We start from the raw sequence: 169,755 nt of genomic DNA, 5'->3' as shown, positions 1-169,755 counted from the left end.
CAGCAGTGAAACCGCTCAGCGCCGATGGTAGTGTGGGGTCTCCCCATGTGAGAGTAGGTCATCGTCAGGCACTTATTCAGAAACCCCAGCCCATGGCTGGGGTTTCGTCGTTCTAGGGGTCTCCCCATGGCCCGTTTGTCGGGAACAAACGGGAACCGCTTCAGCGGGCCCGAAGGGCGAGTCTCAGGATGAGACGAGTAAAGTCGCGGAGCGCCGGCCGCCGGGAGGCCGGCCCCCGGAGCGCCGGCCAGGTCATCGTCAGGCACTTATTGAGAAAAGCCCCGAGCTCCTTTGTGAGTTCGGGGCTTTTTGCGTCTGGGGACTGTCGGCGGGTGGTTAGACTTTGGTTGTTATACCAAGGTATGATACGACCATCTTCCACAGCATTGAGAGGGCTCTGCCATGACTCCGTCGGTCGAAACCTATCCCACCATCTGGGACAGCACCGGTACCTCGCGCGTCATCGTTCGCCCGCTGCTGCGTCGGGTGTGGCGCGGCATGCTCCGCCTGGCTGAGGCGCAGTGCGCGGCCCAGGCGCGCCGTGGCTACCTGCCGCATATCTGATCAACCGACGGCCGCGCGGCTGTCGAGGATCCATGAAGAAGCCCGGGCCAAGTGGCCCGGGCTTCTTTGTTGCGTGATGTGCGGCGCCTGGGGTCAGACCACGCCCTGGTCGATCATGGCGTCGGCTACCTTGCGGAAGCCGGCGATGTTGGCACCCAGTACCAGATTGGTAGGCTCGCCGAACTCCTCGGCGGTATCGGCGCACTGGCGGTGGATATTGGCCATGATCTCCTTGAGCTTCTCGTCGACCTTCTCCAGCGGCCACTTCTCCATGCTGCTGTTCTGAGCCATCTCCAGCTGGCTGGTGGCCACGCCGCCGGCATTGGCGGCCTTGCCGGGTCCATAGGCGATCTTCGCCTCGAGGAAGCGATCCACGGCATCCGCGGTGGAAGGCATGTTGGCGCCTTCGCTGATGCAGTAGACGCCGTTGCTCAGCAGGGCCTCGGCATCGGTGGCGGTGAGCTCGTTCTGGGTAGCGCAGGGGAAGGCGGCGTCGGCCTTGATACGCCAGACCGCGTGACCACCCTCGGGGTACTCGCCAACCGGGATGTAGGTGGCCTCGGGATGCTGCTCCAGGTAGGCCTCCAGGGAGGCGCGCTTGACCTCCTTGAGCTCCTTGAGCAGGTCGAGGTCGATGCCGCGGGCGTCATGCAGGGTGCCGCGGGAGTCGGAGCAGGTCACCGGCTTGGCGCCCATCTCGTAGAGCTTCTCGATGGTGTAGATCGCCACGTTGCCGGCGCCGGAGACCAGGCAGGTCTTGCCTTCGAGGGTCTTGCCGAGGGCTTCCAGCATGTTCTGGGCGAAGTAGACCGCACCGTAGCCGGTGGCTTCCTTGCGGCCGATGGAGCCGCCCCAGTCCAGGCCCTTGCCGGTGAGCACGCCTTCATAGCGGCCGGTGAGGCGCTTGTACTGGCCGTAGAGGTAGCCGATCTCACGACCACCGACACCGATGTCGCCGGCGGGCACGTCGGTGTGCGGGCCGATGTGCCGATACAGCTCGGACATGAAGGCCTGGCAGAAGCGCATGATCTCGCCATCGGACTTGCCCTTGGGGTCGAAGTCCGAGCCGCCCTTGCCGCCACCGATGGGCAGGCCGGTGAGAGCATTCTTGAAGATCTGCTCGAAGCCCAGGAACTTGATGGTGCCGGAGGTGACACTGGGGTGGAAGCGCAGCCCGCCCTTGTAGGGCCCCAGCGCGGAGTTGAACTGGATGCGGTAGCCCTTGTTGACCTGGACGCGGCCGTCATCGTCGGTCCAGCAGATACGGAACATGATCTGGCGTTCCGGCTCGACGATACGCTCGATGATGCTGTGGTCCAGATAGTGGGGGCTATGCTGGAACAGCGGGCGCAGGCACTCCAGTACCTCTTCCGCCGCCTGGTAGAACTCGGTCTGGGCGGGGCTGCTCTTGCGAAGGTTTTCCAGAGTATCGTGAACGTAGGGCATCATCGTGTCCTGTGTGTGAGTGTGCCGGCCGCAGCGGGCCAATCTGAAAGTGGTTTCCACGGACAACGACTATATAGCAATGCACCATTATGCAGCAAATGTATGGGCCATGCGCGCGTGAGACATTGTTATGAGCCAAACTCGCTTGTAAATCCAGGAAAAGCTTGCACCTCGATTGCGCAAAAGAAAAGTTTCATAAATGTTTATTAAACGCTAGGCTCCCGGTGCCTGTGTCACTATGGCGGCTTTCCTCGTGGCAGGCGTGGTGCTAAGGTGCTTCGCCGCCGGTTGTTCCGGCAGGGGCGGGGCCACAGGCACACTGAGGAACAAGGTGCGGCATGGAGAAGACGATGACTTACCCGGGGGAGCTGCTCTGCTACTGTCGTCCCGGTTTCGAGCCCGACTTGGCAGCCGAGCTTGCCGACAAGGTCGCGGCGCTGGGCTGGGAGGGGGAGGCGCATCATGCTCAGAACGATGGCTTCGTGCGCTTCCTGCTGCACGAGGGCGAGGCGGCCAACGGCCTGCATCGTGACCTGCCGCTGACGGATCTGGTCTTCGCCCGCCAGAGTCTGGTGGCACTGCCGCCACTGGTGCTGTCGCGTGATGACCGACTGACGCCGATCGTCGACCAGGTGGTCGCCAGCGGCTGGAGCTTCGAGAGCCTGTGGCAGGAGACCCCGGACACCAACGACGGCAAGGCGCTGGCCGGGCTGGCCAAGGCGCTGGAGAGGCCACTGACCTCGCTGCTGACCAAGCGCAAGGCGCTGCGTCGCAAGGCGGGTGGACGGCGCCTGCATCTGCTGTGGAGCGCCGGCGATCGTGTGCAGCTGGGCATGAGCTTTCCCGGCAATCGCAGCGAGCTGCCGGGCGGCATTCGGCGCCTGCGCTTCCCGAGAGCGGCGCCCAGCCGTTCCACGCTCAAGCTGGAGGAGGCCTGGCATGAGTTCGTGCCGCGGGAGGAGTGGGATGAGCGCCTGGGCCAGGGCATGCAGGCCGCGGATCTGGGGGCGGCGCCCGGCGGGTGGACCTGGCAATTGGTGCAGCGCGGCATGCATGTCTACGCCATCGACAATGGCCCCATGGACAGGGCGTTGATGGCCACCGGACAGGTCGAGCACCTGCACGAGGATGGTTTTACCTGGGAGCCTCCGTATCGCCTCGACTGGCTGGTCTGCGATATCGTCGACAAGCCGTCACGGGTGGAGGCGATGGTGGAGCGCTGGCTGGTTCGGCGCTGGTGCCGGGAGGCGGTCTTCAACCTCAAGCTGCCGATGAAACGCCGCTGGCCCGAGGTGGACTCCTGCCTGCGACGGCTCGCCGACGCGCTGGCGGCGGCCAGGGTCGACGCCGAGATCGCCTGCCGCCACCTCTACCATGATCGTGAAGAGGTGACGGTGCATGTCCGCCTGAGGGCGTGAGGCTCAGTGGGCGGCGGGCTCGTAGATGCGAATGCGCTCTTCTTCGGTGAGCAGTGGCAGCAGGCGCTGCATCACCCGGGTGCGGGTCTCGCTGGAGTACCATTCCTTCCAGGCGCGCATGTCGCGCCACTTGGTGATCATCAGACGCCGGTCGCTGTGTCCCAGTTCCACGAGGCTCTCGCCACCCACGAAGCCCCTGGCGCCCAGGGACTCGCGCATGGCCTCGCGGGCGGCCTCCTCGTACTCATCCTCGAGACCGGGCATGATGCGGCGTTCGATAATGATCTTGATCATCTTGCAGGCTCCGACTGATTTCTTAAGCAACCCACGAGGTCCTCGATGGCAGAGAAACCCGACTTTCACGCCGAGCTCGATACCACCGGGCTCTACTGTCCCGAGCCGATCATGCTGATGCATAACAAGGTCCGCGACATGCAGGCGGGCGAGGTGCTGAAGGTGATCGCCAGCGACCCGGCTACCACCCGTGACGTGCCCAAGTTCTGCCAGTTCCTGGGCCATGAGCTGGTCCATCAGCAGCAGCTCGGGGACAGCTACCTCTACTTTATCCGTTTAGGCTAATCTTGTCCTGGCGCGGACGGTGATGTGCCGGGGTCGCCATCCGGCATCACCATCAGGGCCAGCGCCTCCAGAGTCGCGGGGTCCTCCTGACGGATGCGGTTGGCGATCTGGCGTTGGAAGAAGTAAACCAGGCGATGGCGGCTGTGCCCGGGATAGAGGCAGGCATCGCCGAGCAGGATCGGGGTCTCCTCGACGCGGCGCTCGTCCGCGAGCAGCGCTTCGATCGTGCCGTCGCTGTAGAGGCGCCAGCCGAACACCTGTTTGAGCTGCCAGGGCGCATCGCCGTCGTCCATGCACAGGGCGTGGGTGCCCTGGATCTCGGGCAGCTGCTGGATCAGGGTGACCTGTTCGGTCTCCTCGTAGTCGAAGTAGCTGGCGGCGTGTTCCAGCTCCATCAGCTTGTGTTCCGGCGCTACCTCGAACAGCTCCTCGGTCTCGGGGTCCCGGTAGCCGACGAAGCGGCCATGCTCGTCGTCGTCGAGGCGCTGGCAGGGTGTCAATGACTCCATCCACGCCACCAGGCCGACCACCTCACCATCCTCGCGCAGGCCCCAGGCCAGCAGCGGCATGCCATACAGGGTGTCCGGGCTGGAGTCCAGGCGATACACCATCTCGAGCCCATCGAGTTCCGGTGCCAGTCGTATCAGGCGGCGTCTGGCCAGCTGACGCTGGCGCCTTGCTTCCAGGTCGATGACCCGGGCGGAGCGGGGTGACAGCTGGGTTCCCATGGCGTCTCTCCAGATGCTGCTTGATCACGGGACCGGGCCGGGCGGCAGGCTCCCCGGGCCGGCGCGGAAGCGCGCTGCGTCACTCAGGCACCACCAATAGCATAGACCCACTCGCAGGTTAAGCCCTGTGGCCTGAGGCCTTCGTCGAAGCGACGCTCAACAGCGCGATGCGAGGCGCCGGCGCCGCTCCAGATGGCCCTGCATGGCGTCGCGAAAGCGGGGTAGCGGCGCCTCGGAGTGCTGTCGCGAGAGCCAGGCCCGGCGGTACGCCTCCACGGCGTCCGGCGGTGCTTCCAGGCTCGCGAAGAGCGGTGCCAGGCCCGAGAGCCACGCCGCGGCCGCGCCATCCAGTGCGTCCAGCCAGTCGGCGAGTCGCCGGGCCTCAGGGATCTGCTGGAGGTCGGCGGTGAAGCCTCCGGTGGGGCAGTGTCCGGGGGTGGCGAGTGCCCGGTCGAGTAGAGCGTTGGCTTCGGCGAGGCGCTGCTCCGCGAGCAGCAGGGTGCGCAGCAACTGTGCCGTGTAGGGGCGGTCGTTGAGTGCCCGCAGGTGGCCCTCCAGCGCCTCGGGGCTCGGCAGTGGCCGGTTCGCCTCGAAGGGGGCACGGCTCAGCTCGTTGAGATAGTCCAGGGCGGCCAGCTGTTCGCTGGGAGGCGCCAATGCATCCGGTGCCAGGACGGAGCTGACCCGCGAGAAGCTCTGCGCCCACTCCTCGGATCCGAACAGCCCGTTCCAGGTCGCGCGCGGCAGTTGCTCGCGCTTGGTCGCGGTGAGCCGCTCGAGGCGGGCGAGGTCCTCCGCGGCGAGGCGCCCCGGCACCTCGCCCGACAGGCATGACGCCAGGCGCCGCCACAACTCGAGCTCGTATTGCCAACGCTGACTGGCCGGTGCCACGCGGCCCAGGGTGCTGTTACGCTCGGCGACCAGGGTGGTGATATGGCATTCGCGCAGGGCGTAGATGTCGAGCATGCCCTCGCGGGTCTCGGGGATGCTCACGCGGCGCTCGCGCAGTTCGGGGAAGGCACCGATATTGCGGGGCGTTGCATGGGCGGGAGGCGTCAGGTCGAGCCGCTCGGCGAGGGCTCGCTGGTAGTCGCGCAGCAGGGTATCGCTGGCGTCGCCCCCGCCGCAGCCGACCAGGATCACCGCCAGGGCGGTGGCCACGCCGCAGCGGCGCAGGGCGTCAGGGATGGAGCGGGTCGCGTTCGCCATGGGCCACCGCCTTGCCGATTCGTCTCAATCGCTCGCCGAGCATCGCCGCCGCGACGGTAAGCCCACCGATCAGGCCGATCCAGTAGCCATGCACGCCGAGGGGCTCGATCAGGCCGGGAACGCCGCGGGTGCCCAGCCAGTGGCCGCCGGCCATGCCCACCAGCCAGTAGGAGGCCAGGGTGATGGCCATGATGATACGCGTGTCCTTGTAGCCGCGCAGCGCCCCGGCCAGATTGACCTGCAGCGAGTCGGAGACCTGGTAGACCATGGCCAGCAGCACCAGCGAGAGGGCCAGCCTGGCCACTTCCGCGTCGCGGGTATACAGGCCGATCACCGGTTCCGCGGTGAAGCGCAGCAGCAGGCCGTTGATCAGCGCCACTACCAGGCAGACGGCGATGCCGTGCCAGGCCACCCGGCGCGCGTAGCGGTGGCGCTGCTGCCCCAGCACGTTGCCGACCCGAACCGTCAGGGCCATGCTCAGCGACAGCGGCAGCATGAACAGGATGGAAGTATAGTTGAGCGCCACCTGGTGGGCGGCCACGGTGATCTCGCCGAGGCTGGCGATGAACAGGGCGATCAGCGTGAACAGGGTGACCTCGACGAAGATCGCCACGCCGATGGGCAGCCCCACGTAGAGCAGCTCGCCGATCATCCGCCGGTGAGGGCGGCTGGGGGCATGCCACAGCGAGACCCCGCCATAGGCCCGCGAGTGGCGCGTGTATAGCGCCATGGCCAGGCACATGGTCCATAGCGACAGCGCCGTGGCGATGCCACAGCCCAGAGCGCCCAGGGCTGGCAGCGCCAGGATCCAGTCCGGCAGCCAGCTGCCCAGCAGGTCGCCTAGCCCCTCGCCGCCGTAGATCAGCACGAAGTTGCTGGGCACATTGACGGCCAGCCCTACCAGGCTGATCCATAGCGAGGGACGGGTGTGGTTCATGCCGTCGGAGAAGGCGCGCAGGGCCTGGAAGAGGGCGGCGCCCGGCATGCCGAAGGCCACCGCGAAGAGGTAGCTACGGGAGCCCTCCGCCACCGCCTCGGGCACGTTCATCAGGGTGAAGATCGGACCTACTGCAAACCACAGCAGGGCGGCAGCCAGCGCCCCCAGCGTCAGCGCCACCCACAGCCCCTGATGCACGTTGGGGGCGATCTCGGCGCTGCGTCGGCCACCCAACAACTGGGCGACGATGGGCGTCAGCCCCATCAGGGTGCCGGTCATGAACAGCATCAGCGGCAGCCACAGGCTGGAACCCACCGACACCGCCGCCAGGTCGGTGGGGCTCAGGCGTCCGGTCATCATCACGTCGGCCACGCTCATGCCGGCCTGGGCCAGCTGGGCGCCGCAGATCGGCAGGGCCAGCGCCAGCAGCGGGCGCGTCTCGCGGCGTGCGGTATCGAGGAGAGTGGCCAGCGGGCGGCTCAAGACGTGCGCTCCATGCGGTCGGGCAGGGCGGCCATGCTAACAAGGCCGAGCGTTCTTTACCCGTGCGGCGGCGGGTATACTGATGCCTCATCCATGACCATGGAGGCCGCGTGACACACCGCCTCGAGGACATCATCGCCCTGTTCGACGGCCTGTTCCAGGAGAGTCACCGGACTCGCCTGGTGCGCGGAGGCGATGAGCCCCTCTACCTGCCCGCCGACGCCGAGAGCCCCTGGCACCGGGTGATCTTCGCCCGCGGCTTCTTCACCAGCGCGCTGCACGAGATCAGCCACTGGTGCATCGCCGGTGCGCGGAGACGTCAGCTGGAGGACTATGGCTACTGGTACCTGCCCGACGGGCGCGACGCCGAGCAACAGCGCGACTTCGAGGCCGTGGAGGTGGCGCCCCAGGCGCTGGAGCTGCTCTTCTCCCGGGCTTGTGGGCTGGGCTTCCATGTCAGCGTCGACAACCTCGACGGCGCTGCCGAGGTGGATCGCGATGCCTTCCACGCCAAGGTCGAGGCGCGTGCCCGGCGCTACCTGCGGGAGGGCCTGCCGCTCAGGGCCGAGGCGCTGCGCACCGCCCTGGCTGCCTTCTACCGCGACGGGGCACCGCTTGCCGAGGCGCTGGCGGCCGGCCGCACCCGGCTGCTGGTCGAGCCGGCCTGAAGCGTTGGCAAGCGTGAGCGGCGGGCGCTGTTCGCCGAGAGCGTGGACGGGCTAGGGTATAGGCTGAATCGCCGGCCGCTGGAGGCACCGTGTACCCCGACCCGCACCCCCAGGAGCAGGGCTTCCTCGAGGCCCTGGCCCGGGACGACTGGCCCACCCCCGGGCAGGCCCTGACCCTGGACCAGGCAGGGCTCTCTCCCGAGGCCCTGGTCGAGCTGTTCGAATCACAGCTGATGAGCCGCCACCTGGACCTTCAGGCGCGCCGCCTGCAGGCGCGCGGCGAGGCCTTCTACACCATCGGCAGCGCCGGCCACGAGGGCAATGCCGCCGTGGCCATGGCGCTACGCCCCACCGATCCCGCCTTTCTTCACTACCGTGACGCGGCCTTCTTCATCCAGCGAGCGCGCATGGTGCCGGGACAGGATCCGCTGCGCGACCTGCTGCTGAGCTTCGCGGCGTGTGCCGAGGACCCGATCTCCGGTGGTCGCCACAAGGTGCTCGGGTCGAAGGCCCTCAATGTGCCACCCCAGACCAGCACCATCGCCTCCCACCTGCCCAAGGCCATGGGCGCCGCCCACTCCCTGGCCCTGGCGAAGCGCCTGGGGAGCGAGGGGGAGTGGCCCCATGACGGGGTGGTGCTGTGCAGCTTCGGGGATGCCTCCTTCAACCACTCCACCGCCCAGGGGGCGCTCAATGCCGCGGCCTGGAGCGCCTTCCAGGGCCTGCCGATGCCGTTGGTGTGGCTCTGCGAGGACAATGGCATCGGCATCTCGACCCCCACCCCCGAGGGGTGGATCGCGGCGAGCATGGCGTCACGCCCCGGCGTTGACTACCTGGCCTGCGACGGCCTCGACCTGCTCGACACCTGGCGTGCGGCACGCCAGGCGGTGCATGTCGCGCGCACCCGTCGGCGGCCGGTGTTCCTGCATATGCGCTGTGTCCGTCTCTATGGTCATGCCGGCTCCGATGCCCAGCAGGCGTATCTCTCCCCCGCACGCATCCAGGCCGACGAGGCCCGCGACCCGTTGCTGATCAGCGCCGGCCTGCTGCGCCGCCACGGGATCCTGAGCCGCGACACCATCGCCGAGCGCTACCACGAGTTGCGCGAGCGGGTGGCGCGACGCGCCGAGGAGGCGATCCGCCGACCGCGCCTGGAGAGCGCGGAGCAGGTGATGGCGAGTATCGTGCCGCCGCCTCGCCCGCCGCGCATCGGGCCCTGGCCGGGCACGGCCGATCTCACCACGGATACCCTGGCGCGGCGGCTCAATCGCGCCCTGGCGCGGCTGATGAGTCGCTACCCGCACCTGGTGATGGCGGGGGAGGACATCGGCCGCAAGGGCGGCGTCTACGGCGTCACCCAGAAGCTGCAGGCGCGCTTCGGGGCGCACCGGGTGATCGATACCCTGCTCGATGAGCAGAGCATCCTGGGGCTCGGCATCGGCATGGCCCAGAACGGCCTGGTGCCGATCCTCGAGATCCAGTTCCTGGCCTATCTGCACAACGCCGAGGACCAGCTGCGTGGCGAGGCGGCCACGCTGAGCTTCTTCTCCAGTGGCCAGTACACCAATCCCATGGTGGTGCGTATCGCCGGGCTTGGGTACCAGAAGGGCTTCGGCGGCCACTTCCACAACGACAACGCCATCGCCGTGCTGCGCGACATTCCCGGCCTGCTGGTGGCCTGCCCATCCAACGGGGCCGATGCGGTAGGGTTGCTGCAGGAGGCGGTTCGCCTGGCCGATGAGGAGCAGCGGGTGGTGGTGGTGATCGAGCCCATCGCCCTCTACCACACCCGCGACCTGCGGGAGGAGGGCGACGGCGCCTGGTGCTTCGCCGATCCGGGGGCCGAGCATCGCCTGGCGGTGGGGGAGCTGGGCCAGTGGGGAGACGGGCGGGAGCTGGCCATCGTCACCTACGGCAACGGCGTCTATCTCTCCCGCCAGGCCGCGATTCGGCTGGAGGCCGAGGGAATCGCGCTGCGCATCCTCGACCTGCGCTGGCTCACCGCCATCGACCACGACGCGGTGCATGCCGCCGTGGCCGAGTGCGATCGCGTGCTGATCGTCGACGAGTGCCGTCGCTCCGGCTCGCCGAGCGAAGAGCTGGTGACCGGGCTGGTGGAGCGTGGCCTGGATGGCAGGCGGCTGGCGCGGCTCACCGCCGAGGACAGCTTCATCCCCCTGGGGCGCGCCGCCACGCTTACCCTGCCCTCGGTGGAGGGCATCGTCGAGGCGGCGAGCGCCCTGCTGGCACGGCCGGGTGGCGGCGCTTCCTGAGTGCCCCGCTTAGTCGTCGACGTCGTCGCCATCCATCAGCCGGCCATCGAAGGGAATGGCTTCGCGGGCCTCGGCGTCGGGGGCGAGACGCTGGTGCAGGTGCAGCATGACCTCCACCTCGTGCTCCGGGCGCAGCGGCTCGAGCCCCAGTTCGCCGAACAGCTCGCCGCGGGCGCGCGGCCAGTCGCCGGGCGCGAGGTCGCCATACAGGCTCTCGGCCGGGGCCAGTTCCACGAAGGGGTCGAGGCCGTAGGTGTCGAAGAGGCGCGAGATGGCCGCTTCGTCGTCGCCGACGCCCGCGGTGTAGAGGGTCTGGTTGAAGTGATCGTTCTCCAGTTCGCGGATCACGTCCAGCGGGCTCACGCCCATGCTGCCGAGCTCCTCGAGGCTGTAGCCGCCCAGCGAGACCATTTCGGCCTCCAGCCACTCATCATCGGGCTGGATCAGGGTGTGCTTGACGCGGCCGTCGGGCAGCGTCCAGGCGATCGCCAGCGGCAGGCCGCCCTCATCGCCGGTCTCCACGGCGATAAAGCCGGGGATCGAAGTGTCATCGCCTTTGGGTGACATGTCGGGTGTCCTCATGGTGTCGTGTCGCCGCGGCGCGTTTCGCGGGGGCGTCGGCCGGCAGCCGGAAGAAGCGTCGGGCCGTGGCGGTGGTGGCCGCCGCCAGCTCGGCCTCGGTGTCTCCGCGCCAGTGGGCGATCTCGCGCACAATCCACGGCAGCAGGGCCGGCTCGTGGCGCCTGCCCTTGAGTTTGGCAGGTAAGTTGCGCGGCAGCAGGTAGGGGCAATCGGTCTCCACCATCAGTCGCGTCGCGGGAATCTGGGCGACCAGCTCGCGCAGGTGGTGGCCGCGGCGCTCATCGCACAGCCAGCCGGTCAGGCCGATATGCAGGTCCAGGTCGAGATAGCCGAACAGGGTGTCGCGGTCGGCGGTGAAGCAGTGCACCACGGCATCGCCGATCTCGTCGCGGAAGGCACTCAGCATCTCGCGCATGCGTCGTCCGGCATCGCGCTCGTGGAGGAACAGCGGCTTGCCGCTCTCCACGGCCAGGTCCAGCTGGGCCTCGAAGGCGCGCTCCTGCTCGGCGGGGGTGGAGAAGTTGCGGTTGAAGTCGAGGCCGCACTCGCCCACCGCCACCACCTCGGGCTGGCGCTGCAGCTCGCGCATGGCGTTGGCAAGCCCGGCGTCCCAGCGGCTGGCGTCGTGGGGGTGGACCCCGGCGGTGGCGTGCAGCGCCAGGCCCTCGCCGGCGTGCCGACGGGCCATGGTCACCGCCTGCTCGGCGTGCTCGCGGTCGGTACCGGTGAGGATCAGCGTGGTCACGTTGGCCGCCCGGGCGCGCCTCAGCACCGCCGGGAGGTCTCGGGCGAAGCTGTCGTGGGTCAGGTTGGCGCCGATATCGACCAGCGGGCTGGGCGAGGTGAGGCGCAGCGCCTCGGGTAGGAAGTCGTCGAAGGTGTCGGCCACGCCTTGGCTCCTGTGCGGTGAGGTCGGCAAGGGGCGCTATTCTACCCGTCGCGCGGATGCTACGGCCACGTCCGCGCGCGCTTGCGTTACACTGGCGGCCTTCACGATCAAGAGAGGTTCGCGCGTGACCCTGCTACGTCTGGAACAGCTGCAACTGGCCTATGGTACCCATGTGCTTCTCGACGGCGCCGATCTGGTGCTGCAGAAGGGCGAGCGCCTGGCCCTGGTGGGGCGCAACGGCACCGGCAAGTCGACGCTGCTGCGCCTGGTGGCCGGCGAGATCCTGCCCGACGGCGGCAATATCTGGCGTGCCCCCGGGCTCAAGATCGGCGTGCTGGCCCAGGAGCTTCCCGAGGCTTCCGGCCAGACCATCTTCGACATGGTGGCGGGTGGACTGCCCGAGGCCGGCGAGCTGCTCTCCGAGTACCACCACCTGATCCATGAGGACGAGCCCGACATGCGGCGCATGGCCGAGCTGCAGACGCGACTCGAGGCCATCGACGGCTGGTCCTTCCACCAGCGCATCGATGTGGTGCTGACACGCCTCGGCCTGCCCGCCGAGGCGGAGATGGCGGCGCTCTCCGGCGGCTGGCGCCGGCGCGTGGCGCTGGCCCGGGCGCTGGTCGCCGAGCCGGACCTGCTGCTGCTCGACGAGCCCACCAACCACCTGGATCTGGACACCATCGCCTGGCTGGAGGAACAGCTGCTGGACTTTCAGGGGGCCGTGCTCTTCATCACCCACGACCGGGCCTTCCTGTCGAAGCTCGCCACGGCGATCCTCGAGCTCGACCGCGGGCGCCTGGGGCGCTACCCGGGGGATTACGCCGCCTACCAGGAGCAGAAGAGCCACGAGCTGGAGGTCGAGGCCCGCGAGCATGCCGAGTTCGACAAGAAGCTCGCCCAGGAAGAGGCCTGGATTCGCCAGGGGATCAAGGCCCGGCGCACCCGCAACGAAGGCCGGGTCAGGGCGCTGGAGCAGTTGCGTCGAGAGCGCAGCGAGCGCCGTGAACGTCAGGGCAAGGCCTCGATCGTCGTCGACAGCGGTGGGCGCAGCGGCAAGCGGGTGGTCAGCCTCGAGCACGTCACCCAGCGCTTCGGCGGCGAGGCGGTGATTCGCGACCTCTCCCTGGAGGTGCAGCGTGGCGACCGCATCGGCTTCATCGGCCGCAACGGCGCCGGCAAGACCACGCTGCTCAAGATCCTGCTCGGGGAGCTCGCGCCGAGCGAGGGCAAGGTGCAGTTCGGGACCAAGCTGCAGGTGGCCTATTTCGACCAGCTGCGCGCCGGGCTGGAACCCGAGAAGACGGTCTACGACAACGTCGCCCAGGGCAGCGATCGCATCAGCGTGGGCGGCCGCGACCGCCACGTGATGAGCTACCTGCAGGACTTCCTGTTTACCCCGGAGCGGGTGCGGCAGCCGGTCAAGGCGCTCTCCGGCGGCGAGTCCAACCGCCTGCTGCTGGCCAAGCTGTTCACCCAGCCGGCCAACGTGCTGGTGCTCGACGAGCCCACCAACGACCTCGATGTGGAGACCCTGGAGCTGCTCGAGGAGCTGCTGCTCGACTTCGACGGCACCCTGCTGCTGGTCTCCCATGACCGGGCCTTCATGGACAACGTGGTCACCAGCGTGCTGGCTTTCGAGGGCGAGGGGCGGGTGCGCGAATATGTGGGCGGCTACAGCGACTGGGTGCGTCAGGGCGGCAGCCTGCCGCCGGCCCCCTGGGACGGGGCGGCTCGCCAGCACGCCGAACCGGTGGCCGAGGAGCCGGCGGATTCGCGGCACACGCCGGCTGCAGCCGGTGATGGAACGAGAGAGGCGGCGAAGGCGGGCGCGGCATCGGCGGGCACGCGGAGTGTCGCGAAGAAGCCCGTCAAGCTTTCCTACAAGCTGCAGCGCGAACTCGACGGCCTGCCGGCGGAGATCGAGCGGCTGGAAGGGGAGATCGCCGGGTTCGAGGCCCGTGTCGGTGACCCGGGCTTCTATCAGCAGGAGGCCGACGAGGTGACCGCCACCCTGGAGGCGCTCGCCGCCCGGCAGGCCGAGCTCGATGCCGCCATGGAGCGCTGGATGGAGCTGGAGGCCCAGGCCTCCGGCGACGCATGAGAAAGGCGCCCCGGAGGGCGCCTTGTGGAGTGAGTGACGGCGGCAGCGGGCGGTTACTCCTCGCTCTTCTCGCCCTTCTGGCCCACGCGCACCGCCAGCACGTCGCACTGGGCGCCGTGCAGCACGCCGGTGGAGGTGGAGCCCAGCAGCAGGGCGAAGCCGTGACGGCCGTGGGAGCCGACCACGATCAGGTCGACGTCGTGCTCCTCGGCGAAGCGGTGGATCTCGGTGTCGGGCATGCCCACCACTACGTGCTGATCCTCCTTGGCCACGCGGGGGTCGGCGATCTCGGCGAGACGGTGCTTGGCATGCTCGTCGAGCTGGTCCTGGATGCTGGTCAGGTCCATGGGGATATCGCCGCCATAGGCGAAGCCCAGCGGCTCCAGGGTGTGCATGATGGAGAGCTTGGCTTGGTTGCGATCGGCGATCTGGTGGGCGCGTTCCAGCACCCGGTGGGAATCCTTGGTCAGGTCGACGGCGACCAGGACGTGACGATACTCGTTGCTCATGGGAAGGCTCCTCGACGTTTGTGGCTCGGTTAACGACATGCCTTCACTCTAGGCCTGCTGGCCCGGCAAGACAACGATCTATATCAACCATTTCGCATCAACAGGAAGGGAGAGACGCCGATGATCTGGCTGTTCATCGTGCTGGCCATGCTGCTGGTGATCTCGCCGGTGATGTGGCTCAAGCCCAGCCCGCGCCAGAAGCGCGTGGCGGCGCTGCGCAACGCCGCCATGCAGGCCGGGCTCAAGGTAACGCTGCAGGTGCCGCCGCTGCATGGCGACAAGGTGCCGATGCCGGCATATCGCTGGCCCTATCCGCCGCAGCGGCCGGGGCCGGACTTCATGCTGGTCCGCGGCTCGCATGCGGCCGAGGCGCTCAGGCCCTTCGCCCACGACTGGCGTTGGCGCCAGGAGCCGCTGCGCCCCCTGCCCGACGCGTTGGAGGCAAGGCTCAAGCGGCTGCTGGAGCGCCTTCCCCAGGATGCCCTGGTGGTGGAATCCGATACCCGGGCAGTGACCCTGTGGTGGCATGAATCCCAGGGCTTTGAACGCTTCTCGACCTACCTGGAGGATTTCCAGGCGCTGCGTGATGGCCTGGCGGGGCGACCCGATGATCCCCAGGCATCCGGGCCACCGGTGCCGCCCGCTATCTAGCGTTCCGCTGCATCGTCACGCGCCTGCAATGCCAGGCCATTGTCCTCGATGCGGGACAGCAGTTCGGTGAGGGTGGCCACCTCGGTCTCCTCGAGGCCGGCAAGCATCTCGTTGCGCGCCTGTCGCACCACGTCGTCGATGCGCTCGAGCAGCGGGGTGGCCGCGGCGGTGAGATAGACACGCTTGGTGCGGCGGTCCTGGTCACAGGGGCGGCGTTCCACCAGGCCCTGTTCCGAGAGCTGGTCGAGGGTACGCACCAGCGAAGGGGCCTCGACCCCGATCGCCCGGGCCAGGTCGCACTGGGGCTGGCCGTCCCCCAGTCGCCACAGGTGGTAGAGCGTGACCCAGCGGGTCTGGGTCAGCCCCAGGGGGGCGAGGCGTTCGTCGATGACCGCGCGCCACAAGCGGGGCAGTCGGCTGAGCTGGAACCCGATGTTTTCTTGCATGGGGCAATGGCCCTTCGGTTCAGGAAATATACCTGAATTGTCGGAATCCCCTGCGTGTATTGCAAGCTGGCTTATCATTCGCTTTCCCGTGCAGTTCCCGACGCCGCTGCATCGGTGTCTTCATCGGTGCCGCTTTCATCGCCGCTTTCATTCCCACCCTCGACGGTGGCCGGGGGCTGCTCGGTGGTGGCCGCCTGCGAGACGTCCTGCTCGCCCTCGCTCTCGCCGGGAACCGGGGGTTGCCATGCCAGCCCCGGCAGGCCCGCCGGCCGGCGTGGACGACCATCGGCCAGGGTGGCCGACTCATCCTCGGCCACACGGAAGCGGATCACGCCGATGCGCTGGCCGCCTTCGGTCATCACGTCGATGCGCCAGCGCCCCGCGGGCGACTCGGGAAAATTTTGCTTGTGGCTCCAGGCGCGGTAGCCCGCCTCGCGGCCCCCCTCGATCACCAGCGGGATGCGGTCGACCTCCTGGCCATCCTGGCGCCACACGTGATGGATCTCCTCACGCAGGCCACGCGGGGCGTGGATGGCCGTGTAGGCGAACAGCCCCTGACGGCTCAGCGCCTCGGGGGTGAGGCGCAGCTCGCCGCTGGGCGCCCGTGCGGCCTCGTCGAAGCTCGGCGAGAGCGCCGTGGCGGCGATCCACAGGCTGGCCGGCGGCACCCAGATGCGTCCCAGCCAGGCGGCACCGGCCAGCGGCAGCAGCAGGGTGAGCACCATCAGCCAGCGCCGTCCGCGCTGATTGGCGGTCAGGTGGAGCAGGCTCGGCAGGCTGAACAGCAGCATGGCGGCGATGGCCAGCAGCAGGCTCTGGTAGGTGGTCAGGTGGAGCAGCGTGGGCAGGGTGACCAGCACCACCAGGAAGACGCACTGGGCGTGGAAGGCGAAGTAGAGCCAGCGCAGCCGATCGGCGACCCGATAGTAGAGCGGGTCGACGATGGAGAAGAGTGCCATGCCGATGATCAACAGGGTGAACAGCGCCTGGCCGCTGCTCCACACCGTGGTGGCCAGCAGGAAGGGCAGGCAGAAGAACAGCGTCTCCTGGTGGATCATCTGGGCGATGAACTGGGTCGCGCCATGGGGCAGGGTGGGATAGCCACGGCGCGCCAGCAGTCGACCGATCAGGCTTTCGGAGAGCAGCAGCAGCCAGGCAGCGAGCATCCCCAGCGCCAGCATGGCACCCAGCCAGCGCTGGCGCTCCACCAGGAAGAAGCTGCCCAGGCCGGCGGCGAAGGCGATGGGCGGCCAGAGCCAGCTCCAGGGGCGCAGGCGTCGAATCAGTGCCTCGGCGTGGGCCTGCAGGCGGGTGGCACGGCTGGCGGGCGGCGTCTCGTTCGGGAGGGGCATTCGCGTCTCGGCTGGGCTGACGTCTCGGTCAGCTGGCATCCTAGCAGCCTAGCACTCGGGACATGGAGTCGCCGCCCGCCGGGAGTATCGAGTCGCTGGCGAAGAGACTTGACGCGGGCGCCAGGCTGAACCAAGCTGTGGGCATTCAAACGGCCGTATGAAATCGGGAGATTCGCGGAATGATCTATCAGGGCAATGCCATCACGGTGGTGCGCGGCGATGACGATATCGCCACGCTCACCTTCGATCTGCAGGACGAGTCGGTCAACAAGCTCTCCAGCGCGGTGGTTACCGAACTGGATGAAGCGGTCAAGGCGCTCCACGGCGAGCGCGGCCTGGCGGGCCTGCTGCTGACCAGCGCCAAGGAGGCCTTCATCGTCGGCGCCGACATCACCGAGTTCCAGGCCATGTTCGGCAAGGGAGGCGACTTCCTGGAAGCGATGCTGATGCGCGTCCACGGGATCTTCAACGCCATCGAGGACCTGCCGTTCCCCACCGTCACCGCCATCAACGGCCTGGCCCTGGGCGGCGGCTGCGAGGTGCTGCTGACCACCGACTTCCGGGTGATGAGCGATGCCGCCCAGATCGGTCTGCCCGAGACCCAGCTGGGCATCCTGCCCGGTTGGGGCGGCTGCGTTCGCCTGCCGCGCCTGATCGGCGCCGACAACGCCATCGAGTGGATTGCCGGCGGCACCCAGAACCGGGCGGATGTCGCTCTCAAGATGGGCGCCGTGGATGCCGTGGTGCCGGCCGAGGCGCTTGAGGCGGCGGCCCGCGACATCCTGGCCCGCGCCATCGCCGGCGAACTGGATTACCGCGCCCGCCGCGAGGAGAAGCGCCAGCCGCTCAAGCTCGGTCCCATCGAGCAGATGATGGCCTTCGAGACGGCCAAGGGCTACGTCAAGGGCAAGGCGGGCCCGCACTACCCGGCGCCGGTGGAGGCGATCAAGGTGATCCAGAAGGGCGCCGGCGAGGAGCGCGCCCGGGCCCAGGCCATCGAGGCCAAGGCCTTCGCCAAGCTGGCAATGACCGACGTGGCCTTCAACCTGGTCGGCCTGTTCATGAACGACCAGGTGGTCAAGAAGAAGGGTGGGCGCTACGAGAAGCAGGCGCGCCCGGTGAAGCAGGCCGCGGTGCTTGGGGCCGGCATCATGGGCGGTGGCATCGCCTACCAGAGCGCCTCCAAGGGCACGCCGATCCTGATGAAGGACATCAAGGACGATGCCATCGAGCTGGGCCTCAAGGAGGCGCGCAAGCTGTTCGCCAAGCAGGTGGAGCGTGGCAAGCTTTCCACCGAGAAGATGGCCGAGCGGCTCACCAACATTCGTCCGACCCTCTCCTACGGCGACTTCGGTAACGTCGACCTGGTGGTCGAGGCGGTGGTCGAGAACCCGAAGGTCAAGGCGGCGGTGCTGGCCGAGGTGGAGGCCGAGGTGGGCGAGGAGACCATCCTGGCCTCCAACACCTCGACCATCTCCATCACCCGCCTGGCCGAGAACCTCAAGCGCCCCGAGAACTTCTGCGGCATGCACTTCTTCAACCCGGTGCACCGCATGCCGCTGGTGGAGGTGATCCGCGGCGAGCAGACCGGCGACGCCGCCGTGGCGGCCACCGTGGCCTACGCCCGGGCCATGGGCAAGACGCCCATCGTGGTCAACGACTGCCCGGGATTCCTGGTCAACCGCGTGCTCTTCCCCTACTTCGGCGGCTTCAGCCAGTTGGTGGAGCAGGGCGCCGACTTCCAGCAGATCGACAAGGTGATGGAAAAATTCGGCTGGCCCATGGGTCCCGCCTACCTGCTCGACGTGGTGGGGCTGGATACCGCGGTGCACGCCGGCGAGGTGATGGCCGAGGGCTTCCCGGAGCGCATGGCCGGCATGGCCGGTGAGCGGGGCGATGGCCAGGGCAAGAGCGCCATCCAGGTGATGTTCGAGAACGACCGCCTGGGCCAGAAGAATGCCAAGGGCTTCTACGCCTACGAGGAGGATCGCCGCGGCAAGCCGAAGAAGGTGCGCGACGAGGCCGCCATCGCGCTGGTACAGGGGGTGGCCAGGGAGAGCCGCGAGTTCAGCGACGACGACATCATCGCCCGCATGATGGTGCCGCTGTGCCTGGAGGCCGTGCGCTGCCTGGAGGATGGCATCGTCGCAAGCCCCGCCGAGGCCGATATGGCGCTGATCTATGGCATCGGCTTCCCGCCGTTCCGCGGTGGCGCGCTGCGCTACATCGATGCCATGGGCGTGGCGGCCTTCGTCGCGCTGGCCGACGGCCTGGCCGAAGAGCTGGGTGCCCTCTATGCGCCCACCGACAAGCTGCGCGAGATGGCCGCCTCCGGCGAGCGCTTCTACGACACCCAGAACCAGGCCCCGGCCCAGGCCTGATCCCCGCCACGACAACAGGAGTCGCAAGAAATGAGTCTGAATCCGAGAGATATCGTGGTGGTCGACTGCGTGCGTACCGCCATGGCCAAGGCCAAGAATGGGGCCTTCCGACACGTGCGCGCCGAGAATCTCTCCGCCGCCGTCATGCAGTCGCTGTTCGAGCGCAACTCCGGTCTCGATCCGGCAGAAGTGGACGACGTGATCTGGGGCTGCGTCAACCAGACCCTGGAGCAGTCCATGAACATCGCCCGCAACGCGGCGATCCTGACCGGCATTCCGCGCAGCGTGCCGGCCCAGACGGTGAACCGCCTGTGTGGTTCCTCGATGAGCGCGCTGCACATCGCCGCAGCCAACATCGGCGCCGGCATGGGGGACTTCTACGTGATCGGTGGCGTGGAGCATATGGAACACGTGCCCATGGCCCACGGTGTCGACGTCAATCCGGCGGCCAGCAAGCATGTCGCCAAGGCCGCGATGATGATGGGCCTGACCGCCGAACTGCTGGGCAAGATGCATGGCGTCTCCCGGGAGGAGCAGGACGCCTTCGGCGTGCGTTCCCACCAGCGCGCCCAGGCGGCCATGGAGAAGGGCGGCTTCGACAACGAGATCATCGGCGTGGAGGGGCACGATGCCAATGGCTTCCGTGCCATGATCAAGCGCGATGAAGTGATCCGTGCCGATGCCAGCCTGGAGAAGATGGCCGAGCTCAAGCCGGCCTTCGACCCGCGAGGTGGCACCGTGACCGCGGGCACCTCCTCGGCGCTCTCGGTGGGGGCCTCGGCCATGGCGGTGATGAGCTACGAGCGCGCCCAGGCGCTGGGCCTTGCGCCCATCGCCCGGGTGCTCTCCACCGGCGTGGCCGGCTGCGACGCCTCGATCATGGGCTATGGCCCGGTGCCGGCCTCGAAGAAGGCGCTCAAGGCCGCCGGCCTCACTGCCGACGACCTCGACACCGTGGAGCTCAACGAGGCCTTCGCCGCCCAGGCGCTACCCGTGCTCAAGGACCTCGGCCTGCGCGATGTGATGGACGAGAAGGTCAACCTGCATGGCGGCGCCATTGCCTTGGGGCATCCCCTGGGCTGTTCCGGCTCGCGTATCTGCACCACCCTGCTCAACGTGATGCGCGAGCGCGACACCACCCTGGGCCTGGCCACCATGTGCATCGGCATGGGGCAGGGCGTGGCCACGGTGTTCGAACGCCTGAGGTAAGGGGCGGCCGGACGCACAACCAATGGCGGCGCCTTCAGGGGCGCCGCCATTACCATTTGCGTTGTGCTTGTCACTCCAGCATGCCGGCGAGTGCCGCGTTGCGCCGCATTTCGTGGCGTGCGGATACCTGCAGGCTCTCCTGGATCCAACCCCTCTCGCGATAGTAACGCAGCGCGCCCTCATGCAATGGCGCGCTGAGGCCTTCCTCTATCATCATCTGGGGAGTCAGCGTCGCCAGGGCCGGATGGCTGGCCTTGAAGCGGGTAAACCTTTCGAATACATCTGACACGACCCGATAGACCAGCTCGGGGTCGGTGTCGGCGCGGGTGACCAGCGTCGCCTTGACGCCGAAAGTATGAATTTCCGGCTGGTCGGGTCCATAGAGCCCGGCGGGAATCGTGGCAAAGGTGAAATAGGGGTAGGCATTCACCAGCAGGTCGACGGTGTCGCCGCTGACATCGATGAGTTCGGCATTGCAGAGTCGAATGGCCTGGGCGACGGAATCATTGGGGTGTCCCACCGTATACACCATGGCGTCGATATTGCCATGGCACAGTTCCATGGACTGCTGGTCGGCCGGCAGGTCGTGAACCTGACGGAAGTCGCTGCGGCTCCAGCCGCGTGCATCCATCAGCCGGATCATGGTGCCCCGCTGGCCGGAGCCCGGGTTGCCGATATTGACCGAGCGCTGCTCGAGGTCCTCGAAGCTCTCGATGCCGGCGTCTCGGCGAACCACGAGGGTGAAGGGCTCGCTGTGCAGCGAGAATACCGAACGCAGTGACGCATCCGGCCCGGCCTGGCGAAACCCCTCGATTCCCTGGGTTGCATACTGATGAAGGTCCGACTGGGCGAGGGCAAAGAGCAGCTCCCCGCGTCGCAGGGCGCGCAGGTTGGCGCTGGAGCCATCGCTGGGCTGGGCCCGGCACGGCGTGTCGATGGCTCGGCACAGGGCGCGGCCCACCACGTGATAGACCCCGGCGGGGCTGGCGGTGGCGATGGTCAGTGGTGACTCGGCATGGGTCGTGAGGGGAAGGCTGAAGATCAGGCTGGCCATGCCGATGGCCAGCCCTCGAGCAGTGGTTATCATGACTCACCTCGCATTAGTGAGTCGGCCAGAGGCATCCCCGAACCAGCAGGACCAAGCAGAAGCCGAAGGGGGCGACTCCGCATCGCATCTGGTCGACAGACTGGGTTGTGATGTGGCTGTTGTTGTCGGCCAAGGTGGTGTCGAGACAGCCCCGGTCTCCCTGCGTTTCGAAGGGCTCCTTGAGGTATAGCAGGTGCCCTGCACGCCAGATCTGCTTTAAACGAAATTTAATCGCATAAGCTTATAGTATCCCGGCCTCGAGCCCCGCGGCCATGGCCATGCCCAGTTCCTCCACCTGGTCGGTGAATGCCTCCTGCCACTCGCCGCGCAGGGTCAGCGGTTCCTGCACCCACTTCCAGCGCAGGCCGGTGACGATCCCCTCCACTGCCCGGCGGGTGCCGGTGCCGTCGTGGCCGGCGCGGATATAGAGCGCGCAGGGCAGCCCCTGCTTCTCCTCCAGCACCGGGTAGTAGCTGCGGTCGAAGAAGTCCTTCAGGGCGCCGCTCATGTAGCCCAGGTTCTCGGTGGTGCCGAGCAGGATGGCATCGCAGGCCAGCACATCCTCGGGGCCGGCCTCCAGCGGCGCCTTGACGCTGACCTCGACGCCCTCGATATCGGGATGGCGCGCCCCGCCCTCGGCTGCTCCGCGCAGCCTTTCGGTATTGGGGGAGGGGGCATGGGCGACGATCAGCAGACGCTTGGCCATATTGACAGCTCCTCGGTTGTTTCCCAGGCTACATCGACACTTTCAGGCTTTCATCAGGAGGATCATCCATGGCATTCGCCCTGTCGTCGACCCTGCGACTCTCCAGCCCCGCCTTCGAGGACGGGGGTGCCATTCCTGCCAAGCATACGGGTGAGGGCGATGATCTCTCGCCGGCACTGGTCTGGCAGGATGCCCCGAAGGGCACCAAGGGCTTCGCGCTGATCTGCCACGACCCGGACGCCCCGCTGGTGCAGAACGGCACCTACGGCTTCGTGCACTGGGTGCTCTACAACATTCCGGCGTCCACCGGCAGCCTGGAGGAAGCGACCCGAGTCGGAATTCGCGGCAAGAACGACTTCGGCAAGCTGGGCTATGGCGGCCCCATGCCCCCGGAGGGGCACGGCACCCACCGCTACTACTTCTGGGTGCTGGCGATGGACAAGCCTACCGACGACCTCCCCGAAGGGCTCTCGCTGCGTGACCTGCTGGTCAAGATCGAGCCGCACCTGCTGGGCATGAACCGCCTGGTGGGCACCTACCGCCGCGGCTGAGCCAGCCGCCCCAGACGACGACGCCCCGGCATCGAAGGAAGCCGGGGCGTCGTCGTGTCGGGCCTTGGGTGGGGCACTGAAGGGCGCTCAGGCGATCACTCGGCCAGCGCCTCCAGCAGCACCCTGGCGACCGGCTCCGAGGAGGGCGGGTTCTGGCCGGTGATCAGGCGCCCGTCGCGGCAGGTGTAGGGGGCGAAGTCGTCGGCCTTGGAGTAGTCCCCGCCGGCGGCCTTGAGGGCGTCCTCCACCAGCTGGGGCACCACCTCGGTCAGGCCCACGGCATCCTCCTCGCCGTTGGTGAAGCCGGTGACCCGGCGGCCGCGAACCAGCGGCTGGCCGTCGGCATCGCGCGCCTTGAGCAGCACGATCGGGGCGTGACACACCGCCGCCACGGGCTTCTGCTGGGCCCAGAAGGTCTCGATCAGGCGGATGGAATCGGGATTGTCCACCAGGTCCCACAGCGGCCCGTGGCCGCCGGGATAGAAGATGGCATCGAAGTCGTCGGCGCTCACCTCGTCGAGGCGACGGGTGGTGGCCAGCTGCTGCTGGGCCTGCGGGTCCTGCTTGAAGCGGCGGGTGGCCTCGGTCTGGCTCTCCTCGGCGTCGCTCTTGGGGTCCAGCGGCGGCTGGCCACCGGCGGGCGAGGCCAGCACCACCTCGGCACCGGCGTCGCGGCAGGCATAGTAGGGCGCCGCCAGCTCCTCCAGCCAGAAGCCGGTAGGCTCGCCGGTATCGCCCAGGCGGTCGTGGGAGGTAAGGACCATCAGGATGCGCTGACTCATATCTCTCTCCTTTGCGTGGCGTTCTCTTGGAAGTCGTAGAGCGACAGTGTGGCGCAATCGACCGCCGATAGGGAATCGGGCATAGGCTATCGCCGGTATGCAGTGTCTCCATCGGGCAGCGATGCTACCTACCCCGCCCTCGGCCCCGCGCCCTTGTGAGGCCGCGGTGCCGACAATGGCATCAACGGCGAACGTGGCCACCCCTTGTCGTCAATGACGACGGAGGACAGTGGAAATAGCCTACAGAATGTAAGTTATCGCTTACATTTGCGAAGAAAATACACAGTTATCCGAGAAATATTAGGAAATTACATCTACGATGGAACCCATGTCCGGCCATGCAAAAGGGCAGATGGAATGCCGCAGCCAACCACCGTGATCGGCAAATACAGCCAGCCCTTCTCGCTGCAGCGGCTTTCGTGGGAGCGCTACTTGCAGCGCAATTGGATAGCCGTTTTCGACCCTAAGCGGACATGGGGAAAATGCGGAATGCTCTTTCATCGGTTTTTAATAGTTATGTTTTTTTGAAAAAGTGAAACGATATGAGTGCCAATAATCCAGCGAGTCGCCTGCTCAAACTCATACAGGACGGCCAGAAGCAGAAAAAGGACCAGCAAGCTTTTGACGCCTGGGCTGCTATCTTGGATGTACCGAAGGATGACAAAAGCCTCCTTCTTTCACGCGTTGGCCATGTCATGGCCCTGCCCGGTGCTATCAAGGCTGAAATCGAGCAGGTCGACAACATCAACCATCAGCTTCACTTGAAGTGGCTTCCGAGTGTCGAGACATCATTTGGGATCTTGAACCTCCAAGTTCAGTGGAAACAGTTCATTGAAAGGTTCAATGCAGAAACGATATTCGGGCTTGAAGTGTGCGGTGATGTTTTGGGGCGAAATCGTCCAGAAAGGGTCGTTGATCCAGCTTCATTGAAAAACATGCTGAATGATATCAACGATCTAATCGGAGACCTTAAAGAAGATGAACTACCCCCAGATTTACGAGACTTCATTTTCGAGCACCTAGTTTTGGTGAAGAATGCAGTAGAGGAGTACAAGATTCGAGGGGGCAGACCGCTAGAGGCAGAAGTAGAAAGGCTTACTGGTGCGGTTGCAAGAAACCCGCAGGTTTGGATTCGAACACGCGAAACAGACCTCGGAAAGCGATTCTGGCAAGTCATGGGCAACTTGGCCATTGTAACGACAGTTTTTGTAGGGCAGCTACAGATAGGGCACGAAATCTTTGACGCTTTGTCGCCAGATGATGGCAAGCTCCAAACTGTTCAGCCTGATGTTGAAGTGAATGTCAACATGCTTACGAGTGACTGCGATGCTGATGAAATTACTTCGGAGGTTCCTGCAAAACCAGCATTGCCTTATGGTCATGGAAAAACATAATACCTGTTCGGCCGCAGAAGGGGGAGGGTAGTGGGCATGCCGCTGTCGATGTTCGCCCTGGACAACTTCGTAGCCCAAGACCTGCCCCAGTTGACCGAGTGCCGAGCGGTACCGGTGGCTCCAGAACTCTCGGACTGCGCGTCGTGGCTGAATTCTTTCGTCCTCAACTGGAACTTCCGCATCCCTTTATCGAAGGAAAAGGCCGCGTTGGCATTCGCCTTGATCAGGCGGGCGGAAGGGGCCGTAGTGGATTACGAGGAGGCGTGTGAACTTCTCACGGATATCGTAGGTGGCACCCGCAGCATCTCCCTCTACTTCCGCTGTCTTCGGCGTTTCGAGTCCTCCGTCGGGATGTTGTACCAGTCGCTCGACTTGGTCCGGAAGGCCCTTGGAATCCAATTATTCACCCAAGGCGATGGGAGTCCGTATGAGCGGCTCAACCAGATCTACAACAAGTGCAGGCATTCAAATCCTGAGGCGCTACCAGCGGAGCAACTCCACGCGGTCTGGATCAAGAACGACGGGTTATATACCGATGGGACAAATCTGACCTTCGACGAACTTCGCGATCTGATCCTAGACATCGGACGGATCGCGGACAAGCTTGCAAAGGGCGAGGTTCCGGCCGAACCAAACGCTACAGCAGACGGCGGCCGTGATACTGGTTCCTCGTGAAATCATAGCTCCGTGCGCGACCGCCGCTGCTGAGCTTCATCGTTACATCAGAATATACGAAAAGTCCGCTTCTGGCCGGAAGCAGCCAATGCTGCCTGCTGCGTCGGGGGGATTTTCCCATAGGTTGACCTGTCTACAGCCTACCCAGAGAGGAAGGTTTCATACCGCTGTCGGAGTGCGAAGCGCCAGGCGGAGGAGCTCCAGGTGCTGTTTGCCAGGATCTTTTCCGATGCCGAGGGGCCGGCAGAAATCGAGCTGGTGTTCGATCTGATGGCCGATACCGGCCCGACATGCGCCGACGTTCCCGCCGGTGACCCACGCTGCGTTACGATGTTCGACGATCCCGCCTACGGGTGGCATATCACACCGAGGCTTGCCCGCGTTCGGTTAACCCCATGGCCGAACGGGGGGGGGCCCTTGATACAGGTGAGCCAGGAGAATGCCGATGTCCGAACTGCCACCGCTCAAGGTCTACTACGACGGCATCTGCCCCGGCTGCCGCAAGGATCGCGTCCGCTACGAGCGCTGGGCGGGTGAGGCCGGCGACCGGGTGGCGTGGTGCGATGTGACCGAGCATCAGGCGATGCTGCGCGAGAAGGGCGTGGACCCTCAGGCGGCGCTGCTCTCGCTGCATGTGGAAGAGGAGGGCGGGTGCATCGTGGAGGGCATCGACGCCTATATCCTGCTGATGCGCCGGGTGCCGCGCCTCAAGCCGCTGGCTTCGCTGATCGGCCTGCCGGGGCTGAAGCCGCTGCTGCGCCGGCTCTACGATGCCTGGGTCAGGCGGCGCCTGGCGCGGCAGGGACGCCTGCCCTGAGTCGGTTGCCTTACCCTTCGCCGTTGTAGGGTGGCGACCAGCCGCCGTGGCCCGCCATGATCACGGTGCTCGCCGAGCCAGAGGCCCTGCCAGGTGCCCATCGCCAGGCGGCCGTCGCGTACCGCCAGGGTCAGCTGGGTGCCCAGCAGGCTGGCGATGACATGGGCCGGCATGTCGTCGGGTCCCTCCAAGGTGTGGCGGAAGTAGGGGAGGTCGCCGGGTACCAGCCGGCGCAGGAAGGCATCCAGGTCGTGGCGCACGTCGGGGTCGGCGTTCTCGTTGAGGGTCAGCGAGGCCGAGGTGTGCATGAGCTGCAGGTGCAGGAGGCCTACCCGGCAGCGGGCCAGTGCCGGCACACCCTCGACGACGCGCTCGGTGATCAGGTGGAAGCCCCGCGACAGGGCGGGGAGGCGGATCTCCTGCTGGTGCCACATGGTGTCGTGCTCCTCGTCGTCAGCGATCGCCCGCCATCCGCTCGCGGATCAGCGGGGTGTCGGCGTCGCGTTGCCCGGGCCGCTCGAGGCGGACCCGAGGCGAGGGGACGGGCCCGCCGCGCGTCACCCTTCCCCCCGCGCCTTGCGCTCCTGGGGCAGCAGGGCGGCGTGGATCATGGCGTTGATCGGGGTAGCGACGCCGGCCTCGCGGCCCAGGCGCACCACGGCGCCGTTCTGGGATTCGAGCTCCGAGGGGTGGCCGCCCATGATGTCGCGCTGCATGGAGGCGGTGCTGGCCTCGGGCAGGGCGTCGATGAAGCGCAGCGCGCGGGCCTCGGCGTCCGCGGCAAGCGCGACGCCTCGCGCCCGGGCCACCGCCGCGATCTCGGCCAGGACCCCCTCGATCATCTCGCGGGTCTCGGGCAGGCGGCGGGTGACGCCGATGGGGGCGCGGGTGATGGCGCCGATGCCGCTCATGGCGCAGATGAACAGGAACTTGCCCCACACCGCGGCCTGGATATCATCTGGGATCTCGGCAGTGACGCCATGGGCGGCGTCGAAGGCGGCCTTGAGGCGCGCACCGCGCTCGCTCGGATGGTTGTCCCGCTCACCGAAGCGCACGAAGGGGGCGACCCCGGCATGCTTGATGTGTCCCGGCGCGGCCTTCCAGGCCAGGATCCCGCACAGCCCCTCCAGCACGTGCGCCTCGCCGAGTGCCTCGGCGAGGATGTCGGCGGCCTCGACGCCGTTCTCCAGCGGCACCACCAGGGTCTCCGGCCCCACCAGGGGACGGATCGCCTCGGCGGCCTCCAGGACCTGCCACGCCTTGACCGCCACCAGGATGGCGTCCACCGCGCCCACCTGAGCCGGGTCGTCGGTGGCGTTCACCCTGGCCAGGTGCAGGTCCCCCTCGATGCTCGATACCTCGAGCCCGTCGCGGCGCATGACCGCCAGGTGCTCGCCGCGGGCGATGAAGGTGACCTCGTGGCCGGCCTCGGCCAGGCGCGCGCCGAAGTAGCCGCCCACACCGCCGCTGCCCATGATCGCGAAACGCATCCCTCTCTCCTTGTCCGGACATGATCAGGCAGAGCCTACACCGCCGCGGCGGCGACGGCACGGGCCCGGCTCAGCGTTCGCGGCGGGCCGACCAGTGGCGCTGCATCTCGAGGAAAGTGAGCGAGGCCGACCAGGTGATCAGCATGAACCCCAGCAGCGCCTCGCTGCCGGTGATGAAGCGGATCGGCCCGCTGGGGAAGAGGTCGCCGTAGCCAAGGGTGGTGTAGGTGATGGCCGAGAAGTAGATGTAGTCGAGCAGGTTGACGGTCTCGAGGCCCACCAGCTGACCCGCCAGGGGATGCTCGCCGAGCAGGGCCATGCCCATGCCGAAGATCCAGATCTCCGCGACATGGGTGACGAACAGCACGAAGCTGAGCATCAGGAAGCGGCGGCGCAGGGTGCCGTGGGCCCGTTCGAGCCCTCGCCACAGCCGCATCGAGACCTCGTAATGCAGCAGGACGCAGAGAATCACGGCGATCAGGGTGGTGGCCACGGCCCAGAAGTGGCCAGGATCCAGGTGGGCATCGAGCACTCGGCTAGCTCCAGGGTCGGGAGACCTTAGCCTAGCGTGATCCGCTGGTCCGCGTTAACCCCGACGCGATGCCATGACGCTCCGTCGGCTCGACTGATAGGATGAAGGCATCCAACCCACCCGTGCTGGTCGCCCCCGGCCGCCCTGCCTCCCTGGACGTCGCCATGAAGAAGAGCTCCCCCGCGGTGGCACCGCTGGACGATACCCTCTCGCCGCTGGTACTCAAGCGCGTCGGCATCGATACCTATCGCGAGAACGTGGCCTACCTGCATCGCGAGTGCCACCTCTACCGTGCCGAGGGGTTCCAGGCGCTCTCCAAGGTGGAGGTGCGCGCCAATGGCCAGCGCATCCTGGCCAGCCTCAACGTGGTCGACGACCCCGGCATCGTCGACTGCCAACAGCTCGGGCTCTCCGAGGATGCCTTCGCCTCGCTGGGGCTTGCCGAGGGCCGGCCGGTGAGCGTCTCCCAGGCGGAGCCGCCGGCCTCGATTCCCGCCCTGCATCGCAAGATCCGCGGCGAGCGCCTTACTCGAGACGACTACCGGGCGATCATCCAGGACATCGCCGAGCTGCGCTACTCGAAGATCGAGCTGACCGCCTTCGTGGTGGCCTGCGACCTGGGCGAGCTGGATCGCGAGGAGATCTTCTACCTCAGCGACGCCATGTGCCGGGTGGGGCGGCGTCTCGACTGGCACGAGCATCCGGTGGTCGACAAGCACTGCATCGGCGGCATCCCCGGCAACCGCACCTCGATGCTGGTGGTACCCATCGTCGCCGCCCACGGGCTGCTGTGTCCCAAGACCTCGTCGCGGGCCATCACCTCGCCCTCGGGGACCGCCGATACCATGGAAGTGCTGGCCAATGTCGACCTGCCATTCGAAGCCCTGGGCGACATCGTACGTACCCATCGCGGCTGCCTCGCCTGGGGCGGCACCAGCAAGCTTTCGCCGGCCGACGACGTGCTGATCTCGGTGGAACGCCCGCTCTCCATCGACTCGCCGGGGCAGATGGTGGCCTCGATCCTCTCCAAGAAGGTCGCCGCCGGCTCCACCCACCTGCTGCTGGATATCCCCGTGGGCCCCCATGCCAAGGTGCGCTCCATGCCCGAGGCCCGCCAGCTGCGCAAGCTGTTCGAATTCGTGGCCGGGCGCATGGGGCTGACCCTGGACGTGGTGATCACCGACGGCAGCCAGCCCATCGGTCGCGGCATCGGCCCCATGCTCGAGGCCCGCGACGTGATGCAGGTGCTGACCAACCATCCTGACGCCCCCATGGACCTGCGCCAGAAGGCGTTGCGGCTGGCCGGGCGGATACTCGAGTTCGACCCCGACGTGCGCGGCGGTGACGGCTTCGGTATCGCCCGGGATATCCTCGATTCCGGGCGCGCCCTGGACAAGATGCGCTCGATCATCGAGGCCCAGGGGGCGAAGCCCTTCGACCCGGAGGACCCACCCCTGGCGCCGCACCGCTTCGCGGTGGTGGCCCCCCGGGATGGCGTGGTGGTGGGCATCGACAACCTCAAGCTGGCGCGCATCGCCAGGCTGGCCGGGGCGCCCAAGGCGGTCGGGGCGGGGGTCGACATGGCGGTGCGGCTGGGTGACACGGTGGGAGCCGGCCAGACGCTCTATACCGTCTATGCCGCCTTCCGCAACGAGCTGTCGCTGGCCCACCAGGCCAGCGAGCGCGACAGCGCCGTGACCCTGGGCGAGCGCGACGAGCTGACGCACCTGAACGTGGAGATGTGATCCCGTGAGTCGAGACAAGGCACGTGCACTGCTGCATTTCGCCGACGAGGCCGCCGCCGCCGGACGCCTGGCGGTCGCCGCCGGGCTACCGGCGCTGGCCGTCGAACGCCATCGCTTCCCCGATGCCGAGCTCAAGCTGACCCTGCCCCCGGGAGAGGGTGGCCTGCCCGAGACCCTGGTGGTCTATCGCAGCCTGGATCGGCCCAACGACAAGCTGGTGGAGCTGCTGCTGCTGGCGCGCCACGCCCGCCGCCAGGGCGTGGCGCGCCTGATACTGGTGGCGCCCTATCTCGCCTACATGCGCCAGGACATCGCCTTCCATCCCGGCGAGATCGTCAGTCAGGGCATCGTCGGCGGCTTCCTGGCCGAGCTGTTCGACGCCGTGATCACCGTGGACCCTCACCTGCACCGCATCGAGCGCCTCGATCAGGCGATCCCCCTCACCCACGCCATCGCGCTCTCCGGCGCGCCGCGCCTGGCCGAGCTGATCGCCGAGAAGCGCCCCGGGGCCCTGTTGCTGGGCCCGGATGAGGAGGCGAGACAGTGGGTGGCCCAGGCCGCGGCGGTCACCGGCGGCGACTTCGGTGTGTGTCGCAAGGAGCGTCGCGGTGACCGCGACGTGACGATCCACCTGCCGGAGCTCCCCGTGGCGGGTCGCGAGGTGGTGCTGATGGATGACGTGGCCAGCTCCGGGCATACCGTGGGCCGGGCCGCCGACGCGTTGCTGGCGGCGGGCGCGGCCTCGGTGGATGTGGCCCTGACCCATGCGCTGTTCGCCGGGGACGCCCTGGCGGTGATTCGCGCGGCCGGGGTGGGGGAGGTGTGGAGTACCGACTGCATCGCCCACGAGAGCAACGCCATCGCCATGGCGCCGGCGTTGGCCGAGGCCCTGGCCGGGCTGTGGTAACTCCGATAGAACGACCGCGCCGCCCTGGGGGCGGCGCGGTCGTGCGGGACAGGATGTCGGGTCAGGTGAAGGCGGGGCGCTGCATGAAGGCCTTGAGGCTCTCCAGGCTCATCACCTTGTGGCCGGTCTCGGGCTGGTCGGTCTGGAAGCCGATATCGAAGCCCTGATCCGCCAGCCGCTCCTGCCAGTATTCGCGGGTGGCCAGTTCCTCGGCCTCGCCGGCATTGGTGGCATGGAAGATGCCGCCGCCGAGGTGCTGCTCATGGCCGCGGGGATGGATCGCGTAGACGTCGACGAGGAAGGGTTGCATGACGCTCTCACTGGCTGGTGACTGTGGGACCCATCATAGCCCTGCGCGGGGGATCTCCTGAGCGATTGTGGATGCCGTTGTCACACCTCCCATAACGCCGGTGCATCATTCCTCGCCGGCATGATGGATGCCGCAAACGACAGGGCCCGCACGCCAGGCGTGCGGGCCCTGTGGCGGGCATACCGGCCGCTGTCGCGGTGCGTCGATCAGCCCGGCTGGTCCGCCGGTTTCTCGCCGCCACGGTGGGCAAGGTCGGACGCCTCGTCGAGGCGCGGATGGTGGTCGAGGAACTCGCGGTGCGGGTCGGGCAGGGCGTCCAGGGCCTGGAGGCTGCGGGTGATGGCGTGGATCGCCGCCACCACATCGCGGGTGTTGCCGGTCTCCGAGATGGTGTGCATGTTGCGGATCGGGAAGCCGATGGAGGTGGCCACGCAATCCACCGCGGCGAGCACGCCGGCCATGCCGTCGGTGCCGGTGTCGACGCCGGCGACGTCGCGCTGCATGGGAATGGCATGCTCGCGGGCGGTGCTCTCGATGATGCGGTTGAGCTGCTCGCTGGCGATGGAACCCACCGACATGGTGAAGCCCTTGCCCATCTCGAGTGGCTGCATGCGCCGGTCGCCGATGCCGGGGGCGGCCACGTAGTCGTGGTTGACGTCCACGGCGATGATGGCGTCGGGCTCGAGCTCCCCGGCCAGCACCCGGCTGCCGAAGCGGCCGATCTCCTCGTAGCTGGCGATGGCGAACATCACCCTGACCTTATCGGTGCCGCCCGCCTCGGCGATCAGCCGTGCCACCTCGGCGGTGACGAAGCAGCCCAGGCCGTTGTCGAGGTAGGCGCCGTAGAAGGTGTCCGGGCTGAAGCCGTGGCGGATGGGGCGCTCCAGCAGGATGGCGTCGCCGGGCCGCACGCCCAGGTTCTCCACCTGCTGCTTCTTGTTGTCGCCGTGGATCTGCAGGTCGAGGTAGAGCTGCTCCTTCTTGATGCCCTTGCTGCCATCGCGCTGGGCGGGATCGGAGAAGTGGATGGCGCCCAGCGCCTCCACGGTACCGCCCTGGAGGCGCCGGTAGCTTCCCGGTGCCTCCGGGTCCTCGCTGAACAGGGTCACCTCGTGGCCGATCAGGACGTTGGGCAGGAAGGAGTCGCTATTGATCCAGATCTTGCCGTCCTCGCCGATGGAGCGCACCTGCATGCGGATCTTGTCGGCGTGGCCGATGATCATCACCTTGAACAGGTCGTCGCGGCCGGGGTGGGTGTCCAGCACCACGCCGGCGTGGCCCTTGAACTGGTGCAGTTGCCAGCCCTCGGGGGCGAAGCGCTCGAAATGGGGCTTGAGCACGCCGTAGGTCATGGCGCCTTCGAGTCCCACGGGGCTCGGGGCGGCGAGGATCTCGCGCATCAGCGCGAACTGTTCCTCGGGCATGGCGGACGTCCAGGGGGTATCGCTCATTCGTTGGTTCTCCTTGCATGCCGGGCGAAATGAAAGGCGCCCGGGTCGTGATGGCTATCGAGACGTGGATCAGGCGTGCCGGAGCAGGCGGGCGCCCAGCATCCGGCGCAGCGGCTTGACGGCGAGCACCAGCAGCACCATCAGGGCCGTCGCTTCCAGCCATTCGGGCAGCAGTTCCTGCACCCCCTCGACCTGATCCGGGATGTTCAGTTGCCAGACATTGGCCAGGGCGTCGATGCCCAGCCCCAGCAGTATCACGCTGGTCAGGATGCCTGCCAGGTAGGCGATCAGCGCGCGGCCGCCCAGTTCCCGGCGCAGCACGCCCAGGGTGGCCAGGCTGGTGACGGGGGCGGCCACCAGGAAGACCAGCACGGTACCGGGCGAAACGCCGGCCAGCAGCAGGCCGGCGGCGATGGGGGTGGCCGCGGTGGCGCACAGGTACATGGGAATGCCGATCACCGCCATCAACAGCATGGCGGGGAGCCCGCTGCCGAAGGTGGCAAGCTGCTCGGCGGGCACCAGGGCGATCAGTGCACCGGCCACCACCAGGCCGACGAGCAGCCAGCGGCTGATATCATCGAGGATGTCGCCGAAGGCGTAGCGCAGCCCGTCCGCCAGGCGCCGGGCCAGGGGCTCAGGACCCTCGGGCTGGCTGCTCGAGCCGGCACAGCCGCCGCTCGCACAGCAGCCGGCGCTTGCCGACGGTGCCGCGGCGCTGGACGGGGCGACGCTTGCGGTCGTGCCGACCAGCAGCCCCGTGGCAATGGCGGTGATCACGGCCGTGAGGGCTCTGGCCGCGGCCATGAAGGGGCCCAGCAGGGCATAGCTGATGGCCAGCGAGTCGACGCCGATGCCCGGGGTGCCGATCAGGAAGGCGGTGGTCGGGCCGCGGGCGGCGCCGCCCCGGTGCAGTGCCAGGGCGGTGGGAATGGCGCCACAGGAGCACAGCGGCAGCGGGGCGCCGATGATGGCGGCGCGGGCCACGCTGGCCACGCCGCGGCCGCCGACCCAGCGCTGCAGCAGCGACTCGGGGAGCAGCGCCTTGATCAGGCCGGCGATGGTCAGGCCCAGCAGCAGCCAGGGGGCGGCCGAGAGGGCGACCTGCAGGATGGCATGAAGCAGCGACATGGTGATGGGCTCCCGTGAGGGTGTTCGCCCAGCTTACCATGCACGGGACCCCACTCAGCAGTGGCTGCCCGGCGCAAGCGGATATGCCAAGCTTGAGATAACGATGCAGAGGAGCTCTCGCATGGAACGGCACAAGCATGGCGACCTGGAGGCGGAGCACCACCCGGAGGCGATTCGCCGGCGGCTGCAGGGCGGCAACGCCGGGCAGAGCCTGCCCGACGCCATCCTCGGCGGCATCGACGGTTGTGTGACCACCTTCGCGGTGGTCTCCGGTGCCTTCGGTGCCGGCTTCTCGGCCAGCGTGGCGCTGGTGCTGGGGTTCGCCAACCTGCTGGCCGATGGCTTCAGCATGGCGATCAGCAACTATGAGGCGATCAAGGCCCAGCGCGAGCATATCGACGGGGTGCGCCGCGACGAGCACTACCATATCGAGATGATCCCCGACGGCGAGCGCGAGGAGATCCGCCAGATATTTATCGCCAAGGGCTTCGCGGGGGAGACCCTCGAACGAGTGGTGGAGACCATCTGCAGCGACCGCGAGCTGTGGGTAGAGACCATGCTGCGCGAGGAGCACGGCCTGCAGACCGAGGGGCTGAGCCCCCTGCGTTCGGGACTGGTGACCTTCATCGCCTTCCTGTTGGTGGGCGCGGTACCGCTGCTGCCCTACGCCGTGCCCGGCCTGGCCGCCAATGCCCAGTTCCTGGCGAGCCTCGCACTCGCCGGAGTGATGTTCTTCCTGATCGGCATGGGCAAGAGCCTGGTCTACCACCAGCCGGTGCTGGCCTCCGGGGTGCGTACCCTGCTGATGGGGGGCGCCGCGGCGGGGCTGGCCTTCCTGACCGGGCATCTGGCCCAGGCGCTGTTCGGCGTCAGCGTGTGAGGGCCAACCGGCGCAAGGTCGAGGTCAAGTAAGTTAGCGGGTGAAGGCGCCGCGGTGGAAGGCCGCGGCGGCCTCCACTTCCGCCACCCCGCGCCGGCCGGGTTCCGGCGGCGCCTCGCCGGCCAGTACCTTCAGCACCGAGCGGACCCCGCGTGACAGGGAGATGAGGTTGTAGCCCCCCTCCAGCACGAAGACCAGCCGCCCCCCGCATTGCTGGCGGGCCAGTGTCTGGAGGATGCCGGTCAGGGCGGCGAAGCCGTCGTAGGAGACATTCAATGCCAGGTCGTGGGCGTGGGGATCGAAGCCGGCCGAGACCAGGATCAGGTCCGGCCGGAACCACTCTGCCGCGGGTATCAGTATCTCGCGGAACGCCTTGAGGTAGGCGGCGTCACCGGCATCGGCAGGCATCGGGACGTTGACGTTGGTGCCATCGCCGAGGCCTACCCCGACCTCCTCGAGGCTGCCCGTGCCGGGGTAGAAGGGCGCGGCGCGGTGGATGTCGAGGAACAGCACGTCGGGGTCGGTCCAGAAGATGTCTTGGGTGCCGTTGCCGTGGTGGGCGTCCCAGTCGATGATCATCACCCGCTCGCAGCCCAGTTCCGCGCGGGCATGGGCGGCGGCCACCGCCACGTTGTTGAACAGGCAGAAGCCCCGGGCGCGCACCGGCTCGGCGTGATGGCCCGGCGGCCTCACCAGGGCGAAACTGCTCTCCGTGCGTTCCGTCATCACCGCTTCCACGGCGGCGATCGCCGTACCGGCGGCTACCTCGGCGGCCTCGACGCTGCCCGGGGACACCGCCGTGGTGTCCACGTCCAGCCAGGCGCTCTTGCCGCGCAGTCGGTAGATGCTGTCCAGGTAGGAGAGGGTGTGGACGCGTGCCAGCTGCTCCCGGGTCGCCGCCACGCCCGCCTCGAAGCGCACGCCGGGGACCGGTTCGAGCTCCAGCAGGTGCCGGATGGCAGTCAATCTGGCGGAGTGTTCGGGATACTTCCAGGGCACCCCCAACTGCGAGAGCAGTGAGCGGATGCGCGTGTCCATACGCCCCGGCAGGAAGGGCGCCTCGATATTCGGTTCGTGGGCCAGCATGCGCTCGTCATAGAAGGCGATCACCCGGTTTTGGTCGCTCACGGCTAAGGCTCCCTGATGGCCGAGGCCTCACTTGGGGTGGGCCCACCCACCTAGCATAGTCGCGAAGGTGGCATTGCGTCCGGGCCGCGGGTCGCCTGACGCGGCCGGGCGTCAACGCTCGGAGAGGCAGCGCGCCAGGCTGTCGTGGAGGGTGCGCGGCACGATGCCGAGGTCGGCGAAGCTCCCCGCGTCAGGGTCGGCCAGGTTGTCGCGCTGCATCAGCCACACCTGGTCCCGGGTCAGGGGCGGCGAGGGCAGCGGGGCGAGCAGGAGCGCGGCGAGGTGCCAGGCGAGGAAGGGCAGAGGCAGCAGTCGCGGCTGGCGGTCGAGCTGGGCCGCCACCCGTTCGACCAGTTCACGGTAGTTGAGCACCTCGGGGCCGCCCAGCTCGAACAGCCGCCGGGCGACGGGCCGCGAGGCCGTCAGGCGCACCGCCGCGCGGGCCACATCGTCCACATGGACCGGCTGCAGGCGGGTCGTGCCGCGGCCGAACAGCGGCACCAGCGGCAGGTGTACCAGGCGGGCGAGGTTGGCCAGCAGGGCGTCGTCGGGGCCGAACAGCACCCCGGGGCGCAGCAGGATCGCCTTGGGCAGCGCCTCGATCACGGCCTCCTCGCCGGCGGCGCGGGCGCGCACATAGGCGGAAGGGGAGTCGGTGCTGGCGCCGATGCCCGAGACGTGAATCAGCCGTGCGATGCCGGCGTCACGGGCGAGCCTCGCCACCCGCCCGGCCCCCGTCACGTGGATCGCCGCGAAGGTCAGGCCAGAACGCCGGCGCTCCACATAGAGGCCCACCGCATTGATCGCCGCCTCACTGCCCACCAGAGCGGCGGCCACCTGGCGCTCGTCGCGGATGTCACACGCCACCGCCTCGACGCGATCGCCGGGCTCCAGCCAGTCGGGCAGCCGTGGGTGGCGCGCGGCGATGCGTACCGCCCGGCCCGACTCCACCAGTTCGCGCACGACGGCGCGGCCCAGGAAGCCGGTGCCGCCGAATACCGTGGTCGGGCGCTCCTGCATGCTGCTTCCTCGTCGCCGATGGGGAGCGTCAATCCTGCCAGGCCCGGGCGCGGCCGTCATGTGCCGGCTGGAGACCCGCGGCGCCGCGGTGTAGGCTTGGCGGCTTTCCTGTCAGCTGCCTGGAGCCCGCCATGAGCGATCTGCCCGCCTGTCCCGAATGTTCCTCTCCCTATACCTACGAGGACGGCATCCAGTATGTCTGCCCCGAATGCGGCCACGAGTGGTCCGGGGAGGCGAGCGTCGACAACGACGACGCCCTCGAGGTCCGCGATGCCAACGGCAACCCGCTGGCCGATGGCGACAGCGTCACCGTGATCAAGGACCTCAAGGTCAAGGGCTCCTCCCTGGTGGTGAAGGTGGGCACCAAGGTCAAGAATATCCGCCTGGTGGAGGGCGACCACGATATCGACTGCAAGGTCGACGGGGTCGGCCCCATGAAGCTGAAGTCCGAGTTCGTGAAGAAGGCATGAGGTGGCTCGGGGCAAGGGTCGCGATAGCGGGCGCCAATGAGAACGATAGTCGTTTTTGATGCGAATGGTGCCTATCGTGCTGTAAAGCTGCCCCCTCGGCAGGGAAACCGTCTCGCGGGCTTCACATCGAATTCATACAGGACTAAAATGGTCCGCAATCGAGGCACGGTATTTCGCCGGGCCGCTCGCTGACAGGAGGCTCGTCATGCTCAAGCTCTCGCGGCTGACCGACTATGCCGCCGTGGTGATGGCTCAGATTGCCCGTCATCCCGAGCAGCCCCAGGCGGCGGCCGAACTCGCCGAAGCGGTCCAGCTTCCGCATCCCACCGTCAGCAAGACGCTGAAGATGCTGGTCAAGGCGGGGTTGCTGGAGTCGCGGCGCGGTGCCCAGGGGGGATACTCCCTGGCGCGGCCCGCCTCCGAGATCACCGCCATCGACATCATCACCGCCATCGAGGGGCCGGTGGCGATGACCGAATGCAGTCACGCCGAGGGCGACTGCGACCTGGCCGCTACCTGCGGCGTGGCCGACAACTGGCAGCGTGTTTCGCTGGGTGTGCGCACCCTGCTCGGCAGTGTGACCCTGGCCCACCTGGCCAGTGCCTCGCCGATCAAGCTGCCGGTACAGCTGCCCATCCAGAGCGTGAGCCTGGCCGCCGACACGGCCTGAGCCACTCGAGTTTCATCGGATTCAATCGGCGAGCGCGCCTCGCCGGCCCAACCGCCCGGGAGGGGAGAGATCATGGCAAGTCAGGAAATGGAACAGCTGGTCCGTCGCGACTACAAGGAAGGCTTCGTGACCGACATCGAGAGCGACACGCTACCGCCCGGTCTCGACGAGGACACCATCGCCTTCATCTCGAACAAGAAGGGCGAGCCCGAGTGGATGCTCGAGTGGCGCCTCAAGGCCTATCGCGCCTGGCTGAAGATGACGCCGCCCTCCTGGGCGCACCTCGATTATCCGCCCATCGACTACCAGGCCATCTCCTACTTCAGCGCCCCCAAGCGTGACGAGGACCGTCCCCAGAGCCTCGACGAGGTGGACCCCAAGCTGCTCGAGACCTACGAGAAACTGGGCATACCGCTGCACGAGCGTGCCGCCCTGGCCGGCGTGGCGGTGGACGCGGTGTTCGACTCGGTCTCGGTGACCACCACCTTCAAGGAGAAGCTCGGCGAAGCCGGCGTGATCTTCTGCTCCATCTCCGAGGCGGTGAAGGAGTACCCGGAGCTGGTCAAGCAGTACCTGGGCAGCGTGGTGCCCCAGACCGACAACTACTTCGCGGCCCTCAACTCCGCGGTGTTCACCGACGGCTCCTTCGTGTTCGTGCCCAAGGGCGTGACCTGCCCCATGGAGCTGTCCACCTATTTCCGCATCAACGCCGAGAACACCGGCCAGTTCGAGCGCACCCTGATCATCTGCGAGGAGGGCGCCCAGGTCTCCTACCTGGAGGGCTGCACCGCGCCGATGCGTGACGAGAACCAGCTGCATGCCGCGGTGGTCGAGCTGGTGGCGCTGGATGACGCCTACATCAAGTACTCCACCGTGCAGAACTGGTATCCCGGCGACGAGGATGGCAAGGGCGGCATCTACAACTTCGTCACCAAGCGCGGCGACTGTCGTGGCGACCGCTCGCGGATCAGCTGGACCCAGGTCGAGACCGGCTCCGCCATTACCTGGAAGTATCCCTCCTGCGTGCTGCGCGGCAAGGACAGCAAGGGCGAGTTCTATTCGGTGGCGGTGACCAACGGCCGTCAGCAGGCCGATACCGGCACCAAGATGATCCATATCGGCGAGGGCTCGCGCTCCAGCATCATCTCCAAGGGGATCTCCGCCGGCCGCAGCAACCAGTCCTACCGTGGCCTGGTGAAAATCGGCCCGCGGGCCAAGGGGGCACGCAACTTCACCCAGTGCGACTCGCTGCTGATCGGTGACAAGTGCGGCGCCCACACCTTCCCCTACCAGGAGATCGGCAACAGCACCGCCACCGTGGAGCACGAGGCCACCACCTCCAAGATCGGCGAGGACCAGCTGTTCTACTGCCAGAGCCGCGGCATCTCCGAGGAGGACGCGGTGAGCATGATCGTCAATGGCTTCTGCAAGGACGTCTTCCAGGAGCTGCCCATGGAGTTTGCCGTCGAGGCCGAGGCGCTGCTCAGCGTGACCCTCGAGGGTTCCGTGGGCTGAGTCGCCCTCCAGGCAATGAATTCACCGTGGCGGGCCGCGGCGGCGGCCCGCCCGAATCGAAAAGGTAATCACGATGCTCGAAGTCAAGGATCTGCACGTCACGGTCGAGGGCAAGGAAATCCTCAAGGGCCTTTCCCTGGCCATCAATGCCGGTGAGGTGCACGCCATCATGGGCCCCAACGGGGCCGGCAAGTCGACCCTCTCCTCGGTGATCGCCGGCAAGGAAGGCTACGAAGTCACCTCGGGCTCCATCACCTTCGAGGGCCAGGACGTGCTGGAGATGGAGGTCGAGGAGCGCGCCCAGGCCGGCCTGCTGCTGGGCTTCCAGCACCCTGTCGAGATCCCCGGGGTGAAGAACATCTACCTGCTCAAGTCGGCGCTCAACGCCCAGCGGGCGGCCCGCGGCGAGGGCGAGATGCCTGCCCCGGAGTTTCTCAAGCTGATCAAGGAGAAGATCGCCGAGATGCAGATGGACGCCAGCTTCCTGCAGCGTTCCGTCAATGAGGGCTTCTCCGGCGGCGAGAAGAAGCGCAACGAGATCCTGCAGATGCTGGTGCTGCAGCCGAAGCTCGCCATGCTCGACGAGATCGACTCCGGCCTCGACATCGACGCCCTGCGCGTGGTGGCCGACGGGGTCAACAGCCTGCGCGCCGAGGACCGTGGCATCCTGCTGGTGACCCACTATCAGCGCCTGCTCGACTACATCGTGCCCGATCGCGTGCACGTGCTGATCGACGGCCGCATCGCCAAGAGCGGCGACGCGGAACTGGCGCGCGAACTCGAATCCCGTGGCTACGACTGGGTGCTGGAGGAGTCTGCCGCATGAGTGAAGAGACACAGCGTTTTCTCGACCGCTTGGCCGAGTTCCGCGCCGGCCGCCTCGAGACTCGGGGCCAGGAGCCGACCTGGATCGCCGCCCGGCGCCAGGCGGGTGCGGCCCGCTTCGAGGCGATGGGCTTCCCCACGCGCCGCGACGAGGCGTGGAAGTACACCGATGTTCGTGCCATCGCCCGGGGCGACTTCGCCCTGGCCGGCGATGCCGAGTTCTCCCAGGCGGGCGCGGCGGCCCTGACCCTGCCCATCGATGCGCACCGGCTGACCTTCGTCGACGGCGTCTTCGCCCCGGCCCTGTCGCGGCTCGACGACCTGCCGGCGGGTGTCAGCCTGGTGCCGCTCTCGGCGGCCCTGGAGGAGAACCACGAGGCGGTGGGTGGTCCGCTGGGACGCCTCACCGGGGTCGAGTTCTCGCCCTTCTCGGCGCTCAATACCGCCTTCATGGAGGAGGGCGCGGTGCTGCGCCTGGCGCCGGGCACCGTGGTCGAGAAGCCGATCATCCTGCAGTTCCTCTCCAGGAACGGAGCGCAGCCGGTGATGAGCCATCCGCGCATCCTGGTCCAGGCCGGCGGGCGCAGCCAGGCGACCCTGGTCGAGCACCACGTGGGCGAGGAAGAGGCCGCCAACTTCACCAATCTGGTGGAGGAGATCATCCTCGAGCGCAATGCCATCCTGACCCACTACAAGCTGCAGGAGTCGCCGCTTGCCGACCTGCACGTGGCCTCCATCCACGTCGAGCAGGCCCGCGACAGCCGCTATACCTCGTTCAACCTGAACCTGGGCGGCGCCCTGGTGCGTACCGACCTGATCAGCGACCTGAACGGCGAGAACGCCACCTGCGACTTCTATGGCCTGTTCTACGGCCAGGGCCGCCAGCACGTGGACAGCCACACCCTGGCCAACCACAACGCGCCCCTTACGTTCTCCAACGAGAACTACAAGGGCATCCTCGACGATCGCGCCCATGGCGTGTTCAACGGCAAGGTGGTGGTCAAGCGCGACAGCCAGAAGATCGAGGGCTTCCAGAGCAACGCCAACCTGCTGCTCTCCGACCGCGCCGAGATCGACGCCAAGCCGGAGCTCGAGATCTACGCCGATGACGTCAAGTGCTCCCACGGCACCACCACCGGCCAGCTCGACGAGGAGGCGGTCTACGCCTTGCGTAGCCGCGGCATCGATCGCCAGACCGCCCGCGGGCTGCTGACCCTGGCTTTCGCCGGCGAGGTGCTGGAGGAGGTGAACCTGGATGCCATCGCCGAGCGCGTTGAGCTCGCCGTGGCCGGCAAGCTGCCCGAGCGCTTCAACCTGGCCGGGCTGGTGGAAGCCGCCGTGGCCTTGGGTGATGAATAGGGTGATGAGTAAGGACGATGAGTGAGAGCGACCGCGCCATCCTGAGGAGGAGCCTGCCATGACCGACCTGGCCACTCGCGCCCCCGCGACCCCGACCCTGGACGTCGCGGCGATCCGCGCCGACTTCCCGATCCTGTCCCGCCAGGTGCATGGCAGGCCGCTGGTCTATCTCGACAATGCGGCGACCAGCCAGACCCCGCGCCAGGTGATCGCGGCGTTCGATGCCTACTATGGGGGCTACAACGCCAATATCCACCGCGGCCTGCACACCCTGGCCGACGAGGCCACCGCGGCCTTCGAGGGCACCCGGGAGACGGTTCGCGGCTTCCTGAACGCGGCCGAGACCCGCGAGCTCATCTTTACCCGCGGCACCACCGAGGCGATCAACCTGGTGGCCAACAGCTGGGGGCGCGCCAACCTCAAGGCCGGCGACGAGGTGCTGATCTCGCGCCTGGAGCACCACTCCAATATCGTGCCCTGGCAGCTGCTGGCCGCCGAGCTCGGCTTCACCATCAAGGTGATCCCGGTGGACGAACGCGGCGTGCTCGACCTCGACGCCTACCGTGCGCTCTTCACCGAGCGCACGAGACTGGTGGCGGTCAACCACGTCTCCAACGCCTTCGGTACGATCAACCCGGTCAAGGCGATGGCGACCATCGCCCACGCCCACGGCGCGCTTATCCTGGTTGACGGCGCCCAGGCCACGCCCCACCAGGCGGTGGACGTGCGCGACATCGACGCCGACTTCTACGCCTTCTCCGGCCACAAGGTCTATGGCCCCACCGGCGTTGGGGTGCTCTACGGCAAGGCCGATCTGCTCGAGGCGATGCCGCCCTGGCAGGGCGGTGGCGAGATGATCGCCACCGTCTCCTTCGAGGCCGGCACCACCTTCGCCGAGCTTCCCCACAAGTTCGAGGCGGGCACCCCGGCCATCGCCGAGGTGATCGCCCTGGGCGAGGCCCTGAAGTGGGTGGCCGGCGTCGGCCTCGACGCCATCGGCGCCTGGGAGGGGCGGCTGCTGGCCCACGCCACCGAGCGGGTCTCCACCATCGACGGCCTGCGCATCCTGGGCACCGCCCCGGACAAGGCGGGGGTGCTCTCCTTCGTGGTCGACGGCGCCCATGCCCAGGATATCGGCCTGCTGATCGACCAGCTCGGGGTTGCGATCCGTACCGGCCACCACTGCGCCCAGCCGCTGCTCGCCCACTTCGGCGTGGACGCCACCTGCCGGGCATCGTTCGCCGCCTACAACACCCTGGAAGAGATCGACGTCTTCGCCGAGGCCCTGGAGCGAGTCATCGGCATGGTCAGGTAACCACTGCCGGCCAGGGAACCGCCAGAAAAGGAACGCCATGAGCGATATCGAGCAGATAGCGAGCCTCCACAAGGGGCAGGAGCTGCCCCTGCACCGCGACGTGGAGGTGATCTCCATTCCCTTCGGCAAGACCGTGACCCTCGCCGAGGACAGCGTGGTCAACGTGATGCAGGCCAAGGGCAGCACGGTCAGCGTCGGCTTCGAGGGGCGCCTCTACCTGATCGAGGGCGCCAACCTCGATGCCCTGGGCCTCGAGGCGCTGCCGCGTCCGACCCTGCCCGAGGACGCCTCCGACGAGGAGATCGAGCGGTTCGTGTGGGACCAGCTGCGCACCTGTTTCGACCCCGAGATCCCGGTCAATATCGTCGACCTGGGGCTGGTCTACGGCTGTCGCCTCGAGCGACTGATCAGCGGCGAGCGCATCGTCACCATCCGCATGACGCTGACCGCGCCGGGCTGCGGCATGGGCGACGTGATCGCCGCCGATGCGCGCAACAAGATCCTCGGCGCCCCCCAGATCAGCAAGGTACACACCGAGATCGTCTTCGATCCGCCCTGGAGTCGTGAGATGATGAGCGACGAGGCCAAGCTCGAGCTCGGCATGTTCTAGCGGCCCGCGCCCGAGGCGTCCTGCGGTGATCGACCGGGGTGTGCCGGGCGCACAGGGAACAGGAGATGCCGATGAAGTGGTCAGCGTGGCGGGTCCTCCGGGCCATCCTGATGGCGCTGGGCACGGCGGTGCTGCTGGCGGCACTGTTGCTGCTGGTCGCCAACCTCTGGGTGCTGGGCCAGACCCGTGAGCGCATCGAGCATGAGCTGCCGCTGTGCCGTGCCGAGCGGGTGGGCATCGTGTTCGGCACCTCCCACTGGACCCGCAGCGGTGTCCGCAATCCCTACTTCGAGGCGCGCATGAGCGCCTCGGCGCGGCTGTTGCGCCTGGATCGGGTCGACCACCTGCTGCTCTCCGGCGACAACCGCACCCTCTCCTACAACGAGCCCATCACCATGTGGCGCGACCTTCGCGGTCGCGGGGTGCCCGAAACCGCCATGACGCTGGACTACGCCGGCTTCAGCACCTTCGATACCCTGGCCCGGGCGCGGGCGGTGTTCGGCGTGGAGCGTGGGCTGCTGATCACCCAGGCCTGGCACCTGCCGCGGGCGCTGTTCATCGCCGAGGCGCTGGGCATCGAGGCCCAGGGCTGCGCGGTGTCGTCACACCGGGTCAAGGGGCAGTGGCGCCTGGCGGCGCGGGAGTGGGTGGCGCGGCTGGCTACCCTGGGAGATCTCTACCTGTGGGGGCGTGAGCCCCACTTCCTGGGGCCCCGGGAGCCGCTGGAGATCGTGCCCCAGGCCGCGCAGCGGGGCTGGGCCATCGATACGCCGGGACCGGCAGCGGAGCGGCGCTGAGCAGGAGCCTTCAGCGCCGTTTGGCCAGGAGCCCTCAGCGCCCCTTGGTCAGGAGCCCTCAGCGCCGCTTGGCGTGGGTCTTCTGCAGGGCGTAGAGCTCGCGGATCAGCGCCCGGCAGCCCTTCCAGCACTCCTCCACCGTCGGCTCCAGGGCATCGGGCAGGGGGTGAGTCATCAGGTTGGAGAGGGCCTGCATCAGCACGCGCTCCTGCTCCAGCAGTTCGCCGATCACCACCTGGCTCTCGTTGCCGACGAAGCTCTTCAGCCGGCTCCACAGCCACATGTAGTCGTCGCGTTCGACATCGGCGTCCCGGGGCAGCATGTTGAGGTGCTCCCGAGCGAGCTCCTGCAGCTCGCGCATCGACCGGCTGCGCGCCTCATAGTGCGGCTTGAGAGCGTCGCGCAGCGATGGGCGCAGGCGCTCCAGATTGTCCTGAAAGTAGTCGATGCTGTCGGCCAGCGCTTCCAGCACGCTGTCCATCGCCACCTGGCGATTGTCGAGAAACATGAGCGGTCACCCCCTTTGGTGACGCAGATTGTGGCCGGGGAAACACTGTTTTGCTACCCCCGGACTGGAATAAGTGTGGAATCCGCGATGCCCATTGGGCCTGGCCTGTGCACAACTGGCAATTACCCCTTGGGCTTAGGTGGTGCCTTGCGGGCCGGGGCGGCATTCTTCTCCAGGTGTTCGATGATCAGGCCGGCGATATCCTTGCCGGTGGCGCTCTCGATGCCCTGCAGGCCCGGGGAGGAGTTGACCTCCATGATCACCGGGCCGTGATTGGCACGCAACAGGTCGACGCCGGCCACCCTCAGGCCCATGGCCTTGGCGGCGCGGATCGCCGTGGAGCGCTCCTCCGGGGTGATGCGTATCACGCTGGCGGTGCCGCCGCGGTGCAGGTTGGAGCGGAATTCGCCATCGGCAGCCTGGCGCTTCATGGCCGCCACCACCTTGTCGCCGATCACGAAGCAGCGGATATCGGCGCCGCGGGCCTCCTTGATGTACTCCTGGACCATGATATTGGCCTTCATGCCCATGAAGGCCTGGATCACGCTTTCTGCCGCCTGATTGGTCTCGGCCAGCACCACGCCGATGCCCTGGGTGCCCTCGAGCAGCTTGATGACCAGCGGGGCGCCCTTGACCATGGTGATCAGGTCGGGGATGTCGTCGGGGGAGTGGGCGAAGCCGGTGATCGGCAGTCCCAGTCCCTTGCGCGACAGTAGCTGCAGCGAGCGCAGCTTGTCCCGGGAGCGGGTGATCGAGACGTTGTCGTTGAGCACATAGGTGCCCATCATCTCGAACTGGCGCAGCACCGCACAGCCGTAGAAGGTGACCGAGGCGCCGATGCGCGGGACCACCGCATCGAAGGGCTCCAGCTCCTCCCCCTTGTAGTGGATCGAGGGGTGGTGGGCGGCGATGCTCATGTAGCAGCGCAGGGTGTCGACCACCCGGGCGGTATGGCCGCGCGCCTCGGCGGCCTCCACCAGGCGCCGCGTGGAGTAGAGGTTACGGTTGCGTGACAGCAGCGCGATATGCATCGAGTAGCTCCGGGGCGGTGGCCGGTCGGTTCAGGGTTCGCCGTGCAGGAAGGCGGCGCCGGGCGCCACCAGCAGGCGGCGCAGGGCACGGCGGCCCAGCAACATGGGGTGGCGCATGTCGCGCCGATCGGTCAGGGACAGCTCCACCTGGTAGGTAAGCGAGCCGAGGCGCATGGGCGTGCGGATCACGTAGCGCCACTCCGCCTGTCCGTTGGAGCTGCGCACCTTGCGGCGATCGTGGAGGTGCATGCGAAACACATGGGGCGGCGTCTCCGGGCCACCGCTGCGGGTGGTGAAGCTGACCCACAGGTGGCCGTCCTCCTCGAAGGATTCGATGTCCTCGGCGTGCAGCGCCGAGGTGCGTGCCCCGGTATCCGCCTTGGCGCACAGCACGAGGTGCATCTCCGGCAGCTCGACCATCTCGCGGCGGCCGATCACCGCCTTGGGGGTATAGGGCAGTTCCTTCATCATCGTCATGGGTCGTTCTCGCCTTCAACGCGTCAGGGCCGCGAGCCGTCGGCCGATGGGCGAGTCGGCGGGCGCCTCGCGCAGGGTCATCAGTACCGGCAGTCGCAGCCTGGGAATCAGGGCCAGGTCGCGGGCCACTCTCATGAAGTCTGCCTGCTCGCAGCTGGCCAGGCGCTCCAGGTAGCGCGGCAGCCGCTGGCCATCCTCGAGGAGGGACCAGCCGCGCGCGGCGATGGCCGCCAGCAGGTCGGGGCCGCAGGCGTGAGCATCGGCCAGCAGGCTGTCGAACCAGGCGCCGGCAGCCGCGCTGCCCGAGGCGGCGCGCACGCAGGCGCACAGCCCCTCCACATCGCCCGCGGCCGCCGCCGCCTCGCCCCGGGTGCGCAGCGCCGCGGCCAGCTCGGCGTCGATGGCCACATGCTCCAGGCAGTAGCACAGCGAGGTGAGCACCTCGTGGGGCAGCGCGGGAAGCCGCAGAGCCAGCTGCCGGCGCTCCTCGTCGCCCATCCGCACCGCGAAGTCGGCCAGGCCCTGGAGCCCCAGCGCCTGCCAGTCGAGGGCCTGCTGGCCGCTCAGATAGGCCTCCACCGGCTCCAGGTGCTGGCTGGCCGGGCGCCCCAGGTCCTGGCTGGCGCGGGCGTGGAGCATGGCCTGGAAGGGCAGCGAGGGGGTGAAGGCCAGGGGATTGTCCTTCATCAGGTTATCCACCGCCGCACCGTCCTCGCGGCCGACGTTGGCCACGCTATGGCCCAGGGTCTCGAGCAGCCGCTGCACGAAGGCATCGCGGGATGCCGGGTCGAGGCGGCCCTGTTCGTCCAGGGGCAGGGCCAGGAACCAGATCAGCGGGTCCTGCATGTCGCCCAGGCGAAAGACCAGGCCCAGCCGCGCCTGGCCCTGCCAGGGGGCGGGCCAGGGCGCCTGGTCGGCCTCCAGGGCCGCCAGGGTCGACATCTCGCAGGGTTCGACGCGCCGGCCCAGGTGGTAGAGCCGCACCTCGGCACCGCTGCGCACGAAGAAGTCGTGAAGGGTGTGGATGGGTTGCATGGCATCTCCGCTTGTCAGAGCGTGCACTCTACCGCGGCACCGGTGGGCTGTCAGCAGGTACGCCGCGGTTCCCGTGGCGATGGTCAAATCTTGATCGCCGGGCGGCACTGCCCATGACATCGGGGCTGGCGAACTCTTTCCAGTGGTTATCCACAGCCCCGTTCACGGAAACTGTGAATGGGGGCGTGGAGAGCGGGTCGGTGGGTGGCCACTCGCCGCCGGGGACGGGATAATGGGAGCACACGCGAATGGAGTTTCCCGATGACGGTTCACGACGAACTCGACCAGGCCCTGCGCCGGCTCGAGGCGACCATGAAGGCGGCCGGCCTGTGGCGCATGGCCACCCCCGACCCCGCGGCGTTCCACAGCCAGCAGCCCTTCTGCGTCGACACCATGGCGCTGCCCCAGTGGATGCGCTTCGTGTTCATCCCCCGGCTGGATGCCCTGGTGGAGCGCCGGGCGCCGCTGCCGGCGCGCTGCGAGGTGGCCCCGATGTTGGACACCTACCTGGCCGAGGCGGGGATGCGCGCCAGCGACCGCCTGCTGCTTCGCCAGGCGGTGGAGGAGATCGACCGGCTGGTCACCGAGAACTGAGGCCGCGCCATGCCCTACTACTTTGCCTATGGCAGTAACATGAATCCCGCCCGTGTCGCCGCCCGTATCGGCCCCACCCGCCAAGTGTTGGCCGGTGTGCTGCATGACCACGCGCTGCGTTTCGACAAGGCGTCCCGGGTGGCGGGCATCGCCCACGCCAACGTGGTGCCCCGGCCGGGCGAACGGGTCGAGGGAGCGCTGTTCGAGCTCGAGCATCCCGGCCAGATCCTGGACATGGATCCCTACGAGGGCTACCCCCGGGAGTACGATCGCCACCGCCTGCCGGTGGTGACCCAGGAGGGGACCCTGGAGGCCTGGGTCTACATCGCCGCGCCGGGTACCACCGCCGAGGCGCTGCGGCCGGCGCGGGAGTACCTCGAGCACCTGCTGGCCGGCGAACCCTTCCTGAGTCCCGGCTACCACGCGCGGCTCGCGGCGGTGGAGGCGGTTACCGGGCTCGACGCCGCGACCCTCGCCGCCCTCGGCCTCTCGCGGCTTACGCCACGCTGAAGGCGGTCCTGATTCGACCCGCCGCTCCCGCACGCGACGAGGCCCGCCATATGGCGGGCCTCGTCGTGTCGAGCGGGGCGATCAGAAGCGGTAGCTGATGCCGCCCATCACCACCACCGGGTCGATCTCCACCTTGCCGATGTCGTTGCCATTGAGGCTGGCGTCGGTGTCGATATCCAGGTACCAAGCGGCGGCGTTGAGGGCCCAGTGGTCGTCGATCAGCAGGTCGACGCCCAGCTGGCCGGCGGCGCCCCAGGAGTCGTCAAACTCGACCGACAGCGGTGCATCCAACTCTTCATCGGAGAACGTGGTGTAGTTGACGCCGATGCCGGCATAGGGCTGCACACGGGCGTCGGTGCCGCCCAGCGGGTAGTACTGCAGGGTCAGGGTCGGCGGGAGGTGATCGACGGAGCCGCCAGTCACGCCCTCGACCTGGAAGTCGTGGTCGAAGGGCTCGGCGGCCAGCAGCTCCACGCCCAGCTTGTCGGTGAAGCGGTAGCCCAGGGTAAAGGCGAAGGCGCTATCGTCCTGAACGTCGACATCGGCTCCGCCGAGGATGTCGCCGTTATCGCTCTTGGGCTCGACCTTGGCCACGCCGACGCGGGTGAAGAAGTCGCCGGCGCCGTAGGCGAAGGCCTGGGTGCTGGCGGTGACGGCGGCGGCGGCCACGCCGGCGGCGATCAGGGTGGAGAGGGCGCTCTTGTGCATGGTGTCGGCTCCTGCTGGCTCGGGTGCGGCACGACGCCGCATGGGAAGATAAGTTCAGTGTAGCCGCCGCTCCCGATACTTGAATTGATCCAGGGCAAGAGAATGACGCAGTGCGGTGAAGTGCCACCCCCTGGGTGCCGCCCGTGTCGAGCGGCTCGCCGTTCATCGGTGTCGCTGCATCGCGACAGGTCGCCGAACTCGCCGCTATCGGCTTCACTTACGGGGGGACGAACCATGGAGGAGCCGGGATGGGAGACGCGAGCCCGCGGGACGAGAGCCGACTGACCCTGGCGGGGCTGTTGCTGGCCGCCGGCCTGGGGGTGTGGCTGCTGCTCGAGCCGCAGTTGATCGCCGCCCTGCCCATGGCGCTGCGGCTGCCACTGGTCCTGTTGGGGGCCGCCATCCTGGGGGCGGCCTTCGCCGCGCCGCTGGTGATGGAGAGGGGCGGGCGAGTGCCGTCGCCGGCCTGGCGGCTGGGTGCGCTGGTCGCCTTCACCCTGCTGCTGGCATGGCGGACGCTCGCCGGTTGATGCCTTCCTGCAGAAACGTCGCAGGCCGCCCGAGGGCGGCCTGCTGGTGGGTAAGGGCGGGTAAGGGCCTGCCTGCTGAGGGTGGGGTGACGCGAGGGGGGCCTCGCGCCGACTTGCTCGGCCTACTCGGCCGTGGCCAACAGGCTGGCGTTGCCCCCGGCGGCGGTGGTGTCGATGCACAGGTGGCGCTCCACCACGTAGCGCTCCGGGGCGATGACCTGGGTCTCCAGGGGCACGATGGCGCCCTCGCGCCTGGCCAGGGCGATGCGCAGCGCCCGTGTCCAGTCGCCTGAACCGGCCGCGGCGACGCTGACGATGCCGCCGAGCTCGGTCAGCGTCTCGGCTTCGACGCTGCCGTCGAGGCCTGCGACCGGCGCCCCCGCCTCGATCAGCGGTCGGACCGCCTGGCTCGCCCCCGGGGCCACCACCAGCGCCGGGGAACCGCAGCCCAGCGCCTGCACCGCCTGGGCGATGGCGATCTCCAGGGTCGGGCCGAGACACAGCACCATGCCCTTCGGGTACATCGACAGGCGGTTGCTCTCACCGGTCGGGCCGGGCAGCGTCTGGGGTGTCATGTCCAGCGCCGCGGTCTCGGCCAGTGCCTTGCGGATCACCCCGCCCTTGCCGGAGAGCGCACGACGCAGCACCTCCACGCGATCCGGCCGCGCCGCCCAGTTGCGGGCGTCGAGGCCGTTCAGGGCCGACTGCAGCGTCTCCCGGCTCAGTGCATCGCCCGCGGGCGCCTCCAGACGTTCCTCCTGGGCGGTGCGCCGGAAGCGGTTGACGTAGAGCGGGCCGCCCGCCTTGGGCCCGGTGCCGGAGAGCCCTTCGCCGCCGAAGGGCTGGGAGCCGACGATGGCGCCGATCTGGTTGCGGTTGACGTAGATGTTGCCGACGTGGATGCGCTCGACGATCTGCTGCACGCGGTCGTCGATGCGGGTGTGCAGGCCGAAGGTGAGGCCGTAGCCGCGATCGTTGATCGCATCGACCACCCTGTCGATGTCGCGCGCCTTGAAGGTGGCCACGTGCAGCACCGGGCCGAAGATCTCGCGCTCGAGCTCCTCGATCCCGCCGACCTCGATCACGGCCGGGGTAACGAAGGTGCCGACGTCCGGCGCGGGCAGCGTCTTCAATACCTTGCCCGCCTTCTTCTTCTCCGCCACATAGGCGCCGATGTCGGCCTGGGCCTCGGCGTCGATCACCGGCGAGACGTCGGTGTCGGTGTTCCAGGGGTCGCCGATGGTCAGCGCATCCATGGCGCCGTCGAGCATGTGCAGTAGCCGCTCGCGCGCCTCCTCCTGGACATACAGCATGCGCAGCGCCGAGCAACGCTGGCCGGCCGACTGGAAGGAGGAGATCAGGATGTCGCGAACCGCCTGCTCGGTGAGCGCCGTGGAGTCCACGATCATGGCGTTGAGGCCGCCGGTCTCGGCGATCAGGATGGCATCCGGGCCGGCGTTCTGTGCCAGGGTCTTGTGGATGATCTGCGCCACCTCGGTGGAGCCGGTGAAGCAGACCCCGGCGATGCGCGGATCCCCGGTCAGCGGCGCGCCCACGGTGGGGCCGTCGCCGGGCAGCAACTGCAGCGCCGCCTCGGGCAGGCCGGCCTCGCGCATCAGCTCGACGGCCCGTGCGGCGATCATGGGTGTCTGCTCGGCGGGCTTGGCGAGCACCGCATTGCCGGCCGCCAGGGCCGCGGCGATCTGGCCGGTGAAGATGGCCAGCGGGAAGTTCCAGGGGCTGATGCAGACGAAGATGCCGCGGGCGCTGCCGGGCTCCTCCGCCTCCAGCCGCTCGCCCTCGTTGGCGTAGTAGCGCAGGAAGTCGACCGCCTCGCGTACCTCGGCGATGCCATCGAACATCATCTTGCCGGCCTCGCGGGTGCAGATCACCGTCAGCTCGGCGATGTGCTCCTCGTAGAGGTCGGCGGTGCGGCGCAGCACCGCGGCGCGTTCGGCGACGGGCTTGGCCGACCATTCCTTGAAGCCCGCCTCGGCGGCGTCGAGGGCGGCCGCGACCTCCTCAGGCGTGGCCTCGTGGACCTTGCCGACCACGCGTGAGGTGTCGGCGGGGGAGAGGGCGTCGCGCGCCTCGCCCCGGGGCGCGGGGCTGCCGGCCAGCATGGGGCCGGCGGTCCAGGTGGCGTCGGCGAATGTCTCGCGGGCCGCCAGCAGCGGCAGGATGGAGGCGGGCTCATTGATCCGGTAGCCGCGGGAGTTCCTGCGCTCGGGGGCGAACAGCTCGCCGGGCTGGCGGATCATGGGGCTTGAGATGGCATCGCCCAGCTCGAGCAGGCCGGCCACCGGGTCCCGGGCTACCTCGCTCGGGGGAATCGAGTCGTCCACTACCTGGTTGACGAAGGAGGAGTTGGCGCCGTTCTCCAGCAGGCGGCGCACCAGGTAGGCGAGCAGGTCGCGGTGGGCGCCCACCGGGGCGTAGAGGCGGCAGTGGGTGCCTTCGGTCTGCTTGACGATATGGTGCAGCGACTCGCCCATGCCGTGGAGGCGCTGGAACTCGTAGCTGTCCTTGTCGTCGCCGGCCATGGCGACGATGGCGGCGCAGGTGTGGGCGTTGTGGGTGGCGAACTGCGGGTAGATGCGGTCGCGGCGATCCAGCAGCAGCCGCGCGCAGGCCATGTAGCTGACGTCGGTGTTGACCTTGCGGGTGAAGACCGGGAAGGTCTCCACACCCATCTCCTGGGCCAGCTTGATCTCGGTGTCCCAGTAGGCGCCCTTGACCAGGCGCACCATGATGCGCCGATCGAGGCGCTCGGCGAGATCGTAGAGCGCCTCGATCACCGGCCCGGCGCGGCGGCCGTAGGCCTGCACCACGACCCCGAAGCCGTCCCATCCGTCGAGGCTGGGGTCGGCCATCAGCGCCTCGATCACGTCCAGCGACAGGTCCAGGCGGTCCTGCTCCTCGGCGTCGATGTTGAAGCCTATGTTGGCCCTGGCCGCCTGCTGCACCAGCTCCTTGGCGCGTGGCACCAGCACCTCCATCACGGTCTCGCGATGGGTGGTCTCATAGCGCGGATGCAGCGCCGAGAGCTTCACCGAGATGCCGGGGCTGCCGCGCACGTCGCCCTGGGCCTGCTTGGCGATCGCTTCGATCGCCGCGGCGTAGGCCTGGTGATAGCGCTGCGCATCGTCGTCGGTGCGCGCCGCCTCGCCGAGCATGTCGTAGGAGTAGGTGTAGCCCTGCTTCTCGAGCTCGCGGGCGTTCTTCATGCCCTCCTCGATGGTCTGGCCGAGCACGAACTGGCGGCCGAGGATGCGCATCGACTGGCCCACCGCGGTGCGTACCACGGGCTCGCCCATGCGGCGCACCAGGCCGCGCAGCGCGCGCACCGGGCCCTTGGGATCGTCGTCGAGCACCTTGCCGGTGAGCATCAGCGCCCAGGTCGAGGCGTTGACCATCGACGACGAGGACTTGCCCAGGTGGGCGCCCCAGTCCGACGGTTCGATCTTGTCGTGGATCAGATCGTCGATGGTCTCGGCATCGGGGACCCGCAGCAGGGCCTCGGCGAGGCACATCAGGCCGACGCCCTCGGCGGTGGAGAGCCCGTACTCGGCCAGGAACGCCTCCATCATCGAGGGGGAGGTGTCCTTGCGCACGCGTGCCACGTAGCCGGCGCCGGCCTCGGCGATCCGGCGGCGCTCCTCCTCGGAGAGCCGGAGCTGCTCCAGCAGCCCCTTCAGTACGCTGGCCTCATCGATCGAATAGTGGTCGCGGATGCGCGCTCGTAGGGCGTTCTCGACCTGCTGGGGACCCGGGTTGGCGTGGTTCATGGTTGATCTCTCCTGCAAGTGGCCCCGCGAGCGGGGCCACATGACGTTGCTTGGTTCAGCGTGGGATCTCGGTACTGACCTAGCGCGCGATATGCTGATATTCACCGGCATCGGCGGTGGCGAGGCTCACCACCATGATGGCCACCCAGGCGGCGATGAAGCCGGGGATGATCTCGTAGACGCCGGGCCCGCCCATGAAGGAGCCGTTCCAGCCCAGCGAGATCCAGATCATCACGGTGAGGGCACCGACCACCATGCCGGCGATGGCGCCGGCGCCGTTGGTGCGCGGCCACATCAGCGAGAGGATGATCAGGGGACCGAAGGCCGAGCCGAAGCCTGCCCAGGCGTTGCTGACCAGGGCCAGGACCTGGGAATCGGGATTGGAGGCGATGATCACGGCGACGATGCCCACCAGCACCACGCAGATGCGGCCGACCGCGACCGTCTCCTTGTCCGACGCCTGCTTGCGCAGGAAGAGCCGGTAGAAGTCCTCGGTCAGCGACGAGGAAGAGACCAGAAGCTGGCTGGAAATGGTGCTCATGATCGCCGCCAGCAGCGCGGCGTAGAGGAAGCCGGTGATCAGCGGGTGGAACAGCAGGTCGGCGAGGATGATGAAGATGGTCTCCGGGTCCTCGACGTTCATGCCGTTGCGCACGGCGTAGGCCCGGCCGAAGATGCCCAGCGACACGGCGCCGATCAGCGAGATGGCCATCCAGGACATGCCGATGTTGCGTGCGATCGGAACCTCCTTGAGGCTGCGGATGGCCATGAAGCGCACGATAATGTGCGGCTGGCCGAAGTAGCCCAGCCCCCAGGTCACCGCCGACAGCCAGCCGACGATGGTCAGCCCCTCGGTCCAGGTGAGCAGGGTGGGGTCCACCTCGTTGAGCGTCTGTGAGGCCTGGGAGTAGCCGCCGCCGCCCTCGCCGAAGAGCACTACCGCCGGCATGATCACCAGCGCCAGCATCATGATGCAGCCCTGCACGAAGTCGGTCAGGCTGACGGCCAGGAAGCCGCCGATGACGGTGTAGACCAGCACGATGCCCAGGGTGATGACGACGCCCGATGCGTAGTCGCTCATGCCGCCGATGTTGAATATTCCGGCGAAGGCGCTCTCGAACAGCTTGCCGCCCGCCACCAGGCCCGAAGCGGTGTAGACCGCGAAGAACACCACGATGACGATGGCCGACACCGTCCTCAGCGACAGCGCGCGGGTCGGAAACCGGTTGGCCAGGAACTCGGGAATGGTGATCGCATTGCCGTAGTGGACGGTCTGCTCACGCAGACGCGGGGCGACCAGGGTCCAGTTGAAGAAGGCCCCCACCAGCAGGCCGATGCCGATCCAGGCCGAGCCGAGTCCCGACACGAACAGCGCCCCGGGCAGCCCCAGCAGCAGCCAGCCGCTCATGTCCGAGGCCCCGGCGGATAGCGCGGCCACCTTGGGGCTCAGGCCGCGTCCCCCCAGCATGTAGTCCTCGGAGGACGAGGTGGCCTTCTGCATCGCATAAACGCCGATGGCGATCATGAGTACGAAGTAGCCCATCAGGCTGATCCATACACCAGTTTCCATGAAAACTCTCCAGTTCATCAGGGGGGAGCTTGGCTCCGAGTGGTTGGTGCCAGTGCCGAGGGGCCGGCAGTCGGGCACCGCTTTGTTGTTGACCTTGTTGTGTCGATCACGCCACGCCGGGATGTCCCGAGGCTGGGTGGCGGTGTTTCCCGGGTGGTGGCCTCCTGTGGTGTCGGTGGGTTCGTGTGGCGTTCGGGACCGGAACCCCTGTCCGGCCTTGTCGGCGCCATGAGGGCGAAGCGGTTGCAGCCTGGCCTTCTCCTGACTGTAGGTGCCCGGCGTCGATGATGCTTATGTATTCCGCGGGAGTTGTTGCGAAAACCGCGGCAATTGCCCGACGATGGCGTCAAATAGTTAGACTTTTGTCTTAATCTGTGTTCGGCGAGACGGCTCGGTGCGGTGCGCCGGCGGCGGGCCGGGGCGTGGCGGCCAGGCGCCGACGCAGGCGGCTCGGCGGCTGGCCATAGGCCTCGCGGCAGGCGTGGGATAGCGCACTCTGGGTGCTGAAGCCGGTGAGGGCGGCGATCTCCGCCAGCGGCAGTCGGCTCTCGTCGAGCAGGCGCCGGGCGGCCTCCAGGCGCCGTCGGCGCACGAACTGCCAGGGCGTCAGGCCGGTCTGTTGACGGAAGCAGTCGCGGAAGTGCGACTCGCTCAGGCACGCCTCCCGGGCCAGGTCGGCGACGCTCAGGCGGCGGGCAAGATGCGCCTCGATGAATCGCTCGAGCCGCTCCAGGTCGAGCCGCGGGGCAGGCGTCGGTTCATCGCGGGCCAGGCGGCCGTGCAGGCAGCCCAGCAGGGTGGCGGCGAGGCGGTCGCCCTGTTCGGCGTCGTGTGCCGCGTGTTCGAGTTCCAGCAGCAGGAACTCCAGGTAGCGCTTGAGCGGGTCGTCCAGGGTGAAGAAGCGGGGGGCGTCGAACAGGCGGGAGAGCCGCTGCTGGGGGCCGGTCAGGGCGGCGGACCGGGTCGGAAGATCGAGGATCAGCTGGCGGTTGTCACCGGTACCGGCGTAGTAGTGCACATGGTTGGCCGGCACGATGCAGCCGGAGAGCGCCGATATGGCGCCGCCCAGCCCTTCGATCTCGAACTCCGCTCGGCCGCGCAGGCCGATCACCACCTGATGAAAGTCGTGGGCATGGTGACGGGTGGCGGTATCGAGGGGAATCTGGCGGATCACGCTGGGCATGGTGGCCTCCCTCGGCAGGCGGGTGAAACCTCATCTTATCCCGTGCGGCAGGGTGATTCATTCCACGCTGCGTGAACGCTCCCGGAGGGCCTGGCGACTCGCCAGGTGGGCGCGCAGCGCCTCGAGCTCGCCATGTCCCGTCGCGTCCAGTAGCGGCCTGCCGCGAGCGGCCCGGCCGTGGTTGCCGTGCTCGTCCATCAGGCGCTGGGCGCGACGGCGCACGCCATCCAGATAGTCGTCGTGACGGATCGGGTAGCCCATGATGGCGTTCCATTCGCTCTCGTTCACGCGGCCCTCCAGGGCCTGGTCGAAGAGCCTGAGCAGTTGGTCGGGGTCGGTGCGAAAGCGCGGCGTGCCGGAGAGCAGCAGGACGCCGACCATGCCGCCGAAGATCAGCAGACAGACGGCGAAGACCAGCAGGAACAGGGCCATGGGACGCACCAGGGTGGCCCGAGGAGAACGGCGGAGTAGGGCCACGGAAGGAATCGATGGAGCGGGCGATGGGAATCGAACCCACGTCTTAAGCTTGGGAAGCTTCTGCTCTACCATTGAGCTACGCCCGCGAAGTGGTTTCGATAGTAAAACCAACTGCTTAGCCTTGCAAGCCCGCTCCGGTGGTTTTTCCCGTCCCGGCGGTGTGGCGGTGCCAAGCGGCTGTTTTATTTGGGTCTCTGTCCGGCGCGACAAGAAAAATTCGGTCCCGTCGCGAACTTTTTCGGCAGCCGCTGTCTGAGTTTGTACCGCCAGTCGCGATAGCAGTCGCTAACACTGTTGCCCCGCTGGCAGTTTCGATCGCATCTTGGCCGCCTCCTTCGAGGCGGCCTTCTTTTTATCCAGCGCTTGTACCTTCAGGGTGCGGTGGCGGACGCGCCGACGCCCCGCGGTGGCGGGGCGTCGCGAGGGGACGGCAGCCGGCTCAACGATGGCGCATGCGCAGGATGGCGTTGAGGACATCGCGGCGGGTCACGATGCCCACCAGGCGGCTCTGCTCCACGACCGGGTAGACCTTGGGCTTGTTGCCGAGCATCTCCTGGGCCAGGTCGGTGATGCTCTTGGTGGGCGACACCGAGAGCACCTCGTGGCGCATCAGGTCGCTGACCAGCGGGGGTTCGTCGTTGAGATAGGCGCTCTCCAGCACCTTGCCCATCACGTCCTGCTCGGAGATGAAGCCGATGAGGTGGTCGCGATCGTCGACCACCGGCACGCCGGGCAGCCGGTGCAGCGAGAGGCCTTCGGCCAGCGTCGAGACCGAGGTCCTGGCGGTGACCCGATAGCAGTCGCGGGACATGATCTCACGCACGATGGTGGGGGCCTTGTTGGGCATGGCGGGTCTCCTGATGCCGGTTTGCCCTTAGCATAGCCGACCATGGCGGCTTGTCCGCCTCGCCCCGGCGGGCGGCTTCAACGCTTGGCGGCGTCTGTGGAACCCGGCGCGCCGTCACCCCCTCAAAGTTCTCACCATTCCTTTATCCACCGGAGTCCGCCCATGGATGCACGCGAATACCTCGCCAGGCAGGGGATCGACGGCGAACGCGATCGTGAACGCCCCAACACCCTGGAAGAGAAGGCCTGGGCGCGTGCCCGGGAGGCCGGCGATCATCGACCCCGGGCCGGTACGCCCCACGACTGGGAGGAGTGGGAGCGCTACCATGACGACCTGGCCGAGGGCGCCGAATCGATCGCCCAGAAGATCGACCGTGAGGCCCATCGCCGCGCCCTGGCGCATGACGAGGCCGCCCGCGACGAAGCGGTCGGCACCTATGCGCCGCCCTCGGACAGTATGGTGGGTGACACGGGCGGCTCCCCGGCGTTGCCCGGGGAGGCTTCCGGGGAGCCGCCCCGGGTGCGACTGGCGTTCCGGATGCTGGCCATTCTGCTGCCCCCCTTGGCCCTGGGCCTGGCCGGGCAGTCGGCACGTCGGGTGCTGATCGCCGTGGCGTTGACCCTGCTGGGCTGGATACCCGGGGTGGTATACGCCTGGCGACGCCTCTCGCGCCCCTGAGGCGCGAGCCTCTTGGCAGCGGGGCGGCGCCCCCTGTAAGCTTGGTAAACTTGTTTATATATTGAGGTTTACCAATGGGCTTGCTGGTTGGCGTCACCGTCCTCTGGGCGTTCTCCTTCTCGCTGATCGGCGTCTATCTGGCCGGCCAGGTGGACAGCTACTTTGCGGTGCTGATGCGGGTCGGGCTGGCGGCGCTGGTGTTCCTGCCCTTCCTGCGTCCGCGGCTGCTGAAGGGGCGGCAGCGCTGGCTGTTGATGGGGCTGGGCGCGGTGCAGTTGGGGGTAATGTACCTGTTCTTCTACCAGTCCTTCCTGCTGCTGTCGGTGCCGGAGGTACTGCTGTTCACCATCTTCACGCCGCTCTATATCACCCTGCTCGACGATGCGCTGTTCGGGCGCTTCACGCCCTTCTACCTGGTCACGGCGGCGCTGGCGGTGCTGGGTGCCGCGGTGATCCGCTACGCCGAGGTGGGCAGCGGCTTCTGGCTGGGCTTCCTGGTGGTGCAGGGCGCCAACCTCTGCTTCGCCACCGGCCAGGTGGGCTATCGACGGCTGTCGGCCGAGCTCCCCGATTCGCTGCCGCGTCACAGTGTGTTCGCCTGGTTCTATCTCGGGGCCCTGGCGGTGGCGGTGCCTGCCTTCGCGCTGCTGGGCAACGCCGCCGCGCTTCCCACCACCGGCGTGCAGTGGGGGGTATTGCTGTGGCTGGGCCTGATGGCCTCCGGCCTGGGCTATTTCCTGTGGAACCTCGGCGCCGTCCGAGTGGATGCCGGGGCACTGGCGATCATGAACAATGCGCTGATCCCGGCTGGGCTGGTGGTCAACCTGGTGATCTGGAACCGCGATGCCGACCTCGCCCGCCTGGGGCTGGGCGGGGCCATCATCCTGGCGGCCCTGCTGCTCAACGAGTGGTGGGTGCGCCGGCGCTCGGCTGAAGCGGCCTGAGGTCGGGTTTGCCCGGGGCCGGGTCGCTCGCCATAATGAGCCGCTGCGATGCGAGAGGCTCCCGAATGCCATCCCAACAGAGAACCCCGGTGGGGCGCGAGACGCCACCCTTCCGCAACATCGGCCTGATCGGCCGCCTGGGCAGCGCCAAGGTCGTCGAGACCCTCAAGCGGCTGATGCGCTTCCTCGACGAGCGCGGGCTGCATGTGATCGTCGAGGATCGCACCGCCACGGTGCTGCTCGACCACGGCCATCCCGAGGCCAGTCGACGCATGCTCGGCGAGCTGTGTGACCTGGTGATCGTGGTCGGTGGCGACGGCAGCCTGCTGGGCGCGGCGCGCACCCTCTGTCACAGCGGCACCCTGGTGCTGGGGGTCAACCGTGGCCGGCTGGGTTTCTTGACCGATATCTCCCCCGACGAACTGGAGGCGCGGGTCGGTGAGGTGCTCGAGGGGCACTACGAGGTGGAGGAGCGCTTCCTGATCGATGCCGAGCTCTACCGCGGCGATACCCTGATGGGCAGCGGCGATGCCCTCAACGAGGTGGTGCTGCATCCCGGCAAGGCGGTGCGCATGATCGAGTTCGAGCTGTTCCTGGACGGCCAGTTCGTCTACAGCCAGCGCAGCGACGGCCTGATCATCGCCACCCCCACCGGCTCCACGGCCTACTCGCTCTCCGGCGGCGGCCCGATCATGCACCCGCGGCTGGACGTGCTGACCCTGGTGCCGATGTTTCCGCATACCCTGTCGAGCCGCCCCATCGTGGTGGATGCCGGAAGCGAGATCCGCATCCATATCGGCGAGACCAACCAGACCTACCCGCATATCAGCTGCGACGGCCAGACTCGGGCGGTGGCCAAGCCCGATGACGTCCTGGTGATTCGCCGCAAGCCCCAGACGGTGCACCTGGTGCATCCGGTGGGGCACAACTTCTACGAGGTCCTGCGCAGCAAGCTGGGCTGGAGCCACCGCCTGGGAGACTGACGTGGACAAGCGGGCGAGGCTCGAAGGCTATGACCTGATCGGCGACGTACACGGCTGCGGCGCCACCCTGGCCGCGCTGCTGGAGAAGCTGGGCTACCACCAGCGCGGCGGTGTCTACCGCCACCCGCGGCGCCGGGTGATCTTCCTCGGCGACCTGGTCGACAGGGGGCCGCGCATCCGGCTGGCGGTGCAGATCGCCCGCCGCATGGTGGAGGAGGGCGAGGCGCATATCGTGATGGGCAATCACGAGTACAACGCCCTGACCTACTGCCAGCGTGCCCCCGCCGGCCTGGGGCGGGGCTGGCTGCGCGAGCATACCCCGCGCAACAACCGCATCATTCGCGAGACCCTCGAGCAGTATCGCGATCATCCCCAGGAGTGGGAGGATGCCCTGGCCTGGTTCCTGGAGATCCCGCTGTGCCTGGAACTCGACGGCCTGCGCGTGGTGCATGCCTGCTGGGACCAGGCGCTGGTCGACGAACTCCACCGGCGCCGGCCCGATGGCCGCATGGACGAGGCCTTCCTGATCGAGTCCACGGCACCCGGCACCCGGGCCTTCCATATCCTCGATCGCCTCACGCGGGGTATCCAGATTCCCCTGCCGTTGGGGGTGGATATCCATTCCGGGGACGGCTTCACCCGGCGCAGCTTCCGCGCCCACTTCTGGGCTCGGGCGCCCGAGACCTGGGGCGATGTGGTGTTCCAGCCCGACAACCTGCCGGGGGATCTCGAGCAGCGGCCCCTGACGGCAGAGGAGCGCGCCCGCCTCAGCCACTACGCCCTCGACGAGCCGCCGCTGTTCATCGGCCACTACTGGTGCGAGGGCGTCCCGGCGCTGCCGGCCCCCAACATCGCCTGCCTGGATTACAGCGCGGTGAAATTCGGGCGTCTGGTGGCCTATCGCTGGAGCGGCGAGTCGCGCCTGGATGCCGACCACTTCGTGTGGCTGGGAGTGCCCCGGGAAGAGCGGGTGCGTCCCCAGCCGTGGGAGATCGATCTCGATTGATACAAACCGTTACAAAATTCCGGGGCCGGGCGCTGAACTCCCGACCCCATCCGCCATCTGAGTAGGTGTTCCCTTGAATGATCCCTTGCTCTTGTCCGGCGGCCCCCTCCGCCGGATTTTTTATGCGCGTCCGTCTGTCGCCCTCGGCCGACGCCGCTCGCCGTTCGAGGTGATGTCATGTATCGCGTGATGCTGCTGCCCGCCGATGCCGATACCCGTGAACTGCGCCGCGCCCTGTGGGCGGCGCGTATCGGCCATCGCATCACCGAGGAGGTAGAGGGCCAGCTGCTATGGCTGGCCGATCCGGCCCAGCACGAGGCGCTGCTGGAGGTGGTGGGACGCTGGCAGCGCGGCGAGCCGCTGCCGGTCGAGACGCCGCCGTTGCGTCCCGGCAATGCCGACACGCTGCCGTCGGTGCTGCGCCAGGTGCCGCTCACCGCGGCGACGCTGGGCCTGTGTCTGCTGGTGTTTGCCGCCATGGCGGTGTTCGGCGACCTGGTGATCGCGGGGCTGGCCATCGTGCCCCTGGGGATCAGCCCGGCCGGCACCCTGTCGGTGGGTAGCCTGACGGAGGCACTGGCGTCGGGTCAGGTGTGGCGGCTGCTGTCGCCGGCCTTCCTGCATTTCGGCTGGATGCACCTGATCTTCAACATGCTCTGGCTGTGGTACTTCGGTCGCCAGGTCGAGGCGCTGCAGGGCAGCCGGCGCATGCTGACGATCCTGCTCGCCGCCGGCATCGGTGCCAACCTGGCCCAGTACGCCGCCGGTACGGCGTTGTTCGGTGGCATGTCCGGCGTCGACTTCGCGCTGCTCGGCTATGTCTGGCTGATGTCGCGGCGTGCCCCGGGCAGCGGCTTCTTCGTGCCCCAGATGCTGGTGGTGTTCATGCTCGGCTGGATGCTCTTCACCATGACCGAGATGGCCGGCGCGGTGGGCTTCGGCAACGTGGCCAACGAGGCGCACCTGGGCGGCCTGGTCGTGGGCCTGGTGCTGGGCTGGTATTATTCCGGGCGGGCGCGCCGACAGCGCTGATCTCGCCGTCACCGCATTGCGTATGTACACAGAGAGATGAACCATGAGCGATATGACCTTCGAGCGCATGATCCAGCAGATGACCCCGGCCATCTACGCGAGCCTCAAGCAGGCGGTGTCCCTGCGCAAGTGGCCCGACGGCCGGATGCTGACTCGCGAGCAGACCGAATTGTGCCTCGAGGCAGTGATGCGCTTCGAGGTGGAGAACAACGTTCCCGAGAGCGAGCGAGTAGGCTACCTCGAGCGGCGCACCTGCGGTGGCGCCAGCAGCGGGGCGAATGTCGACCCTGCGCTTGCCGGCCTGGCCAAGGACGCCGGCCGTGACTGAGACCATCGCCGCGGCCGTCGAGGTGACGGGCCACCTGACCAAGATGGCGATCGCCCCGGGGCAGGGCGGCGGGCCGGCTCGCTATACCCTGCGGGCCGGGGAGCAGCGCCTCGAGCTCAATGCGCGTCTGGGGAGGCCGTTGTCGCTCGTCTGGAGCGGTGCCATCGCCTGCACCCACTGCGGCCGGGCGACCAAGAAGAGCTTCGCCCAAGGCTACTGCTACCCCTGCTTCAAGCGCCTCGCCCAGTGCGATACCTGCATCGTCAAGCCGGAGACCTGCCACTTCTTCGCGGGCACCTGCCGGGAGCCCGAGTGGGCCGAGCGGCACTGTTTCCAGCCACATGTCGTCTACCTGGCCAACGCCTCGGGCCTCAAGGTGGGCATCACCCGCGGCACCCAGGTGCCGACCCGCTGGCTCGACCAGGGCGCCGTCCAGGCGCTGCCGGTGCTGGCGGTGGAGACCCGCCAGCAGTCCGGCTTCGTGGAGATGTTGTTCAAGGAGGAGGTCTCCGATCGCACCAACTGGCGGGCCATGCTCAAGGGCGACACCGCGGCGCTCGACCTGCCCGCCGAGCGCGACCGCCTGCTGGCGCGCCTCGAGGGCGGGCTCGCCAACCTGCGTGAACGCTTCGGTGCGGATGCCATCCGCGTGCTGGACGAGGCACCGGTGGCCCTCGATTATCCGGTGCTCGAGTATCCCACCAAGGTGGTCTCCCATAACCTCGACAAGACCCCCGAGGTATCCGGCACCCTGCTGGGCCTCAAGGGCCAGTACCTGATACTGGACAGCGGCGTGATCAACCTGCGCAAGTACACCGGGTACGAGGTCAAGGTCGTCGCCTGACACCTCGACTATCCTGACGGCTGAGCCCGACATGTCAGCCGACAGGAGACGCCCCATGAGCGACACCATGCACGCCATGCGCCTGCATGCCCCCGGCCGGCCGCTGGTGCTGGAAAGCCTGCCGCGGCCCCGCCCGGGGGGCGGAGAGGTCCAGCTGCGAGTGCTGGCCTGCGGCGTCTGCCGCACCGACCTGCACGTGGTGGATGGCGAGCTGACCAAACCACGCCTGCCGCTGGTGCCCGGCCACGAGATTATCGGCGAGGTCACCGCACTGGGGGAGGGGGTGAGCGGACTCGCGCCCGGCCAGCGGGTGGGCGTGCCCTGGTTGGGTTGGACCTGCGGCGAGTGTGCCCCCTGCCGGCGTGGCGAGGAGAACCTCTGTGAGCGCGCCGAGTTCACCGGCTACACCCGCGACGGTGGCTACGCCGAGTATTGCGTGGCCGATGCCCGCTACTGCTTTGCCGTGCATGACGACGATGCCCAGGCGTGTGCACCGCTGCTCTGCGCGGGGCTGATCGGCTACCGCACCTGGCGCCTGGCCGGCGGCGAGGCGAACCGGCGCCTGGGCATCTACGGCTTCGGCGCCGCGGCGCACATCCTGGCACAGCTGGCCGTCGCCCGCGGCCAGCGCGTCTTCGCCTTTACCCGACCCGGTGATGCCGAGGCCCAGGCCTTCGCCCGCCGCCTCGGCGCCGAGTGGGCCGGCGGCAGCGACGAGGCACCGCCGGAACCCCTCGACGCCGCCCTGCTGTTCGCCCCGGTGGGCGGTCTGATCCCCGCCGCTCTCGCCCGAGTGCGCCCCGGCGGCGTGGTGGTCTCCGGCGGCATCCACATGTCCGACATCCCGAGCTTCCCCTACCGCCTGCTGTGGGAGGAGCGCTCGGTCAAGTCGGTGGCCAACCTCACCCGCCGCGACGGCGAGGAGTTCCTGGCCCTGGCCCCCGGGGTGCCGATCCGCACCGAGACCCGTGGCTATCCGCTGGAGGAGGCCAACCAGGCATTGGACGACCTGCGCGAGGGGCGCCTCTCCGGGGCGGCGGTGCTGATTCCCTGAGCTTTTCCCCGCTCCCTGACCCTGAACGAGAACAGGCCCCTCGCGAGGGGCCTGTCGTCGTTGGCGTGCCGGGGATCAGCCGGAGTCGGCGACCGTGGGGTAGGGGTTATCCGGCATCAGGGTGCGCGGCAGCGCCGGACGGCGGGTGTCCTCCTTGGGACCGTAGTACTCGGCCAGGTAGTCGAGGATGGTATCTTCGGTCTCGGGCTGGAACTCCCATAGCCCCTGGGTCTCCTGCATCCAGCGGATCAGGTACTCCCAGTGGTTGCGGGTGCCGCTGTTCTGGGTCACCAGGTTGGCCGAGTGGCAGGCGGTGCAGTTGCTGCGTACCGTCTCCCACCCCTCGGCCATCACCAGGCCGGATTCCGGGTCCGTCTCCTGGGCCCCCGCCAACAGGGGGAGCCACAGCAGGGCCGCCCCCAGCGTCGGCATGGCGAGTGCATGTAAAGGTTTCATGGTTGCCTCCTAGGCCACCTGGACCGCGATACGGTGACAGGCGTTGTTGAGGTAACCCTTGGGGTTCCAGCCCGGCACGACCATGGGTTGTGCGTGGCCCTCATCGTCGGTGGCCCTGGCCCACACCTCGTAGTAGCCGGGCTCGGGGAACTCCACCGGGGTGGTGAAGCGCTGCCAGGCCAGGCGGTTGGGTGCCGCCTTGAGCTCGGCCTTCTGCCAGGTGGCGCCGAAGTCGATGGAGACGTGCACCTCCTTCACGGCCAGGTCGCCGGCCCAGGCGTGACCGCGAACCTCCATGGCCTCGCCGAGGGCATGGTCGATGCCGGACTTCGGGAAGGTTACCAGCGACTTCACCGGCATCGACTCGATGGTCACGAAGTCCTCGTTGGGCACCACGCTGCCGGGTGCCACGGGATGCTTGGGCACGCTGTAGGAGGGGGCGCCCATCTTGGTACCGTCGTGTTTCTCGTTGCGGATGACGATGCGCTTGAGCCACTTGCCGGAGACCGACCCCGGCCAGCCGCCACAGACGACGCGCAGGGGGTAGCCATTGAGGTAGGGGATGTCCTCGTCGTTCATGGCCCAGGCGATCAGGGATTCGTCCTCCAGGGCCTTGGACATGGGCACGCCACGCGAGATGGCTTCCTTGTTGGGATCGCCGCTGGCGTGACGGTCGGCGCCGTAGTAGCCGATGTAGAAGGCATCGTCCTTGATCCCGCAGGCCTCGAGCACGTCGCGCAGGCGCACGCCGGTGAAGGTGGGGCAGGCCACCGCGCCGGTGGTCCATTGATTGCCGCTGGCCGAAGGCACGTACTCGCTGCGGCCGTTGCCGCCGCACTCCACCTGCAGTTGCAGGGTGTGGTGCTCGAACCTCTCCTTGAGGTCGGCGATGGTGAAGGTCTGCGGGTTCTCGCAGGATTCCCCGGCAATTTCCAGCTCCCAGGTGTCGGCGTCGATGCTCTCCACCTCGGGGGGGATGCCGTTGTTGCGCACGAACATGTGCTTCGCCGGGGTGATGTCGTCGTCCAGCAGGTGGGCCGGGGTCTCGGCGTTGATCGGGCGGTCGTTGAGGACCGTGAGGCCCTCCTTGCCCTCCAGGGTGAAGGGCTCCTCGCTCTGGGCGAGGGCCGCCGGGATCAGGCCGCCGGGCATCTTGTCGGCGAAGGGGATCGAGCCACCCACCGCGGCTGCCATGGCCAGCAGGCTCGAGCGCTTGAGGAAGCCGCGCCGAGTCACGGGGTCGACCTCGCGGTCCCAGAGCTTACGATCCGCCGCGGCGGGGTCCTCGGCATAGAGCTCATGGAGGCCGCGGGTTCGGGTGTCGGGGGGGCGTTTCGTCATGGCACTGCTCCTGATGGTCAGGCGCCGGTGTCCCGTCGGCGCCGCGCCTTTGTTGTGCTTGTGGTGTTGGTGCCGGAGTCGTCCCTTGCTCGGGTCTTACGTTATTCCAGCGTAGCAGGATTGCGGCGAATTGCCGCTCGGTGTGCAGGGGGCACCCCGGGCATGCAGCGTGATCGCGCCGTCGCAGCCCGCACGTATCGGTAGGCCATGGGCGTGTCGGTGACAGTCAGGCGGGTGCGGGCTCAGCCCAGTCTGGGCAGGATGCGCCGATAGCGGTCGAGGCGTTCGTCGAGCCAGGCCCCGGTGAGGCGGGGAGGCAGTGTGGTGCCGGGCACCCGCAGCGTGAGAAGGAACCAGCCGCTGGCGCCGGATGACTCGGGAAGGGCGGCGGCGAGGCCGGCCGGAAGGCGCTGCGGACGCCGCCAGGCGAGCTCGAGGGCGTCACGTTCCAGCAGGTACTGGAAGCGGGCGGCGTCGCGCAGCACGGCGATGGCGCCCTCCGCGACGCCGCGGGAGAGGCCCTCCAGGGTGCGGTAAGCCGGCGCGCCGGCGGCGCGGCAGGCGTGGGTGCCGGCCACATGGCAGCGCTCGCGGGCCTCGGGGGTCTCGGGCCAGCTGCCCCCGGCCAGGCGTTTCGCGGTGGCCGGGTAGGCGAGGGCGACGGCCAGCGCCGGGGTGCCGTCGGCGAGGCGCGCCGCCTCGTCGACCACCGCGCCGTGGCGCAGCTGGTCGCGCAGCCAGCGGTAGTCGCTGGCTTGTTGCACGCGGCCACGGGCCTCGTCGGCGGTGTCGCGGGCGCCCTGGAGGGAGCGCAGCAGGGAGAGGGTTCTGAGTATCACGCTATGGCCTCGCGGTGGACGCCGCTATCTTCCTGGCTGGCTGTTATCCATGCAAGTAGGGAGAGCCCTACTCCAGGGCAATTGCAGTTGGAAGCACCGCTCAAGGCTTTTCCGGTGACAGGCCTGCGAGGGGGCGCTGTGAACCCGTCCTTGGGCGCTACCGATGCCATCCCTGGCATAGGACCCCCTCTTCAGCCTGTCCCCGGCGCCTTTCGCTATCGCCGCATAGCTAGCTGCGATAGCCCTTAGCCCTACTCGAGGCTTCCCGGCGCCTCTCATGCCAGAGCATGACTCTGAGCTTTCAATACGAGCACCGCCCGGCACGTGGCCGGGCGGTGAGGTCGGGCGGGGTCGCCGGGATCAGGCGGTGGCGGGCTGGCCCACCAGCTCCTTGAGGGACTCCTCGACGATGGCCAGGCCCTCTTCCAGCACCTCGTCCTCGATGGTGACGGGCATCAAAAAGCGGATGGTGTTGCCGTAGAGGCCGCAGGAGAGCAGGATCAGCCCCTTCTCGCGGGCGCGCTTGCACAGCGCCGCCGCCAGGTCGGCATTCGGGGTGTGCTTGGCCTTGTCGGAGACCAGGTCGATGGCCGCCATGGCGCCCATGTTGCGGCCGTTGTCGACACAGTCGAACGCCTGCTGCCACTTTTCGAAGCGCTTGGCCAGCTTGTCACCCAGGGCCTGGCTCTTCTCCAGGATGTTCTCCTCCTTGAAGACCTCCAGCACGGCCAGGGTGGCGGCGCAGGAGACCGGGCTGCCGGTATAGGTACCGCCCAGGGAGTTGGCGCCGGAGGCGTCCATGTGGACATCGGTGCCCACCACCGCGGAGATCGGCATGCCGTCGGCCATGCTCTTGGCCATGGTGATGATGTCGGGCTCCACGCCGCTGTGTTCGATGGCGAACATCTTGCCGGTGCGCCCGAAGCCGGATTGCACCTCGTCGACGATCATCAGCATGCCGTGCTCGTCACAGATCTCGCGGATCGCCTTGAGGAAGCTCGCCGGAGCCGGATAGAAGCCGCCCTCGCCGAGCACCGGCTCGAGCACGATGGCCGCGGTATCGCGGGGGTTGGCGTCGGTCTTGAGCGCCATCTTCAGGCCGCGCAGGGCCTCATCTTCGCTGACGCCGTGGTAGGGCACCGGGTAGGGGGCGCGGAAGACGTTGCCCGGCATGGAGCCGAAGTCGCCGGCGTAGGGCGCGACCTTGCCGTTCATGGCCATGGTCATGAAGGTCCGGCCGTGATAGCCGCCGTCGAAGCAGATCACGTTGTTCTTGCCGGTGGCGGCGCGGGCGATCTTGACGGCGTTCTCCAGCGCCTCGGCGCCGGAGTTGGCCAGCATCACCTTGGCATGGCCGCGCACCGGGGTGACCTGGCTGAGCTTCTCGGCCACCTTCACGTAGCCCTCGTAGGGCATCACGGTCTGGCAGGTGTGCATGACCTTGTCGAGCTGGTCCTTGACCGCCTGCACCACCTTGGGGTGGCGGTGGCCGATGTTGAGCACGCCGATGCCGCCGGCGAAATCGATGATGCGATTGCCATCGGCGTCCCATACCAGGGCGTTCTCGGCCCGGTCGGCGAACTGGGTGGCCGGGCTGGCGGCGCCGTTGGCGACGTAGCGCTTCTTCAGGTCGTTGAGTTCAGCGTTGGTCATGTTGCCTCCTGGTGGTTGGGTGGCGGACGTTCACAGGCCGCCGACACACACATATTTTAGTTCAGTATATTCATCCAGGCCGTGATGGGAGCCTTCGCGTCCCAGTCCGGATTCCTTGACGCCGCCGAAGGGTGCCAGCTCGGTGGAGAGGATCCCCTCGTTCACCGCTACCATGCCATACTCCAGGCCTTCCATGACATGCCAGATGCGGCGGTAGTCGCGGGCGTAGAAATAGGCGGCCAGGCCGAACTCGGTGGCGTTGGCCATGGCGATGGCCTGCTCGTCGGTCTCGAAGCGGAACACCGGCGCCAGGGGCCCGAAGGTCTCCTCGCGGGCGACGCGCATCTCCTCGCTGACATCGGCGATGACGGTCGGTTCGAAGAAGGTGCCGCCCAGGGTATGGGGCTTGCCGCCGGTCACCAGGCGCCCGCCCTTGGCCAGGGCGTCGGCGATGTGCGCCGCGACCTTCTCCACCGCGGCGGCGTTGATCAGCGGGCCCTGGGTCACCCCCTCCTCGAGGCCGCTGCCCACCTTGAGCTCGGCGACCCGGGCGGCGAGCTTCTCGACGAAGGCATCGTAGACGCCGGCCTGCACCAGCAGGCGGTTGGTGCACACGCAGGTCTGGCCGGAGTTGCGGTACTTGGAGGCAATCGCGCCCTCCACGGCGGCGTCCAGGTCGGCGTCGTCGAAGACGATGAAGGGGGCGTTGCCGCCCAGCTCCATGGAGGCCTTCTTGACGGTGCCGGCGCACTGGGCCAGCAGTCGCTTGCCCACCGGAGTGGAGCCGGTGAAGGAGATCTTGCGCACCCGCGGGTCGGTGGTCAGCACCTCGCCGATCTCGGCCGGACGGCTGGCGGTGACCACGTTGATCACCCCGGCGGGGAAGCCGACCAGCTCGGCCAGGCGCGCCAGGGCCAGGGCGGTGAGCGGGGTGGCCTCGGCGGGCTTGATCACCACCGGGCAGCCGGCGGCCAGCGCCGGGGCGCACTTGCGGGTGATCATCGCCAGCGGGAAGTTCCAGGGGGTGATCGCGGCCACCACGCCGATGGGCTCGCGGAACACCAGGATGCGCTTGTCGACGCCATGGCTGGGCAGGGTCTCGCCGGCCACGCGCTTGGCCTCCTCGGCGTAGAACTCCACGAAGGAGGCGCCGTAGGCTACCTCCCCACGGGCCTCGGCCAGCGGCTTGCCCTGCTCCAGGGTCATCAGCCGGGCGAGCTCCTCCTGATGGGCCATGATGGCGTCGTACCAGCCGCGCAGCAGATTGGCGCGCTCCTTGGCGGTGCGCTTCCGCCACGCCGGCCAGGCGGCCTCGGCGGCGGCCACGGCATCGCGGGTGGCCTCGGCACCCAGGTCGGGCACCTCGGCCAGCACCTCGCCGTTGGCGGGGTCGGTGACGGCGAAGCGCGTCTCGGCATCGCGCCATTCACCGGCGATGAAGGCCTTGGGAATCAGGAATTCGGGCAGCTCTGGCATGGGTCCTCCGGGGGTGTTATTGGCATATTTTACGCAGTGTGCATTATTTAAAACGCTTCGCCAAGCGGTCGGCATCCCGCCGGCGGTGGCGGATGAAAGGTCGCGCCAGCCATCGGCGCCGGCGGCGCTTTCCGCTACACTATGCCGCCTAAAATCATGGCGCCTGAAATCATGGCGCCCAGCATCACCGACGCCGAACGACTCCCACGTCGACAACCCTCTGCCGCCGCGTGCGGCCCTTGCGACCCGACATCGAGGTGAGCCTTGATCGATCTCCTGAACGCCTGGTGGGCCCAGCAGCTGGTGCTCTGCGACTGGGCCTTCGACCCCGACCCGCTCAGCGTGGAGCCGGAAGATGCCCGTGCGCGCCTGTCGATCCTGGCGGTGCCCGATCGCGGTGAGCTTGGCTGGCGGCTGCTGGAGTCCCTGGGTACCGGCGGTGCCGATGCCGATCCGGCAAGGCTGCTGGCGGCCCTCGAGCTGGCCGCCCTGGGCGCGGCCGCGGGCTGGCTGGATGATGATCCGGCGCGCGCCTGGGCCCACTGGCTGGCGGGCGAGATCGTGGCCCACCATCGCGACCTGGACGCCTGGCTGGAAGCGCTGCGCCGCGCGCGCAGCGCCGAAGGCTGGGTGCGTGGCGATGATGGCTTCGCCGATGCCTGCGAGGCGCTGGCGGTGCTCGAGCATGAGGGGGAGGGCATCACCTGGGAGCGTCTCGGCGAGTGGCTGGCGGTGCATGATCGTCCCGAGGCGCCCTGGCCCGGCAGCGGAGGCGAAGCGGCCTGGCGGCTGCGCGCCGGCTTTGCCCCGGTGCTGGCCCTGCCCGCCGGCGAGCACGACTGGGCGGGCCTGGCCGAGTGGCTCGCCGAGGACTGGCGGGTGCGTGGCCGGGAGGACCTGATCCGGGTCCTGCTCTGGCTGGGCGCCCAGGGCGACCGCCAGGGCTGGGATCTGGACGCCACTCGACTGTTGGCCCTCGATCGCGATGCCCGGCGTGCCTGGCGCGATGGGCTGGAGGCGGACGAGCGCCGCTACGGGCGTACCCTGCTGGCCTTCCTGGAGCAGGGCGAACCACTGGAGTGGGCCGCCTGGGACTGGCTGCGCCTGGTGGACCTGGCCTGGGCGGGCGCCTGCCTGGGCTGGCTCGAGGCCGGGGAGGCCGAGGCCTTCGCCCTGCACGCCGCCGACCTGATCCAGCTCCGCTACAGCGACTGGTCGGCCCTGGCGAGGGCCTATCAGCGGGGACGCAGCCTGTTCGATGGACGCGACCTGCTGGGGGCGTTCGAGAGCGACTGGCGCCTGCTGCTGCAGTCGCCGCTGAGCCCCTGGCGGGTGCCGCTGCAGGGGCTGGTCGACGAGGCGCGGCTGGCGCCGGCCCGCGAGGCGATGCGTGACTGGCGCGCCGATCCTCGCCACTGGGTGCTGGCGCTGGCCTCGGTGCGCGAGCCGGAACTTGCGGTGCGACAGGGACCGCCGGTGGCGGTGGCCGCGGCGCGGCGCGACGAGGCGCTGGGCTATCTGGCCGAGAACCTCGACCTGTATCCCGACGAGGGCGTCGCGGCGCTGGTGCGTTACTGGCTGCCGGCCCAGGCCCATCATCTGAACCAGCTGGCCGCCGATGCGGCCCACGGGGCACTGCCGCCCGCCGAGACGCCCTTCGGGGTGGCGGAACCCGCCGCGCTGGCCCAGCGCGATGGCCTGCGCCGGGCCAGCCGTCATGCGGCGACCATCCATATGGCTGAGAAGTACGCCTTCTACCTGCAGATGGCTCTGGACAGCGAGGCCTTCGACGCCGAGGGGCTGGCGGCCCTGGCGGAGGCGCTGCGCGGCTCGCTGTGCCGCTTCTACCCCGATTCCCGTCGCCTGCTGGAGGCCTGGGCCAGCTGGGACTCGCTGCTGCCGGAGGAGGACCAGCCATCCCTCGCCCTGGAGGTCCGCTGGCACCTGGAGGACCCCGGCAGCCTGTTCCATTGGCTCGACTGGCGGGTCGATGAATGGCACGAGCCCGGCCCCCGCCCGAGGCTCTCGCAGTTTACCGCGCTGTCGCTGGTGGGGCCGCTCAACAGCCCGCCCTGGAGCGTGCCGCATCGTGAGAGCGAGCGGGAGGCGGTGGCCATCCGAGAGTGGGTCGATGGCCATTACGGCCTGCACTCCGCCGAGGAGCTCAGCGAGTTTCTGGACTTCCTGCTGGAGAACGGCGACCGCCAGGAGTACCAGATCAACTACGCCCCCTACACGCTCAACCCTGCCCGCCTGGCCTCGGAGATCGCCACCCTGGAGAGCGGCGAGTGCAGCGACGAGGAGCGCACCCACCTGTTGCGCCTGCAGCGCGTTCGCGACAACGAGGATGGCTGCAATGATACCGACCTCACCGCCTGGGACCTGGCCCAGGCGGTGGACCTGGCGGTCGCCGCGCGGCAGCTGGGCTGGCTTCCGGCCGACGCCTTCGACAGGGTGCTGGAGCGGGCCCACGGCCTGGCCGCGGCTCACTACTCGGGCTGGGATGCCTACGCCCGGGGCTTCTATGCCGGCTTCTCGTTCTTCATGGGCGAGACCCCGGAGCGCGAGAGCTTCCTGGCGGGCCTGCGTCAGGCCCTGGTGGCCTGGCTCAGCGCCGCGCCGCCCCTGGCGGGACCCTGGGCCAGCCTGGAATTTCCCGGTGCGCGGCCGCGCCACTGGGCGCCGATGCATATCGATACCCTGCCGGGCGACGCCCGCCTGCTGCACTGAGGCGCTTCGCGGGGCTCGCCAGTCCCGCGATGCTGGTTTATAGTCGTTCCCGAATATGTCATGGCTCCACCTGTCGGGAGCCCCTTAACACTGCGAGCCGCCGACAGGCCGCTTCGGCAGTGCTACCGGCCTAGGCCGGCGCCACTGCCACAGCGTTGCTCCCCGCCCCGGATCCTCGATGCCGGCGGGAGTGGCTCAGGGAAGAGGTCGCTGCAGGATGGTCGTCAACCCCTTGTGCCGTACCCTGCTGGCTGTCGTGTCGCTGGCCGTGCTGGCCGGTTGCGCCTCGACATCGCGGGAGAGTGCTTCTCGCGACGTCGAGGCGCCCTATTTTGCCCGCGACCTGCCGGGCCTTCCCGGCGGCTGGGACCCCATGATGTCGCCGGTGGATAATCCGATCCTCGAGGCGCGTCGCCTCGGCAACCCGCCCCCGGCGTTGGTGCGGCAGGCCCTGCTGGCCCAGCACGAGCGCTGGGTGGGCACCCCCTACCGCCTGGGCGGTACCTCCCGGGGAGGGGTCGACTGTTCGGCGCTGGTGCAGAACGTCTTCGAGGAGACCTTCCGGCTCTCGCTGCCGCGCACCACCGGTGAGCAGGTGAGCCAGGGGCATCCCATCGCACGCGACGAGCTGGCCCCGGGCGACCTGGTGTTCTTCCGGCCGCCAGGCACCTACCGCCACGTCGGCATCTATGTCGGCGAGGGCCGCTTCCTGCACGCCTCCTCCTCGCGCGGGGTGATGATCTCGAAGCTCGACAACAGCTACTGGCGTCGCCACTTCTGGCAGGCGCGGCGTGCCCTGGAGCCGACCAACCTGGCCCAGCGCCTGCAGGCCGACGTCGACGCCTGAGGGGGGCAGGGCGCCCGGCATTCAGGGTTCGTCATGATTCGCATACGTAGCGCCGCCTGGTGGCGAGCCACCCTGGCATTGAGCCTGGGGTCGCTGCTGGTCTTCATCAACCTCTACGCGCCTCAGCCGCTGCTGCCCGACCTGCGCGAGGCCTATGGCGTCTCGACGCTGGTGGTGGGGCTGGTCATGTCGCTGGCCACGCTGTCGCTGGCGGCCTCGCTTCTGGTATTCGGTCCGCTGTCGGATGCCATCGGCCGCGCCGGCATCATGCGCCTCAGCCTGCTGGCGGCGGGGCTGCTCTCCCTGGCCCTGGCCCTGGCGCCCAACTTCGAGACGCTGCTGGCCCTGCGCACGCTGCAGGGGTTCGTGCTGGGTGGCCTGCCCGCGGTGGCCATCGCCTGGATGGGGGACGAGTTCGAGCCGGATGCCATGCTGGCCGCCGTGGGGCTCTATATCGGCGCCAATACACTGGGGGGGATCAGCGGGCGCGTGGTGGGCGGTGGCATGGGCGAGCTGGGTGGCAGTGCGGCCGGCTTCCTGACGGTGGGGCTGATCACCCTGGCGGGGGTGGCGGTGTTCTGGAAGCTGCTGCCGCCGTCGCGGGGCTTCACCCCGCGTCGCTTCGAGCTGGCCGGTGCCGTCGCGGATCTCGGCGCCCATCTGCGCAACCCGACCCTGCTCTCGGCGTACCTGCTCGGCGGGCTCAACTTCCTGATCTTCATCAACCAGTACAGCTACATCACCTTCCGCCTGGCCGAGCCGCCCTTCGGTCTCGGCGCCACCCTGCTGGGGCTGATCTTCCTCACCTATCTGGGCGGTACCCTGGGCTCGTCGCTCTCCGGGCGACTGGTGCGCCATCTCTCCCAGCCGGCCTGCATGATGATGGGCATCGCCATCTTCATGGCGGGCACCCTGGTCACGCTGTCCGATAGCCTGCCGCTGATCCTGGTGGGGCTGACCATCAACGCCTTCGGCTTCTTCGTGGCCCACGCCATGGCATCGAGCTGGGTGGGGCGCCATGCCCGCCAGGCCCGGGGCAGCGCCTCGGCGCTCTATCTGGTGTTCTACTATACCGGCGCCAGCCTCGGGGTGTTCTGGCTGGAGCCATTCTGGAACCTCGGCGGCTGGCCGGGGGTAGCGCTGGGTTCCTGGCTGGTGCTGGGGGTGACGCTATCCATCGCCGTCTGGCTGTGGCGACGGCCTCCGGAGGGCGCCGTCGGCAGCTGACACGCCATCCGCCATGCAAAAGGGGCAGCCTCTCGGCTGCCCCTTCACGATGCGGTGACGCTCACTGAGTGGCTCAGTGCTCGTGGCCGCCCTCGCCGTGCACGTGACCGTGCTCGACTTCTTCCTCGCTGGCTTCGCGAACCGAGGCGATCTCGACATCGAAGTTCAGGGTCTGGCCGGCCAGCGGGTGGTTGCCATCGACGGTGACGGTGTCGCCGCCGACCTGGGTCACGGTGACCATCAGCGGACCGCCCTGGGTCTGGGCCTGGAACTGCATGCCGGGCTCGATGCTCTCGACGCCCTGGAAGGCGTCACGCGGCACTTCCTGCACCAGCTGCTCCTGCTTCTCGCCGTAGCCCTCGGCGGGCGTCACGGTGGCATTGAGCTTGTCGCCGGCGGCGCGGCCCTCAAGCTCCTTCTCGAGACCCGGAATGATGTTGCCGGCGCCGTGGAGGTAGGTCAGCGGCTCGCGGCCTTCCGAGCTGTCCAGCACTTCACCTGCGTCGTTGGTCAGGGTGTAGTGGAACGCGACAACGGAATTCTGCGCAATCTGCATTATTGAAGAACCTTTCGGTGAGTGCATGTCGGGGGCATGGTAACGCGACATGCGCATCCTGTCAGGGGCGATGGGGCATTTTCAGGATCGGCGCCACCATCCTGAGTCGCGTTCACCCGCACCGGCGGCGACCTTCGGATGGTTGCGTCGCCCCGGTGCCGGGGCTAACCTAGCGGCCACCCGAATCTTCCAACGACGCTCACTCGAACCCCGGAGACCTCCATGGCCCAAGTCGTGATCTGGCTGATCGCCTTCGCCGCGATCCTCGTTCTCTCCCTCAAGCGCTGGTCCTCGCTGAGTGCTTCACTGGACTGCCTCCTGCCTCGGGCGATGCAGACCGGCGGCGATAACGCCGTGGTCTGGAGCCTGGCGCTGGCCGTGCTCGGTGCCACTACCCTGGTGCGCCCGGTGGACGTCCTGATGACCGCCATCGTGGTGGGTGTGCTGGTGCTGGTCGCCGTCAAGCTGGGTGGCTGGGCGATGAGCAAGGTGGATTTCCACTGAGCCGTTGGCCTGGCCAGTTGGCCAGGCCGCTCGACCCCCCGGAAAGAGCAATAGACACGAAAAGGCCCGCGGATCACTCCGCGGGCCTTTCTCGTTATTGCCGGCCATCGCCCGGTCAGGGCTCAGGCGTCAACGGCCACCGCGCCCTCAGTAGGGGGCGACGGTGATGTTGCTGCCGCTGCCGATCAGGCGCACGCGCTGGCCGACCTGGAAGGCCTGGTCGGCCTTCTGCACCACCACGACATTCATGCCGTCGTCGCGGCGGATCTCCATCTCCCAGGCGCTGACCCGGTTGGCGGACTCCTCGATCTTGCTGCCCGCCACGCTGCCGGCGATGACGCCGGCGGCGGTGGCCAGGGTGCGACCGGAGCCACCGCCCACCTGGTTGCCCAGCAGGCCGCCGATCACCGCGCCGCCACCGGTGCCGACGATGCCGCCGGCGCGGCTGTCGGCCTGCACCTGTACCTGGCGCAGGGCCTGGATGGTGCCGAAGCGCACCGTCTGCTCGGCGCCCACCTGGTTGCTGCTGTAGACGTTGCCACCCATGGGGGCGGTGTTGGCGCAGCCGGCCAGCGTCATGGCGCCGATGGCGAGCACGGGGAGAAGACGTTTCATGGGAATCATGCTTGACCTCCTGGGGCGTTCAACGAGAGCCATGGCTTCGATGACTTCCTGTCGAATGAGCGAACACTGTTCTGTTAGTTCGAGTCTACCCGTGGCCATCACGCTTGGCCAGCGCCGGGCAGGCGAGTGCTGTTCATTCTAGCCCGATAAGATGACAAGAAAAGGGGATATCCAGCGTTGGCCACGGCATCGGCGTAAGCAAAAAGGGGGGAGGCCTGTGCCTCCCCCCGGGGTCTTCGTCTAGTGCCTCAGCATGCTCAGAACTGATTCATGGTGTTGTCCTTGCCACCGGCCTTGAGGGCCGCCTCGCCGTGGAAGAACTCCTTGTGGTCGTCGCCGATGTTGGAGCCGGCCATGTCCTGGTGGCGGACGGTGGCGATGCCCTCGCGGATCTCGCGGCGCTGGACCCCTTCCACGTAGGCCAGCATGCCCTCGTCGCCGAAGTAGCCCTTGGCCAGGCTGTCGGTGGACAGTGCCGCGGTGTGGTAGGTCGGCAGGGTGATCAGGTGGTGGAAGATGCCGGCATCGCGCGAGGCATCGCGCTGGAAGTTGCGGGTCCACTCGTCGGCCAGCTTGGCCAGTTCGGTGGCGTCGTACTCCGGGCTCATCAGCTTGGCGCGATCGTAGGCGGAGACATCCTTGCCTTCTTCCTGCCAGGCGTCGAACACCTGCTGGCGGAAGTTCAGCGTCCAGTTGAAGGACGGGCTGTTGTTGTAGACCAGCTTGGCATCGGGCACCGCCTGGCGGATGCGGTTCACCATGCCCGCGATCTGGCCGACATGGGGCTTCTCGGTCTCGATCCAGATCAGGTCGGCACCGTTCTGCAGGCTGGTGATGCAGTCCAGCACCACGCGGTCCTCGCCGGTACCCGGCTTGAACTGGAAGAGGCCCGAGGCCAGGCGCTTGACCTTGACCAGCTTGCCGTCCTGCTTGATGACCACGTCACCGTTGTTGATGTCCTCGGCCTTCTCGATGACGTCGCCGTCGAGGAAGCTGTTGTACTGGTCGCCCAGATCGCCCGGCTCGTTGGTCACGGCGATCTTCTGGGTCAGGCCGGCGCCCAGGGAGTCGGTGCGCGCGACGATCACGCCGTCATCGATGCCGAGTTCCAGGAAGGCGTAGCGCACGGCATTGATCTTGGCCAGGAAGTCCTCGTGGGGCACGGTGACCTTGCCGTCCTGGTGGCCGCACTGCTTCTCGTCGGAGACCTGGTTCTCGATCTGGATGCAGCAGGCACCCGCCTCGATCATCTGCTTGGCCAGCAGGTAGGTGGCCTCGGCGTTGCCGAAACCGGCGTCGATATCGGCGATGATCGGCACCACGTGGGTCTCGTGGTTGTCGATCGCCTTCTCGAGTTCGCTGGCCTTGGCGCTGTCACCCGCCTGACGGGCCTCTTCCAGTTCGCGGAACAGGTGGTTGAGCTCCCAGGCATCGGCCTGGCGCAGGAAGGTATAGAGTTCCTCGATCAGGCCGGAGACGGCGGTCTTCTCGTGCATGGACTGGTCAGGCAGCGGGCCGAACTCGGAGCGCAGGGCGGCGACCATCCAGCCGGACAGGTAGAGATAGCGGCTCTTGGTGGTGCCGAAGTGCTTCTTGATGGAGATCAGCTTCTGCTGGCCGATGAAGCCGTGCCAGCAGCCCAGCGATTGGGTGTACTGGGCGCTGTCCGCGTCGTAGGCCGCCATGTCGTCGCGCATGATCTTCGCGGTGTACTTGGCGATGTCCAGGCCGGTCTTGAAGCGGTTCTGGGCACGCATGCGGGCGACGTTCTCGGGGCTGATGTCCGCCCACTTGCCCTGCATGGCTTCACGAAGCTGGGACAGTGCCTTGATATCTTCCTGGTATGACATGGGGCCATCCTCTCTCGGGGAAATCGCTCGGGTGTTGGTCGCTTGCCGGTGCCTGTCGATGCTGCACCTGCGAAGTGAGATCAGGGTCATCGATCGAAGGCGGCCTGTCTCTGCTGCCTTGGTCGAATGCTGGCGGATTTGAAACAAATGTATGAGGCCGGCCGTGAAAGGAGCCTGAAACACGCGTTTGCTCACTCGCCTTGACCAGCACTATGGCCCATGGCGGCGGGACACAACAATCGCCCCTTAGGGTAAGGCAGGGTTGTAGCTCGACTACAGGAAGCCACCGTGAGGGGGCTTCCTGTAGTGGTATTTCGTTTGAAGGCGGGAGGGGTGACTCAGCTGTCACCCAGCAGCAGGCGCATATTGCGATGCGGTATGCCGGCGTCGAGGAACTCCGGGCCATGGGCCTCGAAACCGAGTCGGGCGTAGAACGCGAGGGCGTGGGTCTGGGCGGCGAGCGCCACGGCGGAGTGGCCATGGCGGCGGGCCGCCTCGATGGCGGCGCGCATCAGGGCGACGCCGATCCCCTGGCCGCGGGCCCAGTCGAGCACCGCGACCCGGCCGATATGGGCGTCCGGCAGCAGGCGGGCGGTGCCCACCGGCCGACCATCCTTGAGGGCAAGGAAGTGGTGACAGTCGCCGTCGCGGCCGTCCCACTCCTCCTCGCGGGAGACGCCCTGCTCCTCGATGAAGACGACGCGACGGATCTCGGTGGCCTCGGGCCCGAGCGCCTCCCAGCTTCCCTCGCGAATCTCCAGCTTGGCTTCTTGCATGACATTCCTTCCCGTGCTCGGGGCTGATCCGGCGGCAGGCCGCTACTCTTCGAACTCATCCGCCCAGGCCAGGCTGCCGGCGTCGAGCAGTGCGGCGAGCAGCACCTCGGCCCCCTCATGGGCCAGCACCTCGGCGTCCAGCGCCGCCTCGGAGGCGATCAGCCGGGCCAGCGGCGGCGTGCACTCGGCACCATCGCCATCGGCAAACAGGGTGGCGCGACCCTCGCCCAGGGCGTGCCAGGCGAAGCGCGAGCCCGGGGTGCGCACCAGTTCTTCGCCCTGTTGTAGTGCGGCGACAAGGGCCTCCGGGGCGGTGGGCGTCTCGTTGGCCACCAGCTGGTCCGCGTACTTGGGCTGGGTCATCACCCGGCCGAACCACTGGGCCAGTCGGGACGGATCGTCGAGGGTGTCGAGGATCAGGTGGCGCATGCGTTCGACGGCCGCCGCGTCCAGCTCACCGGGGTCGGCGGGCGGGGCCATGCCGGCGTCGGCGTAGCGCAGCGAGTCGGGGAGCTTGTCGCCCAGGAAGTCGGCGAAGGAGACCAGGGCCTCGTCGGCCGAGGGGGCCCGGAAGCCCACCGAGAGGGTCAGGCAGTCGTCGGACTGGCTGACGCCATGGTGCGCCCAGCCCGGTGGCAGGTAGAGCATGTCGCCGGGCTCCAGCACCCAGTCGTCGCCGGCTTCCACCTCGAAGCGCTCGAGGATGCGCAGATCGATGCCGGGGATGATCGGGGCATCGTCGTCGACCCGGCCGCCCAGCTGCCAGTGGCGGCTGCCCATGCCCTGGAGCAGGAAGACGTCGTACTGGTCGACGTGGGGGCCGACGCTGCCCCCCGGGGGGGCATAGCTGATCATGACGTCGTCGAGGCGCCAGCGGGGCAGGAAGGCGAAGCGCTCGAGCAGCTCGGCGACCTCGGGTACATAGTGGTCCACCGCCTGCACCAGCAGGGTCCAGTCGCGCTCGGGGAGGGCGGCAAAGGTCGCCTCACTGAAGGGACCGTGGCTGACCTGCCAGGGACCCTGCTTACCGTGCTCCTCGACCAGGCGCGCCTCGATGCCCTCCTCGCAGGCGAGTCCGGCGAGCTCGTCGGGGGAGAGCGGACACTGGAAGTCGGCGAAGGCGCCGCGGATCAGCACCGGCTTCTGTTGCCAGTAGTCGCGCAGGAACTCGGCGGCGCTCAGGCCGCCCAGCATGGCCAGCGGGGTCGCGGCGCTCATAGGCTCCTCGCCTGCTCGGTGGCGTTGCCGATATAGGTGGCCGGGGTCAGCGCCTTGAGTTCGGCCTTCACCGCCTCCGGCAGTGCCAGGGTATCGATGAAGGCGGCAAAGCCGGTCTGGTCGATGCGCTTGCCGCGGGTCAGTTCCTTGAGCTTCTCGTAGGGCTTCTCGATGCCGTAGCGGCGCATCACGGTCTGGATCGGCTCGGCGAGCACCTCCCAGCTGGCGTCGAGGTCCTCGGCGATGCGCGCCGGGTTGGCCTCGAGCTTGCCGATGCCCTTGAGGGCGGCCTCGTAGGCGATCAGGCCGTAGGCCAGGCCCACGCCGAGGTTCCTGAGCACCGTGGAGTCGGTGAGGTCGCGCTGCCAGCGGGAGATCGGCAGCTTCTGGGCCAGGTGGCCGAGGATCGCGTTGGCAAGCCCCAGGTTGCCCTCGGAGTTCTCGAAGTCGATGGGGTTGACCTTGTGGGGCATGGTCGAGGAGCCGATCTCGCCCTCGACGGTGCGCTGCTTGAAGTAGCCCAGCGAGATGTAGCCCCAGACGTCGCGATCGAAGTCGATGAGGATGGTATTGAAGCGGCACACCGCATCGAACAGCTCGGCGATGTAGTCGTGGGGCTCGATCTGGGTGGTGTAGGGGTTGAAGGTCAGCCCCAGCCCCTCGACGAAGGTGCGGGCATTGGCCTGCCAGTCCACCTCGGGGTAGGTGGTCAGGTGGGCATTGTAGTTGCCCACCGCCCCGTTGATCTTGCCCAGTATCTCCACGCCCTCGATCAGCCTGAGCTGGCGACGCAGGCGGTAGGCGACGTTGGCCATCTCCTTGCCCAGGGTGGTGGGGCTCGCCGTCTGGCCGTGGGTGCGCGAGAGCATCGGTAGGTCGGCGTGCTCATGGGCGAGGCGCGCGACCTGGTCGGCCACCTCGTGCATCGCCGGCAGCAGGGCCTTGAGGCCATCGGTCAGCATCACGCCGTGGGAGAGGTTGTTGATATCCTCGCTGGTGCAGGCGAAGTGCACGAACTCGCCGATGGCGTGGAGCTCAGGCACCTCGGCGATGCGCTCCTTGAGGAAGTACTCCACCGCCTTGACGTCGTGGTTGGTGGTGCGCTCGATGGTCTTGATGCGCTCGGCATCCTCCACCGAGAAGTCGCGGATCAGCGCCTCCAGGAAGGCGGTGGCCTGGGCGGAGAGCGGCGGCACCTCGGTGATGCCGGGCAGCTCGGCCAGGCGCTGCAGCCAGCGGACCTCGACGATGACCCGGGCACGGATCAGGCCGAACTCGCTGAAGTGCTCGCGCAGGCGTTCGGCCTTGGCGCCGTAGCGGCCGTCGACGGGGGACAGGGCGGTCAGGGCGGACAGGGAGAGCGAAGAGTGCGGCTGGGCTTGCATGGGCGTGTTCCGGTTCGTGAAGGCGTTGTGCATCGTAGGGAAGGGCGGCTCAGGCGAGCCGATCCAGGGACTTCTTCAGGGCACCGCGCTGGGCGATCAGCTTCCAGCGTCGGCCGCCCTGCTGGTGCCAGAGCAGGGCGAAACGGATGCCGGCCAGCAGGCAGGCGCGTACCCGCTCCGGCATCATGCGGCTCTGCAGCAGCGAGGGGTCGCCCTGGACCACGAGTCGGGTCTTGAAGGTGGAGAGCGTCTCCTGGTAGGCCTCGCCGAGGCTGGCGATGACGTTCTCGTGGGTCGCGCCGAAGTGCTCGGCCTGGCCCTGGATGCGGGTCAGCTTCTCGCCCAGGGCATCCATCATGGTCGTATTGCGACGCAGTTTGTTCATCAGCAGCAGCAGGGTGAAGCCGTAGCGCAGCACCACCGGGTTGGCCTGCCGGCGGCCGATCACTCCTTCGAGTACCTCCAGGCCGCGGCGCAGGTTGTTGGGGTGACCGCCGTAGATCGCCTCGAAGCTCTCGGGGGCGGTGTCCAGGGTGGCGCGGATCAGGGTGTCCCAGGCGCGCGGGTCGACCTGGCCGGTGCGGGCCAGCTCGTCGACCAGGCTGGCGGCCTGGAAGACCCCGGCCAGCGCCAGGGCCTGGCGGGTGGTGGGGTCGTCGGGGGCGCGGTGGATCGGTGTGGAGGCGGTCATGCGGCGACCTCCGCGGCGTTCCAGGTCTCGCGGATGACGCCGCCGCCCAGGCAGATCTCGCCGTCGTAGAGCACCAGTGACTGCCCGGGGGTGACGGCGCGCTGGGGGTCGTCGAAGAGCACCTCGACGCCGCCATCCTCGAGGGTCCGGAAGGCACAGGGCACGTCGGCCTGGCGGTAGCGGGTCTTGGCGGTAAGCCGCCCCTCGCTCATCGGCGCCTCGCCGGCCACCCAGTCCATGGCCTCGGTGGCCAGCGAGTCGGTATAGAGCAGCGGGTGGTGCTTGCCCTGGACGGCGACGAGCACGTTACGCGCGAGGTCCTTGGCGGCCACGTACCAGGGCGCCTCGGGGTGATGGGCGAGCCCGCCGATGCCGAGCCCCTGGCGCTGGCCCAGGGTGTAGTACATCAGGCCCATGTGCTCGCCGATCACCTCGCCCTCGGGGGTCTCGATTACCCCGGGCTGGGCCGGCAGGTACTGCTGGAGGAAGTCGCGGAAGCGCCGCTCGCCGATGAAGCAGATGCCGGTGGAATCCTTCTTCCTGGCGGTCACCAGGTCGTGGCGCTCGGCGATGGCGCGTACCTCGGGCTTCTCCAGTTCGCCCACCGGGAAGAGGGTGCGGGCGATGGCGGCCTCGGGCACGGCGTGCAGGAAGTAGCTCTGGTCCTTGTTGGCATCGAGGCCCTTGAGCAGCCGCGGACGACCGTGGCGGATGCCGGCCCGGACATAGTGGCCGGTGGCGATCTTCTCGGCACCCAGCATCTCGGCGTACTCCAGGAACACCTTGAACTTGATCTCGCGGTTGCAGAGGATGTCCGGATTCGGCGTGCGCCCGGCCTGGTACTCGGCCAGGAAGTGCTCGAAGACGTTGTCCCAGTACTCGGCGGCGAAGTTGGCGGTGTGCAGCCGGATGCCGAGCTTCTCGCACACGGCCTCGGCGTCGGCCAGGTCTTCCTTGGCGGTGCAGTATTCGGTGCCGTCGTCCTCATCCCAGTTCTTCATGAACAGGCCTTCGACCTGATAGCCCTGCTCGAGCAGCAGCAGGGCGGAGACGGAGGAGTCGACGCCGCCGGACATGCCGACGATCACCTTGCCTGGGGTGGCGGTCATGGGCGCCCTCGGAATCGGTGTGACGTAAATGGGGCGAGATTATACCTGAAGATGGCGCCGGGCGCCGAGAGCCGAGAGCTCAGCGTTCGTGGATCACGTCCATGGGGTAGAAGCGCCCGGCCAGGGCGTCGCGGATGCGGCGCAGTACCAGCGGGCTGCGCAGGCGCCCCTCGCGCTCCAGCGCCTCGATCTGCTCCAGGGTCAGCCAGTGCGCGGCGTGGATGGCCGGGTCCAGGTCGTTGCCCATATGCGCCAGCGCCATGCCGAGGAAGGCGTGGCTGTGGAAGGTCAGCCCATCCCGGGCCTCATGGACGTACATGCCGAGATAGTCGCTGATGCCGACCCGCCAGGCGGTCTCCTCCTCCACCTCGCGCAGGACGGCATCGCGGATGCGCTCGCCGGGCTCCAGGTGGCCGGCGGGCTGGTTGAACAGGGTCTGCGGGCCGCCACGATCCTCTTCCACCATCAGGAAGGCCCCGGCGCGCTCCACCACGCAGGCCACGGTCACATAGGGGTGCCAGCGGCTCATCGTCTGCCTCCTCGCTTGTCGGTGGGTCTCTTGCCGGCGGGCCCGCGGCGGGATCCGCGAGGCTGCCCGGTGGTGTGGCGGTTGGCCGACGGGGCGTGCAGCGTCTCGCGGCGCCATTGCCCCGGGGCCAGCCCGTCCAGCCGCCAGGGGCCGATGGCCACCCGCACCAGGCGCAGGGTCGGGTGGCCCACGTGGGCGGTCATGCGCCTGACCTGTCGGTTGCGCCCCTCGCCGATGGTCAGCTCCAGCCAGGTAGTCACGGGATGGCGCTTCGGGTCCAGTGGCGGGTCGCGCTCGGGCAGGCCGCTGTTCGCCAGGCGGCGCACCTTCGCCGGCAGGGTCATGCCGTCGCCGAGCGTCACGCCCTCGCGCAGTGCCTGCAGGGCGTCATCCCCGGGGGAGCCCTCCACCTGCACCCGGTAGGTCTTGGGCTGCTTGTGGCGCGGATGGCTGATGCGGTGGATCAGCTCGCCGTCGTCACTGAGCAGCAACAATCCTTCCGAATCGTGGTCGAGGCGACCGGCGGGGTAGATGCCGGGCACGTCGATGACATCGGCCAGGGTGGCGCGCGGCCCCCTGTCGCCGTCCTCGCGGTCGGTGAACTGGGACAGCATGCGGTAGGGCTTGTGCAGCAGATAGAGAGTGCTCATGGGGCAAGCTTACCGGCAAGCCGGGCGGGATGGCAGGGGGAGCCGGGCGGCGCGTCAGCCTTATTGCGCATACGCCGACGCGGGGTCGCTGGTATAATGCGCACGCTCGCCGGGAGTGCCCTTGACGTTCCGGGGCCTGCCGAGACTCCGCCACCGGGTCGATGCCGAGCGCATCCTCGCCGAATCACAACCTGGGGAGAGCATGCCGGGGTCCCCCGTTCCAGTCATCGTGAGCGCGCTAGCGATCCCGTTTCTTGCTACCGCAGCGACCAGAGAGATCAACGCCAACATGTCAAAAACGCCGAAGATTATCTACACGTTCACCGACGAAGCGCCTGCGCTGGCGACCCATTCGTTGCTGCCGATCATCGACGCCTTCACCGACGCCGCCGGCGTCGAGGTCGAGACGCGGGACATCTCCCTGGCGGCCCGGATTCTCTCCCAGTTTCCCGATTACCTGAGCGACGACCAGCGCGTCGAGGATCACCTTGCCGAACTGGGCGCCCTGGCCAAGACGCCGGAAGCCAACATCATCAAGCTGCCCAATATCAGCGCCTCCATGCCGCAGCTGCGGGCCGCCATCAAGGAGTTGCAGGGCCAGGGCTACCCGCTGCCGGACTACCCGGATGAGCCGGAGAGCGACAAGGAGAAGGACATCAAGGCGCGCTACGGCAAGGTCATGGGTAGCGCCGTGAACCCGGTGCTGCGCGAGGGTAACTCCGACCGCCGCGCGCCCCGGGCCGTCAAGGAGTATGCCCGCAAGTATCCCCACCACATGGGGGAGTGGAGTCAGGCCTCGCGCAGTCACGTCTCCCACATGCATGAGGGCGACTTCTACGATGGCGAGAAGTCGATGACGCTGGATCGCGCCCGCAGCGTGAAGATGGAACTGATTACCGCCAGCGGCGAGACCCGGGTGCTCAAGCCCCGTGTCGAGCTGCAGGAAGGCGAAGTCATCGACAGCATGTTCATGAGCAAGAAGGCGCTGCTGGCCTTCTACGAGCGGGAGATCGAGGACGCGCGCAAGACCGGCGTGATGTTCTCGCTGCACGTCAAGGCGACCATGATGAAGGTCTCGCACCCCATCGTGTTCGGCCACTGCGTCAGGATCTTCTACAAGGAGGCCTTCGAGAAGCATGGCGCGCTGTTCGACGAGCTGGGCGTCGACGTCAACAACGGCATCGCCAACCTCTATGAGAAGCTTGACACCCTGCCCGAGGCCCAGCGTGACGAGATCGTTCGCGACCTGCACGCCTGCCACGATGAGCGCCCGGAGCTGGCCATGGTCGATTCGGCACGCGGCATCACCAACTTCCACTCGCCCAGCGACGTGATCGTGGACGCCTCGATGCCGGCCATGATCCGCGCCGGCGGCAAGATGTACGGCGCCGATGGCCGCATGAAGGACGTCAAGGCGGTGATGCCGGAGTCCACCTTCGCCCGCATCTACCAGGAGATGATCAACTTCTGCAAGTGGCATGGCGCCTTCGATCCGGCCACCATGGGCACCGTGCCCAACGTCGGCCTGATGGCCCAGAAGGCCGAGGAGTACGGCTCCCACGACAAGACCTTCGAGGTGCCGGAGGCGGGCGTGGCCAATATCACCGACCTGGAAACCGGCGAGGTGCTGCTCACCCAGAACGTCGAGGAGGGCGATATCTGGCGGATGTGCCAGGTCAAGGACGAGCCGATCCGCGACTGGGTCAAGCTCGCCGTGAACCGCTGCCGCGACTCCGGCATGCCGGCGGTCTTCTGGCTCGACCCCTATCGCCCCCACGAGAACGAACTGATCAAGAAGGTCAGGGCCTACCTCCAGGAGCACGATACCGAGGGCCTGGATATCCAGATCATGTCCCAGGTGCGTGCCATGCGCTACACCCTGGAGCGTGTGATCCGTGGCCTCGACACCATCTCGGTGACCGGCAACATCCTGCGTGACTACCTCACCGATCTGTTCCCGATCCTCGAGCTCGGCACCAGCGCCAAGATGCTCTCCATCGTGCCCCTGATGGCGGGTGGCGGCATGTTCGAGACCGGGGCCGGTGGCTCGGCGCCCAAGCACGTGCAGCAGCTCCTCGAGGAGAATCACCTGCGCTGGGATAGCCTCGGCGAGTTCCTGGCCATGACCGCCTCCCTGGAGCATCTGGCCAAGACCTTCGGCAACTCGCGCGCGACCCTGCTGGCGGATGCGCTGGACAAGGCGACCGGCCGCTTCCTCGAGAACAACAAGTCACCGTCGCGCAAGGTCGGCGAGATCGACAACCGCGGCAGCCACTTCTACCTGGCGCTGTACTGGGCCCAGGCGCTGGCCGCCCAGGACGAGGACGCCGCGCTCAAGGCGCTGTTCGCTCGCCTGGCCGAGACCCTGGAGGCCAACGAGGCGACCATCCTCGAGGAGCTGAATGGCGTCCAGGGGCAGCCGGTGGATATCAAGGGTTACTACCATGCCGACGCCGAGCTGGCCCGTGCGGTCATGCGTCCCAGCAAGACCCTGAACGACGCCCTGGCGCTGGTCGCCAAGGGCTGAGGGCTAGCGCCCCAGGGTAGTGCGTCCTCCCCCCCCCCGGGAGGCCCCTTCGGCCCCCGTCCACCGCCCGGTGGACGGGGGCCGTTTGCGTTATGTCGAAGGGGGGTGTCATGGGCCGGGTGGGGTGGACGATGCTATACTTCGCGCTCCAATGAACAGACCACTACAGGGGAGTTCTCAATGGGATTCCAGAAGATTGTCGTTCCCGAAGGCGGCCAGAAGATCACCGCCAACGCCGACAACAGCCTGAGCGTGCCGAACGAGCCGATCATCCCGTTCATCGAGGGCGATGGCATCGGTGTCGATGTCACCCCGGCCATGAAGATCGCCATCGACGCCGCCGTGCAGAAGGCCTACAACGGCGAGCGCAGGATCCATTGGATGGAGGTCTACGCCGGCGAGAAGGCCACCCAGGTCTATGATGCCGACACCTGGCTGCCGGAAGAGACCCTGGAGGCCGTCAAGGACTACGTCGTCTCCATCAAGGGGCCGCTGACCACGCCGGTGGGCGGTGGCATTCGCTCCCTGAATGTGGCCCTGCGCCAGAAGCTGGACCTCTACGTCTGCCAGCGCCCGGTGCGCTGGTTCGAGGGCGTGCCGAGCCCGGTGAAGAAGCCCGGCGACGTCGACATGGTCATCTTCCGCGAGAACTCCGAGGACATCTACGCCGGCATCGAGTGGAAGGCCGGCACCCCGGAGGCCGACAAGGTGATCAAGTTCTTCCGCGAGGAGATGGGCGTCACCAATATCCGCTTCCCGGAGAACTGCGGCATCGGCGTCAAGCCGGTCTCCGTCGAGGGCACCAAGCGCCTGGTGCGCCAGGCCCTGCAGTACACCATCGACAACGACCGCGAGTCGCTGACCCTGGTGCACAAGGGCAATATCATGAAGTTCACCGAGGGGGCCTTCAAGGACTGGGGCTACGAGCTGGCCAGGGAGGAGTTCGGTGCCGAGCTGCTCGACGGCGGCCCCTGGATGACCATGAAGAACCCCAGGACCGGCAAGGACATCGTCATCAAGGACGTCATCGCCGACGCCATGCTGCAGCAGATCCTGCTGCGTCCGGCCGAGTACGATGTGATCGCGACCCTGAACCTCAACGGCGACTACCTCTCCGACGCCCTGGCGGCCGAGGTGGGTGGCATCGGCATCGCGCCGGGCGCCAACATCTCCGATACCACCGCCATGTTCGAGGCGACCCACGGTACCGCGCCGAAGTATGCCGGTCAGGACAAGGTCAACCCGGGCTCGCTGATCCTCTCCGCCGAGATGATGCTGCGCCACATGGGGTGGGTCGAGGCGGCCGACCTGGTGCTCAAGGGCATGGAGAAGGCCATCTCCCGGGGCGAGGTCACCTATGACTTCCATCGCCTGATGGACGATGCCAAGCTCCTCACGTGCTCCGAGTTCGGTCAGGCCGTCGCCGACAACATGTGAGTCGCGACGACGCTGGACCCGGGCCCCTGTCCGCTGTCAGGCGGGCGGGGGCCCTTGCGTTGAGGCGTCCTGGTATCGACCCCAGGCGGTGAACCCTGCCGGCGGCGCGACGTCCAATCGTGGTCGAGACGATCGATGGCTGCCGGCTTGTCTAGATGGATAGTGGCCCCTATGTTCATGAATGATGTGGTGTGCGGCATGACGCGCCCCCCTGCGCCGGGGGAGGAGGACGGCGACCTGGCGGTGCAGAGCGCCGAGCCTGCGCTGGCGACGCCGCCAATGTACAAGGTGGTGTTGCACAACGATGACTTCACCCCCATGGAGTTCGTGGTGGAGGTGCTGCAGTCCTTCTTTCACCTGGATAGCGAGACCGCAGTGCAGGTGATGCTGACGGTGCATACCCAAGGCAAGGCGACCTGTGGCATCTTTACCCGTGACATCGCGGAAACCAAAAGTCATCAGGTCAATCAATATGCTAGAGAGTGTCAGCATCCGCTGCTGTCGGATATCGAAGCGGCGGACTGACCCCCCGGACATGGTCGCGACGGGTGTGACATCGGCCGCCGTTGGTGAGCGAGCTTGCAACGGTGGCGTTTGTACCCGATGTTGATGATGCCGGACCGAGAAAGATCCGACGCAATGCCCTGGGCGGCAAGAAGGGGACTGCCATGCTGAGCAAAGAACTTGAACTGACCCTGAACACGGCCTTCACCGTGGCGCGCTCCAAGCGCCACGAGTTCATGACCGTGGAGCACCTGCTGCTGGCGCTGCTCGATAACGCCTCGGCGGCCGATGTGCTGCGCGCCTGCGGGGCCAACCTCGACAAGCTGCGGTCCGACCTGCAGGACTTCATCAACTCCACCACGCCGCTGATTCCCGAGGATCATGCCGACCGCGAGACCCAGCCGACCCTGGGCTTCCAGCGCGTGCTGCAGCGTGCGGTGTTCCACGTGCAGTCATCCGGCAAGAGCGAGGTGACCGGCGCCAACGTGCTGGTGGCGATCTTCTCCGAACAGGAGAGCCAGGCGGTCTACTTCCTCAAGCAGCAGAACGTGGCGCGTGTCGACGCCGTCAACTATATCGCCCACGGCATCTCCAAGGTGTCGGGCCATGACCAGGCGCCATCCTCTTCATCGTCCGAATCCGACGAGGCCGAGGAGGGCGGCGAGACCGCGTCCAACCCCTTGACCGGTTATGCCACCAACCTCAACGAGCAGGCCCGCATGGGCAAGATCGACCCGCTGATCGGCCGCGAGCACGAGCTGGAGCGGGTGGTGCAGATCCTCGCCCGGCGCCGCAAGAACAACCCGCTGCTGGTGGGTGAGGCCGGCGTGGGCAAGACCGCCATCGCCGAGGGGTTGGCCAAGCGCATCGTCGAGGAGGACGTGCCCGAGGTGATCGGCGACGCCGTGGTCTACTCGCTGGACATGGGCGCGCTGCTGGCTGGCACCAAGTATCGCGGCGACTTCGAGAAGCGCCTCAAGGCGCTGCTGGCCGAGCTGCGCAAGCAGCCCAACGCCGTCCTCTTCATCGACGAGATCCATACCGTGATCGGCGCCGGGGCGGCCTCCGGTGGGGTGATGGATGCCTCCAACCTGCTCAAGCCGATGCTCTCTTCCGGCGAGTTGCGCTGCATCGGCTCCACCACCTTCCAGGAGTACCGCGGCATCTTCGAGAAGGACCGCGCCCTGGCCCGTCGCTTCCAGAAGGTCGACGTGCCGGCGCCCTCGGTGGATGACACCATTCGCATCCTCAAGGGATTGCGCTCGCGCTTCGAGGAGCACCATCAGCTCAAGTACACCGATGGTGCCCTGGAGAGCGCGGCGCGCCTGGCGGATCGCTATATCAACGACCGCCATCTGCCCGACAAGGCCATCGACGTGATCGACGAGGCCGGTGCCCACCAGCGCCTGCTGCCGCCGGAGGTGCGCGTCGACACCATCGACACCGATCAGGTCGAGGCGGTGGTGGCCTCCATCGCGCGGATCCCGCCAAAGAGCGTCTCCAGTTCCGACCGCAAGCTGCTGGCCAACATCGATCGCGACCTCAAGATGCTGGTGTTCGGCCAGGACGAGGCGATCGACAGCCTGTCGGCGGCGATCAAGCTGTCGCGGGCCGGCCTAAAGTCGCCGGACAAGCCGGTGGGCAGCTTCCTGTTCGCCGGCCCCACCGGGGTGGGCAAGACCGAGGTGGCTCGCCAGCTTTCGCATATCATGGGCATCGAGCTGGTGCGCTTCGATATGTCGGAGTACATGGAGCGTCATACCGTGTCGCGGCTGATCGGCGCGCCTCCCGGCTACGTCGGCTACGATCAGGGCGGGCTGCTGACCGAGGCGATCACCAAGCAGCCGCACTGCGTGCTGCTGCTCGACGAGATCGAGAAGGCGCATCCCGAGGTCTTCAACCTGCTGCTGCAGGTGATGGACCACGGTCGGCTCACCGACAACAACGGGCGTGAGGCGGACTTCCGCCACGTGATCCTGATCATGACCTCCAACGCCGGGGTCGAGCAGGCCACGCGGCGCTCCATCGGCTTCCAGACCCAGGATCACTCCACCGACGCCATGGAGGTGATTCGCAAGACCTTCTCGCCGGAATTCCGCAATCGCCTGGACGGCATCATCCAGTTCCACTCCCTGCCGACCTCGGTGGTGCGCAGCGTGGTCGACAAGTTCCTGGTGGAGCTGCAGGCCCAGCTGGACGAGAAGCGTGTCCAGCTCGACGTGGACGAGGAGGCTCGCGCCTGGCTGGCGGAGCAGGGCTATGATCCGGACATGGGGGCACGGCCCATGGCACGCCTGATCCAGGAGAAGCTCAAGAAGCCGCTGGCGGAGATGATCCTGTTCGGCGAGCTTTCCGAGCACGGGGGGCTGGTCCACGTCAGCGTGGAGGAGGGCGAGTTGCACCTCGAGACAGAATCGGAAATGGCCGACGCGCCCTGATCGGTCGGGCGTCAGCCCGCCGATCATCCACGCCACAGCGCCCTGTCTAGAGACGGGGCGTTGTCGTGTCGGCGTCAGGGGAGGTCGAGTCGCTCGACCGCCGGGATCAGCGGGAGCGGTAGACGATGCGACCCTTGGTCAGGTCGTAGGGAGTCAGCTCTACCTTGACCTTGTCGCCGGTCAGGATGCGGATGTAGTTCTTGCGCATCTTGCCGGAGATATGCGCGGTCACCACGTGTCCGTTCTCGAGCTCGACGCGGAAGGTGGTGTTGGGAAGGGTGTCGACGATGACGCCTTCCATCTCGATATGGTCTTCACGTGCCATATAGGCGATTCCTCGCGGTTGGTTAATCACGACACACGGGCCGGCGTGGCCCCTGGGTACAAGAATAGCGCGGTATTGTGCCGCATGCCGGCCTGCAAGGCAAAGAAAGGGCGGTTACCGTCACGCGGGAATCAGCCGCCGCCAGCGGCGACCCTCCAGGCGCTCCAGCGGCTGGAAGGACTGTTTGTAGGCCATCTTGCGGCATTCGCGGATCCAGTAGCCCAGGTAGACATGGGGCAGCTCGCGACGCCGCGCCAGGTCGACGAGGCTGAGGACCGCGTAGGTGCCCAGGGAGCGCCGCTCCAGGCTCGGCTCGGGGTCGAAGAAGGTATAGATCGCCGAGAGGCCGTGTTCGAGCTGGTCGAAGGCCGCAACCGCCACCAGGCGTCCCGCCAGGCGGAGTTCGAGCAGTCGGGCATAGGGCTGGTCGAGGGTCAGGAAGGTGCGGTACTGCTCGTGGCTCGGCGGATACATGTCGCCATCGGCATGGCGGGTGCGGATGTAGTGCGCGTAGAGGGCGTAGTGCTCGGGGTCGAAGATGGCCGGCCGCAGATGTAGGGTCAGGTCGGCATTGCGCCGCAGTAGTCGCCGTTGCGTGCGGTTGGGCGAGAACTCCGCCACCGGGATGCGCACCGAGATGCAGGCGCTGCAGCCCTCGCAGTGGGGGCGATAGAGGTGCCGGCCGCTGCGCCGGAAGCCGAGCAGGGCCAGGGCGTCGTAGACGCCCTGGCCGGGCGACTCCTGGGGATCCAGGAACAGCGTGGTCGCTTCCTGCCCCTCCAGGTAGCTGCAGGCATGGGGCACGGTGAGGAAGAATCGCAGGTCCCGGGTCGGCTGGCGGGGGGTGTTGCTGCTCACGGTGGCTCTCCCTGGCTCAGGGCGGTCAGTCGGAATCGCTGGCAGGCCCGGCGAGGGGCGCGAAGGACCAGCAGGCGGGTACCCAGCGGTCGCCCGATGGGGGATCATCACCGGGGCTGCCCAGCCACTCTTCAAGATAGTCGATGAACGTTTCCCGGGCGATATCCCGGGCGCCCAGGCTGGCCAGGTGACGGGTGTGCATCTGGCAGTCGATCAGCCGGCCGCCGCCCGCGGACATCGCGGCGGCCAGCCTCACCAGGGCGACCTTGGAGGCGTCCGGCTCCCGGGAGAACATCGACTCGCCGAAGAACACCGGCCCCAGGGCGACGCCGTAGAGCCCGCCGACCAGGGCGCCGTGCCGCCACACCTCGACCGAATGGGCCGCACCGATGGCGTGCAGGCGAGCATAGGCGGTGCGCATCTCGTCGTCGATCCAGGTGCCCGGCTGCCCCGCCCGGGGCGCCGCGCAGGCCGCCGTCACGGCGTCGAACGCGCGGTTGGCGGTGACCGTGAAGCCGCCATTGCGCAGACGCTTGGCCAGGCTGCGGCGTACCCGGACCTCGCCGGGAAACAGCACCATACGCGGGTCCGGGCTCCACCACAGGACCGGCTGGTCGTCGCTGAACCAGGGAAAGATGCCGCGCCGGTAGGCGGCCAGCAGCCACTCGGGAGCGAGTGTTCCACCGGCCGCCAGCAGCCCGTCGGGGTCGCGCAGCGCCTCGCTCACGGGGGGGAATTGCACGGGGGAGGGGGGCAGCCAGGGCAGCATGGCGTCGGCATCCTTGCGGTGGAGGGAGCAGTTTGCCGCCCGCGGCCCCGGCGCTCAAGGCGTGGCCACTGTGATGCGGTGCCTTCGCTCGGGTATGATTGGCGCCACGCATTCGCATGGCGCCAGGCGTGGCGCAAGGGGGATGACCAGTTGAGTGTCGATAAGCAGACCGGGTCGCGCCAGGCCGCGTCGCGGCGAGATCGCGCGACCAATGCCAGGGAATCGGCGAAACGCTTCGGGGTGAAGCTGCAGGGAGCGGCGCGCGAGGGCGTGGTGATCGTGCTGCTGGCGGCCTGTGTGTTCCTGCTGCTGGCCATGTTCAGCTACGAGGGAGCCGATCCCGGCTGGTCGCGCAGTGGTCCCGAGACCGAGGTGGCCAACTGGATGGGGCCGGTGGGTGCCTGGTTGGCCGATGTGCTCTATTCGCTGTTCGGCGTCAGCGCCCTGTGGTGGCCGGGCATGCTGGGCTTTGCCGCCTGGCGGCTGCTGCGTTCACGTCAGGTGCAGCTGGTCTGGGATGCCACGGCGCTGGCGGTGCGCGGCGGCGGGCTGATCCTGTTGCTGCTGGGGACCACCACGCTCGGTGCGCTGCACTTCTACCGCCCGGAAGGCCCGTTGCCCTACTCCACGGGCGGTATCCTCGGTGAAGGGCTGGTGGGGGCCCTGCTGCCCATGGTGGGCGTTGGCGGCAGCGGCCTGCTGGCGCTGGCCGCCCTGCTCTGCGGCTTTCCCCTGTTCAGCGGGATCTCCTGGTTCAGCGTGATGGATGAGCTGGGACGTGGTGCGCTGCGCCTGTGGGGCTGGGTGGCAGGGCGTTTCGCCTTCACCCGCGAGGAGGCCGCGTCGCCAGCCGAGGGCAAGGCGACCAGGGACGCAGCCGCCGAAGCGACCGAAGCGGACGCAACGGCGGCGGAGCAGAGCGCCGTGCGACCGCGCCGGTGGCAACGCTGGCTGCCAGGGCGTCGCGCGGGTCAGCCCGCCACGTCGGCCGGGACCGCGACACGCCACGAGCCCGGCTTCGGTGACGATGGCAGCACCGAGATTCCCTGGGAGGTGCCCGAGCGGACACCGTCGGCCAAGCAGCCCGGGGCTGCCTATGCGGCCCGTGGGTCCGCCCCTTCTTCTGCCGCACCAGCCGCCGCCCCCTCTTCCCCGGCACGTTCTGGCACGGCCGATGGCCCAGGCGTGGCTGCTGGCGCCGCCGCGGGGGTTGCCGCCGGCACGGCTCGCGCTGCCAGTCAGGGCGCCGGCGTAGCCGATACTGCCGCGGAGCCGTCTGGCGCCGACAATACGTCGCCGTCAGCCGCTGCCCGCGCTTCCGAGACCGGGCAGCTGACGCCGACGCGGGTGCCGGAGAGTGTGCCCGAGCCCATGCTGCCCGATGACGATGAGCCAGCGGCGGCCTGGCACGGGCCGGCCCTCAGGGCCAGTCGCGATGACGAGGCCCCGGTAGTCGAGCCGAGCCGAGTTGCCGAGGCGCCGGAGGAGGGGCGCGTTGCCCCCGCGGCGGCGAGCCAGGGGCCGAAGCCGGCCGGCAACGAGCGTCGCGAGCCGTCCCTGAGCGGCGGCCACCTCGACGGCGATGGCACGGACGATGATGAGCCGAGGCTTACCTGGGACGAGCCGGCGGTGGCCGAGGAAGCCGAGGCGCCCGCGGCCGTGACCGAGGCGCCGGAATCCGACTCCCCTGCGCGGCTTCAGCCGCCCGAGCCCGAGCAGCTGCTCGACGCCGATGAGCCGGACACGCCGCGTGTGGCCACCGCCGAGCAGGCCAGGGAGGCCACCGAGGAGGAGGGCATGCGGCTGTGGACCGTGGAGCACCTGCAGAACCAGCGCCCGGTGCTGGATGACCTGCCCGAGCCCGATGGTGAGTTGCCCAGCCTGCGCCTGCTCACCCCGCCGGAACCCCAGAAGCAGAACTACTCTGCCGACCAGCTCGCCGAGATGGCCGAACTGCTGGAGGTCCGCCTGCGCGAGTACGGCGTCAAGGCCGAGGTGGTCGACACCTGGCCGGGCCCGGTGATCACGCGCTTCGAGATCAAGCCTGCCGCCGGCGTGAAGGTCTCCAAGATCAGCAACCTGGCCAAGGACCTGGCGCGCTCGCTGATGGTCAAGAGCGTGCGCGTGGTGGAGGTGATCCCCGGGCGGCCCACGGTGGGCATCGAGATCCCCAACCCACACCGCGCGATGATCCGCCTGCGCGAGGTGATCGACTCTGATCGCTACCAGCAGGAGGCCTCGGCGCTGACCATGGCGCTGGGCCAGGACATCGGCGGTGGCCCGGTGGTGGCCAACCTCGGCAAGATGCCCCATCTGCTGGTGGCCGGTACCACCGGCTCGGGCAAGTCGGTGGGGGTCAACGCCATGCTGATCTCCATGCTGCTCAAGGCGACCCCCGACGAGCTGCGCTTGATCATGGTCGACCCCAAGATGCTCGAGCTCTCCGTCTACGACGGCATCCCGCACCTGCTGGCGCCGGTGGTCACCGACATGAAGGAGGCCGCCAACGCCTTGCGCTGGTGCGTGGCCGAGATGGAGCGGCGCTACAAGCTGATGGCCGCCATGGGGGTGCGCAATATCGCCGGCTTCAACGCCAAGCTCGACGAGGCCGAGCGGGCCGGCGCCCAGGTGGCCGACCCGCTGTGGGAGCCGCAGCCCTGGGAGATGCACCAGACCCCGCCGGTGCTCGAGAAGCTGCCCTATATCGTGGTGGTGATCGACGAGTTCGCCGACATGTTCATGATCGTCGGCAAGAAGGTCGAGGAGCTGATCGCGCGTCTGGCCCAGAAGGCTCGCGCCGCCGGCATCCATCTGATACTCGCCACCCAGCGCCCCTCGGTGGACGTGGTGACCGGCCTGATCAAGGCCAACATTCCCACCCGCATGGCCTTCCAGGTCTCCTCGCGGGTCGACTCGCGCACCATCCTCGATCAGGGCGGCGCCGAGAACCTGTTGGGCCACGGCGACATGCTCTACCTGCCCGCGGGTTCCGGCATGCCGTCCCGGGTGCATGGTGCCTTCGTCGACGACGACGAGGTGCACCGGGTGGTGGAGGACTGGAAGCGTCGCGGCGAGCCCGAGTATATCGAGGAGATCCTCTCCGGCGGCGTCTCCGCCGAGGCGCTTACCGGGCTGGAGGCCGAGGGGGGGGAGGGCGATGACGCCGAGCAGGATGCCCTCTACGATGAGGCGGTGGCCTTCGTCACCGAGTCGCGGCGCGCCTCCATCTCGGCGGTACAGCGCCGCTTCAAGATCGGCTACAACCGTGCCGCACGCCTGGTGGAGGCGATGGAGATGGCCGGGGTGGTCTCCACCATGGGCACCAATGGCGCCCGCGAGGTGCTGGCACCGCCGCCGGCCGGCGGCTAGCCGGATGTCGCCACTTGGCGACATTGGCGCCTAACCATGCAGCTACCATGAAGGCGCCGCCGGGGACGCAACCCGGCGGCGCATGCGGGGTCCGAGTGACAGGATTCCATCGGAACCGTCCAGGGAGACAGACATGACAGTGAAGAAGACCCTCGCCACCCTCGCCGTTGGCCTCGCCATGCCGCTATCGGCCCTGGCCAGCGAAGGCGCCGAGCGGCTCAGTCGCATACTGGAGCCGATGCAGACCTATGAGGCAGTTTTCGAGCAGCAGATACTCGATGCCGGCGGCGAGCGGCTGCAGGAGGCGCGCGGCAGCATGTGGCTGTCGCGGCCCGGCAGGTTCCGCTGGGAGGTGGATGCCCCCTATCGGCAGTTGGTGGTCTCCGACGGCGAGGACGTTGTGCTCTACGATCCCGACCTGGAGCAGGCGACCGTGCAGGCGCTGGACCAGCGCGTGACCCATACCCCGGCCCTGTTGCTCTCCGGCAGCGCCGATGAGCTGGTCGATAGCTTCGACGTCACGCGCAGCCAGCAGGGCAGCGCCGAGCGCTTCACCCTGCTGCCGAAGGACCCCGACACCCTCTTCGAGGAGCTGGAGATGACCTTCCGCGGTGAACGCCTGATCGGCCTGGAGATGCTCGACAGCACCGGCCAGCGCACGGCCATCGCCTTTCGCGACGTGCAGATGAACCAGGCCATCGAGGATGCACGTTTCGACTTCCAGATTCCGGATGGCACCGACGTGATTCGCGACACGCACTGAGGCCTTCGGCCAGCAGCAAGCCATCAGGAGCAAGCCTCAAGGAACCCCTTGGTTTGCTCCTTTTCACGTCTGATGGGCAGGCTGCCTTGCCCCTTGCCCCTTGCCCCTTGCCCCTTGCCCCTTGCCCCTTGCCCCTTGCGGCGCTACGCGCCGCTGTCATCCGCCTCGGCGTCGAGCTGCTCGCGCCAGGCCATGATCTGGGCATAGCGCTTCTCCTGGCCATAATCGCTGGGTCGATAGAAGCGCTCGCGGGGGAGCTCGTCGGGCCAGCAGTCGTGACCGCTGCCGGCGGGGTAGCCATGCGGCTCGTTGTGGGCATAGCGGTAGCCCTGGCCGTGGCCCAGGCTCTCCATCAGCTTCGTCGGGGCGTTACGCAGGTAGGTCGGCACCTCCAGCCGGGGCTGGCCGGCCGCGAAGGCCTTGGCCTGGTGCCAGGCCCGGTCGATGGCATTGCTCTTGGGGGCCACGGCGAGATGGATGGCGGCATGGGCGATGGCGCGCTGGCCCTCGTAGTCGCCCAGGCGCAGGTAGGCGTCCCAGGCGGCCATCACCAGCGGCAGGGCCCGGGGATCGGCATTGCCCACATCCTCGGAGGCGATGGCGGTCAGGCGGCGAATCACGTCCAGCGGGTCGCCGCCGCCCTGGATGAAGCGGGCCATGTAGAGCAGGGCGGCGTCCGGGCGCGAGGAGCGTACCGACTTGTGGATCGCCGAGAGCAGGTCGTAGAAGTGGTCGCCCTGCTTGTCGAAGGCGCTGGTCTGGTGGCCCAGTACCGCCTCCAGGGCGTCACGGCGCAGCGTCTCGCCGCCCTCCGGGTTGGCGTCGGTAAAGTCGCAGGCGCTCTCCAGCAGCCCCAGGGCGCGGCGGGCATCGCCGGCGGCGGCCCGGGCCAGCACCCCGAGCACCTCTCCCTCGACCCGGATATGCCGGGCGCCCAGTCCTCGTGCCTCGTCGGCCAGCGCACGCTGCAGCACCTCGACCAGCTCCTCCTCGGAGAGTGACGTCAGCACATGCACCCGGGCGCGGGAGAGCAGCGCCGAGTTGACCTCGAAGGAGGGGTTCTCGGTGGTGGCGCCGATCAGCGTCAGCAGGCCGGATTCCACGTGGGGCAGCAGGGCGTCCTGCTGGCTCTTGTTGAGGCGATGGATCTCGTCGAGGAACAGCAGGGTCGCCATTCCCTGGGACTGGTGGGCCCTGGCGCGCTCCACGGCGGCGCGGATCTCCTTGACGCCGGCCATCACCGCGGAGAGATGCTCGAGGTGGGCGCCGGACTCGGCGGCCAGGATCTCGGCCAGGGTAGTCTTGCCGGTGCCCGGCGGCCCCCACAGGATCATCGAGCGCACCACGCCGCTCTCGACCATGCGCCGCAGCGGCTTGCCGGGGCCTACCAGCGCCTGCTGGCCCACATAGTCGTCGAGCCGGCGCGGGCGCATGCGCCAGGCGAGCGGGGCGTCGTCGTCGCGGTCGCTTGCGAAGAGATCCATGGGCGACTCCTTGCGTTGATCGAGAAGCGGCAGTCCGGCGGTCGGGCTGCTAGAGTGGGGAGACGCCGAGGGGCCGAGCGGGCTCCACGATGAACCCTGCCCCGGATGGCGCATCTAATGGAGAGTGCCTTCTCCCCATGTACCATACAGGAGGGCCCGACATGCCCATGCTGACCCAGCTGCGTCAGGATCATGCCAATATGGCGCGCATGTTGCACGTTCTGCAGCTCAAGCAGAAGACCCTGGCCGCCGGCGAGCGTCCCAATTTTCAATTGGTCCGCGAGGTCGTCGACTATATCCTCGACTACCAGGAAGGCTTCACCCGTCCGCTGGAGAAGGTCTGCACCGAGCGACTCACGGAGCTGGACCCCTCCAGCACCGAGGTGACCGAGCGCCTGGCCAAGGACTATCGGGCGCTGCAGTCCCGGCTCAAGCGCCTGTCCAACGACCTCGACATGATCCTGATGGATGCCGTGGTGCCCATGGATCGCTTCGCCGAGGACCTCAGGGCCTATCTGGACAGCCACCGTGCCTACCTGCGCGACGAGCGCGAGCTGCTGTTTCCGCTGATTCGCGCGAACTTCAATGACGAGGACCTCAAGGCCCTGGCAGCGGCGCTGCCCGAGGGTGCCCAGGCACAGCTCGAACGCCTGCAGGAGGCCTACCCCGAACTCTATGCCGAGCTGCGCGATGCCCCCGAGCCGGTGACCTGAGCGCCGCCGGCCAGGCGCCGGGAGCGAGCCTCGGCTCGCCGCCGAGTGTGAGGTAGAATGGCCGGCAATCTCAGCGGCCAGCGTCTCGTCATGCCCTACCCGACCCTCCTTGCCCCGCCAGCCTCCTGCCTTCGTGCCCCGTCCTCGAGGCGACGGGAGGCGGGGTGATGGCGGGGCCGATTCTGGTTTTCGATTCCGGTGTGGGCGGCCTCTCGGTGGTGGCCGCCCTGCGCGAGCGGCTGCCGCAAGCGGCCCTGGCCTATGCCTGCGACAACGCCATGTTGCCCTACGGGCGGCGCGAGGACGCCTGGCTGGTGCGGCGTATCCTCGCGGTGTGCGAGGCCGCCGTGCGTGCCAGCGGCTGTGTGGCCCTGGTGGTGGCCTGCAATACCGCCAGTACCCTGGCCCTGGATGCCCTGCGCGAGCGGCTGCGGGTCCCGGTGGTGGGGACGGTGCCGGCCATCAAGCCGGCCGCCGCCCTCAGCCACAGCGGCCATATCGGCCTGCTGGCCACCAGCGCCACGGTGGCGCGTCCCTACACGCTGCGCCTGATCGAGGCCTTCGCCGCGCACTGCACGGTGCGGCGGGTCGCGGCGGATCCCCTGGTGCGTGAGGCGGAGCGCCGCCTGGCCGGCGAGCCGCCCGATGCCGCCGTGATCGAGGCGGCCCTGGCGCCGCTGTGGGAGGACCCCGAACTCGACACCGTGGTGCTCGGCTGCACCCACTTCCCGCTGCTGCGCGATGCCCTCGCCGCGGCCGCTCCCCGCGAGGTGGCCTGGGTCGATTCCAGCGACGCCATCGCCCGGCGCACGGCTCAGGTGGCGGCCGGCGTGGCAACCGCTGCGGGCCGCGGGGCGAGCTTCGCCACCGCCCCCGACGCGGCGCTGGCCAGCGCCCTGGCGCGTTTCGGCTTCGCCTCCCCGCAGCCACTTCTGGTCCCGTAACGCGACCGCCCCGTCTTTTTTTCTCGTATTCCGAAGGAGGCTTCTTGGCCATTCCCGTCGTCGACCCCGCCCGCTATGACCAGCAACTCGAGGCCAAGCGCCGGCGCATCACCGAGCAGTTCGCACGCTTCTCGCCGCCGCCCCTTGCGGTCTATGCCTCGCCGCCCAGCCACTACCGCCAGCGCTGCGAGTTCCGGATCTGGCACGAGGGGGACGACCTCTTCTACGCCATGTTCGAAATGCAGGCGTCCGAGGGGGACCCCGAGGCTCCCAGGAAGAAGACGGTGATCCGCCTGGATGACTACCCGGTGGCCAGCCTCCGCATCAATGCGCTGATGCCGGCGCTGCTCGATGCCATCCGCGACAACGACCTGCTGCGTCGTCGGCTCTTTCAGGTCGATTTCCTGACCACCCTCGCCGGCGAGGCGCTGGTCACGCTGATCTATCACCGCCCGCTGGACGAGGCCTGGGAGGCCGAGGCCCGCCGCCTGCAGGAACGACTCGGGGTGATGATCATCGGCCGCGCCCGCAAGCAGCGCCGGGTGCTCGAGCGTGATCATGTCTGGGAGCGCCTCGAGGTGGAGGGGCGCGAGTTCGTCTACCAGCAGGTGGAGAACAGCTTCACCCAGCCCAATGCCGAGATCTGCCGCTCCATGCTGGCCTGGGCGCGGGAGGTCACCCGGGATAGCCGGGACGGCGACCTGGTCGAGCTCTACTGCGGCAACGGCAACTTCACCGTGGCCCTGGCCGAGAACTTCCGCCGCGTGCTGGCCACCGAGATCTCGCGCACCGCGGTGGCCAGTGCCCGGGAGAACCTGGCCGCCAACGGCATCGACAACGTCACCGTGGGGCGCATGTCCGCCGAGGAGTTCGCCGCGGCGCTCAAGGGCGAGAAGGGTGGGCGCCGGGTGGCCGAGTGGGCCCTGGACGAGTATGACTTCACCACCGTGCTGGTGGACCCGCCCCGCGCCGGCCTCGACGAGGCCAGCTGCCGTCAGCTGAGCGGCTATTCGCGTATCGTCTATATTTCATGCAACCCGGAGACATTGGCGAGCAACCTGGAGCGTCTGACCGAGACCCACCGGATCACGCGTTTCGCGCTGTTCGACCAGTTTCCCTGGACCCACCACTGCGAGTGCGGTGTGCTGCTCGAGCGACGCGACTGACGGCGTCGGCCAGAAGAACGGCGATGCGCATCCGACATGTTCCATGAGCAGAACGTCAAGTGGCTGGGTCGTGCTCCGGGAGTCGCGTAAGCTGGCGACAGGGCCCCGCCGGGGCCGTGTCGAACACTTCCGGTCGCAGGAGCGACCGCCGGTAGCCGAGGTGATGGATGCAGCACGTTGCGAATGACGAAGCCAGACAGGATCTGCTCAAGCAGCTTCATGAGCGTCTGAGCGCCAAGCTGGACGCCGCCAAGGCGGAGGCCGTCGGCGCCTTCGCCGACTACTTCTATGCCGCCGTGCCGCTGGATGACCTGGAGGATCGTCGGCTCGACGATGTCTACGGCGCCACCCTCTCGGTGTGGCACTTCCTGCAGCAGTTCGATCCGGCCGACCCCAAGGTGCGGGTCTTCAACCCGGACTTCGAGGAGCACGGCTGGCAGTCGCCCCACACCTTCGTGGCGGTGCTGCACGAGGACATGCCCTTCCTGGTCGACTCGGTGCGCATCGAGCTCAACCGGCGAGGCATCACCGTGCACGCCATCCACAATGCCGTGCTGGCCACCGAGCGGGGCCGTGACCACCGCCTGCGGCAGGTGACCTCGCCGAAAGACGCCGCGGCCCCGGCCCGGCGCGAATCGCTGATCGTCATCGAGATCGACCGCCACTCCGATGTCGAGGTGCTGCAGGAGATGCAGGCCAGCCTCGAGGAGGTGCTGGTCGACGTGCGTACCGCGGTGGCCGACTTCGACCCCATGCGCGCCAAGGTCGAGGAGGCACTGGCGGAGCTGCGTGCCGGCTGCCCGCCACAGACCGACCCGGACGACCATGCCGAGGCGATCACCTTCATCGAGTGGATGCTCCACGACAACTTCACCTTCCTGGGCTACGACGCCTATGCGGTGAAGGAGGCGGGCGGCAAGGAGAGCCTCGACAAGGTCAAGGGCAGCGAGCTCGGGGTGTTCCGCCTCGATCAGCCCCGCTACCGGGAGCGCATCCGTACCGAGCTCGGCATCGAGGATGGCCATTACGTGCTGGTGCCGGAGCTGCTGAGTTTCTCCAAGAGTGCCCACCACGCCCGGGTTCACCGCCCCACCTATCCCGACTACATCTCCATCGACCGCTATGACGAGCGGGGACGGCTGATCGGCGAGCACCGTTTCCTGGGGCTGTTTACCGCCACCGTCTACAACGAGTCGCCGCGCAATGTGCCGATCCTGCGCCGCAAGCTCAAGTCGGTGATGGAGATCGCCGGCTTCAACCCCAAGGGGCACAACGGCAAGCAGCTGCTGCAGATCCTCGAGGTCTATCCCCGCGACGACCTCTTCCAGATCGACACCGAGGAGTTGGCGCAGACCGCGCTGGGCATCCTCAGCATTCGCGAGCGCCGCCGCGTGCGCCTCTTCGTGCGCGAGGATCGCCCGGGGCGCTTCTACTCCTGCCTGGCCTTCGTGCCGCGGGACGTGTTCTCCACCGAGCTGCGCCTGCGTATCCAGGACATGCTCTGCGAGGAGCTCGATGCCACCTCCGGCGACTTCAATACCTATCTCTCGGAGTCGGTGCTGGCACGCATCCAGTTCATCCTGCGCTTCAAGGGAGAGCGTCCCGCCGAGTATGACCTCAAGCGCCTCGAGGCCAAGCTGGCCAAGCTGGCGCGCAACTGGCGTGACGACCTCCAGGCCGCCTGTATCGATGGCTTCGGCGAGGAACAGGCCAACCGCCTGATGGACCGCTTCCGCAATGCCTTCCCGGCCAGCTACCGCGATGACTTCAGCGCGCGCACCGCCGTCTACGACCTGCACCATATCGGCGAGCTGGATGACGGTGATGCGCTGTCGCTGTCGCTCTATCGGCTGGTGGAGGAGGAGGGCAGCGGGGTCAACCTCAAGCTGTTCCACCGCGAGTCGTCGATCCCGCTCTCCGACGTGCTGCCGATGATGGAGAACCTGGGGCTGAGGGTGCTCGGCGAGCGCCCCTACGAGATCGAGGCCACCGATGCCAGCTACTGGATCCACGACTTCGATCTCGAGCACCACACCAGCACCGAGGTCAACCTGCAGGAGATGCGCGAGCCCTTCGTCGAGGCCTTCCAGCGCATCTGGGCCGGTGAGGCGGACAACGACGCCTTCAACCGCCTGATCATCGGCGCCAACCTCGACTGGCGCGAGGTGGCGATGCTGCGCGCCTACGCCCGCTATCTCAAGCAGATCCGCTTCGGGGTCTCCCAGGACTACATGGCCAACACCCTGGCCAGCTATCCGGAGATCACTCGCGAACTGGTGACGCTGTTCGAGCTGCGCTTCGACCCCGCCGACCGTCCCGGCGAGGGCGAGGTGGAGGCCTGCGTGGAGCGCATCCAGCGGCTGCTCGACGACGTGGCCAGCCTCAACGACGACCAGCTGCTGCGTCGCTACATGGAGCTGATCCAGGCGACCCTGCGCACCAACTACTACCAGCGCCGCGAGGACGGCAGCGTCAAGGACTACATCGCCGTCAAGCTGGAGCCCTCCAGGGTCACCGGCATGCCCAAGCCGCGTCCCGCCTTCGAGATCTTCGTCTGCTCGCCGCGGATCGAGGGCGTGCACCTGCGCGGCGGCAAGGTGGCCCGCGGTGGCCTGCGCTGGTCCGACCGCCAAGAGGACTTCCGTACCGAGGTGCTGGGCCTGGTCAAGGCGCAGCAGGTCAAGAACTCGGTGATCGTGCCGGTGGGCGCCAAGGGCGGCTTCATCTGCAAGCGGCTGCCCGAAGGCGATCGTGAGGCGTTCCAGCGCGAGGGGATCGAGTGCTACAAGACCTTTATCCGCGCCCTGCTCGACGTCACCGACAACCTCAAGGGCGGCGAGGTGGTGCCCCCGCGCGACGTAGTGCGCCACGACGAGGACGACGCCTACCTGGTGGTGGCCGCCGACAAGGGCACGGCCACCTTCTCCGATATCGCCAACGAGATCTCCGCCGAGTATGACCACTGGCTGGGCGATGCCTTCGCCTCCGGCGGCGCCAACGGCTACGACCACAAGAAGATGGGGATCACCGCCAAGGGGGGCTGGGAGTCGGTCAAACGCCACTTCCGCAACCTGGGCATCAACACCCAGGAGGACGAATTCTCCGTGGTCGGCATCGGTGACATGGGCGGGGACGTCTTCGGCAACGGCATGCTGCTGTCCGACAGGATCCGCCTGGTGGGGGCGTTCAACCACCTGCATATCTTCGTCGACCCGGAGCCCGATGCCGCCGCCACCTTCGCCGAGCGCCAGCGCCTGTTCGAGATGCCGCGCTCCAGCTGGGAAGACTTCGAGGCGTCGCTGATCTCCGAGGGCGGCGGGGTGTTCAAGCGCAGCGCCAAGTCCGTGCCCATCTCCAAGCAGATGAAGTCGCGTTTCGGCATCAAGGCGGACAGGCTCTCGCCCAACGAGCTGATCAGCGCCATGCTCAAGTCCGAGGTGGACCTGATCTGGAACGGCGGCATCGGCACCTACGTCAAGGGCAGCGAGGAGAGCGATGCCCAGGTGGGGGACAAGGCCAACGACGGCCTGCGCATCGACGGCCGCGAGCTCAGCTGCCGCGTGGTGGGCGAGGGCGGCAACCTCGGCCTGACCCAGCGCGGCCGCATGGAGGCCGCCGCCCGTGGCGTGCGCGTCAATACCGACTTCATCGACAATGCCGGCGGGGTGAACTGCTCCGACCATGAGGTCAACATCAAGATCCTGATCGACGAGGTGGTCAAGCGCGGCGACATGACCGACAAGCAGCGCAACCAGCTGCTCGCCGAGATGACCGGTGAGGTCGGCGACCTGGTGCTGCTCGACAACTACCGCCAGACCCAGGCCCTCGACCTGGCCGAGCTGCTCTCGCAGCAGGGGGTCGGCCCCTTCCGGCGCTTCATCAGCGAACTGGAGGCCGCCGGCCAGCTCGACCGCGAGCTGGAGTTCCTGCCTGCGGACGAGGAGCTTCAGGAGCGAGCCGTCAATCGGCAGGGCATGCTGCTGCCGGAGCTCTCGATGCTGATCTCCTATGCCAAGAGCGTGCTCAAGGGCGACCTGATCGTCTCCGACGTGCCCGACGACCCGGTGATCGTGCGCTACGTGGAACGCATCTTCCCGCGGGTGCTGGTGGAGCGCTACCGCGACGAGATGTACGAGCATCGCCTCAAGCGCGAGATCGTGGCCACCCAGGTGGCCAACGACCTGGTCGATCATATGGGCATCGTCTTCGTGCGCCGGCTTATCGACTCCACCGGGGCCGGCCGGGCCGAGATCGCCCGCGCCTATGTCATCGCCCGGGAGGTATTCGGGCTGGGCGAGACCTGGACACAGATCGAGGCGCTGGACAACCGGGTGCCGAGCGCCGTGCAGTACGCCATGATGCTCGACCTGATGCGGATGATCCGGCGGGCCACGCGCTGGTTCCTGCGTGGCCGCGTCGGCGTCGATACCGCCCAGTGTATCGATTACTTCGCCCCACGCCTGGCGGCGATCCGCGAGGGTATCGGTGAGCGGCTCAGCGGCGAGGAGCGCGAGGCCTGGGAGGCGCGGCGTGACGAACTGGTGGAGGCCGGCGTGCCCGAGTCACTGGCGGCCAGCGTGGCGGCCGCCGGCAGTCTGTATGCCGGGTTGGGCATCATCCAGGCCGCGCGCCAGGCCGATGTGGCGCCGGAGAGGGTGGCCGAGGTCTTCTACGAGATCGGCAACCGTCTGGAGCTGCCGTGGATGATCCGCCGGATCACCGAGCTGGAGGTGCGCGACAGCTGGCAGGCCCAGGCCCGGGAGACCTTCCGCGACGATATCGACCGCCAGCAGCTGGCGCTGACGGTCAGCGTGCTGCAGATGGAGGAGGGGCCCGGCGACGCCGAGGCCCGAGTCGGAGAGTGGCTCGACCGCCATGACGCCATGCATGCGCGCTGGCGCCGCCTGCTCGAGCAGGTGGGCAGCGGCGGCCAGGGCGGCTTCCCGCTCTTCGCCGTGGCCGTGCGCGAGCTGGTCGACCTGGCGGAGAGCAGCCGCGACCTCTGAGCGCCTTCCCCCCACCGCCAACCAGGAACCCCGCCGATCGGCGGGGTTCCTGGTTCTGGGCGGCGAGCAGGGCCGGGCGGGGGACTCAGAGCAGGAAGTAGGTGGCCAGGCCCAGGAAGGACATGAAGCCCACCACGTCGGTGACGGTGGTGAGAATCACCGAGCCCGATAGTGCCGGGTCGATACCCGCCCGCTTGAGCAGCAGCGGGATGATGATGCCGGCGATGCCTGCCGCCAGCATGTTGATCACCAGGGCGGCGCCGATGATCATGCCGATGGCGATGCTCTTGAACCACAGCAGTGCCAGTACCGCCACCACTAGGGCCCACAGCACGCCGTTGAGGATGGCGATGCCGACCTCCTTGCGCAGCAGCCAGGCGCTGTTGGTGCTGCTGATCTGGCCCAGGGCCAGGCCGCGTATCGCCAGGGTCAGGGTCTGGCTGCCGGCGATGCCGCCCATGCTGGCGACGATGGGCATCAATACCGCCAGGGCGACGATCTGGTCCAGGGCATCCTCGAAGCGGCCGATCACCCAGGCGGCCAGGAAGGCGGTGATCAGGTTGATGCCCAGCCACACGGCGCGCCGCTTGGCGCTGGGCAGCACCGGGGCGAACATGTCCTCCTCCTCGTCGAGGCCGGCCATGTTCATCAGCGCCTGCTCGGAGTCCTCGCGGATGACGTCGACGATATCGTCGATGACGATACGCCCGAGCAGCAGGCCCGCTTCGTCCACCACCGGCGCCGACACCAGGTCGTGGGTCTGGAACAGGGTGGCCACGTCGCGGGACTTCATGTCGACGCGGATGCTGTCCACCTCCTGGTCCATCAGGTCGGCGACGGCCATCTCAGGGTCGTGGCTGACCAGGCGCGCCAACGAGAGCACCCCGACGAAGCGACCGTCACGATCCACTACCATCAGCTGGTGGGTATTATCGGGAACAGACTCCTTCCAGCGCAGGAAGCGTGTCACGGTCTCCAGGCTGACGTCCGCACGCACCGCGATGGTGTCCAGCCGCATCAGGCGCCCGGCGCTGTCCTCCTCGAAGGAGAGGGTCTCCTCCAGCCGTTCGCGCTGCAGCTCGTCCATGGAACGCAGCATGTCCTCGGCGACCTGCTGGGGCAGGTCCTCGAAGATCTCCGCAAGATCGGTAGTGTCCAGGGCGGCGGCGGCGGCCACGATCTCCTCGTGGTCCATGTCATCGAGCAGGGTGCTGCGCACCTCGTCGTGGACGTGCAGCAGCACCTCGCCGTCGACCTCGCCGGGCACCCGTTGCCACAGGCGGATGCGTGCGGCGGGAGGCAGCGATTCCAGCAGCAGGGCGATCTCGGCGGGCTCCAGGTCGGCCAGCACGGCGTCGACGGCATCGAGTTGCTCATCCCCCAGCGCACGGTGGATCCGCGACAGGCGGTCCTCGAGGGTTTCGGTGGTCTCGGCCATAAGCATCTCCCTGGCTCCGCGGCGGTGTGGTCCCGGTAGCCCCACACCCCTGTGTCTCTTGGTTGTCTACAGTAGATCACAAAATCGGCGTCGACTGTGGCCCTGGAGCGTCGTTTCCCGGGGGAGGCGCTGCTATACTCACGCCCCGCCCGTGATCGCCACCCGCTCCCATCCGTCCCACCGCCAGGAGTCGCCATGTATTCGCTCGCCCGATCGCTGCTGTTTCGCCTTGACCCCGAGACCGCCCACGCGTTCTCCCTGAGGGGGCTCGACCTGGCCGGTCGCCTGGGCCTGGCAGGGCGACTCGGCGGCAAGCGGGTCGAGGACCCGGTGGAGCTGATGGGCTTGCGTTTTCCCAACCGGGTGGGCCTGGCCGCCGGGATGGACAAGAATGCCGACCATCTCGATGCCCTGGGCGCCCTGGGCTTCGGCTGCGTGGAGGTCGGCACCGTGACGCCCAGGCCCCAGCCCGGCAATCCGCGGCCGCGGCTGTTCCGGCTGCCCGAGGCGGGTGCCATCATCAACCGTATGGGTTTCAACAATGCCGGGGTCGACCACCTGGTGGCGAAGGTCAGGGCCAGCCGTTTCGACGGCGTGATCGGCATCAATATCGGCAAGAACCTCACCACCCCGGTGGAGCGGGCGGTGGATGATTACCTGACCTGCCTGCGCAAGGTGCATGAGCATGCGCACTACATCGCGGTGAACATCTCCTCGCCCAATACCCCGGGGTTGCGCGACCTGCAGTTCGGCGAGCACCTGGATGCGCTGCTCGGCGCCCTGCGCGAGGAGGGAAGCCGGCGCGACCGGGAGACGGGTCGACGTGTCCCCCTGGCGGTGAAGATTGCCCCGGACATGGAGGCCGAGGAGGTGGGGCTGGTGGCCGACTGCCTGGCGGCCAATGCCATCGATGCGGTGATCGCGACCAATACCACGGTCTCTCGCGAGGCGGTGGCGGGCCTGGCCCACGCCGACGAGGCGGGTGGCCTCTCCGGTCGACCGGTATTCGAGCCCTCCAACCGGGTCATTCGCGAATTGCGCCGCCGCCTGCCGGAGATGCCGATCGTCGGCGTGGGTGGTATCGACAGCGGCGCGGCGGCCCTGGCCAAGCGCGAAGCCGGGGCCGACCTGGTGCAGCTCTATTCGGGCTTCATCTACCGCGGCCCGGCGCTGGTAGGCGAATGTGCGCGGGCCCTGCGTGACGCTGCCTGAGCCGGCCCGCCCGCACGCAAAAAGCCCGCGGCTTGCCGCGGGCTTGAGGAAGCGTGAACCTCGCTAGGATCGGGTTGATCGGGTTGCGGGTTCACACCACCATGGGGTTCTTGTGGATGCCGGAGACACCGGTCATGCCGGCCCAATGATCCCCACGACCTTCACGCCAACCGCTCATCCAGTATTCGCGAAGATTGACGTCCTGGCTGGGACAGTCATCGCGGGAGCGACCTGAGACACCTGCCTTGTAGCCATGCGTATAGGCACGCTGGAAGCGATCACGTTTCTGTCGTTTCATTGGACTACCTCTTGATAAGGTACCTGACTGGCTCGGAGAGTAAAGCGGGCCGAGCCGTAACGTGCCTCGGGTCCAGTATCTGGAAAGGCTGACCCGATGACAGGAAACGCATGCGTGTTCTCAGTAGCTACTGTCCTATTGATAGCCCATCGCGATCCGGGTTGTCGACCATCGATTTGTAACAGCTCGTTCACCTGCCTGACATGGCACACATTTACCCTTCTGCCTCCGCGGTGATTGCCGATGAATCCGACCCTATCCACGTCCTCCCTTGATCTGTTGGTGACCTGTCCCCGCGGCCTCGAGGAGCTGCTGGCCGAGGAGCTGGCGGCCCTTGGTGCCGCGCCCGGCAAGAGCACCGTGGGGGCGGTGAACGCCCGGGCAGACCTGGCCACGGCCTATCGGCTCTGCCTGTGGTCGCGCCTGGCCAACCGGGTCATCCTGTGCCTGGCCCGGGAGGAGGGCGTGAACACTCCCGACCGGCTGCGGGAGGTGGTGGCCGCGCTACCCTGGGAGCAGCACTTGCCGCTCGGGGCCAGCCTGGCGGTGGACTTCCACGGTCGCAGCGAGGAGATCCGCCACACCCGCTTCGGCGCCCAGACGGTCAAGGACGGCGTGGTGGATCGCCTGCAGGCCCGGGAGTTGCCGCGTCCCACGGTGGATCTCAAGCAGCCCGACATGCGCCTCTACGCCAATCTCCATCGCGGCCGCCTGGTGGTGGGTATCGATTTCTCCGGCGAGAGCCTGCACCGTCGTGGCTATCGTCGCGACGTGGGACATGCGCCGCTCAAGGAGAACCTGGCCGCGGCCCTGCTGGTGCGTGCCGGCTGGCCCGAACTGGCCCGCCAGGGGGCGCCGCTGGTGGACCCGCTGTGCGGCGCCGGGACCCTGTTGATCGAGGCGGCACTGATGGCCGCCGACATGGCGCCCAACCTGGCCCGTGAACGCTTTGGCTTCCTCGGCTGGGCGGAGCACGACGAGGCGACCTGGCGCGAGCTCAGGCGCGAGGCCGAGGCGCGGGCCAGCATCGGTCGCAAGCGCTGCCGCTGCCGGATCTTCGGCTTCGACCAGAGCCCGGCGGCGCTCGCCGCGGCCAAGGCCAACGCCATGCGCGCCGGCATCCCGGCGCTGATCGAGCTCCAGGGGGCGGGGCTCGCCGAGCTGGCCCGACCGCAAGGTCTCGAGCCGGCGCCGGCGGGCCTGGTGATCACCAACCCACCCTACGGCGAGCGCCTCGGCGAGTTGCCGGAGCTGGTGACCCTCTACGCCCGACTCGGCGAGCGGGTACGCGCCGCCTTCCCTGGCTGGACGCTTGCGGTGTTCACCGGCAACCCCGACCTCGGCCACCGCATCGGCCTGCGGGCCCACAAGCAGTACGCGCTGCGCAACGGCCCCCTGGAGGCGAAGCTGCTGCTGATGGCGGTGCCCGAGCCGGAGGACGAGGCGGCGGCCGCGCGGCCGTCCCGCTCGGAGGGGGCGCAGATGTTTGCCAATCGACTGGAGAAGAACCGCAAGCGGCTGAAGAAGTGGCTCAAGAAGAGCGGCGAGAGCTGCTACCGCCTCTACGATGCCGATATGCCGGAGTATGCGGTGGCGGTGGACGTCTACGCTGGCTGGGTGCATGTGCAGGAGTATGCCGCCCCCAAGTCGGTGGATGCCGGTCACGCCCAGAAGCGGCTCTTCGAGGCGCTGGCGGTGATTCCCGAGGTGCTCGAGGTGGACCCGGGGCGGGTCGTGGTCAAGCGACGCCAGCGCCAGAGCGGACGGGACCAGTACCAGAAGCAGGCCGCCACCGGCGAGCGCTTCGAGGGGCACGAGGGGCCGGCCAGGCTGTGGATCAATCTGCGCGACTACCTGGATACCGGGCTCTTCCTCGACCACCGGCCGGTGCGCCGGATGCTCGCCGAGATGGCCGCGGGCAAGCGCTTCCTCAACCTGTTCTGCTATACCGGGGCGGCCACCGTGCAGGCGGCCCTGGGGCGCGGCGTCGAGGGGGGCGCGGTGGAGAGCGTCAGCGTCGATCTCTCCAACACCTACCTGCAGTGGGCCCGGGACAACTTCGCCCTCAACCGTCTCGACCCCGGCCGGCATCGCGTGGTGCGCGACGACTGCCTGCGCTGGCTGCAGAGCGCCCGCGCCGAATTCGACCTGATCTTCATGGACCCGCCGACCTTCTCCAACTCGAAGAAGATGGAGGACACCCTGGATATCCAGCGCGACCACGGCCGGCTGGTGCGCCTGGCCATGGCGCGCCTGGCCGCGGGGGGGACCCTGGTGTTTTCCAACAACCAGCGTCGCTTCAAGCTGGACGCCGACCTGGCGGAACACTATGCGGTGGAGGATATCTCGGCGAAGACCTTCGACCCCGATTTTTCAAGGAAGCCCGACCTGCACCACGTCTTCCTGATTCGCCACCGGGAGGCCTCATGATCCGCCTCACCCTCTATACCACCCTGGGCTGCCACCTCTGCCAGCAGCTGGAGGGCCTGCTGGCCCGGCTGTGTCGCGAGCCGGTCGCCCTGGAGCGGGTGGAGATCAGCGAGGATGACGCCCTGATGGCGCGCTACGGGGTGCGAATCCCGGTGCTCGCCGATGGCGAGGGCCACGAGCTCGATCGCGGCTTCGAGCCCGAGCGGCTCGCCGCCTGGCTCGAGGCGCGGGGCTGGCGGGATGATGACGCCTGGCAGCAGTTGCAGCTCAGCGGGGAGGGCATGGATAGTGAGGCCAGGGCGGCGGTGACCCGGAACGGGAGGCGCTATCTGGGATGACCCCGTACGCTTACGGCTCCAGCAGCGACAGCTGACTGACCGCCTCGCGACCCTCGGGGCTGTGGTCCTCCACCTCCAGCACCTTGCGAAAGCCCCGGGAAGCCTGGATGGTGGCCTCGTCGGCCAGCCACATCATCGCCTGGTCGCGCTCGTCGGCCAGCTGGTGCTTGAGGCCGCCGAACTGGGTGCCGATCTGGCCCCAGGCGCGGCTGAATATCCAGTCACCGAACATGTCCTGGTGGATATGCACCAACACATAGTCATGGTCGGTTTCCCAGCGAATGATCATCGAGGCTCCTGGCGCGCAGAGGCTCCCCGCGGCGGTGGGGGAGTGGTAGGTTGGTGCGTATTGTAATCACCTGAGAAGTGGGAACAAGAGACCATGCGAATCCTTGTCGACGCCAATGTGCCCGCCGCCGACGCCTGTTTCGGGGCGCTGGGGGAGGTGGTGCGTCGCCCGGGGCGCGAGATCGCCCCCGCCGACCTGCGCGATGCCGATGTCCTGGTGGTGCGCTCGATCACCCGGGTCGATGCGGCGTTGCTCGCCGAGGCGCGGGGTCTGCGCTTCGTGGGCACCTGCACCATCGGCACCGACCATGTCGATACCCGGCTGCTGGCCGAGCGTGGCATCGCCTTCGCCAGCGCCCCGGGCTGCAACGCCGAGGCGGTGGTCGACCATGTGCTGGTGAGCCTCGCGACCCTGGCCGAGCGCCAGGGCTGGCGGCTGGCCGAGCGCCGGGTGGGGGTGGTCGGCGCCGGCAACGTGGGCGGGCGGCTGCTTCGCCGCCTCGCGGCCATGGGCATCGACTGCCTGGCCTGCGACCCGCCCAGGGAGGAGCGCGAGGGGGGCGATGGCTTCGTCGATCTGGAGTCGCTGATCGACGAATGCGATGTGCTCTGCCTGCACACCCCCCTGGTGCGCGAAGGCCCCCACGCCACCCACCACCTGCTCGATGCCGAGCGCATCGCCGCCCTGGCGCCGGGGACGGTGCTGCTCAATGCCGGGCGCGGTGACTGCCTCGATGGCCAGGCGCTGCGTGCGCGCCTGGCGGGGCAGGGGGATATCGCGGCGATCCTCGATGTCTGGGAGGGGGAGCCCGGCATCGACGCCGCGCTGCGTGACCTCGCCGAGCTCGCCACCCCGCATGTCGCCGGCTACAGCCTGGATGGCAAGCTGCGCGGCACCCATATGATCTATCGGGCGCTGTGCCGGGCCTTCGGCCTGCCGTGCCGGGTCGGCCTCGATGAGCTGCTGCCTGCGCCCCCGCTCGCTCGTCTCGAGCTCGGCCCGGGCCTCTCCGCCGAGGAGGCATTGCGCCTGGCGATGCGCACCGTCTACGACCCACGCCGCGACCACGACGCCCTGTGTCGCGAGGGCCGCCGCCAGGGCATGGCCGCCGGTTTCGATGCCTGCCGGGCGGCCTATCCGCTGCGCCGGGAGTTCGCCACCCTCGAGGTGGCGCTGCCGGAAGCGGAGGCGCAGGTGGCGGGGTGGTTCACGGGGGCGGGATTTCGGGTCACCACTGCCTAGCCCGACGGGAGGAGTGGAAACACAAGCGGGCCCGCCGATTGGCGGGCCCGCTGCGTGTGTCGCTCACGAGTCAATCGTTACTCGCGGTAGGCGGCCTCCTTGAGGGCGCGGATGCGATCATCCAGGGGAGGGTGGCTGGCAAAGAGTTTCTCCACCAGTGAGCGGGTCTGGCCCTTGGTGATGGCCATGGCACGCAAGGTATCGGGCATCTGGTCGGGCAGTTCGGTCTCGGCCTTGAGGCGAGCGAGGGCGTTGATCATGGCGCCGGAGCCCGCCAGCTTGGCACCGGCGGCGTCGGCGCGATACTCGCGGAAGCGCGAGAACCAGGCGACGATGGCCGAGGCGGCGATGCCGAACACGACCTCGGCCACCATGACCACCGCGAAGTAGCCCATGAAGCCCAGGCCGCCCTCGCCGTCGCTGCGGCTCTTCAGGAAGCCGTCGACCAGATGGGCCACCACCCGGGCGAAGAACATCACGAAGGTGTTCACCACGCCCTGGATCAGCGCCAGGGTGACCATGTCGCCGTTGGCCACGTGGCCGATCTCGTGGGCCAGCACCGCGCGCACCTCCTCGGGGCGCATGCGGTTGAGCAGGCCGGCGGAGACCGCCACCAGGGCGTCATCCTTGTTCCAGCCGGTGGCGAAGGCGTTGGACTGCTGGGCCGGGAAGATGCCGACCTCCGGGGTCTTGATGCCGGCATCCCGGGCCAGCTCCGCCACGGTGTCTACCAGCCACTTCTCGGTGGCATTCGACGGCGTCTCGATCACCACGGTGCCGGTGCCGCGCTTGGCCATCCACTTGGAGATGAACAGCGAGATCATCGAGCCGGCCATGCCGAAGATGAAGCAGAAGATCAGCAGGCTCTGGAAGTTGATCCCCTGGTCGCTCAGATAGCCCTCCACGCCCAGCAGGCGCAGGGTGATGCTGGCCACCAGCAGTACCGCCAGGTTGGTGGCCAGGAAGAGCAGGATTCGCATCATGTCGGTGGGTCTCCATCGATCATCGAAAGGGGGCCGCCCGGACGGGCGGCATGCACAAGCCGTTGCTTAGATACGGTCGGGCGGCGAGGGTTTCAAGCGCCGCTACTGGCGGTAGCGCGACAGGAAGCGGGCGAAGCGGTCCAGGGCATCGCCGAGCTGGTCGGCCCAGGGCAGGGTGACGATGCGCACGTGGTCGGGCTCCGGCCAGTTGAAGGCGGTGCCCTGGACCAGCAGGATCTTCTCCTGGAGCAGCAGGTCGAGCACCATCTGCTGGTCGTCCTGGATATTGAACACCTTGGGGTCCAGGCGCGGGAAGGCGTAGAGCGCGCCCTTGGGCTTCACGCAGCTGACCCCGGGGATGGCGTTGAGCTTCTCGAAGGTGATGTCGCGCTGGGCCAGCAGGCGCCCGCCGGGCAGGATCAGGTCGTTGATCGACTGGTAGCCGCCCAGTGCGGTCTGGATGGCGTGCTGGGCCGGCACATTGGCGCACAGGCGCATCGAGGCGAGCATGGTCAGCCCCTGGATGAAGTCGGCGGCGCGCTGCTTGGCGATGTTGCCGGAGAGGATCATCCAGCCGGAGCGGAAGCCGGCGCAGCGGTAGCTCTTGGAGAGCCCGTTCATGGTCACCACCAGCTGGTCCTCGCCGGCAAGTGCCCCGGTGGAGACGTGCTCCACGTCGTCGTAGAGGATCTTGTCGTAGATCTCGTCGGAGAACACCACCAGGTCGTGCTGGCGGGCGATCTCGAGCAGCTCGCGCACCACTTCCGGCGGGTAGACGGCGCCGGTGGGGTTGTTGGGATTGATGATCACGATGGCCCGGGTGTGGGCGGTGATCTTGGCGCGGATATTGTCCAGGTCCGGCGCCCAGCCCGCCTGCTCGTCGCACAGGTAGTGCACGGCATGGCCGCCGGAGAGGTTGGCCGCGGCGGTCCACAGCGGGTAGTCCGGGGCCGGGATCAGCACCTCGTCGCCGTCGTTGAGCAGCGCCTGCAGGGCCATCACGATCAGCTCTGAGACACCGTTGCCGATGTAGATGTCCTCGATGCCGACGCCCGGGATCTCGCGGCGCTGGCACTCCTGCATGATCGCCTTGCGCGCCGAGTAGAGGCCCTTGGAGTCGCAGTAGCCCTGGGCGGTCGGCAGGTTGCGCATCACGTCCTGGAGGATCTCCTCCGGCGCCTCGAAGCCGAACGGGGCGGGGTTGCCGATGTTGAGCTTCAGGATGCGCTGGCCTTCCTCTTCCAGGCGCTTGGCGTGGTCGAGCACCGGGCCGCGGATGTCGTAGCAGACGTTGTGCAGCTTGTGCGATTTGCGGATCGGGGTGGTGTCCATGTCGTTCGGTGTCCAGGTCGGCGAGGGCGATAGGATTATGCGTTGTGCGGGGGCACGGCGTCATCGGCCCCGTCCGGCTCGATGACAGGCTCGGGCGGGATATCCGCCGGAGTCTCCAGGGTCAGGCGGCCGAGCTTGCCGTCGCGCAGCTCATGCAGCAGCACCTCGGCGCCGCGGTGCAGGTCCACCTCGCCGCCGGAGCGCAGGCCGCCGCGCCGGGCGGCGATTTCGGCCAGTATCGCGTGGCCGTCGAAACCGGCCACGGCGAGAAGGTCCACGCGCAGCGGGCCGTCGGCCTCGACCCGGTCCGCCTCGGGATGGGGCGTATAGGCCGGCAGCGCCTTGAGCCGGTAGCGGGCGGTGAGCGCCTCGGGATAGCGACGGGCCAGCTCGGCGGCGGCGACCACCGCCACGTCCACATAGTCGATGGCGGTGTCGCGGATGGCGCCGCTGGCCGCCAGGCGGTAGGCGCTGGCCTGGTCCTCGATCTTGGGCCACAGCACCCCGGGGGTGTCGATCAGCGCCACGCGCCCGCCGATGCGTACCTTCTGCTGGCGCTTGGTGACCGCGGGCTCGTTGCCGGTCTTGGCGATGCTCTTGCCGGCCAGGCCGTTGATGAGGGTCGACTTGCCGACATTGGGAATGCCCATCACCATCACCCGCACGTCGCGGTCGGCGCGGACCGCCCCGGCGAGCTCGTGGCAGAGCCGGGGGATGCGCTTGAGCTCCCGGGCCTGAGTGGTGGTCACGGCCAGGGCGCGGGTATCGGGCTGGGCGTCGAAATGGGCCACCCACTCCCGGGTGCGCTCCGGGTCGGCCAGGTCGGCGCGGGAGAGGATCTTGAGCACCGGCTTGTGGCGGGTGAGCTCGGCGAGCATGGGGTTGGCGCTGGAGTAGGGCAGGCGGGCGTCGAGGACCTCGACCACCACGTCGATCTCCGGCAGCGCCTCGGTGATCTGGCGCCGCGCCTTGTTCATGTGTCCCGGGTACCAACCGAGCATGGACCTCTCCTGCCTTCAAAAGAATCGGCCGCCCATCTTAGCAGATGCGCGGCCGCGGCAGGATGGAACGAAGGCGATTGCGAGGGCTACTCCCCGGCGTGGAAGTCCAGCGCCACGGCGTTGATGCAGTAGCGCAGGCCGGTGGTGTCGGTCGGGCCATCGGGGAAGACGTGGCCGAGGTGAGCGTTGCAGCGCGCGCAGGTCACCTCGGTGCGCCGCATGCCGTGGGCGGTGTCGAGATGCTCCGCGATACAGGACGGAGTCATGGGCCGATCGAAGCTCGGCCAGCCGCAGCCGGCGTCGAACTTGTGCTCGTTCTCGAACAGCGGGGCGTTGCAGCAGACGCAGTGGTAGATGCCGTGCTCGTCGGTGACCCGGCAGTCGCCGCTGAAGGGCGGCTCGGTGCCCTTCTCGCGGGTAACGCGGTACTGCTCGGGGGTCAGCTGCTCGCGCCATTCGGCGTCGGTCTTGTCGATCTTCCAGGGCATGGCGGCTCTCCTTGTCGTCGAGGCAATGACCCTATTGTGGCACGCAGCGGGCATGGTGGGGGAGTCCCGGCCGCGGCGGCGGTCACGCCGCCTCAACGCAGGCGCCCCCGGTGGCGTGCCGGGGGCGTGAGGGGCAGGAGGCAAGCAGCGGGGCTCAGACGTTGAAGCGGAAGTGGATCACGTCGCCGTCCTTGACGATGTACTCCTTGCCCTCCAGCCGCCACTTGCCGGCGTCCTTGGCGCCCTGCTCGCCGCCCAGCGAGACGAAGTCGTCGTAAGCGATGACCTCGGCGCGGATGAAGCCCTTCTGGAAGTCGGTGTGGATCACCCCGGCGGCCTCGGGGGCGGTGGCGCCCAACTTCACGGTCCAGGCGCGGACCTCCTTCACGCCGGCGGTGAAGTAGGTCTGCAGGCCGAGCAGCGCGTAGCCGGCACGGATGACGCGGTCGAGCCCCGGCTCCTGCATGCCCATCTCGTCGAGGAACATGGCGCGCTCCTCGTCATCGAGCTCGGCGATCTCGGCCTCGAGCTGGTTGCATACCGGCACCACCACGGCGCCCTCCGCCTCGGCGATCTCGCGGACCACGTCGAGGTAGGGGTTGTCCTCGAAGCCATCCTCGTTGACGTTGGCGATGTACATGGTGGGCTTGAGGGTCAGGAAGCCGAACCCCTTGAGCTGGTGCTGCTCGTCGTCGGTGAGCTCGAAACTCCGCAGCGGCATGCCCTCGGCCAGATGGGGCTGGATGCGCTCGAGGATCGCCTTGGTGGCGATGGCCTCCTTGTCGCCGCCCTTGGCCACGCGCACCAGGCGCTGGATGGCGCGCTCCACGGTGTCGAGGTCGGCCAGCGCCAGCTCCATGTTGATGATCTCGATATCGGCCTGCGGGTCGACCTGGTTGGCGACGTGAATGACGTTGTCGTTCTCGAAGCAGCGCACCACATGGGCGATGGCCTGGGTCTCGCGGATATTGGCCAGGAACTTGTTGCCCAGCCCCTCACCCTTGGAGGCGCCGGCGACCAGGCCGGCGATGTCCACGAACTCCATGGTGGTGGGCAGCACCTTCTGCGGCTTGACGATCTCCGCCAGGGCGTCGAGGCGCGGGTCGGGCATCGGCACGATGCCGACGTTGGGCTCGATGGTGCAGAAGGGGAAGTTCTCGGCGTCGATGCCGGACTTGGTCAGGGCGTTGAAGAGGGTCGACTTGCCGACATTGGGCAGGCCGACGATACCGCAGTTGAAACCCATGGGAGTGTCCTGGAATGCGTGTTCGCGAGTGGAGAGTGGCGACTATTCTACCCGACTAGCGGGCAAGCTATAAGCGGGAAGAGCGCCGCTGCGCGGCTGGAAGCCGGAAGAAGGGCGGTTTCGCCTGCTCGGGTGCTCATGATGCCTTGAGCTTCGCGCTGGCTTTTCCGCCTCAGGCGGAAAAGCTGTGCAGCCGGTTCATGGCCTTCGCCCACTCGCCGTCGAGGGCGTCGGGCAGGGTGGCCAGGCATTCACCGATGGCGGCCTCGATGGCGGTGTGTTCGGCCTTGCCGGGGCGACCCAGCACGTAGTTCGTCACCTGGCGAGAGTCCCCGGGGTGACCGATGCCGAGGCGCAGGCGGTGGAAGCCGCGCTCGTTGCCCAGCGCGCTTGCGATGTCGCGCAGCCCGTTATGGCCGCCGTGGCCGCCGCCAGTCTTGTAGCGGGCGGTCCCGGGGGGCAGGTCCAGCTCGTCGTGGGCCACCAGCAGCTCATCCGGTGCCAGCTTGAAGAACTGGCAGAGGGCGGCCACCGCACCGCCGCTGCGGTTCATGAAGGTGGTGGGGTTGAGCAGGTGGAGGTCACGTCCCTCGAACTGGACCCTGGCATGCAGGCCCAGAAACTTGCGGTCGGCGCGCAGTTCGCCGCCGGCGCGGCGAGCCACGGCCTCCACCAACCAGGCGCCGGCGTTGTGGCGGGTGGCCTCGTAGTCGGCGCCGGGGTTGCCCAGTCCGATGATCGCTCTGACCTGACTCATGTATTACCTCCAAAAAAAATCAAGCGCCGGGGCGCTTGATCATCGGCAGGAGGGCCGCGCCAGGCGCGGCCCCTGAGCGGGTGAGGATCACTCCTCGCCCTTCTCGCCTTCTTCCTCGCCCTCGGCGGCGTCACCTTCGTCTTCCGCGGCGCGCACCTTCGGCTTGCTGATGCTGAGCACGGCATTGTCGTGGTCTTCACCATGGGTCAGATCGACCAGGGTGACACCGGCCGGCAGGCTCAGGTCGGAGAGGTGCAGGGTGGTGCCCAGCGCGATCTCGGAGATGTCGACTTCCAGGTAGTCGGGCAGGTCCTTGGGCAGACAGCTCACCTGGACCTCGTTGGCCAGCACGTGCAGCTCGCCATCTTCGTCCTTGATGCCCTTGCACTTGTCCTCGCCCACCACGTGCAGCGGCACGTTCAGGGTGATCTCGTGGGTGGCATCCACACGCAGGAAGTCGGCGTGGGTGACCAGCTGCTTGAAGGGGTGACGCTGCAGGTCACGCACCACCACCTGCTCGCTCTTGCCGTCGACCACCAGGTTGAGAATGGAGGAGAAGAAGGACTCCTCCTCGATCGCCTTGTAGAAGGCGGACTTCTCGACGGAGATCGGCTGGGGCTCCTTCTCACCACCATAGATGATGGCGGGAACCTGCTCGTTCGCACGACGCAGGCGGCGGCTCGCACCTTTCCCCAGGTCGTTACGAACGCTGGCGTTAAGGGTAAAATCGGACATGGAATTGCCTCTTGCTTGAAGTAGGAAAGCGTCAGGGACCGCGACCAGAGCCCTGACGCTTCCGGATGCCCCGAAGGGCGCTTTCCGGCGCCTGTTAGTGGAACATGGCGCTGACGGATTCCTCGTTGCTCACCCGACGGATCGCCTCGGCGATCAGGCCGGCGACGCTCAGCTGGCGGATCCTGCCGCTGCGGCGCGCGGTATCGGAGAGCGGAATGGTGTCGGTGACCACCACCTCGTCGAGCACCGAACCGGTGATGTTGTCGACCGCCGGGCCCGAGAGGATGGGGTGGGTGGCGTAGGCCACCACGCGCTCGGCGCCGTGGTCCTTGAGCGCCTCGCCGGCCTTGCACAGGGTACCGGCGGTATCGATCATGTCGTCCACCACCACGCAGTTGCGTCCCTCGATCTCGCCGATGATATGCATCACCTGGGCCTGGTTGGCCGCGGGACGACGCTTGTCGATGATGGCGAGGTCGGCGTTGAGCTGCTTGGCGATGGCACGGGCGCGCACCACGCCGCCCACGTCGGGGGAGACCACCACCAGGTTCTCGTAGTTCTGGCGCTCGATGTCGTCGAGCAGGATCGGCGAGCCGTAGACGTTGTCCACCGGCACGTCGAAGAAGCCCTGGATCTGGTCGGCATGGAGGTCCATGGTCATCACCCGGTCGACGCCGGCCTTGACCATCATGTCGGCGACGATCTTGGCCGAGATCGGCACGCGGGCGGAGCGCACGCGGCGGTCCTGACGGGCATAGCCGTAGTAGGGCACCACCGCCGTGATCCTGGTGGCCGAGGCCCGGCGCAGGGCGTCGATCATCAGGATCAGTTCCATCAGGTTGTCATTGGTCGGCGCACAGGTGGACTGCAGGACGAAGACATCCTTGCCGCGCACGTTCTCGTTGATCTCGACCGCGATCTCGCCGTCGCTGAACTGGCCGACCGTGGCGTTGCCCTGACGGGTGTCCAGACTCTCGGCGATCTTGCGGGCGAGTTCGGGATTGGCGTTCCCGGCGAAAACCATCAATTTTGACACGCGCGGCCACCTATGCAGTGTGTTGGGTCATCGGGGGTTCGGATCGGGGTGTGATCAGCGATCCAGAGCGTCATGCAGTGGAGAGCGGTTCAAGCCGCGGGCCTTGAAGGCCTGCCAGCGGCCGTCGATCTCGGTCAGCAGCCGGTCGGCCTCCCGCTCGTCAGCCAGGCTGGCGAAGACGCATGCACCCGTGCCGGTCAGCATGGTCGGGGCTCGTCGTGCCAGCCAGTCCAGGGTTGCGGCGACCGGCGGATAGAGTGATCTGACCGTGGCCTCGCAGTCGTTGCGCCAGCTGGACGCTCCCCCCTGCAGGGCGCGCGCCATGGTAATCGGGGGGGTGTGGCGTGTCAATTCGGGAGCCCGGAATACCGCCGGGGTGGCCACCTCGATGCCGGGGTGGACCACCACGAACCAGGGCGTGTCGAGATCCACCGGAGTGAGGCGCTCGCCGACCCCTTCGGCCCAGGCGGCATGGCCGCGCACGAAGACCGGGACATCGGCACCGAGCGCCAGGCCCAGCTCGGCGAGGTGGTCGAGGGACAGTCCCAGCCCCCAGAGGGCGTCGAGGCCCAGCAGGACGGTGGCGGCATCCGAACTGCCACCGCCCAGGCCGCCGCCCATGGGCAGGTGCTTCTCCAGGTGGATGTCGGCACCCAGCGGACAGCCGCTCTCGGCCTGGAGCCGGCGTGCCGCACGCACGATCAGGTTCTGGTCATGGGGCACGCCGGGAATCCCCGGCGCAAGCCGGATATTGCCGTCCTCGCGCAGGGCCAGGCGCAGGGTGTCGCCGTGATCGAGAAACTGGAACAGCGTCTGCAGCTCGTGGTAGCCGTCCGCGCGTTGCCCGGTGATATGCAGCAGGCGGTTGAGCTTGGCGGGAGCGGGCAGGACCAGCGGCCTGGCGGGTGTCGCGATCATGCTGGCGTCGCCTTGCTCACTCATCGACGACGGGGCGCCATTCGTTGACCACCAGGGTCACGCGCAGCTCGCCGTAGCTCATCACCAGGCGACGCGGCAGCCACAGGCCGTCGGTGCGGGTCCAGTCGCGGTAGTCGACCTCCCAGCCATCCTGCTCGAGGCGAGCCGGGAAGCCCAGTTCGTCCTCCTCCAGGCGATGCTCGCTGCCGTCGCCGGGCAGGCCGCGAATCCAGTCCGACAGCGCGCCCAGCGGCAGCGACCAGCCCAGCTGCTGCTCCATCAGCGCCTCGGGAGTCGCGGCCTCGAAGCGCCCCTCCGAGGTGGTCAGCGAGAAGCGTCCCTCGCGGCCCTCCAGGGTGCTGCGACCGCTGCCGAAGGGGCCGCTGATCAGCAGGCGGTAGTAGTGGGGATGCTGGCTCCAGTCGAGGTTAGCGCTGGTGGAGTCCTCGGGGGTGCGCAGCCCGGCCTTGCCGGCCAGCTGCCAGGTGTCCAGTGCCTCGATGCGCGCCTGCTGGGCCTGCCATTGCCCCGGGCCCCGCTCCCCCATGGGCAGCGGCGCCTGGCGGGCGCAGCCGGCGGCCAGGGCCATCAACAGCAGGGTGGCGGTGAGTCGAAGCGGGTGTCGGCGTGGCATGGCGGTCTCGGGCTCGGTTGTGTGTGTCATCGCGGGGCAATGTCGGGGATGCGTTGCAGCAGGTCGTCAATCAGCGGCCGGTCGTCGAAGCGCTCGAGGGCCTCGCGGACCAGTTCGCGGGCCTCTTCGTGGCGGCCCAGGGCCCACAGTACCTCGGCCAGGTGGGCGGCGATCTCCTGGTCGGGCATGGCGCGATAGGCGCGCTCGAGCCAGGGCAGGGCACCCTGGGGGTCGCCCTCGCGGTAGTGGACCCAGCCCAGGCTGTCGAGGATGGCGGGGCTGTCGGGCTCGATGGCATGGGCGCGCTCTACCAGTTCGCGGGCCTCCGCAAGACGGTCCTCGGGCCCCTGGTCGGCGAGGGTGTAGCCCAGGGCATTGAGGGCCATGGCGTTGTCGGGGTTGCGCTCGATGATGCGCCCGAGGTCGCGCTCCATGCCCGCCAGGTCGCCCGCCTCCCAGGCGCGCATCCCGCGCAGGTAGAGCAGCTGCTCGTCGTTGGGGGTGCGCGCCAGTTCGCGGTCGAGCAGGACGTCGGCGTCCTCGACGAGCCCCTCGCGGTCGAGCAGCTCGACCTCCAGGGAGACCAGGTCGCCGAATGCGTCGTCGTGGCGCAGCCGCTCGACGCGCAGGAAGGCGCGGGCATCATCCAGCCGGTCATCCTCGACCAGCATCTCGGCGGCCCGGAGTCGGCTGAGCAGGAAACCCTGCTCCGGCGGCACCTGACGGTAATAGAGGAGGGCGTTGTCGATCTCGCCCTCGGCGCGGGCGATATCGCCCAGCAGCAGGAAGGCGTCCGCCGGGGGCTCGGGGGCGTCCACCAGTGGCAACAGCAGGCGTCGTGCCGGCTCGAGGTGCCCTTCGTCCAGATAGAGGCGGGCCAGGCCGATGGTCAGCGCGCTGTCGCCGGTATGCTCCTCGAGCAGGGCGTCGGTCTGCGCCTCGGCGGCGGCGACGTTGCCCAGGCGCAGCTCGCTCTGGGCCAGCAGCAGGATGAAGCGCGCATCGCCGGGGGAGACCTCGAGGCCGCGGCGCGCAGCGGCGCGGGCAGCGCGCGGGTCTTCCGCTTCCTGGGCCAGCCGGGCGCGGGTCAGCCACAGTGCGGGAAGCTCGGGGGCGCGGGCGCCCAGGCGGTCGAGGCGTCGCTCGGCGGCGGCGGTCTCGCCGATGGCCACCTCGAGCAGCGCGGTGGCGAGCTCGGCGTCATGGCGGCGGGCATCCTCGGGCGCCGTGGCCAGGTAGTCGCGCAGCCTGGTGAGCAGCGGGGCCGGGTCGGCGTTGGCGGCCAGGGCGGATTCGATCAGCGGCGAGATCTCGCTGTCGCCGCCGTCCCGGACCAGCGCCAGGCGCTGGCGCAGCGCTTCGTCCCAGTCTCCGCGCTGCACGGCGAGGCCGGCCAGCAGCCGAGCCGGCGCGGGGCTGTCGGGCGCCAGCCCCTGCCACTCCCGGGCGGCTCGGTCGAGCAGTTCGCGTTCGTTGCCGAAGCTGGCGGCCAGTGCGGCCCGCTCCGCCAGGCCGGCGCTGCGGTAGCGTTCACTGGCGGTGAGATAGCCCTCGGCGGCGCGTCGGTAGTCGCCACGCTGGCCGGCCAGCTCCGCGGTGAGCAGGTCGGCCAGCCCTGCGGCGTCGAGGCCGCGCTCGATGGGCGGGGCCCCGGCCAGCGGGTCCTCGATCACCGAGGCTTCGCCGTCGTCGAGGGGCCACGCCTGGCAGCCGGCCAGCAGCAGGGCCAGTGCCGGCATCGCCAGTGGCAGGGAGAACAGGGAGAGCGGGGCGCAGGCCATGGGGGTCTCGCTTGCGGTGCGGTGGCCTCAGCATAACGGCTCGGCAGGCGCGGGCAAAGGCGCAGCGGCGGAGTGCGGCCATCGACTGTCGGCTGTGGTAGAATCCTGGCGCCTCGACAGCGAGGCCGTAACGGCCGCACACCCCACGTTCAAGATGCCCGACGCATGACGCTGCTTGCCCTTGGAATCAATCACCGAACCGCCACCGTGGAGGTGCGCGAACAGGTGGCCTTCGACCCCGCCGTGCTGGATGTCGCGCTGGGCGAGCTGCGCCGCCTGCCCGAGGTCAGGGAGGCGGCCGTCCTCTCTACCTGCAACCGCACCGAGCTCTACTGCGTGACCGAGCCGGAAGGGGAGATGGCCATCCTGGACTGGCTGGGCCGCTTCCATGGCCTGCCGGTCGACGACCTCTCGAAGTGCGCCTACCACTACCTGGACAACGACGCCGCCCGCCACCTGATGCGCGTGGCAGTGGGCCTGGACTCCATGGTGCTGGGCGAGCCGCAGATACTCGGCCAGCTCAAGGACGCCTACCAGGCCAGTCGCGTGGGGCGTGGGCTGGGCAAGGAGCTGGAGTGCCTGTTCCAGCACACCTTCGCCGTGGCCAAGCAGGTACGCACCGAGACCGGCATTGGCCGCAACCCGGTGTCGGTGGCCTATGCGGCGGTGAGCCTGGCGAGCCGCATCTTCGATGACTTCGGCCGCGCCCGGGCGCTGCTGATCGGAGCCGGCGAGACCATCGAGCTGGTGGCCCGCCACCTGGTGGAGGCGGGCGTCAGCCAGCTGACCGTGGCCAACCGCACCCGCGAGCGGGGTGAGCTCCTGGCCGCGCCGCTGGGCGGCCGGGCGATCACCCTGGACGCCATCCCCGATGCCCTGGTGGAGGCCGATATCGTCATCTCCTCCACGGCGGCGCCGCTGCCGATCCTCGGCAAGGGCATGGTGGAGCGGGCGCTGAAGAAGCGCCGCCACCGGCCGATCTTCATGGTCGATATCGCCGTGCCCCGGGATATCGAGCCCGAGGTGGGCCAGCTCGCCGACATCTTCCTGTATACGGTGGATGACCTCCAGGAGGTGATCGCGGAGAACCGCCGCCACCGCCAGGTGGCCGCCGACCAGGCGGAGTCGCTGATCGAGCACGGCGTGGGTGCCTGGCTGCACGAACGCCGCATCCGCAGCGGCGGCGAGCTTATCCACGACTACCGTTCCCGCGGCGAGGGGCTGCGCGACCACTCCCTGGAGCAGGCCCTGGCACGCCTGGGAAGTGGCGAGGATCCCGAGGCCGTGGTGCGGCGCCTGGCCCACCAGCTCACCAATCGGTTGCTGCATGGCCCCACCGTGGCGCTGCGCGAGGCCGCCTCCGCCGAACGCCACGACCTGCTCGAGGCGGCCAGCGTGCTGCTGCTCGAGGCGACTCCCGACAAGACCCGATAGGACCGATTCATGAAAGCTTCCCTGCGTGCGCGTCTCGACGCCTTCGGCGAGCGCTTCGAGGAGCTCACCGCCCTGCTGTCGGAGCCCGAGGTGATCGGCGACCAGGCCCGCTTCCGCGACTACTCCCGTGAATATGCCGAGCTCGAGGCGCTGGTGGAGGCGTGGCGCGAGTATCGCGCCGTGGAGGGCACCCTCGAGGAGGCCGCACAGCTCGCCTCCGACAGCGACCCCGAGATGCGCGAGCTGGCCGAGCTGGAGCTGGCCGAGGGGCGCGAGACGCGCGATGCCCTGGAGGAGACCCTCAAGCGCCTGCTGGTGCCGAAAGACCCCGACGATGGCCGCGGCGTCTTCCTGGAGGTGCGCGCCGGCACCGGCGGTGACGAGGCGGCGCTGTTCGCCGGCGACCTGTTCCGCATGTACTCGCGCTATGCCGAGAAGCACGGCTGGAAGGTAGAGGTGGTCAGCGCCAGCCATGGCGAGCAGGGCGGCTACAAGGAGATCATCGCGCGCATCAAGGGCGAGGGCGCCTATGCCCGGCTCAAGTTCGAGTCCGGCGCCCACCGCGTGCAGCGCGTGCCGGCCACCGAGTCCCAGGGCCGCATCCACACCTCGGCCTGCACCGTGGCGGTGATGCCCGAGGTGGACGCGGTGGGCGACATCGACCTCGACCCGAGCGACCTGCGCGTGGACACCTTCCGCTCCAGCGGCGCGGGTGGCCAGCACGTCAATACCACCGACTCCGCCATCCGCATCACCCACCTGCCCAGCGGCGTGGTCGTCGAGTGCCAGGAGGAGCGCAGCCAGCACAAGAACCGTGCCAAGGCGATGTCGCTGCTCGCCGCCCGCCTCAAGCAGCATGCCGTGGACAGCCAGCGCCAGCAGCAGGCCGATACCCGACGCGGCCTGGTGGGGTCCGGGGATCGCAGCGAGCGCATCCGCACCTACAACTTTCCCCAGGGGCGGGTCACCGACCACCGCATCAACCTCACCCTCTACAAGCTCTCCGAGGTGGTCGGCGGCGAACACCTCGACGAGGTGATCGAGCCCCTGATCCACGAGTACCAGGCGGAACAGCTCGCCGCCCTGCAGCAGGAGGTCTGAGGTGGCGGGCACCACCGCGACCCTCGATGCCCTGCTGGCCGAGGCCGCGGCCCGCCTGGTCGCGGCGGGCTCGCCGTCGGCCCGCCTCGATGCCGAGGTGCTGCTCTGCCACGTGCTGGGCGTCGAGCGTACCTGGCTCTACACCTGGGGCGACCGCCAGGCCGAGGAGGCGCCGACCCGGCGCTTCCGGGCGTTGGTGGCGCGCCGCGAGGCGGGGGAGCCGGTGGCCTACCTCACCGGCGAGCGCGAGTTCTGGGGGCTCGCCCTGGCCACCGCCCCCAGCACCCTGATCCCGCGCCCCGACACCGAGACCCTGGTCGAGGCGGCCCTGGCCCTGGCGGAGGCCACCCGCGGGCGGCTGCTCGACCTGGGCAGCGGGAGCGGCGCCATCGCCCTGGCCTTCGCCAGCGAGCGCCCCGGCTGGCGGGTGCTGGGCCTGGAGCTGCGCCCCGAGGCGGTGGCCCTGGCGCGACACAATGCCGCGCGTCACGCCCTGGCCAACGCCACCTTCCGCGAGAGCGACTGGTTCGCCGCCCTGGCCGGGGAGGACGAGGACGCCCGCTTCGATCTAGTGGTCTCCAACCCGCCCTATATCGCGGCGGACGACCCACACCTGGCCCTTGGCGACGTGCGCTTCGAGCCGCGCTCGGCGCTGGTGGCCGATGACCAGGGCCTGGCCGACCTGCGCTCCCTGGTGAAGGGCGCGCGGGAGTACCTGCTGCCCGGCGGCTGGCTGCTGCTGGAGCATGGCTTTCGCCAGGCCGCGGCGGTACGCGAGGCCCTCGTCGCGGCGGGCTACGCCGAGGTGGCCAGCCGCCGCGACCTGGGCGGCCACGAGCGCATCAGCCTGGGGCGCCAGCCGGCCTGAGTCAGACGAAGCGTTGATAGCCGTGGATGCGAGGGTGTGGTACACCTTCGGTAGAGGATTTTTCCGTTTGCCGCCGTGATGTCGGGTGATTTCCAGTCGATTTCGCTGTCACGACGGCGCTCATGACTCTGCCGACCGGTGCCTGCCATTACAATGAAAGCCAAGACTCGATCCCTCGACCGCATCGACCTCAAGATCCTGCGCTGCCTGCAGGAGAATGCCCGCATCTCCTACGTCGACCTCGCCTCCCAGGTGGGGCTCTCCACCACGCCCTGCCTGGAGCGGGTCAAGCGCCTGGAGCGCGCCGGGGTGATCCGCGGCTATCGCGCCGTGCTCGACCCCCAGGCGCTCAAGGCCAACCTGCTGGTGTTCGTTGAGATCAGCCTGGAGACCCAGTCACCGGCGGTGTTCGACGAGTTTCGCCGCGCCGTGGCGCGTCTGCCCCAGATTCAGGAGTGCCACCTGGTCTCGGGGCAGTTCGACTATATCCTGAAGTGCCGGATCCCCGAGATGTCCGCCTATCGCCAGCTGCTCGGCGACGTGGTGCTGACCCTGCCGGGGGTCAAGGAGTCCAAGAGCTATGTGGTGATGGAGGAGGTCAAGGAGGAGTTCTCCCTGCACGTGCCCGATATCGAGGAGTTCGACGACAAGTGAGCCACGCCATGAATGACCGGGAGCTGCTGCGCTACAGCCGCCAGATCATGCTGGAGTCCATCGACATCGCCGGCCAGGAGCGCCTGCTCGCCGGCCACGCCCTGGTCATCGGCGCCGGCGGGCTCGGCTCGCCGGTGGTGCTGTATCTCGCCGCCGCCGGGGTCGGACGGCTGACCCTGGCCGACGCCGATGAGGTCGAGCTCTCCAACCTGCAGCGCCAGATCGCCCACGGCGAGGCAGACCTGCGGCGCAACAAGGCCGAATCGGCCCGGGAGGCGGCGCTGGCGCTCAATCCGGGGTGTCGCATCGAGACCCTTGCGACGCACCTGGAGGGGGAGGGCATGGCCGCGGCGGTGGCCGCCGCCGACGTGGTGCTCGATTGCACCGACCGCTTCTCCAGCCGCTATGCGATCAACGCCGCCTGCCGCGCGGCCGGCGTGCCGCTGGTCTCCGGGGCGGCGATCCGCTTCTCGGGCCAGCTGGCGGTGTTCGACCCCCGCGACCCCGAGTGCCCCTGCTACGCCTGTCTCTATCCCCCGGATGGTCAGGGCGACGAGGCGCTCTCTTGTGCCGAGAGCGGGGTGGTGGCACCGCTGGTGGGGCTGATCGGCAGCTTCCAGGCGCTGGAGGCGGTCAAGCTGCTCAGCGGCGCGGGCACCCCCCATCGGGGGCTCTCCACCTTCGATGGCCTGAGCGGCGAGTGGCGCCGCTTCGAAGTGCCCCGCGACCCGGCCTGCGCCACCTGTGGCGTGTCGGCATCGTGATCGTGATTTCTTGACGCTTTCGGCGCCACGCCGAGCGCCTGTGCGATCGCGACGTACGGCCCTTCATGGCGCAGTGGCGATGCCGGGGCCGGTTGCCTGGGCGTCCGGGAAAGGGGGCTGTGGTGGTTGGGCGTTGTTATTGAATACTTGACATCCACGTGTCGCCTGGTGTCAAACTGATTCCCAGCAGCACCCGTCTTCACAACAACGACAATGGCCACCGGCGCCCAGCGCCCAACCCCGGGGAGCCCGCATGACCGACCACGCCGCACCGCCGAACTCCTGGTACCGCGACTCCATCGCCGTCGACCTCGGCGCCTGCCCGCCCCTCGAGGGCGAGGTGCGCGCCGATGTCTGCGTGGTGGGGGGCGGCATCACCGGCTGCTCGGCGGCGCTCGAGCTGGCCGAGCGCGGCTACTCGGTGGTGCTGCTGGAGGCCGGCGAGATCGGCTACGGGGCCTCGGGGCGCAGCGGCGGCCAGATCCTGCCGGGGCTGGGCACCGACATGGCCAGCGTGGAGAAGGCGCTGGGGCGCGAGGCCGCCCGCGAGATCTGGCAGCTGAGCCGCGAGGCGGTGCGCCTGACCGCCGAACGCATCGAGCGCCACGCCATCCCCTGCGACCTGCAGTGGGGCTACCTGCACGCGGCGGTCAAGCCGCGCCATGTGCGCGAACTGGCCGAGCATCGCGAGCGCATGGCCCGCGACTACGACTATCACGATCTCGAGATGCTCGAGGGCGAGGCGCTGCGCGAACGGGTGGTCTCCGACGCCTATCCCGCCGCCCTGCACGAGCGCGCTGCCGGGCACCTTCACCCGCTCAACTACACCCTGGGCCTGGCCCGTGCCGCCCGCGATGCCGGGGTGGTCATCCATGAACAGAGCGCCGCCGTGGCCATCGAGCGTGGCCAGCCGGCCAGCGTGCGCACCGCCTCCGGCCGGGTCACCGCCGACTTCGTGGTACTGGGCACCAACGCCTACCAGGCGGGGCTGGTACCGGAGCTCTCGGGGCGGGTGATGCGCGCCGCCAACTACATGATCGCCACCGCCCCGCTCAGCGAGGCCCAGGCGGCGCGGGTGCTGCCCCACAACGACGCCCTGTCGGACGCCAACTTCGTGCTCGACTACTACCGCCTCTCCGGCGATCGCCGGCTGATCTACGGCGGCGAGGTGAGCTACGACGGCCGCGAGCCCCCGGGGCTCCAGGCGCGCATGGATGCCAAGATCGCCCGGCTCTTCCCGGTGCTCGAGGGCATTCCCATCGAGTATCGCTGGGGGGGCGACGTGGCCATCACCCTCAATCGCGCGCCGGACTTCGGCCGCCTGGGCGGCAATATCTACTACGCCCAGGGCTACTCCGGTCACGGCATGGCCCTGGCGGGACTGGCCGGGCGGCTGATGGCCGAGGCCATCGCCGGCCAGGCCGAGCGCTTCGATGCCTTCGCCGCCATGCCCCATCGGTGCTTCCCCGGCGGTGCCCGGCTGCGCACCCCGCTGCTGGTGCTGGCCACCACCTTCTACAAGCTGCGCGACCGGCTGTGACGGGGCGACGAGACGTTACCAGACAAGCAGGCATGACACGCAAGACGTTACAACAATAGAGGGCAAGCCCATGACCGACAGCCTGACCCTGGACACCGGCGAGGCCTCGCGAGCCGCGGCCCAGCAAACCGAGAGTGCCGAGCCGACCCGCGAGGCCTCTTCCATCGAGATGCAGGGGCTGCACAAGCGCTTCGGCCGCGACACCGTGGCCCTGGATGGCGTCGACCTGGTCATCGAGGCCGGCGAGTTCTTCACCCTGCTGGGCCCCTCCGGCTGCGGCAAGACCACCCTGCTGCGGATCCTCGCCGGGCTGGAGGAGGCCGATGACGGGCGCCTGGCCATCGGCGGCCGTGACGTCACCGAGACGCCGCCCCACAAGCGTAGCGTCAACACCGTCTTCCAGTCCTATGCGCTCTTCCCGCACCTGTCGGTGCGCGAGAACCTCGCCTTCGGCCTCAAGATGCGCGGCATGCCGCCGGCGGACCGCGAGGCCCGGGTGGCGAAGATCGCCGAGTTCATCCATCTGGGTGACCTGGTGGACCGCCGCGTCGACCAGCTCTCCGGCGGCCAGCGCCAGCGCATCGCCCTGGCCCGGGCACTGGTCAACGAACCGGACGTGCTGCTGCTCGACGAGCCCCTCTCGGCGCTGGACGCCGGCCTGCGCAGCCAACTGCAGGTGGAGCTGCTGCGGGTACAGAAGCGCCTGGGCATGACCTTCGTCTTCGTCACCCACGACCAGCAGGAGGCCATGGTGATGTCCGATCGCATCGCCGTGCTCAACGGCGGGGTGATCCAGCAGGTCGGTCCGCCCCGGGAGGTCTACGAGCATCCGGCCAACGCCTTCGTGGCGCGCTTCATGGGCCACGACAACCTCTACCCGATCAGCGCCCGGGACGGCGACCGGCTGACCACGCCGCTGGGCGTGCTCAGCGCCGAGGCGGCCGGGGAGGGCGGCCTGCTGCTGATCCGCCCCGAGACCCTGGACCTGCTGCCCGGAGAGCCGGCCGGCGACAACCAGCTGCCGGCCACCGTCAGCGAGCGGCTCTACCGCGGCAGCCACGCCGAGTATCGCCTGGAGGTGGGCGAGTCGACGCTGCAGGCCACGCTGAACAACCGCGGCCGGCACCTGCCCGAGGTGGGCGACCGGGTCACCGTCAGGGTGGCCCCGGAAGACCTGGTCACCCTGAGCGAATAAGGAGTCTCCCATGTCCTACGCCGGTGTGACCCCGACGGCCCGCAGCCGGGCCATGGTGCGCGAGAGTCGCCACCTGCTGTTTACCGTCGCCCCCGGGGCGGTCTGGATCCTGCTCTTCCTGGTGCTGCCCAGCGCCTACCTGATGGGCGTGGCCTTCATGACCAACGGCCCCTACGGCCTGCCGCAGATGCCGCTGTCGCTGGCGTCGTTCGAGCGCCTGGCGGGCTTCGGCTTCCTGGGCTGGAGCCCGGGCAATCTCTATACCCTGCTGCGCTCGCTATGGCAGACCCTGATCTCCACCGGGCTGGTGGTGATCGTCGCCTATCCCATCGCCTACTACATCAGCACCTGTCGCGAGAAGTGGCGGCCGATCATGCTGCTGCTGGTGGTGGTGCCCAGCTGGACCAACCAGGTGATCCGCACCTTCGGCTGGATGAACCTGCTGGCCCCGGGCACTCCGCTCTCCGGCCTGGCCGAGGGGCTGGGGCTGATCCCGCCCAACATGGGGCTCTACCCCTCCAACTTCGCGGTCACCCTGGGCCTGGTCTATAACTTCCTGCCCTTCATGGTGCTGCCGCTCTACGCCGCCTTCGAGAAGCTCGACACCGCCCAGGTGGAGGCCGCCCAGGACCTCTATGCCTCGCCGCTGCGCGCCTTCTGGCACGCGGTGTTCCCCCAGACCCTGCCGGGGCTGCTGGCCGGCATCGTACTGGTGGCGATTCCCGCCTTCGGCATGTACGTGATCCCCGAGCTGCTCGGCGGCGGCAAGGGCATGATGCTCGGCAATCTGGTGGCCAACCAGTTCTCCGGCGGGGCCAACTGGCCGCTGGGGGCGGCCGGCGCGATCCTGATGCTGATCGCCACCTTCGTGGGGCTCTTTGCCATGCGCCGCATCGGCAAGCGCCTGGGTGGCGGCGAGGAGGTGGTGATATGAGAAAGCGCACGCTCAAGCGCGGCCTGACCGGCTTCTGGTGGTTCACCCTGGCCTTCCTCTACCTGCCGCTGGCCGTGGTGGTCCTGTTCTCTTTCAACGCCTCGAACAGTGCGGCCAGCTTCACCGGCATCTCGCTGCGCTGGTACCGCCAGTTGATGGGCAACGAGGAGATCCTCTCGGCCTTCGCCAACAGCATGGTGCTGGCCATCGTCTCCTCGGTGATCGCGCTGGGCATCGGCTGCCTGATCGGCTACGGCATGTACCGCCACCGGCATCGCAAGCTGGGCTGGCTGATCGTGCTGATCTACCTGCCCATCGTGCTGCCGGATATCGTCTTCGGCATCTCGGAGATGGCCTTCTTCGTGCAGATCCACCGCCTGACCGGGCTCTTCCAGCCGGGGCTGGGCACCATGATCATCGCCCACGTCACCTTCCAGATCCCCTTCGTGGCGCTGATCGTCTACTCGCGTTTCGTGGGCCTGGACCCGACGCTCTTCGAGGCGGCCAAGGATCTCTATGCCACCCCGGTCAAGCGCGTCATCCACTTCATGCTGCCGACCATCAAGCCGGCGCTGATCTCGGCATTCTTCCTCTCCTTCACGCTGTCGGTGGATGACTTCGTGATCAGCTTCTTCACCGCCGGCCCGGAGAGCGCGACCCTGCCCATCTACATCTGGGGCGCGATCAAGAAGGGGGTGTCGCCGGAGATCAACGCCATCGCTACGCTGATGATCGGCGCGGTGGCCATCGCCGCCATCGTCAGCCTGATGTTCAGCCGTCGCCGGCAGGCTTGAGCCGGCACCTCACTCCACGGGGAAACCAGGAGAGTCATCATGACAATCAACAAGACCGTACTTGCCCTGTCCGTCGGCGCCGCGTTGCTTGCCGGCAGCGCCCAGGCCCAGGAGAACAAGCTCTACCTGTTCAACTGGACCGAGTACATGGACCCCGAGATCATCGAGGCCTTCGAGGAGACGTACGACGTCGATGTCGTGCAGAACTACTTCAACTCGCTGCCGGAGATGCTCTCCAAGCTCCAGGCCGGCGGTGTCTCGCAGTACGACATCATCGTGCCCTCCAACTACTACGTGCCGCGGCTGATCGAGACCGGCCTGGTGCAGAAACTCGACAAGTCGAAGATTCCCAACTTCGCCAACGTCATGGAGCAGTTCCAGGACCCGGACTTCGACCCGGGCGCCGAGTACACCGCGCCCTACCAGTGGGGCACCACCGGGGTCGTCTACAACACCGAGACCTTCCCGGACGCGCCCAAGAGCTGGTCGCTGCTGTTCGACCCCGAGGTCAATCCGGAACACCCCTTCGCGCTGATGGGTGACGGCCAGGTCAGCCTGGGCGGCGCCTGCGCCTACCTGGGCCACGGTTACGACTGCACCGACCCCGAGGGCTGGAAGGAGGCCGCCCGCCTGCTGATCGACACCAAGGGGCGCGATACCTTCAGCGGCTTCACCGATGGCACTCCGGCGCTGCAGCAGCTGGCCCGGGGCGTGACCCACGTGGGGCTCTCCTATAACGGCGACTACCTGTTCTTCAAGGACGAGGATCCGGAGACCTTCGCGACGCTGGACTTCATGATCCCCGACGAGGGTGCCGAGATGTGGGTGGACTCGATGATGATCACCTCCGAGGCCCCCAACCCCGACATGGCCCACAAGTTCATCGACTTCATCCTCGATGCCGAGGTGGGCGCCCAGCTCTCGAACTACAACTACTACGCCAGCCCCAATGCCGCCGCCGAGCCCTACCTGGATGAGGTGCTGACCGTGCCGCCGGTGCAGCCCAGCGAGGACGACATGGAGCGCCTGCGCTTCACGCCGAGCCTTGCGGGCGAGTCACTGCAAATCTTCCAGCAGCTCTGGTCGGAGGTTCAGTCTCGCTGAGCGGACGGCCCCCGGCGCGCCGGGGGCCGCCTTACCATGAGCAAGGACATTCCCATGAGTAACCGACAGGAGCAGCCGCTCCTCAACGACTGGTTCCAGAATCACGCTATCACCGAGGTCGAGTGCCTGGTCAGCGACCTGACCGGCATCCTCAAGGGCAAGATCATGCCCGCCGGCAAGTACCTCAACGGCGGGCGGCCGCGCCTGCCCGATTCGATCTTCATCCAGACCGTCACCGGGGGCTATCCCGATGACGAGGACATCCGCTTCTGGAACCCCGCCGAGCGGGACATGGAGCTGGTGCCCGACCCCAAGGCCGTGTTCCTGGTGCCTTGGGCCGAGGATCCCACCGCCCAGATCATCCACGATTGCTACTACCTGACCGGCGAGCCGGTGGAGTTGGCGCCGCGGCATGTGCTCAAGCGGGTGCTTGAGCTCTATGCCAAGCGTGGCTGGACCCCGGTGATCGCCCCCGAGGTGGAGTTCTACCTGGTCAAGACCAACACCGACTCCGACTACCCGCTGGAGCCGCCCATCGGTCGCACCGGCCGCCAGGAGAGCAGCCGGCAGTCCTTCTCCATCGACGCGGTCAACGAGTTCGACCCGCTGTTCGAGGAGATGTACGACTACTGCGAGGCCATGAATCTCGACCTCGATACCCTGATCCACGAAGAGGGGGCCGGCCAGATGGAGGTCAACTTCCAGCACGGTGACCCCCTTGCCCTGGCCGACCAGGTGGTGATGTTCAAGCGCACCCTGCGCGAGACCGCGCTGCGCCACGGCATGTATGCCACCTTCATGGCCAAGCCCATGGCGGGCGAGCCGGGCAGCTCCATGCATATCCACCAGAGCCTGCTTGACTCGAGGGATGGGCACAATGTGTTCGCCGGCGACGACGGCCAGCCCAGCAAGCTGTTCCACCACTTCATCGGCGGCCTGCAGGAGTACCTGCCCGCGGCGATGCCGCTGCTGGCCCCCAACGTCAACTCCTACCGTCGCCTGCTGCGCACCGAGAGCAGCGGCTCGGCGCCGATCAACGTGGAGTGGGGCATGGACAACCGCACCGTGGGGCTGCGGGTGCCGGTCTCCGGCCCCGAGGCTACCCGGGTGGAGAACCGCCTGGCCGGCGCCGACGCCAACCCCTACCTGGTGATGGCGGCCTCGCTGGCCTGCGGCTATCTGGGCATCCTCGGCCAGCTGGAGCCGCGCCCGCCCATGACCGGCTCCGCCTGGTCCGGCGGCCACAAGCTGCCCGACGATATCGGCCCGGCCCTGGACCTGCTGCACGACTGTCAGCCCCTGGCCGATATCCTCGGCGAGCGCTTCACCCACAGCTACCTGGCGGTGAAGCGCGCCGAGCACCGCGCCTACTTCCAGGTGATCAGCTCCTGGGAGCGGGAACACCTCCTGTTGAGGGTCTAAGCCATGACGATCCCGTTCGAGCCCGACCACGCCGCGTCTTGGTACGCCGCCACCGCCAATCCCGCCCCCGAGCGCGGCGCCCTCGAAGGCGAGGTCGAGTGCGACGTCTGCGTGGTGGGCGCGGGCTTCACCGGCATCTCCGCCGCCCTGCACCTGGCGGAGCGCGGCCTCTCGGTGGTGGTGCTGGAGGCGGTCAGGGTCGGCTACGGCGCCTCCGGGCGCAACGGCGGCCAGATCGTCAACAGCTACAGCCGCGACATGGACGTGATCGAGGCCAAGTACGGTGAGACGACCGCCCGTGCCCTGGGGGACATGGCCTTCGAGGGCAACCGTATCATCCGCGAGCGGGTCGCGCGCTACGCCATCGACTGCGACCTGCGTGACGGCAATCTCTTCGCCGCCTGCAATCACAAGCAGCTCGAGGGCCTGCGCGAGCATCAGGCGCTGTGGGAGCGCTACGGCTATCGGGAACTGGAGCTGCTGGAGGGCGAGGCGCTCAAGCGCGAGGTGAACTCCGACCGCTACACCGGCACGCTGGTGGACCACGGCGGCGGCCACCTGCACCCGCTCAACCTGGTGCTGGGCCAGGCCGCCGCCCTGGAGTCGCTGGGCGGGCGCATCTTCGAATACTCGCCGGTGACCGGCCTTGCGCATGGCGAGCCCGTGGTGGTGACCACCGCCAACGGCCGGGTGCGCGCCGAGCGGGTGGTGATGGCGGGCAACGCCTACCTCAAGGGCGTGCTGCCGGAGATCGAGAGCCGGTCGATGCCCTGCGGCACCCAGATCATCACCACCGAGCCGCTGGGCGAGGCGCGGGCCCGGGAGCTGCTCCCCAATGGCCTGGCGGTGGAGGACTGCAACTACCTGCTCGACTACTACCGGCTGACCCGCGACAACCGCCTGCTCTACGGCGGCGGGGTCAACTACGGCGGCAGCGACCCGGCGGATATCACGGCGGTGATCCGGCCCAAGATGCTCACGACCTTCCCGTTGCTCGAGGACGTCAAGGTGGACTACGCCTGGAGCGGCACCTTCCTGATGACGCTCAACCGTCTGCCCCAGTTCGGCGTGGTCAACGGCAATGTCTACTACGCCCAGGGCTACTCCGGCCACGGGGTCACCTGTACCCACCTGGCCGGCAAGCTGATCGCCGAGGTCATGCACGGCCAGGGCGAGCGCTTCGATGCCTTCGCCGGGTTGCCCCAGCTGCCGTTCCCGGGCGGGCGCCTGCTGCGGGTGCCGCTCTCGGCCATCGGCGCCTGGTACTACCAGACTCGCGACAAGCTGGGGATCTGAGCACGGGCTCCTCACCGCGGCCATGACAGCGACCGGCGCGCCAGACGGGGGCGGGTGATCAGCTGAACTTGCGGAACAGGCTCGTCATGTCGAACAGCTCGTCCAGTCGCTCATAGCGATCGCGGGCCTCCGGCCAGCGCTGCTCCTGGACCGCGGCGATCATGGTCTCCAGCAGCATCATGGTCGCCACGCTGGAATCCCATCCCGAGGGAATCTCCCCCCAGCAGTTGAAGGTGACGTCGGCCAGCGAGGAGACGGGTGAGCCCCACTGGTCAGTGAACAGCACGATGCGCACGTCGCGCTGGCGCACCATCTCCGCGAGCCGCAGCAGGTTGGTCTCGTAACGCCGGATGTCGAAGATCAGCAGGGTCTCACCCGGCGCCATGTCCAGGACGTAATGCGGCCAGGTCCCGGAGGACGAGGTCATGTGGGTCACTTGGGGGCGTACCGCCTGGAAGTGCGTGAAGGCGTAGTCGGCCAGCGCCTGGGTGATGCGCCCGCCGACGATGTAGAGTCGCCGGTCGGCATCGGCGAGTTGCGCGGTGGCCCGATCGAACCGCTCCTTGTCGACATGCGCGAAGGTCTGCTGGATGTTGCCCGTGACCGCCTGGGCGAAGCGGTTGAGCAGGTGCGTCTCGGGGGCTTCGGATGACCAGTTGGCGCGCCTCTGGGTGGGGCCGACCCCCGTCGCCTCCAGTTCGCGAAGCAATGCCTTGTGAAACTCCGGGTAGCCCTTGAACCCCAGCTTCTTGACCATCCGTGCCACCGTGGGCGAAGACACGCCCACGTTGCTTGCCACGATGGTAATCGACGCCAGGCCTGCCGCTGGGTAGTTGTCGAGCAGAGCGTTGGCAAACTTGCGCTCCGCGTGGGTCAGTGAGGGGTAGTGTTGGCGAATCAGTTCCCGCACGGAAGCGGGAGAGTCGTCGGTCGTCATGACGAATCCTTCATGATGCGTCCTTTCCGAAAGGCGCTGGGCACCCGATGACGCTGGCGGATCGACGTGGAAACGCTGCTTGAAGAAATATTGACACACCGACTTTTCGACGTCTATATCTTTACAGGACCGTGGAGGAGTCCTGATGTCCAGCGCAGTCGAGCCGTCATCCCCGAGTGTCGAGATCCACAATCGTCAGGGCCGCGGCCCCGCCGTGATCCTGTGCGAACATGCGTCTCATCATATCCCCGAGCGATACCATGACCTTGGCCTGAGGCCCGAACATCGTTGCAGCCATGCCGTGTGGGATATCGGGGCGCGGGCGGTGGCCTTGCGGCTGTCGGCGATGCTGGATGCGCCCCTGGTGGCCAGCCGGATCTCGAGGCTGGTCTACGACTGCAACCGCCCCCCCGAGGCGGCAAGCGCGATGCCCGAGCGCGTGGAAATCATCGACGTGCCGGGCAATCGCCAGCTGACCGCAGCGCAGCGCGACGCCCGGGTCGAGGCGGTCTATCGTCCGTTCTGCGACGCCGTGACGAGCGTGCTCGCCGAGCGTGCCACGCGCCGCATCCCGACGGTGCTGATCACCCTCCATAGCTTCACACCCAGCTTTCATGGTCGGGTCCGGGCGGTCGAGATCGGCATCCTGCATGATGTCGACCGACGGCTGGCCGATGCGATGCTGGCGCAAGCCACGCGCCTTCCCCATCGCCGGATCGAGCGCAACGCGCCCTACGGGCCCGAGGATGGGGTGACCCACTCGCTGAAGCGGCATGGCATCGACAACGGGTTGGCGAACGTGATGATCGAGATTCGCAATGACCTGCTGGCCACGCCGGAAGGGGAGGAGGCGCTGGCCCGGGAGCTGTCGCAGCTGATCCGGCCCGCCCTGGCCAGCCTGGGGATGGCGCCAGCGGCCGAGGAGGGGCAGCACGATGCCTAGGGCCATCCTGATCTATATCGGCGCCATCGAGGCCATGAACCGTGTCATCGGGCGAATGGCGATGTACCTGATCTTCGTGCTGATGGCGGTGCTGCTATGGTCGTCGGCGTCCAAGGTGTTCATGACCCCCTCGCTGTGGACCCTGGAAACCGCGCAATTCGTCATGGTGGCCTACTTCGTGCTAGGCGGGCCCTACTCGATCCAGTTGGGGTCGAACGTGCGCATGGACCTCTTCTATGGCGACTGGAGCCCGAAGACCAAGGCGTGTGTCGATGCCATCACCGTCTTCTTCCTGATCTTCTATCTCGGCGTGCTGCTCTATGGCGGCCTGGTGTCGACGGCCTATTCCCTCGGCTACTTCGGTAGCGAACCGTTCGACTTCTTCCTGTCCCTCATCGCTACCTTCTTCACGGAGGGGCCGTCGGCGGCGGGAGAGGCGCTGGGCTTCCTGGAGCGCAGCCCCACGGCCTGGCGGCCCTGGCTGTGGCCGATCAAGACGCTCCTCTGTCTCGGCGTGTTCCTGATGATCCTCCAGTCCCTCGCCGAGTTCTTCAAGGATATCGGCCGTCTGCGCGGGGTGCTCGACTGATGCCGTACGAGATGATCGCCATCGTCATGTTCAGCGCCATGATGCTGATGCTGTTTACCGGTCAGCGTGTGTTCGGCGCCATCGGTTTCGTCGGGGCCATGGCCGGCGTGCTGCTGTGGGGCACGGGGGGTGTCGATATCCCGTTCTCATCGGCGATGAAGCTGATGAAATGGTATCCGTTGCTGACCCTGCCGATGTTCATCTTCATGGGCTATGTGCTCTCGGAGAGCCGCATCGCCGATGACCTCTATCGCATGTTCCATGTCTGGATGGGGCCGGTCAGGGGAGGCCTCGCCATCGGGACCATCGGCCTCATGGTGCTCATCTCGGCCATGAACGGCCTGTCGGTGGCCGGGATGGCGATCGGTGCCACGATCGCCTTGCCCGAACTGCTGCGGCGGGGGTACGACAAGATCATGGTGACCGGCGTCATCCAGGCGGGTTCCAGCCTCGGGATTCTGGTGCCGCCCTCGGTGGTGCTGGTGCTGTACGCCATGATCGCGCGCCAGCCCGTAGGGCAGCTGTGGCTTGCCGGGGTGTTGCCGGGGCTGATGATGGCGACGCTGTTCATCATCTATATCTATGTCCGCTGCCGCCTGCAGCCCTCCCTGGGTCCGGTCCTGCCCGTCGAGGAGCGCGATGTGTCGCTGGCCGAGAAGCTTCGCCTGCTGAGGGCGGGCCTGCTGCCGCTGGTCATCTTTGCGGTGATGATGGTGCCCTTCGTCAAGGGCTGGACCTCACTGGTCGAGAGTTCCGCCGTGGGGGCGGTGACCGCGCTGCTGGCGGCAACGCTCAAGGGGCGGATGACCCGCAAGGTGTTCGAGGTGTCGGTGCGCCAGACCCTGGCCATCACCTGCATGTTCATGTGGATCATCCTGGCCGCGCTCGCCTTCGGCGCCATCTTCGACGGGCTGGGCGCGGTCAAGGCCATCGAGGACCTCTTCACCGAGCGCCTGGGGCTGTCGCCCTGGATGATCCTGATCCTGATGCAGCTCAGCTTCATCGTGATGGGGACCTTCCTCGACGATACCGCCATGCTGGTGATCGTGGCGCCGCTCTATGTCCCGCTGGTCGATGCGCTAGGCTTCGACCTGATCTGGTACGGGGTGCTCTACACGATCACCACCCAGATCGCCTACATGACCCCGCCGTTCGGCTACAACCTGTTCCTGATGCGTGCCATGGCGCCGCCCGAGATCGGGCTGCGCGATATCTATCGGTCGATCCTCCCCTTCGTCTTGGTGATGACGGTCGCCCTCAGCCTGGTGATGGTCTTTCCGCAGATTGCACTCTGGCTTCCGGGCTATATCTATGGGAGCTGACCATGGCAGGAATCAACAACAAGAGCCTCACCAGGGGCCGACAAGGTGTCACATCCGGTAGTTAACACCAGGAGAGCGAGAAAATGACAACAAGACGCAAGTTTCTGATCAATGCCGCGGCCGGTGCCGCCATCGCGCCGTTGGCCTCACGGGTCATGGCCCAGTCGTCGTCCGAGCCCACCATCACCTGGCGCATGCAGACCTATGCCGGTGCCGCCCTGGCGGAGCATGTCGCCAAGCCGGCCATCGACCTCTTCAACCGGATCGCCGGGGACCGCATGCAGATCGAGCTCTACTATGCCGATCAGCTGGTGCCGACGGGGGAGCTCTTCCGGGCGATGCAGCGCGGCACCATCGATGCCGTGCAGTCGGACGACGACTCCATGGCATCCCCCACCGAGGTCACCGTCTTCGGTGGCTACTTCCCCTTCGGTTCGCGCTACAGCCTCGATGTGCCGGTACTGTTCAACCAGTACGGCCTCAAGGAGATCTGGGAGGAGGAGTATGCCAAGGTCGGCGTCAAGCATGTCAGCGCCGGGGCCTGGGATCCCTGCCATTTCGCCACCAAGGAGCCGATCCGCAGCCTCAAGGACCTCGAGGGCAAGCGCATCTTCACCTTCCCCACCGCGGGACGCTTCCTGTCACAGTTCGGCGTGGTGCCGGTGACCCTGCCCTGGGAGGACATCGAGGTCGCCGTGCAGACCGGCGAGCTGGATGGCATCGCCTGGTCCGGCATCACCGAGGACTACACGGTGGGCTGGGCCGACGTCACCAACTACTTCCTGACCAACAACATCTCGGGGGCCTGGATCGGTCACTTCTTCGTCAACATGGAGCGCTGGAACGAGCTTCCGGAAGACCTGCGGCTGCTCTTCGAGGTGTGTTGCGAACAGTCCCACTACTACCGTCAGCACTGGTACTGGGGGGGCGAGGCCAGGCTGCGCGTCCATGGCGACAAGCTGGAGCTCACCTCGATCCCCGATGCCGAGTGGGATCAGGTGGAAACCGCTGCCCAGGCGTTCTGGGACGAGATCGCGGCGGAGTCTGAGACCAAGGCCAGGGTGGTCGAGATCTTCAAGCAGTACAACGCCGATATGCGCAAGGCCGGGCGGCCCTACCGCTACACCGATGCCTGATCGGGTCAGATGCCCCGGCAGGTGCCGGGGCATCTCTACTGGGCAAGGCGCCGCCCCGATGCGGGCCGGCATGGATTTCTGGATGCGATGAGGAGCGTCGGCAATGACCAACGCGCTGGCTTTGGATGCCCTTGAGGACCTGAAGGCCAAGGTGGGAAGCGGTGAGGTGGATACGGTGCTCGTCTGCATCGTCGACATGCAGGGGCGCCTGATGGGCAAGCGGCTCCATGCGCGTCACTTCGTGGAGGACGGCTGGGGCGAGACCCATTGCTGCAACTACCTGCTGGCCACCGATCTCGAGATGGAAACGCCGGATGGCTATGCCAGCACCTCCTGGAGCGCCGGCTACGGCGACTACATCATGAAGCCGGACCTCACCACGCTGCGCCCCGTGCCATGGCTGGAAGGCACGGCCATGGTGCTGTGCGATGTGCTGGATCACCACACTCATGAGCCGGTTCCCCATGCCCCTCGCACCATCCTCAAGCGACAGCTCGCAAGGCTGGAGGCGCTGGGCTTCGATGCGGTCATGGCCACCGAGCTCGAGTTCTTCCTGTTCGAGAAGAGCTTCGACGAGATCCGTCGCAACGCCTTCCGCGATATCGCACCGATCAGCGGATATAACGAGGATTACCATATCCTCCAGACCACCAAGGAGGAGCATGTGTTGCGCCCCCTTCGCAACCATCTCTACGCGGCGGGCATACCGGTGGAAGGCACCAAGGGGGAGGCCGGTTCCGGCCAGGGTGAGCTCAATATCCGCTATGCGAAGGCGCTCGATACCGCGGACTATCACACCATCGCCAAGCATGCGACCAAGGAGATCGCCTGGCAGCAGGGCAGGGCGGTGACCTTCATGCCCAAGTGGCATCACGGCCATTCGGGCAGTTCCACCCATATCCACCAGTCGCTGTGGCAGGGAGGCACCCCGGCCTTCTTCGACGAGAGTGATGCCCATGGCATGTCGTCGCTGATGAAGCACTACCTGGCCGGCCTGCTGAAATATGCGCCCGACTACACCTACTTCCTGGCCCCCTATATCAACAGCTACAAGCGTTTCCAGAAGGGCTCCTTCGCCCCGACCAGAACGGTCTGGTCGGTCGACAACCGCACCGCCGGGTTCCGCCTATGCGCCGATAACACGCGGGCGGTTCGCATCGAGTGTCGCATCGGCGGTTCGGACCTGAATCCCTACCTGGCCATGGCGGGACAACTCGCCGCCGGCATCAAGGGCATCGAGGAGACGCTCGAGCTGCCGCCGCCCGCCGAGGGGGATACCTATGAGGGAGAGACGGGCCTGATCCCGCAGAACCTGCGCGATGCCATGCACGACCTTAAGGCGTCCGCCATGCTGCGCGAGGCCATGGGGGATGCGGTGGTCGACCATTACACCCGCGCCGCCGAGGTGGAGCTCGAGGACTTCGACCGGGTGGTGACCGATTACGAGGTGGCACGCGGCTTCGAGCGCTCGTGACGGCGCGCCATGCCGACCGGACTCCTGCCCACGAGGGCAGGGGAGACGCACTTTCCAAACGGGAGAAGACGATGGGTCATGTCCTGACATGCATCTCGCCGATCGACGGATCGGTCTACGCCGAGCGTGAAGCCCTGTCGCTGGACGCCGCGCAACAGGCCGCCGCACGGGCGCGCTCGGCCCAGGCGAGCTGGGCGGCGCGCCCTCTCCAGGAGAGGATCGCGCTGGTGCAGGCCGGTATCGCCGCGGTGGGCGAGATGAATGACGACGTGGTGCCGGAGCTGGCGCACATGATGGGCCGACCGGTTCGCTATGGCGGCGAGTTCGCTGGCTTCGAGGAGCGCGGCACCCACATGGCGGCCATCGCCGAGCAGGCGCTGGCCGATATCGCGGTGGGTGAGGATGCCACGGTCAAGCGCTACATCAAGCGCATTCCCCACGGGGTGGTGCTGGTGGTGGCCCCCTGGAATTATCCCTACATGACGGCGATCAACACACTGGCCCCGGCGCTGATCGCCGGCAATACGGTGCTGCTCAAGCATGCCACCCAGACGCTGCTGGTGGGCGAGCGCCTGGCGCGTGCCTTCCACTCGGTCGGGGTGCCCGAGGAGGTTTTCCAGAACGTCTACCTGGATCATGCGACGACCTCGGCATTGATCGCCGAGCGCGCCTTCGACTTCGTCAACTTCACCGGCTCCGTGGGCGGCGGGCGCGCCATGGAGCAGGCGGCGGCCGGCACCTTCACCGGGCTGGGCCTGGAGCTCGGCGGCAAGGATCCGGGCTACGTCATGGAGGATGCCGACCTGGATGCCGCGGTCGCCACCCTGGTCGACGGGGCGATGTTCAACTCGGGGCAGTGCTGCTGCGGGATCGAGCGCATCTATGTGCACGAGAGCCTCTTCGAGGCCTTCGTCGACAAGGCGGTGGCGATCGTCGAGGGCTACAGGCTGGGCAACCCCCTGGCCGCCGATACCGATATCGGTCCGATGGCGAATATCCGCTTTGCCCAGGAGGTGCGGGCCCAGATCCACGAGGCCCTGGCCGCCGGTGCGACGGCGCATATTGCCCGCAAGCCCGAGGATGATGGGGGCGCCTACCTGACGCCGCAGATCCTCACCCGGGTGACCCATGAGATGCGCGTGATGCGTGACGAGAGCTTCGGGCCGGTGGTCGGCATCATGCCGGTGGCGGACGATGAGGAGGCGATCCGGTTGATGAACGACAGCCGGTTCGGCCTGACGGCCAGCCTTTGGACCGCGGATATCGAGCGGGCCCAGCGCGTGGGAGACCGTGTCGAGACCGGTACCGTGTTCATGAACCGCGCGGACTACCTGGACCCGGGCCTGTGCTGGACCGGCTGCAAGGACACGGGGCGCGGCGGCGGCCTGTCGGTGATCGGCTACCACAACCTGACCCGGCCGAAGTCCTACTATTTAAAGAAAACAACAACATGATCAAGAAGGTGACCCCATGATACTGACCGGAAACTGGACCTATCCCACCGCCATCCGCTTCGGCGCGGGTCGGATCAAGGAGCTGCCCGAGGCCTGCGCCGAGGCGGGCATGAACCGGCCGCTGCTGGTCACCGACCGTGGCCTGGCGGACCTGCCCATCACCCGGACAGCGCTGGATATCCTCGAGGCGGCGGGTCTCGGCCGTTGCCTGTTTGCCGAGGTGGATCCCAATCCGAACGAACAGAACCTGCAGGCCGGCGTCGAGGCCTTCCGGGCCGGCGGCCATGACGGGGTGATCGCGTTCGGCGGCGGCTCGGGGCTGGACCTGGGCAAGATGGTGGCCTTCATGTCCGGCCAGACGCGTCCGGTGTGGGATTTCGAGGATATCGGTGACTGGTGGCAGCGCGCGGATGCCGAGACGATCGCCCCCATCGTGGCGGTGCCCACCACCGCCGGGACCGGCTCGGAGGTCGGCCGAGCCAGCGTCATCACCAACTCCCGCACCCATGAGAAGAAGATCATCTTCCATCCCAGGGTGCTGCCCAGGGTGGTGCTGTGCGATCCCGAGCTGACGGTCGGCATGCCCCGGCCGATCACCGCCGGGACCGGGCTGGATGCCTTCGCCCACTGCGTCGAGGCGTTCTCCAGCCCGCACTATCACCCGATGAGTCAGGGCATCGCGCTGGAGGGCATGCGCCTGGTCAAGGAGTACCTGCCGCGCGCCTATGCCGACGCTACCGACCTGGAAGCACGGGCGCACATGATGAGTGCGGCACTCATGGGGTCCACGGCGTTCCAGAAGGGGCTGGGGGCCATCCACGCGATGAGCCACCCCATCGGGGCGGTGTTCAACACCCACCATGGCACCACCAACGCGATCTGCATGCCGGCGGTGCTCGAGTTCAACGCCGACGTGATTCGCGAGCGATTCGACATGGCGGCCGGTTATCTGGGTATCGAGGGTGGCTTCGATGGCTTCCGGGCCTTCGCCCAGGAACTCAACGATCAACTGGGCATCCCGCGGACCCTCTCGGAGGTCGGCGTCACCCCGGACCGCATCGACGACCTGGCGGAGATGGCCATTCAGGATCCCAGCTGTGGCGGCAACCCGGTGACCTTGACCGTCGAGAATCTCAAGACGCTGTTCCATCGCTGCCTGTGACCGACCCCCGACCCGGGTCTCCTCCGTCGGAGGAGGCACCGCCGGCCGTTCATCCCCTCCCGCGGCGGTCAGCCGAGTCCCGTGATCTCGCCCTGATCATCGATATCGAGCCGCCTGGCGCCGGGAGAGGCGCTGAACCCCGGCATGGTGAGAATATCCCCGGCCAGGGCATAGACGAAGCCGGCGCCGGCGGAGAGGCGCACCTCGCGCACCGGCAGCCGCCAGCCCGTGGGGGCCCCGAGCCGGCCGGGGTCGGATGACAGCGACATATGCGTCTTGGCGATGCATACCGGAAACGCCCCGTACCCCTGGCGCTGCCAGGTCTCGAGCTGCTCTCGGGTGCCGGGGGCGAAGTCGACCCCCTCGGCGCCGTAGAGGCGCGTGGCGATGCACTCGATCTTCTCCGCCAGCGCCATCTCGGTGGGGTAGAGGAAGTGAAAGTCGTTGCCGTGGGTATCGGCCTCGTCGGTCGCCTCGACCAGCGCCTGCGCCAGGGCCAGGGCGCCCTCGCCGCCGTCGCCGACATGGCGCGAGACCTCGGCGCGCACGCCCACCGAGCCGCATAGCTCGCGGATAACGTCATGCTCGCTCGGGTGATCGCCGGGGAAGGCATTGATCGCCACCAGGGGCGTGAGGCCGTGGGCTCGCACGTTGTCGATCTGCTTGAGCAGGTTGGCGCCGCCCTCCCGCACCTGCTCGGGAGACTCCGCCAGCAGCGAGGCGGGCAGCGGCTTGCCGGGCACTACCCGGTGGCGGCCGCTGTGGTACTTCAGGGCGCGTACCGTGACCACCAGCACCGCGGCATCCGGGAGGAGACCCGAGGCGCGGCATTTGATATTGAAGAAGCGCTCGCCCCCCATGTCGGCCCCGAAGCCCGCCTCGGTGACCAGGAAGTCACCGGCGTGCAGGCCGATGCGGTCGGCGACGATCGAGGAGTTGCCGTGGGCGATGTTGCCGAAGGGGCCGGCGTGGATCAGCGCCGGGGCGTGCTCCAGGGTCTGCAGCAGGTTGGGCTTGAGCGCCTCCTTGAGCAGCACCGTCATGGCGCCGGCGGCGCCGATCTGTTCGGCGGTGACCGGCTCGCCGTTGCGGTCCAGCCCCACGATCAGCCGGCCCAGCCGTCGGCGCAGGTCGGCCAGGGAGTCGGCCAGCGCCAGTATCGCCATCACCTCCGAGGCGGCGGTGATCGCGAAGCCACCCTGGCGGGGCACTCCGTCGCCGCGCCCACCCAGCCCCAGCACCAGGTGCCGCAGGGCGCGGTCATTGAGGTCGATGACGCGCTGCCAGCGCACCTCGCGGGGATCCAGCTCGGGCTCGAGACGATGGTGAAGGTGATTGTCGACCATGGCCGCCAGCAGGTTGTGGGCCGCCCCCACCGCGTGGATATCGCCGGTGAGGTGCAGGTTGATGCGCTCCATGGGCAGCACCTGACTGTAGCCGGCGCCGGTGGCGCCGCCCTTGAGTCCCAGGGTCGGGCCCATGGAGGGCTGGCGCAGGGCTACCGTGGCGCTGTGGCCGAGGCGCTGGAGCCCCTGCACCAGGCCGATGGCGGTGGTGGTCTTGCCCTCGCCGGGCGGGGTGGGGGTCAGCGAGGTGACCACCACGTAGCGCCCGCAGGGGCGCTCGGCCAGGCACGCCAGGGCCGCCAGGTCGAGCTTGGCGATGCCGCGGCCATAGGGTTCCACCGCCTCGCCGGGCAGGCCCAGGCGGTGGGCGATCTCCTCGATGGGCCAGAGCCTTGCGGCGCGGGCGATCTCCAGGTTGCTCGGCGGCAAGGCGCCGGAAGCAGGGGTGGCGGGGGAGTGGGAGGGCATCGTTGTCTCTCCTTGAAGTCGTCACGCCGGACTCGGCGCCTGGCTTCAGTATCGCGGCCCGGGTCACCGCGGCTTGTGCGCGGACGTCAGGGCCCTTGGCCTCAGCGACAGCTTGCGGTGGTGACAATGGCGCGTTATGCCGATAGTTGCAGTCAACTATACGACACCGGGATCCATCAGGAGGGACCATGAGCGTACCGGTATGCCCCGACGACGGGCACCGCGATATCGGCTTTCTGCTGCTGCCGGGCTTTTCTCAGCTGGCCTTCTCCTCGGCCCTGGAGCCGCTGCGCATGGCCAACTACCTGGCGGGGCGGCGCCTCTACACCTGGCATCTGGTGAGTCGGGATGGCCGCCCCGTGGCCGCCAGCAGCGGCCTGGCAACGCTGGTCGACCAGCCCCTGGAGCCCATGCCGGCGCTGGATCTGTTGCTGGTGTGTGCCGGAGTGGAAGTGCAGGCCCACTGTGACCGCGGCACCCTGGCCTGGTTGAAGCGCCTGGCCAAGCGGGGCACTCCCCTGGGCGCCGTGTGCACCGGGGGCTATGCGCTGGCCCAGGCGGGGCTGCTCGACGGCTATCGCTGTACCCTGCACTGGGAGCATATCGGCAGCATCCACGAGGCTCACCGCTTTCCGGCGGTGGCCTTCGCCAACGAGCTCTTCGTCATCGACCGCGACCGCTACACCTGCTCCGGGGGCATCGCCCCCCTGGACATGATGCTGCACCTGATCGGCCGACAGCAGGGACTGCCCCTGGCCGAGGCGATCGCCGAGGAGTTCATTCACGAGCGGATCCGCGGGGTCAGCGATCGGCAGCGTAACCCGCTACGCCTGCAGCTTGGCCATAGCCACCCCAAGCTGGAGGAGGTGGCCACCCTGATGGAGGCCAACCTCCAGGACCCCCTGTCCCTGGACGAGCTGGCCCGCTATACGGGGCTGTCGAGACGTCAACTGGAGCGTCTGTTCCAGCGCCATGTGGGCAAGCCGCCGTTGCGCTACTACCTCGAGCTGCGACTGGCCCGGGCCCGGTTGCTGCTGCGCAATACCCAACTGCCGATCACCGACGTGGCGCTGGCCTGCGGCTTCGTCTCGCCACCGCACTTTACCAAGTGCTATCACGACCACTTCGGGCATTCGCCCAGTGGGGAGCGCAAGGGACGCCGGGAGCGACTCGCGGAGCTTGAGGCTTTCGGCCGAGAGTGAGGCGTCACCAGCAGGACTCATCCGCGCGGCCGGCGGCTCTCCGGGTCATAGAGGGCCCGATAGCCCACCGCCGCCACCCGCATCGGGTAGTGCGCGGCGAAGTACTCCAGCAGCAGGGATCTTCCTTCTTCCGCATAGTCGACGGGCAGGTAGGCCAGGGCGATGTTGCGCTTGAGCGAGGGTCCATAGGCGATGCTGGTCACGTAGGAGCGCCGGCCCAGGGCGTCCACCGGCACCTCGCCGCTCTGGGGGTCGAGCAGCGGCGACTGACCGACCGGGAAGCGAGGGGTGCCGGTGGCGTCGTGGTGTGCCTCCATCACCAGGGTGCAGAGCGTGGCCGGTTGCCGCTTGCGACCGCGCTGTTCCAGATAGGCGGCCTTGCCGTGGAACTCCGCGGCCTTGACCCTGGGCCGTGCCAGGCCAGCCTCGTAGAGGTTGTAGTCGGTGATCAGGTCGACGTTCTGCAGGCGCAGGCTCTTCTCCAGGCGGCGGCTGTTGGCGTAGGTCTCGACTCCCACCGGTACCACCCCGGCGTCGAACAGCCGGTCCCAGAGCGCCAGGCCATAGCTGAAGGGCACATAGAGCTCCCAGCCCAGCTCACCCACGTAGGAGATGCGAAAGGCCCATACCGGCAGGCCCTGTACGCGGATCTCGCGGGCGGTGGCGAAGGGGAAGCGGGCGTCGTCCAGGGCCTCGGGGTCGTCGGCGAGGGCCTGCAGGGTGCGCCGGGCATTGGGACCCCACAGGCCCAGGGTGGCCAGGCCGTCGCTGCGATCCTCCAGGTGCCAGCGGGTCAGGCCGACCGTCTCGGCGCGGCGGGTGATCCAGATCAGGTCGCGGTGCCCGGTGTCGCCGCCGCAGATCACCCGCCAGGCGTCGGCGGCCAGGCGCACGATGGTGAGGTCCGAGTGGACGCCGCCGGCGGCATCCAGGAAGTGGGTATAGACGCCCTTGCCGACCGGCGTGTCGCCGCCCACCCGAGCCACCGAGAGCCACTCCAGCAGCGCCTCGGCATCGCGGCCCGAAATATCGTAGATGGCGAAGTGGGAGAGGTTGATCATGCCCACGTCGTCGGACAGCGCCAGGTGCTCGGCATTGGCGACGCGCCAGAAGTGGCGGGCATCCCATTCGGCGGGTCGTTCCGGGACCCGTTCCAGATAGGCGGCCAGGCGCGTCTCGTTGGCGGCATAGCCGTGGGCACGCTCCCAGCCGGCGGCCTCCATGAAGTGGCCACCCAACTCCTGCTCCCTCGACCAGAAGGGGCCACGGCGCAGGCCGCGGCCGCTGGCGAAAGGCTCCCGGGGGTGCACCGGCGGGTCGTAGATCTTCTGGGCGATCTCCCGGCAGCGTCCCTGGACCTGGTGCGGGGTCTTCTGCACCGGATAGAAGCGAGCGATATCGATGCCGCAGGGGTCGGGCTCGGCGCGGCCATGGGTGATCCAGTCGGCCAGCAGCTTACCCATGCCCGGGGCGTCCTTGACCCAGACCGCCTCGCAGAACCACAGGCCGCGGGTCTCCGGCGACTCGCCCACCAGGGAGCCGCCGTCCGAGGTGACCGAGAGCAGGCCATTGAAGGAGTGCTTCTCGTCCAGCCCCAGTTCGCCGAGCACCGGGGTGAGTGCCATGGCACGCTCCAGCGCCTCGCCGACCTGGTCGATCTCCAGGTCGCGCATCGAGGGGGAGAGCCGGGCCCGGTGGCGATCGAGGATGGCGTGCGGCTCCACCAGGCGCGGCTCGTGGGACTCATAGTAGCCCCACTCCAGCTGGCCGCCCTCGGTGCTGGTCGGGTCGCCGGTATCGCGCAGGTAGGCGGAGTTGCCCTGGTCGCGCAGCAGCGGGTAGCCGATCTCCTTGCCGGTGCCGGCGAAGGTCTCGAAGGGGCCGAAGAAGATCAGCGGGTGTTCCACCGGCATCAGCGGCAGGGTCGCACCGCCCATGGCGGCGGGGATCGGCCCCCAGATACCGGCCGTGATGATCACCAGTGGGGTCGAGACATAGCCCTTCAGCGTCTCGACGCCGTGAACCCGTCCGTCGCGGATATCGATATCCAGCGCCGGTGTCTCGGCGAAGGCGTGCAGATGGCCGCTGGCAGCGGCCTTCTCGATCAGCTCGCCGGCAACGCGCTGGGAGCGGGGTACGACCAGCCCGGCGTCGGGATCCCAGAGGGCCCCCAGCACCTGGTCGCGCTCCAGCAGCGGGAAGCGTGCCACCGTCTCGTCGGCATCGATCATGCGGACGTTGGTGCCGAAGGCCTTGCCCGAGGCGACCTTGCGCGTGAGCTCGGCCAGGCGCGCCTCGTCGCCGACCCGAGCGATCTCCAGTCCGCCCGACTTGTGGTAGTGGCCCAGTGCCTCGTAGAAGCGCTGGCTGTAGGTGGTGGTATAGCAGGAGAGGCGGTCATGGGAGGTCATGTAGCAGAAGTCGGAGGCATGGGCGGTGGAGCCGACGTCCGAAGGCAGGGCGGCAGTCTCGAGTCCCACCAGGTTGGTCCAGCCCAGCTCGATGAGGTGGTGGACCACCGAGGCACCGACGATGCCGCCCAGGCCGATGATCACCGCGTCTGCCTGCGTGGGTAGGGTTGCCATGGTCGTGCTCCTCAGTCCGAGGGTGTCTTCGCAGGATAAGGCAGACTCCCGAGGGCACGCTGCCCCGCGGCGACGCCTCCTTGTCTCGAGGCGACAGCTCGCGGGTGGGCCTGTCGCCCACGCCAAAGAGCTGGACGCCCACAGCGAGATGCGTGGTCGCCGCTGGGGCTAGTGTCGTAGTCAAGGGCGGCCGGCGGGTGCCGGCCCCCGCCACAACGACACTCGAGGAGGCGGTCATGTCCCAGGTCATCGAGAGCATCCCGCAGGCCCAGACGGCGCCGGAGATCCTGCTCTATCCACGCATCCGCAAGTCACCCTTCTTCTATGCCTCGCGGCGTCACGGGGTGCGCAAGTACAGCGTCTACAACCACCACTACCATCCCCGGCTCTACACCGACCCGGTGGACGAGTACTGGGCCCTGGTAGAGGGCGTGACCCTGTGGGACGTCGGTGTCGAGCGCCAGATCGAGATCAGCGGTCCCGACGCCTTCGCCTTCACCCAGCGGCTGGTCCCCCGCGACATGCGCCACTGCCAGGTGGGGCAGTGCAAGTATGTCTTCGTCACCGCTCCCGATGGCGGCATCCTCAACGACCCGGTGCTGCTGCGCATCGAGGAGGACCGCTTCTGGCTGTCGCTTGCCGACAGCGACATCCTGCTGTGGTGCCGGGGGCTGGCGGTCAATTCGGGCCTGGATGTGACCCTCCAGGAGGTGGACGTGGCGCCGGTGCAGGTCCAGGGGCCCGGGGCCAAGGCGGTGATGGTGGACCTGTTCGGCGAGGCGGTGCTGGGGATTCCCTACTATCACCTGATGGAGGCCCGGCTGGACGGCATGTCGGTGGTGATCTCGCGCACCGGCTACTCGGGAGAGATCGGCTACGAGATCTACCTGCGTGAGGCCAGTCGTTTCGGTGAGGCGCTCTGGCAGCGGGTCTTCGAGGCCGGCCGGCCCCACGACATGCAGGTGATCGGCCCCTGCCATATCCGCCGCATCGAGGGCGGCATCCTCGCCTTCGGCTGCGACATCTGGTACGACACCAACCCCTTCGAGGTAGGCATGGGTTACGACTGGATGGTGGACCTGCGTGGCGACGACGACTTCATCGGCCGCGCCGCCCTGGAGCGCATCAAGGCCGCGGGCGTGTCGCGCAAGCTGGTGGGCGTGGAGATCGACGGCCCCAGCGTCGGCTATTTCACCGACGGTGCGATGATCGATGTCTTCCCGGTGCTCGACGAGGGGGGCGCGCGAATCGGCAAGGTGACCTCGGCCACCCGCTCGCCGCGTCAGGAGCGCAACATCGGCTATGCCATGGTGCCGATCGAGTACGCCGAACTGGGCACGGCACTGCGCATCGAGGCCAATACCGGCCTGCAGGAGGCCCGGGTGGTGGAGAAACCCTTCCACGACCCGAGCAAGGCGATTCCCAAGGGGTAAGCTGACATGAACGAGGCCAATCGGGCCGCGCTGACGGCGGCCCTTGCCCGCCCGATGGAGTCGGCGATCCGCTATGAGTTGCTGCCCATCGCCGGCATGCAGGAGGCGGCTTGCGAGCTGCCGCACGGCGCCGTGGTCACCGTGACCTGCTCGCCGCGCCATGGCCTGGAGCGCACCCTGCAGGCCAGCGAGTGGCTGGTCGGGGAGGGCTTCCGGGTGGTGCCGCACCTTGCTGCGCGGCTGATGCGTGACCGTGCCCACCTGGAACAGGTGCTGGGGCGCCTCGCGGCGCTGGGCATCGACGATGCCTTCGTGGTGGGCGGTGATACCGAGCGCCCGCTGGGAGCCTACCCCCATGGCCTGGCGCTGCTCGAGGCCATGGACGGTCACGCACGACGCCCGGCGCGAATCGGCGTGCCGGTCTATCCGGAGGGACATCCCAGGGTCGAAGCCATGGCGCTGCAGCGTGACCTGGCGGCCAAGGCAGGACTGGCCGACTATGCCGTCAGTCAGCTGTGTTTCGAGGCGGCGCCGCTGCTGGCCTGGCGCGAGCAGCAGCGGCGAGCTGGCCTCTCGCTGCCGGTATATGCCGGGATTCCCGGGGTCATGGAGCCCAGGCGATTGCTGGCCATCGCCCTGCGCCTGGGGCTTGGCCCCTCGGTGCGCGCCCTGCAACGCCAGTCTGGCTGGCTGGCGCGGCTACTGAAACCCTCCCCCTATCGCCCCGATGCGCTGCTTGAGCCATTGGTCACACTGCTGGGCGATCCTCTCGGCGGCTTTGTCGGCCTGCACGTCTACACCTTCAATCGTGTCGCTCCTACCCACCGCTGGCTGGAAGACCGCTCGGGGCTGGTGTCGTCTCCCTCCGCAACGATTGAGCCGGAGGGCCGGGCCGTCACCTCCGCCGGCGAGCCCCTCGCCTGAGCCCTTCGCCTGAGCGCGTCGCCTGTCGCTATCCGGCGACGGTCGGGGAGAGTCTGTGGAAGTCGTTTCCCCCCGCCCCTCGCCAGGGCGCATCATCCTATACTGAGCCTCGTCGGGTGGCGCCGGATCGCGCTGCCCTCTCATCGCCCAAGCCGTCATGGTCACTCACGCCTGGAGCCCGATGGTGTTTTCAGCGAGTGGTCTTCCACTCTTTCAGGAGGTGACAGATGAGCAAGTCGATAGTCGTCGGTACGACCCTGGCCGTGCTGGGCCTGGGAGGCCTGGCCTTCGGCGCCTGGCAGGTCCAGCAGCCGAGCGGGCCGGAGTATGCCGAAATCCTGGCGGTGCAACCAGTGACCCGTACCGTGGAGCGGCCCCGCGAGGTCTGCGAGGACGTGGAGCGGGTGGTGAGCGAGCAGGTGCCGGTCGAGGTGCCGGTTCAGGTACCCGTCGAGACCCAGGCCCCCTCCGGGCCGGCGTCCAGCCGGGACCCCAACCGTATCCTCGGTGGTGCCGCCGGCGCCGTCGTCGGTGGCCTGCTGGGCAACCAGATCGGTGGCGGCAGCGGCAAGAAGATCGCCACCGTGGCCGGTGCCATCGGCGGCGCCCTGGCCGGGCGCGAGGTGCAGGAGCGCGTCGAGGCCCGGCAGCACGCCCAGGCCGGTTCACAGATCCAGTACGAGACCCGTTACGAGACGCGCTACGAGACCCGCGAGAGGGTCGTGACCGAGGAGCAGTGCCGGACGCTCATGGAGGAACATGAGGAGACCCAGGGCTACGACGTCACCTACCGCCTCGATGGCGAGGAGATGTCGCGGCGCCTCGAGACGCCTCCCCAGGCCGAGCGCCTGCCGGTGGTCGACGGCGAGGTGCAGTGGCAGGCCGAGCCCGAGGTCCGGGAGGGCGAATCGACCAAGGTGTAAGCCGCCTACTCGCGACGACGCTAGACGTTGCGCAGGTACCAGTCGGTCTCCAGGCGGCTGACGTGCTGCATGGCCTGGTCGCGCTCGGCGCGGCGGTTGGCCAGGAAGACCCGCAGGAAGTCGGCACCCAGGGCCGCGCCGAGCGGCTCGCTCGCTTCGAGCAGGTCCAGCGCCTGGCTCCAGCTGTTGGTCAGGCTGGGCGGATGCTGGGCATAGGCGTTGCCGGTGACCGGCGGCGGCGGGGTCGACTCCCCGGCGAGACCGTGCTCGATGCCGGCCAGCAGTGCCGCCAGCAGCAGGTAGGGGTTGGCGTCGGCGCCGGCCACCCGGTGCTCGAGCCGCCGTGCGGCGTTGGGGCCCGAGGGGATGCGCACCGCCACCGAGCGATTGTCGAAGCCCCAGGTGGGCGCCATGGGCACGTAGAGTCCCGGCTGGAAGCGGCGGAAGGAGTTGAGGTTGGGGGCGAAAAGCGCCACGCTTGCCGGCATCAGCGCCAGCAGGCCGGCGATGGCCCGTTTCAGCGCCGGGCTGCCCAGTACGTCACCGTCGGCGGCGGCGAAGACGTTGTCCCCGTCCTCGTTCAGCAGGCTGATATGCACGTGGGTGCCGTTGCCCGCCTCGAGGCCATAGGGCTTGGCCATGAAGGTGGCCTCGAAGCCGTGATTCTGCGCCACCCCCTTGATCAGTCGCTTGAGCAGTATCGCCGCGTCGCAGGCGGCCAGCACGTCCGGGCCATGCTTGAGGGTGATCTCGAACTGGCCCGGGGCACACTCCTTGAGCATGGTGTCCAGCGGCAGCTTCTGGACGGCGGCCGCGCTCTGCACCTCACCCAGGAAGTCCGCATACTCGTCGAGTTCGTTCACCGAGTAGAGCTGGCTCTGGCTGGCGCGCTCGCCGGTCATTGGCGAGCAGGGCGGCTGGATCGAGCCGCCGGGGTCGCGCTCACGGTCCACCAGATAGAATTCCATCTCCACGGCGACCACCGGAGCCAGCCCGCGGGCCGTCAGGCGCTCGAGCTGCCGGGCGAGCAGCTGGCGTGGCTCGGCGAAGAAGCCGCTGCCGTCGGGTTCCTGCATGTGCATCAGCAGCTGCGCCTGGCGACCCTGGCGCCGCCACGGCGTGGGCATCAGCGTACCGGGAAGCGGCCGGCACACCCGGTCGGCGTCGCCGCTGTCGAGGCCCAGCCCGGTCTCCTCGATGGTGTTGCCGAGGATGTCCAGGGCGTAGACCGAGGCGGGCAGGTTGATACCCTGGGCATAGGCCTTCTCCAGGTTCTCGGGGGAGACCCGCTTGCCGCGCAGCACGCCGTTGAGGTCGCTGATCAGCAGGTCGATGGCGTCGATCTCGGGGTGCTGCGCGAGGAAGTCCCGGGCCTCGGAGGCGACGTGTGGCGACATGATGGCAGAGTCCCTTGTTCGGCTAGGCGTGGTGCTATCTTTGTGGTGACATGCGCATGTTGTCAAATACTTTACGACACCCGGAGGCTGGTGCCTGTGGGTTGATGCCGACGGGGCTCCATTTTCTAGGGTTTTTCTATGGCGATTGCGGTGTTTTGGCTCTCGCTTGGCATCCGTGTCGGGACAGGCTATGTTGAGCAAAGCATAACATCGAGATTCGTCGACGAAGAGGAGAGCGTAATGTCGTCCCGACCCCTGGTGGGCGTGATCGCCTGCCGCCGCGAGGTGGAGGGCCACCCGGCGCATATGGTCACCGACAAGTACCTGGCCGCGTTGCGCGAGTACGGGCTGGCGCCGGTGATCCTGCCGGTCTGGGAGGACGCCGTGGCCGGCGACCTGCCGGCCCACCTGGATGGCCTGCTGCTCACCGGCAGCTATACCAACGTCGAGCCGGGCCGCTACGGGGCCGAGCGGGAGCCGGAGAATACCCGGGACGATATCCACCGCGACGCCGCGGCCCTGGCCTGGATCCCCGCCGCGCTGGATCTCGGGCTGCCGCTCTTCGCCATCTGTCGCGGCTTCCAGGAGCTCAATGTGGCCTTCGGCGGCACCCTGCACCAGGCGGTGCAGCGGGTGCCGGGCATGCTCGATCACCGCGAACCGGAAGGCGATCGCGAGGCAAAGTATGCCCCGAGCCACGCGATTACCCTGGCGCCCGGTGGCCGGCTGGCCGCGCTCTATCCCGCATCCGACTCCCGGGTGAACTCCCTGCACCAGCAGGGCATCGCCACCCTGGGGCCGGGGCTCGACGCCGAGGCGCATGCCCCGGATGGGCTCATCGAGGCGATCTCGGTGCGCGATGCGACGGGCTTCGCCCTGGCGGTGCAGTGGCACCCCGAGTGGCAGCCCCGCGAGCATCCGCTCTATGACGCTCTGTTCCGCGGCTTCGCCGAGGCGTGCCGGCGCCGCCAGGCCGCCCGACACCCTCAGCCTGGAGCCGTCGATCATGCAGACACCTGACTACCAGCGGCTCGACCGCGCCCACCACCTGCACCCCTTCACCGACTTCAAGGCGCTGGGCGAGGAGGGCAGCCGCATCATCGAGCGCGGCGAGGGCGTCTATATCATCGACTCCGAGGGCAACCGCATCCTCGACGGCATGGCCGGCCTGTGGTGCGTCAACCTGGGCTACGGCCGCGAGGAGCTGGTGGAGGCCGCCACCGCCCAGATGCGCGAGTTGCCCTATTACAACAACTTCTTCAAGACCACCCATCCGCCGGCGGTCAGGCTCGCCGAGACGCTCTGCCGGCTGGCGCCCCCCCATATCAACCGCGTCTTCTTCACCGGCTCGGGCTCCGAGGCCAACGACACCGTGCTGCGCATGGTGCGCCGCTACTGGGCGCTGAAGGGCCAGAACGACAAGCAGTGGGTGATCGGCCGAGAGAACGCCTACCACGGCTCCACCGTGGCCGGCGTCAGCCTCGGTGGCATGGCCCCCATGCACCAGCAGGGCGGCCCGCTGGTGCCGAAGATCGCCCATGTGCGTCAGCCCTATTGGTTTCAAGAAGGGCGCCCGGCGGGCCATGACCCCGACGCCTTCGGCCGGGAGTGCGCCGCGGCCCTGGAAGCGAAGATCCAGGAACTGGGAGAGGATCGGGTGGCCGCCTTTATCGCCGAGCCGGTGCAGGGCGCCGGCGGCGCCATCATCCCGCCGGCGAGCTACTGGCCGGCGGTCAAGGCGGTGCTCGCGAAGTATGACATCCTGCTGGTGGTGGACGAGGTGATCTGCGGCTTCGGCCGCCTGGGCGAGTGGTTCGGCAGCGTCCACTACGGCCTCGCGCCGGATCTGATGCCCATCGCCAAGGGGCTCTCCTCGGGCTACCTGCCCATCGGCGGCGTGCTGGTGGGCGATCGCGTCGCCGACACCCTGATCGAGGAGGGCGGCGAGTTCTTCCACGGCTTCACCTACTCCGGTCATCCCACCTGCGCCGCCGTGGCGCAGAGGAACCTCGAGCTGATGGAGGCGGAGGGCGTGGTGGCGCGGGTTCGCGACGACCTGGGGCCGTATCTGGCCCGGCGCTGGCAGGCCCTCGAGTCGCACCCGCTGGTCGGCGAGGCGCGCTGCCTGGGGCTGATCGGCGCGCTGGAGCTGATCGACCCCGCCACCGGCGAGCGTTTCGACGAGTCGCTGGCCGTGGGCAACCTGTGCCGCGACCTCTGCTTCGCCTCGGGCCTTGTGATGCGCTCGGTGGGCGATACCATGATCATCTCGCCGCCCCTGGTGATTACCCATGCCGAGATCGACGAGCTGGTCGACAAGGCACGCCGAGCCCTGGACGCCACCCTCGAGCGACTCGCCGCCATCACATCCGACACCCACGAGGAGAGCCTGACATGAGCCGCACCGAGATGCCCAAGACCCGGGCCGAGTGGCAGCAGCGCGCCGCCGACCTGACGCTCGAGAAGGGACTCGAGACCCGCGCCTTCATCAACGATGTGTTCGTCGCTGCGGCCAGCGGCGAGACCTTCGAGACCCGCAACCCGGCCACCGGTGAGGTGCTTGCCGAGGTGGCCAGCTGCGACGCCGCCGATGCCGACGTGGCCGTGAGCCATGCCCGCGCCGCCTTCGACGGGGGCGCCTGGTCGCGCCTGGCCCCGGGCAAGCGCAAGAAGGCACTGCTGCGCCTGGCCGACCTGATGGAGGCCGACAAGGCCGAGCTCGCCCTGCTCGACACCCTGGACATGGGCAAGCCGATCTCAAGCTCGCTGGGCGACATCAGCGGTGCCATCGCCTGCTTTCGCTACCAGGCGGAGTGCATCGACAAGCTCTACGGCGAGGTGGCGCCCACCGGCGATGAGGCCCTGGCGCTGGTGCTGCGCGAGCCGCTGGGCGTGGTCGCCTCCATCGTGCCCTGGAACTTCCCGCTGATGATGACCGCCTGGAAGGTGGCCCCGGCGCTCGCCGCCGGCAACAGCGTGATCCTCAAGCCCTCGGAGAAGTCGCCCCTCTCGGCGCTGCGCCTGGCCCAGCTGGCCCATGAGGCGGGCCTGCCCCGCGGCGTCTTCCAGGTGCTGCCGGGCTTCGGCCACACCGTGGGCCGCGCGCTCGCTCTCTCCATGGAGGTGGACTGCCTGGCCTTCACCGGTTCCACCGCGACCGGCAAGCAGCTGATGCAGTATGCCGGCGAGTCCAACCTCAAGCGCCTCTACCTGGAGTGCGGTGGCAAGAGTCCCAACCTGGTCTTCGCCGACTGCAAGGATCTGGACCGGGTGGCGAAGCACGCCGCCGCGGCGATCTTCCATAACCAGGGCGAGGTGTGCATCGCCGGTTCCCGGCTGTTGGTGGAGAACAGCATTCGCGAGGCCTTCGTCGACAAGGTGGTGGCGGCGGCCGAGCGTATGCAGCCCGGCGACCCGCTGGATCCCGACAGCTTCATGGGGGCCATGGTCGACGAGACCCAGTACCAGCGGGTGCTGGGGTTCATCCGCCAGGGCCAGGAGGAGGGCGCCCGACTGCGTGCCGGTGGTGAGGCCACCGCGGTCGATGGCAAGGGGTTCTTCATCCCGCCTACGGTGTTCGATGGCGTCACCCCCGAGATGGCCATCGGCCGCGAGGAGATCTTCGGCCCGGTGCTTTCGGTGTTCGGCTTCGACAGCGAGGAGGAGGCGGTGCGCCTGGCCAACGACAGCGTCTACGGCCTGGCGGCAGGCCTGTGGAGCCAGGACATCGACCGCATCATGCGGGTGACCCGGCGGCTGCAGTCGGGACAGGTGTTCGTCAACAACTGGGCGGGTGGCGACCAGACCATGCCCTTCGGCGGGGTCAAGCAGTCGGGCAACGGCCGCGACAAGTCCCACCACTCCCTGGAGGAGTACTCCGACCTCAAGAGCGTGTGGATGTCGCTGGCCACCTGAGCGCGCCTTCCTTCACGACGCGGCGAGGCCGGCACTCGGGTGCCGGCCTCGCCTTTTCATGTACGGAATTTTTTATAATGTACAGGTTGTGTATAGCTATGTGCCGTCAATGGGCGTAGCCTATCGGGACATCCCCCGGCAGGAGACCCCCATGTTCGGACTCTTCAAGTCAGACCCGACCAAGAAGCTGCAGAAGGCCTACGAGCAGAAGCTCGAGCAGGCGATGCATGCGGCCCGCAACGGCGACATGCGCGCCAACGCCTCCCTCACCGAGGAGGCGGAGGCGCTGCGCGCAGAGATCGACAAGCTCAAGAAGGGCTGAGTCCGGGCCTCAGAAGGCCCGGGCGGGGGTGGCACAGCTGACCAGGCGGCAGGGTTCGCCGCCCGGATTGCGGAAGCGGTGGGGCACGTTGGTCTCGAAGTAGTAGGCCTCGCCGGCCTTCAACATCCGCGACTCGGCGCCGATGGTGATCTCGATCTCTCCCTCCAGCACCACGCCGGCCTCCTCGCCCTGGTGGGCGATCATCTCCCGGCCGGTGTCGGCCCCGGGGGGGTAGGTCTCGATCATGAAGGCCAGCGCCCGGTCGCGGCGATCGGCGCCCACCAGCTTGTAGACGACGTCACCCGCGCCCACGTCGGCGAGGTCCTCGGCCGAGTAGAACACCCGGCGGCCGTTCTCCAGGTCCATGGTGAAGAAGTCACCGACGCTCATGGGGATGGCGTCGAGGATCTTCTTCAGGGAGCTCACCGAGGGGCTCACCTTGCCCTGCTCGATCAGCGACAGGCTGGAGTGGGTCACTCCGCAGCGCTTGGCCAGCTCGCGCTGGGAGATACCGCGCAGGGTGCGCAGGGTGCGCAGCCGTGCACCGACATCATCGGCCATGCCGTAACTCCTCGGCTGTGTCGCTCGCTCCGGGCCTCAGCACAGGGCGTCGAGCTTCTCTTTGAGCAGGCCGTTGACCTGCTGCGGGTTGGCGGTGCCGCGAGACGCCTTCATCACCTGGCCGACGAAGTAACCGATCATCTTGCCACGCTTCTCCGGCTCGGCGTCGCGGTACTGGGCCACCTGGGCGGGGCTGTCCGCGATCACCTGGTCGATCATCGCCTCGATGGCGCCGCTGTCGGTGACCTGCTTGAGCCCCTTGGCCTCGATCACCTCATCGGCACTGGCGCCCTGGCCGTTCCACAGCGCCTGGAACACCTGCTTGGCGGCCTTGCCGTTGATGGTGTCGTCCATCACCCGACCGATCAGCCCGCCGAGCTGGGTGGCGGAGACGGGGCTGTCCTGGATCGCCAGGCCCTCCCGGTTCAGCGCCCCGGAGAGTTCGCCCTGTACCCAGTTGGCGGCCTGCTTGGCATCGCCGCAGGCCTCCTTGACCGCCTCGAAGTACTCGGCCATCTCGCGGCTCGCCGCGAGCACCCCGGCGTCGTAGGCGGAGAGCCCCAGTTCGTCCTGGAAGCGGGCACGCTTCTCGTCGGGCAGCTCCGGCAGGATCTCGCGCAGGTGGTCCACGTAGGCGGCGTCGAGCACCACCGGCAGCAGGTCGGGGCAGGGGAAGTAGCGGTAGTCGTTGGCCTCCTCCTTGGTGCGCATGCTGCGGGTCTCGTCGCGCTCGGGATCATAGAGGCGGGTCTCCTGGACCACCTTGCCGCCATCCTCGATCAGCTCGATCTGGCGCTCCACCTCGAACTCGATGGCGCGCTCCACGAAGCGGAAGGAGTTGACGTTCTTGATCTCGGCGCGGGTGCCGTATTCGGCCTGGCCCATGGGGCGCACCGAGACGTTGACGTCGCAGCGCATCGAGCCCTCGGCCATGTTGCCGTCGCTGATCCCGAGATAGGTGACGATGGAGTGGATCGCCTTGAGGTAGGCGGCCGCCTCCTTCGCCGAGCGCATGTCCGGCTCGGAGACGATCTCCAGCAGCGGGGTGCCGGCACGGTTGAGGTCGATGCCGGTCATGGCGTGGCCCATGCCGTCAGAAAAGGATTCGTGCAGGGACTTGCCGGCGTCCTCCTCCAGGTGGGCGTGGTGCACCCGGATGCGCTTGGCCTCGCCCTGCTCCAGGGTGATCTCCACCTCGCCGGGGCCGACGATGGGGTGATACATCTGGCTGGTCTGGTAGCCCTTGGGGAGGTCCGGGTAGAAGTAGTTCTTGCGGTCGAACACCGAGACCTCGGGGATCTCGGCGTGGATCGCCAGGCCGAACTGCACCGCCATGGCCACCGCCTGCTCGTTGAGCACCGGCAGCACCCCGGGCAGGCCCAGGTCCACGGCGCAGGCCTGGGTGTTGGGCTCGGCGCCGAAGGCGGTGGAGGCGCCGGAGAAGATCTTGGATTGGGTGGCGAGCTGGACGTGGACCTCCAGGCCGATCACGGTTTCCCATTGCATCAGGCGCTCTCCTCGGCAAGCTTGGGACGACGCAGGTGCCAGTCGGTGGCCTGCTGGTACTGGTGGGCGACGTTGAGCAGGCGCTGTTCGGCGAAGTGGGTGCCGAGTATCTGCAGGCCCACGGGGCGGTCGCCCACGAAACCCGCCGGCACGCTCATGCCGGGGATGCCGGCCAGGTTGACGGCGATGGTGTAGATGTCCTGCAGGTACATGGACACCGGATCCTTCTGGGCGCCGAGGTCGAAGGCCGGAGTGGGGGAGGCCGGGCCCATCAGCACGTCGACCTCCTCGAAGGCGTCGAGGAAGTCCTGGCGGATCAGACGGCGCACCTGCTGGGCCTTCTTGTAGTAGGCATCGAAGAAGCCCTCGGAGAGGGTATGGGTGCCGATCAGGATGCGTCGCTTGACCTCCTCGCCGAAGCCCTCGGCGCGGGAGCGCTTGTAGAGGTCGATGAGGTCGCGGGGGGCCTCGCAGCGGTGGCCGAAGCGCACGCCGTCGTAGCGTGCCAGATTGGAGGAGGCCTCCGCCGGGGCGATCACGTAGTAGGCCGGGATCGCGTAGTGGGTGTGAGGCAGGCTGACCTCGCGTACCGTGGCACCCAGCGACTCGTAGACCGCCACCGCCTCGCGCACCGCGGCTTCCACCGCCGGGTCGAGGCCGTCGCCGAAGTACTCCCGGGGCAGGCCGATCTTGAGGCCCGACAGCGGTGCTGCGAGCTCCGTGCGGTAGTCGGGCACCCCGCGCGCCACGCAGGTGGAGTCCCTGGGGTCGTGGCCGGCGATGGCGTTCATCAGCAGGGCGCAGTCCTCGGCGGTGCGCGCCATGGGGCCGGCCTGGTCGAGGCTCGAGGCGTAGGCGATGATGCCCCAGCGCGAGACCCGTCCGTAGGTGGGCTTGAGTCCGGTGATGCCACAGAAGGCGGCCGGCTGGCGGATCGAGCCGCCGGTGTCGGTGCCCATGGCGGCGGGGGCCAGTCCCGCGGCCACCGCGGCGGCGCTGCCGCCGGAGGAGCCACCGGGCACGGCGCCGCTGTCCCAGGGGTTCTTCACCGCGCCGAAGGCGCTGTTCTCGTTGGAGGAGCCCATGGCGAACTCGTCCAGGTTGGTCTTGCCCAGGCTGACGGTGCCGGCGGCCTTGAGCCGCTCCACCACGCAGGCGTCGTAGGGGGCGACGAAGTTCTCGAGCATCTTCGAGCCGGCGGTGGTCAGCACGCCATCGGTGCAGAACAGGTCCTTGATCGCCACGGGCAGGCCGGTCAGCGGGCCGGCCTCGCCGCGGGCGCGGGTGGCGTCGGCGGCGTCGGCGGCGGCCAGGGCCTGTTCCGGGGTCACGGTGATGAAGCTGTTGAGGTCGCCGTCGTGGCGTTCGATTCGCCCGAGCAGGTGTTCGGTCAGCTCGCGGCTGGTGAACTCGCCGGCCGCGAGGCTGGCGGCGAGTTCGGTCAGTGTCTTGTCATGCATGGACCGGAGGCTCCGTAGGCAGTGGCTTACTCGACGACGCGGGGTACCAGGTACAGGCCCTGTTCCACCGCCGGGGCACAGCGCTGGAAGTGGTCGCGTCGGTCGGTCTCGGTGACCTCGTCGGCGCGCAGCCGCTGGGTGGCGTCCAGCGGGTGGGCCAGGGGGGCGACGCCCTCGGTGTCGAGCGCCTGAAGGTGGTCGACCATGTCGAGGATGCGGCCGAGGTCGTCCATATAGTGGGCGGCGTCTTCGTCGGAGAGGCCGAGCCGGGCAAGATGCGCGGCCCTGAGCACGTCAGCGTGTTCAAGCGCCATGAGTCGGGTGTCCTCGAGTGAGAAAAACAGGCCGCTGAAGGTACCATATTCGGCGTCGCGCGGGCAGGGCCTCATGTGCCGTTGCCCCGGGGTTTCGCTTGCTGCCGAGGGGGTGCGGTGATACCGTTTGCCTCCGCACAGGGTTCCCGGACTGCACTAGGTAACGACTTCCATGTTCAAACGCTTGAGGGGGCTGTTTTCCAGCGATCTGTCGATCGATCTGGGGACGGCCAATACGCTGATCTACGTCCGCGGCCGAGGCATCGTGCTCGACGAACCGTCGGTCGTGGCCATTCGCCAGTCCGGCAACATGCGCAGCGTGGCCGCGGTGGGCTCCGACGCCAAGCGCATGCTGGGCCGCACTCCCGGCAACATCACCGCCATCCGACCCATGAAGGACGGGGTGATCGCCGACTTCACCGTCACCGAGCAGATGCTCCAGCACTTCATCCGCAAGGTCCATCAGAGCACCTTCCTCACCCCGAGTCCGCGGGTGCTGGTCTGCGTGCCCTGCATGTCGACCCAGGTGGAACGCCGGGCCATCAAGGAGTCCGCCGAGGGCGCCGGTGCCCGCGAGGTGTTCCTGATCGAGGAGCCCATGGCGGCCGCCATCGGCGCCGGCCTGCCCGTGGAGGAGGCCCAGGGTTCCATGGTGGTGGATATCGGTGGCGGCACCAGCGAGATCGCCATCATCTCCCTGAACGGCATCGTCTATTCCGAGTCCATCCGTGTCGGCGGCGACCGCTTCGACGAGGCGATCATCGGCTACGTGCGTCGCCATTACGGCAGCCTGATCGGCGAGGCCACCGCCGAGCGCATCAAGGAGGAGATCGGCTGCGCCTACCCCGGCGGCGAGCTGCGCGAGATCGATGTGCGCGGCCGCAACCTGGCCGAGGGCATCCCGCGCAGCTTCACCCTCAACTCCCACGAGATCCTCGACGCCCTGCAGGAGACCCTGGCCTCCATCGTCGCCGCGGTGAAGAACGCCCTGGAGCAGTCGCCCCCGGAACTCGCCTCCGACATCGCCGAGCGCGGCCTGGTGCTGACCGGCGGTGGCGCGCTGCTGCGCGACCTGGACAAGCTGATCGCCGAGGAGACCGGCCTGCCGGTGATCGTCGCCGAGGATCCGCTGACCTGCGTGGCACGCGGCGGTGGCAAGGCCCTCGAGATGATCGACCAGCACACCTTCGAGCTGCTGTCCAGCGACTGATCCGGGGAGACGCGTCATCAAGCCGCTGTTCTCGCATGGCCCGCTGCCCGTCTATCGCCTGCTGGTCGTCGCGGTCGTCGCGGTCGGGCTGATGGTCGCCGACCTGCGGCTGACCCGCATGGAGGAGGTGCGTGCCCAGCTCTCCACCGTGGTGGCCCCCGTCCAGTGGGTGGTCAGCCTGCCCAGCAGCGTGCTCAGCTGGGCGACCCTGGCGCTCTCCGACCAGCGCGCCCTGGTCGACGAGAACCGCCGGCTGCGCGAGCAGATGCTGACCCTCTCCCATCGCGTCCAGCGCATGGCGGATCTCACCGCCGAGAACGTGCGCCTGCGCGAGCTGCTCTCCGCCGCACGCCAGCACGACATGCCCTTCATCACCGCCGAGCTGCTGTCGCTGGACCCCGATCCCTTCGCCCATCAGATGGTGCTGGATCGCGGCCGCCGCGACGGGGTGCATGTGGGGCAGCCGGTGATGGATGCCGCCGGCCTGGTGGGGCAGGTGACCTCGGTCTCGGCCTACTCCAGCCGGGTGCTGATGGTGGCCGACGCCAGCCATGCGCTGCCGGTGCGGGTCAATCGCAATGGCCTGCGCTTCATCCTCCAGGGCGGCGGACGCTATGACAGCCTCAGCGTGCTGCACGTCCCCGATACCGCCGACATCCGCATGGGCGACCTGCTGGTCACCTCGGGCCTGGCCGGGCGCTTCCCCCCGGGCTACCCGGTGGCCCGGGTCAGCGAGGTGGTGCACGATCCCGGCGAGCCCTTCGCCCGGGTCAGTGCCGCGCCGGTGGCCCAGCTGCAGCGCTCGCGCCACTTCCTGCTGCTCTTCCCGCCCAGCCAGCTGCGCTTCGATGACCCCGGCTGGGAGGGGGAGGTCGGGGTGACGGCCATCGAGGCCGCCCGGGCGGTGGTCGGTGACGCCGCCGCGCGGGGGGCCGCCCTTCAGGACGCCGACGAGGAGGACCGCTGATGGCCGCTCCCTCTGCCGCCAACCTGGCACTGCCGTGGATCTGGTGCTCCCTGCTGCTGGCACTCTGCCTGCAGGTGATGCCGCTGGCCGAAGGCTGGCAGATCTGGCGGCCCGACTGGCTGGGGCTGATGCTGGTCTACTGGTGCATGAAGACCCCCTATCGGGTGGGCGTCTTCCACGCCTTCGTGCTGGGCATCCTGCTCGACCTGATCGAGGGGGCGGTGCTCGGCCAGAACGCCCTGCTGCTGTCGCTGCTGGCCTTCCTGTGTGCCCTGGTCTATCCGCGCTTCCGGGCCTACTCGCTGCTTCAGCAGGCACTGATGGTGCTGGTGCTGCTGGGCAGCGTGCAGCTCCTCGAACAGTGGCTGCGCACCCTGCTCGGCCCCTTCGCCATCCATCTCTCCTTCCTGACGCCGTCGCTGATCGGCGCGCTGCTCTGGCCCTGGTTTGCCACTCTCTTCAACGCCCTGGGGCGGCGCCTGGCCCGCGACTGACCGGAGCCTGTCAATGTCCGCTACCCTGTCCCCCGTGCTCTGCCTGGCCTCCGCCTCGCCGCGGCGTCGCGAGCTGCTTTTCTCCATCGGCGTGGCCGTGGAGATCCGTCCGGTGGATATCGACGAGACCCCGGCGCCCGGGGAGGGCGCCGAGGCCTATGTGGCCCGCCTGGCCCGGGAGAAGGCGCTGGCCGGTGCGCGCCTCTCCTCGCTGCCGACCCTGGGCTCCGATACCGCCGTGGTCCGCGATGGCGAGATCCTCGGCAAGCCTGAGGGACCGGAGCATGCCGCCGCCATGCTGCGTTCGCTCTCGGGGCGCGAGCACCGGGTGCTCACCGCGCTGGCGGTGACCGGCCCTGCCGGCCTGCTCGAGGCCTGCGTGGCCACCCGGGTAGCGATGCGCGAGATCTCGGACGCCGAGATCGCCGCCTACTGGGCCAGCGGCGAGCCCGCCGACAAGGCGGGAGGCTATGCCATCCAGGGGCGAGGGGCGGTGTTCGTCGAGCATATTGCCGGCAGCCACTCGGCGGTGGTGGGGCTGCCGCTGTTCGAGACCGCCGCGCTGCTGCGCCGCCAGGGAGTGGCGCTGTGGGACGGCACCCTCGTCTGAGATCGCGTCCCAGAACGGCGCCTTGGGTGCGGGCCACTATGTCATAATGGTCGCAAAGCAATCTGGACAAGGATTTCCGCATGAGCGGCGAAGTACTGATCAACCTGACGCCGATGGAGACTCGCGTCGCCGTGGTGGAGAACGGCGTGCTGCAGGAGGCCTTCATCGAGCGCTCCCGCCGGCGTGGCATCGTCGGCAATATCTACAAGGGCCGGGTGGTGAGGGTGCTGCCCGGCATGCAGGCGGCGTTCGTCGATATCGGCCTCGATCGCGCCGCCTTCATCCACGCCCACGAGGTGATGCCCCCCGGCACCCCGGCCGAGGAGCAGCTCTCCATCGGCCACCTGCTGCACG

Annotated in this window: 157 protein-coding genes and 1 tRNA gene (1 of these 158 only partly in view); 85 read left to right on the top strand and 73 right to left on the bottom strand. The window is 68.2% G+C overall.

The window, feature by feature from the left end; translation table 11 throughout:
• The first annotated feature begins 402 nt into the window (after nucleotides 1–402).
• Complete coding sequence (locus tag RAN53_RS06865) at nucleotides 403–564, top strand: hypothetical protein (RefSeq protein ID WP_305796070.1); 162 nt, start codon at nucleotides 403–405, stop codon at nucleotides 562–564.
• Between the two features lie 93 nt (nucleotides 565–657).
• Here RAN53_RS06865 and gdhA read toward each other — a convergent pair whose 3' ends face one another.
• Nucleotides 658–2,010 carry an NADP-specific glutamate dehydrogenase gene (gdhA, locus tag RAN53_RS06860; RefSeq protein WP_305796069.1) on the bottom strand — a complete coding sequence of 451 codons (1,353 nt, stop codon included), beginning with the start codon at nucleotides 2,008–2,010 and terminating at the stop codon, nucleotides 658–660.
• Nucleotides 2,011–2,348: 338 nt separating this feature from the next.
• Between gdhA and rlmM the strand changes: the two genes are divergently transcribed.
• Nucleotides 2,349–3,428 (top strand): 23S rRNA (cytidine(2498)-2'-O)-methyltransferase RlmM, encoded by a 1,080-nt coding sequence (gene rlmM, locus RAN53_RS06855; RefSeq protein ID WP_305796068.1) that lies wholly within the window; start codon nucleotides 2,349–2,351, stop codon nucleotides 3,426–3,428.
• Between the two features lie 3 nt (nucleotides 3,429–3,431).
• Here rlmM and RAN53_RS06850 read toward each other — a convergent pair whose 3' ends face one another.
• Nucleotides 3,432–3,722 (bottom strand): antibiotic biosynthesis monooxygenase family protein, encoded by a 291-nt coding sequence (locus tag RAN53_RS06850; protein ID WP_305796067.1) that lies wholly within the window; start codon nucleotides 3,720–3,722, stop codon nucleotides 3,432–3,434.
• 45 nt (nucleotides 3,723–3,767) lie between these two features.
• Here RAN53_RS06850 and tusA point away from each other — a divergent pair, with 45 nt between their 5' ends.
• A complete protein-coding gene (gene tusA, locus RAN53_RS06845; protein ID WP_305796066.1) occupies nucleotides 3,768–4,007 on the top strand; it encodes a sulfurtransferase TusA in 240 nt (79 codons plus the stop codon).
• On the opposite strand, the gene RAN53_RS06840 is transcribed toward tusA, so the two are convergent.
• The 3 genes from RAN53_RS06840 to RAN53_RS06830 all read right to left on the bottom strand — a co-directional run bounded on the left by RAN53_RS06840 (nucleotide 4,004) and on the right by RAN53_RS06830 (nucleotide 7,364).
• Nucleotides 4,004–4,735 carry a hypothetical protein gene (locus RAN53_RS06840; RefSeq protein WP_305796065.1) on the bottom strand — a complete coding sequence of 244 codons (732 nt, stop codon included), beginning with the start codon at nucleotides 4,733–4,735 and terminating at the stop codon, nucleotides 4,004–4,006. The genes tusA and RAN53_RS06840 overlap by 4 nt on opposite strands.
• Before the next feature lie 156 nt (nucleotides 4,736–4,891).
• Nucleotides 4,892–5,944 carry a DUF3080 family protein gene (locus RAN53_RS06835; protein ID WP_305796064.1) on the bottom strand — a complete coding sequence of 351 codons (1,053 nt, stop codon included), beginning with the start codon at nucleotides 5,942–5,944 and terminating at the stop codon, nucleotides 4,892–4,894.
• A complete protein-coding gene (locus RAN53_RS06830) occupies nucleotides 5,916–7,364 on the bottom strand; it encodes an MATE family efflux transporter (RefSeq protein ID WP_305796063.1) in 1,449 nt (482 codons plus the stop codon). The genes RAN53_RS06835 and RAN53_RS06830 overlap by 29 nt, the downstream gene beginning before the upstream one ends.
• A 110-nt stretch (nucleotides 7,365–7,474) precedes the next feature.
• Between RAN53_RS06830 and RAN53_RS06825 the strand changes: the two genes are divergently transcribed.
• Nucleotides 7,475–8,032 (top strand): elongation factor P hydroxylase, encoded by a 558-nt coding sequence (locus RAN53_RS06825; protein WP_305796062.1) that lies wholly within the window; start codon nucleotides 7,475–7,477, stop codon nucleotides 8,030–8,032.
• An 89-nt stretch (nucleotides 8,033–8,121) separates the two neighbouring features.
• On the top strand, nucleotides 8,122–10,305 hold the full coding sequence (locus RAN53_RS06820; RefSeq protein WP_305796061.1) for a dehydrogenase E1 component subunit alpha/beta: 2,184 nt from the start codon (nucleotides 8,122–8,124) through the stop codon (nucleotides 10,303–10,305).
• 9 nt (nucleotides 10,306–10,314) lie between these two features.
• Here RAN53_RS06820 and RAN53_RS06815 read toward each other — a convergent pair whose 3' ends face one another.
• Together RAN53_RS06815 and RAN53_RS06810 are read right to left on the bottom strand one after the other, a co-directional pair.
• Nucleotides 10,315–10,872 carry a hypothetical protein gene (locus tag RAN53_RS06815; RefSeq protein ID WP_305796059.1) on the bottom strand — a complete coding sequence of 186 codons (558 nt, stop codon included), beginning with the start codon at nucleotides 10,870–10,872 and terminating at the stop codon, nucleotides 10,315–10,317.
• Complete coding sequence (locus tag RAN53_RS06810) at nucleotides 10,853–11,776, bottom strand: TatD family hydrolase (RefSeq protein WP_305796058.1); 924 nt, start codon at nucleotides 11,774–11,776, stop codon at nucleotides 10,853–10,855. The genes RAN53_RS06815 and RAN53_RS06810 overlap by 20 nt, the downstream gene beginning before the upstream one ends.
• Nucleotides 11,777–11,900: 124 nt before the next feature.
• Between RAN53_RS06810 and RAN53_RS06805 the strand changes: the two genes are divergently transcribed.
• A complete protein-coding gene (locus RAN53_RS06805) occupies nucleotides 11,901–13,880 on the top strand; it encodes an ATP-binding cassette domain-containing protein (protein ID WP_305796057.1) in 1,980 nt (659 codons plus the stop codon).
• 53 nt (nucleotides 13,881–13,933) lie between these two features.
• On the opposite strand, the gene RAN53_RS06800 is transcribed toward RAN53_RS06805, so the two are convergent.
• Nucleotides 13,934–14,389, bottom strand: coding sequence for a universal stress protein (locus RAN53_RS06800; protein ID WP_305796056.1), 456 nt, complete (start codon nucleotides 14,387–14,389; stop codon nucleotides 13,934–13,936).
• Nucleotides 14,390–14,509: 120 nt separating this feature from the next.
• On the opposite strand from RAN53_RS06800, the gene RAN53_RS06795 reads away from it, so the two are divergent.
• The gene (locus tag RAN53_RS06795; protein ID WP_305796055.1) at nucleotides 14,510–15,040 is read left to right on the top strand and encodes a preprotein translocase subunit YajC; all 531 of its coding nucleotides are present in this window, start codon (nucleotides 14,510–14,512) and stop codon (nucleotides 15,038–15,040) included.
• Here the strand turns inward: RAN53_RS06795 and slyA are convergent.
• Nucleotides 15,037–15,486 (bottom strand): transcriptional regulator SlyA, encoded by a 450-nt coding sequence (gene slyA, locus RAN53_RS06790; protein WP_305796054.1) that lies wholly within the window; start codon nucleotides 15,484–15,486, stop codon nucleotides 15,037–15,039. The genes RAN53_RS06795 and slyA overlap by 4 nt on opposite strands.
• 74 nt (nucleotides 15,487–15,560) lie before the next feature.
• Nucleotides 15,561–16,838 (bottom strand): DUF5924 family protein, encoded by a 1,278-nt coding sequence (locus RAN53_RS06785; RefSeq protein ID WP_305796053.1) that lies wholly within the window; start codon nucleotides 16,836–16,838, stop codon nucleotides 15,561–15,563.
• Nucleotides 16,839–17,017: 179 nt separating this feature from the next.
• Between RAN53_RS06785 and fadB the strand changes: the two genes are divergently transcribed.
• Nucleotides 17,018–19,219: a fatty acid oxidation complex subunit alpha FadB gene (fadB, locus tag RAN53_RS06780; RefSeq protein ID WP_305796052.1), complete on the top strand. Its 2,202-nt coding sequence runs from the start codon at nucleotides 17,018–17,020 to the stop codon at nucleotides 19,217–19,219.
• A gap of 30 nt (nucleotides 19,220–19,249) precedes the next feature.
• A complete protein-coding gene (fadA, locus tag RAN53_RS06775; protein ID WP_305796051.1) occupies nucleotides 19,250–20,428 on the top strand; it encodes an acetyl-CoA C-acyltransferase FadA in 1,179 nt (392 codons plus the stop codon).
• A gap of 70 nt (nucleotides 20,429–20,498) precedes the next feature.
• Here the strand turns inward: fadA and RAN53_RS06770 are convergent, their stop codons facing one another.
• On the bottom strand, nucleotides 20,499–21,515 hold the full coding sequence (locus tag RAN53_RS06770; RefSeq protein WP_305796050.1) for a TAXI family TRAP transporter solute-binding subunit: 1,017 nt from the start codon (nucleotides 21,513–21,515) through the stop codon (nucleotides 20,499–20,501).
• 241 nt (nucleotides 21,516–21,756) lie between these two features.
• Nucleotides 21,757–22,221 (bottom strand): flavodoxin family protein, encoded by a 465-nt coding sequence (locus tag RAN53_RS06765; protein WP_305796049.1) that lies wholly within the window; start codon nucleotides 22,219–22,221, stop codon nucleotides 21,757–21,759.
• A 68-nt stretch (nucleotides 22,222–22,289) separates the two neighbouring features.
• On the opposite strand from RAN53_RS06765, the gene RAN53_RS06760 reads away from it, so the two are divergent.
• A complete protein-coding gene (locus RAN53_RS06760; RefSeq protein ID WP_305796048.1) occupies nucleotides 22,290–22,772 on the top strand; it encodes a YbhB/YbcL family Raf kinase inhibitor-like protein in 483 nt (160 codons plus the stop codon).
• 95 nt (nucleotides 22,773–22,867) lie between these two features.
• Here RAN53_RS06760 and RAN53_RS06755 read toward each other — a convergent pair whose 3' ends face one another.
• Entirely contained in the window at nucleotides 22,868–23,554 is a 687-nt protein-coding gene (locus tag RAN53_RS06755) for a type 1 glutamine amidotransferase domain-containing protein (RefSeq protein WP_305796047.1), read from the bottom strand.
• A gap of 542 nt (nucleotides 23,555–24,096) precedes the next feature.
• Here RAN53_RS06755 and RAN53_RS06750 point away from each other — a divergent pair.
• The 3 genes from RAN53_RS06750 (at nucleotide 24,097) to RAN53_RS06740 (ending at nucleotide 26,440) form a co-directional block, all read left to right on the top strand.
• Nucleotides 24,097–24,948: a hypothetical protein gene (locus RAN53_RS06750; RefSeq protein ID WP_305796046.1), complete on the top strand. Its 852-nt coding sequence runs from the start codon at nucleotides 24,097–24,099 to the stop codon at nucleotides 24,946–24,948.
• Between the two features lie 36 nt (nucleotides 24,949–24,984).
• Nucleotides 24,985–25,623, top strand: a complete 639-nt coding sequence (locus RAN53_RS06745) for a hypothetical protein (RefSeq protein WP_305796045.1) — start codon at nucleotides 24,985–24,987, stop codon at nucleotides 25,621–25,623.
• Nucleotides 25,624–26,068: 445 nt separating this feature from the next.
• A complete protein-coding gene (locus RAN53_RS06740; protein WP_305796044.1) occupies nucleotides 26,069–26,440 on the top strand; it encodes a thiol-disulfide oxidoreductase DCC family protein in 372 nt (123 codons plus the stop codon).
• Here the strand turns inward: RAN53_RS06740 and RAN53_RS06735 are convergent.
• The 3 genes from RAN53_RS06735 to RAN53_RS06725 form a co-directional block, all read right to left on the bottom strand.
• Complete coding sequence (locus tag RAN53_RS06735; protein ID WP_305796043.1) at nucleotides 26,389–26,874, bottom strand: secondary thiamine-phosphate synthase enzyme YjbQ; 486 nt, start codon at nucleotides 26,872–26,874, stop codon at nucleotides 26,389–26,391. The two genes, RAN53_RS06740 and RAN53_RS06735, sit on opposite strands and share 52 nt — an antisense overlap.
• Before the next feature lie 123 nt (nucleotides 26,875–26,997).
• Nucleotides 26,998–27,930 carry a 2-dehydropantoate 2-reductase gene (locus RAN53_RS06730; RefSeq protein ID WP_305796042.1) on the bottom strand — a complete coding sequence of 311 codons (933 nt, stop codon included), beginning with the start codon at nucleotides 27,928–27,930 and terminating at the stop codon, nucleotides 26,998–27,000.
• A 70-nt stretch (nucleotides 27,931–28,000) separates the two neighbouring features.
• Nucleotides 28,001–28,462, bottom strand: a complete 462-nt coding sequence (locus RAN53_RS06725) for a potassium channel family protein (RefSeq protein WP_305796041.1) — start codon at nucleotides 28,460–28,462, stop codon at nucleotides 28,001–28,003.
• A gap of 164 nt (nucleotides 28,463–28,626) precedes the next feature.
• On the opposite strand from RAN53_RS06725, the gene RAN53_RS06720 reads away from it, so the two are divergent.
• The gene (locus RAN53_RS06720) at nucleotides 28,627–30,207 is read left to right on the top strand and encodes a thymidine phosphorylase family protein (protein WP_305796040.1); all 1,581 of its coding nucleotides are present in this window, start codon (nucleotides 28,627–28,629) and stop codon (nucleotides 30,205–30,207) included.
• A 4-nt stretch (nucleotides 30,208–30,211) separates the two neighbouring features.
• Complete coding sequence (locus RAN53_RS06715; protein ID WP_305796039.1) at nucleotides 30,212–31,114, top strand: ribose-phosphate diphosphokinase; 903 nt, start codon at nucleotides 30,212–30,214, stop codon at nucleotides 31,112–31,114.
• 61 nt (nucleotides 31,115–31,175) lie between these two features.
• Here the strand turns inward: RAN53_RS06715 and RAN53_RS06710 are convergent, their stop codons facing one another.
• The 3 genes from RAN53_RS06710 to RAN53_RS06700 all read right to left on the bottom strand — a co-directional run bounded on the left by RAN53_RS06710 (nucleotide 31,176) and on the right by RAN53_RS06700 (nucleotide 34,003).
• Nucleotides 31,176–31,424 (bottom strand): hypothetical protein, encoded by a 249-nt coding sequence (locus RAN53_RS06710; RefSeq protein WP_305796038.1) that lies wholly within the window; start codon nucleotides 31,422–31,424, stop codon nucleotides 31,176–31,178.
• A 206-nt stretch (nucleotides 31,425–31,630) separates the two neighbouring features.
• A complete protein-coding gene (locus RAN53_RS06705) occupies nucleotides 31,631–32,875 on the bottom strand; it encodes a M20/M25/M40 family metallo-hydrolase (protein WP_305796037.1) in 1,245 nt (414 codons plus the stop codon).
• A 69-nt stretch (nucleotides 32,876–32,944) separates the two neighbouring features.
• Entirely contained in the window at nucleotides 32,945–34,003 is a 1,059-nt protein-coding gene (locus RAN53_RS06700) for an SO_0444 family Cu/Zn efflux transporter (RefSeq protein WP_305796036.1), read from the bottom strand.
• Nucleotides 34,004–34,124: 121 nt separating this feature from the next.
• Here RAN53_RS06700 and RAN53_RS06695 point away from each other — a divergent pair, with 121 nt between their 5' ends.
• Nucleotides 34,125–34,883: a VIT1/CCC1 transporter family protein gene (locus RAN53_RS06695; RefSeq protein ID WP_305796035.1), complete on the top strand. Its 759-nt coding sequence runs from the start codon at nucleotides 34,125–34,127 to the stop codon at nucleotides 34,881–34,883.
• A 33-nt stretch (nucleotides 34,884–34,916) separates the two neighbouring features.
• On the opposite strand, the gene RAN53_RS06690 is transcribed toward RAN53_RS06695, so the two are convergent.
• Nucleotides 34,917–36,011, bottom strand: coding sequence for a histone deacetylase (locus tag RAN53_RS06690; RefSeq protein WP_305796034.1), 1,095 nt, complete (start codon nucleotides 36,009–36,011; stop codon nucleotides 34,917–34,919).
• 111 nt (nucleotides 36,012–36,122) lie between these two features.
• A complete protein-coding gene (locus tag RAN53_RS06685; RefSeq protein WP_305796033.1) occupies nucleotides 36,123–37,031 on the bottom strand; it encodes a complex I NDUFA9 subunit family protein in 909 nt (302 codons plus the stop codon).
• A gap of 131 nt (nucleotides 37,032–37,162) precedes the next feature.
• On the opposite strand from RAN53_RS06685, the gene RAN53_RS06680 reads away from it, so the two are divergent.
• The 8 genes from RAN53_RS06680 (at nucleotide 37,163) to RAN53_RS06645 (ending at nucleotide 44,592) form a co-directional block, all read left to right on the top strand.
• Nucleotides 37,163–37,501 carry a zinc ribbon domain-containing protein YjdM gene (locus RAN53_RS06680; protein WP_305796032.1) on the top strand — a complete coding sequence of 113 codons (339 nt, stop codon included), beginning with the start codon at nucleotides 37,163–37,165 and terminating at the stop codon, nucleotides 37,499–37,501.
• A gap of 205 nt (nucleotides 37,502–37,706) precedes the next feature.
• Entirely contained in the window at nucleotides 37,707–38,171 is a 465-nt protein-coding gene (locus tag RAN53_RS06675; protein ID WP_161432605.1) for an SUF system Fe-S cluster assembly regulator, read from the top strand.
• A 72-nt stretch (nucleotides 38,172–38,243) separates the two neighbouring features.
• Nucleotides 38,244–39,686 (top strand): Fe-S cluster assembly protein SufB, encoded by a 1,443-nt coding sequence (gene sufB / locus RAN53_RS06670; RefSeq protein ID WP_305796031.1) that lies wholly within the window; start codon nucleotides 38,244–38,246, stop codon nucleotides 39,684–39,686.
• A 73-nt stretch (nucleotides 39,687–39,759) separates the two neighbouring features.
• Nucleotides 39,760–40,512, top strand: a complete 753-nt coding sequence (gene sufC, locus RAN53_RS06665) for a Fe-S cluster assembly ATPase SufC (protein WP_305796030.1) — start codon at nucleotides 39,760–39,762, stop codon at nucleotides 40,510–40,512.
• Entirely contained in the window at nucleotides 40,509–41,870 is a 1,362-nt protein-coding gene (gene sufD / locus RAN53_RS06660) for a Fe-S cluster assembly protein SufD (protein ID WP_305796028.1), read from the top strand. The genes sufC and sufD overlap by 4 nt, the downstream gene beginning before the upstream one ends.
• A gap of 58 nt (nucleotides 41,871–41,928) precedes the next feature.
• On the top strand, nucleotides 41,929–43,185 hold the full coding sequence (locus tag RAN53_RS06655; protein ID WP_305796027.1) for a cysteine desulfurase: 1,257 nt from the start codon (nucleotides 41,929–41,931) through the stop codon (nucleotides 43,183–43,185).
• 37 nt (nucleotides 43,186–43,222) lie between these two features.
• A complete protein-coding gene (sufT, locus tag RAN53_RS06650; protein ID WP_305796026.1) occupies nucleotides 43,223–43,795 on the top strand; it encodes a putative Fe-S cluster assembly protein SufT in 573 nt (190 codons plus the stop codon).
• Nucleotides 43,796–43,866: 71 nt separating this feature from the next.
• A complete protein-coding gene (locus tag RAN53_RS06645; RefSeq protein ID WP_305796025.1) occupies nucleotides 43,867–44,592 on the top strand; it encodes a vancomycin high temperature exclusion protein in 726 nt (241 codons plus the stop codon).
• A 58-nt stretch (nucleotides 44,593–44,650) separates the two neighbouring features.
• Here the strand turns inward: RAN53_RS06645 and RAN53_RS06640 are convergent, their stop codons facing one another.
• The 4 genes from RAN53_RS06640 to RAN53_RS06625 form a co-directional block, all read right to left on the bottom strand.
• Nucleotides 44,651–45,100, bottom strand: a complete 450-nt coding sequence (locus tag RAN53_RS06640; RefSeq protein WP_305796024.1) for a hypothetical protein — start codon at nucleotides 45,098–45,100, stop codon at nucleotides 44,651–44,653.
• 122 nt (nucleotides 45,101–45,222) lie between these two features.
• Nucleotides 45,223–46,131 (bottom strand): 30S ribosomal protein S6--L-glutamate ligase, encoded by a 909-nt coding sequence (gene rimK / locus RAN53_RS06635; protein WP_305796023.1) that lies wholly within the window; start codon nucleotides 46,129–46,131, stop codon nucleotides 45,223–45,225.
• A gap of 30 nt (nucleotides 46,132–46,161) precedes the next feature.
• Nucleotides 46,162–46,599, bottom strand: coding sequence for an ATP-dependent zinc protease (locus tag RAN53_RS06630; protein WP_305796082.1), 438 nt, complete (start codon nucleotides 46,597–46,599; stop codon nucleotides 46,162–46,164).
• 24 nt (nucleotides 46,600–46,623) lie between these two features.
• Nucleotides 46,624–47,643, bottom strand: a complete 1,020-nt coding sequence (locus RAN53_RS06625) for a DUF3549 family protein (protein WP_305796021.1) — start codon at nucleotides 47,641–47,643, stop codon at nucleotides 46,624–46,626.
• 261 nt (nucleotides 47,644–47,904) lie between these two features.
• Between RAN53_RS06625 and RAN53_RS06620 the strand changes: the two genes are divergently transcribed.
• Both RAN53_RS06620 and RAN53_RS06615 read left to right on the top strand, forming a co-directional pair.
• Complete coding sequence (locus RAN53_RS06620) at nucleotides 47,905–48,237, top strand: YqcC family protein (protein ID WP_305796020.1); 333 nt, start codon at nucleotides 47,905–47,907, stop codon at nucleotides 48,235–48,237.
• 9 nt (nucleotides 48,238–48,246) lie between these two features.
• Nucleotides 48,247–48,747, top strand: coding sequence for a gamma-glutamylcyclotransferase family protein (locus RAN53_RS06615; protein ID WP_305796019.1), 501 nt, complete (start codon nucleotides 48,247–48,249; stop codon nucleotides 48,745–48,747).
• A gap of 81 nt (nucleotides 48,748–48,828) precedes the next feature.
• Here the strand turns inward: RAN53_RS06615 and RAN53_RS06610 are convergent, their stop codons facing one another.
• Nucleotides 48,829–49,455 carry an OmpW/AlkL family protein gene (locus RAN53_RS06610; RefSeq protein WP_305796018.1) on the bottom strand — a complete coding sequence of 209 codons (627 nt, stop codon included), beginning with the start codon at nucleotides 49,453–49,455 and terminating at the stop codon, nucleotides 48,829–48,831.
• A 248-nt stretch (nucleotides 49,456–49,703) separates the two neighbouring features.
• Between RAN53_RS06610 and RAN53_RS06605 the strand changes: the two genes are divergently transcribed.
• Nucleotides 49,704–49,985, top strand: a complete 282-nt coding sequence (locus RAN53_RS06605) for a hypothetical protein (protein WP_305796017.1) — start codon at nucleotides 49,704–49,706, stop codon at nucleotides 49,983–49,985.
• A 122-nt stretch (nucleotides 49,986–50,107) separates the two neighbouring features.
• On the opposite strand, the gene putA is transcribed toward RAN53_RS06605, so the two are convergent.
• The 6 genes from putA to RAN53_RS06575 all read right to left on the bottom strand — a co-directional run bounded on the left by putA (nucleotide 50,108) and on the right by RAN53_RS06575 (nucleotide 57,850).
• The gene (putA, locus tag RAN53_RS06600) at nucleotides 50,108–53,773 is read right to left on the bottom strand and encodes a bifunctional proline dehydrogenase/L-glutamate gamma-semialdehyde dehydrogenase PutA (protein WP_305796016.1); all 3,666 of its coding nucleotides are present in this window, start codon (nucleotides 53,771–53,773) and stop codon (nucleotides 50,108–50,110) included.
• A 79-nt stretch (nucleotides 53,774–53,852) separates the two neighbouring features.
• Nucleotides 53,853–55,343: a sodium/proline symporter PutP gene (gene putP, locus RAN53_RS06595; RefSeq protein WP_305796015.1), complete on the bottom strand. Its 1,491-nt coding sequence runs from the start codon at nucleotides 55,341–55,343 to the stop codon at nucleotides 53,853–53,855.
• 367 nt (nucleotides 55,344–55,710) lie between these two features.
• On the bottom strand, nucleotides 55,711–56,526 hold the full coding sequence (locus RAN53_RS06590; protein ID WP_305796014.1) for a helix-turn-helix domain-containing protein: 816 nt from the start codon (nucleotides 56,524–56,526) through the stop codon (nucleotides 55,711–55,713).
• Between the two features lie 57 nt (nucleotides 56,527–56,583).
• Nucleotides 56,584–57,003, bottom strand: a complete 420-nt coding sequence (locus RAN53_RS06585; RefSeq protein ID WP_305796013.1) for a hypothetical protein — start codon at nucleotides 57,001–57,003, stop codon at nucleotides 56,584–56,586.
• 12 nt (nucleotides 57,004–57,015) lie between these two features.
• Nucleotides 57,016–57,089 (bottom strand) — tRNA-Gly (locus RAN53_RS06580).
• 353 nt (nucleotides 57,090–57,442) lie between these two features.
• Nucleotides 57,443–57,850 carry a CBS domain-containing protein gene (locus tag RAN53_RS06575; RefSeq protein ID WP_305796012.1) on the bottom strand — a complete coding sequence of 136 codons (408 nt, stop codon included), beginning with the start codon at nucleotides 57,848–57,850 and terminating at the stop codon, nucleotides 57,443–57,445.
• A gap of 162 nt (nucleotides 57,851–58,012) precedes the next feature.
• Between RAN53_RS06575 and RAN53_RS06570 the strand changes: the two genes are divergently transcribed.
• From RAN53_RS06570 to RAN53_RS06535, 8 genes are all read left to right on the top strand, one after another.
• The gene (locus RAN53_RS06570) at nucleotides 58,013–58,528 is read left to right on the top strand and encodes a YqaE/Pmp3 family membrane protein (RefSeq protein ID WP_305796011.1); all 516 of its coding nucleotides are present in this window, start codon (nucleotides 58,013–58,015) and stop codon (nucleotides 58,526–58,528) included.
• A gap of 74 nt (nucleotides 58,529–58,602) precedes the next feature.
• The gene (locus tag RAN53_RS06565; protein ID WP_305796010.1) at nucleotides 58,603–59,472 is read left to right on the top strand and encodes a carboxylate/amino acid/amine transporter; all 870 of its coding nucleotides are present in this window, start codon (nucleotides 58,603–58,605) and stop codon (nucleotides 59,470–59,472) included.
• Between the two features lie 65 nt (nucleotides 59,473–59,537).
• On the top strand, nucleotides 59,538–60,455 hold the full coding sequence (locus RAN53_RS06560) for an NAD(+) kinase (protein ID WP_305796009.1): 918 nt from the start codon (nucleotides 59,538–59,540) through the stop codon (nucleotides 60,453–60,455).
• Nucleotide 60,456: 1 nt separating this feature from the next.
• Nucleotides 60,457–61,461, top strand: a complete 1,005-nt coding sequence (locus tag RAN53_RS06555; RefSeq protein ID WP_305796008.1) for a metallophosphoesterase — start codon at nucleotides 60,457–60,459, stop codon at nucleotides 61,459–61,461.
• A gap of 177 nt (nucleotides 61,462–61,638) precedes the next feature.
• Nucleotides 61,639–62,493: a rhomboid family intramembrane serine protease gene (locus RAN53_RS06550; protein WP_305796007.1), complete on the top strand. Its 855-nt coding sequence runs from the start codon at nucleotides 61,639–61,641 to the stop codon at nucleotides 62,491–62,493.
• Between the two features lie 43 nt (nucleotides 62,494–62,536).
• Nucleotides 62,537–62,821, top strand: a complete 285-nt coding sequence (locus tag RAN53_RS06545; protein ID WP_305796006.1) for a YeaC family protein — start codon at nucleotides 62,537–62,539, stop codon at nucleotides 62,819–62,821.
• Nucleotides 62,822–62,864: 43 nt separating this feature from the next.
• Nucleotides 62,865–63,665, top strand: coding sequence for a DUF2797 domain-containing protein (locus tag RAN53_RS06540; protein WP_305796081.1), 801 nt, complete (start codon nucleotides 62,865–62,867; stop codon nucleotides 63,663–63,665).
• 55 nt (nucleotides 63,666–63,720) lie between these two features.
• Entirely contained in the window at nucleotides 63,721–64,719 is a 999-nt protein-coding gene (locus RAN53_RS06535) for a zinc-dependent alcohol dehydrogenase family protein (RefSeq protein WP_305796005.1), read from the top strand.
• A 75-nt stretch (nucleotides 64,720–64,794) separates the two neighbouring features.
• Here the strand turns inward: RAN53_RS06535 and RAN53_RS06530 are convergent, their stop codons facing one another.
• The 5 genes from RAN53_RS06530 to RAN53_RS06510 all read right to left on the bottom strand — a co-directional run bounded on the left by RAN53_RS06530 (nucleotide 64,795) and on the right by RAN53_RS06510 (nucleotide 70,484).
• The gene (locus RAN53_RS06530; RefSeq protein ID WP_305796004.1) at nucleotides 64,795–65,175 is read right to left on the bottom strand and encodes a hypothetical protein; all 381 of its coding nucleotides are present in this window, start codon (nucleotides 65,173–65,175) and stop codon (nucleotides 64,795–64,797) included.
• Nucleotides 65,176–65,184: 9 nt separating this feature from the next.
• Entirely contained in the window at nucleotides 65,185–66,516 is a 1,332-nt protein-coding gene (locus RAN53_RS06525; protein WP_305796003.1) for a sulfite oxidase, read from the bottom strand.
• A gap of 242 nt (nucleotides 66,517–66,758) precedes the next feature.
• The gene (locus RAN53_RS06520) at nucleotides 66,759–67,355 is read right to left on the bottom strand and encodes a hypothetical protein (protein ID WP_305796002.1); all 597 of its coding nucleotides are present in this window, start codon (nucleotides 67,353–67,355) and stop codon (nucleotides 66,759–66,761) included.
• A 360-nt stretch (nucleotides 67,356–67,715) separates the two neighbouring features.
• Nucleotides 67,716–69,008, bottom strand: a complete 1,293-nt coding sequence (gene gabT, locus RAN53_RS06515) for a 4-aminobutyrate--2-oxoglutarate transaminase (RefSeq protein ID WP_305796001.1) — start codon at nucleotides 69,006–69,008, stop codon at nucleotides 67,716–67,718.
• A 30-nt stretch (nucleotides 69,009–69,038) separates the two neighbouring features.
• A complete protein-coding gene (locus RAN53_RS06510) occupies nucleotides 69,039–70,484 on the bottom strand; it encodes an NAD-dependent succinate-semialdehyde dehydrogenase (protein WP_305796000.1) in 1,446 nt (481 codons plus the stop codon).
• A 264-nt stretch (nucleotides 70,485–70,748) separates the two neighbouring features.
• Between RAN53_RS06510 and RAN53_RS06505 the strand changes: the two genes are divergently transcribed.
• From RAN53_RS06505 to RAN53_RS06495, 3 genes are all read left to right on the top strand, one after another.
• Nucleotides 70,749–73,214: a DUF1266 domain-containing protein gene (locus tag RAN53_RS06505; RefSeq protein ID WP_305795999.1), complete on the top strand. Its 2,466-nt coding sequence runs from the start codon at nucleotides 70,749–70,751 to the stop codon at nucleotides 73,212–73,214.
• A gap of 217 nt (nucleotides 73,215–73,431) precedes the next feature.
• Complete coding sequence (locus tag RAN53_RS06500; protein WP_305795998.1) at nucleotides 73,432–74,061, top strand: C40 family peptidase; 630 nt, start codon at nucleotides 73,432–73,434, stop codon at nucleotides 74,059–74,061.
• A gap of 33 nt (nucleotides 74,062–74,094) precedes the next feature.
• Nucleotides 74,095–75,288 (top strand): MFS transporter, encoded by a 1,194-nt coding sequence (locus tag RAN53_RS06495; protein WP_305795997.1) that lies wholly within the window; start codon nucleotides 74,095–74,097, stop codon nucleotides 75,286–75,288.
• A gap of 73 nt (nucleotides 75,289–75,361) precedes the next feature.
• Here RAN53_RS06495 and RAN53_RS06490 read toward each other — a convergent pair whose 3' ends face one another.
• Complete coding sequence (locus RAN53_RS06490) at nucleotides 75,362–75,844, bottom strand: FKBP-type peptidyl-prolyl cis-trans isomerase (protein WP_161432474.1); 483 nt, start codon at nucleotides 75,842–75,844, stop codon at nucleotides 75,362–75,364.
• Between the two features lie 222 nt (nucleotides 75,845–76,066).
• Here RAN53_RS06490 and RAN53_RS06485 point away from each other — a divergent pair, with 222 nt between their 5' ends.
• The gene (locus RAN53_RS06485; protein WP_305795996.1) at nucleotides 76,067–76,348 is read left to right on the top strand and encodes a hypothetical protein; all 282 of its coding nucleotides are present in this window, start codon (nucleotides 76,067–76,069) and stop codon (nucleotides 76,346–76,348) included.
• A 147-nt stretch (nucleotides 76,349–76,495) separates the two neighbouring features.
• Here RAN53_RS06485 and RAN53_RS06480 read toward each other — a convergent pair whose 3' ends face one another.
• The 9 genes from RAN53_RS06480 to RAN53_RS06440 form a co-directional block, all read right to left on the bottom strand.
• Nucleotides 76,496–76,963: a glycine zipper 2TM domain-containing protein gene (locus RAN53_RS06480; protein ID WP_305796080.1), complete on the bottom strand. Its 468-nt coding sequence runs from the start codon at nucleotides 76,961–76,963 to the stop codon at nucleotides 76,496–76,498.
• A 266-nt stretch (nucleotides 76,964–77,229) separates the two neighbouring features.
• Entirely contained in the window at nucleotides 77,230–78,822 is a 1,593-nt protein-coding gene (locus RAN53_RS06475) for an isocitrate lyase (protein WP_305795995.1), read from the bottom strand.
• Between the two features lie 338 nt (nucleotides 78,823–79,160).
• Entirely contained in the window at nucleotides 79,161–79,598 is a 438-nt protein-coding gene (locus RAN53_RS06470; RefSeq protein WP_305795994.1) for a GNAT family N-acetyltransferase, read from the bottom strand.
• A 42-nt stretch (nucleotides 79,599–79,640) separates the two neighbouring features.
• Complete coding sequence (locus RAN53_RS06465) at nucleotides 79,641–80,816, bottom strand: cupin domain-containing protein (RefSeq protein WP_305795993.1); 1,176 nt, start codon at nucleotides 80,814–80,816, stop codon at nucleotides 79,641–79,643.
• On the bottom strand, nucleotides 80,813–82,201 hold the full coding sequence (purB, locus tag RAN53_RS06460) for an adenylosuccinate lyase (protein ID WP_305795992.1): 1,389 nt from the start codon (nucleotides 82,199–82,201) through the stop codon (nucleotides 80,813–80,815). Before purB ends, RAN53_RS06465 begins: the two co-directional genes overlap by 4 nt.
• 49 nt (nucleotides 82,202–82,250) lie before the next feature.
• Nucleotides 82,251–82,892, bottom strand: coding sequence for a high frequency lysogenization protein HflD (gene hflD / locus RAN53_RS06455; protein WP_305795991.1), 642 nt, complete (start codon nucleotides 82,890–82,892; stop codon nucleotides 82,251–82,253).
• Nucleotides 82,889–84,001, bottom strand: coding sequence for a tRNA 2-thiouridine(34) synthase MnmA (gene mnmA, locus RAN53_RS06450; RefSeq protein WP_305795990.1), 1,113 nt, complete (start codon nucleotides 83,999–84,001; stop codon nucleotides 82,889–82,891). The genes hflD and mnmA overlap by 4 nt, the downstream gene beginning before the upstream one ends.
• Nucleotides 84,002–84,080: 79 nt before the next feature.
• Complete coding sequence (locus RAN53_RS06445) at nucleotides 84,081–84,530, bottom strand: NUDIX domain-containing protein (RefSeq protein WP_305795989.1); 450 nt, start codon at nucleotides 84,528–84,530, stop codon at nucleotides 84,081–84,083.
• On the bottom strand, nucleotides 84,527–85,180 hold the full coding sequence (locus RAN53_RS06440; protein WP_305795988.1) for a pseudouridine synthase: 654 nt from the start codon (nucleotides 85,178–85,180) through the stop codon (nucleotides 84,527–84,529). The genes RAN53_RS06445 and RAN53_RS06440 overlap by 4 nt, the downstream gene beginning before the upstream one ends.
• A 289-nt stretch (nucleotides 85,181–85,469) precedes the next feature.
• Between RAN53_RS06440 and RAN53_RS06435 the strand changes: the two genes are divergently transcribed.
• The 4 genes from RAN53_RS06435 to clpA all read left to right on the top strand — a co-directional run bounded on the left by RAN53_RS06435 (nucleotide 85,470) and on the right by clpA (nucleotide 92,086).
• Nucleotides 85,470–87,707: an NADP-dependent isocitrate dehydrogenase gene (locus RAN53_RS06435; RefSeq protein WP_305795987.1), complete on the top strand. Its 2,238-nt coding sequence runs from the start codon at nucleotides 85,470–85,472 to the stop codon at nucleotides 87,705–87,707.
• A 180-nt stretch (nucleotides 87,708–87,887) separates the two neighbouring features.
• Complete coding sequence (icd, locus tag RAN53_RS06430) at nucleotides 87,888–89,144, top strand: NADP-dependent isocitrate dehydrogenase (protein ID WP_305795986.1); 1,257 nt, start codon at nucleotides 87,888–87,890, stop codon at nucleotides 89,142–89,144.
• 198 nt (nucleotides 89,145–89,342) lie between these two features.
• On the top strand, nucleotides 89,343–89,669 hold the full coding sequence (gene clpS, locus RAN53_RS06425; protein WP_305795985.1) for an ATP-dependent Clp protease adapter ClpS: 327 nt from the start codon (nucleotides 89,343–89,345) through the stop codon (nucleotides 89,667–89,669).
• Between the two features lie 143 nt (nucleotides 89,670–89,812).
• On the top strand, nucleotides 89,813–92,086 hold the full coding sequence (gene clpA, locus RAN53_RS06420; protein ID WP_305795984.1) for an ATP-dependent Clp protease ATP-binding subunit ClpA: 2,274 nt from the start codon (nucleotides 89,813–89,815) through the stop codon (nucleotides 92,084–92,086).
• A 106-nt stretch (nucleotides 92,087–92,192) separates the two neighbouring features.
• Here the strand turns inward: clpA and infA are convergent, their stop codons facing one another.
• From infA to aat, 3 genes are all read right to left on the bottom strand, one after another.
• Nucleotides 92,193–92,411, bottom strand: coding sequence for a translation initiation factor IF-1 (gene infA, locus RAN53_RS06415; protein WP_027961652.1), 219 nt, complete (start codon nucleotides 92,409–92,411; stop codon nucleotides 92,193–92,195).
• A gap of 120 nt (nucleotides 92,412–92,531) precedes the next feature.
• Nucleotides 92,532–93,269: an arginyltransferase gene (locus RAN53_RS06410; protein WP_305795983.1), complete on the bottom strand. Its 738-nt coding sequence runs from the start codon at nucleotides 93,267–93,269 to the stop codon at nucleotides 92,532–92,534.
• A gap of 25 nt (nucleotides 93,270–93,294) precedes the next feature.
• Nucleotides 93,295–94,038, bottom strand: a complete 744-nt coding sequence (aat, locus tag RAN53_RS06405; protein ID WP_305795982.1) for a leucyl/phenylalanyl-tRNA--protein transferase — start codon at nucleotides 94,036–94,038, stop codon at nucleotides 93,295–93,297.
• A 150-nt stretch (nucleotides 94,039–94,188) separates the two neighbouring features.
• Here aat and RAN53_RS06400 point away from each other — a divergent pair, with 150 nt between their 5' ends.
• Nucleotides 94,189–97,407, top strand: coding sequence for a DNA translocase FtsK (locus tag RAN53_RS06400; protein ID WP_305795981.1), 3,219 nt, complete (start codon nucleotides 94,189–94,191; stop codon nucleotides 97,405–97,407).
• A gap of 133 nt (nucleotides 97,408–97,540) precedes the next feature.
• On the top strand, nucleotides 97,541–98,170 hold the full coding sequence (gene lolA / locus RAN53_RS06395) for an outer membrane lipoprotein chaperone LolA (protein ID WP_305795980.1): 630 nt from the start codon (nucleotides 97,541–97,543) through the stop codon (nucleotides 98,168–98,170).
• A gap of 143 nt (nucleotides 98,171–98,313) precedes the next feature.
• Here the strand turns inward: lolA and RAN53_RS06390 are convergent, their stop codons facing one another.
• Entirely contained in the window at nucleotides 98,314–99,654 is a 1,341-nt protein-coding gene (locus RAN53_RS06390) for a replication-associated recombination protein A (RefSeq protein WP_305795979.1), read from the bottom strand.
• A 167-nt stretch (nucleotides 99,655–99,821) separates the two neighbouring features.
• On the opposite strand from RAN53_RS06390, the gene RAN53_RS06385 reads away from it, so the two are divergent.
• The 4 genes from RAN53_RS06385 to RAN53_RS06370 all read left to right on the top strand — a co-directional run bounded on the left by RAN53_RS06385 (nucleotide 99,822) and on the right by RAN53_RS06370 (nucleotide 107,483).
• Nucleotides 99,822–100,367, top strand: a complete 546-nt coding sequence (locus RAN53_RS06385) for a hemerythrin domain-containing protein (RefSeq protein WP_305796079.1) — start codon at nucleotides 99,822–99,824, stop codon at nucleotides 100,365–100,367.
• A gap of 167 nt (nucleotides 100,368–100,534) precedes the next feature.
• Nucleotides 100,535–101,311 (top strand): glutamate racemase, encoded by a 777-nt coding sequence (murI, locus tag RAN53_RS06380; protein ID WP_305795978.1) that lies wholly within the window; start codon nucleotides 100,535–100,537, stop codon nucleotides 101,309–101,311.
• Between the two features lie 44 nt (nucleotides 101,312–101,355).
• Nucleotides 101,356–102,477, top strand: a complete 1,122-nt coding sequence (gene trmA / locus RAN53_RS06375; protein WP_305795977.1) for a tRNA (uridine(54)-C5)-methyltransferase TrmA — start codon at nucleotides 101,356–101,358, stop codon at nucleotides 102,475–102,477.
• 167 nt (nucleotides 102,478–102,644) lie between these two features.
• Nucleotides 102,645–107,483, top strand: coding sequence for an NAD-glutamate dehydrogenase (locus tag RAN53_RS06370; RefSeq protein ID WP_305795976.1), 4,839 nt, complete (start codon nucleotides 102,645–102,647; stop codon nucleotides 107,481–107,483).
• An 85-nt stretch (nucleotides 107,484–107,568) separates the two neighbouring features.
• On the opposite strand, the gene mgtE is transcribed toward RAN53_RS06370, so the two are convergent.
• On the bottom strand, nucleotides 107,569–108,921 hold the full coding sequence (gene mgtE, locus RAN53_RS06365) for a magnesium transporter (RefSeq protein WP_305795975.1): 1,353 nt from the start codon (nucleotides 108,919–108,921) through the stop codon (nucleotides 107,569–107,571).
• A gap of 195 nt (nucleotides 108,922–109,116) precedes the next feature.
• Between mgtE and RAN53_RS06360 the strand changes: the two genes are divergently transcribed.
• Entirely contained in the window at nucleotides 109,117–110,133 is a 1,017-nt protein-coding gene (locus tag RAN53_RS06360; RefSeq protein ID WP_305795974.1) for a quinone-dependent dihydroorotate dehydrogenase, read from the top strand.
• Between the two features lie 91 nt (nucleotides 110,134–110,224).
• Here RAN53_RS06360 and rmf read toward each other — a convergent pair whose 3' ends face one another.
• A complete protein-coding gene (gene rmf, locus RAN53_RS06355; protein WP_161432451.1) occupies nucleotides 110,225–110,431 on the bottom strand; it encodes a ribosome modulation factor in 207 nt (68 codons plus the stop codon).
• Between the two features lie 243 nt (nucleotides 110,432–110,674).
• On the opposite strand from rmf, the gene rlmKL reads away from it, so the two are divergent.
• Nucleotides 110,675–112,861, top strand: coding sequence for a bifunctional 23S rRNA (guanine(2069)-N(7))-methyltransferase RlmK/23S rRNA (guanine(2445)-N(2))-methyltransferase RlmL (rlmKL, locus tag RAN53_RS06350; protein WP_305795973.1), 2,187 nt, complete (start codon nucleotides 110,675–110,677; stop codon nucleotides 112,859–112,861).
• Complete coding sequence (locus RAN53_RS06345) at nucleotides 112,858–113,199, top strand: glutaredoxin family protein (RefSeq protein WP_305795972.1); 342 nt, start codon at nucleotides 112,858–112,860, stop codon at nucleotides 113,197–113,199. Before rlmKL ends, RAN53_RS06345 begins: the two co-directional genes overlap by 4 nt.
• Nucleotides 113,200–113,209: 10 nt before the next feature.
• On the opposite strand, the gene RAN53_RS06340 is transcribed toward RAN53_RS06345, so the two are convergent.
• Complete coding sequence (locus tag RAN53_RS06340; RefSeq protein ID WP_161432448.1) at nucleotides 113,210–113,488, bottom strand: hypothetical protein; 279 nt, start codon at nucleotides 113,486–113,488, stop codon at nucleotides 113,210–113,212.
• Between the two features lie 93 nt (nucleotides 113,489–113,581).
• Between RAN53_RS06340 and pdxB the strand changes: the two genes are divergently transcribed.
• Nucleotides 113,582–114,730 carry a 4-phosphoerythronate dehydrogenase PdxB gene (gene pdxB, locus RAN53_RS06335; RefSeq protein WP_305795971.1) on the top strand — a complete coding sequence of 383 codons (1,149 nt, stop codon included), beginning with the start codon at nucleotides 113,582–113,584 and terminating at the stop codon, nucleotides 114,728–114,730.
• A 77-nt stretch (nucleotides 114,731–114,807) separates the two neighbouring features.
• Here the strand turns inward: pdxB and htpX are convergent, their stop codons facing one another.
• The 11 genes from htpX to RAN53_RS06280 form a co-directional block, all read right to left on the bottom strand.
• Nucleotides 114,808–115,713 (bottom strand): protease HtpX, encoded by a 906-nt coding sequence (gene htpX, locus RAN53_RS06330; RefSeq protein WP_305795970.1) that lies wholly within the window; start codon nucleotides 115,711–115,713, stop codon nucleotides 114,808–114,810.
• Between the two features lie 102 nt (nucleotides 115,714–115,815).
• Nucleotides 115,816–117,045 (bottom strand): pyridoxal phosphate-dependent aminotransferase, encoded by a 1,230-nt coding sequence (locus RAN53_RS06325; protein WP_305795969.1) that lies wholly within the window; start codon nucleotides 117,043–117,045, stop codon nucleotides 115,816–115,818.
• Nucleotides 117,046–117,080: 35 nt separating this feature from the next.
• The gene (gene ylqF / locus RAN53_RS06320; protein WP_305795968.1) at nucleotides 117,081–118,046 is read right to left on the bottom strand and encodes a ribosome biogenesis GTPase YlqF; all 966 of its coding nucleotides are present in this window, start codon (nucleotides 118,044–118,046) and stop codon (nucleotides 117,081–117,083) included.
• An 86-nt stretch (nucleotides 118,047–118,132) separates the two neighbouring features.
• On the bottom strand, nucleotides 118,133–118,534 hold the full coding sequence (msrB, locus tag RAN53_RS06315; RefSeq protein WP_305795967.1) for a peptide-methionine (R)-S-oxide reductase MsrB: 402 nt from the start codon (nucleotides 118,532–118,534) through the stop codon (nucleotides 118,133–118,135).
• A 154-nt stretch (nucleotides 118,535–118,688) separates the two neighbouring features.
• Entirely contained in the window at nucleotides 118,689–119,780 is a 1,092-nt protein-coding gene (gene ychF / locus RAN53_RS06310) for a redox-regulated ATPase YchF (protein WP_305795966.1), read from the bottom strand.
• Nucleotides 119,781–119,952: 172 nt separating this feature from the next.
• Nucleotides 119,953–120,537 (bottom strand): aminoacyl-tRNA hydrolase, encoded by a 585-nt coding sequence (gene pth, locus RAN53_RS06305; RefSeq protein WP_305795965.1) that lies wholly within the window; start codon nucleotides 120,535–120,537, stop codon nucleotides 119,953–119,955.
• Between the two features lie 87 nt (nucleotides 120,538–120,624).
• Nucleotides 120,625–121,272 carry a 50S ribosomal protein L25/general stress protein Ctc gene (locus RAN53_RS06300; RefSeq protein WP_305795964.1) on the bottom strand — a complete coding sequence of 216 codons (648 nt, stop codon included), beginning with the start codon at nucleotides 121,270–121,272 and terminating at the stop codon, nucleotides 120,625–120,627.
• A 94-nt stretch (nucleotides 121,273–121,366) separates the two neighbouring features.
• Nucleotides 121,367–122,308, bottom strand: a complete 942-nt coding sequence (locus RAN53_RS06295; RefSeq protein ID WP_305795963.1) for a ribose-phosphate pyrophosphokinase — start codon at nucleotides 122,306–122,308, stop codon at nucleotides 121,367–121,369.
• A gap of 54 nt (nucleotides 122,309–122,362) precedes the next feature.
• A complete protein-coding gene (gene ispE / locus RAN53_RS06290) occupies nucleotides 122,363–123,226 on the bottom strand; it encodes a 4-(cytidine 5'-diphospho)-2-C-methyl-D-erythritol kinase (protein WP_305795962.1) in 864 nt (287 codons plus the stop codon).
• A gap of 16 nt (nucleotides 123,227–123,242) precedes the next feature.
• On the bottom strand, nucleotides 123,243–123,860 hold the full coding sequence (gene lolB, locus RAN53_RS06285; RefSeq protein WP_305795961.1) for a lipoprotein insertase outer membrane protein LolB: 618 nt from the start codon (nucleotides 123,858–123,860) through the stop codon (nucleotides 123,243–123,245).
• Between the two features lie 26 nt (nucleotides 123,861–123,886).
• The gene (locus RAN53_RS06280; RefSeq protein WP_305795960.1) at nucleotides 123,887–125,641 is read right to left on the bottom strand and encodes a tetratricopeptide repeat protein; all 1,755 of its coding nucleotides are present in this window, start codon (nucleotides 125,639–125,641) and stop codon (nucleotides 123,887–123,889) included.
• 165 nt (nucleotides 125,642–125,806) lie between these two features.
• Here RAN53_RS06280 and hemA point away from each other — a divergent pair, with 165 nt between their 5' ends.
• From hemA to RAN53_RS06220, 12 genes are all read left to right on the top strand, one after another.
• A complete protein-coding gene (gene hemA, locus RAN53_RS06275; RefSeq protein ID WP_305795959.1) occupies nucleotides 125,807–127,075 on the top strand; it encodes a glutamyl-tRNA reductase in 1,269 nt (422 codons plus the stop codon).
• A 9-nt stretch (nucleotides 127,076–127,084) separates the two neighbouring features.
• Nucleotides 127,085–128,176, top strand: a complete 1,092-nt coding sequence (gene prfA, locus RAN53_RS06270; protein ID WP_305795958.1) for a peptide chain release factor 1 — start codon at nucleotides 127,085–127,087, stop codon at nucleotides 128,174–128,176.
• 1 nt (nucleotide 128,177) lies between these two features.
• Nucleotides 128,178–129,044, top strand: coding sequence for a peptide chain release factor N(5)-glutamine methyltransferase (gene prmC, locus RAN53_RS06265; protein ID WP_305795957.1), 867 nt, complete (start codon nucleotides 128,178–128,180; stop codon nucleotides 129,042–129,044).
• A 153-nt stretch (nucleotides 129,045–129,197) separates the two neighbouring features.
• Nucleotides 129,198–129,698 carry an Lrp/AsnC ligand binding domain-containing protein gene (locus tag RAN53_RS06260; RefSeq protein WP_305795956.1) on the top strand — a complete coding sequence of 167 codons (501 nt, stop codon included), beginning with the start codon at nucleotides 129,198–129,200 and terminating at the stop codon, nucleotides 129,696–129,698.
• An 8-nt stretch (nucleotides 129,699–129,706) separates the two neighbouring features.
• Nucleotides 129,707–130,462, top strand: coding sequence for a HesA/MoeB/ThiF family protein (locus tag RAN53_RS06255; protein ID WP_305796078.1), 756 nt, complete (start codon nucleotides 129,707–129,709; stop codon nucleotides 130,460–130,462).
• A gap of 253 nt (nucleotides 130,463–130,715) precedes the next feature.
• Complete coding sequence (locus tag RAN53_RS06250) at nucleotides 130,716–132,002, top strand: NAD(P)/FAD-dependent oxidoreductase (RefSeq protein WP_305795955.1); 1,287 nt, start codon at nucleotides 130,716–130,718, stop codon at nucleotides 132,000–132,002.
• Nucleotides 132,003–132,072: 70 nt separating this feature from the next.
• Nucleotides 132,073–133,197 carry an ABC transporter ATP-binding protein gene (locus RAN53_RS06245; protein ID WP_305795954.1) on the top strand — a complete coding sequence of 375 codons (1,125 nt, stop codon included), beginning with the start codon at nucleotides 132,073–132,075 and terminating at the stop codon, nucleotides 133,195–133,197.
• 10 nt (nucleotides 133,198–133,207) lie between these two features.
• Complete coding sequence (locus tag RAN53_RS06240; protein ID WP_305795953.1) at nucleotides 133,208–134,131, top strand: ABC transporter permease; 924 nt, start codon at nucleotides 133,208–133,210, stop codon at nucleotides 134,129–134,131.
• Nucleotides 134,128–134,925: an ABC transporter permease gene (locus RAN53_RS06235; protein ID WP_305795952.1), complete on the top strand. Its 798-nt coding sequence runs from the start codon at nucleotides 134,128–134,130 to the stop codon at nucleotides 134,923–134,925. The genes RAN53_RS06240 and RAN53_RS06235 overlap by 4 nt, the downstream gene beginning before the upstream one ends.
• Nucleotides 134,926–134,964: 39 nt before the next feature.
• Nucleotides 134,965–136,029: an ABC transporter substrate-binding protein gene (locus tag RAN53_RS06230; protein ID WP_305795951.1), complete on the top strand. Its 1,065-nt coding sequence runs from the start codon at nucleotides 134,965–134,967 to the stop codon at nucleotides 136,027–136,029.
• Nucleotides 136,030–136,083: 54 nt separating this feature from the next.
• Nucleotides 136,084–137,451, top strand: a complete 1,368-nt coding sequence (locus tag RAN53_RS06225) for a glutamine synthetase family protein (RefSeq protein WP_305795950.1) — start codon at nucleotides 136,084–136,086, stop codon at nucleotides 137,449–137,451.
• Nucleotides 137,452–137,454: 3 nt separating this feature from the next.
• Nucleotides 137,455–138,747, top strand: a complete 1,293-nt coding sequence (locus RAN53_RS06220; protein ID WP_305795949.1) for an NAD(P)/FAD-dependent oxidoreductase — start codon at nucleotides 137,455–137,457, stop codon at nucleotides 138,745–138,747.
• A 58-nt stretch (nucleotides 138,748–138,805) separates the two neighbouring features.
• On the opposite strand, the gene RAN53_RS06215 is transcribed toward RAN53_RS06220, so the two are convergent.
• A complete protein-coding gene (locus tag RAN53_RS06215; RefSeq protein WP_305795948.1) occupies nucleotides 138,806–139,684 on the bottom strand; it encodes a MurR/RpiR family transcriptional regulator in 879 nt (292 codons plus the stop codon).
• A 145-nt stretch (nucleotides 139,685–139,829) separates the two neighbouring features.
• Here RAN53_RS06215 and RAN53_RS06210 point away from each other — a divergent pair, with 145 nt between their 5' ends.
• From RAN53_RS06210 to RAN53_RS06180, 7 genes are all read left to right on the top strand, one after another.
• Nucleotides 139,830–140,627: an N-formylglutamate amidohydrolase gene (locus RAN53_RS06210; protein WP_305795947.1), complete on the top strand. Its 798-nt coding sequence runs from the start codon at nucleotides 139,830–139,832 to the stop codon at nucleotides 140,625–140,627.
• Nucleotides 140,620–141,216: a TRAP transporter small permease subunit gene (locus RAN53_RS06205; RefSeq protein WP_305795946.1), complete on the top strand. Its 597-nt coding sequence runs from the start codon at nucleotides 140,620–140,622 to the stop codon at nucleotides 141,214–141,216. Before RAN53_RS06210 ends, RAN53_RS06205 begins: the two co-directional genes overlap by 8 nt.
• Nucleotides 141,216–142,538, top strand: a complete 1,323-nt coding sequence (locus RAN53_RS06200) for a TRAP transporter large permease (protein ID WP_305795945.1) — start codon at nucleotides 141,216–141,218, stop codon at nucleotides 142,536–142,538. The genes RAN53_RS06205 and RAN53_RS06200 overlap by 1 nt, the downstream gene beginning before the upstream one ends.
• Before the next feature lie 83 nt (nucleotides 142,539–142,621).
• The gene (locus RAN53_RS06195) at nucleotides 142,622–143,674 is read left to right on the top strand and encodes a TRAP transporter substrate-binding protein (RefSeq protein ID WP_305795944.1); all 1,053 of its coding nucleotides are present in this window, start codon (nucleotides 142,622–142,624) and stop codon (nucleotides 143,672–143,674) included.
• Between the two features lie 103 nt (nucleotides 143,675–143,777).
• Nucleotides 143,778–145,148 (top strand): glutamine synthetase family protein, encoded by a 1,371-nt coding sequence (locus RAN53_RS06190; RefSeq protein ID WP_305795943.1) that lies wholly within the window; start codon nucleotides 143,778–143,780, stop codon nucleotides 145,146–145,148.
• Nucleotides 145,149–145,219: 71 nt separating this feature from the next.
• Nucleotides 145,220–146,602, top strand: a complete 1,383-nt coding sequence (locus RAN53_RS06185; RefSeq protein WP_305795942.1) for an aldehyde dehydrogenase family protein — start codon at nucleotides 145,220–145,222, stop codon at nucleotides 146,600–146,602.
• Between the two features lie 16 nt (nucleotides 146,603–146,618).
• On the top strand, nucleotides 146,619–147,764 hold the full coding sequence (locus RAN53_RS06180) for an iron-containing alcohol dehydrogenase (protein WP_305795941.1): 1,146 nt from the start codon (nucleotides 146,619–146,621) through the stop codon (nucleotides 147,762–147,764).
• A gap of 68 nt (nucleotides 147,765–147,832) precedes the next feature.
• Here RAN53_RS06180 and RAN53_RS06175 read toward each other — a convergent pair whose 3' ends face one another.
• Nucleotides 147,833–149,578 carry a formate--tetrahydrofolate ligase gene (locus RAN53_RS06175; protein WP_305795940.1) on the bottom strand — a complete coding sequence of 582 codons (1,746 nt, stop codon included), beginning with the start codon at nucleotides 149,576–149,578 and terminating at the stop codon, nucleotides 147,833–147,835.
• Nucleotides 149,579–149,766: 188 nt separating this feature from the next.
• Between RAN53_RS06175 and RAN53_RS06170 the strand changes: the two genes are divergently transcribed.
• Nucleotides 149,767–150,780 (top strand): GlxA family transcriptional regulator, encoded by a 1,014-nt coding sequence (locus RAN53_RS06170; RefSeq protein WP_305795939.1) that lies wholly within the window; start codon nucleotides 149,767–149,769, stop codon nucleotides 150,778–150,780.
• A 17-nt stretch (nucleotides 150,781–150,797) separates the two neighbouring features.
• On the opposite strand, the gene RAN53_RS06165 is transcribed toward RAN53_RS06170, so the two are convergent.
• Nucleotides 150,798–153,365: a GcvT family protein gene (locus RAN53_RS06165; protein WP_305795938.1), complete on the bottom strand. Its 2,568-nt coding sequence runs from the start codon at nucleotides 153,363–153,365 to the stop codon at nucleotides 150,798–150,800.
• 236 nt (nucleotides 153,366–153,601) lie between these two features.
• Here RAN53_RS06165 and RAN53_RS06160 point away from each other — a divergent pair, with 236 nt between their 5' ends.
• From RAN53_RS06160 to RAN53_RS06150, 3 genes are all read left to right on the top strand, one after another.
• The gene (locus RAN53_RS06160) at nucleotides 153,602–154,798 is read left to right on the top strand and encodes a glycine cleavage T C-terminal barrel domain-containing protein (protein WP_305795937.1); all 1,197 of its coding nucleotides are present in this window, start codon (nucleotides 153,602–153,604) and stop codon (nucleotides 154,796–154,798) included.
• A 6-nt stretch (nucleotides 154,799–154,804) separates the two neighbouring features.
• Nucleotides 154,805–155,722, top strand: coding sequence for a methylenetetrahydrofolate reductase (locus tag RAN53_RS06155; protein ID WP_305795936.1), 918 nt, complete (start codon nucleotides 154,805–154,807; stop codon nucleotides 155,720–155,722).
• 227 nt (nucleotides 155,723–155,949) lie between these two features.
• Complete coding sequence (locus RAN53_RS06150; protein WP_305795935.1) at nucleotides 155,950–156,645, top strand: glycine zipper 2TM domain-containing protein; 696 nt, start codon at nucleotides 155,950–155,952, stop codon at nucleotides 156,643–156,645.
• A gap of 20 nt (nucleotides 156,646–156,665) precedes the next feature.
• Here the strand turns inward: RAN53_RS06150 and RAN53_RS06145 are convergent, their stop codons facing one another.
• The gene (locus RAN53_RS06145; protein WP_305795934.1) at nucleotides 156,666–158,042 is read right to left on the bottom strand and encodes a glutamine synthetase family protein; all 1,377 of its coding nucleotides are present in this window, start codon (nucleotides 158,040–158,042) and stop codon (nucleotides 156,666–156,668) included.
• A gap of 240 nt (nucleotides 158,043–158,282) precedes the next feature.
• On the opposite strand from RAN53_RS06145, the gene RAN53_RS06140 reads away from it, so the two are divergent.
• The 4 genes from RAN53_RS06140 to RAN53_RS06125 all read left to right on the top strand — a co-directional run bounded on the left by RAN53_RS06140 (nucleotide 158,283) and on the right by RAN53_RS06125 (nucleotide 162,279).
• Nucleotides 158,283–159,062: a gamma-glutamyl-gamma-aminobutyrate hydrolase family protein gene (locus tag RAN53_RS06140; RefSeq protein ID WP_305795933.1), complete on the top strand. Its 780-nt coding sequence runs from the start codon at nucleotides 158,283–158,285 to the stop codon at nucleotides 159,060–159,062.
• Nucleotides 159,049–160,440 carry an aspartate aminotransferase family protein gene (locus RAN53_RS06135; protein ID WP_305795932.1) on the top strand — a complete coding sequence of 464 codons (1,392 nt, stop codon included), beginning with the start codon at nucleotides 159,049–159,051 and terminating at the stop codon, nucleotides 160,438–160,440. The genes RAN53_RS06140 and RAN53_RS06135 overlap by 14 nt, the downstream gene beginning before the upstream one ends.
• Complete coding sequence (locus tag RAN53_RS06130; protein WP_305795931.1) at nucleotides 160,437–161,957, top strand: aldehyde dehydrogenase; 1,521 nt, start codon at nucleotides 160,437–160,439, stop codon at nucleotides 161,955–161,957. Before RAN53_RS06135 ends, RAN53_RS06130 begins: the two co-directional genes overlap by 4 nt.
• 151 nt (nucleotides 161,958–162,108) lie before the next feature.
• A complete protein-coding gene (locus RAN53_RS06125) occupies nucleotides 162,109–162,279 on the top strand; it encodes a DUF6435 family protein (protein ID WP_305795930.1) in 171 nt (56 codons plus the stop codon).
• Between the two features lie 9 nt (nucleotides 162,280–162,288).
• On the opposite strand, the gene RAN53_RS06120 is transcribed toward RAN53_RS06125, so the two are convergent.
• Genes RAN53_RS06120 through gatC form a run of 4 tightly spaced genes read right to left on the bottom strand, consistent with a single transcriptional unit; the run spans nucleotide 162,289 to nucleotide 166,120 of the window.
• A complete protein-coding gene (locus RAN53_RS06120) occupies nucleotides 162,289–162,840 on the bottom strand; it encodes a cupin domain-containing protein (RefSeq protein ID WP_305795929.1) in 552 nt (183 codons plus the stop codon).
• Between the two features lie 36 nt (nucleotides 162,841–162,876).
• On the bottom strand, nucleotides 162,877–164,346 hold the full coding sequence (gene gatB, locus RAN53_RS06115; RefSeq protein WP_305795928.1) for an Asp-tRNA(Asn)/Glu-tRNA(Gln) amidotransferase subunit GatB: 1,470 nt from the start codon (nucleotides 164,344–164,346) through the stop codon (nucleotides 162,877–162,879).
• Complete coding sequence (gene gatA / locus RAN53_RS06110; protein ID WP_305795927.1) at nucleotides 164,346–165,806, bottom strand: Asp-tRNA(Asn)/Glu-tRNA(Gln) amidotransferase subunit GatA; 1,461 nt, start codon at nucleotides 165,804–165,806, stop codon at nucleotides 164,346–164,348. Before gatA ends, gatB begins: the two co-directional genes overlap by 1 nt.
• 26 nt (nucleotides 165,807–165,832) lie before the next feature.
• Nucleotides 165,833–166,120: an Asp-tRNA(Asn)/Glu-tRNA(Gln) amidotransferase subunit GatC gene (gene gatC / locus RAN53_RS06105; RefSeq protein ID WP_305795926.1), complete on the bottom strand. Its 288-nt coding sequence runs from the start codon at nucleotides 166,118–166,120 to the stop codon at nucleotides 165,833–165,835.
• Nucleotides 166,121–166,292: 172 nt separating this feature from the next.
• Between gatC and RAN53_RS06100 the strand changes: the two genes are divergently transcribed.
• The 5 genes from RAN53_RS06100 to rng all read left to right on the top strand — a co-directional run.
• Entirely contained in the window at nucleotides 166,293–167,330 is a 1,038-nt protein-coding gene (locus RAN53_RS06100; protein ID WP_023005904.1) for a rod shape-determining protein, read from the top strand.
• A gap of 58 nt (nucleotides 167,331–167,388) precedes the next feature.
• Entirely contained in the window at nucleotides 167,389–168,297 is a 909-nt protein-coding gene (gene mreC, locus RAN53_RS06095; protein WP_414842964.1) for a rod shape-determining protein MreC, read from the top strand.
• On the top strand, nucleotides 168,297–168,791 hold the full coding sequence (gene mreD, locus RAN53_RS06090; protein ID WP_305795925.1) for a rod shape-determining protein MreD: 495 nt from the start codon (nucleotides 168,297–168,299) through the stop codon (nucleotides 168,789–168,791). The genes mreC and mreD overlap by 1 nt, the downstream gene beginning before the upstream one ends.
• Nucleotides 168,792–168,804: 13 nt before the next feature.
• The gene (locus RAN53_RS06085) at nucleotides 168,805–169,401 is read left to right on the top strand and encodes a Maf family protein (protein WP_305795924.1); all 597 of its coding nucleotides are present in this window, start codon (nucleotides 168,805–168,807) and stop codon (nucleotides 169,399–169,401) included.
• Between the two features lie 80 nt (nucleotides 169,402–169,481).
• Nucleotides 169,482–169,755, top strand: partial view of a ribonuclease G gene (gene rng / locus RAN53_RS06080; RefSeq protein WP_305795923.1) — the 5' end (the start) only. It continues 1,190 nt past the right edge of the window; only the first 274 of its 1,464 coding nucleotides appear in the window; it begins with the start codon at nucleotides 169,482–169,484; its stop codon lies beyond the right edge, outside the window.

Origin of the sequence: Halomonas sp. SSL-5 (assembly GCF_030708455.1) — a bacterium.
Classification (GTDB): Bacteria; Pseudomonadota; Gammaproteobacteria; order Pseudomonadales; family Halomonadaceae; genus Halomonas.
Note: the sequence above shows the minus strand (reverse complement) of the source record. Positions and strands in the feature narration are given on the sequence as shown.

Coding starts and splice junctions, on each gene's coding strand:
- infA (WP_027961652.1), bottom strand. CDS start 92,411: ATGGCACGTGAAGACCATATCGAGATGGAAGGCGTCATCGTCGACACC.
- RAN53_RS06575 (WP_305796012.1), bottom strand. CDS start 57,850: ATGCCCAACAAGGCCCCCACCATCGTGCGTGAGATCATGTCCCGCGAC.
- RAN53_RS06230 (WP_305795951.1), top strand. CDS start 134,965: ATGACAATCAACAAGACCGTACTTGCCCTGTCCGTCGGCGCCGCGTTG.
- RAN53_RS06765 (WP_305796049.1), bottom strand. CDS start 22,221: ATGGCCAAGCGTCTGCTGATCGTCGCCCATGCCCCCTCCCCCAATACC.
- RAN53_RS06135 (WP_305795932.1), top strand. CDS start 159,049: ATGCAGACACCTGACTACCAGCGGCTCGACCGCGCCCACCACCTGCAC.
- RAN53_RS06560 (WP_305796009.1), top strand. CDS start 59,538: ATGCCATCCCAACAGAGAACCCCGGTGGGGCGCGAGACGCCACCCTTC.
- RAN53_RS06625 (WP_305796021.1), bottom strand. CDS start 47,643: ATGCAACCCATCCACACCCTTCACGACTTCTTCGTGCGCAGCGGTGCC.
- clpS (WP_305795985.1), top strand. CDS start 89,343: ATGACGCGCCCCCCTGCGCCGGGGGAGGAGGACGGCGACCTGGCGGTG.
- RAN53_RS06755 (WP_305796047.1), bottom strand. CDS start 23,554: ATGAGTCAGCGCATCCTGATGGTCCTTACCTCCCACGACCGCCTGGGC.
- RAN53_RS06175 (WP_305795940.1), bottom strand. CDS start 149,578: ATGCCCTCCCACTCCCCCGCCACCCCTGCTTCCGGCGCCTTGCCGCCG.
- RAN53_RS06540 (WP_305796081.1), top strand. CDS start 62,865: ATGGCGATCGCCCCGGGGCAGGGCGGCGGGCCGGCTCGCTATACCCTG.
- RAN53_RS06475 (WP_305795995.1), bottom strand. CDS start 78,822: ATGTCATACCAGGAAGATATCAAGGCACTGTCCCAGCTTCGTGAAGCC.
- RAN53_RS06260 (WP_305795956.1), top strand. CDS start 129,198: ATGAAAGCCAAGACTCGATCCCTCGACCGCATCGACCTCAAGATCCTG.
- hemA (WP_305795959.1), top strand. CDS start 125,807: ATGACGCTGCTTGCCCTTGGAATCAATCACCGAACCGCCACCGTGGAG.
- RAN53_RS06160 (WP_305795937.1), top strand. CDS start 153,602: ATGTCCCAGGTCATCGAGAGCATCCCGCAGGCCCAGACGGCGCCGGAG.
- RAN53_RS06620 (WP_305796020.1), top strand. CDS start 47,905: ATGACGGTTCACGACGAACTCGACCAGGCCCTGCGCCGGCTCGAGGCG.
- RAN53_RS06155 (WP_305795936.1), top strand. CDS start 154,805: ATGAACGAGGCCAATCGGGCCGCGCTGACGGCGGCCCTTGCCCGCCCG.
- RAN53_RS06235 (WP_305795952.1), top strand. CDS start 134,128: ATGAGAAAGCGCACGCTCAAGCGCGGCCTGACCGGCTTCTGGTGGTTC.
- htpX (WP_305795970.1), bottom strand. CDS start 115,713: ATGATGCGAATCCTGCTCTTCCTGGCCACCAACCTGGCGGTACTGCTG.
- RAN53_RS06835 (WP_305796064.1), bottom strand. CDS start 5,944: ATGGCGAACGCGACCCGCTCCATCCCTGACGCCCTGCGCCGCTGCGGC.
- RAN53_RS06680 (WP_305796032.1), top strand. CDS start 37,163: ATGAGCGATCTGCCCGCCTGTCCCGAATGTTCCTCTCCCTATACCTAC.
- msrB (WP_305795967.1), bottom strand. CDS start 118,534: ATGCCCTGGAAGATCGACAAGACCGACGCCGAATGGCGCGAGCAGCTG.
- RAN53_RS06085 (WP_305795924.1), top strand. CDS start 168,805: ATGTCCGCTACCCTGTCCCCCGTGCTCTGCCTGGCCTCCGCCTCGCCG.
- purB (WP_305795992.1), bottom strand. CDS start 82,201: ATGCAAGCCCAGCCGCACTCTTCGCTCTCCCTGTCCGCCCTGACCGCC.
- RAN53_RS06535 (WP_305796005.1), top strand. CDS start 63,721: ATGAGCGACACCATGCACGCCATGCGCCTGCATGCCCCCGGCCGGCCG.
- RAN53_RS06605 (WP_305796017.1), top strand. CDS start 49,704: ATGGGAGACGCGAGCCCGCGGGACGAGAGCCGACTGACCCTGGCGGGG.
- RAN53_RS06370 (WP_305795976.1), top strand. CDS start 102,645: ATGCAGCACGTTGCGAATGACGAAGCCAGACAGGATCTGCTCAAGCAG.
- RAN53_RS06245 (WP_305795954.1), top strand. CDS start 132,073: ATGACCGACAGCCTGACCCTGGACACCGGCGAGGCCTCGCGAGCCGCG.
- clpA (WP_305795984.1), top strand. CDS start 89,813: ATGCTGAGCAAAGAACTTGAACTGACCCTGAACACGGCCTTCACCGTG.
- RAN53_RS06465 (WP_305795993.1), bottom strand. CDS start 80,816: ATGAGCGCCGCGACCCCGCTGGCCATGCTGGGCGGCCTGAGCGCCGCC.
- RAN53_RS06360 (WP_305795974.1), top strand. CDS start 109,117: ATGTATTCGCTCGCCCGATCGCTGCTGTTTCGCCTTGACCCCGAGACC.
- RAN53_RS06720 (WP_305796040.1), top strand. CDS start 28,627: ATGAAGAAGAGCTCCCCCGCGGTGGCACCGCTGGACGATACCCTCTCG.
- sufB (WP_305796031.1), top strand. CDS start 38,244: ATGGCAAGTCAGGAAATGGAACAGCTGGTCCGTCGCGACTACAAGGAA.
- RAN53_RS06325 (WP_305795969.1), bottom strand. CDS start 117,045: ATGGACACCACCCCGATCCGCAAATCGCACAAGCTGCACAACGTCTGC.
- gatC (WP_305795926.1), bottom strand. CDS start 166,120: ATGGCGCTTGAACACGCTGACGTGCTCAGGGCCGCGCATCTTGCCCGG.
- gdhA (WP_305796069.1), bottom strand. CDS start 2,010: ATGCCCTACGTTCACGATACTCTGGAAAACCTTCGCAAGAGCAGCCCC.
- RAN53_RS06700 (WP_305796036.1), bottom strand. CDS start 34,003: ATGTCGCTGCTTCATGCCATCCTGCAGGTCGCCCTCTCGGCCGCCCCC.
- RAN53_RS06145 (WP_305795934.1), bottom strand. CDS start 158,042: ATGTCGCCACACGTCGCCTCCGAGGCCCGGGACTTCCTCGCGCAGCAC.
- RAN53_RS06200 (WP_305795945.1), top strand. CDS start 141,216: ATGCCGTACGAGATGATCGCCATCGTCATGTTCAGCGCCATGATGCTG.
- putP (WP_305796015.1), bottom strand. CDS start 55,343: ATGGAAACTGGTGTATGGATCAGCCTGATGGGCTACTTCGTACTCATG.
- RAN53_RS06185 (WP_305795942.1), top strand. CDS start 145,220: ATGGGTCATGTCCTGACATGCATCTCGCCGATCGACGGATCGGTCTAC.
- RAN53_RS06195 (WP_305795944.1), top strand. CDS start 142,622: ATGACAACAAGACGCAAGTTTCTGATCAATGCCGCGGCCGGTGCCGCC.
- RAN53_RS06215 (WP_305795948.1), bottom strand. CDS start 139,684: ATGACGACCGACGACTCTCCCGCTTCCGTGCGGGAACTGATTCGCCAA.
- sufT (WP_305796026.1), top strand. CDS start 43,223: ATGAGCGATATCGAGCAGATAGCGAGCCTCCACAAGGGGCAGGAGCTG.
- RAN53_RS06530 (WP_305796004.1), bottom strand. CDS start 65,175: ATGAAACCTTTACATGCACTCGCCATGCCGACGCTGGGGGCGGCCCTG.
- RAN53_RS06570 (WP_305796011.1), top strand. CDS start 58,013: ATGGATGCACGCGAATACCTCGCCAGGCAGGGGATCGACGGCGAACGC.
- RAN53_RS06655 (WP_305796027.1), top strand. CDS start 41,929: ATGACCGACCTGGCCACTCGCGCCCCCGCGACCCCGACCCTGGACGTC.
- rlmM (WP_305796068.1), top strand. CDS start 2,349: ATGGAGAAGACGATGACTTACCCGGGGGAGCTGCTCTGCTACTGTCGT.
- RAN53_RS06470 (WP_305795994.1), bottom strand. CDS start 79,598: ATGCAAGAAGCCAAGCTGGAGATTCGCGAGGGAAGCTGGGAGGCGCTC.
- RAN53_RS06385 (WP_305796079.1), top strand. CDS start 99,822: ATGCTGACCCAGCTGCGTCAGGATCATGCCAATATGGCGCGCATGTTG.
- lolB (WP_305795961.1), bottom strand. CDS start 123,860: ATGCCACGCCGACACCCGCTTCGACTCACCGCCACCCTGCTGTTGATG.
- RAN53_RS06100 (WP_023005904.1), top strand. CDS start 166,293: ATGTTCAAACGCTTGAGGGGGCTGTTTTCCAGCGATCTGTCGATCGAT.
- RAN53_RS06165 (WP_305795938.1), bottom strand. CDS start 153,365: ATGGCAACCCTACCCACGCAGGCAGACGCGGTGATCATCGGCCTGGGC.
- RAN53_RS06340 (WP_161432448.1), bottom strand. CDS start 113,488: ATGATCATTCGCTGGGAAACCGACCATGACTATGTGTTGGTGCATATC.
- RAN53_RS06760 (WP_305796048.1), top strand. CDS start 22,290: ATGGCATTCGCCCTGTCGTCGACCCTGCGACTCTCCAGCCCCGCCTTC.
- RAN53_RS06435 (WP_305795987.1), top strand. CDS start 85,470: ATGTCAAAAACGCCGAAGATTATCTACACGTTCACCGACGAAGCGCCT.
- pdxB (WP_305795971.1), top strand. CDS start 113,582: ATGCGAATCCTTGTCGACGCCAATGTGCCCGCCGCCGACGCCTGTTTC.
- ispE (WP_305795962.1), bottom strand. CDS start 123,226: ATGATCGCGACACCCGCCAGGCCGCTGGTCCTGCCCGCTCCCGCCAAG.
- RAN53_RS06840 (WP_305796065.1), bottom strand. CDS start 4,735: ATGGGAACCCAGCTGTCACCCCGCTCCGCCCGGGTCATCGACCTGGAA.
- rmf (WP_161432451.1), bottom strand. CDS start 110,431: ATGAAACGACAGAAACGTGATCGCTTCCAGCGTGCCTATACGCATGGC.
- RAN53_RS06345 (WP_305795972.1), top strand. CDS start 112,858: ATGATCCGCCTCACCCTCTATACCACCCTGGGCTGCCACCTCTGCCAG.
- RAN53_RS06205 (WP_305795946.1), top strand. CDS start 140,620: ATGCCTAGGGCCATCCTGATCTATATCGGCGCCATCGAGGCCATGAAC.
- fadA (WP_305796051.1), top strand. CDS start 19,250: ATGAGTCTGAATCCGAGAGATATCGTGGTGGTCGACTGCGTGCGTACC.
- aat (WP_305795982.1), bottom strand. CDS start 94,038: ATGCTGCCCTGGCTGCCCCCCTCCCCCGTGCAATTCCCCCCCGTGAGC.
- lolA (WP_305795980.1), top strand. CDS start 97,541: ATGACAGTGAAGAAGACCCTCGCCACCCTCGCCGTTGGCCTCGCCATG.
- RAN53_RS06125 (WP_305795930.1), top strand. CDS start 162,109: ATGTTCGGACTCTTCAAGTCAGACCCGACCAAGAAGCTGCAGAAGGCC.
- rlmKL (WP_305795973.1), top strand. CDS start 110,675: ATGAATCCGACCCTATCCACGTCCTCCCTTGATCTGTTGGTGACCTGT.
- RAN53_RS06565 (WP_305796010.1), top strand. CDS start 58,603: ATGGGCTTGCTGGTTGGCGTCACCGTCCTCTGGGCGTTCTCCTTCTCG.
- RAN53_RS06770 (WP_305796050.1), bottom strand. CDS start 21,515: ATGATAACCACTGCTCGAGGGCTGGCCATCGGCATGGCCAGCCTGATC.
- gatA (WP_305795927.1), bottom strand. CDS start 165,806: ATGCATGACAAGACACTGACCGAACTCGCCGCCAGCCTCGCGGCCGGC.
- RAN53_RS06190 (WP_305795943.1), top strand. CDS start 143,778: ATGACCAACGCGCTGGCTTTGGATGCCCTTGAGGACCTGAAGGCCAAG.
- RAN53_RS06850 (WP_305796067.1), bottom strand. CDS start 3,722: ATGATCAAGATCATTATCGAACGCCGCATCATGCCCGGTCTCGAGGAT.
- gabT (WP_305796001.1), bottom strand. CDS start 69,008: ATGACCAACGCTGAACTCAACGACCTGAAGAAGCGCTACGTCGCCAAC.
- RAN53_RS06280 (WP_305795960.1), bottom strand. CDS start 125,641: ATGGCCTGCGCCCCGCTCTCCCTGTTCTCCCTGCCACTGGCGATGCCG.
- RAN53_RS06745 (WP_305796045.1), top strand. CDS start 24,985: ATGCCGCTGTCGATGTTCGCCCTGGACAACTTCGTAGCCCAAGACCTG.
- rimK (WP_305796023.1), bottom strand. CDS start 46,131: ATGCATATCGCGCTGCTGTCACGCAACCGTAACCTCTACTCCACGCGG.
- gatB (WP_305795928.1), bottom strand. CDS start 164,346: ATGCAATGGGAAACCGTGATCGGCCTGGAGGTCCACGTCCAGCTCGCC.
- RAN53_RS06615 (WP_305796019.1), top strand. CDS start 48,247: ATGCCCTACTACTTTGCCTATGGCAGTAACATGAATCCCGCCCGTGTC.
- RAN53_RS06610 (WP_305796018.1), bottom strand. CDS start 49,455: ATGCACAAGAGCGCCCTCTCCACCCTGATCGCCGCCGGCGTGGCCGCC.
- sufD (WP_305796028.1), top strand. CDS start 40,509: ATGAGTGAAGAGACACAGCGTTTTCTCGACCGCTTGGCCGAGTTCCGC.
- RAN53_RS06180 (WP_305795941.1), top strand. CDS start 146,619: ATGATACTGACCGGAAACTGGACCTATCCCACCGCCATCCGCTTCGGC.
- RAN53_RS06240 (WP_305795953.1), top strand. CDS start 133,208: ATGTCCTACGCCGGTGTGACCCCGACGGCCCGCAGCCGGGCCATGGTG.
- RAN53_RS06440 (WP_305795988.1), bottom strand. CDS start 85,180: ATGAGCACTCTCTATCTGCTGCACAAGCCCTACCGCATGCTGTCCCAG.
- RAN53_RS06675 (WP_161432605.1), top strand. CDS start 37,707: ATGCTCAAGCTCTCGCGGCTGACCGACTATGCCGCCGTGGTGATGGCT.
- RAN53_RS06150 (WP_305795935.1), top strand. CDS start 155,950: ATGAGCAAGTCGATAGTCGTCGGTACGACCCTGGCCGTGCTGGGCCTG.
- RAN53_RS06645 (WP_305796025.1), top strand. CDS start 43,867: ATGAAGTGGTCAGCGTGGCGGGTCCTCCGGGCCATCCTGATGGCGCTG.
- RAN53_RS06220 (WP_305795949.1), top strand. CDS start 137,455: ATGACGATCCCGTTCGAGCCCGACCACGCCGCGTCTTGGTACGCCGCC.
- RAN53_RS06390 (WP_305795979.1), bottom strand. CDS start 99,654: ATGGATCTCTTCGCAAGCGACCGCGACGACGACGCCCCGCTCGCCTGG.
- ylqF (WP_305795968.1), bottom strand. CDS start 118,046: ATGCTCGGTTGGTACCCGGGACACATGAACAAGGCGCGGCGCCAGATC.
- RAN53_RS06695 (WP_305796035.1), top strand. CDS start 34,125: ATGGAACGGCACAAGCATGGCGACCTGGAGGCGGAGCACCACCCGGAG.
- RAN53_RS06740 (WP_305796044.1), top strand. CDS start 26,069: ATGTCCGAACTGCCACCGCTCAAGGTCTACTACGACGGCATCTGCCCC.
- RAN53_RS06545 (WP_305796006.1), top strand. CDS start 62,537: ATGAGCGATATGACCTTCGAGCGCATGATCCAGCAGATGACCCCGGCC.
- RAN53_RS06480 (WP_305796080.1), bottom strand. CDS start 76,963: ATGAAACGTCTTCTCCCCGTGCTCGCCATCGGCGCCATGACGCTGGCC.
- RAN53_RS06510 (WP_305796000.1), bottom strand. CDS start 70,484: ATGCCAGAGCTGCCCGAATTCCTGATTCCCAAGGCCTTCATCGCCGGT.
- RAN53_RS06170 (WP_305795939.1), top strand. CDS start 149,767: ATGAGCGTACCGGTATGCCCCGACGACGGGCACCGCGATATCGGCTTT.
- RAN53_RS06525 (WP_305796003.1), bottom strand. CDS start 66,516: ATGACGAAACGCCCCCCCGACACCCGAACCCGCGGCCTCCATGAGCTC.
- RAN53_RS06495 (WP_305795997.1), top strand. CDS start 74,095: ATGATTCGCATACGTAGCGCCGCCTGGTGGCGAGCCACCCTGGCATTG.
- mgtE (WP_305795975.1), bottom strand. CDS start 108,921: ATGGCCGAGACCACCGAAACCCTCGAGGACCGCCTGTCGCGGATCCAC.
- hflD (WP_305795991.1), bottom strand. CDS start 82,892: ATGACCGCCTCCACACCGATCCACCGCGCCCCCGACGACCCCACCACC.
- RAN53_RS06130 (WP_305795931.1), top strand. CDS start 160,437: ATGAGCCGCACCGAGATGCCCAAGACCCGGGCCGAGTGGCAGCAGCGC.
- pth (WP_305795965.1), bottom strand. CDS start 120,537: ATGAGTCAGGTCAGAGCGATCATCGGACTGGGCAACCCCGGCGCCGAC.
- mreD (WP_305795925.1), top strand. CDS start 168,297: ATGGCCGCTCCCTCTGCCGCCAACCTGGCACTGCCGTGGATCTGGTGC.
- RAN53_RS06140 (WP_305795933.1), top strand. CDS start 158,283: ATGTCGTCCCGACCCCTGGTGGGCGTGATCGCCTGCCGCCGCGAGGTG.
- RAN53_RS06255 (WP_305796078.1), top strand. CDS start 129,707: ATGAATGACCGGGAGCTGCTGCGCTACAGCCGCCAGATCATGCTGGAG.
- mnmA (WP_305795990.1), bottom strand. CDS start 84,001: ATGACCGCCACCCCAGGCAAGGTGATCGTCGGCATGTCCGGCGGCGTC.
- RAN53_RS06735 (WP_305796043.1), bottom strand. CDS start 26,874: ATGTGGCACCAGCAGGAGATCCGCCTCCCCGCCCTGTCGCGGGGCTTC.
- RAN53_RS06795 (WP_305796055.1), top strand. CDS start 14,510: ATGATCTGGCTGTTCATCGTGCTGGCCATGCTGCTGGTGATCTCGCCG.
- ychF (WP_305795966.1), bottom strand. CDS start 119,780: ATGGGTTTCAACTGCGGTATCGTCGGCCTGCCCAATGTCGGCAAGTCG.
- RAN53_RS06500 (WP_305795998.1), top strand. CDS start 73,432: ATGGTCGTCAACCCCTTGTGCCGTACCCTGCTGGCTGTCGTGTCGCTG.
- RAN53_RS06550 (WP_305796007.1), top strand. CDS start 61,639: ATGTATCGCGTGATGCTGCTGCCCGCCGATGCCGATACCCGTGAACTG.
- RAN53_RS06750 (WP_305796046.1), top strand. CDS start 24,097: ATGAGTGCCAATAATCCAGCGAGTCGCCTGCTCAAACTCATACAGGAC.
- icd (WP_305795986.1), top strand. CDS start 87,888: ATGGGATTCCAGAAGATTGTCGTTCCCGAAGGCGGCCAGAAGATCACC.
- RAN53_RS06250 (WP_305795955.1), top strand. CDS start 130,716: ATGACCGACCACGCCGCACCGCCGAACTCCTGGTACCGCGACTCCATC.
- RAN53_RS06210 (WP_305795947.1), top strand. CDS start 139,830: ATGTCCAGCGCAGTCGAGCCGTCATCCCCGAGTGTCGAGATCCACAAT.
- RAN53_RS06865 (WP_305796070.1), top strand. CDS start 403: ATGACTCCGTCGGTCGAAACCTATCCCACCATCTGGGACAGCACCGGT.
- murI (WP_305795978.1), top strand. CDS start 100,535: ATGGCGGGGCCGATTCTGGTTTTCGATTCCGGTGTGGGCGGCCTCTCG.
- prfA (WP_305795958.1), top strand. CDS start 127,085: ATGAAAGCTTCCCTGCGTGCGCGTCTCGACGCCTTCGGCGAGCGCTTC.
- RAN53_RS06300 (WP_305795964.1), bottom strand. CDS start 121,272: ATGTCCGATTTTACCCTTAACGCCAGCGTTCGTAACGACCTGGGGAAA.
- RAN53_RS06445 (WP_305795989.1), bottom strand. CDS start 84,530: ATGAGCCGCTGGCACCCCTATGTGACCGTGGCCTGCGTGGTGGAGCGC.
- tusA (WP_305796066.1), top strand. CDS start 3,768: ATGGCAGAGAAACCCGACTTTCACGCCGAGCTCGATACCACCGGGCTC.
- RAN53_RS06630 (WP_305796082.1), bottom strand. CDS start 46,599: ATGAAGGAACTGCCCTATACCCCCAAGGCGGTGATCGGCCGCCGCGAG.
- RAN53_RS06485 (WP_305795996.1), top strand. CDS start 76,067: ATGGCCCAAGTCGTGATCTGGCTGATCGCCTTCGCCGCGATCCTCGTT.
- RAN53_RS06120 (WP_305795929.1), bottom strand. CDS start 162,840: ATGGCCGATGATGTCGGTGCACGGCTGCGCACCCTGCGCACCCTGCGC.
- RAN53_RS06815 (WP_305796059.1), bottom strand. CDS start 10,872: ATGTCACCCAAAGGCGATGACACTTCGATCCCCGGCTTTATCGCCGTG.
- RAN53_RS06225 (WP_305795950.1), top strand. CDS start 136,084: ATGAGTAACCGACAGGAGCAGCCGCTCCTCAACGACTGGTTCCAGAAT.
- RAN53_RS06685 (WP_305796033.1), bottom strand. CDS start 37,031: ATGCAGGAGCGCCCGACCACGGTATTCGGCGGCACCGGCTTCCTGGGC.
- RAN53_RS06730 (WP_305796042.1), bottom strand. CDS start 27,930: ATGCGTTTCGCGATCATGGGCAGCGGCGGTGTGGGCGGCTACTTCGGC.
- putA (WP_305796016.1), bottom strand. CDS start 53,773: ATGAACCACGCCAACCCGGGTCCCCAGCAGGTCGAGAACGCCCTACGA.
- slyA (WP_305796054.1), bottom strand. CDS start 15,486: ATGCAAGAAAACATCGGGTTCCAGCTCAGCCGACTGCCCCGCTTGTGG.
- RAN53_RS06705 (WP_305796037.1), bottom strand. CDS start 32,875: ATGAGCGATACCCCCTGGACGTCCGCCATGCCCGAGGAACAGTTCGCG.
- RAN53_RS06640 (WP_305796024.1), bottom strand. CDS start 45,100: ATGTTTCTCGACAATCGCCAGGTGGCGATGGACAGCGTGCTGGAAGCG.
- fadB (WP_305796052.1), top strand. CDS start 17,018: ATGATCTATCAGGGCAATGCCATCACGGTGGTGCGCGGCGATGACGAT.
- RAN53_RS06785 (WP_305796053.1), bottom strand. CDS start 16,838: ATGCCCCTCCCGAACGAGACGCCGCCCGCCAGCCGTGCCACCCGCCTG.
- sufC (WP_305796030.1), top strand. CDS start 39,760: ATGCTCGAAGTCAAGGATCTGCACGTCACGGTCGAGGGCAAGGAAATC.
- RAN53_RS06590 (WP_305796014.1), bottom strand. CDS start 56,526: ATGCCCAGCGTGATCCGCCAGATTCCCCTCGATACCGCCACCCGTCAC.
- RAN53_RS06800 (WP_305796056.1), bottom strand. CDS start 14,389: ATGAGCAACGAGTATCGTCACGTCCTGGTCGCCGTCGACCTGACCAAG.
- RAN53_RS06710 (WP_305796038.1), bottom strand. CDS start 31,424: ATGCAACCCTTCCTCGTCGACGTCTACGCGATCCATCCCCGCGGCCAT.
- RAN53_RS06490 (WP_161432474.1), bottom strand. CDS start 75,844: ATGCAGATTGCGCAGAATTCCGTTGTCGCGTTCCACTACACCCTGACC.